Source organism: Sporosarcina obsidiansis (genome assembly GCF_009651005.1).
Classification (GTDB): domain Bacteria; phylum Bacillota; class Bacilli; order Bacillales_A; family Planococcaceae; genus Sporosarcina; species Sporosarcina obsidiansis.
On record NZ_WHVW01000002.1, the window covers coordinates 1 to 230686 of the forward strand.

The following is a 230686-nucleotide window of genomic DNA, read 5'->3' on the forward strand; positions in this document are numbered from 1 at the left end:
AGGAACCAGCGGTATGCCACATTCGTTTCGATTTCTTTGATGGTCTGTCGCATGGAGCGGATTCCGAAGGTATATTGTATGAACGTCATCTTAATCAAGACTACAGGATCAATACTGGGACGTCCGATGGTCGAATACAAATCCTCGACGAGTGGATAGATAAACGAAAAGTCGATGGTCGCGTCCAGTTTCCGCACTAGATGATCTTGCGGCACCAACTGTTCTATGGTGAGCATCTCCAACTGTTCGCGTTCATTCATCTGGTTTTTCGTCATCATGTCCATCACCTCAAATAAATGTTCAACAGGCACCCAGTTGATTGGAGCGGAGGATGGCGACTCCTGCGGGAACAGCACGAGCCGAAGACCCTGGACTGAGCGCAGCGAGGGAAGCGGCTGAGGCCGTGCCCGCGGAAAGCGTCCATCCGCAGCGGAAATCAACTTTTCCTGGCGTTTACTCTATTGTAAAAGAAAATAGACTGTAGGAAAACTCCAAATTTCCGGAGTTTGTCTACAGTCTGCAAGAATCCTCTACTAATAAAAGTAGAGGATTCTTTGTTGTGTAAGTTTACATCAGCTTCCTTGATAATGCTCCTGTAATTGGTCGCGCAGAGCGGCTTTCAGGAATTTCCCTACGGATGTTTTTGGAATTTCTTTAACGAATAAAATTTCGTCCGGAACCCACCAACTGGCGAATTGGCCTTTTAAATACTCTTTCAGTTCTTGTTTTTTGCTATCGTCTTCTGCGATGCCATCATGTAGCACAACGCAAGCAAGCGGTCGTTCCATCCATTTTTCGTGAGGTACTGCAATGACTGCTGCTTCATAAACAGAATCATGCGTCATCAGTGCGTTTTCCAGATCCACTGAAGAGATCCACTCACCACCACTCTTAATCAAGTCTTTTGTTCGATCTGTCAACTTCAAATAGCCATCCTCGGTCATGACTGCAATATCTCCCGTGTAGAGCCAGCCATCTTTAAATGCCTCTTCCGTCCGATCGTCTTTATAATATTCACTCGCAATCCACGGTCCTTTTACTGTGAGCTCGCCCATTGTCTTGCCATCCCACGGAACTTCGCCTTCTTCATTGACGACCCGTATCTCTAAACCAGGCATAACTAAACCTTGCATTGCACGCACTTCGATTTTCTCATCCATCGTTAAATCTTCCATCGAGGAAGTCAGTACGGACAGACTAACAAGTGGACTCGTTTCTGTCATTCCATAGCCCACTACGAATGGAATATTGTACTTCTCTTCAAAAGCACGAATTAGTCCTTTCGGGGAAGCGGAACCTCCGCAAACAATCACACGTAATGATGATAGATCACGTGGATTCTGTTGCAGTTCCTTTAATACAGCCAACCAGATGGTCGGCACACCAGCAGTGATTGTCACTTTTTCCGACTCGATCAAATCCAATAGTACAGCAGGATTAAAGCCTGGCCCTGGCAATACTTGCGTTGTACCGAAAAATACACTAGCAAATGGTATCCCCCACGCATTGACATGGAACATCGGAACAACCGACATGGCGATATCACGCTCACAAAGACCCATTGCATCTGCAAGCCCGAGTGCGAAACTATGCAAAACAAGTCCTCGATGCGTATAAACCACACCTTTTGGATTCCCTGTCGTAGCCGATGTATAACATAAACCGGCTGGCGTATTTTCATCTAAATCTTCGGGATAGTCATATTCATCTGAAGCACTATCTAACAGCGCTTCATAGGAATGAACATTTTCTAGGGATGTCTTAGGCACGACTTTGGAGTCACCCATCACAACAAAATGTTTCACCGTCTTCAACATCGGTGCCATTTTTTCAAGATGAGGGAAAAATTCCTCGTCCACCAACAAAATTTCATCTTCTGCATGATTAATGATATAGACGATATGTTCAGGTGACAATCGAATATTGATCATATGAAGGATCGCACCGGTACAAGGTACGGCAAAATAAGCTTCCAAATGCCGATGGTGGTTCCAGGCAAAGGTACCCACCTTTGTTCCTTTATCCATCCCCAAGTGTGTTAACGCATTCGATAATTTCCGTGTTCTCTTTGCCCATTCACGGTAAGTAAACCGTTGAATGCGATCCTCTCCTGTACGTGAAATGATCATTTTGTTAGGAAAAAATCGTTCAGCTCTTGTGATAAATGATGATAAAATTAACGGTGTCTGCATCATATCCATCCGCTCCCTTTTTAGTAGAAGTGAAAATCATCAATCCCTCTTCTTGCCAATTGTTCAGCAACTTGTCCCATTTGCTCCAATGAAAAATGCATGTGCGCAGCTGGATTGAATATGTTTCCCCGGATGTACTCTATGCGCAGATCAACCCTACTATGAATGTAAGCAAGATTCATTGGGTTTACTTTACAAATATAGTATATACATTATCTAACTATTCTGTCTACATAAGAATGTATTTGTCTTTTAACGATTTCAAGTCCTAAGAAAGACCATGACGAAACCATTGAAATGCATCAATACCTAAAGCTGCTAGCACCCCAAATACGATGGACCAAATGCCAAGGCTGAGTAAAAGCCAGGTAGCAGTTTGTTGTTTAGATGAGCCAAGCGTTAAAGCCAAAAATGCAGCAAGATGTGACCCAATTAATACAGGACCCAGTAAGGCCAAACCCAAAATTCCATAGCGTCTCCAGATATTCTCAGCCCGCACTGTTCGTTTAGATGATTTCGTCACGTTTTTCTTCTTTTTTCTTTCCCACCACGCCTTTACCTTATGAAAAACGATGATCTCTAGTAGAATTGTGGAAGCATTCCCAGCAAACCCAATTACAATAGCAACTGTTGGTGACAAACCACGAAGGATGCCTAACGGTACAGCAACCAGAACCTCAAATCCTGGTATGGCAGCAGTTAAAAATACGAGTAGATAGGTAAGCATCATGTTTCCTCCAAGGTCTCAATGAGATATTAAAGCAAATGAACATCACATCGACATTATAGCAAAAAAACTGCTCTCCTATTTACCAGGAAAGCAGCCAAATTTTCATTATAATAAAGAAGCTAAAATCGCCTTCTGTGCATGCAAACGATTACCTGCTTGCTGAAATACGTAAGAGTTCGGTCCATCAATTACGGATGCCGCCACTTCTTCTTCACGGTGAGCGGGCAGACAGTGTAAAAACACATAATCCTTTTTCGCATGACCAACGAGTTTATCGTTGATTTGGAAGTCCTTGAAATCTATTAAGCGTTTTGCAGATTCTTCCTCTTGCCCCATACTAGTCCACACGTCCGTATAGATTGCGTCCGCTTCAGAAGATGCTTCGATCGGATCGTACGTAGCCGTGACACTACCTCCATTTACATCCGCAATTTTCTTAGCTTTCTCTAACAAGCCTGCATTGTATTCATAACCTTCTGGCGTCGCAACGGACACATTCATTCCCATATGTGCTCCCGCGATTACCAATGAATGGGCGACATTATTGCCGTCTCCGATATACGAAAGCTTCAAGCCTTTCAAATCGCCCTTCACTTCTTTAATTGTCAATAAATCCGCCATAGCCTGACATGGGTGGAAAATGTCTGTCAATCCATTAATGACAGGAACAGACGTGTGCTCTGCTAACTCTTCCACCATCTTATGAGACTTTGCACGAATCATGACACCATCTAAAAATTCTGAAAGGACATGCCCCGTGTCGTAAACTGACTCTCCACGGCCAATCTGCAAATCACGAGCATTCATGAATAGACCATGTCCACCTAAATGAATCATCCCTACTTCGAATGAAATCCGAGTACGCGTCGAATGCTTTTCAAAGATCATTCCGAGTGTCTTACCAGCTAATACAGGTGGCATAATACCTGCTAATGTATCTTGTTTCATGTCATACGCAAGTTGTAGTAAATATGCAATTTCTTCACTCGAATAGTCGAGAAGCGTCAAAAAATCGCGTCCTTTTAGCGTATCTTTTTCTATAGTTGCCTTCGTTTGATTTCCGTTCACCATTTCTTCATCCCCTACCGTCTCTTTGAAGTATGTATGAACTAGTATACATATGTATAATTATGAAGTCAAATGAATTTTTATTAATTAATAGAATTGTTTTGAAAAAAGCGATACCAAATAGGTACCGCTGTAGTCTTATGGATTTATTCGAATGTAATCTGTTTTACCTTCTCTGTATCTAAACGTTTTACTAATTCAACTAATAACCTGACTGTATTTTCAAAGTCCTCACGGTGGAGCATGGCGGCATGCGAATGGATGTAGCGAGTTGGGATACAGATGGCTAATGTTGGGATTCCTGTACCACTCAAATGAATGGATCCAGCATCAGTACCGCCACCTGCCATGGTCGCAAATTGATAGGGAATGCCCAGGTCTTCTGCCGTCTCCACAACAAAATTGCGAAGTCCTCTATGTGAGACCATCGATGCGTCATATAATAGAATTTGTGGACCTTCTCCCATATTACCTACCGCTTCTTTAGATGATATCCCTGGTGTGTCACCTGCAATTCCCACATCAACTGCAAACCCGATATCAGGCTGAATTTTATTCGTGGCAGTTTTTGCTCCACGCAATCCCACTTCCTCCTGAATTGCCCCCACACTGTATACGCGATTTGGATGGTTCTCGTCTTTCAACTGTTTCATCACTTCAATTGCGATGGCGCAGCCAATTCGGTTATCCCAAGCTTTGGCCAATAAATAATTTTCATTTTTCATGACGGTGAATTCGAAATATGGAACGACCATATCTCCTGGAAGAATCCCCCATTCTAGAACTTCTTCTTTTGAGGCAGCTCCCACATCGATAAACATATCTTTGATGTCGACTGGTTTTTTGCGTGCTTCTGGTGGTAAAATATGTGGCGGTTTAGAACCGATCACACCCGTAATCGTCTCATTTGAACGTGTTACGATGGAAACTCGTTGCGCAAGCATGACTTGGGACCACCAGCCGCCTACTGTTTGGAAATAAATGAAGCCTTTGTCGTCTATTCTTGTAACCATAAAACCCACTTCATCTAAGTGACCAGCGATCATTATTTTCGGTCCGTTCGTGTCACCTTCTTTGAGAGCGATTAATGAACCAAGGCCGTCATGCTCTATTTGGTCAGCAAATGGTTCGATGTGTTTTTTCATGACATCTCGCGCTTCCCGTTCATTGCCAGGGATACCGCGTGCGTCCGTCAATTCTTTCAGCATCTCTAAAGTTTTATCCAGTTTCATAAAAGATCCTGCCTCCCTTTTTACATACCAATCAAAAATCCATTACAACAGTTCTTTCCGTAAATCAGCTGGTGATTTCGGGGATAACAAGCCTGGTGCGATATCATATACAGTTTTTGCACCTGTATCGCCTTTTTGTTGTAATTTATATGCTGCCCGTGCATACGCTACCAATACACTTGAAGTAAATTCTGGGTTACTATCTAATTTTAATGAAAATTCAATTACTTGATCTGTGTTTTCGCCTGTTTTTCCGCTTCTTATAACGAATCCGCCGTGTGGCATTTTCGCATGATCGCGGCGAAGCTCTTCTTCTGTGATGAAGTTGACAGTCGTATCGTAATCTGCGAAGTAATCAGGCATAGTAACGATAGTTTCACGAACTTTCTCTTCACTAGCCCCTTCTTCTAATACGACATAGCATTCACGTGTATGTTTTTCTTTCGTGGAAAGTTCAGGTTGTTCACCGCTACGCACACGATTGATGGCTTCTTCAGCTGGTAATGTGTACTGAACGCCTGCTTTGACTCCCTCGACTCTTCTCACTGCGTCCGAGTGTCCTTGACTTAATCCCTTACCCCAGAATGTGTATGTTGCGCCTTCTGGCAAAATCGCTTCACCTAGTAGACGGTTGATCGAGAATAAGCCTGGGTCCCAGCCAACTGAAATAATAGCTGTTGTCCCCGCAGCATGTGCCGCTTCATCGACAGCAGCAAAGTATTCAGGTATTTTCGCATGCGTGTCAAAACTATCAATAATTGTAAAGTTTTTTGCCAACGCAGGACCTTGTTCGGGTAAATCATTTTTAGAACCACCACATAAAATTAACACATCGATGTCTTCTTTAAATGATTCAATTTGATCCAATTTGTATACGGGCACTTGTTTTGAAAGCAATTGGACGTCCGCTGGCTCTCTTCGCGTGAACACTCCAACTAATGTCATATCTTCATTTTGACTAATAGCCGATTCAACCCCACGACCTAAATTTCCGTACCCTGCGATTCCTACTCGAATTTTGTTATTCACGCCAACCCATCTCCTTCTTCTTTCTTATTTACCTTTCTCATTTTACAGCGAAGGATAATAGATTGCGAATATTTTCACCAAAAGTGGAGACGGCTGTTTAGCTCCGACAGGCGTTGGAAGACTAGCTTTAAAGGCGCCCTTTGCCTTTACTACTAGTCTGAAACGTCACGCAATCATATCCAGGAAGAATCATGTAAAGCAGTTCCGTTTATTTCAGTTGGTTTCATGGTAAAATAGAGAGCAGTTGAATTATTTGTAAAGTAGGGGTCTATTATGCGCTTTTTTGTCTATTTAATTGTTTTCTTTTCTTTCTTTGACTTATTTTCACAGCTTCCTATTATAAGTCCTTTTGCCATGCAACTAGGCGCTTCCTCTTTCATTATCGGTTTGGCTGTCGGGATTTATTCGTTTGCCAATACGTTCGGTAATATAATTTCAGGTATTTTAACCGATCGGAGAGGGCCTTTTTACATTTTGCTGTTTGGCTTGTTTTCTTCGGCACTGTCTTTGTTCTCTTATGCAGTCATTGAAGGACCCATGACATTGATTGGCATTCGTTTTCTGCATGGGTTAACGGAAGGTCTTATTATCCCTGCGGCGTTTACTTTCCTGGCGAATCGTTCCGAACGTTCGAAACGAGGTCGCAATGCAGCAATATCTGGAGCTTTTGTTGGCTTGGCAGCTATTTTGGGCCCTGCCTTTAGCGGGATCGTTTCCGTTCGGACGAGTGTTGTAACCATTATGACGATTAATGGCATCTTCATGTTACTATTGACGATCGGAGCTTTTTTATTTTTACGTTCGTTTACATACGTCAGAAAAATAAAAACAGATGCACAAAAAGCAGTCAAACCTTTGGCGTTTTTCCGTCATCCAGGGATTATCCGAGCGTTTCTGGGCGCCTTTTTCCTAATGTTTTCACAAGGTGTCCTTGCTCTCGTCCTTCCATTGAAAGTGGAATTCTTGCATTTTGATGCAAAGACAACAGGCATGCTACTAAGTGTGTTCGGCTTAGTTGCGGTGTTGATATTCCTTCTTCCGGTCAATCGGATTTTTGACGTAGCACGGCCGATGTTGACGCTCGCGATCGGGATGTTTCTCATGAGCGTTAGTATGCTGTTTTTATCCCAAGTAAATGAATTACCATGGATGATGACGGCCATGATTGTGTATGGTATCGGATTTGCTTTGCTATTTCCGTCCATCAATTCCTTGTTAATCGATTCCACCGAACCTGAATCTAGAGGTAAGGCGTATGGCTTCTTCTATGCATTCTTCTCAATTGGTGTCGTGGCGGGATCTAGCACTATTGGTGTATTGGATGTAAGTTTTCAGGGTGCGTTTATGGTAGCGAGTGGGATTTTGTTCATTGTGGCACTCTTCACGCTGTATGGTCTCCGAAAAGATACACGGCCTGTTGACAAAACGACCACAATCCAGTAATGTCTTGTTTGAAACGAATAACCCGTCCGGGAGAGGTTCATAGCGACCCTCTATAAAAAACTATGGATGATGAATTTTCGCCATGTCCATTGACATGGCTTTCTTTATTTTCAGCAGCCTTTTTTGCAGAAAAGAGATCGTAATTCAACCCGTCTATGAACCTCCCTGGCTACACACTCAGGAGGTTTTTTAAATGGCAGGAAGAGATGAATCAACTTTACAAGACTTAACATTACTAGGGAACCAGAATACTGTTTATGATTATTCTTATAATCCCAGTCTACTTGAATCAATCGATAATTTACATCATGAACGTGACTTTTTCGTAAAATTTAATTGTCCGGAATTCACATCATTATGTCCTCAAACTGGACAACCTGATTTCGCAACGATTTATATTAGCTTCATTCCAGATCGAAAATTAGTCGAAAGCAAATCGCTCAAGCTCTATTTATTTAGCTTCCGTAATCATGGTGATTTTCATGAAGACTGTGTCAATTCCATTATGAATGATTTAATTGAACTACTTGAACCGCGCTATATTGAAGTGTGGGGCAAGTTCACACCGCGTGGTGGTTTATCCATCGATCCCTATTGTAATTACGGCAAACCCGGCACGAAATTTGAACAAATGGCTGAGCAGCGTTTGTTTCAGCACGATCTTTACCCTGAGAAAGTAGATAATCGGTGAGTAAGTGATGAGATACTATTTAAGTGGAATTTTTGTTGGTCTACTCATTCTATCTAATATTTTAGCTATAAAATTGGTCAGTTTCGGTAGCTGGATTGTATTGCCAGCTGCGGCAATAGTCTATGTATGTACGTATCCAATTTTGGATGTGCTGACAGAAACATATGGTAAGGAAGCAGCACGACAGACTGTATTGACTGGTTTGATTGCACAGCTTATATCCATCTTTTTTATTTGGCTCGCGATTCATTTACCGGCAGCTCCCTTTTATGAAGATCAAGAAGCCTTTCAAACGATCTTTTCAGCAGGCTTCCGTGTGACTCTTGCCAGTTTAATCGCCTATATCGTCAGCCAGAATTTGGACGTGACGATTTTCCATAAACTTAAGGAGAAACATGGCGAGAAAAAGTTATGGATTCGTAATAATGCCTCTACAATGGCAAGTCAATTAGTCGATACGGTAATCTTCATTGCAATTGCGTTTTATGGTACTATGCCATTGAGTGCTTTACTCGGTCTGATCCTAACACAATATGTTTTCAAATTTGTTGTCGCCATTCTCGATACACCACTAGTCTACTTATTAGTAGCTTTGTGTCGCCGAATCGAAGCGAGACATTATAAAAACTCCCGACTTCAAGCTAATTCGGATACGGTGGCTTCTAATCAGTGAATTGTCTAATATAAAAAGAGTCTATTCAATCAAAACTGATTGAGTAGACTCCTTTTATGCTTGCTGAGCTGCAAATTCCTGGATGACTTCCAAGAATACATCCCCATAACGTTCTAACTTTGTTTCCCCTACACCTTGCACCGTCAGCAGTTGTTCATCTGAAGCTGGCATTTTGGCTACCATATCACGCAACGTCTTGTCTGAAAAAATAACAAATGGTGGGACTCCTGCTTCTTGTGCCAATTTCAAGCGCAGAGAACGTAATTCATTAAATAACGGATCGTCTTTGGCGACGACCGTCGTCACCATCTCGCCCTTACGCCAGACTTTCACTTTTCCAAGTAATACATCCTTCCCTTCCTCTGTAACAAAAATGATCGGAAACGGTCCACTTTCCACTTGCAAATAATTCTCGGATATTAAGAACTCGATGAAATCCGCTACATCCTTCGCGCTACGTTCTTTCAGCAGACCATATGTCGTGAGCTGATCAAAATTAAATTCCATCAGTTTCTTGTTTTTCGAGCCTGTTAATACTTGGGCAACCATCGTTTTACCGAACCGCTGTCCCATCCGTATGACGCAAGATAGCACTTTTTGTGTGTCGACTGTAACATCAAATTGCTCCCGCGTGTCCGTACAGTTGCCGCATCGCTTACAGTCTGTAGCCTCTTCTTCACCAAAATATGTGATAATATGCTTCTGCAAACAGCCTTCAGTATGACAGTAATCTACCATCACTTGCATTTTCTTGATTTCATTCGATACACGAGATGGATCCGGGGACTGTTCAATGAGGAAGCGCTGGGTTTGCACGTCTTGTGAAGAAAACAGAAGATAACAATCGCTATCTAACCCGTCTCGTCCCGCTCTACCGGCCTCTTGATAATAACTCTCCATGTTTTTCGGCATTTGGTAATGAATGACGTATCGGATATTGGATTTATCGATGCCCATTCCGAAAGCGTTTGTCGCTACCATGACACGTGCTTCTTCCATAATAAATCGATCCTGTTGATGTTGTCTTTCCTGATCGGATAAGCCGGCATGATATTTCGCTGCAGAAATGCCACTTTTTTGCAGTGTCAAATATACCTGCTCAACAGCTTTTCGAGTCGCAGCGTAAATAATACCCGATTCGTTCTTGTTCTTTTGAGTGTAATCTTTGACGAATTGATCACGGTTTTGACCTTTCACTACAGAAAACACCAGGTTTGTCCGCTCGAATCCTGTTACCACACGACTTGCAGGCGGTATATGCAATTGCTGGCAAATATCTTCTTGAACTTCCGGTGTGGCTGTCGCTGTCAGTGCAAGAATGATCGGCCGGCTATTTAAATAGTCTAAAATACGATGGATATTCCGGTAACTCGGACGGAAATCATGTCCCCATTGAGATATACAATGTGCTTCATCAATGGCGATTAGAGGAATTGTCATTTTTTGTAGTTGATTCAAGAAAGATTCGGAATCTAACCGCTCAGGTGCTACGTATAATAACTTATACCTGCCATCCAAAGCGTTATCCATCGTACCGAAATATTCTTCGCTGGATAGTGTACTATTGATATAGGCAGCAGGGATGCCTAGTTGGTGCAATGCATCTACCTGATCTTTCATTAATGAAATGAGCGGAGAAATGACGAGAACAGTTCCCTCCATTGCTAAAGCAGGCACTTGGTAACAAATAGACTTCCCTCCGCCCGTCGGCATGACACAGAGCGTATCATCTCCTTGCAGTACTTGCTCGATAACTCGATGCTGTCCTTCACGAAACTGTGAATAGCCAAAATACTTATCTAGTATGTCCAATGGATTCTGAATGGTTCCTACCTCCTTTTCCTACTATAATAATCGGATATTTCACCGGAATAATAAACGCTCTTCTTCTCGGCTATGTAATTCATTGATGACCAATAAACCGTAAAACTTCTGCATGATTTCAGGAGTAATCTGTTGATCCGTTTGGCGCAAATCTTCAATATCCTGTACAACCAATCGCATCAAATCATGATCACGGGTAAGTTGGATGATCTCCCGTTCAAGTTCCGGGTTCTCTGCAAGGATCTCTTTATAGAAACCTTCTTCTTCCGCATCTGCATGACTGATAACTCTGGTCTTCCAGTAGTCTAGTAAGTCATCACAAGCTCGGTTCATCATTTCTTGCTCACCTTGCTCCAAAAAACCTACTAAATCTTCCATTTTCATTACGGCTCCTGAGAGACCGCCTTCATGAATCGCCTTATGTGAATGAAGCTGTCTCAATGCGGGTCCTGACATTTCAACCACCCCTTCTTCGTTTCCTTAAGCATACCAGAATTGCAGATGTTGTGAAAGTTTCCCACAATGAAAAACGTCCTGTAGGCGACTCCCCTACAAGACGTAATTTAGACTTTTGCAATACGTATGCGACTCACCATCAACCAAGCTAGAACTCCCATGAAAATAACGAAATATGGCGCTTGAATATACGGTACAGCAAAATAACTTAAGGTCAGTAAAACACCTGCAGCTGTAATCGGCAAACCGAAAAACGTTCCATCAAACTCTTCTACATTATAACGGGCTAAACGTACTGCACCTGCCAAAATGTAAAATATAACTGCTGTTACACCAATCCACAATGTTTGCGACAATGCAACTTCATAGATGAGAATAGCCGGTGCTACTCCAAATGAAACTAAATCACTAAGTGAATCAAGTTCCTTTCCAAATAATGATTCAGCATGGTAATGCCTAGCCACCATCCCATCAAATCGATCAAAAATTGCTGCAAAGAAAATGAACATTAAACTCATATGCCCATGACCTTTTAACACAAGTAAAATAGCGATAATCCCTAAACTCAAATTAAAAAGTGTTATGATGTTAGCCAATTGTAATTTTATTTTAGTATAATCAAAATACCTGAATGAAAACATCTCATTGCCTCCTCGTTGATTAACCTATTATAAACTTTCATGGAAAGGAAGAAAAGATGAAAAAGCATATTTTCCAATCATTTGTCGAATTAACGGCTCATCCGTTTAGTTCTTCACTATTAAAACAATTTACTACTTCACCCATCAGCAAGCCACTGATCAAGCCGTTTGCTTCTTTCTATCATATTCAGCAACAAGAAGCGGAATTCCCAATAAACGAATATGGTAGCTTAAATGATTATTTCACAAGGTCTTTAAAAGCTGATAGCCGCCCTATTGATAGCGACCCAAATGTTTTGGTTTCGCCAGTCGACGGAGTGCTAAGCTGTTCAGGCCCCATTGATGAGCAACAGCAATTTGTCGTAAAAGACAGAACATACAGCCTCACTGCCCTATTTGGTGATCAATACAAAGCGCAGCCTTATGAAAACGGCTATTATTATTTGCTTTACCTATCGCCACGTCATTATCACCATTTCCATTATCCGATCTCCGGGAAATTAATTAGTCGCTATGCATTAGGAACGACTTCTTATCCAGTAAACGATCTAGGGATTCGCTTAAAAAATGAATTATTCTCTACTAATTATCGGCTCATTTCGGAGATAGAAAGTACGTTTGGACGGATTGCTATTGTAAAAGTGGGCGCCTTGAACGTAAATAGCATTCGTATTGCAGATTCAACAACAGACTGTGTGAAGGGGCAAGATTTCGGTCACTTTGCATTCGGTTCGACGGTAATTTTATTCATTGAAAACAAAAGCACTTTTATTCCGATAAATACCCCTTTTACAGAAGTGCAGGTCGGTGATAGAATTGGAGCGTGGCAATCATAAGTAGATGAGGTTTTAAAATGGAGCATGTTCAGGAATATATTGTTCAGTATGGTTATCTCTCCGTTTTCTTCTTTTTGGCACTAGGTATCCTTGGGTTACCGATGCCAGATGAATTAATCGTGACATTTGCAGGCTATTTGGCATCTGCTGGTACTTTTCGTTTTGTCTTTACGATATTTTTTACGATTTCCGGCGTGATGGTCGGGACATTGTTCACATATACGCTCGGAAGAAAAATTGGCAAACCGCTCATTCATCGGTTCGGCCGCTATCTATTCCTCTCCCCCCATCGTATGCAAAAGATAGAGCGTTGGTTTATGGCCTACGGTTCCTGGACGGTGACAATCGGTTATTTCTTGCCAGGCATGCGGCATTTTGTTTGTTACGTTTCAGGGATGAGCGGAATGAGTATACAGCGATATATCTTATTTGCCATTCCGGGTGCGATCGTGTCCACGACTATTTGCGTCCTCCTTGGTTATTTTATTCGTTTACCGTTTTTCTAAGCCAACGTGTAATTTAAATGTGTTGTCCCCTTTCCTCATACAGAGAGAAAAGGGGGTTCTTCTATACATCATGTCGTGTATTGGAAGCTTAAATCTCAGACATACTTATCACGTATTCACTCTAAAATTGACAGCATCGTTACCAATCCATTTCCTTACCTAACATATGGACCGCCTCTTCTACTATGAGAGGCTTACTGATAAAATAACCTTGTATTCGCTGAGCACCGAATGTTTGTAATAGACGCATTTGCTCTAGTGTTTCCACGCCTTCTAGTACAGTAGTTTGATCCAAGGCTTTTGCGATATCAATTATTCCTTTTAAGATAGCTTCTGCACCTGGTTCCCGCCGTTCGACATCTTGAATGAATGCGCGATCTACCTTCAAATACTGAAATGGCAGTGTGGTCAAAGATGATAATGAAGAATAACCAGTACCGAAGTCATCGATAGCCGTCTGTATTCCTAACTCATTCAGCGTTCGTAAGATGTAAATGACTGAATCAACCTTTTCCACTATGACAGACTCCGTCACTTCAAAAATAAGTAACGATGGATCAACACCTGTCTCTTCCAGCATGCTGTATACATCATGCAAAAAGCAGTCATGATGCAATTGCATAACAGACACATTCACACTTATGGTGAAGTCCTCATAACCAGCTTGACTCCATTCATTCGCCTGACGCGCTACAGAATTCATAATCCAGCGTCCCGTATCCACGATGGCTTCATCTTCCTCCAAATGCGATATGAACTGACCTGGACCAACCTCGCCTAATTCAGGCAATTTCCAACGGATTAAAGCTTCAAACCCAACGATCCGGTTATCTTCTATACTATAAATTGGCTGATATACCATGTAGAACTCTTGTCTCTCAAGCGCTGTACTTAGACAGCGAACTAATTGACGATTTTCTTTATTCAAATTAGCTATTTCTTCATTATAGAGAGTGAATTGATTGCCGCCTGCTTTGCTAGACTCCTGGCTTGCTAATACTCCGTTCTCTAAGAACTCTTCATCTGCATCCTGATCAATTAGTACGCCACCAATACTTGCAGAGACATTCACTTTTAATTCGTCTTCAATCGTCATATCGTAATGAAGTAGTTGAACAAGTTCTTCCCCAAGTGCAGAGGCGCCTTCCACTGTATCGTATTCTTTAGCAAATAAAAATAATGCATAGTCAAGACGATATGACCGACCGCGGGGTTCGTAATCCACAAGTAAGGAGCTAGTTTTCAAGAGGAGCTGATCTGCTGTTTGATAGCCAAACCGTTCCATTAGTTCAGAAAAACGATCTAGCCGTATAATGTAGACCGCCAGATGGGAGGTACCCCATTCAAAATCTTTTCTCTCAATATCCTGTGTTACTTGCAGACGATTCGGAAGACCGGTCAGCAAATCTTTTTTTAGACGATCATCTGCTTGTCTCTCTAAATACGAAATATAATAGTAGATCAAGCCTCCGACGACAATTGTCAATAATACGAGTAAGAGCATTTTCAATAAAGAGTTTTCCATCTCCTCAAGTTCTGGGTTCTTCATTGAATCTACTACCACGGTCCAACCCGTAACTGTCTGGCCATACTTCAACATATGACCTGACTGATCTAAATAAATTGTTCCGTATCTTTCCTTTTGTACCAAATCAATGTTATTCACATGTGCAAATCCATTTTCTCTCTCTATTCGTTCTGATGGATAAGAATGAATAACCTCCCCATTTTTTAAAAAATAGACGGCTCCAGAGAGACGAAAACTATTTGTAATTTCTTTTATGATATCTTCAATATTAATAAGCCCAGATAACACGCCTATAATTCGTTCATTTTCATCTCTTACAGGCACTACGATGGAAGTGACTTTCACATCAGGGTCCTGTGCCAAAGGAAATACATCACTTATGAGAGTTTCACCTTGAAGTGCTTGCAAGAATGACTCCCTCTTTTTCACTTCCAGTCTAGAACCATCGTCTGCGATAATCTTCCCGTCAGGCTTTATAAAACCAAGTGCTGAAAAGTAATTCTTAATATCATGTTGCCTTTTGAGGTATTGGGCGACCTCTTTTTCATCATCTACTATATATGGGATGTAATCAGCCATCAGTTGTACATCACCTATTCGTCTCGAAGTAAATAGATCTACTTCTGAGATAAAGTTGTTTAGTAATTCTTGCGTTTGACGTTCCACTGTAGATTTCAGAAAATCTTTTGTCGATCGGTAATCCAATATAATCAACGTTGAAAAAACTAGTAATGTCAGTAGCAGCATAATTTTAATCCAGCTATTTTTAGTGAATTTCATCTTCTTATTCTCCAATCAACTTATCCATTGACCATACAGCCTCATATCACAGTAATCTATTAATCTACTTTTGTCACGTAGATTTTGTAACATTTTCCAAGTAATCGGAACTAATTATTGTTTTTCAACATGAAAAAGAATCGGCAAACTGTTTTAGCAGTCTGCCGATCCTATTAAATAGTGAATCTATCGATGGAAGTACGTAAATCTTTTGCCAATGAAAGCAGCCGGTCCGTATATTGATCCATTTCTTCTACCGTTTCTAACTGTCGATTGGTTGCGTTTTTCACTTCTCCGATATATTCTGACGCATCCCTAGCTGTAGCCGCCATTTCTTCCATAGAAGCACTTACCTCTTCTGAACTGGCAGACATTTCTTCGGATACCGCGCTCATTTCTTCGATATCGTTACTGATTTCTTCAATAGAACGTACAATTTCTTCAAATTGTGCTCCTAATTGATTGATAACGGCGAGTCCTTTAATGACATTTTCATCACCCTGTTTAGCAGCTTTAACAGCTTCATTCGTATGTGATTGAACACTGTCAATCAATCGGTTGATCTGTGCGGCTGATTCTGCGGTTTGCTCAGAAAGTTTTCGAACCTCACTAGCAACAACCGCAAACCCCTTCCCCGCATCTCCTGCACGCGCTGCTTCAATAGATGCATTCAAAGCAAGTAAATTGGTTTGTTCTGAAATATCTGTAATCATTTTAGAGATTTGACCGATTTCTAATGCTTCATCTGCCAATTTTTGAATGACTGTTGTCGATTGTATCGTACTCGCTTGAATATTATTCATTTGCTTGACCGACGTTTGAACCGCTACATGCCCTTCACTGACTCTTTCTGTTATATAATCCGAGTTGCCAGCGATGTTACCAGCAATTTCTGCGACGTTTTGAATACCTGTCGACATTTCTTCCATAGCCTTCGCACTATCTTCAGACATATTCATCTGCATCTGAGAGCCATAGTCCACTTGTTCAATAGCTGATGAAATTTCATTAGACATTTTCGTCACTTCCTCAGACTGGCGATCGAGAATTTGTGAAGAGTCCGCTAGATTTTCCGCCCCGCTGCGCACATTCTCAATCATATCTTTCATATTATCTGTCATCCGCACCAGTGTATGGGATAGTGAGCCAATTTCATCGTTTCGTCGTAAGTAACGTTCAGGAATTTCATAAGAAAAACTTCCTTCTGCAATTTGCTCACCAATGCTTTTTACCACTTGAATTGGTTTACTAATCGATCTGGCCATGAAATAGGCGACCAATACTCCCAACAGAATAATCACGACAACCACAATGAAAAAGTCTTTTTTCAATTGAGTCATACCGCTTAACATATCTTCCATTGGAGAGGCTACAACCACTTTCCATCCATTTTCCATTGTATCAAATCCAACGTAGCGATCTTTTCCTTTATAGTAGTAATTGATCAAGCCACTCTTAAGAGTAAGTATTTCTTTTAATTCGCTACCTTTGTCGGACTTTTGTTTTGATTCTTGAACTAAACTTAAGAAATCGATTTCTTCCTTTACTAATGTTCTATCCGGGTGACCGATGAATTTACCATTTTCATCCAGAATATATGCATAACCATTTTTTCCAAATGTAATTTCATCTACAAGAGAACTTAAATAATATCCATCAATACGAGCTAATAAAAGTGCTGGCTCACTAGTTTCTGTTTCAATAGGCGTGGCCATCATGAAAACCGGTTCTCCAGTAACTCGGCTGATGATCGAACTTGATAAAGTTGTTTGCCCATTAAATGCATCTATTATATACTGACGGTCACTTAAATCTGCTGTGGTTCCATCAAGATAATGGGAAGTCCCATCAGCTGTTATGATTGCAAAGGTTAGATAATCCGAATGACTTTCCAATTGCTCAGTCAAATAGTCTTTTTGCGTTTTTAAATTCATACTTCTCACTTCTAGGCTTTTTGCGAGCGCTTCCAATTCTACATATTTTTGTTTAAAACGTTCATCAATATAGTTTGAGGTGTCTTTAGACTTTTCCGTCAAGGTAATTTCCGATTGATACAGTAAAGCTTTGGAGCTGTTCAGAGCAGTGAAAAAGCCAAGCAACACACTTCCTCCCACTACTAGTAACACAATTGACAATATTAACTTTGAACCGATCGTTCTCATATAGCACCCCTAACTTCTAATTATTATCTATTTTTTTATGAATAAATACCCAATAACGAATAGAACAATATTACTAATATTCATTATAGTAAGAAGAAATGAGTACTGTCAATATAGTTCACAAATTTATACAATTTGTCTCGCACAAAAATAGAACTCTTTTAATAAAGAGTTCTCAGCTCAAGACAAACCTCATAAACTTAAAAGGTTGCTCATATTCTAATAGTTAGGAGTTCTATATTTAAATGAACAACCTACCCAATAAAACTAAGTAATTACACTAGTCGATCGTAGTGGAAGGCAACCTAAATTCATGCGGCTGTCTTTAAACGAAAATCAACGGTATCCTACCTACTTAGTTTCTTTTGTCTACAAACTGAAGCTAGGAGAAAACTCAGTAAATGAATAAAAGCATGAAGCCAAAGTTTAAAAAACCTTGGTTTCATGCGGCTTAATTGAATCTTTTTGTTAATCAAACTAGAATTCCTACTTATGTTCCAGCCTTTTGATATTTTTGCAAGCTAAGAGTAATTACATTTAAAAATCCATGTAATCTTGAATTATTTAAAACATAGCTATCCTTCCTATTTCATGGCTACATCTAGCTCATATAACTTTCGATAACGCTCGTTTTCGGCCAGTAATTGATCATGTGTCCCTTGCATGATAATACGACCTCGATCTAAGAAAATGATGTGATCCATTTTCTCCATACCCATCAAGTGATGCGTGATCCACAAGACCGTTTTATCTTGCAGTGATCGATGAATGGTTTGAACTAACGCATGTTCTGTTACAGGATCTAGTCCAACAGTCGGTTCATCCAGTATCACGACAGGCGTTTGTTTCAATAAAATTCTTGCCAACGCTATTCGCTGTCGTTCTCCGCCAGAAAAACGCTGTCCCGTTTCTTCCATTTGCGTTTTCAAACCTGCAGGAAGCGCTTGTAAGTAATCGTACAAACCAACCTGCTCAGCTACTCGATTGACATCTTCCACTGTAGCAGACGAATCGCCCAACTTCATATTGTTTTCTACAGTCGTGGCAAACAGATAGGGTTTTTGATTCAAAACACTCATACAATCAAAAATGGAATCTCCATATCGACTAACCGACTGTTTATTGACATGTACCGAGCCCACCGTAGGTTGAAGTGTACCAAGTAGCAATTGAATGAGCGTAGATTTTCCCGCCCCACTCTTACCTAACACCGCTACTTTATCACCTGGTCGAATAGAAAGATTAATGCAGTGCAATGCGTCATCTGTTTGACCTTCATATCGATAACTGACATTCTTTAATTCAATTTCGACCTTTTCAACTTCTTGCTTCAATTCAAGAGATTGTTCAATCGCAGGACTTTGTTGATGAATGCGATCGATCCGCTGCAAGGATGCCTCATATGCCGGCATTCGTTCAACAGCATGCGAAACGGGTATCAGTCCTTCCAAAATAGGCAACGTTACTAAGGTGAAGGCAGCAATATACGTAGGAAGCAATATTCCTGCCGCTGCTTGCTGACCCGCCCACACGCCGACTACCAAGACTAGTATGCCTGAGAAAATTTGGAGTTGCATCGTTCGGGACTGTTGCCAAAATGCCAATTTCTTATCTATTGCATGACTTGCCTGGCTGTCTTTTTGGAAAGTCTTTAAAAAATGATCTTTACGGCCGCTGATAATCCAATCACGCAATCCAAAGACTCCTTCGGTCATCGTGTTGTATAAGTCACTATGCAATTTTTTGGACAGTTGTTGATTTTTCTTCATTAAATAAAGTGACACCATTGGATACACGAACACTACAACCGCTAAACAAAGGGCCATGATGATAGCGAATTTCCAATCATACATCGCGAGAACGATCACTGAAAAGCTATAGAGGAATAAGCCGATAACTGTTGGAAACAGGGTGCGGATATAGACATCTTGTAAATGTTCGATATCATCTGCTAGCGTTCCCAATAAATCACCTGTTTGAAACCGAGAACGAATAAACAAAGCTTGTGGTTCTAGAGCATGATAGAGCTGAACTCGCATATCGGCAATAATTTTTAATACTGCATTATGTCCTAGCAAACGTTCAACATAGCGAAGAGCAGCCCGCGAGATACCGAATGTACGAACCGCGACAATTGGTATATAGACGAGTAAAATGGTTTCTGGTCTTTCTGACGTCCTAGAAATCAAATATCCTGAAGTAAAGGTTAGCATGGCAGCAGATAAGATCGTCAGTACGCCTAGAATGATCGTGGACAGCAACGTTTTCTTATAGTCTCTTGCATATGGAAATATGTGACGTTGATACAGGTTCATAGCGCATGCCCCTTTTCGCGTGCTTCTAATAGCCGACAGTACGCACCATTATGATGAATCAATTCCTCATGGGAGCCAGATTCTACTACTTTTCCATGTTCCAATACAATGATCGTATTCATCTCACGCATCCAATGAATTCGATGCGTGGCGAACACAACGAGTTTATCTTCAAACAGTGGAATTAACATTTGTTTCAACTCATGCTCAGTCTCAATATCCAAATGAGCGGTTGGTTCATCAAACAATAGGATTTGGCGTTTTTGTAGCAGAGAACGTGCTACCGCAATCCGTTGTTCTTCTCCTCCACTTAACACACGACCAGCCACCCCAATTTGTTCTTCGTAGCCATTTGGGAACGTGGCAATCAAGTCGGCCAAACCGACTCGTTTTGCTGCTTCTTGCACTTCAACTAACGTTGCATCTGGTTCATAAAAACGAATATTATTACAAACTGAATCTGGAAATATTGTTGGGTGCTGTGGAATATAAGCGATTTGATCTTGCCAGCCTGCTGCACCGAAATGAGGCATTTCTTGTCCGTCCAGTACACAAGTACCGCTAGTAGGCAATGTAAAACCTGATAGCACATCGATTAGTGTTGATTTACCTGCACCAGAATGTCCGATAATACCCACTTTTCCATACCCTCTTAATGCTAAATTCAGCCCTTCAAAAATGGTCTGTTCCTCCATCTTTACCGTAACATCTCGTAACTCAAGAGTAGACTCTGCACTCCATCGCTGTATGGGTGTTTCTAAATTTAGCTCTGGCGGTTCTGCCTCTTCCAAGATCTTATGAATTTGCAAACTCGCATCCTTGCCATCCGCTGTCGCATGGAAATCGTTCCCAAGTTCTCGTACGGGAGAAAAATACTCCGGCGCTAAAATCAAAATCGCTAAAGATGGTTCAAGCAGCATTTGCCCGTTAATTAAACGCAATCCAAGCTCTACAGCGACGACAGCAACAGACAAACTAGCGAAGAAATCTAAAGAAAATGAGGATAAAAACGCATAGCGTAGCGAACGATTAGTCGCAATTCGATATTTATCACTAACAGAAGCGATCGACTGTTCATGTGAACGACTGCGCCCCAAGTATTTAAGCGTAACGATTCCACGTAAAGAATCGACAAAATGACGTGATAATAATCGATACGTATCCATCTGTGCATCAATTTGCTTCTTCGAGACCATACCGATCAAAATGAGAAATGTGATGAGGATCGGCAAGACAATGAGCAATGTGATGGCGGACATTTTATCAAGGGTAAATACATAAATCAAAATAACAAACGGCACGATCGCTATTGACAAAGTACGCGGCAACAGAAGTTCCAAGTATTTCCGAAACTTAGGCACACCTTCCAAGCCAAGTGTCACCAGATGACCAGATCCATACTTCCCGACTGCTTGAGGACCCATATCGAATATTTTCCGAAGTAATTTTTGTTCAAATTCTTTCGCAGTTCGATCAGCGAATGTATAAGATATTCGTTCTTTTCCCCATTGAAGGATTTGACGTGCACTATAGGCTACTACAAAAATCACAAATGACTGAAGCGCAACACTTCCATCGGCACCTTGGAACAATTGTGTGATGGCTCTCGCTAAATAGATCGCTTGAAAAACAATGGCGATTGACTGAACTGCGGTCAGCAATCCAATCAACGCCATTACTTGTTTACTTCCTTTGTATTGAAGCAAGTATTTATCCATTAGTATTCTAGATGCTCCTTATCACCTGTCAATCGTTTACGGAACACATAATAACTCCAAATCGTATACACTAAAACGATTGGCACCATAGTAAACGCTACGATCGTCATGATTTTCAAAGAGTATTCTCCTGAAGCCGCTTCTGCGATCGACATATTAAATGCGGGATCTAACGTACTGATCATCACATTTGGGAAAAGTGCGATGAAAAAGCTAGCCATGACAATGATTAAGATCAAACCTGTCATCGTAAAACTTAAGCCTTCTCTCTTCTTTTTGAGGAAGAAGAACAGCAAGCCATATAACAAAATAGCAACCCCATACAAGGGAACTAAAATGGCGCCCCGTTCGGTAAATGCATGGGTATCTATATATGTGAAGACCATGAATAGCACAACAAACAATCCGGTCATCGCATATATTTTAAGAGCTGCCGTATTGGCTCGTTCTCGCAGACTTCCCACTGTTTTCAAACTGATGAAAAGTAAGCCATGTAAATACGATAACAAAACGAACGTGATACCACCAATGACTGTATAAATATTGACGAAATCAGTGAATGTGGCATACATATTCATTTCTCCATCAACAGGTAATCCTTTGATCAAACTTGTGAAAAATACACCAAACAAGAAAGGCGGCACTATGCTTCCAAAGAAAATAGCCCAATCCCATGTCTTAACCCATGTTTCCGAGTCGCTTTTGCCACGAAATTCAAAGGCAACCCCTCTGACGATCAAGGCCAGTAGCAAAATTACAAACGGTAGATAGAATCCGCTGAAAACTGTTGCATACCAATGCGGAAATGCTGCGAACATGGCACCCCCTGCTGTAATTAGCCATACTTCATTCGCATCCCAGACAGGACCGATTGTATTGATGATAACACGCTTCTCCATATCGTCTTTTGCCAAGAATTTTGTACTCATGCCAACACCGAAGTCGAAGCCTTCCAGAAAGATAAAGCCAATAAACAGAACAGCTATCAGGATGAACCAAATATCACTTAACGGCATGTCCTACACCTCCTGTTTCAAACGGATCTGTTGCGGACACGTCCGCTTTCGGTCTCTCTTCCGGTCCTCTCTGGATAACCTTTACGAACAAAACGACCATAATAATGCCGAGTATCGTGTAGATCGTTGAGAAAGAAATAAGCGAAAACAGAATCTGACCAGCTGAAACATTCGGCGAAATCCCGTCTGCTGTCTTCATTAAGCCATTGACTACCCATGGTTGCCGACCTATTTCGGACATAATCCAACCAAATGAATTCCCAATGAACGGAAGGAAGATGGCCGCGACAAGCAAGCGAAGAAACCATACGTTCTGCACAATCCGTTTACGGAACATTAGCAATAGACCAAGTGCTCCTAATCCAAGAAGCGCACCACCAGTCACCACCATAATACGGAAACTCCAAAATGTAGTTTTTACGGGCGGAATATAGCTACCTTCACCATATTTCTCTATCATTTTTTCTTCGAGTGTATTCATACCTTCTACTTTTCCGCTAAATTTACTATACGTTAAGTAGCTCAGCATGTACGGTATATCAATACGACCTGTTGTATCGCGATTTTCTACATCAATCTTAGCAATTAGCGTCCATGCAGCCGGATCCCCACTATCTTCCCAAAGCCCTTCTGCAGCAGCCATTTTCATTGGCTGTGCATGCATTAAATATTGCGCTTGAGAATGGCCAGAAAATGCGAGTCCAAGACCGGATATCATGCCGACAACCAGTGAGATTGTAAGTGACTTTTTGAAGAAATCGACTTGACGTTTTTTTATCAAATACCACGCACTCACACCGACTACAAAGAAGGCACCTGTTGCAAAACTCCCAAAAATAGTATGTGGAAATGCAACCCAAAGTTTTTCATTGGTTAATAAAGCAACAATGTCATTCATTTCCGCCCGACCGTTTTGTAATACATAGCCTACAGGATTTTGCATAAACGAATTGGCGGCTAATATCCAAAATGCGGACATGACCGTTCCAATAGATACGAGCCAAATACATGCTAAGTGCAGTTTTTGAGGCAATTTATTCCAACCAAAAATCCAAATCCCGATAAACGTCGATTCAAGGAAAAAAGCCAGTAAAGCTTCAACAGCTAACGGGGCTCCGAATATATCCCCTACAAATCTTGAATATGCAGACCAGTTCATTCCAAACTGGAATTCTTGTATAATTCCCGTGACAACTCCGATGGCGAAGTTGATAAGGAAGAATACACTCCAAAACTTGGTCATTTTTAAGTAGATCTCGTCTTTTTTCACCACATACATCGTCTGCATGATCGCAATGATCAGCGCCAAGCCAATAGACAATGGCACAAAGATGAAATGGAATAACGTTGTAGATGCAAATTGTATTCTCGCTAAAAGTACTTCTTCCATTTTCCATGAGCTCCTTTCGAACCGTGTTTCTACTTCATAGAATACCGTAGTTCGAAAAAGAGTTCGTGAACAATCTGCGGAGTTCTTGTTACAAACTAGCAAACTTATGTCAGAAATGTACGTAAGTTGTGGCGGCTTTGTCACAGGGGAGAAAAGAGGTCGTTTATTGTAGGTAATCTTCCGGAGATATGCACAACGGGAGGATGCGTTACGCATTGAAGGTAGTGAAATGACAAAATCACTCTCTCCAGTTCATACTATCTAGCGAAGGCACAACTGCAGGGTCGACGGTAGCCATGAGGCCATCGCCCCACAAGCACTACCAGGACCCTTCACCTTACACTAGAAATGGAAAGCTTCATCTAAAGTTCATCTATCGCTTCCATCACTTGTTCATAATCTGGATGTCCTTTGTGTAAATATATAATGAAGTTATTTATTCGCTTAACGGCCAAACGATCGCGTTGTGTTTCGTTTGATACATCTAAGTAGCCAGTTTTCTCAACTTGTTGCAAGCGTTCGTCAGAGGAGGCTAGCTTATATAGATGAAGAGGCATTAATGTTTCCCCGTTCAATTCAAGGGTCATTCCTGTTTCAGCCCCAAATAATTCGATATCAGCTTCATGAGGCTCACTCACCACATAGCCTTTACCTGTAAGTTTTTCATATACCGTTTCAAAAAAAGTCTCATCAGTTAGTGTCGGTATGACGATTACTTCCTCTTGCGGTTTCGTCACTTTCGGTTCCTCTTTTAAAGCTTCATCTTCATCATTACATGCACCAAGCAACAAACTAGTCATTACAGTAAGGCACACGAACAATTTACTTGTAGATTTCATCAGTCAACTTCCCTTCTACCAAACTATTTCTCTTGTCATTATACATCATCGTACCATTTTTCGTCTCATGATACTTTTTTGTAGACAAACAATTAAAAGCAATTTAATATAAAACACATATCAACTAATAACTTATATTTAATGATATTAATTACTTAATAATAATAATTATAAATAAGTCTTTTCATTTAGAAGAACCTCTGATATAATTGAAATATAAACAACATCTACACTATCGAGGAGGAATTTTTATGTCAATTAATGAGAACGATTCTCAAAAAAGAAAACTTACTACTGCTGCCGGGGCTCCTGTAGTTGATAATCAGAACTCTATGTCAGCAGGTCCAAGAGGTCCACTTTTACTTCAAGACGTGTGGTTATTAGAGAAATTAGCACATTTTGACCGCGAAGTTATTCCTGAGCGCCGAATGCACGCAAAAGGATCTGGCGCATATGGGACATTTACTGTTACGCATGATATTACAAAATATACGAAGGCCAAGCTATTTTCAGAGATCGGTAAAAAAACGGACATGTTCGCTCGCTTTTCTACAGTCGCTGGTGAAAGAGGCGCAGCAGACGCTGAACGTGATATCAGAGGGTTCGCATTGAAATTCTATACTGAAGAAGGAAACTGGGACTTAGTCGGCAATAATACGCCCGTGTTCTTCTTCCGTGATCCATTGCAATTTCCAGACTTGAATCACGCCGTCAAGCGAGACCCAAGGACAAACTTAAGAAGTCCAAAGAATAACTGGGATTTCTGGACTTCTCTTCCTGAAGCACTTCATCAGATCACTATATTGATGAGTGACCGTGGAATTCCTAGATCATACCGTGAAATGCACGGATTTGGCAGCCATACATTTAGTATGATAAACGCAGAAAATGAACGTCACTGGGTCAAGTTCCACTTCCGTTCCCAACAAGGAATAGAGAATTTAACTGATGAAGAATCCGCAGCTACAATTGCGACGGACCGGGAGAGTTCTCAGCGTGATTTGCTGTCCAATATTGACAATGGCAACTTCCCGAAATGGACGATGTTTATTCAAGTGATGACAGAAGAACAAGCGATGGAAATGCCATACAATCCATTTGATCTAACAAAAGTTTGGTATAAAAAAGACTTCCCTTTAATTGAGGTTGGAGAATTCGAACTGAATCGCAACCCACAAAACTATTTCGCGGAAGTGGAACAAGCAGCATTCACACCTGCTGCCATCGTTCCTGGTATCGGTTTTTCACCAGACAAAATGTTACAAGGTCGTTTATTCTCATACGGTGATGCACAGCGCTATCGCTTAGGCGTTAACCATCACCAAATTCCAGTCAACGCACCAAAATGTCCGTTCCATAGTTTCCATCGTGATGGGGCAATGCGCGTAGACGGTAATCATGGTGCGACTATGCATTACGAACCGAATAGCTATGGCGAGTGGCAAGAACAGCCTGATTTTAAAGAACCGCCACTCAAAATTCATGGGGACGCCGATCATTGGAATTTCCGTGAAGATGACGATGATTACTTCACACAACCAGGTAAATTGTTCAATCTATTAAGCAGTGAAGAACAACAACGATTATTTGAAAACACAGCCCGTAATATGGGAGATGCCCCTGTTGCAATCAAAATCAAACATATTCGCCACTGTTATTTAGCTGACCCACAATACGGTGAAGGTGTAGCAAAAGCACTTGACATACCAATGGCTGATGTTGATCTTGAAAATACGACTATGATCGTCTCAGAATAAGAAAAATACTACACAAAAAAACGCTCGGAGAAAATCTCCAAGCGTTTTTTGTTGTTTCTATTTTATTTATTTCTCTCCTACGCCATTCAGAATATTGGCGATGATTAAACCAGTAATAATGGCAACCACACTCATGACAAATGGCGTTCCACTCTCAGGAATTCCAGGGAATATCACAAATATCGAACCGATAATGAGACCAATAATTACCGCAAACATGCCGGTATGAAAATGCGTCAATAAAATGCGGATCAACTTACTGCTCACCACAAATCCAACGGCAATTCCAATGCCGGTTACAAAAATAATTGGTAAATTGAAGTCTGAAAGAGCTGTAATAACCGTTGTGTAAACACCAAGCAACAATAATACAAATGAACCACTTACCCCAGGTAACAGCATCGCCATACTACCTGCCCATCCAGAGAAGAATAACATGATAGCCGTCTTCCCTGTCAGATGTGTGATAACTACCGGATCTGCCGGCTTAATGAAAGCAGTCGAAGCGAGTGCTGTCGCAACGATCAACATCAATATAAAATGATGAAACTTAAAATTCTTTCTCAATCCTGCTTGCTTGGACACAAATGGAATGACACCAATAATTAAACCTAAAAAGAAATATTGTGTAGGTTCATGATAGTGTTTCAGTAAATAAGAGATCACTTTACTGAATAAAATGATGGTCGCTCCCATACCAATGCCAAGTGGCAACAAAAACCCAATATGTTTTTTCCACTCTTTACTGAAAAATCCGCTAATCGAGATGAGTAGTCTATCATATATACCTAATATAAAAGCAATTGTTCCGCCACTCACACCAGGGATCAGATCACTGATTCCCATTAAAAATCCACGATATAAATTTCTCCACTCCATGTTCACTGTTCCTCCAATGAATTTCATTCCATACAGTATATCACGCTGGCTACTGTTAATTACATAACGTCACTGATTCATTAATTACAGTTTTCATTGAGATACTTACTGTATGTCCTTCTCCTGTTGAATAGGACTATTGCAAAACAAAAGTTGTTTCATTGTTTGAGAAAAAACAATGAAACAACTTTAAATTAGTAATTTTCTAGTTCAGAAACCGTTACAAATGAGTAGCCTTGCGATTGTAAATATGCAAGTACGGCATCTAATCCATCTGCCGTCGATTTATGAATATCATGCATCAAAATGATACTACCATTTCGTGTATGAGCTTTCACTTTAGCTAAAAGCTTCTGCGGATTATGATGTTTCCAGTCTAACGTGTCTACATCCCACATGACCACTGGCAAATTTGTAATAGCTCGCACGCGGTCATTGACTGCACCATACGGCGGTCTGAAAACAGTGGCGGGCTGTCCAGTTACCTGTTTAACGATGTCCGTCGTACCCTGCACTTCATCATACAGCTTTTTGTCCGGCAACTTCGTCAACGAAGGGTGATTCCAAGAATGGTTTCCTAGTTCGTGACCAGCTTCCGCCACTTGCTGCGCTATTTCTGGGTAATATTCCACGCGGCTTCCAAGCATGAAAAACGTAGCTTTTGCGTCATATTTCTTTAAGGTTTTCAGGATTCTAACAGTTGACTTTGGATCAGGTCCATCATCGAACGTAAGGGCTACTTTTTTACCTGCAGGTTTTTGTGTAACTTTCACTTGAAATTCTTTCGCCAAAAACGGATTTAACTTTTCTAATGGTACTTCTACGACAGCAGGGCCTGCTTGTTTCTTCGTAAATACACCCGCATCATAATAAAAGATAATCGATTTATCGGTTAAAGCGAAGTTGCGATAATTTCTCCATAATGGTTCAGTAGGCTTCCAAACATTCTCCGCTAAAAGTATGTCTTTGAATTCAGGGTTCTGATAAATGTGATCACGTACTACTTTAGCCGTGCGTTTTAACTTTTCTACATCTCTACCAACTAGTTCAGCCATCGTAATACCTTTTCCTGTTTCTGGCTGGATATGAAACGTACGTATTTCCGATTGGCTATCATTTGCACTCATTGATAATGTCGTGAACATGACAAATGAATAAATTCCCGACTTATGTTGCAGTGTTTCAAATGAAATATTTAATTCCTTTGATGTTGTACTATTTTTACTGGAATTTGTTTTTAAATAGCGTGCTTTCCATTGACTTATGTACTCTACTATTCGATTATTGAAATCAGTATACTCACTTTGAGGATACTGTATGGCAAATGGTGTATTTAGATCATTTGATGTTTCAGTGACAATTTTAATCCCGGGAAACGTGGAGTCAGTTGAGTTAATCGAGACTTCCGGTTTGGGTGCTTTTGCCGATTTATTCGGAGATGCACTTGTTGAACTGTCAGACGTATTAAAAATTAGTAATAGTGCAATAGCTGTCATTGCCATGATAGCACTTGAAAACGCAATATCGATCCATAACGAGCGACGTTTTCTTTTTTTGAATTTCATAGAAAGACTCCTTTGTTCTGTATTTCTAATTTCCCAAAATTGATTACAGATCATTTTTCTTTTTTTAGACGTTCATTTTGCTGAATCAGTCACTTATAGTAGATTTATAGCGAAAACTATAAAGATATGTCTAGTTATTAGTATACAATAAAAACATAACTAAACAAGAAATTACTAGAATTTCTTAATACTTTTTCCTAGAGAATCATTACAGGTTATTACGTTAACACTTTTCCTGAAATCAGATATATGATATAATATTTGAGGCCCGAATCTTGCAAATTCTGGTTTAAGGGAGTTATTCCCTTTGATACACACCGATCTCGGCTGTTATCTATTGCAAAGAGAAAACAGAAGGCGGTAATTACAATGGAAACGAAAGAATATCGAGTTTTATTATTTTACAAATATGTCCACATCGAAGATCCTGAAGAATTCGCTGCTGCACATTTAGCATTTTGTAAAGAAACGGGATTAAAAGGACGTATCCTGGTAGGTGAGGAAGGCATCAACGGAACGTGTTCAGGTACAATCGCACAAACCGATGCATACATGGAGCATATGAAAGCCGACCCTCGATTTGCTGATATTTGGTTCAAAATTGATGAAACAGACGGTCATGCTTTTAAGAAAATGCACGTCCGCCATCGTCCGGAAATTGTCAATCTCAGCTTACCTGAAGATGTTAACCCGTTAGAATTAACAGGTGAATATTTGGAACCTGAACAGTTTTTACAGCAAATGCAAGAAGATAATACGGTCGTGCTAGATGCTCGTAACGATTATGAGTATGATTTGGGACATTTCCGCGGCGCACTTCGCCCTGATATCGAAAACTTCCGAGATCTGCCCCAGTGGGTAATGGAAAACAAAGAACAGCTTGAAGGTAAAAAGATTCTTGCTTATTGTACAGGTGGGATCCGATGCGAGAAGTTCACTGGCTGGTTGAAACGTGAAGGATTTGAGGATGTAGCGCATTTACATGGCGGCATCGTTTCTTACGGTAAGGACCCTGTCGCAAAAGGTCAGTTATGGGATGGTCAGTGCTATGTATTTGATGAGCGTATTGCAGTTCCGATTAATCAAGTGGAGCATGTAGTAGTTGGTCGCGATCATTTTGACGGCACGCCTTGCGAGCGCTATGTGAATTGTGCAAACCCTGAATGTAATGCCAAAATTTTATGTTCTGAAGAAAACGAGCATTTTTATATGCGTAGCTGTTCGGATGAATGCCGGACACATCCACGTAATCGATATTTTGTAGAACACGATCTTAGCGTTGACGAGTTTAATGAGCGCTTAGCAAAAATTGATGCGTTCCGTGCTAGTGAGACTGTTTCTTGACTAATAAAACGATCATTATGCAGCTAGCTTCCTGTATGGGAGTTGGCTGTTTTTTTGATTATACTAGCATATTCATTTTTCTTAGAAAGGTGTACTGTATAAGAATTCCATAATCTTTTAAAACTAAGAATTTTTTAGTAGTGAAATATTATCATAATAACGAATATACGAATCCCTTACCACTTCACCTTAAATATGTAATTGTAAAAAATAAAATACCTCTCCCCGACTAACTCGGGAAGAGGTTATTTCTACTTATGTTGCATTCTCAACCAAACACGCTCGTACTATGCAACGGCTGAACTTTTGCTTTAGGATCAATGAAAGCTTTGGCATGGCTTATTGCAATTGGAGCTTCCCCCATACCGACAGCGATCAGTTTTACTTTTCCGTCGTAAGTCGTAATGTCACCTGCTGCATAGATACCTTCAATATTGGTTTCCATTCGGGAGTTGACTTTGATAGAGTTACGTTCCATATCTAAGCCCCACTCTTTCAAAGGTCCGAGAGAAGAAATGTTACCGTAATTGACCACGATGTGATCCACTTCAAATACTTTCGTGCTTCCGTCTTTCTCCGTTAATGTCAGCTTTTCAATCGTATCTCCATCCCCATGAATTTCACTTACTGTATGAGATGTCAAAACATTGACTGTTGAGTTGCGCAACTGGTTGACGCTCGTTTCATGCGCAGTGAAACGCTCTCTACGATGCACGAGTGTCACTTGGTTCGCTATATTTTCTAACATTAATGCCCAATCTAATGCCGAGTCTCCTCCTCCGCAAACGAGGATATTCTGATCCTTAAACATAGAAAGATCCTTAATACCATAATGCAACGTCTTGCCTTCAAAAAGGGGCTCTTCTTTCAAACCGATTTTACGCGGTTGGAATGCTCCAATCCCAGCGGTCAACAAAATGGTACGTGTCAAATGTTGCCCTTTATCCGTAGTCAAGACGAAATGATCATCCTTCTTTTCTACAGACAAAGCCGCTTCGCCTAAACAAATTTCAGGATTTGCATAATGTGCTTGCGTGACTAGATTCGCTACTAAATCCTTCGCCAAAATTTTAGGAAAGCCACCTACATCATAAATGTACTTATCAGGATATAGCTCGATTAATTGGCCACCAAGTTGCGGCAAGCTATCGATGATTTTGACGGACATTTCTCGCATACCTGCATAGAAAGATGAAAATAATCCAGTCGGTCCGCCGCCGATAATCGTTATATCCACTATTTCTTGATTCATGTAAAACACTCCTATAATTCGTACTGTATTGCAAAGTTAATGGGCTACACCCTATATATACCTATAATATTATCTACTATTTCTCAATAAAATACATCTATTTAGTATTCACATTTCAGGAAAGTGTGATAGGCAAAATTGTTCGGCTGCCGCTTGCTCCTCTTCGTCCCATTCTACATCAAACGGGCTATCCGTAGCCATTTCATAAAATTGATACGTAAGCATTTTTTTCTGACCATCTTTCACAGAGTAAAGTATACGCAGTCCTGTTCCATTCTCATTATATAATTCATCTTCTTCGTCCAACTTGATCGTCAAAAGGAACTCATATCTCTGTCCTTCTATAATACCTGTCGGATCCACCAATTCTTCTACCTTGCCATCTACAATATTCATTCAATTTCTCCTTCTTCCCGCTCAGTAAAGTTTTCACTCCTTCTATCCTACATCATTTGATAGGTGCGGGGCAATTTATGGACGTGATTTCTGATAAAAAGTTTGCTATTCATGAATAGTTGCTGGAAAATGAAGCGATAGATAACATTTTTATGAACGAGGAGGAGTTACATGCTTACTTTTGATGATTATCAGTATACTCGCCCGAATATGGATGAACTAACAAGTAAATTTCATTCACTTCTCGAAACCTTTCAACAAGCCACTTCATTTGAAGATCAATCGGGAATCATTGAACAAATCAATACGCTTACTAGGAACTATAATACACAAGAGAATCTTATGTATATCCGTTCTTCCATCGATACGAATGACAATTTTTATCAGCAAGAGCGCGATTATTTTGATGAAATCGGACCTCAATTCCAAGCATTACAGAGCGATTATTATAAGGCCTTGATTGCGACCCCATTCCGTCACGAACTGGAAATCAAATGGGGAAGCCAGCTTTTCGCACTTGCTGATAATGCAATCCGTTCTTTTTCAGATGAAGTGTTACCTTTATTACAACAGGAGAACAAACTCATATCCGAGTATGCTAAGCTTGTCGCATCAGCTCAGATCGAATTTCAAGGGGAAATATACACAATCGCACAACTAGGCCCCTTCAGAGAATCGCTAGACCGCTCTGTAAGAAAAGAGGCTATGCATGCATCTTCCAACTTCTTCGCTGCAAACGAAAAACAATTCGATGATATTTTTAACCAGCTTGTTGGTGTGCGTCACAAAATAGCGATCACGTTAGGCTTTAAGAACTTCACAGAACTAGGTTATGTACGGATGAATCGTGTGGGCTATGATGAGCGAATGGTGGCAGATTTCAGACGACAGATTCGAGAATCCATCGTTCCATTGGCGACAGAAATTTTGAAAGCACAAGCACATCGAATCGGTGTACTTGAGATGAAATTTTATGATCAGTCCTTGCACTTTCCTAATGGCAACCCACAGCCTAAAGGATCGCCAGAATGGATTATTGAAAACGGCCAAAAAATGTATGAAGAATTATCGCGTGAAACTGGTCGCTTCTTTGATTTTATGAAGCGAAAGAACTTGTTGGACCTCGTGGCGAAAAAAGGTAAAGAGGCTGGTGGGTATTGTACCTTCATTGATGACTATGATTCCCCATTCATCTTTTCCAACTTTAATGGGACATCTGGAGATATTGATGTCTTGACTCATGAAGCAGGCCATGCCTTCCAAGTGTATTCTAGCCGTAACATCGGCATTCCTGAGTATATTTGGCCGACTAGTGAAGCGGTAGAAATTCATTCCATGAGTATGGAATTTTTCACTTGGTCCTGGATGGATCGTTTCTTTTTGAAAGATGCCGATCAGTATCGTTTCGCGCATTTACTTGAGGGCATACTCTTTTTACCTTATGGTGTGGCGGTAGATGAATTTCAGCATCGAATTTATGATAATCCAGATCTGACACCTACCGAACGAAAAGTCGTATGGAAAGAACTAGAAAATATTTACTTACCAACGCGAGATTATGATGGACATCCCTATTTAGAACAAGGGAGCTTTTGGCAAAGACAAGGACATATTTATGAGGTGCCATTCTATTATATCGACTACGCCTTAGCACAAATTTGTGCATTCCAATTTTGGCAACGATCTCTAGAAGACTTTGACGAGGCATGGACAGACTATGTCCATCTCTGCAAATTAGGTGGTTCGATATCATTTTTAGAGCTAGTGGAAGAGGCTCATTTGCAATCTCCATTTGAAGACGGAGTCGTTGAATCCGTGGTCAACACCATTAAACTATGGATCATGAAAAACGAACCCCATTAAAACCAAATTAAAACGGTCATCTCTACATCAAGCTATGTAGAAATGACCGCGTTTTTATAATTCAACCACATTATACAGTGAATACTGATCCTTCCCTTTTTTCTTGGATTGGTATAATGCAATATCCGCTTTATTATAAAGTGTGTGGATTGTGTCTTTGGATTCAGCCATGGCGATGCCAATACTGAGAGATAGGTGGATATTTTCTTTTTGCAAATAGGAAAAAGATTCGCGCATAGAAGTCAGCATGCAATCAGCCCGTTCGGTCACTTGCTCTTGTGTCAACTGCGAAAATAACACAACAAATTCATCGCCGCCAATTCTAGCAGCTAAATGACCCTCCCCACTTTCTCTTTCGATAATTTTTGCGGCTTTGACTAGGAGTTTATCTCCTTCCCCATGGCCTAGCGAATCATTAACCGACTTAAAGTTATCCAAATCAATAATCATAAACTGCAGTGGATCTTTCTTTTGTCGTAGCCATTCTACGGCGGTATCTTCAAATGCGGCTCGGTTCTTCAAACCTGTCAACACATCATGAAAAGCTAAATGCACTGGCTTTGATATCATCCTCGCCAGCACGAAAGAAAGAACAATCGTTACAATTGAAATAGCCATTATCTGAAATATAAATTGATTGCGATAAGACGTAAGCACACTGGCGAAAGGAATATCGTAATACGCGATTTCCACTACACGGTTTGTGGAAAGACCAGGAACTTCATCCGCCTTATAAGGTATGTATCGATAAGTCAGCGTCTGTCCTTCTTCTTGGACAGTCATCTCTTTTATTTGAAAATCTTTAAAAGCCTTTTTAAATATAGCCGCACGAGAAGGGTGAATTTTCTCTTCCTTACCAGAATTTCTTTCCCCTAATAGTAATCCTAAAGAAGTATATACATTGATAGATTTAATTTGATCATTTTCTTGTTCCATTTGATGTGTAGTGTCGATGAAATTAAATTCTTGGAATACTTTTTCATCTTCCAAGTAATAGGCTAACTCTATCAAATATTTCCCATCTGGAGTTGGCATATAGCTAAATTTTTTGAATTCACCTGTATTTTGTTGAATATCTAGCGCATCATTAGAAAAAACGCCCAGCTTTCGACGTTCTCTTAATAAAGCTCCAAAATTTTTACAGCATTCATCAAAATTTAAACCGATATCATCTTTATAACTACTCTCAATGACATTATTAGCAGAATCAATAATATAAATATCCATTCCACTATCTTTTTTCAATGCATCAAAATCCCATGTAGAAAAATCCGGATTTTGCTCATACTGCTTTAGCAAGCGGATTGAGTACTCTTCCATAGTAGCCGCACGCTCAAAATCGAGAACATTATAAACTTTATCGATAGTTGAAAGACTTGCAATAATTTTATCCTCCGCCATTTGAATTTGAGTTTCTAAGTTAGCCTGGACATTGTTTTTGAGTTTCCGATAATCTGCTACTACGATGATGAGCGAAAGGAGCAGTGTAAATGAAATGAGGATGCCAGTTAACTTATACCGAAAATTCTTATCCATTTCATTCGCCTCTTCCCCTAATTCATTAGTCATATGATTATACTAATAGTATAACATATTAATAGTCCATTGGAACCTAAAATATTTATTTGTTTAACTTTTGTCATAATTTCTATAACTAAAAAAAGCAAAGAGTCTTTTCGACTCTTTGCTTTTTTGCAGTATTTACATTAAACCTTTTGCATTTCCATTTTCATCGATATCCATGTTCAATGCAGCTGGCTGCTTAGGCAAACCGGGCATTGTCATGATATCACCAGTTAAACATACGAGAAAACCAGCACCAAGTTTTGGTAGAATTTTACGTACGGTAATCATGAAGTCAGTGGGGCGACCCAGTTTTTTGGGATCATCAGAAAATGAATACTGAGTCTTTGCCATACACACAGGCAGTAAGTCCCATCCGTTTTTTTGAATTTCAGCCAAGTCCTTTTGTGCTTGATCAGTGAAAATGACGCCTAATCCACCATATACTTTCTGAACAATTGCTGTCACTTTCTCCTCTACTGATTGTTCCACATCGTAAATCGGTGCATAGTCATTTGGCTCGTCCATGACTTTGAGAACTTCTTTCGCTAACGCTTCACCACCCGCGCCACCATGTTGCCAAACATCTGTCAGCGCGATTTTCACATGATTCGCTTCACACCATTGCTTCACTTTATGAAGTTCCCTTTCTGTATCAGCTACGAAATGATTCAAAGCGACAACTGGCTGAACACCAAATGCCCTAATCGTCTCCACGTGTTTCTCCAAGTTTACTAGGCCTCGCTCGACCGCATCACTATTTTCTGCTTTCAGTTCTTGTTTGGATACACCACCATGCATTTTCAGCGCACGAATTGTCGTAACTAAAACCACCGCGTCCGGTTGAAAATTTCCTTTACGTGCTTTAATATCCATGAACTTCTCTGCTCCCAGATCTGACCCAAAGCCTGCTTCCGTTACGACAAAGTCTGCTAGATTACGGGCAGTATTTGTAGCAATCAATGAATTACAGCCGTGTGCAATATTCGCAAATGGTCCACCATGAATCAACGCAGGTGTACCTTCAATTGTTTGGACAAGGTTTGGCTTAAATGCATCTTTCAACAGTAACGTCAATGCACCTTCCACTCCTAAATCTCGTACGGTGATTGCTTCTTTTTCATACGTATAGCCAATGACGATCTCTGCTAATCGCTCCTTTAGATCTTGCAAATTTGTTGCCAAACAGAACACCGCCATGATTTCCGATGCGACCGTAATATCGAAACCGTCTTCTCTAGGCACACCTTGTGATGGCCCGCCTAATCCAATGGTGACATGACGAAGCGCACGATCATTCATATCCATCACACGTTTCCATGTGATTCTTCTAGGATCAATGTTTAACAGATTTCCTTGATGTAGGTGATTATCGATCATCGCACTCAATGCATTATTCACAGTGGTGATGGCATGTAGGTCTCCTGTGAAATGAAGATTGATATCTTCCATTGGTAGCACTTGGGAGAATCCACCACCTGTAGCTCCTCCTTTGACACCCATTACAGGTCCTAGGGAAGGTTCTCGAAGGGTCACCATCGTTTTCTTTCCTAACCGCGAAAGTGCGTCTCCTAACCCAACTGTTACAGTGGACTTCCCTTCTCCAGCAGGCGTGGGACTAGTCGCTGTAACAAGTATCACCTTTGCTTGATTGGTCTGCTTAGGTATGAGGTCTACATTGAGTTTTGCTTTAAACTTACCGTATAACTCTAAGGCGTCTAAAGGTATTCCTGCTTTTTCTGCTATTTTTTCGATTGGCTGCATCGTCGCCTTTGAAGCGATCTCTAAATCCGTCAATGTTTTTACCTGTTCTGTCACTGCCCCCACTACCTTTCTATTCACCTGTAGTTTCATTACGTTATTTGTAATACAATTTTACCGAATTGAACACTTTCATCTAGCTTAGCAAATGCCTCACTTGTGTGTTCCAATGGAAGAACCGAATCGATAATCGGATGGATCTGATGTGTCTCAATAAATGAAAGCATGTCACGTAATTCTTCGCGGCTACCCATCGTCGTCCCGAGCAACGTATATTGACCATAAAAGAATTCACGTAGATTAAGATCTACGATATCTTCTGTCGTGGCACCGAATACGACAATCCGACCACCTTGTTTCAAAACATTGAGTGAACGATTGAACGTAGACCTTCCTACACTTTCTATAACTAAATCAACACATTCATTTTTCAGTTCAATTTGCCAATCACTATTCGTGTCAATTGCTAGATCAGCCCCTATTTCAGTTGCCTGTCGTCTCTTTTCCTCACTTCTAGACGTCACAATTACACGCGCACCCATCTGTTTCGCGAACTGAATTAAAAATGTCGCAACTCCACTTCCTGCACCTGGGATGAACACAGTCTGACCTTCTTGAATTTGACCTTTCGTCACTAGTGCTCGGTAGCCAGTCAAACCTGCGAGCGCAACAGTGGCAGATTCTTGCCAAGATAGATAAGCTGGTTTCTTTTCCAATTGTTCCGCGGAAATGCAAATCTTTTCAGCAAAAGTTCCATGATCTGGCATGCCGAGAATGTCAAATTTTGCTGACGGCGCATTGCTTTTTTCATACCAGCGTAGAGACGGATTAATGAGTACTTCATCTCCTACTTGCCAGGCCGTTACACCTTCACCTACTGATTCCACTATCCCTGCGCCGTCTGAACCGAGTATGAGAGGTTCTTTCGCATCTCCGCGTCGCAATGGGATTTTCGTATCACGCCGATTCAATCCAGCTGTTTTCAATGCGACAATAACTTCTCCCTTACCCACTTCAGGTTTTGCGATGTCTGTAAATTTTAATTCACTATTTTCATGAACGAATGCCTTCAATCTACTCATCCTCCCCATGTCTATATACGCTTCTATCATAACGTATAATCTAGCATTTTCATATACTTCACTCAATTCAATCGTTCGTTATAAACCAAAAAACACAATGAACAGTATCGTCATTGTGTTACAGGTTACGTCTTTTATATTTAGCTAATTCCAATAGTTCAAGTACGTCTTTCTTTGGAAGTCTGATTACTAATTCCATTAGTTCCTTTTCGGCTAAGCGTCGCCCTTTTCCGCTACGATATCGCTCTTTGTTGACAGTATCGATCTCAGCATAAAGTTCATCGCTTTCAGGCCATTTTTCAGAGGATTCGACATTCATCGTTTCACGAAGACGATCGTATAATGATTCCACTGTATTTCCTGTCGTTTTTATATATGGAGTAAAGGTTACCTCACCCATTATTAATTCATCTGTAGATACCGAAAAGCGTTCTGATATTTTTGCAATCCATGCAGCGGACGGAGCATTTTTCCCCCGCTCCCAATCTTTAATACGACTAGCAGATGTTCCAATGGCAGCACCGAAAGCCATCATGGAGAGTCCTCGGCGTTCTCTAAGAGCTTTTAATCGCAAACCAAAATCTTCCTTACTCCATTCGTTCAACAAAATCCCCCCATTCGACCTTCATCCTCTTATATTATTTTTTATCAAGGTCTATTTGTCAATTGGTTTTTATTTAATAGTATGTACCTAGTCGATTACACAAACAGTATCACCAAACTTGCGATATATCAATTACAGTGTTGTCATTGATTCAATCAATAGCCATTTCGTTGTCGTTCATAGTTCTCTTCATTTTTATTAATATAGGCTTGGATGATCTGTTCTTCTGTAAATCCTAAGTTTTTTGCGAGTGCGCCATACTGTATCCAAATATCCTTATAGTTTTCGTACGTCAGATCAGCTAAAAATGCATGGATGGACTGACTAGTTTTTAAAAACAGCTGGGTTAGATCTTTTCCACTATCAAGGTTAGATGGCCACTCTGCCAACTCATCAAAACCTTGTTCAATTCCTAAAGAGAGTAGGAAATGAATAGAATCCACATACTCTTCTAAAATGACTTCACGAGCTGAAGGACCTTTCGTGCTCCAAAATTTAAAACATCTCGTTTCATTTGCTAATTCAGATAGCTCAACTAGCAACGCCAAACCTCTTTCACTGAATGTTTCGGCTTGTTGATGGTTTTCTTGAATATAAGCATCTAATGCTCGCTGCATTTCAAATAACTGATGTAACTTCATTTCGTTATCCCTCCGAAAATTTGCTTTAAAATGAAACCTTATTGCCTGCTCGTCCGTATAATAGTGTATTATATCGTGTCTAGGAGTTGATTTCATGGTTTTATTGATTCGCGTATTCATTATAGCACTTGTCATTTACTTATTTTATGTAGGCATACGCTATTTAACAGATGCGAAGCGAAAGTTAGATGAAGCGTATGAAAAAGAACAATACTATTTTTATGATGATGTGAAAAACATTCGTAAAAACTTCTTCATTACGTACAAAGGCGCGATGTTTGAGGGTGAAAAGTATTTAGGCACGACATCGGATTCCTTTGATGTAGTATCTATTTTCATTTGGGTAAAAGACGAATCAAAATTGCAAGGCTTGTCAAAGGAAGACTTCCATTTCTTAGAATCTGAGGTTAAAACAAATTACCCACATGCGGAGATCAATTGGAAAAACCCCATTGAACAATTAATGAAATCATAAATACGTCCTACAGGAGATAGCTTTGCTATTTCCTTTTTTATTAGAATGTGACGGAAGTCGGTAATTCAACACCAGAAACCAAAAGAACAATCAATATGTCAACCATAGCTAGTAACAAAAATCCAATCCGAAAGGTAGTCTTCCTTGTCTTATGACGGAATACCTGCATCCCAAAATAGGCTCCAACTCCACCACCGAGCAGCGCGAGTAGCCACAGATTTCGTTCTGGGATTCTCTGCTTTTTCTTCTGTGCTTGTTTCTTATCAAACCCCATCGCTCCGAACGCCCATATAGACATGACCGCCATATACAATATCAGTGTTTGCGTCAATTCGCCACTCCTCCATATCAATCACGCCTCTGCGTCATTGCGTCTGAATTTTGAAATATGCTAGCACATTTAACCACAATCCTTGACCTCCACGAAAGGCCTCAGCTTGTGTGATGCGGGTCACTCAAACTTTGCTGCAAGATGCAGCGATTTTTTTTGAGCTCCTCTATATTCAGAAAAAAAGCCGCCTGCGTTTCCATATAAGAATGAAAACGAAAGCGGCATTTAGTTCATCTTATTTTGCAACCGATTTTTTCGCAGTTTCTGCTAGTTGTGCAAATGCTTGTGCATCTGTTACAGCAAGATCTGCAAGCATTTTACGGTTAACATCGATGCCAGCTAATTTCAAGCCGTGCATTAATGTGCTGTAAGAAAGGCCATTCATACGTGCAGCCGCATTGATACGTGTAATCCATAATTTACGGAAATCACGTTTCTTCTGACGGCGGTCACGGTATGCATAGTTAAATGATTTCATGACCTGTTGGTTAGCGACTTTATAAAGTCTATGTTTTGAACCGAAGTAGCCTTTTGCTAATTTCAATACTCGTTTATGACGCTTGCGCGTGACTGTTCCACCTTTTACGCGTGGCATAGTGCATTACCTCCTGCTTATCCTGTAAGTGTGTGTTGATAGAATTTGTTCAACGAAAATTCCTATCGGTATTACTTCATGTTTGTTAACATTTCACGAATACGTTTGTAATCGCCTGAAGAAACTAGTGAAGACTTACGTAGGTGACGTTTAGCCTTCGTAGATTTGTTTGCAAAAAGGTGACTTGTATATGCACGGCCACGTTTTAGTTTACCAGATCCAGTTTTTTTGAAACGTTTCGCAGAGCCGCGGTGAGTTTTCATTTTTGGCATGTTCTGTTCCTCCTAAATTGTTCGTGTTACTTTTTTTCGGCAAGCGGTGCAAGTATTAAGAACATGCTCCGGCCTTCCATTTTTGGTTTTACTTCAACAGTTGCGACTTCTTTGCATGCTTCTGCAAAGCGATCGAGCACACGTTGACCGATTTCTTTGTGCGTAATCGCACGGCCACGAAAACGAATCGAAGCTTTTACTTTATCCCCATGCTCGAGGAACTTGATTCCGTTACGAAGTTTCGTCTGGAAATCGTGGTCATCAATTGTCGGGCTCAGCCGAACTTCTTTCATATTGATGATCTTTTGATTTTTACGAACTTCACGCTCTTTCTTTTGCTGTTCGAACTTGAACTTTCCATAGTCCATAACACGAGCTACTGGGGGCTTCGCTTGTGGAGCGACAAGAACAAGGTCCAGGTTCACTCGAGCAGCAATATCCAAAGCTTCATTACGTGTTTTGATACCGAGTTGTTCGCCATTGTGATCAATTAGACGTAGCTCACGTGCTCGGATACCGTCATTTACGTACATGTCTTTGCTAATAGTAATCCACCTCCGAATGTTGTCTCGTGAATACACGATTTGGGTATATCGAATACTTCGATCCCATAGGTCCATTCTGCAAATAAAAAAAGTAGACAAATGATATTTGTCTACCCGCGTAAGTAATCTATGCAATGTATGCATAGCCATTCACTTATGTGCTAACCTGTCAACAACTTCATCGCGTCAATCAGGTGAGAAGCGGGTAGCCTCTTCTTATACCACAAACTGTATTCATTTAACCTTATTTACTTTATCATGTTTTTAATTGAGTGTCAACAGCTTGATATTATCGTACTGCTGAGCGCACATCTTAAGTTTCAAAAGAATTCAACTTTCATATTATAACGCATTATAAGTTATTTGGCAACTATAATTTTCTAACGTAATAAAAAGTTTTTTCATCAAATCATATACTAGTAAATACACTTAGCAAGCGGTGCTAGATTTCCGTATAGGACGGTCGATTTCCGCGGAAGTCGCCGCCCAAAACGAAAATCCTTTTAATAAAATAATACGGATAGATCTTCCGTATTACTTCTCAACCGCTTGTAAGTAATTATGTTTAGAAAATGAGGTGTAATCCCACTTCACAATTTCTTACTTCTTCACGTCTTCTCGGATCATTTCTAAGAAAGCTTCGAACGACATACTTTCTGACTTTTGTTCACCGTATTTCCGGACGTTCACTTCTCCAGATTCGACTTCTTTATCTCCAAGCACGAGCATATAAGGTACTTTCTGGACTTGTGCTTCACGAATTTTATAACCGATTTTTTCATCACGGCTATCTAAGTCAACACGGAAGCCAGCTGCTGTTAATTGTTCTTTCACTTGAGTTGCATAGTCGAAATGCACTTCCGGAGAAACCGGGATCACTTCTACTTGAACTGGTGCCAACCAAGTTGGGAATGCGCCTTTGTATTCCTCGATTAAGAATGCTACGAAACGTTCCATTGTAGAGACAACGCCTCTATGGATAACGACCGGACGATGCTGTTTGCCGTCTTCTCCGATATATGTTAAATCAAAACGCTCCGGCAACAAGAAGTCTAGCTGCGCAGTAGAAAGAGTTTCTTCCATACCGATTGCTGTTTTCACTTGGACATCAAGCTTTGGACCGTAGAAAGCTGCTTCGCCTTCTTCTTCTGTATATGGAAGTTCTAATTCATCCATCGCTTCTTTCAACATAGACTGCGCGCGCTCCCACATTTCATCATCATCAAAATATTTTTTTGTATCCGCTGGGTCACGATAAGAAAGACGGAATGAGTAGTCTGTAATATTAAAATCCTTGTATACTTCGATGATTAACAAGATGACACGCTTAAGTTCTTCTTTAATTTGATCAGGTCGCACGAAAATATGCGCATCATTTAGCGTCATGCCACGAACACGTTGTAAACCGGAAAGCGCTCCAGACATTTCATAACGGTGCATCGTGCCTAGCTCGGCTATACGTAACGGCAGATTACGATACGAATGAATGCCATTTTTATAAATCATCATATGATGTGGGCAGTTCATCGGACGTAAGACAAGGTCTTCGTTATCCATACTCATTTTCGGGAACATACCCTCTTGATAATGGTCCCAGTGACCGGAAGTCTTGTATAATTCCACGCTTCCTAGGACAGGTGTATAGACGTGCTGATATCCAAGTCTTTCTTCTTTATCAACAATGTAACGCTCCACCACGCGACGAATTGTAGCTCCTTTTGGTAACCAAAGCGGTAAGCCCTGTCCTACTTTTTGTGAATTTGTGAATAAATCAAGTTCTTTACCAATTTTCCGATGATCACGTTCTTTCGCTTCTTCTAATAAACGTAAATGTTCTTTTAACTCATCTTTTTTGAAGAAAGCTGTACCATAAATACGCTGTAACATCTTATTGTCGGAATTTCCTCTCCAGTAAGCACCAGCAATGCTGAGTAGTTTAAATTCTTTCAGTTTTCCAGTAGATGGTACATGCACTCCACGACAAAGATCGAAAAACTCCCCTTGCTCATAGATTGAAACTTGTTCTCCCGCTGGAATAGCTTCAAGAAGTTCTAATTTATATTCGTCGTCAATTTCTTTAAAGCGTTTTTCTGCTTCTTCACGAGAAACATCATGGCGCACAACTGGCAAGTTCTCTCCGATAATCCGCTTCATTTCCTTTTCTAGTTCTGGTAAATCTTCTGCCGTGATAGGTGTCGGTGAATCAATATCATAATAAAATCCGTTTTGGATGACTGGGCCAATTCCAAGTTTGGCATCAGGAAATTTACGTTTGACCGCTTGTGCTAAAAGGTGCGCTGTACTATGACGTAAAATTTCTAACGCTTCGTCAGAGGTTGGTGTAATGATGCTGATCTCTCCATCATCATGAATTGGAGTTTTTAAGTCTATTACGCGATCCCCGATTTTTCCAGCCAATGCACTTTTGCGAAGTCCTGAACTAATAGAGCCTGCCACTTCTTCTGTTGTAACGCCATCTGGAAACTCCTTAATTGCTCCATCTGGAAATGTTAATTTGATATTTTCCGCCATTTTTATGACTCCCTTTCTTAATTAAACTACAAAATTGAACGCAAAAAAGCCTCATCCCTAAAGGGACGAGGCTTGAGCTCGTGGTTCCACCCTTCTTCCTTCAATCCGTAACGGAATGACGAAGCTTTCGACCGGCTAACGGGCCGCTACCGTCATCAGCTACTTGTGTTCACTGATGCTGCTCTGAGGTGGTAAATTCATTTTTTTCGCCTACAAAGGTTTCAGCCATGCCCTTGCTCTCTGGAAGGTAAAAAAAGATTATTGTCCTCTTCGATGCATTTTGACAAATTATTTACGTTAAACTAAGTCATATTATAGAAAAACTTTTACAGAATTGCAAGCAAACTATTCAATTTTTATTTAATCCCGCCAGTTCTGGCCGCCTAATTTGAATGGTTTGCTGACCATACGAATTCTTTCCATAATCCTTGCTGCCTTGATCGGTTCTTTTTCACCACGTTGGGAAGTGGTTAAATGGTGTTCTAGCTCACTATAGTCGAAATTAGACGTAAAGAATACGGGTAGTTTTTCAGCCATGCGATACTGTAAGATTGTCCCGAGCACTTCATCACGTGTCCATGTAGACATCGTTTCAGCTCCGATGTCATCTAGCATAAGAATCGGGGCCTTTTTGACAAACTCTACCTTTTCATCAAGTGTTTGATTTTGGATTGATTGTTTCATTTCACGTAAAAACTCTGGAACATAGACAACGACTGTCTGTACCTGCCGTGTAGCCAGTTCGTTCGCCAAGGCACCTAAAATAAAGGATTTACCAATGCCAAAGTCTCCATATAGATAGAATCCTCGTTCAGGTATCTTTCCTGTAGAGTCTACTTGATTCAAGAAGTCTTTTGCCGCTCTCATGACGATTACTCGGCTGTCTTCCGAAAGAAAATCAACATTTGACAGGCGAGCTTCCATTACTTCTTTGGGCATATACATACTGTTGACCATTTTCGATACATTTCGACGTTCATCGTCAAGCTGCTTCGTCGGACAGATGACATAGTCCAAATCGATTAATCGCTGCGCAATCACTAATTTAGGTTCGAAACCCTTCATGACATTAATGCAGCCCGCTAAATTAGGACAGCGATCACATGCATGGGAAGCAGAGGTGTATTCATAAAGCTTACCAAGGCTACGATTCACAACCTCCGTATTCACTTCATTTGAATGTTCACTGATGAATTGTTGGATTGCTGGGTCTTCGAGTACTTCTTTCCGAAGCTCTTCATATTTCGTAGCAAGCGAAGGGGCATTAACTACTCGCTTCATGGCCTCCCCAATTCGTTCCATGTTATTTCACCTCGGTTTCTTGTATACCTAATTCTTTCATTAATTTTTGTCGCTCTTCCTCGATATTAAAATCAGAAGGTGCTTCTGTCTTTTTCGGTTTGTTATTTCGCTTAGCAAACCATTCAGGCACTTTTTCTTGTCGAGTAGTTTTCTGCTTTTTATTCGCAGTCTTTTTCCCTCCACTTTTCCACTCCAAGTACTGGTCATGCTCTTCTCGAGATAATTTCATAGCTGTTTTCGCATCCTTAACATCTTTGGAAGCCCAGTGAGAAGCGATTCGTTCAGCATATCCTTTTGTGATTTTACCGTCATTGCGAATCTTTAAATATTGGAAGAGGACATTTACCACACCAACTGGAAGCTCATGAGTAACAATTAATTGCTCTGCTAGCTTTAAATCCACTTCAAAAGGTTCTTTCCCACCGCTCATTTCACGTAACATTTCCTTTGGAGAAATATTCTCCAAATAATGAATATACTCTTCTTCCTTGCTCATAGGTGCTTTTAAAACCTCTTTCGGTTGGGGTGCAGTGAAAGCAGTTTGTAATTTTGGCGGTTGCGAGGATCTATTCATTTTATAAAATTCAGCTGCTGCTTTCCGCATTCTTTCCTCTGTCACTTGATGATTTTCATCCATTGCAATCATCACGACTTTCTGCATATCAATAGGATTTAATGAATATAGGAATGAAAGCTTTGCAATCATTTCCTGGGAAATGTTGCGTAGCGATGACTTCGGAATCATTTGTTCGGATAGTCCGCTATAGAATAATTCAAAGTTAAATTCCGAGAAATAAAATGGGATGCCCGGCGCTTCAGTCTTCCCTTTAAACTGTATTCCTGAAGCCAATTCCACTGCTTGTTCGCCTCTTGCTGGCTGAAACACGTCCAAAAATGTACGGGAAACATCTTGATAGTCTCTTTCAGCAATACCGTCATCCAAAAAACGGCTACGCAACTGACGGTACGGTTGCTCCCCAATTTTACTGAATAAAAAAGTAGACAATAAAGGATCGTTGAAGAAAGAGGGGGCATCTAATGGTGGCAGAAGTTCATAAAGAAATGACCGTTGCTCCCCTTCTCCTTGCTTTCGATATGTCCGGAGCAGTCCGATTGCCTCTAATGCAATCCTCGCTTGAAAAATAGGCTGAAGCGGGAAAGATAATACATTCATTAAATAATAGTGGGAATGTTCTTGAGGCTCTCGGTTCTCGGCATCCGTCCAGAGTGTTAAAAACAAGCTGACGGCTTCAGAACCAATGAGTGGCTGATAAAATAATGTAATCATCTGCCGATCGTAGGCAGAAAAAGGGTGGGTTAATTTTACCCGGAAGGAATCGACAGGCTGTAGTTCTGTATAAAGCATCATGACAATTGCCTCCTCCTTTGGTTAAACGAGTTACTCTTTTTGATCTTTTCTATTTTGTAGATGCTGTAATTCATCTATAAATACGGTAATGTCTTTGTATTGACGATAAACAGAAGCGAAACGTACGTATGCGACCTCATCCACATCGACCAACCGCTCCATTACCATTTCTCCCACTTGGTCGGAGTCTATTTCAACAATTCCCGCGCTTCTCAATTCCTTTTCTATCGATATCACGATATCTTTCAATTTTTCAATAGGCACTGGCCGCTTTTCGCAGGCGCGGATCAATCCTCTGAGTAATTTTTCACTGCTAAACTCTTCACGTGTCGCGTCTTTTTTAACAACGATTAGTGGAGAGTGTTCCACTTTTTCAAATGTCGTGAAACGAAAACTACATTTTTCGCATTCACGTCGTCTCCGTATCGAACGATTTTCTTCCGCAGGACGTGAATCGATAACACGCGTTCCATTATAATAACAAGCTGGACATAACATAGTCGGTTCCTCCGCATTTTTATTGGTACTTTTCATTATAACAGAAACTATCCACACAACAACCAGAGTACAATGAAAAAGCACCTCACCGGTTGAGGTGAAGTGCCAAAAATTATTATTACAAAGTGACTTTGTTGTTTAAAGCTGCTGCAACTTTTTTTGTTAATTGGACAACACGCGCTGAATAGCCCCATTCGTTGTCATACCAAGCTAACACTTTTACTTTGCGATCACCCATTACAATCGTAGAGAGACCATCAATCGTTGCAGATTCAGTGGTAGTATTGAAGTCAATAGATACTAGTGGTTCTTTCGTGAAACGAATAATACCTTTCATTGGTCCATTTGCAGCTTTTACAAATGCATTATTCACTTCTTCTACAGAAACATCTTGTTCCAAATCCACTACTAAATCAACAAGTGAAACGTTTGGCGTTGGTATACGTAATGCCAAACCATGAATTTTCCCTTCAAGCTCTGGTAGCACCAAAGAAAGTGCTTTTGCTGCACCTGTTGAAGTCGGAATAATTGACTCGCTGCAAGAACGAGCACGACGCAAGTCTTTATGCGGATTATCTAAGTTTTTCTGATCATTTGTGAAAGCATGTACTGTTGTCATCAAGCCATTCACAATACCGAATTCATCATTCAGTACTTTCGCAACTGGTGCCAAGCAATTTGTTGTACAGCTCGCATTGGAGATTACACTGTGTTTTTCAATATCTAATTTGTCGTCATTCACACCAATGACTACTGTGACATCTTCATTCTTTCCAGGAGCGGTCAAGATTACTTTTTTCGCTCCTGAATCCAGGTGAAGAGCTGCTTTTTCACGTGAATTAAATACTCCGGTTGATTCTATAACAATATCAACACCAAGCTCTTTCCAAGGCAATTTAGCCGGGTCACGCTGCGTAATTAGTTGCACACGCTTGCCATCTACAATGATCGCATTTTCTTCTGCTTGGATCTCACCGTCAAAAACACCGTGAGTTGAATCATATTTTAATAGGTGAGCAATAGTTTCAGCTGGATATGTCGCGTTTACGGCAACTAAATTAACATCATCTTCCTTGATAATTTGACGGAATACCATCCGTCCAATACGGCCGAGTCCGTTAATTGCAATCGTAGTAGTCATGTAAGGGATCCTCCTGCATGTATGTTATACTTATTATCTTATATTCGATCATTAGTATAACACATATTACGATTTAGCCAACACTATTACGTTATTTATTTAAAAAATAATTTTTCTGAACACACAAAACTCTTCATATGGTGATCAAAGAGGAATCGCTTTCCATTTACGAAGGATTTCTACTAACTGTTTCTCAGTTTCTTCTATTGTTCCATTGTTATGAATGACTGCGTCGGCACCTTGTTCTTTAATTGTCATATCAAGTTGAGAAGCAATTCGAGCATCTGCTTCTTGTTCTGACAGTTCGTTTCGAGCAATGAGGCGTTGTTTTTGCAATTCTTTTGTGACGGAGACAACTAGAACTTTTTCTACATAGGAGTGTAGTTTACTTTCAAATAGTAAGGGGATGTCCATGATAACGGTCTGATAGCCTTGTCGCAAATATTCTTCTTTTTGTCTGACCATGTGAGCCCTGATCGCTGGATGCATCATTTCGTTTAACTGGCTACGCTTGCCGGCATCACCGAAAACAATAGCGCCTAGTTTCTCACGGTTCAGAGATCCATCTTGCTGAATAACGTCGCTACCGAATGAATTTTGAATCTCTATAAGAAGAGGACTGTCTGGTTCTACAACTTGCCGCGCAATCACATCTGCATCTACAATGGGGTAACCTTTTTCACGCAGCATAGTGGCGACCGTACTTTTACCACTCGCAATGCTACCTGTCAATCCGATGATCATTCTGCTCACTCCTTATTTTTGACATGAAGGACAATAAACTGAAGTTCTTCCGGCAATCTGCTTGCTTTTCGTTGGTTTCCCACATGTGCCACAGACTTTTTTTCCGTACATATGCAATCTATTTTGCATCGTACCTGCGTTGCCATTGACAGAACGATAGTCTGAAATGGTACTTCCCCCTGCGTCGATACTTTCTTGTAACACACGAACTATTTCTTGGAATAGTTGTACTTTACGTTTCCTACTAATTCGATCACACGTACGTGCAGGATGAATATTCATGTGGAACAACGCTTCTGTCGCGTAAATATTCCCACACCCAGAAATGACTTTACCATCCATAATGACTTCTTTAATTGCTTTCCCTTTATACTTTGTAGACTCTGCTAATATGAGAAAGTGATCCAGCGCGTCTTCTGAAAAAGGTTCAGGCGCCATTTCAAGCAGTGGTGGAAAGTCTTCTTCCGTTTGCAAAAGACGCATTTCCCCAAAGCGACGTATATCCGAATATACGAGCAAACCGCCATCTTCCATTTCTAAAAAGATGTGCGCGTGTTTACGAAACTTCTCTTCTGTTATTTCATTAGGAGAATTGACGACGAACCACGCACCCGTCATCCCTAAATGACTGACGAGTAGATGGGGTTGTTCCTTTTTCTGCAAATGAAAATAAATATATTTACTACGACGCACAATCTTCACAATCTGCATTTGCTCTAATACTTGAAGAAAGTCTTCCACTGTTCTCCCTTTAATAATGGTTTCTTTCCCAGCTAATTTGGATGTCACCACTGTATCTGAGACAGAAAGCCTTTTGATCGTTCTTCCTTCAACGAGCGGTGCAAGATCACGCACCACTCCTTCTACTTCCGGTAGTTCTGGCATGTATACCCACTCACTTCGTTTCGTACCAAGACTTGCCATGATTCCAATCGACTTTTAATGGAACATCTAGCTGAAGCGTTTGTTCCATGACTTCTGGTACGATTTCTATTAATTTCTCTAATTCTGCAACAGGGGCTTCAAAAATCAATTCGTCATGCACTTGCAATAGCATGCGTGCTTGGAGCTGTTCTTGCTCAAGTCTTGCATCCATGTCGATCATCGCTTTTTTAATAATATCCGCTGCAGTTCCTTGAATCGGTGTGTTCATAGCGGTCCGTTCTGCAAAACTCCGCAGATTGAAATTAGAACTTGTAATATCAGGCAGGTAACGGCGTCTATTGAGCAAAGTCGTTACATACCCTTTTTGCTTCGCATCAATAATACTATCATCCATATATTGCTTGACCCCCGGGAAACTTGCCAAATACGTATCGATAAACTCCCCTGCTTCTTTACGTGTAATGTTCAAGCTTTGAGACAATCCATAGTCACTGATGCCATACACAATACCAAAGTTGACAGCTTTTGCAGCACGACGCATATTGCTGTCAACTTCATCTTCCGACACACCAAATACATCCATAGCGGTCTTCGTATGAATGTCCGCTCCTTGACGGAATGCTTCGATCAGTTTTTCGTCCTGCGAAATGTGAGCTAGCACACGTAATTCAATTTGAGAATAATCTGCTGCGAACATAATCCATTCTGGTTCAGATGGAATGAACGCAGCTCGAATTTTCCGCCCTTCTTCCAATCGAATAGGGATGTTCTGCAAGTTAGGATTAATAGAGCTTAAACGACCTGTTTGGGTCAATGCTTGCTGAAAGCGTGTATGAATTTTTCCATCTTCATGAATTTCTTTAGAAAGACCTTCTATATAAGTCGAGTTCAACTTTCCAAGCTGGCGATAAAGCAAAATATGCTGAATAACTTCATGCTCACTCTCAAGCTTTTCCAAAACATCAGCTGCAGTTGAGTAGCCTGTTTTTGTCTTCTTGATCGGTGTTAGACCGATTTTCTCAAACAGTATGACACCCAGCTGTTTCGGTGAATTGATATTAAATTTATCACCGGCGATTTCATAGATTTGCTGCTCAATCAACTCAAGACGTTCAGACAATTGATGCCCGATCGTTTGAAGCACATCCAAATCGGTCTTCACGCCGGTCACTTCCATCTTTCCTAAGATTTTCGCTAATGGAAGTTCAAGCTCGTGAAATAATTCTTGTTGCTCGTTATCTTCTAATTGTTTGGATACGACAGCGTGTAGCTGCCACACTGCATGAGCTTTTCTTGCGACATGCTCTGCAAGTTGATCTACAGAAGGTAGTGATCGTTTTGCCCCTTTGCCATATACGGACTCATCACTCTTCACGCCATGATAACCGAAAGAACGCACTATTTCCGCTACATCTCCAGTCGAGAAGGAAGGATTAACTATATACGCTGCTAGCATCAAATCAAAGTCCGCACCGTTAAGTTCCATGTCAAGTCTGGCAATTGCTGCATACGCTGCCTTCGAGTCAGATGCGTATTTCGTCATCGCTTCACTTCCAAGCCAGTCCTTCAATTCAGACGAGGTTTTCGCTACCTCTGTTGAAATAAAGTAGGTATTGAATTCATCTGCCAATCCAATCCCTAAAATATCCGCAGATAAGTAATTGTCTCCGTCCATTTCCACATGAAGAGACATCGTATCGTTAAGCATGTCCGAAGTTACTTTATCTACGATTTGAATGGTAATGTCATCCATCGGCTGCACGTCGACTGGCGCATCTAGCTTCTCTAAGAGTGAATTAAACTGAAGCTCTTTGTATAGATTGATGACTTGTTCCTCATCTCTGCCCGGGAACACGAGATCTTCTAATAAAACTTCTACAGGTGCATGCACTTCAATTGTTGCGAGTTTTTTACTCATGAAAGCCTGTTCTTTGTTGGACACTAAGTTTTCTTTCATTTTCTTTGCTGTAATTTGATCGATCGATTCATAGACCTTTTCTACTGAACCATATTCTTTCAATAATTTCAGTGCTGTTTTTTCTCCGATGCCCGGTACTCCTGGAATATTGTCAGATGCATCTCCCATTAAGCCTTTCATATCGATAATCTGTAATGGCGCGATCCCATACTTTTCTTCAATATGTTGCGGTGTGTATTTTTCGAGGTCCGTAATTCCTTTCCTCGTAATACAAACTGTCGTCTGTTCATTTGCAAGCTGTGTTAGATCTTTATCTCCAGAAATCACGACTACTTCAGCTTTTGCTTCACTGCATTCTCTGCTCAACGTGCCAATAATATCATCTGCTTCGTAAAGATCGAGTTCGTATTGCGATATTCCGAATGCTTCGATTAACTTGCGAATATAAGGGAATTGCTCGGATAATTCAGGTGGAGTCTTCTGACGTCCCCCTTTATATTCCGTGAAAGTATTATGACGGAACGTTGTTTTTCCCGCATCCCACGCTACTAAGACGTGTGTTGGTTTTTCATTATCCAGAATCGTTTCAAGCATCATCGTAAATCCATATACAGCATTTGTGTGTATTCCTTTATCATTCGTCAATAATGGTAAAGCAAAAAAAGCTCGATACGCTAAACTGTTACCATCGAGTAAAACTATTTTCTTCTTAGTCAAATTCCATCCCACTCCTTGTGTCGTCGATCTTATTCTTCTGTCCTTTTAAGCCCTCCAACGCCTGTCGTGGCTTGACGGCGCTTTCCGCTTTTGGTGACATCCAGCTCCCACGGCTAGCCCCTCGGGACACTTCAGTCTGACTTCTACAGGCAAAAAGCGCCTGTAGCTACCAGCCTTCCAGTGCCTGTCGGGGCTGAACAGCCGTCTCCGCTTTTGGTGACATCTAGCTTCAAGCGCCAGCCTCTCGGGTCGTTTCGATCTTAAAGATAAAGGCAAAGAGCGCCTTTATTTTAAGCCCTCCAACGCCTGTCGAGGCTTGACGGCGCTTTCCGCTTTTGGTGACATCCAGCTCCAAGCGCCAGCCTCTCGGGTCGTTTCGGTCTTAAAGATAAAGGCAAAGAGCGCCTTTATTTTAAGCCCTCCAACGCCTGTCGTGGCTTGACGGCGCTTTCCGCTTTTGAATAAAAACACGCCATTTCCATTTAGTTTACCATGTTTGGCAACTGTAAATGAAAATGACGCACTTGTTGTTATTTTAAATAGCCAGTCAGCAATTTAGCATATGGTGAATCTGATGGAAGAATGATCATCGTTTCGTCATCCACTACTTTAGAATAGGATTGTAACGTTCTGTATAAGTTATAAAACTCAGGATCTTTAGCAAAGGTGTCGTTATAGATTTTAGCAGCTTCCGCTTCCCCTTGCGCCGTTACAATCGCGGCTTCCTTTTTGGCTTTCGCCAGCATCTCCTGTACTTCTCTATCCGTTTCTGCTTCAATTTTTCGTTTTTCCGCGTCCCCTTCAGATAAATAAGATTGCGCGGTCGATTGACGTTCAGAGATCATTCGGGTATAGATGGATTGTTCGTTCTCTTCCGGAAGATCAATTCGTTTCATCCGGACGTCGACCACTTCAATCCCAAAATTCCCGTCAGCCAGGAAATCATTGACTTTTTCAGTCACACGGTCATTCAAGCTTCCGCGTCCAGAGTCTTCGTCATTGACGACATCGACATAATTCAGACGTCCCATTTCATTCCGTACAACAGAATAGATGAACTCTCCCAATCGCGCTTCTGCGTTAACGATATTACGAGCATTGGATATCATTTTACCCGGGTCCGTAATATGCCATACCGCATAGTTGTCAATGATGATCCGCTTTTTATCCTTCGTAGTGATTTCCGCTTCCTGTACGTTATACGTCATTTGGTTTTTAGGAAGTACCGAGACACTTTGAATGAATGGAATTTTCATATTGATTCCTGGTTCTTTGACAATTCGTGTAATTTCACCAAATTGACGGACTACTCGATATTCATTCTCTTTCACGATGAATAAATTGGAAAGGAGGATGACCACTACAGCGAAGGCAACCGTTAGCATGATGATCATTTTCGCGTAGCGTTTGACATCGACTACCTTTTTAGGTTTGATGACTTTCACTTTCGGATCTGCTTCTGGTACTTTCTGAGTGTTTTTATTCTTTTCAGATTCACTCATTTTCTTCATAGCTTCTTCTATTTTTTTGAAAGGATTTTGGTCGTTACTCATGATGCTTTCTCTCCTTTCTCAGCTGGCTTTTCAGTCTCGTCAGCAGAAGGCAATTGCGGCAATTGTTGAAGTGGTAAATATTTTACCGTTTCACCACTATCATTCATAATGTAAAGATTTGCTTTAGGCAATACTTGTTCGAGAGTTTCTAAGATCAAACGTTGACGAGTGATGGCTTTATTCTTCGCATACTCCGTATATAAGTCATTGAATAAGGCAACATCTCCACGTGCTTGCTCTATACGTGCTGTCTTCTTCCCTAGAGCTTGAGATTTGATGGCGTCACGTTCACCGATCGCTTCATTTTTCTTCTGATTTTCATATTTCTTTGCTTCATTGATTTTTGTATTTTTCGTTTCGCGTGCATCTGTAACTGCTGTAAATGCTGCACGTACTTCTGCATTTGGTAATTCCACGTCTTGAAGTTTAACGCCTTGCACAGCAATACCAATATCGTAATTTTCTACTAGACTTGTTAATAAGTCGCGAGTTTTTGCTTCAATTTCTGCTTTTCCATCCGTTAACGCTGCATCAATTGTGGAACTACCGATGACGGAACGGATTGAGGCTGAGGCTGCATCTCGCAAAATTTCAACCGGTTCCTCCGCATTGAATAAATACTTTTTCGGATCCACAATTCGCCACTGAACAGTTAGATCGGTAAGGACGATGTATTCGTCGCCTGTGATCATTTTCGTTTCTTTATCGATGATTTCTCCACTTTTATCTTGTTTGTAACCGAAGTGGATACTATACGTTTCCTTTGATAAAATCTCTGCTTTTTGAATCGGCCATGGCAGTTTGAAGTGTAAACCGGATTCTGTCACTGGTGCTCCTGCTTGACCGAATGAAATCACGACAGCTTGTTCGGATTCATCTACGGTATACCAGGTAGTAAAAACGATTAATAATAACAATAATCCTGTGACTGCTAGCCCTAGCGTCACTAAGACTCGTTTTGTCCCCATTCTAGTTCCTCCCTTTTCTATGTATAGTTACTCTACGGTGCAGGAGGCGATTTAGTTTCAATGAAAGCAATTTTGTTATTGATTAGTAATCAATAACTTCTTTACTCACTGGAAGCTGAACACGGAAAGTGGTACCGACTCCTACTTCACTATCAACCGTCACTATACCGTGATGCGCTTCCACAATATGTTTGACAATTGCTAGCCCGAGTCCTGTCCCCCCTGACTCTCTGCTCCTCGCACGATCAATACGATAGAATCGCTCAAACAAGCGTGGAAGCTCAGAAGGCATAATACCCATCCCCTGGTCACTCACCATGATATCTACACATTCATGCGCCTTCTGAATGGAAACTGTTATAACTGTCCCTTCCTGGGAATAGGCAATAGCATTGTTAAGTAAGTTCACCATCACTTGCACCAACCGATCATGATCAGCAGAAATAATGCATGAAGCAGGTGCATTGAACACGACTTCCATCTCTTTCGCTTGTAGTTTCGCTTGTACAATTTGCATTGACTGTTCAAAAACCTCGACAACATCAACTGGTTTTCTAGTTATTTCAAAACTCCCTTGTTCCATACTCGAGAGTCGTAGTAAATCTTCAATTAATAATTGCAGCCGATTACTTTCCTTGTACATAATTTCTAGAAATTCCTTCTTAAGCGCCGGATCCTCCACTGCTCCATCTAATAACATCTCTGAAAATCCTTTTATTGACGTTACTGGCGTTTTTAATTCGTGAGAGACATTCGCAACAAAATCCTTACGCACTTGTTCAAGATGGATCAACTCCGTGATATCATGCATAATGACAACGATACCTAGCCAGTTTCCATTTTCTCCAATGACCGGTGCACCGTATACTTCTAGATGACGAACACCATTCGCCAAATGAACTTGTGATTGAAACGAGCGGATTTCTTCTGTTAAGAAAATAGTCTCAATTTCTTTTTCAATATCTGTAGGCAATCCAATATCTTTATACGTCTTCCCCATTAAATCTTCACTTTTCCGATGAAAAGTTTCTTCAAACACTTTATTCACTAAATTCACAGCACCTTGCCTACCAAACACGAGGAGGCTACTACCGATACTGCTGATCAAGGTTTTTAGACGTTCCTGCTCCATCGCACGTAAGATGGAATTTTCTTGTAAATTCCTGGCGATTTGATTGATCGCTAGAGACATTTGCTGATTCATTTGCCCATCCTCTACTTGTGCTCTCGCTAAATAGTTACCTTGAGCCAATTGATAAGCGATGTCGGTACAATGGTCAATCGGTTGGACATATTGCTGAAGTAATTTAGCCATCACAAACATAACGACAATGTAGACTAATACGAGTGTAAATAAAAGAAAGACCCAATACTTTTGCTGAATAATTGGGTCGACATCTTCCGCAAACAGATGAAAAAATTGCCCTAAGATGATTCCTAGCACGATTAATAAAATCGATAGAATAACAGCAGATGCTGCTAGCAGCCTTGAGTAGAAATTCTTCATTCAGTTTTGCTCCCCGAATTTATAGCCCACGCCTCTCATCGTTTTGATATAGCGGGGTTTCCTCGTGTTTTCTTCAATTTTTTCTCGCAAATGACTAACATGGACGTCCACGATTCTCGTATCACCCGCGAAATCATAATTCCATACTGCTTGAAGCAATTGATCACGGGTCAGCACACGATTTTTATGTTGCATAAAGTAGACAAGAAGTTCAAATTCTTTCGGTGTGAACTCTAGTTGGTTTTTATTCAAATAAACTTCAAAACGTTCGGGATACACGACAAGTTGTCCAGACTCAAGGATTTCTTCTTTTGTTTGCTTGACCCTTTCACCAGTCCGCCTAAGAACCGCCTTTACCCTAGCAGCGACTTCACGAGGGCTAAAAGGTTTCGTCATATAATCATCAGCACCCATCTCTAGACCGATGATTTTATCTGCTTCCTCACCTTTTGCAGTCAACATAATAATGGGTGTTTCAATATCTTGCATTCGAAGCATTTTACAAACTTCCATTCCATCAATTTTCGGTAACATAAGATCCAATATGATCAAATCAGGTTTCTCATCCAAAACAAGTTCTACAGCCTGCTCCCCATCACTTGCAAGGACAGTGTCATAATTCGCCTGCTTTAATGTGAAATCTAGAAGTTTTTGAATCGACTGTTCATCTTCCACTATTAATATTTTTTGCTGACTAGTTTCCATGTGTCGATTCCCTTTCCGCTATTTGAGCAATGGATTTCTTTTCAGGTGCTTTGACGATAAGTTCTCCACTCATCACACGATCCCCCTCTTCGTCTTCCGCTGTCACTTGAATCGTTAGTTGATTTGTCGCATGTTCTAACTTGGTAATTTCCAATAAAATTTCAATGATCGCATAATGGTATACAGGCTTTGGAAAATGTAATTGTTGATGGATAATATGTGCTCCCGGTCCTGGCAAATGTTTTGAGATAGCGGCTGTTACAATACCTGTCAGCATGATGGGTGGCACAATTGGTTGACCATAGCTTGTAGTGGCAGCATAGTCATGCTGGATATATAGCGGATTTGCATCATTTGTTAACCCTAAATAAAGCATCAAATCTTTATCTTCTATTTTCTCCGTTAGACTTAGCCTCTCACCAATTTCAAGCTCAGCTATCTCTTTTCCCATCAAATTTCGTTTTCCTTTTAACAAATAAATTCCCCCTTATCTACATCTAAACCCCCAGAAAATCGCAGAAAATTAATTTAATTATTTAAAGTATAGCAATCTATATAAGAAAAATCGAGCTACAAAAAAATCGGGCAGCATGATTGCCACCCGATTTTCAATAGAAAAATTATGCAAGAACATTCATCACTGCGCGTACAGAATCCGCTGATTGCTCAAGAGCAGCTTTTTCACCGTCAGTTAACTCTAGTTCAATAATCTTTTCGATTCCTCCTGCCCCTAGTACAGTTGGAACACCTAAATAAATACCGTCCATACCATACTCGCCTTCAAGGAAAGCGATAGATGGCAAGACACGTTTTTGATCCTTGAGGATTGCTTCTGTCATTTCCACTAATGAAGCCGCAGGGGCATAGTAAGCAGAACCATTACCTAGTAGGTTGACAATTTCAGCTCCGCCCTTGCGTGTACGATCTACGATTTCTTCCAAACGACCCGCAGAAATTAAGTTTTCTAGTGGCACGCCACCAGCTGTTGAATACCGCACTAAAGGAACCATGTCATCCCCATGACCGCCAAGTACGAAACCAGTCACGTCTTTCACGGACAGATTCAACTCTTGCGCTACAAATGTACGGAAACGAGCAGTATCTAAAACACCCGATTGGCCGATTACGCGTTCTTTCGGAAAGCCTGATTCCTTATATACTGTATACGTCATAGCATCCACTGGATTGGTTAATACAATAATGGTCGTGTTTGGAGAATGCTTAACGATTTCAGCTGTTACTGATTTCATTACTTTTTGGTTAGTCTGAACTAAATCGTCACGGCTCATTCCTGGTTTACGCGCGATACCCGCTGTAATGACTACCACGTCGGAGTCTTTTGTATCTTCATAATTAGAAGTACCTATGATATTTGCGTCAAACCCTTGAACTGGACCAGCTTCCAACATGTCCAATGCTTTGCCTTTTGTCGGATTTTCCATAGCGGGAATATCGACGATGACGACATCGCAAAGTTCTTTTTGAGCCAAAAGAAATGCAGTTGTTGCTCCAGTAAAACCAGATCCGATAACCGATACTTTTTTACGCTTCAATGACATGTAAAACTCCCCTTTTCAGATCTCTTGTAATGTAAGAAAAAAGGGGGACAGCATCCCCCTTTTCATGATTAAAGATTCTTAATTAATTCATCTGCAAATCCAGATGTACTTACTTCAGTTGCGTTGTCCATTAGACGTGCAAAATCGTACGTCACGACTTTAGACGCAATAGTTTTTTCGATAGAAGCTGTAATAATGTCAGCTGCTTCATTCCAGCCAAGGTGCTGAAGCATCATAACGCCTGAAAGAAGGACAGATGAAGGGTTTACTTTATCCAATCCAGCGTACTTTGGTGCTGTACCGTGAGTTGCTTCAAAGATTGCATGTCCAGTAACATAGTTAATGTTCGCTCCTGGTGCGATTCCGATTCCACCAACTTGTGCAGCTAATGCATCAGAAATGTAATCGCCGTTTAAGTTCATTGTTGCGACTACGTCGAACTCTTTAGGACGAGTTAAGATTTGTTGCAAGAAGATATCTGCAATCGCATCTTTTACGATGATTTTGCCAGCAGCTTCAGCGTCAGATTGTGCTTTGTTAGCAGCCTCTGTACCGTCAGCTTCTTTAATGCGGTCATATTCTCTCCAAGTGAATACTTGGTCGCCGAATTCTTCTTCAGCCACTTCATATCCCCAGTTTGCGAATGCGCCTTCTGTGAACTTCATGATATTTCCTTTGTGAACAATCGTCAATGATTTACGGCCTTCACTGATTGTGTAGTTCATTGCAGCACGTACAAGACGCTTCGTTCCTTCTTCAGAAATTGGTTTGATACCGATACCTGAAGTTTCAGGGAAACGAATCTTATCCACACCTAGCTCAGTCTGAAGGAAATTGATTAATTTTTTCACTCCGTCAGAACCTTTTTGGTACTCAATCCCTGCATAAATATCTTCTGTGTTCTCACGGAAAATAACCATGTCACAATCCTCAGGATGTTTCACGGGTGAAGGTACGCCTTGGAAATAACGAACTGGACGCAAGCAAGTATAAAGATCAAGTTCTTGACGCAATGCAACGTTCAATGAACGGAATCCCCCACCGATTGGTGTTGTAAGCGGTCCTTTAATTGCAATTAAGTATTCGTCAATTGTATCAAGAGTTTCTTTTGGAAGCCAATCACCAGTTTCATTGAATGCCTTTTCTCCTGCAAGAACTTCAAGCCAATTAATCTTCTTTTTACCATCGTATGCTTTTTCAACAGCTGCCTCAATTACTCTAGAAGCTGCATTCCAGATATCTGGACCCGTACCATCGCCTATAATGAAAGGAATCGTTGCGTGATCTGGGACGTTTAAAACACCGTTAGTTACTGTAATCTTTCCATCATTAGCCATTATTGATATCCTCCTGAGTTCAAAATCAGTGGGCCGGTATACGAGATACCGCCCCACAAATTTACTAGTTTTTATCGTTCATTGATTGGCACATAATTTTGCATGCCTGGTCCAACGTACTCTGCACGAGGACGGATCAAGCGATTGTTTTCGTATTGCTCCAGAATATGTGCAATCCATCCTGAAAAACGAGAAACTGCAAAAATTGGCGTAAAAATATCATGATCGATGTCTAATGAATGATATACCGAAGCGGAATAGAAATCAACATTTGGCGGCAAATTCTTTTCGCCAGTTACAATTGATTCAATCTTTTCCGACATATTATACCATTTTTCTTCACCGCGCAAGGCAGTCAATTTCTGAGACATTTCACGTAAATGCTTCGCACGCGGATCACCTTTACGGTATACGCGGTGGCCAAAGCCCATGATTTTTTCTTTGTTTGCAAGTTTTTCACGAATATACGACTCAACTTTGTCTTCATCGCCAATTTCCATAAGCATGTTCATAACCGCTTCGTTTGCCCCACCATGTAATGGGCCTTTAAGCGCACCAATTGCAGCAGTTACGCCTGAATACATATCAGAAAGAGTCGCTACACAAACACGTGCTGTAAACGTAGATGCGTTCAATTCATGGTCTGCATGTAAGACAAGTGCTTTGTTGAATGCTTCTTCCGCGATATCAGCAGGCTCTTCCCCAGAAAGCATGTAAAGGAAGTTTGCCGCATAGCTAAGACCTTTTTTAGGTGCTACTGGCTCTTGTCCTTTACGGATACGCGCGAAAGCTGTTACAACTGTTGCAACTTTTGCCTGAAGCTTGATGGCTTTATTGTAGTTCTCTTCAGGTGACATATCTTCTGCCTTATCATCGTATAATCCAAGAAGTGAGATCGCTGTACGTAGCGCAGCCATTGGATGGACTTTGTCGATTGGATAAGTTTTGAAGTGATCAATTACCCCTTGTGGAATTTCTGCATGCTCTTCTAACTGCTGTTTCAATTCAGAAAGCTCTTCTTCTTTTGGTAGACGTTTATGCCAAAGAAGGTAAACCACTTCTTCAAAACTAGCATTGTCCGCTAGATCGTCAATGCCATAACCTACATACGTGAGTGTGTCATCGATGATAGAACTGATTTGAGTTTGTGCTGCAATGATACCTTCCAATCCTTTTGTTGCTGTCATGATATTCTCTCCTTCTTCCCAGTCTGGCCATCCCCAGAGAAGCTGAGTGCAGAATGACGGCCACCTGCTAATTATATTTTTATCTAAAACGCTTACAAAGTCCATTATAAGCAACTTTTACGGTTTTGTGAATGGTAAAGCTGTTTTTTGTTTATAAATATTCGAAAGGAATGGGCAAATGCACATGATTTCTATCGACTCTAAACGTCTACAAACCTTCTCGCAACAATGGTTACCAGCTTTATTCATAGCACTTTTTGTAATGTTGATTCCACCAATCGGATTTGCAATAATTTTAGCTTTCTTCACTGCACCTCTTGTTAATTCGTTCATCTCACTCACTAAATTACCCGCTTTTTTAGCGACCCTAATCGTGATGTCTATCCTCACACTTTTACTATATGCATTCCTCTTCTTTTCAATAAACGGATTAATTTCGGTAATTTGGACAGTAGAAGATCAGTTAGTATTATTAATTGAAATAATCGATAGCAAAGGATTTGATTTTTATTTGGCAGCTGAGAGTTTTATTCAATCTAGTCATGATGCAATGGAAGGAATCATAAGCTTTTTCCAAAAATTCTTCCAACAGCTTTTTAGTATTTTTATGTTTATCATAGCGTACTTTTTCTCTTTGCGAGAAAGTGCGAAAAATCGTTTTTGGTTTTTAGTTTATTTTCCAAAGAAATTCCGTCCATCTGCTAAACGTATTTTCTCGAAATCCAGTAGCTTGATGGGGCACTTTTTTTCTGTACAAATCCGCTTGTTTTTTATTACATTCATCATTATGAGTGTAGGATTTTGGCTGTTGGATTTCGAATCTCATTTCACTAAAGCGTTTTTAATTTCTCTAGTCGATAGTATTCCTTTTTTAGGAATTGGTCTGGTGTTTTTACCAATGATCGCGTTTGCATTCTATATAGATAACGTACAATTAGCGATCGGTTTACTCATTTTATATATCGTATTACTAATTACAAGACAGATGACTGAATCTTTTTTATGGGCAAGTACCTTCAAATTAAGAACTGTCCATTCATTCCTTATCACTGCATGTGCAGTTTATTTATTTGGTGTATATGGTATTTTATTTTTACCATTCTTTTTATTTCTAGCATTAAAGGTAAAGGAACACTCTTCATTTACATGACACGAATCTGTCCCTTTTTCATTCTATTATAGAGCCATTTCACAATAAATGGATACAGCACTTTGCGAGGACCAGTGAATAGTAATAACAGGCCAATGATATCTGTTAAAAAACCAGGCATCAGTAATAATATTCCTCCAAAGAATATACACACACTGTCAACGAGAGCCTTTCCAGGTGTTTCTCCACTCGCTAATCGATATTGAAGATCTCGCAAAGCGTGAAGTCCTTTCTTTTTTGCTAAATAAGCACCGCCGACTCCTGTTGCGAGAATGATGAAAATCGTTGGGAATATTCCAAGCGTTTTGCCGGAAATTATCAATAAAGCTAATTCTGCAGTTGGAACAATGATGAAGAAAGCCGCTAACCATTTCATATGACAACCTCCGAAAAGACCGCTCTCTCTTTACGAGAATAGCGGTCTGAATGATTTACAATACTTTTGCGTGACCGTTGTAAATGACACCGGTCGCTGCGTCCATTGTAATATCACTTCCATTTTTAATAATGGTAGTAATATTCTCAACACCTACAATTACTGGAATTCCTAAGCTTAACCCCACAACTGCAGCATGGCTTGTTAATCCGCTAGTTTCCGTTATGATCCCAGCACATTTTTCAAGGGCCGCGTACATGTCTCGGTCTGTCGATTTGGTAACGATGATATCACCATCAGCAACTTGAGCTAATGCTTCTCGTGCCGAATTAATAATTTTCACTTTTCCGAACGCCACATTTTTACCAATGCCTTGTCCACGAGCAATTAAATCACCAATTACATGCAGTTTCATAAGATTAGTCGTGCCCGCTTCACCAACTGGAACGCCTGCTGTAATAATGACGACGTCACCATGTGTTACATATTGATGTTTGACGCTTTCTTCAACAGATTCCTGAAGGATTCCATCAATATCCAGTGCTTTTTTGCCGACAATTGGGTATACTCCCCAAACTAGCGTCAGCTTATTGGAAACAGTTTCGGAACGTGTAACGGCAATAATTGGACAACCCGGGCGATACTTCGCGATCATTACTGCTGTTTGACCACTTTCAGTAGGAGCCAAAATCACTTTCACATTTAGATTCAATGCTGTATAAGCAGCAGCTTGTCCAATAGCCTCCGTCAGATTACCTTCTTTTTCTCTCGTTCTCGTGGAAACAACAGACTTAAAATCCATTGATTCTTCAGTTGACAACGCAATTTTATCCATTATTTTCACAGAGTCAACCGGGTACATTCCAGCCGCCGTTTCCCCTGAAAGCATAATCGCATCTGATCCATCTAAAATGGCATTGGCAACATCACTCGCTTCTGCTCGTGTCGGACGTGGATTTCTCTGCATGGAATCCAACATTTGAGTAGCCGTAATGACAGGTTTACCAAATTGATTACATTTTTTAATCATTCTTTTTTGCACTAGTGGCACTTCTTCAGGGGGAATTTCCACGCCCAAGTCTCCGCGAGCTACCATCAACCCATCCGAGAGTAAAAGAATTTCATCTAGATTGTCAACACCTTCTTGGTTTTCAATCTTTGGCACAATGTGGATATGTCCGCCATTATTTTTTTCTAGCAATTCACGAATTTCCATGACGTCTGAAGCACGACGGACAAAAGATGCAGCGATGAAATCGACACCTTGTTCAATGCCGAAAAGGATATCTTCTTTGTCTTTGTCTGTAATACCTGGAAGTTGCACAGAAACATTTGGAACATTGACACCTTTATTATTTTTTAAAGGGCCGGCGTTGATAACTTTTGTATGGATCAACCCTTTCCCCTCATCCTTTCCTGTAACTTCCAATTCAATTAAACCATCATCCAAGAGAATGAATGAGCCACGATCTACGTCTTTAATTAGCTCTTTATAAGTAACGGAAAAAACTTCTTCTGTTCCAGTCACTTCTTCCATAGCGATATCGATCGCCTGTCCTCTGACCAGTTCAATTTGATCGTCCTTCATTTTATGCGTTCGAATTTCAGGACCTTTCGTATCCAGTAAAATACCGACCACTTTACCTTTTTCTTTAGCTGCCTTACGAATGTTTTGAATACGTTCTTTGTGTTCGTCTTGGGTGCCATGGGAGAAGTTCAAACGCGCAACATTCATCCCTGCGTCAATCAGTTCTTTTAGTGTTTCGTACGACTCACTTGCTGGACCGATTGTACACACTATTTTTGTCTTCCTCACTAACTATCGCTCCTCTGCGTTATGTAGACTTTGTCAATACAGAATGGAATTCAAATGGATAAAGTTTCAGCCAAATCCAATAATGACAAGTCTAACTTTTCTCTTTTCGAAAAGACCTCTTCAAGATTATAGTCTACCACTTTATGATTTCTCATACCAATAGCAGCATTTATTTTTCCTTCTAACAGCACTTCCACCGCACGCGAACCGTACTGACTGGCGATCACGCGATCTCGTGCAGACGGAGAGCCACCTCGTTGAATATGTCCTAAAATAGAAACGCGGGTGTCAACACCAGCTTCTTTTTTTAGAATTTCCGCCAGTTCATTTGCTGGCATCATCCCTTCAGCCAAAACGATAATACTGTGCTTTTTCCCCCTGCCTGTACTTTGCTTTAAGCGATTGACAATGTGCGTCACGTCAAAGTCTTTTTCAGGCAGCAAAATGGATTCCGCCCCCCCGCCAAGACCTGCCCACAACGCTAAATCACCCGCATCTCGACCCATCACTTCAATGATAAATGAACGTTCATGCGACGTTGCCGTGTCACGAATTTTATCGATCGCTTCCACAACCGTGTTTAATGCCGTATCGAATCCGATCGTGAACTCTGTACCGTTAATGTCATTATCAATAGTTGCTGGCACACACGCACACGGTACATGTAATTTGACTAGCTCATTTGCGCCACGAAACGAGCCATCACCGCCAATTACGACAATGCCTTCAATACCGTGGAGCTTAATCTGGCGCAAAGCTTTAGCGCGACCTTCTTCTGTCATGAATTCCGGACATCTGGCTGAACGTAAAATAGTGCCCCCTCTTTGGATGATATCGCCTACCGACCCAAGCTGAAACTGTTCAATTTTCCCGTCAATTAATCCTTGATATCCATTGAAGACACCTGAAACTTCTAGCCCCTCAAAAAGCGCTTTTCTGACAACCGAACGGATCGCAGCATTCATTCCCGGTGCATCGCCGCCACTCGTTAATACCGCAATTTTCTTCATTGCCTACACTCCTTTGCTTCAGATTCTTATGTAAAAAGATGCGGTTTCCCGCACCTCTCATTCTGAAAACACACCGATATTACGGAACTTTTCATAACGTTCATCAATCAATGCTTCAGGTGATAATTTGCACAGGGTATTCAAAGATCTGCGCAACGTCTCTCGAATCTCCGTCGCTTGCTGGATAGGATCACGATGCGCACCACCAAGAACTTCCGGAATGATTTCATCAATAATTTTCATTTCTTTTAAGTCAGGAGCAGTAATTTTCATGGCTTCTGCCGCCTGTTTGGCAAGTGTCGGATCTTTCCATAAAATAGACGCCGCTCCTTCAGGTGAAATGACCGAATAAGTAGAGTTCTCTAGCATGTGGATGTGATTTGCCACACCTAATGCCAGCGCCCCACCACTTCCCCCTTCTCCGATCACAATAGAAATAACAGGCACTTTCAATCCTGCCATTTCTACAAGATTCCGTGCGATCGCTTCACTTTGCCCACGTTCTTCTGCAGCTTTCCCAGGATAAGCGCCTTTAGTGTCAATGAAACAAATAATTGGACGATTGAACTTTTCTGCTTGTTTCATTAAACGAAGGGCTTTACGGTATCCTTCAGGATGGGGCATACCGAAATTACGTCTGACATTTTCCTTCGTGTCTTTCCCTCGCTGATGTCCAATAATGGTAATAGGATTTTGTTCGAATGAGGCAATTCCGCCAATAATCGCTTCATCATCACCAAAATTACGATCACCATGAAGCTCTATAAAGTCTTCAAAAAGACTCTGAATATAATCTTTCGTCGTAGGTCTTTCAGGATGTCTAGCCACCTGTACACGATCCCACGGCTCCATACTTTCATAAATATCTTTTTCCAATTTCGCCAAACGATTTTTCAAGTTGACAATTTCTGTAGAAAGATCGACATCGTTCACTGCCGTATATTCTTCTAACTCTTTAATCTTTTCACGCAGTTTAACGATTGGTTCTTCGAAAGCTAACGTTTTACTACTCATGCACGATCTGTCCCCTTCCCTGCGTGAAGCTTAATGATTTTGTGCAATACGTCCACCATATCGCCTCGATGTACGACGGCATCCACCTGTCCATGACTCAATAAGAACTCAGCTGTCTGAAAGTCTTCCGGTAATTTCTCTCTGACTGTCTGTTCAATGACACGTCGTCCAGCAAAACCTATGAGCGCTTTTGGTTCTGCGAGATTGATATCACCCACGGATGCAAAACTGGCAGAAACACCCCCTGTAGTCGGGTAGGTCATAACAGAAATAAAGAGAAGACCTTTATTGGCATGACGTTTAAGTGCTACGCTCACCTTCGCCATCTGCATCAAGCTAAGCACACCCTCTTGCATACGTGCACCACCACTAGCAGAAAAAATGAGCATAGGAATGCCTAATTGTGTTGCTTTCTCTACAGCCCTAGTAATTTTCTCGCCCACGACTGAGCCCATCGAACCCATTCGGAAATGTGCATCCATGATCGCAATCGCGACTTGATTTCCTTGAATGCGACCTACCCCAGTCAACACGGCTTCGTTCAAACCAGTTTTTTCGGCATCCGAATTGACTTTTTCTGTATAAGAAGGAAAATCAAGGGGGTTTTCAGTTTTCAAATGATTGTCCATCGATTCAAAACTGGCAGGATCGAATAAATGCTCCACACGTTCTTGTGCAGTCATTTTGTAATGGTACTGACATGCTGGGCATACCTTTCCATTTTTCAGCAAATCTTTTGTAAGGATTACATGCTTACATTCAGGACATTTCGTCATAATGCCTTCAGGAACATCATTTTTCCCTTTGGTAGATGGCATCGTATGATTTTCTTCTTTTGATTTCTTTTTAAACAATTCTCGGATACTCATTCTATTTCCCTTCTTTCTTCTTCAACTCGTTCCATCCATTGTGAATAGCGTGCTAAGGCTTGTTGTGTATCACCTGCAATCAATTCGTCTAGCAGCGAACTGACCACGACTTTTTCATCTTCTACCAAAATAGGTACTTCAAAAGCAACACCGCTATATTGTTTCAACAAAAACCAAATTTTTAAGGAAAGCCGATTTTCTGTCGCAATAATCGTCTCACGAATCACATCTTCACGTAAGAATATCGCTTCTTCTTCATGTAATTTAACTTGCATACCTTTCCAAACAGGCAAAGCACGCAATTCCTCGTTTTCCGCCACATTCGTAATAGCTGCTCGCTCATGAATCTTTCTAGTTTCCACAACATCCTGAATGGAGCGAGCCTGTTGCATGATGAACGTAGAAAGGACTTCAACTAACTGATGCTTTTTGAAATCAGATAAAAACGTTCCTTCTCCGCGTCTTGTTTCAATCAAACCAAGCAATTCCATGCTGCGCAACGCTTCTCGGACTGCCGCCCTGCCAACCTGTAGCTGTTCGGCAAGATGACGTTCAGAAGGCAGTTTATCGCCATATTGGATACCTTGTTCTTTAATCAGCAATTGCAGTTCTCCGATAATATCCAAAAACCTCTTGGAAGACGATTGTGAATTATGCATAGAAGAACTCCCTTTTCATTCTGTCAGCAAAGTGGTCTGACCACCTTGCTTACTAGCATACAAAAAAGAATCGTCTCCGTAAAGCAAAATCACGAAAGTTCATGTTGTTTTTTTATCAGAAATCTCTATCCGACTGAACGCTCGCTTCGCATTAGATTAGTATGTAGCCAGCAATGACGCGCCATAGAGCATTGCTAGCTTTTGTGAATCTACTAATTTTACTCTCCATCTTGAAAGGACAATGGAGCTAGTTGGTCAATGATTAACTGAAATGATTGATTTCGATAATCGATCGTTCCTGTAACATAAACAAGTTGATTTTCCTTCAGATCGACACTGATTTGTGTATATAGTTTTGGAAAAACTGTACATGAAACCTCTTCTGTCTCATCTTGGAGTGTGAAAAAAGCCATTGATTCTCCTTTTTTCGTTCGAATACGCTTTATCGATAAAATGATGCCCATACACTTGGTTTTAGTACCTGGCCGAATGTAAGATAAAGATGAAATCGGTTGAATCAGTTCGGAAGACTTACGTTTCAGTTGTTCAACAGGATGTTCAGATAAATAAAATCCTAGCGTATTCTGCTCAAAACTAAGCATAGTCATCTGATCCATCGCGCCTCCAGGATTATATTTGGGTTGAGAATTAAATTGGAATTGTTCACTCAATACATCATCGCCTATATACAGCGCATGTGACTGAGCGGCATCGACAGAAGCTAAAAGAACGGCACGTGTTTCACCAAACTCATCAAGAGCGCCTGCTTTGATAAGTGGTATTAAAGATTTATCTGTAAAATGTTCAGCTCCCAATGCGATCGCCATATCGAACATGGAGGACCAGTTACTGTTCTCACGCACCGCAGCCAATTGCTGATAGAATGCAAAGGTTACTCCTTTGATCGCACCCAAGCCTAAACGAATGGCGTTTCCTTCCACAGTGTGCGAATAGCGGCTTTTTTTTACAGAAGGTGGGTATATCTCTATGCCTTTTGCTTTGATCTCTCGAATTAGCTCCATTATCTTTTCCTTACTGCCGGTGAGTGAGGATAGGTAGGCTGCATAAAAATACGTCGGTTCATTCGCTTTGAAAAATGCTAAACGATAAGAAATTAATGTGTAGGCTACTGCGTGACTCTTCGGAAAACCATAATCCGCAAATTTGACGATTAAGTTATAGACGTTATTCGCCTTAGCATAGTCAAATCCTTTTTTTGTTGCACCCATTATAAAATGCTTTCGTTCTTCTTCCAACACTTGCTGATTTTTCTTACTAATGGCTCGTCGTAACAAATCCGCCTCCGCCATTGTAAAGCCTGCGATTTCCACAGCAATTTTCATAATTTGTTCCTGATAAATAATAATCCCATACGTTTCTGATAAAATCGGCTGCAATTCAGGAATCTCATAAGTCGTTGGCTCTTGACCGCTTTTACGTCTGCTATAAAGCGGTATAAACTCCATCGGGCCTGGTCGATACAAAGCATTAGCAGAATATAGATCTGTAAAATTATCTGGTTGAATTGTTTGCAAAGCTCGTCGCATGCCAGGTGATTCGAATTGGAAAACCCCTGTGGTATCCCCATTCTTGAACAACTTATACGTATATTGATCATCAAGTGGTATGTCCTCAAAATTGATAAATTGATTTTTGTTGTACTGGATCATGGATCGAATCCTGTCGAGTAATGTTAAATTTCTCAGTCCCAAGAAATCCATTTTCAACAATCCCGCTTCTTCGACATCTTTCATGGCCCACTGTGTCAAATAGACTTCCTCCGTCCCTAACTGCAAAGGGACAAAGTTGACGAGTGGATCAGCAGCCAATACAACACCTGCTGCGTGTGTGGAAGCATTTCTCGGTAAGTCCTCTAACCGTTCTGCGGCTAGCTGCCAAAGCGCTCTGCGTGGATCCACTGAAATCCAATCACGTAGTTTTTTAGATTGTGTCACCGATTCTTTAAATGAATGGTCTCTACTTAATTCATTTGCCATGAAGCGTACTTCTTCAGCTGTAAAGTCTAGCACTCTCGCCACATTTCGAGCGACCGCTTTCGTTGATAAGGTTCCAAATGTGATAATTTGTGCAGCATATTGCTTACCGTATGTATCGGCAACATAATTTACAACTTCCGTCCGTCGGTTATCTGCAAAATCTATATCTATATCCGGCATTGTTACCCGTTCGGGATTTAAAAACCGTTCAAACAAAAGTCCATAGTGAATCGGATCTACCTCCGTGATGCCAAGCGCAAAAGCGACCAGTGATCCTGCAGAAGACCCTCGTCCCGGACCGACAAGAATTTGCTCTTTTTTCGCATAACTTACATAATCTTCAACAATTAAGAAATAATCGGTGAAGCCCATTTGGTCAATAATAGTTAATTCATAGCGCAACCGCTCCTCATATACAACAGGAAGTTGCTGAAATCGTTGCTGAAGACCACTTCGACATTTCTCAGCAAGTAAGGAAATTGGTGTCTGCCCTTCTGATACTGGGAACGAAGGAAGTTGAAAGGCTTCTTTAGTGAAACTCACTTGACAACTACCAAGCATCTCTTCTGTTGCTTGTAACCACTCAGGGTGATCTTGGAACCAATCGAAAAGTTCATTCTCTTCCGGCAAATAAGCTTGACGAAAACGATTGGGTGGTTTTTGTGGATCGTTCAATTTGTAGCCTTTTCTTATAGCAGTGGCTACTTCATATGCAGGGAAATCTTCGCGATGAAGAAAGCGGGTTTCATGACAAGCAGCAATTGGCAATTGGCATTCCTCACTCAGTCGAATGATCTGCTCTTCCTCCGTGTGTCGAGCGCCACCTGGACGACCAATTCCAATAAATGTTGATTGTTCTATTTGTCCTTCTGCTAACTGTTGCAACACCTCCGCATTCCGATGATTGGCCCAAGACGAATCAGTCAGTGCGCAAATAATCCAGCAATCTTCACGATACGCATTCAACCAAGACAGCGGTAGATTTTCCTCTTCACGTGTCGCCATTGCACTGCTCATTTTCATTAGATTAGCAAATCCAGTTTGGTTCTGCGCATACACATAGAGAAGAAGCTCTTTCTCCTGAATAGACACCGTGACCGAAAGACCGATCACGGGACGTATACCGTATTTCTCCAACATTTTACTAAAAGAACGCACACCGTATAATTTACTATTCACGATCGCAGCTGAACAAGCCCCCCTTTTTTGTAAAAGAGGAGCTAGTTCATCTAGTTTTACGATTCCTCGCAATAAATCTGCGCCTGTTACGATTTGCGGATACGTAAGTACCATTTTAATCCCTCAGCTCTGCTTAATAGTTTCTGCAAAGTTCTTGTAGCTTCGTGATTACTTCATCTGCTTCATCCCAAGAATAGACGGAAGCTCCTGATGCAAGCGGGTGGCCACCTCCATTATATTGCATGGCCAATGTGTTAATGACAGGACCTTTCGAGCGCAAACGCACACGGATTTGATCCTCTTCTTCGATGAAGATAATCCATGCACAAATTCCTTTCACATTCCCAAGTGAACCCACTAACTGTGATGTTTCAGAAACCGTAACGTCAAATTGTTCCAGAATCTCACGAGTTAATTTAATATACGCTGCCCCGTGCTCATCAATCATAAAGTTTTGATAAATATATCCTTGGAGATGAAGGATTTTACGATCTACTTCATACATTCCAGCGAATAACAGCGTTCGGTCAAAGGGTTGTTTGATTAATGAACTTGCGATTTCAAATGTCTTTTCGGTCGTGCTTTGGAACATAAAACGGCCAGTATCACCTACAATTCCAGCAAACAACATGCGTGCCGCCTCAGGGGACATTTCCCAACCACAAGAGGCTTGCCCCTCTTCAAAGATTGTATAGATCATTTCCGAGCAAGAACTTGCTTCTGTATTCACCCATCGTTTATCGCCGTAAGGATCTTCGTTCGGGTGATGATCAATCTTTAATAAAAATGCACCCTTATCATAGAAGGAACCATCGATTCGATCTGTATTGGCCGTATCGGTTACAATAACGAGTGCGCCTTCGTAATCTTCTTCTGTCACGATATCTGGCTCTGCCAAATAGGTAAGCAGGTTGTCATGTGTTCCAGCTGCTAACACTAGCTTATCTGGATAATTTTTCAGGATTAATTCCTTCAAACCCATTTGTGATCCGTATGCATCTGGATCGGGACGAACGTGTCGATGAATAATAATTTTTTTATATTCTTCAATTGTGTCAATGATTTGTCGTTTCATGTGGATTCCCCCAAGTTCTGGTTCTAGTAGTCGCAATTCCTGTTAAAAGCCGCTACAATATATAGTGACCTAAGGGGTAGAAACCTTGGTCCATAGATTATTTTCATGTAATGGAGGCTTTATGATGGAAACGGTCAATTTTCTTTTCGTATTTGGTATCGTCGCTTCCGGCGTTTTTTATTTCGTTTTTAAGACACGTCAATTCCGTACTAGTCATATGTTTCCGATCCGTAAAAAGATGTATGCAAGTATGGCAGGAACCGCCCTTGGCGCACTACTGATCTTTTTCGGCATCAATCAATTGTTGTTGTTTGAAGGCGTTTTAACATATGTTGTAGCTGGTATTTTCATATTATTTGGCGGATATGTTACCTTGTTCAACTTTAAAGCAATGAAACACTATAAACAGTTCGTGGAAGAAGAACGTACCTTGAATGAAAACTGATGTCTACTGGCATCAGTTTTTTGTAGTATCTCTTCTAAAATCCGTCAATCTTATTTCTCGAAAAGCTGGAACATGCCCATTGCTTTTGCCACAATACCGCCATTTGAAAATAGTTCGATTTCTAATTTGATGAAGCGGCGGCTCAAGTGCAAAATTTTCGGCTCGACAGTCACAGTGGCCCCTAGTTGGACTTGTTTAATGAAGTATATTGTTACATTTTCAGGAACACTCTCTCCGCGTTTTTGAACTTTTATGGCCCGGCTGCCGGCTTCCGTTAAGATCGTGAGCATGGCTCCATAAGAAAGTGAGCCGAATTGGTTGGTCATTTGCGGCACAACGGAAAACTCTATTTTTTCAGGCGCATTTGGGATAGCTTTCATTTGATTTTTCACGATATCATCAATCGTTTCTCCTTGTTGAGGCTGACGCTGGGTCATCTGCAATGCTTTCAAGACGTCTTGTCGGCTAATGATACCTTCCAAAATGCCTGCTTCTGAAACTACAGGCATTAAATCAATGCCTTCCCAAATCATACTATGACCAGCTGAAGCTACACTCATTTTCCCATTGACCGTAATTGGACTAGGTGTCATCACTCTTTCTATGATATCCAAATCCGGCTTGCTGACCACATCGCGGGATGTGATGATACCAACTAATTTTCCATTTGACTCCACTACGGGATATGCCGAGTGAGCCGTTCGGTGATTAACTTCAAAAAACTGATCCACCGAATCTTCAGGGGATAGTGTCACCGTCTGGGCAAGCGGGGTGAGGATATCTTCCACCAACAAGATTTCTTTTTCGATTAACTGATCATAGATAGCCCGATTGAGCATGGTGGCTACTGTAAATGTATCGTAACTAGTGGAGATTACAGGCAAATTCATTTCATCCGCTAGGTGCTTCACCTCGTCGGACGCATCAAAGCCTCCTGTAACTAGAACTGCAGCACCAGCTTTAATTGCAATTTCATGAGCTTTTAATCGATTCCCGACAATCAATAAACTACCTGCATCAATGTATCGGATCATATCCTCAAGTTGCATGGCTCCAATGACAAACTTTGTTAACGTTTTATGTAATCCATCGCGTCCGCCTAGGACAACGCCATCCACAATATTGATGACTTCCGCAAATGTAAGGCGTTCAATATTTTCTTTTTTCTTTTTCTCAATTCGAATTGTGCCGACACGTTCAATCGTGTTGACCAACTTCTGATTCTCAGCCTCTTTTATCGCTCGATATGCAGTACCATCACTGACTTCGAGTGCTTTAGCTACTTGGCGGACAGAGATCTTCTCCCCAACAGCCAAACTTTCAATATAACGCAAAATTTGCTCGTGTTTAGTTGACATGGCTTCACCTTTTTCTTCGACCTGTTCTAAATGAATATGCTTTTGCTAATCATACCATAATTCACCCAAAAAAACGGTCTAAGACCACAACAATGCGTCTTGACCGCAACTTCTTTATAATTATCTTTTCAAATCTCGATCGAATCGCCTGCTACCATGATCTTCACCTCATGGGATGTCACAAGTGATTTAAACTCCTCTGGATCTTGTTCGATTGGTGGGAACGTATTGTAGTGAATAGGAACTGTCAGTTTCGGTTTCAAGATTTCCACTGCCTTCGACGCGTCATGGGGTCCCATCGTAAAGTTATCTCCAATCGGTAGGAACGCGACGTCAATCGGATCTTCCGCATATAATTTCATATCACTAAACAACGCAGTATCTCCTGCATGATAGATTCTCTTCCCTTCAATTGTTAGCAATAGACCTGCTGGCATGCCTGTATAAACGATTTCATTATCTTCCGTTGTATACGATGAACTGTGAAACGCCTGCGTATATTTTACTGTTCCAAAGTCAAATTCTTTTGAACCACCAATATTCATGCCATGCGTCTGCAATCCTTGCCAGCCTAGATACACTGCTAATTCATTGGGAGCTACAACTAGAGTTCCCTCTCTTCTTGCAATTTCCATCGTATCCCCTACATGATCATTGTGACCATGTGTTAGTAAAATGACATCAGGTTTTTCATCAGATGCCTTTAGATCTGTTAACTTGTTATCCGTAATAAATGGATCAATTAAAATAGTCTTGCCGTTCGTTTCAATCTTTACGATTGAATGTCCGTGGTAAGAAATTTCCACAAATATCACTCTCCTTATGATTATGACTCTATACTCTATTCCTTCTGTAAAACAGCGTAAAACCCTCTTTTTTGATATACTAACAAAAACAAAGGAGGCTACATAATGTCTAATATTAAAAAAGTACAAGATTTCCTGGTCACCCACGCAATCGATGCGGCCCTTATTACAAACCCAGACAACATATACTATCTAACAAACTTCCGAAGCGATCCGCATGAGCGTTTATTGGGAGTGGTAGTTTTTAAAGAGGAAGAACCATTTATTATTTGTCCTGCTATGGAAGTTGCAGACGTTAAAGCGGTTGGTTGGTCGCATGAAGCAATTGGTTATAAGGATACCGATAACGCTTTCGAATTCTTAGAGCGTGCGATCATGAAGCGCCTTCCTGAGTTGACGTTGCTCGCTATTGAAAAAGAGCATCTAACAGTTGATCGCTTTGAGATCTTGCAAGAACGTTTTCCAGCCTTACAATTTGCAAAACTGGATAGAGAACTTGCTAATAATCGTCTCATCAAGGATGAGACCGAGTTGGACTGTTTACGGAAAGCCGCTGAACTGGCTGACTATGCAATTGAAGTCGGGTGTAATGAAATAGTAGAAGGAAAAACAGAGCTGGAAATCGTACAAGCTATCGAACAAGCGGTCAAGCGCAAAGGTGCAGAGAAAATGTCATTTGATACAATTCTTGTTTCCGGCAAAAAAACAGCTTCACCACATGGCATACCAGGGCATCGAGCGATAGAAAAAGGGGATTTCATCCTATTTGATCTGGGTGTCGTTTATAAAGGGTATTGCTCAGATATTACACGTACAGTTGCACTAGGTGAGCCAACAGATGAGATGCGCAAAATTTATGAAACGGTCAAAAAAGCACAGCAAGCAGCAATTGACGTTGTTCGCCCTGGCACGCTCGCAAAAGAAGTTGATCTAGCTGCTCGAACGGTGATCGAAGAAGCAGGCTACGGCGAACTCTTTCCACATCGAATTGGACATGGACTCGGTATTTCTGTGCACGAATATCCTTCCCTGACTGATCAGAACGAAATGCCTCTTGAAGAAGGAATGGTATTTACAATTGAGCCAGGCATTTACTATCCAAACATAACAGGCGTACGAATTGAAGATGATATCGTTGTAACAAAGGATGGCGCTGAAGTGTTGACGAAATTCCCGAAAGATTTGAGAATAATTCAATGAATTAAAGCTACCAAAAAAGCAGTCCGCTGAAATCGCGGACTGCTTTTCCCATTATATGCTCTGCAATACATCTTCCACTCGAGAATGCTCAAGTCCTTGAGCTTCTGCCACCGCTTGATAGGTTACGTTACCAGCTAATGTATTCACACCTTTTTGAAGTGCAGCATTATCTAAGCAAGCCTGTTTAACACCTTTATTTGCGATTTGGAGTGCATACGGTACAGTCACATTCGTCAACGCAACTGTAGACGTTTGTGGAACAGCTCCCGGCATATTCGCTACTGCATAATGAACGATGTCGTGTTTAACATAGATTGGATCATCATGAGTGGTTACTCGATCCGACGTTTCGAAAATTCCTCCTTGGTCAATCGCGATATCAATTAAAACAGAACCTGGTTTCATAGATTTAACCATTTCTTCCGATACCAAAGTCGGAGCTTTTGCGCCCGGAATGAGCACACAACCAATAACCAAATCTGCATCTTTCACTGCATTTGCAATATTGAATGGATTTGAGACGAGTGTTTGAATATCTTTCCCAAACAAGTCATCTAACTGGCGTAGTCTTTCGACTGACAAGTCTAGTACTGTCACGTGCGCGCCAATCCCAATTGCTACCCGAGCCGCATTAGTTCCTGCTTGTCCACCTCCGATAATTGCTATTTTACCGCGTGATACGCCTGGAACTCCAGATAACAGAATACCTTTCCCACCCTTTGTTTTTTCCAAGTATTGAGCACCGATTTGAGTAGCCATGCGGCCTGCCACTTCACTCATTGGCGCCAACAAAGGCAGCGTTCCGTTTGGTAACTGAACCGTTTCGTACGCAACAGCTGTTACTTTATTTTCAAGCAGTGCTTGGGTAAGCTCCACTTCAGGGGCCAAATGTAAATAAGTGAATAAAATTAATCCTTCACGAAAATATTGAAATTCTGAAGGAGCTGGTTCTTTTACCTTTAATACCATATCAACGTCCCATGCTTCGGCAGCAGAAGCTACAATTACAGCGCCTGCTTCTTTATATTCTTCGTCCTGAAAACTAGAACCAATTCCAGCACCCGTCTCAATCAATACTTCATGTCCAGCAGTTTTTAAAGTCAATACGCCGGCAGGGGCTATTGCCACTCGGTTTTCATTGTTTTTTACTTCTCTTGGAACACCTATACGCATGCAAAATCCTCCTAAATTGAAAGTTACGTTAATCGTCGGGTTCTTCTTGCCGATTAATGTCAATTTCATCTTATCAGAAAATAAAAGTTTTTGCTCTATTTTTTCTAAAACTACACGACACTTTTCAGTTTACCCTGTATAGCGAAAAAATTTCGACAAAAAAAGAAGGATACTAGTATGATATGCAGAATAAGTATAGATGTGGAAACAATTTAACTTTAAGGATGGAGTGGTAATATGGCACTTAAGTACAAAGACATCATCGTAGCCGTAGACGGTTCAGATGAGGCAAAATGGGCATTTAAAAAGGCAATCGCTATCGCAGACCGTAACGAGGCAACTCTTCACTTGATCAATATCATCGATACGCGTTCCTATGCGGCAGTCGAAGCATATGATCGTTCAATTGCAGAAAGAGCTCAAAAATATGCAGAAGATCTATTAACTGAGTATCAAACAGAAGCTGCACAAGTAGGATTGACTAACGTACAAATTCATGTAGAATACGGATCTCCTAAAACTTTAATTCCTCGTGACATTGCTAAAAAGTTAAACGCAGATCTTATCATTTGTGGAGCAACTGGTTTAAACCGTGTAGAACGCTTCCTCATCGGTAGCGTCTCGGAGAATATCGTTCGCTCTGCGAAATGTGATGTACTAGTAGTACGCACACCAGAAAGCGTAGAATAATAAAAAACTCGTTCTCCTAGGAGAACGAGTTTTTTATTATTCTACTGGCTGTAAGGATTCTACTGAAATATTAGCGATCCGTACTGTATCTCGTGCCAACATGATTTCTTCATTCGTTGGAATAATCAAGACTTTGACAGGTGAATGCGGAAAGCTGATGTAGGCTTCTTGACCTCTGACATTATTCAAGCTCGGATCAAAATAGACCCCCATGAATTCGAGTCCTCTCATCACCTTTTCACGCACGATCGCACTATTTTCTCCTATTCCCGCTGTAAAGATAATCGCATCGACTCCACCCATACCAGCAGCATATTGTCCAATATGCTGGTGAATTCGGTCAGTGAACACGTCCAATGCTAATTGAGCACGTTCATTTCCTTGTTCAGCAGCTTCCGTGATATCGCGCAAATCGCTAGAGAACCCACTGAGTCCAAGCAATCCCGACTTTTTATTCAGCACATTTACCACTTCTTCAGCAGACTGATCTGTACGTTCCATCATATATGGAATAAGTGCTGGATCAATATTTCCAGAACGCGTACCCATAATAACCCCTGCTAAAGGAGTAAAGCCCATAGACGTATCCACTGACTTACCACCTTTGACAGCGGCAATACTTGCACCATTTCCTAAGTGACAGGAGATTAAGCGTGTGTCTTCTAATGGACGATTCAATATCTTCGCAGCACGCTCGGTCACATATTTATGGCTAGTACCATGGAAACCATATTTCCGGATGCCGTAGTTTTCATAATATTCATAAGGAAGCGCATATAAAAATGCCTTTTCTGGCATCGTCTGATGAAAAGCTGTATCAAAAATTGCTACTGCAGGTGTATTAGGTAACGCTTTCTTAAAAGCTTTGATTCCTACAATATTTGCAGGATTATGCAATGGCGCAAACCCTGAAATTTCTTCCAGTTTTTCAATGACTTCATCATTGATCATCACCGAATCACTAAATAGTTCTCCCCCATGAACTACTCGATGACCGAGTCCGTCGATCTCATCATAGGATGAAACGACTCCTTCACTTAACAAATGTTCTAGTAACATACTTACGGCCGTGGAATGATCCGCAATATCTACTACTTTTTCAATTTTCTTTTCGTTTGTAGACATTGAGAAAATCGAATTTTGCAACCCAATCCTTTCGAATAACCCTTTGGTAATTTCTTCTTCCGTCGTCATCTCAATTAATTGAAATTTCAACGAAGAACTTCCTGCATTGACTGATAATATCTTCGGCAATTACATCCACCCCTAGCAATCTATTACGTTATTGAACGTTGCAGTTATTATAATACCTAACTATTTGAAACGCAATTGAAAAAATGAAATTCGTGCTATTTTTCTGTAAATAATTTCTTTAAATGAAAAGCAAAGGGAAAGCGACTGCTCAGTCACTCTCCCCGTTTCTCCATCCAGACATTAATTTTCCCAAAAAAGTTTTGCATCGCCAACTGATCTCCTAACTCCGGGATCTTTGCCAGTAATACTTCCGGCATGACGAATGGGTCTGTAGTCGGTTGCTGTAAAAGTAATATACTTTTAGCAAATCGCTGATCCGCGAATAAAGAACTTGGAAGTTCAAACAATCCTCTTAACAGCTGATGGTTTTTCACATAATTCAAGATAGGTTCTGCACCGTCTGCAGTGAGTAATTTCGAAGGTACTACAAACAAGCCATAACCACCTGGCTTTACATATCTCATCGACTGTTCAATATATAGGTAATGTGAAAATGCATGTCCTTCTGATGGCATGAGCTCATAATCTAATGCCACCTCATCATCAGGATAGTAGCCCACTGGTAAATCACTCACAACAACGTCCACTAAATCAATAGGCAACGGCCGAAGTGCATCCTGCAAATAAAATGAAACTGGAAGCTGCAATAAATTAGCTGTAGCTGCCGCAATTTGAATGAGGACGTCATCAATTTCTACCGCACTTGCAGACGCAGAGCCTTTAAATTGATTAAGCACAGTAAATAGTAAATTTCCGGTCCCGGCTGCTGGGTCCAAAAATGTAGAGGGTTGTTTATGATCTATCAATTTATTGACCAAATATGCGATCAAATAACCGATTGAATCCGGAGTCATCTGATGATGAGCCTGTGCAGATTGTTTCATTCCTTTTAATAAAGCCAACTGAACACCTTTACGGATTTCTTCTGGTTGTACAGGACTCTCCAATTCAACAACAGAAGGTTTGTCGAGCCACTGCTCACTTGCTTCCAACACCGCATCCAAATATAGGCCATCTGTTGATTGGGCATAATTATCGTAGTATGCAAATACTTTTTCCATATTGTTCATTCGTAAGTCCTCCAAGAAGAAACCCACCTCTAACCGGGTGGGTTTAATGTTTAATTCAATTCTTTTACCGCTTTAATAGCTGCATCATAGTCTGGATGATCCGTAGCTTCACTGACATATTCCACATAGGACACCTTATCATCACGGTCGATCACGAAAATAGAACGAGTCAACAATCGAAGTTCCTTAATCGCAGTTCCATAGGCTTTTCCAAATGAAAGATCTCGGTGATCGGAGTACAGATTTAAATTCTCCACTCCTTCAGCTTCTTTCCACCTAGCTTGCGCAAATGGTAGGTCTACTGAAATCGTCAATACTTCCACGTCATCACCAAGAGAAGTAGCTTCATCATTGAAACGTTTGGTCTGTATTGAACATACACCTGTATCCACTGAAGGAACAACACTTATTAAGCGAATCTTCCCTTTTGTATCTTCTAAAGTAACAGGTTTTAGATCATTTGAGAGAACCGTGAAATCTGGAGCAGGAGCCCCTACCTTCACTTCTGTGCCTTCTAGATGTATTGGATTGTTTTTAAATGTGACATTTACCATACAGATCACTCCTTTTAGCCAAGTGTACTAGACTGTAGGGTCTTCTTGCAACTGATGTTGTTCGGTAGAATTCTGTTTCTGTACTATCTTTTTCTCATATACACGTTCATGAATCACAGTAGTGTCAGCGAACAGATCATGTAACGCGGACTTTTGTGGTGTGAACAAGACGAGCAAATAAGGAATCCACAACATCTGCGATATAAAACGGCCAATTCCTTCTCTGAACAAAACGGTACTCCAATCCAGTTTCTGTCCATTCAGTTTCACGACGCGAATGCCCAAAATCATCTTTCCTACAGTTTGGCCCGCCCATTTTGTCATCAAGATAAAGTAGAGCAGCAACAATAACAATGCCGCCACTTTATACGGACTGAATAAAAAGGCAAATGGCTTACTGATCGCGACATCCAGCAGTCTGAAAATCGGTTTGACAAAGATGCCACTTATGGAAGTAACGAGTAGTAGGTCAATTAAAAACGCCCACAGTCTGACCCAGAAGCCCGCATACTTCGGTTGAAAAACTGATTTTTCCATAGGTATATGCGGCTGAGAGTTCAGCAATTCATTCGTCATCATCGATCTCCTCCTTTTTATTCACCATATAAATACATCATTCGAGGTGCTTGATTTTCTGTTAGGAGTTTTTTCATGATTTGTGACTCTACATCCCCACCAAACATATCATGCGCTTTCATAGAAAAGAGTGCAGATAAATTGTCTGCTGCACCATATTCAAAGACAGACGCTTTTTCTAAGTGGTAGTCTTCTTTCATTGCGGCAACAACTGCTGGCAATTTGCCATAATCATCTGCTAGCCCTGCTTCAATTGCTTGTCGACCATTCATCACTCGGCCATCTGCGACTTTACGGACGTCACTCTCCGACATCCCTCGTCCTGCTGCGATAATCTCAACAAAACGTTTATATGAATCATCAATCATTTCCTGAAGCATTTGTCGTTCCTCCGGCTTCATCTCTCTTGTGCTACTCATCATGTCTTTGTATGGACCTGATTTGATCGTTGGGAATTCAACACCGTACTTTTCAGCTAGTTTACCATAGTTAATTGACTGCATAATAACACCAATGGATCCAGTCAATGTTTCCGGATGAACAAAAATCTTTTCTGCAGGTGCAGATATATAATAGCCACCTGAAGCAGCCATACCACCCATGGCCACATAGATTGGAATCTCTTTTGTCTCTTGAATCTCAACTAGCGCATCATAAATATCAGACGATTCCAATACACCGCCTCCAGGAGAGTTAACAGAGAGGACAATCCCTTTCAGCGTTGAGTCATTTTGCAGTTCATTTAGCTGCGCCATGAATTGCTGATGGTTATATTCGGCTCCACTGAATAAGGAAGCTGCACCCGTATCCTGGATCACGCCATCTACCGTCAATATGGCAATTCGTTCATTTAGACTCCCGTCTTCAACCACTGTTTCTTGCAGTTCTTGATCCATAGCGGTGATTTCATTGAGAAGATTATTCCAATCTCTTGTGAAAAACCACGACATGGTGTTGATCCCAATCGACACAAATACCAATGTCGCTGCTACAGCGACTGCAATCCATCTTTTTGCTGTCATTCGTAAAACTCCTCCTTTGTCTACGTCTTACTGTACGTTACGAATCGTCCAAATGTTTCATTCATGCTACACTTAATCTATTAACTAGTAAAGGGGACGATTTCCATTGGATCGTAAGCATAAGATATTTCTTTTTAGCCGGCTTGACGAAGATACCATCCATAAGAAAGCGTATGTTGAAAACCAACTAAAAAAGAAAGGGTTCTCACTGACTGATGATTATAGCCAGGCTGGCATTATTATTAGTATTGGCAGCGATGGTACGTTTCTCCAGGCTGTACGGAAAACTGATTTCCGCCAAGACTGTTTATACCTTGGTCTTTCACTAAAGGGAGCACATGGTGTATACTGCGATTTCAAATACGATGAGCTAGATGTATTAGTACAGACATTAAAACATCCCAATCTAGAGGAGCGTCGTTACCCATTACTGGAAGTGACGATTAATAATCATAAACCATTCTATTGTTTAAATGAGTTCAGCATTCGTTCAACCATTATTCGGACTTTTGTGATAGACATTTCGATTGATAAATTATTGTTCGAAACTTTTTTAGGCGACGGATTGATTATTTCTACACCGACAGGCAGTACGGCTTACAATAAATCCGTGCGAGGCGCCGTTATTGATCCATTACTTCCATGCTTCCAAGTATCCGAGCTCGCATCAGTCAATAATAATCGCTACCGTACACTCGGAACTTCATTTATTTTAAGCGGTGATAGAAAATTAACGTTGGATATCCAGCAAGAGGGCAATGAGTTCCCTTCTACAGCTGCTGACAATGAAGCTCTTGGCATCAAACAGGTAGAAAAAGTAGAAGCCGTACTTAGCGAAAAAGTCATTCGAACCGCAAAGCTTTCGGATAATTCATTTTTCGAAAAAGTGCAACGTACATTTTTCTGAATTAAAATTCGCGGAAACTTTTAATGAAGGTCAATTGAAAAGGCTGTTAAAATGTCGAATCAAAACGACTTTTTAACAGCCCTTTCTCTTATTTACCTTGTTCTTTTTTGCGTAATTCAACTCGCATAATTTTTCCAGATGAAGTCTTCGGTAATTCCTCTAAGAATTCAATTTTACGTGGATACTTATATGGCGCGGTCAACTGTTTAACGTGATTTTGCAATTCTTTAATTAGTTCATCAGATTGCAACACCGATTCTTCACGCAATACAACGAACGCTTTCACCACATTCCCACGTTCAGGATCTGGACTCGCTACAACCGCACACTCCCTTACGGCTGGATGCTTGATGAGAGCGTCTTCTACTTCAAAAGGCCCGATCGTGTAACCAGAGCTGACAATGATATCATCCCCGCGTCCCTCAAACCAAAAATACCCATCTTCATCCTTTTTTGCACGATCGCCGGTTACATAGTAGTCCCCTCTAAACTGCATCTTTGTTCGTTCAGGGTCATTTAAATATTCTTGAAATAAAGCAGGCGTCGACTTGTGAACCGCAATATCTCCTACTTCATTAACAGCAGCGATTTTCCCTTCATCCGTAATAACCTCGACTAGATTACCAGGTGTCGGTTTACCCATAGAGCCAGGTTTAGCTTCCATACCAATCATCGTGCCAACGAGTAGCGTGTTTTCGGTCTGCCCATACCCATCACGTACAGAAAGCGAGAAGTACTTATTGAATATATCAATGACTTCTCTGTTTAACGGTTCTCCCGCTGACACAGCACTTTTGATAGATGTCAGTGAATAGTCCTTGAGATTTTCAGCTTTTGCCATAAAACGATATTCTGTCGGTGTACAGCACAGTACATTAATCTGATATTGATCCAAAAACTGCAAGTATTTGTCTACATTAAATTTTCCATTATAAACAAATCCCGTAGCACCACTTCCGAGTACCGATAAAAAAGGAGTCCAAATCCATTTTTGCCACCCAGGAGCTGCAGTCGCCCACACGGTATCTCCTTCTTGGATGCCAAGCCAGTTTGGGGCAGTCGTTCGCAAATGCGCAAATCCCCATGCATGTGTATGGACCACGCCTTTTGGTTTACCCGTTGTTCCAGACGTATACGATAAAAAGGCCGTATCCGTACCAAGTGTGTCACAAGCCGAAAATTCCTCGGAGACATTTTTCTCTTGTTCAGTTAGGGACACTTCACCTTCTTTAGCTTGCCCGATAATATAAACCGTTACTTCATCTATATTATCAACATGTTCCAACTGATCAGTGAATGCATCAAATGCAATAATAGCTTTTGCTGCGCTATGTTCAATTCGGTATTCAATATCGGAGGAACGCAACATTTCTGAACTAGGGATCACGACAAGACCTGCCTTAAGAGCAGCAATATATGTAACATAGGCTTCGATCATACGTGGTACCATGACTAATACCACGTCCCCTTTTTTCAGACCATTCGCGGTCAATACATTTGCTGTCCGATTTGCGGCTTTTATGAGTTCGTCGTAGCTTACTTCTTGTTGCTGATTTTGTGAATCTACATAGATTAACGCTTTTCTTCCATCACCTTTTGCATATTTCTCAAATTCTGAGACGATGTTATATCGGGCTGGCGCTACTAGTTCTTCACGGTTCATTTTCATTCCCCCTTTTACGTAATAGTACAATTATACAAATACACTGGACACATTTCAAAATTATTCATACAGTCTTAAAAATCGAACCGTTTTCCGCCAATGTAATTTAGGAAAGTTGCATGGTTTTAGAATGAATATATTTTCACTTTTCATGCACACTAAAAAGACCGCTCTGCATATTGCAGAACGGCCTTCTTTGTACATCTTATTACTTTGTGTAACCATTCATTTGTTGTTGAGCCTGACGCACTAATCGCTTAGTAATTTCTCCGCCGACGGAACCGTTGGCACGCGATGAAGCATCTGGTCCAAGCTGTACTCCAAATTCAGAAGCGATTTCTTCTTTCATTTGGTTTAGTGCTTGTTGTACTCCTGGTACTAAAAGCTGGTTTGAGTTGTTGCTGTTGCTGTTTGTCATGTCGTTGTCACCTCCTTGTGACTATAGAATGGTCACTTTTCGAGAAATCATGCAGGAGATAACAAAGGAAATATTTTCTTTATAGTAAATCGTTGAATTCATCGTCTTTCTGCTTACTTGGAATGGTCGTAATACGCTTACTGACCGCCTCTTCAATCATCTCTTCGAAGTTCTGGAAGCTTTCATAATAACGCACTTTCTCGACTTGCGGCTTCGTTTTTGAACTAGATGGCGTAAAAACAGTACAACAATCTTCATAAGGGCGAATCGAAATCGAATACGTCTCAATTGCTTCTGCTATTTGAATAATCTCCAGTTTATCCATCGCAATCAATGGCCGAAGCACCGGTGTAGAAGTTACTTCATTAATAGCTGTTAAACTTTCAAGAGTTTGACTCGCAACTTGTCCAAGGCTTTCCCCTGTGATGAGTCCGAGTGCATTCGTCTCTTCTCTAACACGATCCGCAATTTGCATCATCATTCGTCTAGTCGTTGTCATCGTTAAATTACTTGGCACTTGCTGAACAATCGCTTGTTGCAATTCCGTAAAAGGAATGATATGCAAACGAATCGTGGCACCAAATTTCGTTAACTGTTTGACAATATCTTCAACTTTTTGCTTGGCCAGATCACTAGTAAACGGCGGACTTGCAAAATGAATTGCATCAAAGGATACTCCTCTTTTCATCATCAAATATCCTGCAACAGGACTGTCGATTCCTCCAGATAATAATAGAAGAGAATGACCATTTGAACCGACTGGCATGCCTCCAGCTCCTTTAATGCTTCGAGAAGAGATGTATGCTGCATTACTTTGAATTTCCACATGTAATAAAATTTCTGGTTTTTTCATTTTAACGATCAGTTCAGGGAATGCTCGAAGAACATGACCACCAAGCTCTTGTTGCAACTCTCCTGTAACGAGAGGAAATGACTTATCCGTTCTTTTCACATCTACTTTAAATGTCTTTCCTTTTGTTTCACCATTAGCGATAACTTCTAACGCAGTAGTTTTTATTGCTTCCAACGTGGGTTCGCAAGTAGCGATAGGACTGAATGATTGAATTCCGAACACAGTCGGCAAAATAGCTATTGCTCGTTCCAACTCTTCTGGACGGTCTGTATAAAGAAACATGCGATCACGTTCCGCGCGCATGGTAAGTGTCGTAAGTTCTTGTAAAGCGGCTTTTATATTTTCTTTTAGTTTACGCACAAATTTACTTTTGTTTTTTCCTTTTAGAGACATTTCTCCATACCTGATTAAAATGGTATTCCAGTTCATTTTCTAACTCCCCTTTTTAGTAGCTGCATTAACTGACGAATGGCTTCCATCAGCTGATTCATTTCGTCCGTTGTCTGGTTCTTACCGAAGCTAATTCGAATAACACCTTTCTCGAAATCTTTAGGTAACCGAATGGCTTGGATAACATGACTAGTTTCTGTTTTTTTTGAGGAACAGGCACTGGATGTTGAAACGATGAACCCTTGTTCTTGCAAAAAGTTAACGACCACTTCGCCTGTTACATTTCTAAAAGCGACCGATAGAATATAGGGTGCACTTGCATGCGGTGCCAATACGAAGCAGTCGTCAAATTCAGCAAAAAAATTCAATAATTGATTTTTCCAACTTGCAAATTGTTGTAGATCTACTTCTTCTACTTGCAGACGAGCAGCTTTTGCTAATGCAGCTGCGTGAGGTACAGAAACTGTTCCATTTCTCAAGCTACTTTCCTGTCCGCCACCGAATGAAATGGGCTGAATGCGTAAATTTTTTCGATATGCTAAAAATCCACTACCTTTAATACCATGAATTTTATGTGCTGACAATGTAATGAGATCTGGACCATCCTGGAAATCGGCAGGCAAAAGTTTTCCGAAGCTTTGGACACAATCCGAGTGAAAGACCGCCCGCGACTTGCTATGAATCACGCGAGCACACTCCTCAATCGGTTGAATGGTGCCTATTTCATTGTTTACATGCATCACACTAACTAAAATCGTATCTTTTCGAAGACAAGACTCGAGCTCCGCCAATGAAATTCTTCCTTCTTCATCAACCTTCAAATAATCCACGATAAAATCCTGTTCTTCAAGGTAATGAAATGTATGTAGTACAGATGGATGCTCCACCGCAGTCGTAATCAAATGTCGCCCTTTGTGCTGATTGGCAAAAGCAAAACCTATAATGGCAAGGTTATTTGCTTCCGTTCCACCAGAAGTGAAAATCCCTTCTGTCAGTCCCAATCCAATCGTGTCCAATAGTTGTGTGCGAGCACGCTCAAGCAATTTTTCAGCCTGGTTTCCAGCTTCATGCAAAGACGCAGGATTCGCATAGTATGTAGATGAAGCTTCTATAAAAGTGTGAAGAACTCTTTCGTCCGTTTTCGTTGTTGCGCTATGATCGAAGTACATCAATTTGTCAAACCTCCAATAGTATCAGAATGAGCGAAACAAAGCCACCGGGCAAACCGGTGGCTTTGTCGGATATAGTTACACTTTATGATGAAGCATTTCTTGAATTTTCTTCATAGCACCTGGTTCTACTTCTTCCACAGCAGTTGCGGCTTCTTCCAAAGCTTTCATATAGCGGAATTGCATAAATGAATCTTCTGCCTGCATCAATTTCTGATGAACATGTGGATGTGAAGCTCGGTACCGATTGCCATACTGTATGATACGTTCTACCAACATTGCATTTTCGATCAAATCTTCTGTCTTTGTGCAGACATCATCGACGACAGCTGCCGCTTTTTGAATATACGATTCGACAAGACCCATATTAAGTGGAACTTCTTCTAAGCTTTGTTTTACAAGAAAGATCTGCTCGTCCGCTTCTTCCAATTGAATTTCCATTTCATCAGGAATCCCCGGTATATTCGCACGATGCAAGTTACGATCTGCAGCCTGAAGTTGCTGTGAAAGTGAAAACAGACGCGAGCGAACGTGATTTTCATCAATTCTAAGATTTTTAATCCGATTACTAAAGTTCTCTTGTTCTTCCGCCAACGTGTCTAATTCTTCAGCTATTGCCTGTAATTCTGTTTGCAATCCAGAGTAGGCAGATTCGTGATTATTTTGGCGTTCAATAAATAATTCTATACGTTTTGCCAATGTGTTCAGTTTTTTCATCGCATTTTGCGGAACTTGAGACTCTTTTTCATCCAGACGATAACTTTGTTGAACAAAATTCACTTCATTCATCGTAGCTTGGATCGTTCCTTGTAAAGCTTCAAATGAATCAAGCAAAGTATCCCAGCGATCTTCTACATAATAACGGGAACTTACTTCTTCTTCTAATACGTCATAGAAGGATTCGAGGCGATCATGAAGGCCAGCAACTTCCCGACCAACTTCTTCCACCTGCAAATGAACTAGCTGTTGTCGAAGTTCCCCCAGTTGTTGTTCAATTTCATCAAACTGAGAATGTATGTTGAGATGACCCAAATAATAAGACTGCTCTTCCATTTCCGCAATCCCATTTCGCAATTCACGCAAAGCAGCAGGTATCTTTGATTGTAAATCCGCCAGTAAAGAAGGAATCTCATGAATAATACGTGACAAATGATCCCCTTTGGACGCCAATGAAATAACGATTTCACGTGCCTGCAAATAGTTCCCATTTTCGATTAATGTATCATATTCTTCAAATCTTGGGTTAAAAGACTCCCACTCTTTTTCTAACGGCTCCACAGCAGCTCCAAACGAGTGCTGGTGGGCTAAAATAGCCTTACGTGCTGCACGATGCTGTTCTTTAATAGTTTCCATTTCGATACGATTTTTTTCTTCGCTTCCGATTAATTCATTCAACTCTTCTAAAATCATATGCATTTCTTTTTCACAGTGAGACAAGATTTCTTGGATTTGCTTTTCAGTCTCGGTCGCTTTTTTGAAATGGAAACGATCGACATGATCTTCTGCATCGAATAAGAGTGAATCCACTTTCGGAATACGATCGTCAACCACTTCCGTCCAAGTACTTCTCCAACGCTCAAACATTTCTTCCGTTTGACCCGTCATATTCAATTGTTTTACTTTCGTCATTTCTTCAAATATAGGTTTATGTTGAATTTGTAATTTTTCTTGTTCCAATTTTCCAATTTCTTGTATATGCTTTCGCCTAAACAGAAATGCGATTACTGTCAGAATAATGACAATAATTAATGGAATGATGAAATATTTCATCACATTATGATCCCCCTATCCCACACTTCGCGCTTAAAGTCATTATCTTAGATATTATAGTATATCGTAACATGTTTAAAGTATTTTCGTCTTGCATTAACATGTTTTTTGAGAAATAACAGATATTTTATCATTTAGGGGCATATTTTAGGGATAAAAGCTAAAATTTAAACGCAATTTTCTTGAGGGTTTTATTAGGCAATGATTAGAAGTCCTTCCGAATTCAGTTGCGCGGTTACCTGGTGCTTGATAGTAAAAAATTCATACCTTTGATTGCCAATATGAATCACCGTGCCTGGATACGCAGTCCCAATCCGAATGACTCCGCTTTCATTTGTTTGAATCTTCGTTTTCACACCTGCACTAGAGCCTGTTTCATCTAGTTCGATATCTCTTCCACCAATTACTTCCCCACCACGGCAAACACCTTTTATGACGATATCATGCAGAGCAGTGATCGAACAATTATAGACCCCTTTCGACATAATATGAATTTTGCCATTACTGTACAATATACTATTGAGCGCAAATGCGGCCTGCAAAACTGATTCTGGCTGCTCCTCTTCCCCATACACTCGTAGCAATAAATCCGCTTCTTCGATCAGCTGACGCAAATAGAGTATGGTTGTTTGTTCATCTCGTAACGGATCGACGAACAAGATATATAAACGATCAGACAGCTCCGACCACTCTTTTTCCAATCTTCTTGAATGGTTCTTCACTACTTGAATGAACTGCTTATTCACTTGTGTGAAATCACCATATTTTTGCTCCAATAATAGTCGAATTGCCTGTTTTAAAATAAATGGAGGAACATCTTCTGCCTTCTCTCCTCGCAAGGTGAAAATTTGCACGAGCGCCATGTCGATATTACGCAAATAGGTAAGAACTTCACTAAGATCTTTTACCAACATCGAAATAATTTTTTCTTGTATCCCGACCGTAACCGTAGAAGAAAAAATACTTCCCTTAATACATACTGATTTCGTCCCTCGAATGGAAGCCTTCGTACTATTTTTCATAATTGTGATCGTTCCAGAGGCAGCAACGAACATGGAGGGATGGATACTTCCACCAATCCAAACATCTCCGTCAAAGTAAATATTTCCACTTTCCAGATTGACATCTGCGGAATGCTGATACTCCCTGTTCACATCAACTTTTACCAAGTTTCCACGCCATTCGATTACAGGTCGTCCATCAATCTTAGCGTACAAATGATTTTCAGAGCTTTCCACTTGTTTACCTATCCGCAGAACAATGTCTTTCGGTGGTTTCACAGGACGTATTTCACCTAGCAAACTTTCCCCCGCAACTCCTTCCACTGGCGGAATATAAGTGGCGATTAACTGACCTTCTTGCACAGTAGGAACTTGCGTATGCTCCCGAAAATCTACTCGTTCATGTTCTTCTACTCGTTGCTTGTCAAAATTCAAATGAATATCGAGTGTCGCATCCCTACTCTCAATCGGAAACGTTCCTCTAGCAATGACAAATTCTTTCGCTTCCAACGTGTTCGTTGCCTCTTTTATTTCATCCATACATAAACCGTTCTCAATCCCCATTACTCTAAGTTCTTCAATAAACATCTTCGTTTCCAATTCATTAACGTTTTGTATTTCTTCTATAGTTTCGATATTCAGAACTGTTTCCCACGAAGTATCTTCTAATGTACGCGTTATGATTTTTCCTGGCGTCACTCTCGCTATTGCAATCATATGATCTTCAGCTAATTGTATAACGAATTGAGCAGCTAAAGTTTCCTTTACTGCGCACAGGGAAATTTTGTCTGTGGGTAAAAGTATAGTGCGTTGTGCTATAAGTTCATTGTTAATCTGTAATTGGACACCTGTAGAAGGAATAACCATTGGATACATTCCTTCTGCAAAACACACTTCCAACTGTCCATTAAAAATACGCACACCCGAACGTTCTTCAAAGACAGTTTGAGTGTCTTCCAGGACCGTTCTCTTTTTACCTACCTCTGTCACTGTTACTTCAGCCCATACTTTTTTTAATCCAAACATAGACCTACTTGGAGGTTGCTGTACTTGTACATGTACGTCATCCAAGGTAAGCCCCAGCATTTCAAGTGCTTGTTCCAGTGCTTTTTCTACGGTTTCCGCCCGAATGGTAATCGATCTCGCCATGATCTCACCTCCAAAGTCATAGTGCTTTATATTTAGCCCTATTATAACATAAAACAGGTTCCTTATTACTATATTAACTCAAATTTCTGATTTTACTAATTAGTAAGATTTCCATAAAAGATAATCCAATATATACTATTCGAACGATACATGACATTGATAGTCATTCATCCTAGGAAATGTATACAATATCACCTTTTATTTCTTTTCTGGTAAACTATCTAGTAGAAAGAGGTGTGAAAATTGCATAATAAAGACCTTCAACAAGAAGACTTGGATGATGAAGAGCTTCAGGAACTTGTGTTGGAAGCACAACGTGAGGCGTTAGAGCAAGCAGTCTCCGAAAAGAATGAGCGCCGTATATACCGTCCCTTTCCAAAATGGACATTTTGGCTAATGGCGATCACACTGGCAGTAAGTACGTTTGCTATTGTATTTCAAATTTATTCGATTCCTGCAATCGATTTCTTAAAGACATCCTCCGCACTATCAAAAAATCCACAGGTAGCTCTATATAAAGAAGCCGTTGTCGTTGTTGTGGCAGGAGACAGTAAAGGCACTGGATTTTCCATTAGTGATAAAGGAACAATCCTTACCAATTATCACGTCATTGAAGGCAATGAATCCGTTATGGTTTCTTTTCCTGAAGGCGAGCGATTCAACGCTACGGTCACGCGGACATTTCCAGACATCGATCTTGCTATTTTGGAAGTACGTGGAGAGCATCTTCCCCATTTACGCTTGGCCGAGCAAACTCATTTCAATGCTTACGAACCTATTACAATAGTAGGTAACCCGTTAAGTTTTTCAGGAATCGCAAATAAAGGAAATGTCCTTGACTACCTTCAATTACCCGACTGGGATCGACTAGTTGTTATGATAAAGGCGCCTGTCTATCGAGGGAACAGCGGGAGTCCCGTCATTAACGAAGAGGGAGAAGTGATCGGAATCATTTTCGCCACTTTGAACCATGAAAGTCATGGAAAAGTAGGGCTGTTTATCCCAATTGATGCGTACTATGAAGCTTTGGAAAGTTTATGAATAGTTCGGGAATCAAAAAAACGGCAAAGGAACTTGTCCTTTGCCGACTCACTTCAATTTTATCGTTTTGCTACGAGCAACAGTCTACCTTTATCGAGTTCACTCTCACCTTCTTGCGCTTCCGCTTCGGTTAATCCAATTGATTGCATTTCACTTCTTAATGTATCGCCGCGAGATGTAAACATATTTTTCATTTTATTAAGGAAGCCCATCTCACTCATCGTTACTTGTTCAGAATCTAGTGCATCCGCGATTTTGTCTTCGCGGTCTTGACTGTGTGCAAAAATATAAATATCATCATGTGTATAGCCTTGTACCACCAATTCTTCAATCTTCTTTTTCGCTTGCACCGCATTTTCTAAGAAAAACTTTTCCATTTGTAAATCCCTCCAAATAATTGTTTTCCGCTCTATCCAACTATACCTATTCAAACAACATCTCAAACTCCTTCTATATATTTTAGAACTTATGAACCATTTATTTTTGATATGCTGATAAAAAAGATGCCTAACATCCTCAATAAACAACTCTGATGTTATTCGGTGGATGTTCGGAATATGTTATACTCTTCCTAAAGTATTTTAGAAATTAAGGAGGAGTTTTCCATGTCAACTAAACAATTGGATGCAGGTCTACGTAAAATTAAGGAATATGTTAGCGAAGAGGAAGCAGAACGAATGATGACTGCTGACGCTTTAAAAGAGCTGGCTCCTGATTTACGAAAGTATATTGTAGAATTCGGTTATGGAGAAATCTATTCTAGACCAGGACTGGATAGTAAACAGCGCCAATTAGTGACAATTGCTTCATTAGTCACGCAAGGTACCATTCCACAGATCGAAACCCATGTGAAGCGTGGACTGACAGTTGGTTTAACCAAAACGGAAATCGTTGAGAGTATGATGCAATTGATTCCTTACATCGGTTTTCCTCGTGTACAAAACGCATTGATGGCCGCCAAAGAGATTTTGGAAAATTAGTAACAAAAACAGCTAGCAAGAGGTGGGTTTCTCTTGCTAGCTGTTTTTTACCATTTATAGACTGCTGCTACACTTGTATCGACAGGCATACGCTCTTCAGGAAGAATTACTACTTCTCCTCCGCTTTAAAGGACAAAATCCGCCAAATCTTCCATTACATCATCCACTACTGCTTTTTCCATATCTACTGTCTGAATTCCTCCAGTCTTCAACTTGATTTTACTAAAATAAAGTCGGCCATCCTCTAACATCAGACGGCTTATTCGATTTTCGCTAGCAGCTTTTACTATTTTTTGTATCTCATCAGAACCCTGACCATTCGATCTTGAGTTTTCGAAACACTCTACTATTTTACTTGTTTACTCCAGATAATTAGGTACGATATATACCCACGCGAGTTCTCTAAGTTGTCCTAAACTTAACGCTTCGAAATCCAATTTAATACCCATTTCTGCCAGTTGGGAGTGTGGCTTATTTCCTTGAATGGTGTATGATATTCCTTAAAGGTCATTAAAGACAAACAATGATTTCAACTTCGATTTATTTGTATGTTGACTTACGAACAAAAGTAGTATATAATAGCTATTTGGGATTGATAACTGATCTGACACAATAAATGGCGTTCTGCAAATGTTTTTCGGAACACTTATTCATACTGGCGCGACTATAGGGTCGCAAGGACGCAAAAGTAGGTAGGGTTTGCGTTGCTTAAGTAAAACAACCAGTAGAACAACGACCGCGGCAAATACGGTACTTTCAGATTCTACATGAATATAAAACCAACACGATATAGAAGTTATCAACATGTAGGGCTGCCTCTCAATTTAGGCAGCCCTTCCTCAACAGTATGACGGCTTTATTGCCTTCGTCGTATAAAACGGGCTAACCCTCTCAGGGTCAGCCCGTTTTACTATTTTAGTATTAGATTAATTGGAACGCTTGCTCTAGATCACCAATGATATCATCCATATGTTCTAACCCTACTGATAAACGCAACAAGCCATCCGAAACACCCATTTTTTCACGTTCCGCCTTCGGTACAGCGGAATGTGTCATGGTGGCCGGGTGTTGCATCAGTGTTTCCGCATCACCCAGACTGACCGCCAACTTGACGAGCGATAAATGATTGAGCAATTTCTGCGCTTCTTCTTTTCCGCCTTTAATTGTAAATGAAATCAATCCACCACCTGTTTTCATTTGCTTCTTTGCAATCTCATACTGTGGATGATGTTCGTCAAATGGATAATATACTTCATCTACTTTCGAATGTTTTCGCAAATAATCAAAGAGAATTTTCGCATTGGCAGCATGTCGATCCATTCGTACAGGTAAAGTTTTAATACCACGTAGCAGTAACCAAGCATCAAATGGCGATATAACACCACCATAGTCTTTTTGAACAGTACTGCGAATGACCGCCATTTCTTCTTTATCATTTCCTACCAATAAACCAGCAATGACATCGCCATGGCCATTTAAATACTTTGTCGCACTATGCAACACGAAATCGACTCCGAACGTCAATGGAGTTTGGATATATGGCGAACAAAACGTATTATCCACGATCACTCGTAAGCCGTGACGTTTCGCTACCTTAACGACTGCTTGTAAATCCACCAATTCCATCGTGGGATTGATTGGTGTTTCTACATATATACATACCGTTTCAGGTGTCACTGCTTTTTCGATTTCTTCCTCTGTCCTCATGGAGATCAAATCATGTGTAATATTATACTTTTCTTCCATAATTTTTAATAGACCGAACGTACAACCATAAATGCCTCGAGAACAAAGAACATGATCGTTGGCTTTCGTAACATGAACAAGCACCGCGCTCACAGCCGCCATTCCCGAAGCAAAAGCTAAACCTGCTGCACCTTCTTCCATTCTAGCAATCCGTTCTTCCAATACACCGACAGTCGGATTGCCTAAACGCGAATAAATATTACCGTTCTCTTCACCCGCAAATCGTCGTTCGCCTTGCTCAGCTGAATCAAATACATAGGTTGCCGTTTGATATAAAGGGACAGAAAGACTTCCTTGATGTTCTTTGCTGTTGTACCCTTCATGAATCATCGCTGTTTCTTTATGCCAGTTGTTATTCTTTTGCATGTTGATTCCTCCTTGTACTATCCTATTCAGAAATGGTTTGAAAGCGCTTAATCCCCACTCACTTTTAGTGTACCGCGATTTCTAAAAAAACAAAAGACTTGCCGCTCTACTCTTGCATTGTTTTACTTATTACTTGACCTCAAACCAATAAATTGGTATGCTATTCTTTGTGTAAAATAGTTGCAGCAGTTATGTGTTCCGTTTTGTCCAGTCTATTCCTTTTTTGAAGGTGCATCGTGTAACCTCGGGGCTGCAGAGGCGAAGTTGCAAGATAATAGAATGGCAAATGGTTTGAACATATCTGGTCTTATTTTACAACAAAATAAAACCAACAGAGGAGGAGTCTCTCATGGCTCGATATACAGGTCCATCTTGGAAACTATCACGTCGTCTTGGTATTTCACTAAGCGGCACAGGTAAAGAAATTGAAAAACGTCCGTACGCACCAGGACAACACGGTCCTAACCAACGTAAAAAACTTTCCGAATACGGAATGCAATTACAAGAAAAACAAAAACTACGTTTCATGTATGGCGTAAACGAACGTCAATTCCGTACGCTTTTCAACAAAGCAGGTAAAATGCAAGGGATCCACGGTGAAAACTTCATGATCCTTCTTGAAGCTCGTTTGGATAACGTTGTATACCGTATGGGTCTTGCTCGCACTCGTCGTGCAGCTCGCCAGTTAGTCAACCACGGTCACGTACTAGTTGACGGCAAACGTGTAGATATTCCATCTTACGCTGTGAAGCCAGGTCAAGAAATCTCTCTTCGTGAGAAATCTCAAAACCTAACTGCAGTTGAAGAAGCACTAGAAGTGAACAGCTATGTTCCTGACTACGTAACATTCGACAAAGATTCTAAAAAAGGTACATTCGTCCGCCTTCCAGAGCGTAGCGAATTATCTGCTGAAATCAACGAAGCATTGATCGTTGAATTCTACTCTCGTTAATAAGTTTGCATTGCAAACCATGGTATTAAAAGCCTTAGAAACCTTGTTATTTCAAGGTTTCTGGGCTTTTTTTGTTTATTTCAATTATGTATGTCGCTCCGTTAAAAAGCATGTATTTGGGGCTGAATTGGGGCTAGTTTGAGGCTAACACGAAATAACCTTGGCGGGCTATGGACAGAAGGGGGTAAGTAAAGCCGGATCTCACTCCCGAATTTTGAGTATGCTCAAAATTCCGCATACTATAAAAGAACTATCTCATTACCGAATATGTTACGGTCCAGATTTGGACAGTGCAAATATGCGTTTGCCTATTTCATGTCCTGGATATTGAAGAGAAACCAAATTTGGATTCACCTATTTCACTCCTGAATTATCAGGCGTGACGACTCCTCATAATTGAGGACATCTTTTTCTCACTCTCCAAATCTAGGGAGTCAACCATACCCAAATTGACGACTGTCCAAAAATGGGCAGTAAATATGACGGCTCAAATTTGAGCGCTCCTCTCTCGCGGCTGAATATCCAGCTGCCAACATCTCCTCAAAATTGAGGAAGCCCCTAAATGAATGGTTATCCAGAAATGACTGTTCATTATTGGACACTCAAAAATGAGTAACAGTTCTTACGCTACTGATTCACCTTGTAACTAAAAGTACACGCCCACAATGCCCCTGATGGCTTCCTATAACATTCATGAACATATTTCCCCTACCTAATCACCTATCGCCCTCTGTGTGCTATCCTCTGTAGTCGTTTCATTAATCCGTGAAAAGAAAAAGGACAGGCTCTAGGCCCATCCTTTTATTTATTGTTTAACATAAAGTTTCTAGCTTCCGTGTCTAATTCGTCAAAAATAGCCGCTGTTTCTTCTGGTCGAAGAGAGAACTTTTCACCAGCAAGTACTTCTACCTGTTCGTGATATTTTCTTCCTTCTTCGCCCAAATCGGCGTCTCCTTGATTGGTTAATTCATGATATTTTTCTTTCATAAAGAAATAGACTTGATTATTAGGGAATTGTTCAATATGAAATCTTATATCTGGCCTGTTGTGGTATAATTCTGCCACATTCTCACCTCCTTTACTAAACTTAGTTCGACACAACACCTGGTGCCCCTTTTTTAATCGTTCGATAATTATCGACTAGCAAGCTAAAAAAGGACCTTCGCGTCATCCATGAACATTCACTACTTTTACGATTGTCGCCCACTGAATGCAGTCACAGCATTTTTACAAGTAGTTTCCTTTCGGCAATGCGCTGTTCTAGCCTTAATGAATATTATTTCCTATGTAATTTTCATAACACACCACTCATTCTTTTATTTTTAGGCATAGAAAAAGCAGCCCGAAGGATGCTAAGGATTTTATTTGTATAATTTGGTGTTATCTATAGGCAATACTTGTATATAACCATCGAAGGTTTCTACAATACGATAATTATCCCTCATATCAATCGCTTTAGCCTTTATTAAACGTTCATGTAACGTGTCAATAGGAAATGGAGTCTTGTGATTAGTTAGTGCTATTTTTTTAGCCTTAAACTTTTTCACGATATTACCCCCTTTTCACAATAAATCTTTATTTATACTTTAACATTTTCTTTATTTCCATAAAAGCTTCTTCTTTATTATTATATCCAGATGTACACCATTTGGTAACACGGGTAGTTTTATTATCACTACTCCTTATTCTTACTCCAATTGTTTCCCATTTATCATCGACTTGAATTAGACTCAATTCAAGTTTATGATTCTCATTTTCTTCTGTGAATTTAAAATGGTCATTCTCCCCTTCAGTATACTCCCAATTATAAACATCTTCAATACTGCTGATTTCATTAATCATATCCAATATTGTCTCATACCTCTTAGTCACGTCATTCATCAGCGATTTTTTAATGATTTGTTGAAACTTATCTGGTATGTGAGGTAAAAAATTACTTTTTTGCGGAAATTTATTCTTCCTTATTGCTTCAGCTAGTTGTTCTTGATTTTGTATATTCAAATCTCGAAGCTGTTGTTTAAAATTTGTATTACCATTACACATCCTATATATAGTTAAACCTGCCTGATATATATCTGTATAAAATGAAAATTTTCCTGTTTCAAAAGTTTCAGGTGGCACATGAAGTGGATAAAACTTATCTGGTTGAGCAAATCCACTTTCATTCAAATATTTAGCCAGACCAAAGTCAGTAACAACAGCCTTATTAGAGTTACTTATTAAAATATTGGTTGGTTTAATATCAAAATGAACCAAATTTTTCGTGTGCATAAAATGTATACCTGAAAGAAATTCTAATGAGTATTTAATTATCTCCTTTACTGTCAGGAATCTTTTCTCTAATAAAGAATTTATGGATCCATTTTTATAATAATCCATTGTCAGATAAATATAATCTGTATCTTGGGTGGCATATTTAATCCCCATTATATTCGGATGCTCTGATGCGTAAAGCATTTGTGCTTCTTTAAAATAATCTTCTGTTTTGGTAAACTCCGATTTATTAATTCGCTTAACTACTAATTCAGCGTTTAATTGAGGATCAAAAGCCTTGTTGACTGTTGAATTTCTCCCCTCTAGTCCTATCTCTTCCCTATATTCTAAACTCAATGATGTATCTACAATTAGCATATTTCTCAAACACTCCTCATAGAACTGTAGCTGCACAAGCTACAACTAAACATTCACGCTCTTCTAGTTTATATTCTTCCCATTTTTCGATCCCAGCAAAACTTTCAGCAGCTTCAAGATATTTTTTTATATCCCCAGTCTCTAAAAGTCTAGACATCTGAACAATTTTCATTACCGAATATTTTTCAATAGTACTATTAGCAAATAATTCCTGTACAACTCCCTCAATATTCATTCTATAAACAGAGGGTGTTCGTGCCACTGTTTCTGTGATTCTAAGTCCAGCATGAGTAATATTATACTGTAAAATAATAGCAAGTAAGTTTGTTCTAATAAAAGCGAGTTGCTCTGGAATTTCTAATGATAAGGGGATGTTCAAAAACGAACATCTAATAATTTCAAATTCGTCTTCTTGGTCATTAATCACGGCATAATATACTTTAGGTGACCTTGTGCTTGGGGATATCCTTATCCCAATCGAATACATATTTCAACCCCCCTACTTTACGAATGCTTCAATTGTACTATATAGGAGTCATAAACGTCTAATAAACTAATAGCAAACTCAAAACCATTGCTAATCTATAATTTGATTGAAGGGACCAACTAAGAACTAAATACTTAAAATACCTTTTGACAAATCTCTCCCCTTTATATTGACACCAATCGCTAAATAAGGAGAAAATCCTTTAATTCAAGAACTTAATCTCAAAGGACAAATAACTCACGCTCAAAAACGGGAAATCAGACCAATGCATCGCCTGTGCTGATCCGACTCCCCGACCTGCTTTCCAGTATATCATTCTTTTTATTCTTTTGTTTTCATCGTCCTTACCACACAATTCAACCACATCGTCCGTTTCTAACATTCCTAACTATTTGACTAGCGATGGATGAACAAATGGGTTTCGTATGGGTCTGCGATAATCCCATATGTCTTGATATCCAGGCGTAGCTTTCCCCCTCAAGTAACCAGTGAAGAATCTCCACTTCCCTCTCTTCTGTAATCACATAGATATTTTGCTGAATGAACTGGATCTTCTTTTCGTAGTCAGCAATGCGGTCCCAATGCTTCCCATGCCTGATAACCTCACTTAACACAACATCTCCTGTTAACCCCTTAGCTTTCGGCATGCCTGCTTCATCTCCATATTGAGCGACTAAACCCTCTCCAGCATTTTTCACGTCGTCGAATAACATCTTTACCGTGTTCATCATCCAATGATAATCACGAATCCACTTTTTCGCCTGTTTCTCGTTCAAATCAATCTACTTTCTTCTAAATGCGCCACCTAGTCCGCGTCGGTATGTATCACGGTCAACGCCCATAAAATCAAGCAAATCCCGCTCACTCAACCGCTCGTTTCGTTTCTTGTTTTTCCTAGTATCCTTCTTCGCTTCCGCTTGTTTAACAGGCTGTACTAGCCCCACACGATGAAGTTCACTTTTCATCGATCGCATATCAATCCTTTTTGTGAAATAAAAAAGAGGACAACAAATGACGCAGCGCAATGCTGCAATCAAATGTTATCCTCTGGTTGGCCATATGATCTATAAATCTATTAGTTCAAATGGATCTCCGCTTACTTTTACACCACATATTTTGCTACTCTCATCAATTAAATTTCTAACTTCATTACGTAGATCATCTGCCAAATGAATATATGTTCCATTTTTAGCTACAATCCACATACTCTTTTTTTCGTCTTTGTAATAATGATATTCGACTAGAATCTTCATTTTTTTAAAATTTAATTGTTTAAGTCGAATCTTTTCTTCCTCAGTAATAAATCCTTTATCTTTCTTTGAAATTAGATCTGCTATTTTCAATTTAAGTAAATCTATATCATCTTCATATGCCGCTGTTTCTATTGCCAAAATTTCAGTGAATTCATTGTATTGATCCTTCAGTAACTGAAGATGAAATTTTAAGTTTAAATCCATAATAAAATCAAGGTCATCCCAGTAGTAGTTATTTGTCTTTTTTATTTTCGTAACTGTTTGTAAAAACGAATTTCCCGAATTAAACACCACAGTTTGAGCTTGCCTTTGAACCTGAGAAGTTTGCTGAATAATTTTAATAAGTTCAATTTCAATTTTTTGTAACACTAATAATTGTTTTTTATGTAACTTAACCAAGTTTTGTTTTTCTTTGTTTTTCTCTTTTTCATCTCTATATTCTATCTCCTTTAAGAAGATATCCTGCTGTTTATTAACTTGTACCTTTGCTGCGTATATTGCAATTCCTCCTGATAAACCAGCACCTAATAATGCCCCTAAAAATGTAGAAATCGGGTTTACAAGATCTTTATTTGGCTTAAAGCCATTTTCATTCATTAAGATTCCAAAACATAGAGTTAGCATTGAAATTAATAAGACTGTTACCAAAATATAAAGTATACGACTCTCCAGCTTTCTCTCACTCAAAACTTCTCCCCCTCTCCCCTCCGCATCCGCAAAACTTTCCTCTTATGCGTCACAATTTTGTATTCACCATGCTCTAGTAATTCCCTCGCCTTTGCTACTTCACACAAAAATTACATAAAACAGTTGAACGGCGTTCCCACTATAACAAGATTTAGCATCCCTTCGTATTCAATATATTTCCATCTAAAGAAAATAAAAAGAGTGGCTATGTAGACGCTCTTTTTTATTCTATTGATTTTAACTTTTGTAACAATATAGGTCCATTCTTTAATACGAATTTTTTGTCGTTATCTCGTATTTCTTCACCATGAATTGCTTTAGACGTAATTGAATTAATCTCAAATAATGCATTTGCGATATACGGTTCAAAAATGCCATAGTTATCTAACATTTTCACTAAATGAATAACCGGCTTTTTATTAGGTTCTTTTGAATAAGTGACGGACATTCTCCTAATCTCCCTTTCTATTAGATATCGGATAGTAAAAAACTTAAGAATTTCATCATTGTTTGACATAAATTTTTCTATCAAATCGGTTTCATTCTTTTTATTTTTTGATAGGTCCTTCTCAATTTGCTTTTGTTGTTCTTCATTTAAATTACCACTCTGTGAGAAATACACGTGATTGCTATTAGAGTTGCTAATTACCATTGTTTTTAACTCTTTAATTTCTCCTCCAACTGATTCAATCTCTCTTTTTAAAGAAAAACCAAACATACTCATTTCTGTATACAGAGGTAAAAAAACTAAAAAGAAAAACATTATTAGTAGTAAGTAATCCAAACCGACTATATTTCCCGAAAGATAATATTTGTATCGACTAATGATTATCCCACCAAATACCAGTATCAACCCTACCCACCATACTATTATAAACTTGTTATTTAGTTTCATAATCTCCCTCACTTCCTTGTTGTCTACCAATATACTACAAAAATACTATAATTAATTAGTTGTATTTATAATTATCCTAAAACTTTCAGCCCTTACATTCTCTCATTGGCCAGTTTTTGCGATTGTAAGAAGAATTTTTCTTTCTTGAGACTAAGTTTTTATAATAAAAAAATAGCCCTCGTCAAGCAGGCTGCCTTCCAGTTAATTATAAGCACACTCTTCACAATGAACGAACAGGCCCGATACGATCCAAGCCCTCTTGCATCCACATACATTGCAGCGATAATTCAAAGGATCACCGCCCATCCTTTCAAAAAAATGCTTTCGTAATCCTCAAATGATTTCAAGTGATATGCTCCCCTCAAAGTAGACAATGGAAAAAACAAATGTCTACTTTGGGGGGAGTTTTTTATGCCAGTTCCAAGTGTTCCTACTAAGAAAAAGCTGGAGATTCTACATTTTTATGAGGAACAAGGGTATTCCATTGCTTATACTTGTCGTCATTTTAATGTTAGCCCAAGTGCCTTCAAACTGTGGAGAAAGCAGTATGAGCGATATGGTGTCAAAGGTCTCCAGACTCATGGTGTCCAAAGAAAATATACGCAAGAACAGAAGAAAGTAGCCGTTCAGGACTATCTCTCCGGCAAATATTCTCAACTGGAGACCATTCTTCAGTATGATATCTCAAGCACAGCTGTTTTGCGTAGATGGGTGAACAAGTATACTAGTCATGGAAAGGTCACACGAGACCAGAAAGGGCAAGGTGTTTCCATGACGCAGGGAAGAAAGACGACGTTAAGCGAACGGTTGGAGATTACACTTCAGTGCATCGCTTTGAATAAGAACTATCAAAAAATAGCTAATGAGTTTAATGTCTCATACAATCAAGTTTATCAATGGGTGAAAAAGTATGAAGTCGGGGGTGAAGCGGCCTTAAAGGACAGAAGAGGTCTAGGAAAGCTGGAGGAGGATTTATCTCCTGAAGAGCGGATGAAGATCGAACTGAAGGCGAAAGAGAAAGAAAATCAGCGACTGAAAGCCGAGCTAGCACTTTTAAAAAAGCTAGAGGAATTCGAAAGGAGGCGATTCTAAGCAGGCTACGGCTTGAAGATCAATATCTAGCTATCAGGGAAGTCCATGGGGATGATGGATTCCCCATCCAGCTTCTATGCGAAGAAGCTGGTGTTGTACGCTCATCTTATTACAAATGGCTGGATCGTGAAGTGACGAAGGAAGAGAAGCTTAATCAGGAACTCCTGTCAGAGATTCGGAAGCTCCACAAGAAGCATAAAGGGATTTATGGATATCGTCGAATGAAAATGGTACTGGAACGGAAATTCAACAGAACATTTAACCATAAGCGTATTTATCGTCTGATGAAGCTAGCCGGAATCCAGTCTGTCATCCGTAGAAAACGTAAACGATATCAGAAAACCACCCCTACACATGTGGCAGAGAATATATTGAATCGTCAATTTGTAGCCGAGGAGCCGAATGAGAAGTGGGTTACGGATGTAACAGAATTCAAATACGGTTCATCTTCCAAGGCCTATCTCAGTGCCATCCGAGATCTTTTTGACGGCTCTATTATCGCTTATGTACTTGGACGTTCAAACAATAATGCATTGGTTTTTGAAACGCTGGAGAAAGCCTTGCAAGAAGAGCCTAATGTTACTCCGATCCTTCATAGTGATCGCGGTTTCCAATACACTAGTCCCCGTTTTAAGGAAATGACAGAAAAGGCGGGAATAACGCCGAGTATGTCCCGTGTCGGTCGTTGCATCGATAACTCACCGATCGAGTCTTTTTGGGGTGCGCTGAAATGCGAGAAATATTATCTGAATACATACGAGACGTTTACGGAATTAGAACAAGCGATTGATGAATACATTAATTTCTATAACAATGAACGCCTGCAAGAACGGCTAAACGGCCTTAGCCCAATTGAATTCAGAGCTAAAGCCGTCTAATTACATTTTATTTATTATTACTGTCTACTTGACGGGGAGCAGTTCACTTTCTGGACAACCCCTGAACTGTATTTATTGAATTGTATTATTATTTGCCTACATCATTCTCCCCGCTGTCCTCCATCAACGGATCCTTCACATCAAAATTATCCGCTTCATTGTCGTCCCCACAAGCGCTTAATAGCAATACTACCGCCAATGGCAATGCTAAAAATTTTCCTTTCATTATGGCACCTCCAATGATTTATATGACTAACCGTTATTAGCATCTCTCGGGAATAGTAATTTATTCATTGTTTTTATTGCCATAAAATTGAGTTATACTTTATACATAAAAAAATCGCTAGCTTATGCTATGTCTAGTTATACATTATGTACAATAAAAAAGAGCCAATTAGGCGATGATATTTAGCATCGCTTGTTAAAAATAGGTCGTTCAAGCTTCTCGATGAGGTAGTGTTCCAATGCAGAAATAAAATACCATTGTTCTACGTTATTGAATATAATTACTGCAATTTCAGTTCCATCATCAGTAATAACTTTATCCCAATTTTCATCACCAAAAGCATTCATTTGATTTAGAATTCTTGATCTTAATCCTACTGCCGGTAGCGCTCTTCCTACATATTTAACAATATCTCATTGGATAAAGTAGTAAATCCCACACTCGGTTTTTAAGGCATCCGTAAATTCCCTATCTTCCTTAATATGTTTTAACGACTCTTTTCTATAGGTGACATCCAGGCCATTTCTTACTTCTAAAGAAAACATGTCAATAAAATTTCTAACATCGATATCAGAGTATGTTCTTTTGAGAATCATGAATTTCCACTCCCTTTTTTCCTACATTCGATAAAGAAAGAGGTATTTCCTTAAAATTCCATTCATAATAGCAACTCCTATAACGAATGGACGTTTCGTAAAAGCGATTCGAAAGATGTTACGATGATATTTAGTAATCAGATCCTTTGATTAAAAGATGCTAGTTCATTAAAACAAATAAGCCCCTGAATAAATAACTCAATTCAGGGGCTTTCAATCACATTCTATACCTTCCAAGTTTTCCTACAATCTCAAACAAACTTCACCATACTATATTTCTTTTTCCCACGTCGTACAATTGTAAAGGCATCTTCCAGTCGCTGGTCTGCCCCTACAGTAAAGTCTGTGTCCGTAATGCGTTCCCCATTAAATGAAATGGCACCATTTGTAACATCTTCTCTAGCTTGTCTCTTCGATGGAGATACGCCTGCCTGGACGATAAAGTCAATGATGTTTTGGTCTGCTTTCTCCATTTCGACAGTTGGTACATCTTTAAATGCATCTTTCATTTCGGAAGCTGTCAAAGCTTTTAAATCTCCACTGAACAACGCGGCTGAAATACGGATCGCTTGCTCAAGTGCTGCTTCGCCATGGATCAGACGTGTCATTTCTTCTGCTAATGTTTTTTGAGCTTTACGTAAATGCGGTTCTTCTTGCACTGATATTTCGAGCGCTTCGATTTCTTCACGGCTCAGGAAAGTGAAAATTTTCAAATATTTTACAACATCTGCATCCGCTGCGTTGATCCAGAATTGGTAGAACTCATAAGGAGAGGTCTTTTTCGCATCCAACCAAACCGCACCGCCAGCAGATTTTCCGAATTTCGTTCCGTCCGCTTTTGTCACGAGTGGAATCGTGAAGCCGTATGCTTTTACTTCTTCTTCATGCAATTTACGGATCACTTCAAGTCCCGTTGTAATATTCCCCCACTGATCCGATCCACCAATTTGCACGCGGCAATTATGATGGTCGTATAAATGATTGAAGTCTGCTCCTTGCATGAGCATGTAAGAGAATTCTGTGTAAGAAATCCCTTGATCCAAACGAGATGCGACATTATCTTTCGCCAACATATAATTGACGCTCAATAATTTACCGTAGTCACGCAGAAATTCGATCAATGACATCGACCCAATCCAGTCGTTGTTGTTAACTAACTTCGCGCCATTGTCTGATTGGAAATCAAAAATCATCTCTAGTTGTTTTTTGATGCCGCGTACATTATCCGCCACTTGCTCCGTTGTTTGCAATTGACGTTCCTCAGAGCGTCCAGATGGATCCCCTATCATACCGGTTGCTCCACCGATCAATAAAATCGGCTGATGTCCATGTAATTGAAAACGTCTCAAAGTCAATAATGGTACAATATGACCAATATGCATACTATCCGCTGTCGGATCTACGCCACAGTATAAAGAAATCTTTTCATCTGTTAATAATTTCTCCAGACCTTCTTCATTCGTCTGCTGGTATAGCAGGCCTCTCCATCTTAAATCATCCATTAATTCATTCGACATTTTCCTATTCCTCCTACTTCAACAAAAAAATCCCCACACGATCAAAAATGATCATGCAGGGACGTTAGTTGAGTTATTAAACATAACGCGGTACCACCCGGCTTGAGAGAAACTCTCCGGCTTTTAGGCGCTGATAACGTTGCGCACAACGTACACTCCAAAACTGTAATTCATGCATAGCGCACCGAGCAACTTTCACCAACCGTTGCCTCTCTACTACGGAATCTCGCTATCATTACTTCGGTTTTTTCAACATGTAAATTCGTATGTCTTTCATTTTAACCAAGTTCCAACGAAAGTCAACATTAATTGCTTAATTAATCGTAGAACTATGATATAATAAGTAAGATTTTTAGGGGGAGAATGATGTGAGTAAAGAGAAAAATAATCGAATCCAACAACTAGAAAGTAAATTCGAACAGATGAAAAAAGAGCCTTGGGCCAAAAAAGTTCGAATTGGCTCCGGTGTTGCCTGGAATTTATTCATACTACTACTAGTATTCGGAGTAATCGGAGCAGTCTTTGCCACTTCTGTCGGCGCTGGATACTTCGCTTCTCTTGTTGCGAAAGAGCCTTTGCGTACGAAAGAAGAATTGCGAAATGCTGTTTTTACTTACGAAGAGACGTCGGAAATGTTCTTTGCTAACAACGTCTATCTAGGCAAAATCAACTCAGATATTGAGCGTAGACAAATCACTTTGGACAAGGTATCTCAATATGCAATAGATGCCGTACTCGCTACAGAGGATGAATATTTCAAAGAACACACTGGAATCGTGCCAAAAGCGATCTTCCGCGGAGTGTTTCAAGATATCACCAACTCAGATAGTCAAACAGGTGGATCAACCTTAACACAACAGCTTGTAAAAAATCAGATCTTAACGAATGAAGTTTCCTATGAACGTAAAGCGAAAGAAATCTTACTGGCAATGCGCTTAGAACATTTCATGACAAAAGACGAAATTTTAGAAGCTTACTTGAATATCATTCCTTACGGCCGGGATGTCGTAGGACAAAACATTGCAGGTATCGAGACGGCAGCCAGAGGTATTTTTGGTATTAAAGCGAGTGAGTTGAGCTTACCTCAAGCCGCGTATATCGCAGGGATTCCACAAGCGCCTTTCTCCTATACCCCTTTCTATAGTAAGAATCAGGGACTGAAAGAGCCTGAAAAACTGCAGCCAGGTATTAATCGGATGAAGACGGTTTTATTCCGAATGAGAGATACTGGGTATATTACAGAGGCGGAATATCAGGAGGCTATCGCATATGACATTGTGAAAGACTTTAGACAGCCAACGAAGCGGGCGACGGAACGCTATCCATATGTTACCCAGGAAATTCAAAATCGAACAATTGAGATATTGGCAAAAGTTTTGGCCGAAAAAGATGGCATTGAGACCAGTCGATTTGATGATGATTCCAAGATAAAAGAAAAGTATGAAATGCTTGCTGATCGCTCTATGCGGACGGACGGCTATCGCATCTATTCTACAATTGATAAAGATCTCTATGATAAGATGAATGAAGTTGCAAAGAATTTCCAATATTACGGATTCACTTACACATCCGAAAAAACAAATGCAGAATCGGGTAAAAGTGAAATTGTAGAAAATCCCGTGCAAGTCGGAGCTTCTATGATCGAAAATCACACGGGAAAAATTCTTTCGTTCATTGGTGGACGAGATCATGAAATTGAAGCATTGAATCACTCCACACAAGCTTTCAGACAAAATGGTTCTTCTATGAAGCCTTTACTTGTCTATGCTCCTGCAATCGAGTATGGTGTAATCGGCGCCGGAAGTCCCGTTGTTGATGTGAAATTCAACATAGGCACATGGAAACCAGCCAACTATTATGATCGTGAATTAGGTATTATCTCAGCTCGTGAATCATTGGCTCGTTCTCAAAACCTATCAACCGTCCGCCTATATGATCAAATTATCGATAGACAACCAATTGATTTTCTTCGTAAAATGAATTTTTCTAAATTAATTGATGAGGACGGTCAAAACCATTCCGCTGCTCTAGGTGGTTTGAAACACGGTGTATCTGTAGAAGAGAATACAAATGCTTTTGCTACTTTTGCTAATAACGGCCAATTTATTGAGTCATACATGATCGATCGGATTGAAGACATGCAAGGCAATATCGTTTATGAACATAAAGTTGAACCGGTGGATGTATTTAGTCCCGAAACTGCTTATATTATTACCGATATGATGCGAGACGTATTGAAAAATCCAGGAACTGGTGCGCGTGTACCGGGATTCATGAATTTCCGTCCTGACTTGGCTGCGAAAACGGGTACTACACAGCATTACGCAGATGCTTGGCTCGTTGGTTACAATCCCAACGTATCACTTGGCGTTTGGCTCGGTTATAAAGATCAGCGGAAGACCTTATATAATGGGAGTCGAGGTCAAATGCACCCCTCCGAACGAACCGCAAGATTATTTGGCCAGCTGATGAATACAGCAAATTCCATTCGACCAGAGATAGTGAAGGCTTCTGAAACATTTAAACGTCCAAATGGCGTTGTGTCGCGTTCATTTTGTTCAATCTCAGGAATGGCTCCTTCGGCCGCCTGCTCGGCTGCCGGCTTAGTTCGTTCAGATTTATTTAACTCAAAAGTTATGGTTCCTTCAAAAACAGACGACAGCATTGTGTCTTCTGCTTCCGTCCGTGTAAAAGGAAGGCTCTACCAAGCATTGCCATCCACACCTCGTGAGTTTGTGGGAGATGGCGGTGTAGGCGTAAATTCTGAATTTGTTAAACGAATGCTCGGAAGACTTGGAGGAGACGGATCAAAATTATTTGCTACACAAAGCGGATACTCAAGCAACGTCGTCTCTGGTGCTGTATTCCCAGCGGATAATGTTCCACCGGCACCAGTACAGGCAAGCCAAAATGGTTCTGTCCTAACTTGGTCAGCTTCCCCATCTAATGATGTCATTGGCTATTACATTTATCAAAATGGTGTCCGGGTAGGCACAGTCAGAGATGGAGCATCGCTATCTTATCAAGTTGGGAGTGGCTCATATTACGTAAGAGCCGTTGATATTACAGGATTATTATCAGGAGCTTCGAATACGGTAACCAACACACCTGAGCCTGAACCTGAAACTCAAAAGCAGCCAGAGATTACACCGCCTACAACCCAACCTGACTCTGGTGAAGGGGATCCGAGTGGTCCACCAACTGATGATGGGAATAATAACTCAGGAAATAGTAATGGCAACGGCAATCCAAACAATAACGATAATAAAAACGACCATACAAAGCCAAAACCTGAGAAACCTGAACCACAAAAAAAAGATTAAATTTGAAGCCGAATTACAATACAACCATTGTAATTCGGTTTTTCTTGTGAACAACGTCACTGACAATTCCATGATTTTCAGAAAACTACACACATTTTCACTGTAGAAATTGTATACTTAATTGAGAGAAGAGCGATCAGGACCTACAGCGATTAATTATCCGTAATAAGGGTAAAAATATAGGAAGGAGTGAACTGCGTGGAACACAGAAAAACCTATTTTTCAAGAACGTACCCACATGAAGAAGGCGATCTGATCATCGAGGGACCTGTTTCATCCGAACAATTGGCTAAGCTCGCATTCCATGAAGGACTGAAAGCATTTCGTCCGCCCAAACAACAACAAGAAGCGTTAGTGAAAATCGCTTCTTTTCCCGAAGGACGAATCAATATAGCTAGAATTGGAGACACCATTATCGGATACGTTACATTCCTTTATCCTGATCCACTTGAACGGTGGTATGAAGCAGAACTACCCAATTTGATTGAACTGGGTGCTGTAGAAGTGGCTGCTGCCTATCGAGGGGCTCAAGTTGGCAAATCATTACTAGAATTATCTATGCTTGATGACGCAATGGAAGACTATATCGTTATTACAACTGAATATTATTGGCATTGGGATTTAAAAGGTACCGGATTGACTGTTTGGGACTACCGAAAAGTGATGGAAAAAATGATGCGTGCTGGTGGAATGGAGTTTTTTTCAACTGATGATCCAGAGGTTTGTTCTCACCCTGCCAATTGTTTAATGGCCAGAATCGGCAAACGAGTCGATCAGGAATCTATCCAGCAGTTTGATCGTGTCCGTTTTAAGAACCGGGTAAACCACTGAAAGTGAGGAATGATCATGCTCGTACAAGATCTTATGAAAACAGAAGTGATTACATTGAATTCTACGCATACGATTGCAGACGCTGTTCAAATTATGCAAAAGAAAAGAATTAGACATATACCGATAGTTAAGGATGGGCGTTTAATTGGGTTAGTAACGGATCGGGATGTGAAAGAAGCATCCCCATCAAGCATTTCTGAACGATTGGAACCTTCACTCTATGAAACACCCCTTGATAAAATCATGAAAACAGATTTACTAATCGGTCATCCACGAGACTTTGTAGAAGAAGCAGCGCTATTATTTTACACGTATGAAATTGGCTGTTTGCCGATCGTCTCAAATTATCAACTTGTCGGCATTCTGACGAAAACTGACTTGCTCCATAATTACATTGAGCTAACTGGAGCGAATCAGCCCAGTTCCCATTTACAGATCAGAGTTCCTAATCGACCTGGTATTCTATTTGAAGTTTCCCAAGTGTTTCATCAACATAATACCAATGTGCTGAGCGTTCTTGTATACCCCTATCAAGATGACGAAGATTGTAAAATCCTGGCTGTCCGAATTAAACGAATGAATCCACTTTCCATCATTGCAGATTTAAAAGCGGAAGGGTTTCAGGTTCTTTGGCCAAGCGAACCGGAGATGGGCTTATGAAAAAACAAGCGAGTTTCATATTTTCACCAGACCAACTAAACTATGAATTTTCTGAGACGCATCCATTCAATCAAAAACGTATTATTTTGACGATGGATTTATTGAAAGAAATCGGTGCCATACAACCTGATGAAATCGTCGTACCAAGAACGGCAACTGATGAAGAGTTATTACTAGCACACGATGCGAAATATATTGAAATTGTAAAAAAAGCTAGCAAAGGAGAAGTAAATGAAAATATCGGAAGTATTTACGGAATAGGGACAGAAGATACACCTTTCTTCCCCGACATGCACGAAGCAAGCGCTTTCTTGGTAGGCGGAACTCTCTCCGCTATTGAGGAAGTTATGGAGGGACGTTCGAGATACGCGTTGAATCTCGGGGGCGGGTTACATCACGGCTTTCAAGGTAAAGCATCTGGCTTTTGTATCTATAATGATAGCTCTGTCGCTATAAAATATCTTCAGAAAAAGTATGGCGCACGTGTCTTATACGTGGATACAGATGCACATCATGGAGACGGAGTGCAATGGACGTTTTACGATGATCCTAGCGTTTGTACATTTTCCATTCATGAAACAGGACGTTATCTATTCCCAGGTACAGGAAATGTAACGGAGCGTGGAAATGGCAAAGGTTATGGTACTTCTTTCAACTTCCCAATCGATGCCTTCACGGAAGATGAATCTTTTTTGCACATCTATCACACCGCATTGCGAGAAGTAGCGGCGTACTTTAAACCGGATGTGATCTTGACTCAAAATGGAGCTGATGCTCATTATTTCGATCCGTTAACGCATTTATATAGCACGTTAAAGATTTATGAGGAGATCCCCAAAGTTGCAAAAGAAATTGCGGAAGAATACTGTGATGGACGTTGGATTGCAATAGGTGGCGGAGGATACGATATTTGGCGCGTTGTCCCGCGTGCGTGGTCTCATTTATGGCTGACTATGAAATCAATCCCCACTCCGACTGGTCCTCTTCCTGATGGCTGGCTAAAAAAGTGGCAGCCTGAAGCTCCTGTTTCTCTCATTGAGACATGGGAAGACCCGCCCAACTTATACGAGCCAGTCCCCCGCAAAAGTGATATTAATGAAAAAAATGAACAAATGCTAACGAGAGCGCTTTACACAATTCGTAAAAACTAAAATTCCATTACCAATACTTGCTAGAAACGAAAACAAGCAACTTATCATTACGATAAGTTGCTTGTTTTCACTTTACAGATTGTCGTTCTTCTAAATGGTATGGCAAAATGACCTCTGTTTCATCAACTTCTTCTTCATTAATCAATTTTGTCAATAACCGCATGGAGACAGCTCCCAAGTCATAGAGGGGTACAACCACTGCGGAAAGTTGCGGACGTACAATCCTAGCCAAAATGGAATGCTGAAAACAAATGATCTCCACATCTTCCGGAATTTGAAGACCTTCATCGCGTACACCATTCATAATTCCAACAGCTACTTCATCACTGCTTGCCATAATAGCCGTTGGACGATCAGCCAACTTCCCTAATATATTCCAACTTTCGTAGGCTTCATCATACGTATTGTCGGTCTCTACGATTAACGACTCATCGATCGACATCCCTGCTTCTTCCAAAGCACGAACATACCCAACTCGTTTACACTCCCGATTGATGTCACGCGTAAAAGGTCCCGACACAAAAGCGATCCGCTGATGACCATTATCGATCAATCTTTTAACGACCTCGTAAGCCGCTTGTTCATGATCAATATTGACAGACGGTAAATTCGTTTCAAAATCTAGCGTACCCGCCAATACAATCGGCACATTCGCCGTCTTCATTTCTGACCGAACTTCTGGTGAAATAGAATCACTCATAAAAATCAAGCCATCTACTTGTTTCCCTAAATGATCTTCAAATAGCTCGACTTCCCGAGATGCACTTTTGTCCGAATTGGAAATGATAATATTGTATTCATACATTGTTGCCACGTCTGCAATCCCTCTAGATAGCTCTGCATAATAACTTTTGGACATATCAGGGACAATGACACCGATTGTGGTTGTCCGTTTGCTAGCCAATCCCCGTGCGACTGCGTTCGGTCTGTACCCTAATCTTTCTATACAATCTAATACTTTCTTGCGAGTGGCAGGCTTTACATTCTGATTCCCATTCACTACTCGTGAAACCGTTGCCATAGAAACGTTCGCTTCTCTTGCTACATCGTAAATGGTGATAGCCATTTCTGATCCTCCTAACTATCCTTGTTCCTTAGTATTATACAGTGTTCCCAGTGTATATAGTGTTTTTTCTTTATTTCAAAATTTCTTTTAATGTCTTACTATGTATAAGGCACCGACCCTCATAACTAGGATCGGTGCCCGATTGTTAGATCGTTTGATGCGTATTCATGAAGCGAGTCATCTCTTCGTAAAACTTGTCAAACTGCTCTATGTCCATTTGTTGTGCAGAATCCGATAATGCAACTGCTGGATCTGGATGAACTTCCGCCATGACACCGTCTGCTCCTACTGCAATCGCTGCCTTCGCTGTCGGAAGCAACAAATCTTTACGGCCCGTAGAATGAGTCACATCCACAAATACCGGCAAGTGTGTTTCTTGCTTCAAGATCGGAACAGCAGAAATATCAAGCGTATTTCGCGTAGCAGTTTCGTATGTACGAATACCTCGCTCACATAGCATAATTTCCGTATTTCCTTTAGAAATAATATATTCAGCTGCGTTAACAAACTCAGAAATCGTAGCAGACATTCCACGTTTTAGAAGTACTGGCTTATTGACCATTCCCGCTTCTTTCAACAATTCGAAGTTCTGCATATTCCGTGCACCAATTTGGATGACATCGATGTATTCGAGTGCTTCCTCCAAATGTGTCGGTGTAATAATTTCTGTGACAATAGAAAGTCCCGTTTCATCCGCAACTCGCTTTAGAATTTTCAATCCTTCCAGCCCTAGCCCTTGGAAGTCATATGGAGATGTACGCGGCTTGTAAGCTCCTCCACGAATCATCGTTAAGCCTTTTGCTTTAATCGATTGTGCAACTGCTAATACTTGCTCGTAAGATTCTACTGCGCAAGGTCCGAAAACAAAAGTTGGTTCCCCGCCTCCAATTTTCTGGCCGTTCACGTTTACGATTGTATCTTCTGCTTTTTTCGTACGGGATACAAGCAACGCATTCTTCTGCTTGTCTTGTTGTACTTCAAGCGCTGACATAAAAATAGATTTAAATACTTGTTCTAAGATACCGTCTGGCAAAGGACCGTTATTTGCGTTCTTTAAGACGTTCAGCATCTCCCGTTCGCGGATCGGATCATATCTATTTACACCTTGCTTTTCTTTTACGTTTCCAATTTCTTGAACAATACTTGTCCGTTCATTGATCAATTCTAGAATATCCATATTCAATTGATCGATACGACCTCTTAGCTCACCTAAATCTTGCTGTCTCATCATTCTATCTCCTCCCCGCACATATCATCCTTTTCTAACTACGGAATCTATGTTACATTTTTATATAATAGACCAAGTATAAGGAATCCTCTTAGAAAAGTCACGCAATTTCATCGAATTAATACATTTTCACTATTTTCACATAGAAATGAGGTTGAAAATCCTGGTTAACACTTTGTTTGCACTCGATATCGGAACACGCTCCGTTGTTGGTATTGTGCTTGAAGAACGAGACGATTCTTTTCATATTGTCGATTTGATTTCAAAAGAACACAAAGAACGCTCCATGATCGACGGTCAAATACATAATATTTTAAGTGTGGCATCCATTATACAAGAAATTAAGCAAGAACTTGAAAAACAACATGGTAAATTACATCGTGTCAGTGTCGCCGCGGCAGGTCGTTCACTAAAAACAGCTGAAGGTTCTGTGACGATTGATATTTCGGAGCGTTCATTGATTTCTACAGAAGATATTAACCGCTTAGAATTGTCTGCTGTTCAGAATGCTCAACAAACTTTACTTACATCTGATGAATTAAAAGAAGACGACCATTATTATTGCGTTGGATATTCTGTGCTGCATTATAGATTGAATGGTGAAGAGATCGGGAGTTTGATTGATCAAACAGGCAAAGAAGCGACCGTTGAAGTGATTGCTACTTTCTTGCCTCGTGTGGTGGTTGAATCATTACTTGCTGCGTTAAAACGAGCAGACTTAGAAATGGAGGCATTGACACTCGAACCGATTGCGGCGATCAATGTGCTCATCCCGCCTTCCATGAGGAGATTAAATATCGCTTTAGTAGATATCGGTGCAGGTACGTCAGATATAGCGATCTCCAATGAAAATACTGTCACTGCGTATGGCATGGTCCCCGTTGCAGGTGATGAAGTAACAGAAGCTCTAAGTAGTCATTATTTGCTTGATTTTCCACTTGCTGAACAAATGAAACGCCAAATATCAACAGAGGAACTACTAACTGTTCAAGATATTTTAGGATTTGAACAGGAAATTCCTGCAACAGAAGTTGTGGAAGTCATCAGTCCAGCAGTCAAGCGCTTAGCCGGATCAATTGCTACCGAAATTAAAAGATTGAACAATGACTCTTCTCCACAAGCCGTTATGATTGTAGGCGGAGGTAGCATGACACCAACGCTTCCTAGAGAGCTGAGCATCCAACTTGAGTTACCTGAAAATCGAGTAGCAATCCGCAGTTTGGACGCCTTGTCGGGTGTCACACTTGCTGACAGCATCGAGGCCTCCCCTGCATTAGTCACACCAATAGGGATTGCTATCGCCGCAAAGAGAGCGCCGATTCATTATATGTCAATCACAGTCAACGATCATCTGATTCGACTCTTTGAATTGAAAGAAATGACGGTAGGAGATGCATTGCTTGCCGCCCATGTTTCCGCCCGTCAATTGTATGGAAAACCAGGACTCGCATTGACAGTAAAAGTAAACGGACAATGGATCACTATTCCAGGAGAGCATGGTTCTTCTACAACGATCATATTAAATGGACAAGAAGCCAGTACAAAAGACCGCATTCGTAATCGAGACGTTATTCAGTTGCGCTTTGGAAAAGATGGGAAAGATGCTAAAGCAACCGTTATGGATTTAGTGGATGGTCCTTCGTCGATTCATTTTTATTTGGATGGGCTGCCAATAACGATCGAAAGTGAAGTATTGCTGAACGGACAAGTTGCCACCATGGATACTGCTATTTCCGACCGGGATGAATTGACTGTACGGCAAGCAAATACGTTAGCTGCTGCTATTGAGTATGCACAAGGCATTCAAAATACACTCTCAAGTACAGAAGCACTTTCTGTCAAATGGAACGGGATCAAGCATTTCCTAAAACCACGTCCATCTGTGTATTTGATAGATGGTAGAGAGATTACAGGGCAGTATATTCTTCAAGACGGCGATATTATTGAAACAAGACAACCTACCCCACTTACAGTGAAAGAAATTGCGGATGAATTAGATATCCTTTTGGAAGCACGTGCAGAAGTCACGTTCAATAACGAGCCTGTAATCATCAAGAAACAGCGGGCCACTGTTTTTGTCAACGGCCAGCTGGTTGATTTGGCATATGAGGTCCGATCAGAGGATCAAGTGGAATTCAAGTCCGTATCAGATGCACCCATTATCTTTAGTGATATCTTTTCATTTACGGATTTCTCCCTTCCTGCCCACTCTGCTTCTGCTTATCGATTATTGCGGAATGGGGAGTCAATTCGTTTTAACGAATCCATTTTCGGAGGCGACCGTCTTGAAATTCGTTTTGAATAAATGAATAAACATAAAAACCTTCCAACTTTGAGGTTGGAAGGTTTTTCATATTATTTACTGGATACTTTTTCGTTCTTTTTGCTTGTTGCATCGTTTGCTTTAGATAAATTCCCTGACTCTTCCTTACTTTGTTTCATGCTTTTATAGTCAGTAGCTTCTTCACCTTCTGAAGAAACCGTACCATCATCCATTGGTACTGTAGTCTTGGATGTAGCTGATTTCACTTTTTCCACTAACTGGCCAGATTGCTCTTGGATTGTTTGGGAAAGCTCAGAAGTTTTATCTTTCGCAGCTGATGTGATAGCTGCTGTTTTCTCTTTAGCTGCACCTGTTAAATCTACAGTTTTGTCTTTTGCAGCAGTTGATAATTCCACTGCTTTTTCTTTTGCAGTTGAGCTAAGTTCAATACTTTTATCTTTTAACTGTGATGCTTGAGTTGTAAAGTCTTCTCTCATTTCACGTCCTGTTTTGGGAGCAAGGAATAACGCTGTTGCCGCACCAATCACACCACCTACAATCGCACCTGCAAGGAAGCTGCCAGTGCCACTACTTTCATCTTCATATAGATCATTTGTAGAACGGTACGTGTAATTAGCTGGATATTCAGGCTGGCCATACGTATTTGCATAGGTCCCTTGTTCAAATGTGCTTTCATTTTCGTTAAAGTTATATTTCGGTTTGTTTTCTGTCATTTTTCTTCCTCCTGTAAATTCAATGTTTGATAAGCTGATAAGGAACATGCTTGTACTAGGAACGCGCTTTATAAACAGTCCAGCCAGTGGATTTTTCCGGCTTCCGCTCTTTCACTTGATCATAAAGACCAACCGCTACGGTACCCCACTGTAAAACTTGCGCGATTTTGTCGCTGTTTTGCTCAGCTTGCGTAGTCACAGAGTTAGAAATTCGGTGAACTGACTGATTCAAATTATTTACCGAATCACCGACTCCTTTTACTGCATCGACTACAGTGTTTAGCTTTTCCGCTTTACCTTGTAAGTCTATGGCAAGCTCATTCGTTTTATGAAGAAGTTGTGTACTTTCTGTTGTAATTCCTTCTAATTGTTTTGTCAAGTCGTCCATTGTATGCGAGACACTTTGTAAAGTAGTCTTTAAAGACCCAAGCGTCATCGCAAGACTCACACAAAGAATTAGAAAGGCAATCGCAGCCACAACTGCTGCGATGTAAAGTAAATTAACCACCGACATGTTCCCCCTAGAGCATATTCTTACGAAAACTTTACCCTACTTAAAGAGTTTTTAAACTTTCCGTCCTATATACTCCTGTTCGACATAACTAAGCGAATTCCTTTTACAAATTTTAATTGTTTCATTTTAATGCGATTTTTTTATACATAATAGTCCTTTCGAACAATCTATTCATCGCAGAATATTTATGTAAATTTATTGTTCTTCTTCCAACTGAAAAACAGCCTTCCCTCGAGGGGTTAGGCTGTTTCTTCTTTTGAAATGTCGGATTTGAATCGCTGTAAATATAACTGTATATCGCCTGCACCCATAAATAAGATGACTGCATTCTGATGACGTGCTATGTCAGACATATCATCCAATTTGAGGTAGTGGGAATTCGGAATTTTATTGACTAAATCAAGAATTGTCAAATTACCGGCTTGTTCCCTAGCTGAACCGAAAATATCACAAAGATACACTTGATCGGCATCAGATAAACTGTCTGCAAATTGATCTAGAAGAGCTGCAGTACGTGTAAAAGTATGTGGTTGGAATACAGCTACTACTTCTCGATCAGGGTATTTTTGCCGTGCTGAATCCAATGTTGCACGAATTTCAGTCGGGTGATGCGCGTAATCGTCTACAATCACTCTACCCTCGAATTCTAGAACAGAAAACCGTCTTTTTACACCTGGAAATGTAGCAAATCGTTCATTAATCACTTCAGCTGGGATATTTTCATAATGGCACAGCGTAATAACGCCTAGTGCATTTTTAATCGCATGATCACCAGTCAAAGGAATCGTGAATCTGTAATAAAATTCATTTCGAATAAACACGTCGAATGAACAACCCACTCGGTCTTTTTCAATATTAATCGCATAAAAGTCATTGGAAGAATCCAAACCGTAATAAACGATAGGTACTTGAGTCTGTAAACGCTGAAGATTTTCATCATCACCGCAAGCAATTAATGCTTTCTTCACTTGATTGGCCATTTGTCCAAAAGCATCCAAAATATCGTCCAGACTTTTAAAATAATCTGGATGATCAAAATCAATATTGGTCATAATCGCATAGTCTGGATGATATGCAAGAAAATGACGTTTATATTCGCAAGCTTCAAAGACAAAATACTCGGTATTCTCCACACCTTTTCCAGTTCCATCTCCAATTAAGTAAGAAGTCGGTGCAAAGCCGCCCAATACATGGGATAACAAGCCCGTAGTAGATGTCTTTCCATGGGTCCCTGTCACACCAATAGAAGTGAATTGCTCCATATAAGAACCTAGAAAATCGTGGTAACGAATGACTTCCACCCCTAGTTCTTGCGCTTTTTTCAATTCAGGATGGTCGTCTTTAAAAGCATTTCCTGCTATAACTTTCATATCGAGTTGTATATTGTCCTCATCAAATGGCAGAACTTTTATATTTCGTTCATGTAAGGGATCTTCCGTAAAAAAATATTTCTCCACGTCTGAACCTTGAATGTGATAAGAAGAATCGTGTAGCAACTGGGCAAGTGAACTCATTCCCGATCCTTTGATGCCTGTAAAGTGAAACAATGTCATATTGAAACCTCCCGGGAATTCTTTCATCCCACTTTTTATCTTCAACCCATGCGTAACGCATTCGCTTGAAGATTATATCATGTCCTAGTATATCATGTGTATTTTAAAAAATAACGACTAACTATTGATCCTTTATTTCATAAAGCTTTCGAAAGCTTGCTCCGTCAAAAACACATCTCTTGGCTTACTTCCTCTTTGCTCTGAAATAAACTGATTGGCTTCCATACGGTCAATCAGTTTGGCCGCACGATTGTAGCCTATACTGAAATGTCGCTGAAGCAACGATGTAGACACACTTCCCTGCTCAATGATGAAAGCACATGCTTGTTGGAATAACGGATCCGTTTCCTCTTCTTGAATCGCGGTTGCCAGCAAATCCTCTTGACCGAACAGATAAGTAGGTTCTGCTTCATTACGAACGTGTTCTATTATACGCTCGATTTCGTCATCCGTGACAAATGTCCCTTGCAACCGTACAGGCGCGGATTGTCCATTGCCTAAATACAACATATCACCTTTGCCCAACAATCGTTCTGCACCGACCGAATCTAAGATGGTTCTCGAATCGACTTGAGAAGAGACAGCGAACGCAATTCGTGTAGGAATATTCGCTTTGATCGTACCTGTAATGACATCAACTGAAGGCCTCTGAGTAGCGATAATCAAATGAATGCCACAAGCCCTTGCTTTTTGAGTAATACGGCTAATAGAAATTTCTACATCTGCCGGTGCCATCATCATCAAGTCCGCTAATTCATCAATGACAATCAACATATAAGGCATTTTCAAAGAAAAACGGCGTGACTCCATAACCATCTCATTGTAGCGCTCAATATTTCGGACGCCTGAATGGGCAAACAGCTCATAGCGTCTTTCCATTTCCTCCACTGCCCATTTCAAAGCAGCGGTGGCTGCCTTCACATCAGTAATCACAGGACTCAATAAATGTGGAATCCCATTATAAGGAGCCAACTCGACCATTTTAGGATCGATTAATAACAGTTTTAGGTCGTGATAGGATGCTTTATACAATAAACTGATTAACAGTGAATTAATACAGACTGATTTACCCGAACCCGTTGCACCCGCAATCATTCCATGCGGCATTTTACGTAAGTCAATTGTTTGCGGTTCACCTGTCAAGCTAAGACCTAGCACTGCTTCAAGAGGTGAATCTGAGTTTTTAAATGACGTACTTTCAATAACTTCTGAAATACGGACAGCTCGCGTTTGACGATTCGGAATTTCTACACCAATCAAACTTGTGCCAGGAATAGGTGCTTGAATACGAATGTCACGTGCAGCTAACGCAAGTTTCAAGTCATCTGTCAAATTCCGTATTTTGCTAACTTTAATCCCTTGTTCTACCGTCAATTCAAACATGGTAACAGCTGGGCCTTGCACAGCTTGCATTACAGTCGCTTGAATGGAAAAATAGGATAAGGTTTCTTCTAATTTGGCTGACTGATACTCAAGCCATTCTTCATCCTTTATTTCTTCTTCAGGTGGCTCCAAATAGCGTAGCGAAGGGAACCCATAAGAAGGAAGTGGTTCTTCTTCCACTTCTGATGTTTCAATGACAGTTTCTTCTAATACCGAAGAGTTCGTACTTATAACTTCTGTATGGAGTGTTTCGTTAACTGAAGATTGTTCTTTCTTCGCAGCTAATTTTTCTTTGTCCGATTGTAGCATCAAGACATTAAACGGGACGATCTTTTCTTTTCTTTGTGGTTCAGCGTGCTCTTCAATTTCTTCTTCGTCTTCATTGACGCTCATTACTTCTTCTGAGACAGCTTCTATTTCTTCCACTTCTGTTTGAACCGATTCAGCAATTTCTACTGGCTCATCAATGACTAGTAGCTTCACAGATGACCCTTCCACTTGTGATTGCTGATCCCGAACATCTTTTGTCTGATCAGTTTTTTCCACAAGAGTTTCCTCCACGACATGCGCTTCCGTTGTCATAGATTGCGATTCTGCATCACTATCTGCTGGAATGGAAAGTGAATCTATTATCGGCTCTATATCTTGCATAGAAAGCTGCTCATCTGCATTTGTTTCTACTTCTTCTTGTAAGGAATGTGGTGCATCGACGATCTCACTTACAGGTTCTACTACTTCGTCAGTGAACTGTTCAGGCTCTTCTAATAGACTATCAACTGGTACATCTGTTTCAGTCGACCATTCAAAAGGCGTCTCTTGAATCTCTGTCAATTCTTCAGCACCTTGATTCTCTGAAATTCCCAGCTCTTGCACAATCGCATCGTCTACTTCATGAGAATGCTCTCCATCATCTGCATGGTGTGAACTTCTTTTTAATTTTGCTGCCTCCATAGCCGATAGAATTGGTGAGCTTTTAACATAGCCATAAATTGGAGAAGGTACTTGAGTAGGTGAAAATGGTCTTTTGGGTGTTTTCAGTTTTTCTTCCTTCACTGAGAAACTAAGAGATTTTTCTTCTACTTGCGGTTTTGCAGGTTGGCTATTCACTACACGTGCAGATTGTATGAATTCAGGCTTGGATTCAGCTCTATAAATCTTACCTTCTTGTTCAAATTTACCTGGCCACCGAGTATTTTGATAGAGTGGAACCCTTTCATAATCATCTTCCGGTTCTTGCTGTAAATAATCTTTTGTATATTCATCATGATTCAGTTCTTTTTCCCATCCATAAATTTCATGATCAGAAACGATCGGAAATCTAAAATTGGGTTTGCTAGCACCTTCTGTATTGTTTGTTATTAAATTTTCATACACATCGTTTGTTTTTTCATTGTCGTCTTCTAGTTGCTGAAGACGTCTTTTCATATTCCGTAACCAACTCAAATGTATCACTCTTTTCTCGTCAATCAATCTATTTTAACAGGTTCTCCATACGGAAATCAAACAGATCTATGTCATCCGGAAATAAAAGGAAAAATCACATTAACATATGAGAAGCTAAATGTAAAAAAGCTTTTGCAGCGAGCTAGACGAAGCCTCGTACAAAAGCTGATTGAGATGATTGTTGCTGATTACCCTACAAAAGGTTCTCCAGCTTTGTGTTGATCTTCTAACACAAGGATTCCTTTTACATTAGGTGCATCCTTCAGCGCGAGTTCTTTAGCAGAGCAGATCATTCCAGATGACGGAACGCCACGCAACTCCGCATCACGAATTATCATTCCTGAAGGCATCACTGCACCCACTTTAGCAACCACTACTTTTTGCCCTGCTTCTACATTCGGAGCGCCACAGACAATCTGCAACGTTTCTTCACCCACATCTACTTGGCAGATGTTCAATTTATCTGCATTTGGATGTTTTTCTTTTTGTGCTACATAGCCTACAACAAATTTAGGACTAAAATCTACGTCCAGCTTTAGCTCTACTTCATTTTGTTGGAGAGCCTGTTGTAGCTGTTCAGCTAGTTCTTCCGTTAATTCTACTTGCCCCTCAGCCTGAACAGGGAAATAGCGAGACACATCAAATAAATTGAAACCGACTACCTCTCCAGTTTGCTCATCCGTTAGAATCGCTACATCATTTTTACGTTCGCAATGAACATGTGCAGCCCTTTCGGTAGTTAATTGAACGAATAAAACATCGCCTACACCTGCTGCGTTATAAAATACATTCATTTTTTCTTGTCCCTTCTAGCTACTCGATTTTTTGCCATAATAAAAATAGGTTCCAGCTTACCGTTTTCATAGATAAATGAAAGTGAAGTCACCGGTACGGCACCTGTCGTAAAAAATTGCATCGCCATTTGCGCAATGACATCATACCCCGTATCATTGCGAATGTCGCCTATGATCAATACATCTTGATGTGGTACAGAAACCACCATATGGCCTTCTATCATTTTTTCCATTTCTTTCAAAAAAGGTTGGTTTAATATACGACTTGCATCATAGCCATCGTTATTATTAATAAAATAAAAAATATTATCGGATACTTTGTCTTTTTTCCAAGCAGTCGGTAGCGTTTTCACAGAGAACATTGCCACTTCCTGCACTTCTTGAGCAGTCATTCCCATCTCAGACAGCATACTTTCATCTATCAGACGATAGGTAGTGCCTAAATCTAGCGCATAAAAAATACGTGTTTCTGCTGTATGATCTTTCGTCAGAAAAGGCTGTCCTGCTGCACTTTCAGTAGGAAATGATGTAGAACGAATAACTGGATAAATGTTTCTTTCACCAACAAACCCTATTGCCTGTTCTTGTTCCATCGCACGAAATGTTTCCTGAATCGTATAAACCACTTCATCTATTGCTCGCTCTTTTTTCTGTTCATACTTCGCCAAAATCTCGGGCAATGAAATATCCATTCCTTTATGAAGGGTATGATGTACAATCCGAAGTTTATCTGCTCTACGATCGAATTGCCATTCGAAATTCTCTTGTGGCAAACGAGCTTTGAGTTCTTCCACTAAATCATTTGCTTCCATTCGTGTCTAGCTCCTTCCGTACGCTTTTCATTTTACCCTTATCATTTTATATCTTGCTGTACAGAACGAGCAATTTCCATCATTTTTTCTAAATGTGGTCCTACATTCTCTTCATTCGTCACAGTTTCCACTTTCGCACCGCCTACATCAGCAATCAGTTCCACCAACTTCTCGCTTTTCTGTATGACCGCTACAAAACCAAACGCATCATCTTTCGTGAAAGTTTGTGCTCCCACCAGGTTTTCTGGCTCTTCTGTCAGTAATAAATCATAAGTAACACGGCTATTTTTCTTTTCATTTGGATTGACAGTCAAATAAAATGAATCATTTCGTTTTGTCATGATAATTGTCTGTGAAGTGGATTGCTTGTCCACTTTCATCGTTGCCGGCTTATAGAAATGTATATCACCGACAGATTCATTTGCCTTTTTAGCATTCGCCTCAAATGCTTCTTTCGCTGCAAGAAAACCATCGTCTGTTCGAACTTCGACTTTCTGGTTGCATCCTACAAGGAGTACAGCTAGCAGCAATAGCACAACACCCTTTCCTTTTCGGAACATCTAGGTTCCTCCCTTCTTTACTCCGTACAAATTTCTATCAGTCCTATTCTAATCGCACGCTGCCTTTATTGCAATATTCCTCTACAAGATGGATTACTGTAGAGATATTGTCCGATCAATAACTGCATGATATGTTCAAACAATACATCTCTTGGAACCACTTGTGCAGTTAGCATTCCCATCGCACCTTCTGAAAGGCGAATTTGCTGTTTCTTGAAATAATGATCGACTGCATCTCCCAATTCCGTACCGTTTTTTATTTCGGCAGCTAAGTCTTCTGGAAGTGGAATTTGCGCCCCAGCAGCTGTGTAAATGTGACCATTCGGCGCAACGAGTGCCCCCCAATTACAAAGATACATCGTCTGGTCAATCATTCGGACGCCACCTTCCAATCCAATTCCATATGTATCATCTTGCAGTTCACTGGCAGCGACAGCACGATTGATAGCGCCTTGTCGCGTTTCTTCATCGCTCATCGGCTGGGCACTAACGCCTGATGCAACGGGTGCAGACGAAACGTTGCTATTGTCAATATAGCGTTCTATCGTCCTCACTGCAGCGCGCATTTTTGCTTGATTTTTCGAGCCAAGTACAAATTTCATCTAGCACCCTCCTTTCTTTCATCTGAACGGATCAGCTGTTTTGTCTAATTGTATCAACTGTCGTTTTATCGCAAGCTTTTACTAAATGAACAAGTAGTTCTTTTGCTGCTGCATAATCGTCTGTATGAATAATGGAAGCCGCTGTGTGGATGTATCGTGAACAAATTCCGATCACCGCGCTCGGCACGCCTTCATTCGAAATATGCACTTGACCTGCGTCTGTGCCTCCTTGTGAGACAAAGTATTGGTACGGCACATTATGAGTTTCTGCCATGTCTAACACAAACTCACGCATACCGCGATGTGTCACCATGGAACGATCGAAAATACGTAGCAACGTACCTTTACCCAATTGACCAAACTCTTGTTTATTGCCGCTTGCATCATTTGCCGGACTCGCATCCAGTGCAAAGAACAAGTCTGGATTGATCATCCGAGCAGCTGTCTGCGCACCGCGTAAGCCGACCTCTTCCATGACTGTTGCCCCAGAGTAAAGCGTATTCGGTAGTGTATCATTCTTCACTTCTTGCAATAATTCTATCGCAAGTCCACATCCGTATCGATTGTCCCATGCTTTTGCCATGATCTTTTTCGGATTCGCCATTGGTGTGAACGGACAAATCGGCAATATCTGCTGACCTGGACGAATACCAAAGCTCTCCGCATCTGCCCTATCATCAGCACCGACATCAATCAACATATTTTTGACATCCATTGGTCTATTCCGTGCTTCCTCACTCAATAAGTGAGGCGGGATTGATCCAATCACTCCTTGTACAACGTCTTTGTCCGTTATGATGTCAACTCGCTGCGCTAACAACACCTGACTCCACCAACCACCTAATGGCTGAAAACGTAGCATGCCGTTGTCCGTAATGCCTGTCACCATGAATCCAACTTCATCCATATGGCCTGCCACCATAATCTTCGGTTGATCTTCTTTACCATGCCGAACACCAAAGATCCCACCAAGTCCGTCTTGTATCATTTCATCCGCGTTCTTTGATAGCTGCTCACGCATAAAAGACCGAACGCGATATTCATTTCCTGGTGCGCCTGGAAGTTCAGTTAATGTGCGAAATAGTTCCAAGGTTTCATTTTCCATATAAATACCTCCCTTTTTTAATGTCTACTTGCATTATATCTAGATGGTAAACAGATGAAAACTAATTAGGTTCTTCCCCTTGTTTCTGCGACTGTGGATCGTAACTCTTTAGAAAATACTGCTTTATCATTACGAATAGCGTTCTGCCAATTGAAGAGTAAAGGGAAGACGTTAGAATCGCCATGCTCTTTTAATCTATGGTACACTATAAGAAAAGATTTGCGAAGGAGGCTGTAATTGGCCATGAGAGTAAAAGAATTTTTAGCTGGCATTTTAACCGGAGTTGCTGCAGGTGTGGTGGTAAATGAAGCATTCAATAAACTAAATGAACAAGTACCTGCCGATAACGTATTGAAAAAAGTAAAAGAAGCATTTAAAGAAGAAGGTCCAATTGATGGTTCTTGGATCGTCATGAAACCGGAACCTTATACGAATCACGTAATCTCTATGGAAGTTTATCGTGGCGGGGTTTCTCGTATGAAAGACGGCAGACTTGAACAATACGAATTTGCAGCAGATGCAAAAACAGGCACTGTTGTAGAACTAGTTCGCCAATAAAAACTACTACTAATAGGACACGGTCGATGAGTTACATCGTCAGCCGTGTCCTTTTCATTTTCCACAAAAAAACACTGCCAAGACCAATCATCTGGCAGTGTATCACATTATCTAGTACGCAGAACGCTTTCGACAATTCGTTTTCCATCTTCACTAAATTTCGCCATGCGATATATGGCATCATGATAGAAAATAAACCCAAAGTTATTTGGAAGCGCTTCCTTCATCAAGCGCTCTTTTGCAAAGATTGAATCCATAGGGTAATCATCATAAGCCAGCACCCAAAGTGGGTTCGTATGTGCATGTGTCGGCATAATGTCCGCCATATGGATTAGCGTGTCTCCACCTTGCTCCAACTTGATCACACTATGACCATCACTATGACCTCCTGTATGAATCATAAGAATTCCAGGTAACACTTCTAATTCATTTTCAAATGTCTGCACTTGATCCTGAATCGGCTCCCAATTTTCTGGCCAATAGGTGTTGCGTGAACGAATATTCGGTTCTCTCATCTCATCCCATTCCACTTTAGACGTATAGATCGTTGCGTTTGGGAATACGGAAACAAGTCGGTCTCCTTCCCACTGTGTCAAACCAGCCGCGTGATCATTGTGCAAGTGTGACATCATCACGATATCGATATCTTCTGGTGTCAGCCCTAGCTCTTCCAGGCTTTCTTCCACGCGTGTTTCTGCACGGACACCTAAGTTTCTTTTTTTCTTCTCATTTAATTTCCCTTTGCCAATTCCTGAATCTATCAATAAATTCTTGCCTTGGTATTGAATTAAAATGGGGTCTGTCCGCAGTTCAATCAAATTATTTTCATCTGGTTCATATCGTCTTGCCCACAAAGCTTTAGGTACAACGCCGAACATAGTACCTCCATCTAAGTAATTCACGCCACCATCTAGCCATGTTAGTTTCATATCATGAAAAGTGTATTGATCCAAAATAATTCCTCCCTACATTTCTAATTTGACCACATTCTAGCAATCGTTAATTCACACTTCAGGCGGACGATTTCTTTCGGAGTCGCCCTGCCTTCCGCGAAAATTAACTAGCATATCGTGCTAACTCTTATGAAGAAAATTACTTAAACTTGATACTGAGCTTCCAAACGATAGATTGGTTGTCCTTTGCTTGAAAACTTTTCTTCGTATTCTGTCAAAATATTGTCTTCCGGCATGTTTGCGTGCAGATCCAATGAAACGGACAGTAGTTTCATGCCGTAGTCCGTCATGGACACGAGAGAGTATTCAAAGAGGGAGCGATTATCCGTCTTAAAATGAATTTCTCCACCCGGTGTAAGAATACCTTCATATTTCTGTAAAAAGTTTGCATGGGTCAGACGACGCTTTTCGTGGCGTGTTTTTGGCCACGGATCAGAAAAATTCAAATACACTCGATTTATCTCAGCTTTTTCGAAAATAGATTCCAAGTTCTCACCATTCGCACGTAATAAGCGAAGGTTTGAAGGCTTACCGGCTTCAATTGCCTTTTCCAGTGCCGAAACGACAACATTGTCGAAATGTTCAATCCCAATGTAATTGATGGAGGGATTGGCAAGCGCCATACCAATCACAAATTGACCTTTTCCTGTTCCCACTTCAATATGGATTGGAGAACTATTGCCAAATTCTTCTGCCCAATCCCCTTTTATATCTTCAGGATTTATAATCAGCATATCCGGGTGTTCCGACATAAAATCCTTCGCCCATGGTTTGTTTCGTAAACGCATAATTACTACACTCTCTCTTTGTCATTTATTCTTCTATTGGTTCTTCCGCTGATTCTTCCGCATCAAATAAGCGGCTCATAGCAGTTGTTTCTGCATAGTCTAAAATCGATTGAGCTGCTTTGAACTGGGTGTGCTTCATTGGACTTGGATTTTTACTGAGCTGTGTCAGCCATTGATCATAAGTCTTACGATCAATACAAGTAATTTCATAAGGTGTGCCAGGATAATCGATATAACCATTCCTCGAAATAATCAATTTCTTAATAGGCAGTTCCACTTTTGCTCCATTGAAAAATGACGAAATTACTTTTTCCATCCGATTTAGCGCAATACTTGGATTCAATACTTTCAATTCTTGCTCACCAAATTTTTTCAGCCAAAATCGATCACTGCTTCCTATATAAGCGGCCATTCGCTCATCTTCAAGAACCGTAATACAATAACAAGCCGTCGGTGACAACAAGACAATATCCAATTCAATAGGCGCCTTATTCACTTTTACGATTGGATAATAAAACAATAAGAAACTATCCGGTAAGCGTTGCGTTAATTGTTTTAATAATGAATCTGAGAAAAATTTAGGATCTACACGCGAGCGATCATACAAAGTAGAACTCGCCCATTTTAATTGGAACTGAAATAATTGTTCACTGTAAGACTTTTTCAGTTGCTCCATACTTGAAGGTCGCTCTGAAATCGCCGCCTGGAACGTAAGATCTGTTTCTACTTCTTCATCAGGCCCTTCATCAGCTTCTTCATCAACAAAATCGTCATCTCGCCGTTTCCGCCATTTTTTAAAGAGAAGAGAATACCATTTGGCATCCTCTTGTGTGTCTTCTAGCATTGTCGCCGCCTGCTCTTCGAATTGATCGAAGCCATGCTCCCATTGGTTTTTGATTCGTTTCCATTGATAGCGCTTGAGACGAATAAATTGTGTCGGATAGCGCGTCAAATCGTTCTCGTAACGGGAGACATAGTCGACTAGCTTAACTAGCTGAGCCATTTGCATTCCTTTCATCAGCATGGCCAGCCGCTAGCAACATCGGTAGCTGTGCATCGAAAGCTTTTTGCAGTTTTCTAGTGAGTGGTCCTGGAACACCCTCACCGATTAGCTGGCGATCAATGGTCACAACAGGCGTAATTTCTGCATTTGTAGAGGTGAAGAAAAACTCATCCATTTCTAGAGCTTCCGTCAATGTAAATTCTTTCTCTTTGACAGGAATAGAAAGTTCGGACGCTAACTGCAGGACGACTCGACGGGTAATTCCATTTAGTATGAAGTGGTTGGCTGGATGTGTATGAAGCACGCCATCTTTAATACCAAATACATTGGAAGCCGATCCTTCTCGTACAAGACCATCGCGCACAAACAACGCTTCCTGACAGTTTGACTCCACTGCCTCTTGCTTAGCAAGTACATTCCCCAACAAGTTCAAACTTTTAATATCGCAACGGAGCCAGCGCATATCTTCCACAGATTTCATGGCAGCACCCATTTCTAGCTGTGCAAACGGCCTTGGATTCTCTACTGTATACCCAATGACGACGGGAGACACAAATTCATTCGGGAATTGATGCGCACGAGGAGCTACTCCCCTAGTCACTTGCAAATAAATATGGCCAACTGTCAAATTGTTTTGTTGTACCAACTGCTCTGCAATCTCTATCAGTTGTTCGACAGTATATGGCAATACCATGCGTATCTTTGCTGCACTTTCTATTAAACGCTCTAGATGTTCTTGCGCTGTAAACAGCACGCCATCGTATACTTTTATCACTTCATAGACACCGTCACCGAACACATATCCACGATCGTCCACAGATAGTTTCACTTCTTCTATCGCTAGGAATTCCCCATCTTTAAAACACTTCATACGTCCATCACCTCTTCTGAAATGAAAGCTGTTCCAGCCAAATTATGCTGTCAGTTTCCTATGTTCCTATTTTCACATGTTTATCTAATAAAATAAAGGAAAACTATCTTTTTCTCTCCTGTCCACAAGCAAAGTAAATATATGTGCGATTTATCCGAAAATACGTTATAATTATATTGTCAGAACATTTCACTCACTATTCTGACATAGCTTATCATAAAGGAGCGGATCAGGAAAGGTAATCTCAGAGAATAACCCAACAGTCTTCTATTGCAATGTTGGTGTGAAACTATGAAGATGAAGGAGTGGTTTCTTCGATGAACCCAGCTACCGATCGCATGTTAATTCGTATCAAAGATGTCTATCTGTTCATTCGGGATAACGGAACAGTTACGACTGAGAATGTGGCAGAGGAATTCAATATTTCTCCTCGTACCGCTCAGCGTGACTTAAACGTTTTAGAGTACAACGAATTGATCAAGAGCTCAGTCCGTGGCGAATGGACAACGACTTCCAAGAAAGTGAAATTGCCTTCCTGATTTAATATCCTATACAGTTATGATAGTGTACACAATGAAAAGGCTGACGCTTTCGCATCAGCCTTTTTGCTTGGTGCTATCCAATTTTTGCAATTCCGATAGTTCTTCATCTGTCAACTCTCGATACTCCCCCAACTTCAATTGCTTATCCAGAATAAGGGGGCCCATCGTCAGTCTTTTCAAATAGACTACTTTTTTCCCTACAGACTCAAACATTCGTTTTACTTGATGGAACTTTCCTTCGGTAATCGTCAGTTCAATTTCTGAAACATCCCCAGATTGGAGGATTTTCAAGTCACCTGGTTTCGTTTCATATCCATCGTCAAGGATGACACCCTTTGCGAATTCATTCACATCTTCTTCCGTAACTTGCCCGGATACCTTGGCAAAATAGATTTTAGGTACTTCTTTTTTTGGTGACAATAAATGATGTGCCAGTTGTCCATCGTTGGTCAACAATAACAAGCCTTCCGTATCTTTATCTAATCGACCAACAGGAAATGGTTGAAAATGTCGTTCTTCACTTCCAAGTAAATCAATTACGGTCCGATCGTACTTATCTTCCGTTGCCGATATGACACCCGGCGGCTTATGCATCATCAAGTAAACAAATTCTTTATACACCACATCTTCGCCCAATAAAGTGATGGTATCTTTTGCGGGATCCACATGGAGAGCAGGATCCTTGATCACCGCTCCATTGACACGAATCATTCCTTTTTTCAATAACTGACGTACCTCTTTACGAGTACCATATCCCGTATTAGACAATAATTTATCCAGCCTCATTCGTCACCCTCCCAAACCGAAACGCTGTGCAATTCGAGCCAGACGATCTCCGAATAACCGTTGTGCAAGTCCTGACTTGAATGCCAAAAATCCATAAATCGCCATGCCGACTCCCGTACCGATAAGTACATACAATAATGCCTGCCAACGACCAACCGGCACATGTAAAGCGTTCAATCCTTTACTAGTTAGCCAAACACCTAAGAACATGATTGCATTGAAGATCAGGATTAGGATCAAACGTCTGATCACCATTTGGGATTTATAGTTCAATACCCTTTTAATGACCAATAAATTGATACAGACAGCTGTTGCATAGCCAATCGCTGTAGCTGCTATCGCTCCATTTGTCTCGAACAACTTAATCAGCGGAATATTAATGACCATCTTAACCAATAATCCTAGTAACGAAGTGAAGACGATCCATTTATGATGATCAATACCTTGCAAAATTGCTGCTGTCACCGTGAACATGGCAAACAGGATGGCGACGGGTGCATAGGAAGCAAGCACTCCTGCTCCCGCAACGTCGTATTCATATAGAAACTGATACACTTCATCGTTCAACACGATGAGTCCGATGACCATCGGGATCGTCAAGAACAACATGATCTGGTAGGTTTGATCTAACGACCGAGTAATTCCCTTCTGATCGTTTTTCGTGTAATAGCTCGTAATGATGGAAATGAGTGCCATTGAAAATCCTGTGGCAACCATGACGGGAATCATCACCACTTTATGCGTTAGAAAGTTCAACTTTGTTAAATACAAATCCGATACACTTGCCAAACCAATTGATTTCATCGCACCATTAAAAGTGACCATATCGACAAATTGATAGAGTGGATTGATGGTACCTACTAGAACGAACGGCAAAACGTAAGCGAGCACTTCCGTATAAATTTGACGAAGCGAAACGGAACTCGCCGGTGGACTATTTGACAATAAATAATTAAATTCATCGCGATACTTTTTCCAGTAATAATACAGACTCCATAGTCCTGCTAGCGCACCGATAAATGCAGCGAACACTGCAAATTGGACCGCTATTTTTGGAGATAACCCTAGCACATTGACAACAATAAACGCACCTACAAGTACTACGGCAATCCGCACAATCTGTTCTAATAATTGAGAAACAGAAGTGGGTTCAAATTTTTGATAACCTTGCAGAAATCCACGACCGATACTAAGTAAAGGAACAGCAAGCAAGGCAAAACTCACCCAACGAATGACGGTTGAAATATCTTGCACAGTGAAAATTTGTTCCTCATCTTTTATAACCAGCCCTGCGATTGGAGTTGCCAAGAGATAGAGAGCAAGAAACGACAGCACGCCCGTTAAAGACATGACAACCATTCCCGATTTCATCAACTTTCGTCCTGTCGCATAATCCCCTAAAGCATTATATTTCGAAACGAACTTCGAGATGGCCAAAGGAGCTCCAGAAACTGCCACTGCAAGAGCCAAGTTATAAGGTATGTAAGCATATTGATAGAGACCGACACTTTTTTCTCCAACAATCGCATAAAACGGAATTACATAAAGCAAACCGAGTGCCTTTGACAAAAATAAACCAATAGTTAGAATTGCCGTACCTTTAATTAAATTCGATGCCATAATTTAAATCCTTCCATTTCTAAATAGCTATCTTACAGTTTACCCCTCGGCTCGCGATTGTACAATCTTTAACTTAATTCAGCAGGAAACCAACTTGGTGGTATAATAAAAATCAAAACGAATGAAAGCGTGGTTCTAGTATGTATGATGTAATTGTGATCGGCGGCGGCCCTTCCGGATTAATGGCTTCTATTGCGGCAGCCGAACAAAACAAGCGGGTGTTATTGCTTGAAAAGGGACGCAAACTCGGCAATAAACTAGCCATTTCAGGCGGTGGCCGATGCAACGTCACAAATCGCCTGTCTCAAGAAGAAATCATTAAGCATATTCCCGGAAATGGGAGATTCCTTTATGGACCATTTTCCGTCTTCAACAATCAAGACATTATTCAATTTTTCGAAGGCTTAGGCGTTCCGTTAAAAGAAGAAGATCATGGACGAATGTTCCCTGTCTCCAATAAAGCAAAAGATGTCGTCAACGCCTTATTGAATCAAATGGACGCACTTGGCGTAGAAGTTCGTTTGGATAGCCGAGTACAAAAATTGCTTATGAATGATGAAAAGATCCTCGGCGTTCGTTTAGATGATGGCGAAGAGTTGAGAGCCAACGCTGTCATCGTAGCGGTTGGAGGCAAAGCAGTTCCTCAAACAGGTAGTACAGGAGACGGCTATCCTTGGGCTGAGCGTGCGGGTCATACCATAACGGAACTCTACCCAACGGAAGTTCCCTTGTTATCACGCGAACCTTTTATCCTCTCAAAAGAACTACAGGGTCTCGCGTTGCGCGATGTCAAAGTGTCCGTTTTGAATAAAAAAGGGAAGACACTCGTCACCCATCAAATGGACATGCTATTTACCCATTTCGGACTGAGCGGCCCAGCGATCTTACGCTGTAGTCAATATGTAGTCAAGGAACAAATGAAAAATGGAAAACAACCTGTACTTTTGCAAATCGACTCTGTTCCGGATCAGCACGAAGAGCAACTTACACAATCTATAGCAAAGCTTTTAAAAGAAGAGTCGAAGAAACAAGTGAAGACTTCGTTAAAAGGAATAGTACCAGAGCGATGGCTTTTATTTTTATTACATCAAGCAGAGGTTTCCGAAACTGAAGTTGGTGCAGAAATCAAAATGGAATCCATACGCAAACTGGCTAAACTACTCAAGACTTTCCCTGTACACATTACGGGAACACAACCAATCGAAAAAGCGTTCGTTACAGGAGGCGGCGTGTCTGTAAAAGAAATCGAACCGAAGACCATGGCATCGCGAAAAAAATCAGGTCTCTACTTCTGCGGGGAAATTCTTGATATTCACGGTTACACGGGTGGATATAATATTACAGCTGCGCTAGTCACGGGTAGATTAGCCGGGATGAACGCTGGGTTACTTTAATTTAAAGTTTTAAGAGCATATTACTAACATACAAAACTAAAATAAGCCGGTCAGAGAGCTGCTCTCTGACCGACTTTTATTCGATTTACCCGATAGCTACAATATTCACCAAACGACCAGGTATCGCTATGATTTTCTTTAATTCCTTACCATCCATCCACTGCTTTACATCATCATTCTCTAAAGCTGCCTGTTCCAACTCTTCTTTTGTACTATCCTTTGAAACAGTGATTTTCGCACGGATCTTCCCATTGATCTGTACCGCAACTTCTACCGTGTCATCGGATAATTTCGTCTCATCATACGTTGGCCACTGTGCATAGGCAACCGTGTCTGTGTGACCGAGTTTCGACCAAAGCTCTTCTGCCAAGTGAGGCGTAATCGGGGAAATCAATAAAATGAATCCTTCAATATACGCTTTCGGCAATTTATCCGCTTTATAGCAATCATTGATGAACACCATCATTTGTGAGATCGCTGTATTGTTACGCATCGCTTCAAAATCCTCAGTGACTTTCTTAACAGTCTGGTTATACACCTTCTCCAACGGTCCGCCAGTTTCATCTGTCAATTTATCCGTCAATGAATCATCTTCATTGACTAATAAACGCCATATCCGATCTAAGAAACGACGTGACCCATCCAAGCCGTTTGTCGACCATTCTTTTGAAGCATCTAACGGTCCCATAAACATTTCATACAGGCGTAATGTATCGGCTCCGTGTGAATGAACGATATCGTCAGGATTAATGACGTTCCCTAGAGATTTAGACATTTTCACATGCCCTTCTCCTAAAATCATGCCTTGGTTAAAGAGCTTTTGGAATGGCTCTTTCGTCTGCACGACACCGATATCGTATAATACTTTGTGCCAGAAACGAGCGTACAATAAGTGTAGAACTGCATGCTCTGCTCCCCCTACGTAAATATCGACCGGCAGCCAGCGTTCAGCCAATTCAGGATCAATAATCATTTCGTCGTTATTTGGATCAATATAACGCAAGTAATACCAACAGCTTCCTGCCCATTGCGGCATGGTATTCGTTTCACGACGACCTTTCATTCCTGTTTCCGGATCGACGACATTCACCCATTCTTCAATATTCGCAAGTGGTGATTCACCTGTTCCGCTTGGTTTAATATTGTCCGTCACCGGCAACATCAAAGGTAACTCAGATTCATCAACTGTCGTCATCGTGCCATCTTCCCAATGAATAACAGGAATCGGCTCGCCCCAATAACGTTGACGTGAGAACAACCAGTCACGTAAACGATACGTGATCTTCCGTTCGCCCGTCCCTTGCTTCTCAAACCATTCAATCGACTTCGTAATCGCTTCATCTTTCCCTAATCCATTCAAGAAATCAGAATTGACATGATCACCGTCACCTGTATAGGCTTCTTCCGATACATCTCCACCTGCCACGACTTCCACAATCGGCAAATCAAACGTCTTAGCAAATTCATAATCCCGTTCGTCATGTGCCGGAACCGCCATAATCGCACCCGTTCCATAGGAGGCCAAGACATAGTCCGCAATCCAGATCGGCATTTTCTCGCCACTTGCAGGATTGATCGCATAAGCACCTGTAAATACGCCCGTTTTATCTTTAGCTAAGTCCGTGCGTTCCAGATCACTCTTTGATTTCACGGTATCAATATACTGTTCCACTGCTTGTCGTTGCGCATCTGTCGTAATCTTATCTACCAATTTATGCTCAGGAGCAAGAACCGCATACGTCGCACCGAAGATTGTATCAGGTCGTGTCGTGAACGCTTCAAAAGAAAGATCAGTGTCTGCGATTTCGAATGTCAACTGTGCACCTTCTGACCGACCAATCCAGTTACGTTGCATATCTTTTAAACTTTCTGGCCAATCAAGATCATCCAAATCTTCCAATAAACGATCTGCATATTCCGTAATGCGTAGAACCCATTGGCGCATCGGTCGGCGCTCTACCGGGTGATTGCCTCGTTCAGATAATCCGTCAATTACTTCTTCATTCGCCAAAACTGTCCCGAGTGCCGGGCACCAGTTGACCGGTACTTCATCAATATAGGCAAGTCCTCGTTTATAAAGCTGAATAAAAATCCATTGTGTCCATTTATAATAGCTTGGATCTGTTGTGTTAATTTCACGATCCCAGTCATAAGAGAAACCAAGTTCTTGCATTTGACGCTTGAACGTCGCAATGTTCTTCGCAGTGAATTCTGCTGGGTCATTTCCTGTATCGATCGCATACTGTTCAGCAGGCAATCCGAACGCATCCCATCCCATTGGGTGCAGGACATTATAACCTTGCTTACGTTTAAACGCACTCAAAATATCTGTCGCAATATAGCCAAGAGGATGTCCGACATGGAGACCTGCGCCGGACGGGTACGGAAACATATCTAAAGCGTAAAACTTTGGCTTGGCCGGGTCATTAATCATTTTATATGTCTTGTTGTCGTCCCAATACTTCTGCCATTTTTCTTCAATTTGCACGTGTTTGTAACTCATCTGAAAATTCCTCCAATTCAAATAAAAAGACTCTCGTCCCTTTATAAAGGGACGAGAGCCAATATAGCTTCCCGCGGTACCACCCAAATTGACGGATTTACCCGTCCAACTTGATTCCTTAACGCGGATCACGGTATTAGTTACGTTAGTTCACCAATACAGGCTCACAGGCGAGTTCCTTCTTCGTTTATACAGACTTGCACCAATCGTCTGCTCTCTAGAAATAAGCGGTAGAAGTACTAATCCTATTCAAAGCCTTCATTATTTTCTTCAGTTTACCCGAATCCCGTATTGAATACAAGTCTTCCCTGTAGCTTTTTGTCGTATACATGCAAGTTAGATTGGTTTTTGTATGATTTATAATCGTTACACGTGGTACAATGTCTGTTGTAAAGGAGCTGGCTACGATGATTCAATCAAACTTTCCGTTCCCTAGCGAAGGGAAACGGTATCATACATGGTCTCGACATTTAAAGGATACATTCGGATGCAAAATTGCGAAAGTAGCACTAGATGCAGGATTTGATTGTCCCAATCGTGACGGTACAGTCGCGCATGGTGGCTGTACATTTTGCAGTGTTGCGGGTTCCGGAGATTTCGCCGGAGACCGGGTTGACGCAATAGATGTGCAATTCACGGAAATTAAGGAACGATCACAAAGGAAATGGAAAGACGCGAAATATATGGCCTATTTCCAAGCCTACACAAATACCCACGCTCCCCTCCCTGTACTTAAAGAAAAATTTGAAGCTGCTTTAGCACAAGAAGGGGTTGTCGCCCTCTCGATCGCTACCCGTCCAGATTGTCTCCCGGATGACGTTGTAGAATATTTGGCAGAATTAAATGAGCGAACGTACCTGTGGGTTGAGCTTGGTTTACAAACCGTTCATGAATCCACTGCTAAATTGGTGAACCGTGCGCATGATTTTGAGTGTTACAAAGAAGGCGTGGATAAACTGCGGAAACATGGGATTCGTATTTGCAGTCATATTATTAATGGCTTGCCTGGCGAAACAGAAGAAATGATGATGGAAACAGCACAAGCTGTGGCGAAGCTTGATGTACAAGGAATTAAAATTCATTTGCTTCATTTGTTAAAAGGAACACCAATGGTCAAGCAGTATGAAAAAGGAAAGCTGGAATTTCTGACGAAAGAAGCCTATATCAATCTGGTGGTGGATCAGCTAGAGATTATGCCACCTGAGATGATTGTTCACCGCATTACTGGAGACGGACCCATCGATCTATTGATAGGACCTATGTGGAGTGTTACGAAATGGGAAGTGCTGAATGGCATTGATGCGGAACTCGAAAGAAGAGACAGTTGGCAAGGGAAAAAGTATTTGCATGAGGTGAATATCGATTGACAGAGATTTTATTGCACCGCGTACTGCCAATCGCAAAACGACTCATTTCAGAACGAGTACAACTAGGAGAGACAGTGGTCGACGCAACGGCAGGCAATGGGAATGATACGTTGTTCTTAGCTGAATTAGTTGGCGATAATGGAACAGTCTTTGCATTTGACATCCAACAACAAGCACTCGATACGACCAAGCAACATGTGGGATCTTTAGCTGATCGCGTTTCCTTAATTCTCGATAGCCATGCAAATGTGCAACAGTATGTAAGTGATGAGATTGGTGGCGCCATGTTTAACTTAGGATACTTGCCATACAGTGACGATCAAAGTATTATCACTAGGCCTTCATCCACGATTGCCGCACTCGATGCACTTCTCGGCTTACTGAAGAAGTCTGGAATTATTACCATTACAGTTTATGATGGGCATGAAGGCGGAAGTGAAGAACGCGATGCTTTACTTGACTATGTGAAAACTTTACATCAAGGCGATGTGCATGCTGTTCGTTATGAATTATTGAACCAGAGAAGAAATCCTCCATTTTTAATTGCACTGGAGAAAATGAAAGATTTTACTCAAGTTCGGAAAGTGGATACATAATAAAAGTAGACATTCTATAATCCACTGTGACTTGATAACTCAAGTTACAGTGGATTTTCTACAATTACCAGCCAGTCTGACGAATATCCATAATAGGATCTTCCACGGCAATAAAATCCGTTTCTTTTATAACACGTAGTAGTTTACTAGCAGTATCTGCGGCTGAGCTCAGCTGTCCTTGTTCTTTGAAGGCAATAAATTTCTCTAGATGAGGAAACTGTTCATTCGAAGAAGAACGAATCGTCTCTTGCATGCCTGTATCGATAATTCCTGGTGCAATAGATACGATTCCTACCGGATATTTCGCTTGTTGCTGTTCTACTGCAATCACTCTTGAAAAATGATCCAATCCAGCCTTTGTTGTGCAATACATAGCCCATCCTTCATATGCACTACGTCCCGCTCCAGACGAGATATTCAATATCTTTTTCGCCCCTCGAAATTCTACTAATTCTGCGATAAACGTATTCGATAATTGAATAGGAGCTGTCAAATTCACATGTATTGCATTCTCAATTTCTCGCGCATTTAGCGAACCTACTAAACCTATTGGATCAATAACACCGGCGTTGTTGATTAAGGTGAACGATTCAGCTTCATTTTGATGACGGTTCACAATATCCGTTACCACATTTGAAGCTTTTTCGAAGTTTGTAATATCTACTTCCTGTATTCCTTGCAATCGATCTGGATTTGTTCTGGCCATACCGTAAACAGTCGCTCCAGATTCGATAAATTGCTTGTAAAGTTCTTGTCCAATACCTTTAGACGCCCCAGTTATAATGACAATCTTCATTTACGCACACCTCTTCCTACAGTAATTGACTGCTGACCATTTCTATATTTTCTTGCGTCATACCAATTGACATTTTGTCCGGTAGTTCGAAAAATAGAATCCAGCAGTATAGTAAAATAGCAACAATGATTATGGTCAACAGAATCGTCTGACGCCTATTCATTTGGTCACGCTCCTTAAAAATGTTCAGCAATACGTTGTATATTTACTATAGCATATGCATGAATACATGAACTGAAGAAATCATTTTATAAACACAAACAGTCCGTCATTCGAATCTTCATGAATGATGGACTGTTCAGTATGAATCACGATTGGGAAACAAATGTATGCGTGCCGCCATTTTTAATACGCAATAAATCAGCAAGTGTCTTGATACCTTGACGATCTAGCTTTTTCAACAATTCCGTGAATACATATGCGGTGGTGAGAGCGTCACCTAACGCACGATGTCGATCAAAAACTTCTGTTCCAAATATCCGTGCATAGTCTTCTAAATCTTGCTGTTCACTTGCTGGATCCAAATAGCGAATTAAATGCATCGTATCAAAAGAGGTCGGAGTTTCAAATGTATAGTTCTGTCGTCCCAGTTCTTTTTTTATCACCATTTCATCAAAGTTCACATGGTGCCCTACCCAGCCACCGCTTTTATTTTCTTCTATAAATGCAAAGTATTGTTCAATAGCAGGCAAAGATAAAGGTGCTTGATCGACTTGTGATTGCTGTATGTTTGTCAGCTTGCTGATTACGGGGGGAATCGCACGTAAAGGATTCACAAATGATTGAAATACCCGATCTGTTACATGGAATCCTTCCACTTGCACCGCACCAATTTCGATTAGTCTATCATCTGCCCCGATCGCAAAGCCTGTTGTTTCTGTATCGAATACAGTGAAGCTCATTTCTTGTAGTGGCGTATTAAGCTGCAGAGATTGCTGTAGCTCATAGGTTAACTTTTTCTTCTTCCAAAACATGATATCTTGCCCCCTCTCTATATACAGTACATTGTGCATAATAAATACATAGAGACCTTCGTCTATAATAATTTATAATTTCGATAATAAATGTGCTTGAAGCGCTCTGACCGTATCTAAAGTGGTTCGTAATTCATTTAGTTCCCAACGACGGAGTTTTCTCAAATCTATTTCTGTAGAAATCGCTTCATTTCGCAAATGTTTTTCCCATGACATGGAAATTCGAATACTTAATGATATTTCATACGCATGACGTACTTCATCCGCAAAATCCTTAGTCAATTTTTTCTTTTTCTGTAACGTAGCAATGATCTCCAATGGAGTCGCATTGATAATCCCATTATTGACGCCTAATATTTGCAGGCAATGATGCAACGGAAACAATGCATGTTTCTTAATATCAATGATATCTGCTTTGCTACGTCCTCTAAATAATGTTAGGAAATTCTGTTGCAATTGAGGTATCGGTTTCTCCCTCTCCTGTTGCGCCATGTAATAAATGAACGTAGAAGATTTCCGTAGTTGTCCATTCACCAAAGTAATGAAGCGATCATTCACGGAGGAGTTGCCATAAAGGAATCTAAAAGATAAAAAGTTATAGCCTAGTAAGATCTGCTCAGGCGTCGACTGAAGCGCCCATTGACGAAGACGCTCTCTCCAGTCGTTCAACGTTCCTCGCCATTGCGTCTCACTTGCCATCATAAATCCTTTACATCTAGTATACCCCGCCTGTTCTAAATGAACGACAATTTCATTCCCTAGATGTTGAAAATATGTTGCAACTTGTTGTGCTTCGTTTGACGAAACGTCTTCGTACACAAGGAAATGATCCTGATCGGTGAGCATGAATTGTTCTCCTCGCGCACCGCTTCCCATCTGATACCAGGCGAAAGGCACGGGCGGCGAGCCTTTCCCTTTATCTTCAAGAGATTGAACAGCGAGCATGACACAATGCTTGGCTAGACGATCATAGAATTTCGTGATGATTTCCAACGTATGGATTGTGGAGATTTCATCATGAATCAAATTAGATAGCACATCGTAAATTGCAGCTTTCACAATCGGTAAATTCTCAAATGAAGATTCTTCAATCGTCCGCAAAATATTCATGGAGTTTCGATCACGTTTTGTAATCAGCGTAGCAAACGTCACAATACCTACTGGTTTGCCGGCTTTCACGACTGGCAAATGTTTTATACCATGTTTATAGAATTTCGTTAGCGCTTCATAATAATAGTCCGTCAATCTTACAGTATGAGGTTTCTTGGTCATAATATCCTTAGCCAATAATTCTGATGAGGAACCTCCACCAGCTATCACTCGTTCCACTAAATCTTTTTCAGTGACGATTCCGAGCAATTTACCCATTTGATCCGTTACAATGACGGAGCTGACAGATTTACCGATCATCAACTCTGCAATTTCCTTCGTTTCTGCCTCCGCATGAATCGTAACGACCGGACTATTCATGAAATCCTGCACTCGACGCACATATGGTTCACTTTCCCCATACTCATCCGCTAAACGGACTTGCTCGCCTAGCGAAGTATAAACGTTTGCAAGACGCAATGACATCTTACGTAAGACATAATCTCTTACCTGCTGATCATCCATTCGCTGTTTGATCACTTCATATGGAACCTGAAGACAGATGGAGTTCTCTGCAATTTCCATATCGATATGGTGTTTATCAAGCGGACGAGCCATTTCACCTAAGTAGTAAGCAAAATTGGAAAAACCGATGATTTCATCTTCCTGAAGAACTTCCAACATGACGGAACTTCCATCCTGACCTTCTATGTGGACTTCAGCAGACCCTTGCAAAATGATCAACAATCCTTCTTGCGGAGTTTTAAAGTAGTTTGATTTCTCGGCTTTCTCGTAAATCTTTAATTTGCAGTCCATCAATAAGTTGTCAAACTCCTCTTCTGTCGTATCGACAAACAAAGGATTTTTATGGATTCTTTCATACAATGCACGATCTTTTATCGTCTGCAGCACTCCAAAACCTCCTCTTATGTTTGACTCGAATGGATTAAACAACTTAGTAACTGTTTGACATCCATAGACTCTTTCTACTCTATTAACATGTGAAACAGTTCAGTACATAAAAATAGCTTCCTCTTCTGACAAACTAGTAGAAGAGGAAGCGCAACTCTAAAATTTCTTACAATTAATTAGTTATCAAGCTCTTTGTAACCAGTTTCCGCCTTGAAACGGACTTCTGCATACGAAACTTCAAGCTCTTCATGACGCTTCGCACTTAAAACCGTACCAAGCCATGCACCGATGAAACCAGCTGGAACAGAGAAGATCGTAGGAAGCGCATACGGGAAGATTGGTTCTCCTGTAAATAATGCAGCTCCTTCAACTGGGTTCCATACACTTGGACTCATTGCCACAAGTACCAGCGCGACGATTAACCCCGATAACATAGATGTAACAGCGCCTGTCGTATTAAAACGCTTCCAATAAATTGTCATAAGAATTGTCGGAACGTTAGCAGAGGCTGCTATACAGAAAGCTAACGATACTAGGAATGCAACGTTTAATTTTTCAGCGCCTAGTGCTAGAATGATAGAGAATACACCGATTCCAATGGAAGCCCAACGCGCAGCATTCACTTGCTGTTTCTCTGTCACATTTCCATTTTTAATAACTTGACCATAAAGATCGTGAGCGATTGCAGATGCACCAGAAAGTACTAGACCTGCAACAACTGCTAGAATTGTTGCAAATGCAACTGCTGCTACGAAAGATTCAAGCGCATTACCACCGAGAACACCGGCTAACATTGGTGCAGCCATGTTTCCGGCAGCATTTTCCGCAATAATTGCATCTGCCCCAACAAATTTAGCAGCTCCAAAACCAAGGAAAATTGTTAGTACATAGAAAAGACCAATAATCCAAACAGAATAAATTACAGAAGAACGTGCAGTCTTCGCATCTTTAACGGTGAAGAAGCGCATCAAGATATGCGGAAGACCAGCTGTACCTAAAACAAGTGCTAGCAATACTGAAATGAGACCAATCGTATCTTTATAGACGACCCCCGAATGAAGATATGCTTCTCCATGTGGAGTAGCTGTTCTCATCGCATCGAACATACCAATAAAATTAAAGTTGAACTTCATGAGTACTAGGAACGAGATAATGATCGTACCTGCCATCAAAAGCAATGCTTTAATAATTTGTACCCAGCTCGTCGCAGTCATACCTCCGAATAAAACATAAATTAACATCATTGTTCCTACGATTAAAACGGAAGCATTATACGGAATACCGAAAAGTAGTTTAATTAACGCACCCGCACCAACTAATTGTGCAAGCATGTAAAACATAACAATTGTAATTGTGTTTAATGCAGCAGCTCCACGAACTTTTTTAGCACCGAAGCGAGCACCGATCATATCGGCCATTGTAAATTTACCTAGATTTCGAAGTGGCTCAGCGATTAGGAATAATACGACTAGATAAGCTGTCAGCCAACCTATACTATAGTAGAAACCATCGAAACCGTTAAGTGAAATCGCACCTGCGATACCAAGGAAAGAAGCAGCTGATAAGTAGTCACCAGCGATTGCCAAACCATTTTGCCAACCAGTCAATGATCCACCAGCCGTATAAAAGTCACTTGCTGTAGTTGTTTGCTTTGCAGCCCACCATGTAATATAAAGCGTCAATGCAATAACCGCAAAGAATATTAGATACGAAATAAAATCCATCTGCAGAACCCCCTTGTTTTAAGACGTTTATTTTAAAACGTTTTTTTCTATAATATTATCTACATCTGTATCAAAATGTTTAGCTTTATTCATATAAATGGAAGTGAACACCCATACCATGATAAACATTGAAAACGCATAAACCCATGTCCATGTCATATAACCAATTGCTCTTGTTTCTAAAATTTTTGTATAACCCGTTAAAAGCGGAAGTATGAAATACGCTGCAAAGAAGAATATGACATATGGTCTAGAAAAATTCTTTTTCCGTTTAATTAAAGCTTTAAAATCTTCTGTTTCGACAATTTTCTCATAGTCTATCGTGGATTTCCCACGTGTTGCTTGTTTGCTCATTTGTTAATCCCCCTTCTATTTTATCTAACTAAGTAAAACGAATTAACTGATCTCCCCCATCCCATCTGAAACCGCTTTCAATGAAATGATAAATAAAAATTATGCCACAGCGGAAAAAGAACTTTTTTTGTTATAGTACACATGTAAACAATACCAAAGACTTACTTAATTTGCAATACCTTTTTTAGAAGATTTGTAAAATTATATTTACTAAGATACAGCGACTTGGTATAAACATTAATCTATCAAAAGCGTATTAAAGTTACAAGAACAATTTTCAATAACTTTAAAATTTTATTATGTTCTTCCAAATATTCCTATTGATTTTTCACTTTTTTAGCCGATCCTATTTCCTACTGTTAAACAACACCAAAAAGATGTAGTATATTGTATATCAGTTAAAAGTAAAATAGTTCTTGTTATAATAGACATATAAAAGAGAAAGCTGGTGTAAAATCTTGCCTATACCAACGAATCACGCACAACCTGTCCGAAAAACGGCAAAGGAAAACGCGTTTAGTCAATTACAAAAGTGGATTATCGATGGTACGTTACAACCTGGTGAAAAGTTGAATGACGTAGAACTTGCGGAGGCGCTAGGCGTCAGTCGTACTCCAATACGTGAATCTCTTCAGCTTTTAGAGGTTCAAGGATTTGTTCAGATGTTCCCTGGAAAAGCAACGCAAGTAACCGCCGTTGATCGGGAAACCATCTCTGATCTATTGCCACCATTGGCCGCGTTACAAGCTCTATCAGCTGAGCTTTCTATTCCAAACTTGACAGAGAATATACTAAAGAAATTACGAGAAACGAATAGACGCTTTGCACAAGCAGTTGAAAAAGAGGACTATTTCCAAGCATTAAAGATCGATGAGAAATTTCATCAAATTATCGTAGATACTGCGGACAATCCTTATATTTCTTCTATGCTCGTATCATTGCAGGCGCATGTACGCAGATTGTTCTTCCACAATTCCATTATATTAACAACAAAATCGATTGTAGAACACGAACAAATAATTGATTTAATGAGTAAACGTGATGGTGAGCAAGTAACGAACGTCATGCGTGAAAATTGGTTACGAGCAATTGAGGAGTTTTATTCTTCAGAGGATGAGGATTCATAATTAATAATAGCTCATCTAGCACGACTAGATTAAAAAAAATAGAAACAGGACCCGAAAGAAAACGATTCGGATCCTGTTTTTGCTTTAGGTACTTTTATTAGACAAAACTGAAATACTGCCTGTAATAACTATTACAATCAAAACAGGGACTAACCAGCCGATGCCTTGTTCATAATATGGGATATATGTTTTATACGCCTCATTTACTGCAGTAAGCCAACTAGGCACTTGTTTTTCCACTAGTGAATAAAACTTTACTAAGGCTTCTATAAAACTGACGAGAAAGGCCGTAACCGTTGCTGTACTATAAACAATTCTTGATTGCCGAAATAGAGGGCCGAGAAATGTCAATAAAATTAAAACCATGGCTAATGGATAGAGCAACACAAGAACCGGTAAAGAATAGTTAATAATATTCGCCAACCCAAAATTAGCCACTATCAAACAAAACGTTGAAAAGATGATGACGAACAGCTTATAGCTGATAGCTGGAATAATGGAATGAAAATATTCCCCACAAGCTGTTAGTAAGCCGATCGCCGTTGTTAAACACGCCAACATGATGACTACGCCAAGCAATATCAAGCCAATCGATCCGAAATAATGAGATGCCGTCTGGCTCAAGACTGCTCCCCCAGATTTCAAATTGCCGAATAATTCAACCGATGTAGCACCAAGATACGCGATTCCCAGATAGATGATAGCTAGAAAACCAGCAGCCACAAACCCCGTTTTCGCAGTGGACGTCAAAATTTGCTTCTTATTCGTTATGCCCATTGCATGCAACGCTTTAATCACGATGATTCCAAAAACAAGCGAAGCGAGTGCATCCATTGTATTATATCCTTCTAGGAAACCTGTGAAGAACGGTGCTTCGATGTATGGTTTTTGCGGTGCTTGTATCGTACCCATCGGATTGATGAGAGTTAATGCAATTAAACCGATTAACAATATAATAATCAAAGGTGATAAATATTTTCCGATTCGGTCTACGATTTTCGCTGGATTCAATGACAGCCACATACTAATGCCGAAAAACAAAGCAGTGAAAAGAAAACGTGCCAAATCAACAGAAAATCCATTTAAAAAAGGAGCAACTCCAATATCAAATGCCACAGCTCCTGTCCGAGGTGCTGCAAAAAACGGACCAATTGTTAAGTACAATATCGATGTGAATAGTACCGCATAGATTGGATGAATACGGCTCGCTAAATCCTGTAAATCTTTACTTCCTGAAAAACCAATAGCTAAAATCCCTAAAAAAGGTAAGCCGACACCTGTAAATAAAAAGCCTAGCATTGCTTTCCAAATATGATCTCCTGCGAGCTGACCGAGCTCTGCTGGAAAGATTAAATTCCCCGCGCCAAAAAACAAGGCGAACAACATAACGCCTATGACGAGACTTGATGAAAACGATAATTTTTTCTCCATATGACTAAAAATCCTCCTACAATCGATCATACTTTTGTGTATGCAATATATTACGAATTCTAATATTACGCCTGATCATTTGGAAAATCAACAGGCTGCGTAATCATTTAATTTTTGGCTCTATTGCTAACATACTGACTACTTATTTTCTTTAAAAATGTAATCGCTATCATTATTTTTTTAGAAATACTACACTTATAAAACATGAAAAAACTGACCGAACTAGTGGCCAGTCAAATCATTTTTTATGATTGTCTCTTACTTGATTAGTTTAGTACAAATTTGGTCTTACTATACCCTTCTTTTAATTTAGTTACTTGCAATGTGGCAGGAATCGCTTCTTTCATCTCATCTATATGTGAAATGATTCCGATCATTCTTCCTGATTGCTGAAGAGCAATCAGTGTATCAATCGCTTTTTGAATGGCTTCTTCATCCAAAGCACCAAAACCTTCATCGATGAACATTGTCTCCATTCGGACAGCACCTTGGAAACTTTGGATCACATCAGCCATTCCAAGCGCCAAGCAAAGCGAAGCATTAAATTTCTCTCCGCCAGATAATGTTTTGACATCTCGTGTCTGACCAGTATAAGCATCATAGACATCGATCCCTAGGCCACTTTGCTTCCCTCTAGTTTCCTGGCGATCACTGCGAATTAATTCATACTGTCCATTTGACAATTCGCGTAATCGAATGTTGGCCGCTTGGATAATACGTTCCAAATATTCAATTTGAATAAATCGCTCAAAGGAAATTTTCAACTTGTTTTGCCCTCGGACAATATCGTATAGATTTGTGATTTTCCCGTGAGTTTTTTCTAGTACTAATTCACGTGCTTTGCTTGTTTTCAATTGACTATACAATTCTTCCGCTGACTGTTCCCTTGCCTGCGATTGGTTGTAAAGTCCAAAAGCCTGTTCATATTGTACTTTAAGAGTTACCACTTGCTGCTCCATTGCCTGGATATCGATTGGCTGTTTGCCTTCAATGGACTGCTTTATTTCTTCCACAGACGATTGTAAGGTATGAAGGGTTTGGACATACGTTTGCAAACTTTGTTGAATCTCTTGTCGGTTACTTAGAGATAGTTTCACTCGCAAATAACTTTCCTCGGTTGCAAATCCTTCTTCCTCCATTCGCTTTGTAAATATAGCCCGACTTTGATTTAATTTTTCTTTTATTTCTGCTACCGCTTGCTTTTCCATCTGCTCACGTGAATCCATCTGAGTTCGCAGCGTATTCGCTTCCTGTAATTGTTGCTGAACTTGTTTCCACGCCTCTTCCAACTGCCAGCTTACAGTTTCTTTCGCTCGTATTTGCTCCTGCAATATTGAAAGCACTCTTAGTCCTTCAGGTACAGATGAAATCGTATGATCATAAATCGCTTGCTTTGTTTCCAATTCACGTTTAGCAGTATTTAGTTGCTGTTCCAAGTCCTTTATTGCGATTAATCGTTCGGACATAGCAATTTCTGCTTGGGTATACATATCTCTTTTTTTCTTTAGTACATCACGATTCTTTCGTAACATGGCGACTTTTTTTTCAAGCTCGACCTGTTCCGTTCTATAATCACGTTCCAATTCGACTTGTTGTTCTTGTAGATCAAGTTTGATAGTTTCTAAATTTTGTTTAACTTGCTGTCTTTCGGCTTGCTTCGCATGGAAATCTTGCTCAATAGTTATCCATTCTTGCTTCGCTTTGTCCAACTGTTGCTTTGTAATCTGTTGTTCTTCCTTAGCAACTGCTTTCGCTGGATGGTGGGTACTGCCGCAAACTGGACAAGCGTCTTCATCTTGTAATGAAGCTGCAAGCATCACAGCTTGGCTTCCGATCCAACGATTTTCGAGTTCGTGATAAGCTACTGCCAACTGGTCTACTTTTTCTTTAGAGCCCTCGTATTCAATATTGACTCGTTGGAATTTGCGAACCATTTCATGATAGGTCTTCATTTGTCTTGATATCGCTGTAATGGTCGATAACTCATCCAGATGAAGCTCATAATCCTCCAGCGCGCTTTCCAGTTCTGTTATTTCTTTTTTCTGTGTACTAATGATAGCTTGCTGTTGTTCAAGTTCTTGGTTATTTTGTCTCAATTGCAAATCAAATTGTGCAACTTTTTTCTGCAGAATAGCTAATTTGCTTTGCTGTTCGTTGAGCCCCGAAACGATTGGGAGAAGTGTATTCAAATGAAGCAACTCTTCCTTTACTGCAGTTCTCTCCTGTTCACGAGCTTGATCCTGTTCGTAAGATACTGTCACGGCGGCAAGTTGTTTATTGGCATCTGAAAGCAAGCCGGCTGCCTCATGATACCTCTGTTCTTTCCTTTTCCATTCAACTTCATTCGATTTCACTTGTTGCTCCAAATCTTCCAAACGAGCTGCGCGTTCAGCTGCTCGAAGACGCTGTTCTAACAAGGTCATTTCGTTACGTTGAGCATGTACCTGTTGCAGCTCATTTTGCCGTAGCCGTAATTTTTCAAATTGCTCATTGATCATACGGGCTGAATGCAGTTCTTTTTGTTTGTCATTATGGATACTGTAAAGCCGCGTATACTCTTCATGTTTTTCAACCGATTGCGCTTGATAATATCTATGTTCTTCTTGCAATCCTGCAATCAACCGGTGGAAATTCGGGTACTCTGATGCTAGTTCAGTAAACAGCAAAGCGTCACGGGTTGGTAACTTCGCCGGAATCTGATGGAGGATCGCATCACTCACTTGTTTCTCACGTAGATAATCCGCGTTTGCTTCATCCTTTTTCATTTTTAATCGATCAACGATTTTCTGATAAGGTTCCGTTTTAAAGATTTTACGCATGATCGCTTCTTTATTGCCGGTATCAGATGTTAGGAATTTACGGAATTCCCCTTGTGGCAACATCATAATCTGGCTGAATTGTGCATGGCTAAATCCAAGTAGTTGCTCGATTTTTTCATTTACTTCCGTTACGATTTGCCGATCGACCACAGGGATCAATTGCTCGTCTTTTACTTCATGCAACTCACAGCGCCCTAAGGTATCCGATTTATTGCCTTGTTTTCTATAAGGTATCTGTCGTAGCACTCGGAATCTTCGATGATGAATATCAAATGTTAGTTCTACAGTCGTCTGAACAGAGTCATCCGCAAATTGGCTACGTAATGCTTTCGTATCGGTACGATCTTCTCCGCTCGCTTGTCCGTACAAAGCAAAGCATATCCCATCAAATATCGTTGTTTTCCCCGCTCCTGTCTTGCCAGAAATGACGAATAAGCGGTGATCTTTTAAATCTCGAAAATCCACGGTTTCTGTATCTTTATACGGTCCAAACGCTGTCATAGTCAATGTAATAGGCTTCATTCTCTGTCCTCCTCATTCAAGACGTCCCATAAAACTTCCGCAAACAATTTTTCTGTTTCAGCATCTGCTTCTTCACCTTGCAGCTCCTTGTAGAACGATGCAAACAACTCGCGGTCATCTTCTCGCTTTTGGACATTAACTACAGCCCCAATTCCCTCTGCAGACGATGTAAGGAGTTTCCGTTCAATATGCATGGCATTTGGGAAGACCGAGCGAATTTTTTCCATCGGCTGGATGGTCGGTACGCTATCCAATAATTTCACAAATACATAATCTTCGTTTGGCTCCTGAACAAGCAAATCTTCCATCGTGCCTTCAATTGTGCGCACGTCGTGTCTTGGAATTAGGCATCTTTTCTCTACCTCCACTTGACCATCCCCATGCAAATTGACGATGAGGTAGCCTTTCTCATGATGTTCTTCAGCAATGGAGTATTTCAAAGGAGAACCTGAATACCTAATCGTCTCTGTGCCAACAAAATGTGCACGATGCAAGTGGCCGAGCGCAGTATAATGGAATGGGTCGAATAAGTCAGAGGACACGTATTCTGCACCACCGATCGAAAGTGGTCTCTCTGCATCGCTCGTGTTCTCCTCCTTTTCACCATGTGGGGTAATAAAAGCGTGTCCAACGAATATATGTCTTGCCCGCGGATCCATCGTTTTTTTTATCCGATTTATAATTTCACGCATTGCTTGCTGATGGTTGGTTATCGAATTATCTTCCAATTTGTTGCATACTATAGATGGATCTGCATAGGGAATTAGATGAAAATGCACCTCTCCAAACGCATCTCGCAACACAACTGGCTGTAAGTCTGCAGACAATTCCCCTGTTATGTATAAACCTTGCTCTCTCATGAATGGACTGCCAAAATGAAGCCGGCTTGGACTGTCATGGTTACCAGCGATTGCTATAACAGGTGTATGTAGCTCCATCACGATCTCCTGCAATACTTCATTCAGTAATCCAACTGCTTCGGTGGGCGGTATGGCCCGATCATATAGATCCCCTGCAATGACGACAGCATCAGGCTTCTCCCGTTTGATATCTTCAATGAATGCTTGTAAAACAAAACGTTGATCTTCTGTCATATAGACACCTTGCACCAGCTTACCTAAATGCCAATCAGCTGTATGGAAGATTTTCAAATTCATCAACCTCTCTGAAATATGTGAGTTTTTTGACTTTTATTAGATAACCATCTATATTTAGTTAACTCGTAAAAAGTTTGTAAGACAAAGGAGCGAACAATATGGAAACTGGTTTACTCGTTTTTCAATCCGACTTCGGTCGTTTTGATGGGGCTGTCAGTGCCATGCATGGCGTGGCAGCAACGGTGGATCCTTCACTTAGACTCTATGAAATCACCCATCAAATCCCTCAATATCATATTTGGGAAGCCTCTTATCGTTTACTGCAAACTATCCAATATTGGCCGCCACGAACGGTATTTGTATCTGTCGTCGATCCAGGTGTAGGTTCCGAACGGCGCAGCGTGGTTGTCGAAACAGTTCAAGGACATTTGATCGTTACGCCTGACAACGGAACACTCACACACTTGAAGAAAAAAGGATTATTGAAAACTGCAAGACTATTGAACGCCGAAGAAAACAGACTGCCAAATTCATCTGAATCCCATACATTTCACGGCCGAGATATCTATGCCTATACAGGAGCTAGATTAGCTGCAAATGCTATAACATTTGAACAAGTGGGAACTCCTGTCGAATTAAATTCCATTATGGAATTGCCTACAAAGGATCCAACTATAGCAAATGGACAATTAATTGGAATGATTGATAGTATCGATCGACCTTTCGGTAACTTGTGGACCAATATTGATTCATCACTATTCAAACAGCTCGTCGAACAATATGGAGAAACTGTACATGTCACAATTTCCTCCAATGGACGCACTATTTATGAAAACCCACTCGTCTTCGGTAGATCATTTGCAGACCTCCGCATTGGCGAGGCACTTGTGTATATTAACTCCCTACACAATGTCGGCATAGCAATCAATCAAGGCTCTTTTGCTAGCGCCTACCAGATCGGCATCGGCACAGACTGGACAGTTACAATGAGTGGTATTCAATCGCCAGTCTGAATGCGAATCTTAAAGTTCTTTAGAATTTTCTTGATAGCATATCATTTGCCTCACGAAGCACTTCGCCTATCTTCCTGCTGTTGACGACCAAATCAGCCATATCATCTAGCATAGTTTCTTCCATATTAATAATTACTAACTTCGCACCGTGTTCCTTAGCCAGCATAGGAAATTGATTGGCTGGGGAAACGGTTAAAGATGATCCAAGAACAATGAACAAGTCTCCTTTTTCACTTTCGAATATCGCTTGTAGAAACGCCTCTTCGGGCAACATTTCTCCGAACAAAACAACAGATGGACGAAGCTTGCCACCACACTCACAATAAAATTCATCACGCTCATAACGATCGTTACTGTAGACCTTCCCGCAACTTTCACAGTGTACGTTCCGCAATGTTCCATGCAGTTCCATGACATTCTCCGATCCTGCTATCGTATGAAAGCCATCGACATTTTGCGTAATGATACCGCTAATCAATCCTTGCTCTTCCCAGTTCGCCAAAATGCGGTGACCCTCATGGGGACCAGCTTCCTTGGCGGCCAACACTCGCTTCTTATAAAACTGAAAAAACCGCTCCACATGTTGATTGAGTGCCGTTACACTCGCTACTTTCGATGGATCTTCCATTTCCCACATACCCGTACGAGCCGAACGAAAATCCGGCAATCCACTTTCCGTTGACATTCCCGCACCTGTATAGACAATCGCCCGCTTGGATTCCTTCAATAAATCAGCCAGCACATGATCTCATCCTTTCATTAAGCGAAATTATGTTCTACCTGTATAGTAACATGAATTGTTTTCACAAAGTTTGACAAAACTCTATCGAAATGAAAAAAGTGAGCATCCCTTATGGACACTCACTTTCTTGTTATTTCGTTGTAATCTGTTTAATCGTCTCTAAATTAATCAACCCATCAATTTCATTCGTTTTAATATAATCTGCTTCCTTACTGATATCAGCCATTTCCTGCAAGACATCTTCATTAACTTCTGTTGTTACTTCAATTCGACTGAATGCTGCCTCTACTTCTTCTTTACCTAATTCTTTACCGGTTAGTTCCTTAATATGTTTAACGACAAGTGCCTGCGCTTCTTCTGGTTGATCTCGTACGAATTGTACCGCTTTCGCATGCGCCGTTAAATATGCGGTAACCAAATCTTCGTGCTGTAAGAAACTATCACTTGTCGCAACGACCGTATTGGTGGACTCTCTCCCCCAAGCAAAATCTTCCCAATCTAACAATAGCTTACCACCTGCTTGGTTTTGTAAAATATAGCCCCATGGTTCCTGAGTAGCCGCACCGTCTACTGATTTCTGAATAAACAAAGTCGCTGTATCAGCTGGCGCTGCCGCGAAGAAATCTACTGTTCCACCATTTGCTTTTGCTTTCAAATTCACGTCTTTTAACGCTTTGCGCAACATCACATCTTGCGTACTTCCGATAACAGGAATAGCAATTTTCTTGCCGTCCAAGTCCGCTAATTCTTTAATACCACTATGGCCACTTGCCACCAACACCGCACCGCCATTCACTGCGCCTGACACGATATGATATTTTGGATCCTTAACAAAATAGTTGATAACTGGTCCAGGTCCAACAGTTCCAATGTCAATAGAATTAGTAGCCATTGCCTCCATAAAGAGTCCACCATTACTTACCGTCTTCGTAGAGATTTTGATATCCTCTCCAAATTCCTCTGCAAAATAATTGTTCTCCAAGCCAATAATTGTTGCAATATGAGTTAAGTTCGGGAAGTAACCGATCTTCACTTCATTTTTATCAGCTTCTGCTTCATCCTTTTTCCCACAACCTGACAAAATCCCAACTAGCGCCAAAACAGTAAGCAATATACCCAATAATTTTCTATTCATCTCTCTATCCCCTTTTTAAATGAACTAATTAAGCTCGAATACCCCATTTTCGTTCCACATTCCGTTCTAATCGCAAGAATAATACATTATCCATAATCGTTCCGATCACACCAATGATAATCATGACAGAAATAACAAGATCCATTTGACCGAGTGCTCGACCTGCTTCCAGTAGTTGACCAAGCCCTACCCCAGCACCAAGCAATTCCCCTGCCATCAGTGCGCGCCAGGAGAAAGCCCAAGCAATGCGTAAACCCGAAATGAGCTGGGGAACAGAAGCAGGTAAAATGACAGTCCGTAAAAAGTGAAACCCACCCGATCCAAGTGATTTCGCAACTCGTTGATACAATACCGGCACATTTTTAAATCCACTCGTCGCATTCACGATCATCGTCCAAGTGGCTCCTAACGTGACGATAAATAAAATAGCAAAATCATTCAGTCCAAACCAGATGATGGCTAGCGGAAACCAGACAATACTTGGAATCGACTGCAATGCCGTTACGAGAAAGCCTAGTGTATCTTCCACTAGTTTGTAACGCCAAATCAAATAGCCAAGTACTAGACCGAGAATGGATGCAATCGTAAAACCGATGAGTAAGCGACTGAGACTTGCGCCAATCGCTACAAGAATCTGACCAGAGATGAGTCCTGAAAATAATGTGATCATCACTTGTGTGAAGCTCGGAAACATGAAATCCGGCAAATCCGATAGTCTAGATGTGACTTCCCATATCGCCACTAGTATCCCGAGAAACACTATTCGTCTTAAAGCTGTAGTCATCGCCCATCTCCTCCTTCAACACTTTCTCTATCTCGTCTTGTAGTTCAGCTAAGATTTGTTTTTCTAGCTGCAGTGTCACATCACTCGGCACAACGCCATCTTTTGAATCTTTTGATGTGAATATCGCTTTAATTTTTCCAGGTCGTGTGGCAAATACTACGATCTTTTGCGACAGTAACACAGCTTCTCGAATATTATGTGTAATGAAGAAAATCGTAACTTTCGTTTTTCTCCAGATGTCTAGCAACTCTTTATGCAAGACCATGCGTGTCTGTTCATCTAATGCCGCGAAAGGTTCATCCATTAGCAAAATGTCTGGTTCCATCACAAGCGCTCTAGCAATGGATACCCGCTGTTTCATGCCTCCTGATAACTGGTGTGGATATGCATGAATATAGTTTCCTAAATGGACCATTTTGAGCATCTCAATTGCCTTTTGTTCTGCTTCCTTCTTCGGCATCTTCTTGAGTAGCAACCCATACGTCACATTATCGAGCACTGTTAGCCAAGGAAAGAGTCCTGCTTCCTGAAAGACCACGACACGGTCTAAACCTGAACCGGTCACTTGATTTCCATTGATGCGAATTTCCCCTTCATCTGCTTTTTCAAGACCAGCAATCAAATAGAGCATCGTGGATTTCCCACAACCTGATGGTCCAACAATGGAGACGAACTGCCCTTTCTCTACTTCCAGGTCAATGCCATCTAGCACTTTTACAGTTCCTTTTTCTTTATGGGGAAAGCTTTTTTCGATCCCTTTGATTGATAAGTACATATCGATTCCCCCTAGTAGTCAATTTCTCTTTTATAGTCCTCATCTTCTAATCCCTAGTATATTTATATGCTTTGCTATGTATATAATCTACCATTCCGATATGATTTGTCAACACAATTTTAATTTTCTTTTTTAAAATTGTGAATTAGTTTATTAATCACGTACAACCAAGGAATTGCTAGACGAGTAAAAACCCCTTCTACTTAGCAGAGAAGGGGTTCGAGAACAGAAGATAATTATTGAAATAAATCACTTGATAAATAACGTTCTCCTGAATCGGGTGCAATACACACAACGGTGTCTTCAGGTGTTAGACGTTTAGCCACTTGTAATGCCGCATACAATGATGCGCCACCAGAAGGACCTAGCAAGACCCCTTCGTGTTTCGCAAATTGCCGAACGGTTGTGTATGCCTCATCATCTTGAATACGGAAAATCTCATCATATACTTCCGTATTCAAGACCGGTGGAATAAATCCTGGACTTGTTCCGACCAACTTGTGTTTTCCAGGCTGGCCACCTGATAATACCGGTGATCCGGCAGGCTCCACAACATGAACGGTAATAGATGGATCATGCTGCTTTAACGATTCTCCCGTGCCTGTTACTGTTCCACCCGTGCCGGAAGTACAGACGAAAGCAGTCAACTTGCGGTCAATCGAAGAGATCGATTGGATAATTTCAACGGCTGTCGTATGCCGATGACTATCTGGGTTCGCTTCATTTTCAAATTGCATCGGGATAAAACTGTTGTCGATCGATTCTGCGATTTCATTGGCCTTAGCAATCGCACCTGGCATCCGGTCGGCACTTGGTGTTAGCACGACTTCCGCACCATATGCTTTCATCAAATTAATGCGCTCCATCGTCGAGTTGTCAGGCATGACAAAAATTGCACGGTAGCCTTTCGCTGCTGCATTCATTGCAAGACCAATCCCCGTATTGCCAGACGTCGGTTCAATAATTGTGGCACCAGGAGTTAGCACACCACTTTTTTCAGCCTCTACCAGCATTTGATAAGCCGCTCTATCTTTGACACTTCTGCTCGGGTTAAAATATTCGAGTTTGACATAAACCGCTGCACCATTTGGATCGCCTAGCGTACGCACTTTCACTAATGGCGTATCACCAATTAGCTCTGCCATATTATTTACCACTTTCATTGCGCTCACCTTCTTTTTCATTTGTGAAACTAGTATAACAAATAGAAGGTTAGTATTCCTAGTAACAAAATCGGTATTATACTATTAATTTCATTAAAACTTGATGGCTGTCCTTTTTCTCCAGAACATCGTGCCTATCCAAGTCAATGCAAGCACTGCCAATCCCAACAAAAATGGAAAATCATGATTCACATCGTAAAGAACTCCAGCAAGCAACGGTCCTGCCACATTTCCGATACTCATATAAGAATTATTCATTCCCATCGCAAAGCCTTGTTCATCTCCCGCTAACTTGGAAATTAACGTGGTTAAGACAGGACGCAAAATGGAGGAGGCAAGAAAAATAATCATCGTCACGACAAAGAACATTTCATAACTTTTCGCTAATACAGACAGTAAAAAACCACCAGCCGCGACTGCTAAAAATCCAGTTAATACATTTAATTCTCCGATTTTGCGCACAATCCAATCAACCGCGAACAACTGGATTATGACACTAACAATCCCCGTAGCCGTTACCATAATCGCGATATCTTTAGGCGTAGCACCGAATGAATTATCAATATATAAACCAAGAACAGACTCATATGCCATTAAACCGAAACTCATCACCAATGTAATGACAAGTGGAATAATATATGGTTTCCCAAATGAATTGCGTACTTCCATGATCATTGACTCTTTTTTCATCATCACTTCCGGTTTCGTGTCCATGCTTTCCTTCAAATAGACAGCAGAGAAAACAACAGCCAGTACACCGACAAGTGCAGAGACGAGTAAAGGTACTTTCAAGCCATAATCTGCAAGAAATCCTCCAATTCCTGGGCCGATCACAATGCCGAGTGACATCGCTGCGGAAATCATACTATTCCCTTTGGCCCGTTGATCCATCGTCGTAATATCGGAAACATAGGCGAAAATAGCTGGGATTAGCAATGCCGCCCCGACTCCCCCAATTACACGAGATAAATACAGCACCGCGATGGAATCGGAAAAATAAAATACAAACATCGAAATTGCCAACCCACTCAACCCGCTAATGATCATTACTCGTCTTCCATAACGGTCAGCCCATCTTCCTGCAATTGGCGACATGACGAACTGTGCCGCCGCAAATAATGCAATGATCAGCCCTGCCGCTGTACCTGCCTGACCGATCGATACTAAATAAGCAGGTAAAATCGGAATAATAATCCCAAAACTCCCCACTGCAATAAACATATTCACCATCAAAATATATAGTTTCTTTCGTTGTGCTATTTGCACGTTGTTCCCCCATTTACATGTTCAGATTTATTGATTCTACTTGCTTGGTGTGCGCTTGTCAATCTGACCACTATCAAAAAAGCCTGTGGATGAACCACAGACCTTCAAGTAAGACTAATTGGATGCTTGGATTTTCTGATCACGAGGCAATCCTAAACCGACTAATCCGATGAATGGCAAGAATGAAGTAATAATCATGGTTTGGTAAATCCCAATTGAGTCCATTAAGAACCCAATGGCGACTGCACCAACTGCTCCCATACCGAAGGCCAATCCTACTGTCAGTCCAGCCATCGTGCCAATTTTAGAAGGCACCAACTCCTGAGCGTAGATCACCGTCACCGAAAAGCTGAGCATAATGAAAAATCCAATGACTAGTAGAAGAAGTATGACAGCCCAAAGTGGAGCATATGGCAGCATAAGGCAAAGAGGTAACGGCACAACAAGCGATAGTATAATTACCTTTTTCCGGCCCATCCGATCCGCCATCGGGCCACCAAAAAACGTCCCTACTGCTCCTAACGCAAGGAATAAGAAGATATAAAGCTGACCATGTTTGATTGTCAACCCATAGCTTTCCATCAAATGAAATATATAAAAACTCGTAATGTTCGTCACGTAAAATGAACGTGCAAAAATAATAATCATTAATAAAAGGAGTGCAATTGTAACTTGTTTTTTAGTTAAATTCTCCATCGTGGACAGTAATACTTTCTTTCGTTTACCTAAACGTTCCTCATCCAATTGCTTCTTATACCAAACTGAAATTCGGTAAAGCAAAGCAATTCCTCCTGCTGCAACCAAGACGAAAACAGCTGCTCCAATTTGACCTAGAGGAACAAGAACAAAGGCACTAATTAAAGGAGCGAGCGCTTGCCCAGAATTTCCGCCGACTTGATAAATAGACTGTGATAACCCTCGTTTATCACCGGCTGCCAAAAATGAAACACGGGAGCCTTCAGGATGGAATACGGCAGAACCGAACCCCAGAAAGAGAACCGATATGATGATCAGCCAATAACTTGGTGCTAACGCGAGGCCTGCCATCCCCACCAACGAGAACGTCATACCAAACGGCAAAGCAAAAGGTTTCGGTTTGCGATCACTAAAATATCCAACAACTGGTTGTAACAATGAGGCCACGATGTTCAGAGAAAACGCAATAAAACCTAATTGCTTGAAAGACAATTCATGTTCTATTTTAAGTATTGGCAACATTGCAGGAATAACTGCCTGTAGCGTGTCATTGAATAAATGGCAAATCCCGATCGCAATCATAATTGGATATACAGGATTTGTAGCGGCTACAGCTTTTGAAGAATTCTTCATACCATCTGTTCACACCTTATCTAGTTGTCAATTTTATTTCGCAAATGTAGGAGGCATGACGACACCGACTACCTCTCCTGCCGCACAACATTCGTCACCTGCAAAAATTTCTACGTTCACTTTCCACTTTTTCGGGTGGATCTCCGTGACCTGCCCCACCGCTTTCAATACCTGTCCTTGTGGCGTCGGCTTGCTGTATGTAATTTGCAATGAAGCCGTAACGAATCGTGGAGGAATATTTCCATCTCCAGGTTCATAACCATTTTTACGATGCAACGCGAGTGAACAGGAACCTGTTCCATGACAATCCATGAACGACGCCAAAAAGCCACCGTAGACAAATCCCGGGATCGCTGCATAAGCTTCCGAAGGCAACGTATAAGTCACCGTTTTATCCCCTTCCCATCCTGTCCGGAAATGATGCCCTTTTTCATTTAATCGACCACAGCCAAAACACCACGAAAAGTCATCCGGATACTCATCCTGAATTGCGTGCATTATATATTCTTTCATGAAAGACCCTCCCTTTGCATTCGGTCTCTCCATTATACATTCCGAAAATTGAAATATCGAGTACAACCGTAGATTCACACAGTTTAATCAACCTTTCTTTGCGTATAGTACTAGAAGGATTCATATACTATCAAGAAACGTATGTTATGTAGAAGGAGGGAATTTCAATGAAATTACGTGCCGTTTTACTTGCATTGTTAATGTCTTGTGGTTTCTATGTCATGATTCAAACGATGAAGGAATCTACTTTCCAACCCATAGAATGGTTGTACACAGAACCGGATGGAACTCCATATTCCTCTATTACCTTTCAACAACCTGGCCTCCATGACCGGCCGCCCGTCACTTGGAAAGTAGATCAAGCTGAAGAAGTCGATCGTCTACTTCAATTTCTACAAGCTTATGACTATGAACGGATTGATCCGGACACACTGCAATTATTTGATGATCAGCCCATCTTCACCATCCATCTTCATGACGAGTCCGGAAACAGTATGACCATTCTAATAGAAGAAGGCATTCTGATTCAAAATGATAGATTGTATTACGAAGTTGTCAATGGACCTCTCCAAGTAGACTGGTTAATGGAATTCATCCTTTCCAATAAACCGTAATTTTGTACTAACGCCATTATCTATACTATACTAATCCTAATTCGGTAGCCGAATAATTGAACTTAAGGAGAGATTCACATTGGTGAAAAGCTTACCACTACGTTCAGAAGTGAATGAACAAGAAACTTGGAACTTACAGACTTTATTTGAAAATGAAACAGCCTATCAGCAAGCAGTTCAAGACGTAGAAAAGCAAGCAACTGCATTTGCAGAACGCTACCGAGGGACCATACAAGATGCGAATTCTGCTATAAAAGCATTGGATGCATACCGGAGCTTGCAAGAAAAAATGGTTCCGATCGGTAATTATGCTTCATTGGCAGCTAGCGTGGACCTGACAAATGATGAAGCCCAAATGAGGGAAAGTCAATTCGGATCATTAGCTGCCAAGATCGGAAGCCAGACTTCATTCGTTATGAGTGAGCTCTCTGAACTATCGGAAGAGACACTACAGCAGGCAAGTGAGCAATCAGAAGACTATGAGGCGTTATTCGAAAAAATCTACAGGCAAAAACCACATCAGTTACACCCAGAAGTAGAGAAAACACTCGCTGCCTTCTCCTCCACTTTTGAAGCACCATACGCTTTATACAATACGACGAAACTGGCAGATATCCACTTTCCACATTTCACAGTGAATGGAACAGACTATCCACTTAGCTATGTTTCATTTGAAGGGGCTTGGGAATCAGAGCCTGATACCGCCAAAAGACGTGCTGCTTTCCAAGCATTCTCATGTAAATTGAGAGAATATCAACATACGACAGCGAAAACGTATGATATGCATATACAAGCGGAAAAAACGACAGCTGATTTGCGCGGCTACGATTCTGTGATTGACTATCTGTTAGTTGATCAGGATGTGGATCGATCAATGTACAATCGTCAAATTGATGTCATCATGGAAGAGTTAGCACCTCATATGCGAAAATACGCGAAGCTACTTCAGAAAATCTATGGCTTAGATGAAATGACTTTCGCAGATCTCAAAACGCCAGTTGACCCTTTATACGAGCCGAGTATCACGGTAAAAGAGTCCAAAACTTATATAGACGATGCACTCGCTATTATGGGAGAAGAATATTTGAGTATGGTTAACCGTGCCTATTCGGAGCGTTGGATTGATTTTGCGCAAAACAAAGGAAAATCTACAGGTGCATTTTGCGCAAGCCCATATGGCAGTAATTCTTTTATCTTGATTTCTTGGACAGGTAGCATGGAAGACGTCTTTGTGTTGGCACATGAACTGGGTCATGCAGGACACTACTACCATGCAAATCGCGAACAGAATCTATTTAATTCCAACGCATCTCTTTACTTTATCGAAGCACCCTCTACGATGAATGAAATGCTGATGGCTAACCATTTGCTTGCAAACTCGGACGACCCGAAATTCAAACGTTGGGTACTCGCTTCCATCATTTCGCGCACATACTACCACAACTTCGTCACGCATTTACTAGAAGCAGCTTTCCAGCGCAAAGTATATGAACGAGTAGATGAGGGCGGCAACGTCAATGCCACGATATTAAATGATTTAAAACGCAGTGTACTGGAAGAATTCTGGGGCGATACCGTCACACTTAATGAAGGTGCTGAACTAACGTGGATGCGCCAGCCACACTATTATATGGGCTTATATCCGTACACCTATAGTGCTGGACTGACGATTTCTACGGAGATGGCGAAACGCGTGCTAGATGAAGGCAAGCCAGCTGTTGAAGATTGGCTTGAGGTGTTACGCGCGGGTGGTTCCAAAAAACCAGCCGAACTCGCTAACATGGCAGGTATTGATATTACGACCGATAAACCATTACGTGACACCATCGCATATATTGGTGATCTGATCGATCAAATCGAGCAGTTAACTGAAGAAATTGAAGCTCAATAAAATGTAACAGGCTGTTGCAGAAAGTCACATGGACTTTCTACAACAGCCTATCTTTCTTTTTTATGCATTCATGGGAAATAACACACATGATTTTTTACAAGTGATCGTATTTTCAATCCATTATTTCACTCAATATCTCATACGAACGAAGTCGATCTTCATGATGGAAAAGGCCTGAACTAATAATGAGTTCATTCGCCTTCGTCATCTCTACGAATTCCTCCAGCTTACGGCGTACCGTTTCAGGGCCTCCGATGATGACGGATGGAGCTTCTGATTGTTGAGCGACCGCTGTTTGCTCATACTCCGACCAGACCGAATCAATATCATCAATTGGCGGTTTATACTGCGTAGTCACGCCTTGACGAATATTCAAGAACTGTTGCTGCATAGATGTTGCTAAATAGTTCGCTTTGTCATCTGTATCTGCTGCGATCAAATTGACCCCCATCATGACATACGGTTCTTGAAGATCTTTTGAGGGACGGAAGTTTTGGTGATACAGTTGCAACGCTTGCATCATATAAGCTGGCGCAAAATGGCTGGCAAAAGAAAATGGTAAACCGAGTTGTGCAGCTAACTGTGCACTGAAGCCGCTTGATCCAAGTAACCAAATGGGAATATCCTGTCCTGCTCCTGGAAACGCACGAACGCGGGCAGTAGGATCAGCAGAAAAATACGATCGTAATTCCTCTACTTGCTGTGGAAAATCTTCCCCACTGCTATGCAACGTACGTCGTAATGCATAGGCCGTTGCTTGGTCACTGCCCGGCGCACGACCTAACCCAAGATCTATTCTGCCAGGATACATCGCATCGAGCGTACCAAACTGCTCCGCAATGACGAGCGGTGCATGGTTCGGCAACATGATCCCGCCAGAACCGACACGAATCGTTTTCGTTTCCCCTGCTACATGACCAATAATGACGGATGTGGCAGAACTTGCTACTCCCGGCATATTATGATGCTCCGCCAACCAATAGCGATTAAAACCCCATTCTTCCACATGTTGCGCAAGATCAACACTATTCTTAAAAGATTGCCCCGCATTACTTCCTTCATTTATCATCGCTAAATCCAATACAGACAATGGAATCCCTTTAAATCTTTTCGCTTTTTGATTAATCAAATAACTCACTCCTCATCACAACAGCCATTTTTCTTCACCCATTCAAAAATGGCATGAATAATTTTTTCCAACTCTTTTCCTTTAGCAGTTAGCTCATACTCCACTTTTCTAACTGCTGGATCAGATTTTTTCTTCATCACGAGTCCATGAACTTCCAATTCACGAAGTCTCTCCGTCAGAAGTCGATCCGAAATCCCTATTATTTCAGAAGATAACTCATGATACCGTTTCGGTCCGTCCAATAAATGATAAATGATAATTCCCATCCATCGCTTCCCAATGAACTCGATCGTTCCATGAAAACTATCGCAACCCTTTTGTCCTTTAGGATGTACCGACTGAACGAACTCTTCATTATTCTTCATTAGCAAAACCCCAATCGTTTACTATATTCACCTTATCACACTCCAGTTTGACAAACAAGCTTACTAATAGTAACCTTAAAAAGAACTTACTTTTAGTAAGTAAAATCACTCAACAAACAAAGGAGTTTTCATCATGTCCCAAAATTATGCTGCACTTTCACAAGTCATTCATGAAAGAAAATCGGTAAGAAAGTTTGATCCAAATTATATAATGTCTGCTGAAGATATTACGTCTATATTAGAAGAAGCAACTCTTGCCCCTTCTTCAAGTAACCTACAGCCTTGGCGTTTCATCGTCATTCAAGATCAAGATACGAAAAAGAAAATTAAAGAGTTTTCCTACAATCAAGAACAAATGGAAACAGCCTCCGTCATTATTGCTGTCATTGGCGATACGGAAATGTACCATAATATTGACGAAATCTACCTTTCCAATTTAGCAGCAGGAAATATTGACCAAGAACATGTCGAGATCCAAATTCAAAATGCGAAAGCTGCTTATCCTAACGCACCATTCGAAGCCAGACGTAATATTGCTACATTCGATGCAGGACTAGTTTCCATGCAACTCATGTTGATCGCCAAAGCGAAAGGCTATGACACGGTGACGATGGGTGGGTTCGACAAACAGCAATTCGTGGATACCTTTGAGTTGGAATCTCGTTACGAGCCACTAGTATTAATTGCAATAGGTAAAGCGGCAGCACCTGCATATGGTTCTACCCGACTACCTATTGATACGATTACAAAATTCATTTAAATGAAAAAGAGACAGAGAGGTGATCTATTCTCTGTCTCTTTCTATTATTCCTTTAATCCTTCCATAATGTGCGGGAGTAAAGCAAACCAGCAACGCCTACTACTGTAAATAAGATCGATCGAATTAAAATGGAAATACTGTTTAGATCGATGATGAATAATTTCAATAGACAAACTCCAATTAACAGCACACCAATGATTCTGACTGCTTTCCACTTCATTTTTCTTCCAATAGTAAGCGATACGAATGCAAATCCAAACAGCCAAAATGTATGGACGAGCAAGATCCATTCCGTTGACCAATTACCGATCATGACAAGAGCGAAATACCATTTATTCAGAAAGATAAAATAGATGGCTTGCATTATAACAGCCAAAGCTCCTGTTTTCCATTTCAATGAAATATAAAATGTATTTGACAGTATCGCTAGAAAAATGACCGTGAGAATGACTACGTATACTAGTTGGACGACTAGATTAAATGAAAATACATTTCCGAATGAATCTCCACCCACACCTAACCCCAATACTACAAAGCTAGCAAGTAAAAATTCTACAACAACAGCGTGTGTGATGAAGCGACCGTGCTGCCATTTATTTAAAAGATAGAGTGCGCCTAACAGAGCTACCAAGATGGCCAACTGTATATGCATGCTCGTTTGGAATGACCAATTCGTATCTTGCAGGAAAAGTTGTACTAACTTAAATACATAGACTACTAAAATCAGTTGGCCAGCGATGAGTGATTGATCCAAGTGCAACGTCGTTTTCCCTATAAAAGCAGGGCGCCATCTATAGAAGGAATAATAGATCGCACAAAGTGTCGTAATCAGTACAAGCCAGACCATATGCTGTATCGTCCAGAATTCAGTGAAATCGACAGCCACTAACGTAGTGTACACAGCAAGTACATAAACCATCCCACCCGTGATGATGGTACGGATCGTTTGGTAATAGAGACCGACCCACAAACCGATGGCACCATTTATCAGTAACAACATGAGTTTGCCATACAATTCCTCGGTCTGAAAAGCTAAAATGAAAGCACTACTTGCAAAAATTGCAACAGCTGATAAGACACCACACAACATTTCTTTTTTCTTCGAGAAGGCCCATGCAGCGAGTGTGATATAGAGTGCTGCTACCAATCCGAATAAAATGATTTCTTGTTGGTAATCTAGGAATTTAATCCACCCTAGCACAAACACAAAATTTGTGTAGATTAAAGTTTCCGTAAATACTTGTCTTGCAATATACCCCTTTATATATGCCACGAGAAGAAGAAGATGTTGAATAAAAGCAGTCGCCACTATGATCTTCTCGTTTATTTCAAACCATCCAAGCACGACATACGCCAGTAACGTTAAATGAAATAGGAGAAATGAGACATAGAAAGAGTATTTATGTTGGTGTCGTAGCGAAACAAAAAATAACGAAAGAAATAATAACAAAATGTACAAACAAAATTGGATGTCAGAACCCACTTGCCCTGCCAATAAAAATGGAAGCAAAAACCCAGCAATTCCAGAGAAGATCGTCAACGTCTCGGATTTCGTTTTTAATGACAAATAAAGTCCTGCTGCAATATAGGCAATTCCAACAACTAAGGCAACGAAAAAGTTAAAATAGCCATACAGATGATGCGCTGCAAATGTAGTTAAAATTCCTAATGCAATAAATCCACCTAACAACGTTAAACCGAAACCATTTTTCCCATTTCGCAAATAGCGCATACCAAGAAAGTAAAGAACACCTGATGCGATAAAACCTAACGCAATTCGGACAAGCCCCGTAATGAGTCCGTACTCCATCCCTACCTTCAAGTCCCACAGCACTCCAAGTAACAAAATAAACATGAAAACTCGCGGTAACCAAACACTTATTTGTTTTTCAAAATCAAACTCTTTTTTCGGTGCCTTTTGAGGGACGTCTTGCTCGAATGCACTTTGTCTTTCACTCACAATAGGCTGCGGTGTTTCTTCCTTTTTATTTTTTCTTATAATATGCTGTTTTTCATGAGGCACTTCCCCACTACGTTCAGATTTCAATAAGGCTAACTCCCGTTTCAGGAGACTTACTTCACTTTCCAAGTCAGAAACGCGTTGTAGGATTTCCTTCTTTTCATCCATCAAAATCCTCCTTTCATATTCATATTGTAAATACTACTATACCATTCATTTTTCACGGGCTCGTAAACTTTAAACCTCTTAAGGATTACGTAGATGTGTTAAAATATCTGATGCCTTCGGTTCTTCGGCCAACGTCACATGATCTTGTGAGACAATCTGCTTCAATTCTTCCATTCCTACCTCATGATATTTCTTATTGAGCATGTATTTTTCATATGATTTCAATTTCATAGATAGTGCAATCGCGCTTGGATTGATGAGTGAGCGTTTACTTTTGATGTATTGTATGAAGCGCATACGCTCTTGTTCAGTTAGTAGCTGCTGATTATTTTGGCGATAGACAGCTCGCGCCATTTCCTTACGATGCATTCTAGCTTGAATCTGATCCGACTCTGTTACTAGTTCAGATTCTTTCGCGACATCCCAAATCTCAATAATTTTATTCAGGTGCTCTTTTACATGATTCTGCTCGGCTAAAATTTCATCCACTGATTGTTGAAAAACCTTAAAATCACTTTGAATAGAAGTAGGATACGAAGTCAATTGTTGTTCTGCTTGATGTAATATACGTTTAAGTTTCTTATAATTCTCTTCTAATGGTCCTTTCACCCACTTTACAGCAGCAAGATGTGCAGTCTCAATTGAATGGTTGAAATCGGTGGTAATTAAATCAATCCTCTTAGCTTCATCAAAAGGTGGTACACGTCCCGTTCGTTCAATGATCAATTGTTCTTCTGTAGGAGCAAACGTAAAAAAATAATAATCTTTTTCCCCAATTCTAAAAATAGACGGGAATACATCAGGCGTTTCTCCGTCCTTCCAATAAGGTTGCAATGCTTGTTTAATATGCGCTGGAAGATGGTGCATACGAATCATCTAGCTACCCTCCTGTATCCTTCACTTCAACCTATGTATAGCACTATCTACGCTATGTTCTCTCGAAAGGTTTCACGAATAAAAAAGTAAATCAAAAATCACCATCTCACAACGTATTGCGTCAGATGGTGATGTATCTATTTTATGAGTTGTTCCTGATCTACTATTACGTGATTGCTCTTTTCTTCATATATCCATAAGCTAAATCCTAACCGATTTCTTGATTAGCCGATAACTTTACTAGCCATAAAGTAACGCAAAGTAATATAAATGAGAAAATGCCAATAACTAAGGTGATACTTTGTTTGATGGGAGACAATTCAGCTAAGCCACAAATTTGAGGATTTAAAGCAATAACTCCTACCAAAGTGCCGATTATACCTGCCATGGCTTCATAAAAAAAACCGGAGAACAGTCCACCAACTTTTCGGCCCATACAGAACTGAGTTGTAATGACAACACCTATACCGCAATTCAAGGTGCAGATAAGCTTCTTTATCCAATTTGACTCGTTATCAAATCCTTACGGCGATATACACTCAATACAATCCCAATTAAAAATGAATTGAACAACGTCGGCATCAAACCATAGCTAATGAACGGCAAGGACATGGAAGTAAGAGGTAGTAAACCTAACATCATTCCGACATTATAAATAAAAGGGCAACCATATAAGGTGATCCCACCTATCAAGAGCAATTTACTGTATGAATCATTCAACTTAGTAGAAATCGTAATCATTCTAACCAAAAAAAACGAAAGAAGTAAAACTAGTAAAGCTGCAAGTAAATAGCCATAATAATAAGTCAAACTGGCAAATACATAATCCGTATGTGCAGCTTGAATAAATTCTTTATTTCCCGCTGTACCAAACCAACCTCCAGCTAAAATTAATTCCTTCAATCGCACATACATATAGCCCGATCCATTTGCATATTGCTCTGGGTATAAAAAACCAGAAATTCTATCCAATTGGTACGCTTTTACCGAGGACAATAAAAACAAACCCGCTATCATTGAAAAAACCAGCGGAACAATTGTAATAAAAAGGACTTTTTTCTTACTTAATTGACTCCACCAAAGCATAATAAACCCCATCATGAGATAAAGGAACGTCGTCGATAGACTTGGTATATTCAGTAACAAATACAAAGGCAATAAAAACAGCACGCTAAGTTGCCAAACTTTTAACTTTCGGTTATTGAAAAATGAAGCCCATGCCAGAAAAAAGAAAGGGATGGCTTGTAAACTTTCAATGGTTATGGGGCCGAGTTTCAATAGTAAATGTCCACCACTATGCGCAGTAGGAAAATAGCTAATCATTAGCAGAATGAGTACGCCAACTAAATAAAATAGCCAACCATACTTTTCTAATTTTCTATAATCCATTATCATCATCCCATACACCATCACTGCACCTAGCAAAACAAAAATTATTTTATTCATCATGATTTGTCCAGTATATCCAAGTGCTACGATTGGTAAAAAGCTTACTGCCATCACGATCACTACTAGTGCAATTAGTATCCAATCTACTTTTGGCTTATGAAGGTTATTAAGCTGTCGACCCAAATGAATAGGATTTCCCATTTGTTCAACTGCTTTATTCTCAGCATCTGCTTCTGTTAATCCTTTTGACATCCATTTATTCTTCGCTAACTTCAAATGAAATTCTAATTCAGCCCGTACGAATTGTTTTGCCTCTTTAGATTTAATATGATGGATGACTTCCTGCAAAAAGGAATCGCCTCTTCTATTCAATATTCTCTCACCCCTGTATCCATTCTTTTAGGATCAAATGTTTCACTGCAGAGCCATTCTCTGCTTTTCGCAACAGTCTTTCACCTTTTCGATCTAAGGAATAATATTTAGCTCCCGCTGAATCCCACTGTGACGTGATGAATTTTCCCTGTTCAAGCCGATGTAACAGAGTGTAAAGAGAGCCTTCATTTTCTTCAAATTGTAAAATACCTCTGCACCGCACTAACTGAACCAACTCATAACCAGTTTTATCATGAACAAGTAGTTGGAGAACAGCTAGAATAATATCTTCTTCATTTTCTTGGGAATCATGAATTCGTTTGTATACTTGTAACCGATGTTGTTCTGAAAACTTCAACTGATTAAAAGTCGTATTCTTCATGGCTTTACGTAAACCTTTTAATTGTTCTTCCATTTCCCTATTCCTCCAATCCTATCTTCAACAGTTCTTTAGCTCTTCTAAGTCTTGTTTTAACTGTGTTTTCTTTCACTTCAATGACGATAGCAATCTCTTTGATTGGCATTTCTTGAAAATAAAAAAGATAGATAACTTCTCGATAGTTGATCGGTAAATTCAGTACGGCTGATGATAACCGATCATCTTCTTCATTTTGAATAACGGTTTGTTCCACACTTATATGTTGAACACCCATAAATGCAGATTCCGTTTCTGAAACTATTACTTTTTTGTTATACCAACTTTTCAAATAGTCTTTGCAATGATTAATACTAATTCTCCATAGCCACGTCCGTAACGTGGATTTTCCTTTATATGTGTGCAATGATGTATAACATTTAACAAATATGTCTTGCGTTAAGTCTTCGGCGATTGCAATATTATGTACGTAAGAATAAACAAGCTGTAAGATCTCCTGTCCATATTGATCCATCAGTTCACTTAATAGTGCTTCTTTATTATCGATTTCTAACATCTCTGAAGTTAATTCATTCACATTCGTTCCCCCTTTCAAATGATTAGACGATGTGCTTCATGAGAAAGTTTGGTAAAGTTGCAAAACAAAAACGGCAGGCTAAGCCATACCGTTTCTTCTTCATACTATTGAAGTTATTTGTACCTCTTTCTGTGATTCTAACATTTCCTTTAACGGGAGTTGAGTAGCAGAAGTAATTATCTGATATCCAAGTAGTTTCTCAACATATTATTAGGAGTATACATGATCTGTCTGTTATTTCAACATATATCCAATATCCGAAGCAGCAGTCGGATAGGCAAACGGCATTTCCTTCAATTCTTGAATGGGTATCTGGAAACGGATGGCTAAAGCAAAATAGTTAATAAGTTCATCCGCTTCTCCACTAAGTATATGAGCACCTAGAATAATCCCATTATCTCGATCTATGATTATTTTACAAGCAGCCACTTTTTCATTCGTCCGTCTATACGTAAACCAGTCGGACATGTCTTGATACTTCACCTCTACATTCAGTTTAGATTCCCTCGCTTGCTTCTCGCTCATTCCAACTGATGCAAGCTTAGGAATTGTGAAAACAACAGAAGGAACAACTGGATATCTTGCCTTTAAATGATTCCCTTTTAGCAGATTTGCAGCCACCACATGTGATTCTTTAGTAGCGATCGGAGTTAAGGGAGGCCCATCCGTTGACGCTACATCTCCTGCAGCGTAGACATGGGGATTACTGACACTTTGCATGTATTCATTCACAATTACTCCCCCCTTGTCTCGTTCCACATTCCCAGTTTCCAACTCCATATCCAATGCTGGTTGCCGTCCTGCGCCATGCACGACCAAAACAGTTTCCCATTCTACTTCGTTATCGTCTTGCTTACCTTTCACAATAAATGAACTTCCTAGCTTCTCAATACCTTCAACAGCTACTTCCAAATGAATCTGAATTCCAACTTCCTTCGATCGCTTCATTAATAAATCAACCAAGTCAGGATCGAAATGTTTGAGCGCATGTTCACTTCTATGCAAAATATGAACTTCCGAACCTGCCCTTGCTGCGATGTGGGCAAATTCGAATGATATAAACCCGCCACCTATAAATACAATATGGTTCGGAAGTTCATCCAACTCAAGAAAATCATCACTCGTAACGAGGTTTTCTTCACCTTTTATCCCCATCTTCACCGGCTCAGCTCCTGTTGCGATAAGAATACACTTTCCTTCCAACATCTCTGAACCTACTTTTAATACTGTTTCACTGTGAAAAACCGCTTTCCCATGATACCGATCCACACCCAACTTTTTGAACTTCTCTTCTGTATCTTCCGGAATGGATGCAGTAAATGTCCGTTTGAATGCCATTACATCTTGCCAATCAATACGAGCGTCATCTTGTATCCCTTTACCATTCATTCGTTTGTTCCAATCAAACAATTCAGCGACTCCCGTTAACACTTTTTTCGGATCACAGCCCCGCTGTGCACAAGTCCCGCCAAATGGGCGATCATCAATAATTGCAACATTCCATCCTGCCTTCTTACATTTACTAGCTGTAATGGAGCCAGCTGTCCCTGTTCCGATCACTACCAAGTCATATTTTTTCACCATTCATTCTCCTCCTTCAATGCACACAAAGAAAACTGTACAATGTCCTTCACTATTTTGTTTATGAAATACCCTGAATTTACTCTGCTCACACTTCGACTTCCTTGTGCATTGTGTAAGCAAAGAATAGTTATGTTAGTTTAGGAAATACTAATTCGTAAAACAATTTACGTATTTAGAGGGAGATGAAATTAACTGAAGAAGATCATATTGATGTCTTTTTTCATATGTATAGGTTTATTGTTTCTCGTTATTTCCGCAAAGGATTCTGAAAAAGATCCTGATGTAACAAGTACTGTTTCTGCTTCAAAGAACGACAAAGACCGCCTAGCTGTGGAATTAGAATCTTTCAGTTCAGAACACTATATACCTGCAGTGGACGCAAAGGTCGATCGAGTGTGGAAGGCCATTCCCGGATATAACGGTTTGGAAGTGAATATAGACGCTAGCTATAAGAAAATGAAAGCTAGCGGCAAATTGGACGAGTCAAAAGTGATATATCAAGAGGTCTCACCAGCTATTCATTTAGAAGATTTAGGGCCGCATCCAATTTTCAGAGGGAATCCAGACAAACCAATGGTGGCTTTTTTAATTAATGTTGCATGGGGCAATGAATTTATCCCTGGAATTTTAGAAGTGCTGAAAAAATATCAGACGAAAGCATCTTTTTTCTTTGACGGCAGCTGGGTAAGCAAAAATCCTGAATTAGCTAAAAAGATTTTTGAAGAAGGCCATGAGATTGGAAATCACGCGTACAGCCATCCAGATCTCAATCTCAAATCGGAAGCGGAGACAATGGAAGAATTAAAAAAGACGAATGACGTGATTACCAAAACATTAGGAATTGATTCACCTAAGTGGTTCGGTCCGCCTAGTGGCAGTTTCAATCAAAAAACGGTGGAAATTGCCAGCCAACTTGGCATGAATACGGTATTGTGGACAGTAGACACCGTGGATTGGAAAAAACCATCTACCGCTGTCATGGTGAACAGAGTAGTATCCCAAGTCGAGAACGGCTCTATGGTGTTAATGCATCCCACACTTCCAGTTTCAGAGGGATTAGAGGACATGATCATACAAATTAAAGAGAAAGGCTATAAATTAGGAACCGTTAGTGAACTAATGAGCGAAAAACGCGTAAATGTATCTGTTTGGGAAAATAAAAATTAGGACAGTTTGATTACCTGCTCATCTCTTGACCTTACAATACTTATAATGTACAAAGTAACTTCCCACACTTATTGGCATACATTAAAAAAGATGTATTCAATAAGATAGAGGAAGGTTGAGTGAACTGATTTCAAATCATGACCAACAAGCGAAGATGCAGTTTGCAGCAGATGTAAATAAAAGTCCTTTTTTCAAGAAAGATGACCAGAACTTCATAAATATTTTAAGCAAACAGCAATTGAACACGTTGCAAGGTCTTTCGATGCTAGATATTTTCTTGAGCAAAGACAGCATCATAGAACCTCATTATCATCCGAACGCATCTGAACTAACGTATTGCGTATCGGGTTCCGCCACTGTTTCCTTAATGAATCCCTATAAGAAAAAGTTTCATCATTATCGGATTACAACCGGCCAGGTCGTTAATGTGCCTCAAGGATGGTGGCATTACGAAATTGCACACTCTGATGATACCCACTTACAAGGAATTTTCAATGCGGATACACCTGAAGTAATTTTAGGTTCAGATTTACTGACCGCTACACCGCCTGAAGTCTTTGCCTACACATATGGTCTAGATGAAGATCAATGGAAAGCTGTCATCGCCAATATCCAGCCTTCCACATTGATTGGACCACCAATTGAATAAGTGAAATTACAAAGCGACGATATGTTTAACAACCGTCGCTTTAGTACCGTTATATGTAGGATAAGAACTTTTCTTCATCCTAGAAAGCTTCTAACTTTAGTTTCTATGAGCAGCATGTTCTCTATTTAGTAATGATCAATCACATAATTAATCCTCAAAAAAGGAATCGAAAAAATCCACATCCTATGTGTTGCTTGTAAAAACCCGTTCCCCTCGTCCTCAATGAAAAAGTCTTCTTGAAGAGGCAGTTTGAACAATTCTTTACTGCCAATTGACAAATACACTCCCGCATCAGAAGCTGGTTCTGTCCGTTTACTCGTCAACTGCAAATTCTTCCCTGTCGCCCGTAACTCTAAAATACCTGTCATGGTCGTAAATGGTAAAGGCAATGCGATATTCATGTACAATCGTTCATTAGTATGGTGCTGTGAATAAAGAGCCGTAAAAATCGTCTCCTCTTTGACTTTCCGTTCCCACGCCCGAACATTCTCTCTTCCATCTAGCCCGTCATGTATTGTGTAAATACTTCCCGTCATTTCGACTTCTTCGTTGCGCATCGGCAAATTAATTTGCTGCATTCTTCTACTAATTACCGAATAAAGAAAGGCAAATGGTTTAAACCAATGATGCCAATGCACAGACGCTCTCAGTCGGTACTCTATCGTATTTTCATAGAAGTCGAGTATTTGGGGAGAAAGTGTAGACAGCTCCAGACCATACGCCATCATGTCATCAGATAGACCACGATGTTTGCCGACTTCTCCAATTTCATTTGCAACCTTTCTTCCGCGTATCCTACTAACCGGAAAATCAAGCGGACGAAAACGTGGGGTTGGCACAGCTAATGACCAACCGATAATGCCAAGTAACGCGAACACCACGCAATTCAATACACCATGAAAACGAAGCATAAAGTCGATCGTTACAGAAAACAATCCAAACCCATTACTCAATACGTATAACATTGAAAATGAAATGGTTACAGCGAGTGCAGTAAAGGAAATTCGCACAAGCCATTTTTGAACCCAACTCGTAAACCTTAGATGCCACGCAATCCAAATGATACCGCCCAACCCATAGACATATAATAGAACCGCCCCAACCTCAATCCAGCGTGAAAATGTGATACCAACCGCAACAACCATTGGTGCCGCAAGTAATGTCACTGTGGAACTTCTATACAAACGCGAAGTATGAAGACGACCTAAAAATCCAACAAAAAATGGCAGAATGAACGCTGAGTAATGAAAATGAATGGCAGTCAACCAAGTAAGTAATGGACTGAATCCAAGATCAATGCCAGAGATGAAAGCAAAATACCAACCTCCACCCATCGCCAAATATATGAGTCCCATCTCAATCGCAAACTCTTCTAGATGGGTAAATCCTCGATGCAAAAATCGTGTCACTCCGTAAATGGCTACGAAGAGGGTGAAAAAAAGGTAGATCGTTGCCAACAAACCTTCCCAGCTAGTTGAGATCAGCTGTTCCAACATTACTGCTACATATGCTGGAATCGCAAAGTACGGATAATACTTCCAAAACCAATCGCGATCTGTATAAGCAAGTCGTAATAGAATCGGTATAAAAACAAGTTGCGCAACAGACAGCAATCCATACGGCCAAGCAGTCATGCTAAAAACAGCAACAACGAGGAACAGCAGCACATGAATCAAAATAAAATTACGCATCTGTCCTAAACACTCCTTCGTATGAAAAGACATTCCCAATCAACGGGTTTTTCACGTTGACACGAATTCGGTACACCTCATTTAGATCATCATACATTTCCACAATTGTTGCTAAGCCTTGAAAAATTCGGGGAAGAGGAATTTCGATTCTGCCAAGCACGAAACGTTGGTCCAATGAATTGATTTTCAGTGCACCTTCATCTAAGACAGTGAATTGCAAATCTGAATAAAGCAGTGGAGGTTCTCCCAAATAATCTTTAACGACCATTCGTTTTTCATCCAGACTCATCAACGCATTGAAATAGCGTGTCTTCCTCGGGAAATGAAAACCGCGTTCCCAGTGTATTTGTTGTTCGCCTTTTGAATTTACATAGGTTGAATTAATGATAGTAAATGGAATATTTTGTCCACGTTCAGGAAATAGCAATTTCCACCTCACACCTAGTCTGAATAGCGGATAGAGCCATTTCGGCCCGCCTTTTATCGATTCCATTTCACCCGTTGCTTTAAAAACTGTACCTTCTTCAAAGTCGTATCGTTTTTGAAGCATAGGATGAAGGCGTAAAAATTCCTCCTGTAATACCTTTTGATAAATAGACATCACTGTTACCTCTTTCTTTTACATGATGAAGCAGTCGGTACATCTCGACTCACCAACAGTCCGATTGCAGTTAATACGATCAACGATAGATTGAAAGTGACTGGATTAAATGGATGGATTGCTGTTACGGGTGAAGCGATGAGTGCTGCAAGTGTCAAAAGAGGAAATGCGATAATTTGCACGACTAATAGATGCCATTTGTTCCGATAAATAAGCCAGATAAGACCGAATAGTACTTCAGCTACTCCTATAGCCAACACGACATTCGTCTCCTGAATATCAGATAAAGATAATCCACTTGCGATCATAGACTTTTCTTGCGGATGCATTGCAATCAGCTTCGGCACAAGGCCTTGATAGAACCATAAAAACACAAAAAAAAACGGTTAGAAGCTGTGTCATGAAATATCGCTGATACTGTGAGGCTGGCGCTTCTCCTTTCTCTAGCCATCTTTTCAATACATCAAAACTTAACGCCGTCGCAAAACCCATCATTGGTCTAAAAAACACGTCAATGAATTGACCCACTCTTCCAAAATTCGATGTATAGTCATATTGCGTTAAAAATCTAGTTCCGTCTTCGATCGGCTCGTATTTCCAATACCCTCGTCCTTCTTTGATCGGTGATATTTTCTGATCTGTCCCAAAATGAAGAGAAGAACTTCGCGTACCATTAGCTAAATGAGCAGAACCACTGCTTTTCCCCCATCCCTCCACGGTCAGAAGCGGACCTACACTTCTGGTATAAGTAAAAAGCTGTGGTTGATCTTCTTCTTTTGGAAGATAGCATATGGATGAAAAACGTACATCCCATTGTGCGTGGAGTTCAGGATCTTGGGATGCATCCCAGACTCGCTGAATGGGGACGTTAATTGGTATTTCTACGTAGATTGGTTTTGACTTCATGTAAACACCTCTACTAATTTAGAATAACTCACGTTCACACTCTCAATATACAAAAGTATTTTCTTAACAACAACTTTAATAATTATACACTGTCAATAGGGTTTACATCCAAGCGCTTTAATCCTTCGTACATATAGTATAAGTGTAAGGTCTTACAAAATTGTTTTAGGAGGAAATTAAATGACAAAAGAGAATGAAAGTAAGGGAATGGATTTACAGTCTTTATATGAACAGACAGGTGCGTTTCCACCAAAACTTCAAAATTCACTTGGTTCAATAATTGGCTTTGACCCATTCACCTTAATTTGTGCCCATCAAGATCGCTTTATTTGTGTAGACACATTTGAAAAGAGGTATCCGATTACTGATTTTGCCGGTTCCCAAAACTGTCGCGGAGTTGTTTCTCCAATCGATCCAGACAACTGTGAGGTAATTCTAACATGTGCCAATGAAGCACCAAATGAAGATTGTTCTGCAGTTGATGTTACGATTGGTTATCAAGTAATCGTTCCTAATCCCAGCGATACAACTTGTGCAATAGTAATCAATGACACACACGATTTTTCTTGCTCTCGCTTCTTTAGCGTATCAACAGATCCTGGTATTGGACGCCGTGTATATGCTAGAGACGCTCTTAAAATCGTAGATGGATCTTGTGTACAAGTTTATCTAAATTGTACTGTTTCAACTGATGGAACAGAGCTTATTGTGAGAGGTTTTATTATTGACAAGCTCTGGAAAAAGGAAAATTTATTAATTGCCGCACCTGCATTTAGATTAAACAATACGGTTACGGTTGAAGATGAGTTTGCTCAAGCACCTGGTCCATGTCCTACAAATGGAGCTGGAAGTGGTATTGAAGATCTTGATTTAAACGCTTAATATAGTGCGATGAACAAAGGCAGCCACTTCAATGAAGTGGCTGCCTTTTATTTACATATTATAATTTCCCACTCTCCAATTGTATTTTGTATCCTGGAATAAGTCACTAAAAGATGGCCAACAAATAATGAGAGGGGGTATTAATGTCTTTGTTAAATAAAGTTACAAGAAAACGTCAAGGTCTCAAAATCTAGCATCCTTTTGCGTCCAAATATCGAATAATTCTATCCATTTTCTCATCTAAAGTCGTCAGCTTATCTCTTATCAGATGTAGTGTCTCCATATTCTTTTTCGACTCATTGGATTCGACTTTTTCAAACCTCCCATCTATACTTAGCGCTGACTTTTTAATGGCTTCTAGTTCTTGTTGGTTCACTTCCTTTACTTCATAAGTCGTATTGTTAGCAACCACGTTTAGTTCTATTTGATCCAGTATTCCATCTATTTGTTCTACTTCAGGAAATAGTTTCTTCAATTCATTTTTTAATTGATCGTTGTCACCTTTCGTCACACTTACCACCCTTTCTTGCCACCTGATAATTATTTTGTTAAAAATCATCTATTCTTGGGTATTTACTAAATTTTTTGTTTACGTAATATTTTTTATTATGCTTTGTATCCCCAAATATCTTCTTCCTTCTCAGAGAAGTTTTTTGAATTCCTTCATTTCTGCGGAAATCATTTTTCTGAAAACTCGATTTTTCTGGTTCCTTTCCCTTCCTTTCCGATCTTTCAGTTTGATTAATAAGAGTACACTCTATTTGTTGATTATTATCTTCCTTCAGCGATCGTTCTTCCAATTCAATCAGTACGACTTTCTTCTTTTTTATATGTTGAAATAAATCTGGATTTTCCTTTTTCAATTTATGAATTGTAGTTTTAGATTTCTGCACTTGCACATCATCCGCGTCTATTTTATTTCCCGCTGGCAACTTTTTAATTTTTTCTGCTGTTTGCTCTTCTACAAGTGCTCTAATTTGCCTTAAAACTCTCTCTGAAATTACTTCTTTATTATCTATTCGATTTATATCATCTGTTTGCTTCTTTACTAGTTCTAAAACCTGTTCATTCTTTTGCTTTTGAGCTAGAATTTGTTCATCTACCTTCTTCTCTATTTCTTCACTTCTACGTGCAGATTGTTCTAGTTGCTCCCTCAATACATCGTTTGATTTCTGAATGGAAATCATTTGATTAATCCACTCTTGAGAGGATAACTGATTATTAATAAACTGTTGTTCTAATTTCTGGTTTTCCGTATCTAAATCCATCAGCTTTTGTTCTGTTATTTCATGCTTTCCATGTAATTCTTTAAGTTCATTTAAGTGACACTTTAATTCAATCGAGAGAAAATGATCCACTTGTTTTTGAGTTTCCCCAAAAGTTTCCTCTTGAATTTCTAGTCGTTTAATAACATCTAGTTGACTTTCTGTTTGATCCAAGAATTGTTCGTTCAATTTCTTTTGCGCTGTAATTTGTTCATATACTTTCTTTTCTATTTGTTCACTTGTTAAGGCGTATTGTGTAAGCTGAACTATGATTTCATCGTTTGACTTCTGAATGGAATTTATTTGTTCGATCCATTTTTCTTCTGATAACTGTTTATTATTAAATTGTTGTCGTAATTTTCGATTTCCAGCTTCTAAATCTAAAAGCTTTTGTACGACATACTTATTTTTTCTATCAAAAAATTCTTTAAATTCTTTAAACTGTTGGTCCATTTCATCCTGATACTCATTTTGCCTATTTTTTTGTTGTTTACCTCTCATTTTCAGATCACCAATGGATTGGTAAAATGATTTATTTATCTTTTGTTGCTCCTTCAATAGCTCGGATAAAGGATCGCTCCTAAAAAACTTCTGATTACTGTCTTTTATTTCTTCTTGATTTTTATACATATTTTTATGCTGATCGTTATTAATAAATAAACTCATCCTTCATGAGCACCTCCTTTTATTCTTCTTTACTTTAATAGCTTATGCACTAGGTAAAAGTATAGCGACAATTTTTAAGCCTGCTAAAACAGAACACAACGAAAAAGCCGTTGAAAATCTATTCCCAACGACTTTTAATGTTCTTCCTCTTAAAATCAATGTTTAGTAGATAATTAGATATGCTACCATATTAATTGTATTCTTTATTACACTAGAACCCCCCTTCTTGTTTGTAGATTGGTCACTGCTTCACAGGCTTCGATTGATCGGGATATCATGTAAAGAGCTTTTCAATAGCACGCAGAACTAATGAAAAGCCTTATGATTTCTCTATCATGTATTCCAAATCACTTTCCCTTACAAAGCGCCAACAACCCTAAAACACCACCAACCATCACAGTCAATTCGGTTAGTTTTTTCACATCCAAAGTAGACTCAAACTTCACTTGGTCAGGTGTGATAACATATACGCCAACGGGTCTAATAGTAAAAGCACCACCGCCACCTTCTCCTCCGCTCCCGTCACCACCGCCACCAACTGCGTATTTAACTTTTGCCACAGGAACTACCTTTTGCAAACCAAGTTCAATCGGTTCCCCATATATGAGGGACACGTCTTTTTGGTTGGCGAACTTATTGAAAATCGTTTTAACAGGTGTTTCGATATATTCGTTTTGCACTGCTTTCTTGTTCGGTTGATCTTGTCCATTATTCATGTTCATTCCTCCCTTAACTTTACTCAATCGCTCTTGATCTAAAATCCCCTTCTATATATATGCAGCATTGGATCTAGATACTCATGTAAACAACCATCGCGTTTGTAAAGATTCATTTTTTGAAATGAAAAAGGCACCATGCATATACGCATGATGCCTCAGCTTGTAGACAAACCCCAATAAAAGGTTCGTTCATTAACTTTAACTTTTTCATTGGTATTAGTCTCTAACAATTCTCAAAAAGGTAACAATACTCTCTTTTACGAACTAGAAATGGCCGATCCGCTTAAAAAACTAAAGAATTACGCTAGTTGATCGTAGTGGAAGGCGGCGACTCCGAGAGGATCAGCGTGAGACTTGAGACCCCGCAGGGAGCGAAGCGGACGAGGAGGCTCAAGCCACGCCCTCCGGAAAGCGTCCGTCTGGAACGTAGATCAACGGTACCTTTCCCTCTTTCTTTTCCTTTGTCTACAGTCTGAGGCACCATGCATATGCGCATGATGCCTCTCTTGTATTCAAATCATTTGATAACCCCACATCATCGCAAACAACGTACCAAAAATAGTAACCAGCCCTACAAATAATGCGTAACCAATATTGGTTAGAAGAACGGACTTGTTTTCATTTTCTCCTACATGCATAAAGAGAAATAACTGTAATGCTGCTTGGATTAAGGCAGTGATTCCTAGTATCGTCATGCCCATACCAAATGATAGGTGAAACTTAACAACTACAAGCGCAATAAGTGAAAGGAGTAAGGAAGAAACAAAACCGATCACATGTGGAACCGGGAAAAGTTGTTTCATGTTACATCATTCCTTTCAGATAGACGAAGCTGAAAATGAAGATCCAGACAACATCTAAGAAATGCCAATACAAAGAAAAGATAAATGATTTATTTGCCGTTTCGGGTGTTAAACCACGTTTTTTTACTTGCATCAAGATCGCACCGCCCCACAGTAAACCAAATGTCACGTGGGCACCATGTGTTCCGAGCAACGTAAATAACGCGGATAGGAATGCGCTTGTCTGCATGGTCGCGCCTTCATGTACATAAGTAACAAATTCTGTAATTTCCACACCTAAGAACACAAGCCCAAAAAGGAGGGTAATTCCAAAGAAAGTCATCATCGCTTTTTTATTGCCAAGTCTCATGGCGTGAATGCCAAGTCCAATGGTAAAACTACTGGAAAGCAATACAATTGTCTCGATCATTACAGGAGTGAGTTCAAAAATATGACTACCAGCCGGACCATTCCCCACGTTATTTTGCAACGTAAAGTAGACAGCGAATAGTGTAGAGAACAATACAATTTCCGCACCTAGAAAGATCCAGAACCCCAAGATTTTCATCTTATTTTCCTCTGTACTATATTCAAGTGGCAAAGAGTGATCTATCTTCATTTTTTCTCACCTCTCAATGCATTTTCTGTCTGTTCAATTTCTTCAACAGAGATGTAATGTCCGTGATCTTGTTCGAATGTTCGATATGTCATCGTTCCTAAGATGAACAAGCCTGCAATGATCGCAGGAATCCACCAACTGAAGACCATAAAGAAACCAAAGAAGAAGAATGCCACACCCATGATAAACGGTTGTCCATTATTGTTTGGCATATGAATCGGTTCATAGGAGCCTTCCTCAGTCAACGGTTTCCCCTCTTTTTTAGCGAACCAGAAGGCATCCAATTTATCGACAACTGGCGTCTTCGCAAAGTTGTACTCTGGAACAGGACTAGGCGTACTCCATTCCAATGACCGCGCATCCCAAGGATCACCTGTCACTTCGCGCGGCTGATATCTTGTACTCCAATAGATATTGTAGACAAGCAAGATGAAACCGATTGTTAAGCCGACAGCACCGACCATGGAAAGCATATTTAACGGACCGTAGCCTGTACTTTCAGAATAGGTATACATTCTGCGCGTCATCCCGTTTAATCCAAGAATGAATAACGGGAAGAAAGTTACGTTGAATGAAATGGCGATAAACCAGAACGACCATTTACCCAGTTTTTCATTCAATTTAAAGCCGAATAGTTTAGGGAACCAATAATGGAAGCCTGCAATAACGGCAAATACGGTACCCGGAATCAATACATAGTGGAAGTGAGCGACCAAGAACATCGTATTGTGATATTGATAGTCGGCACTTGCCATCGCTAGCATGACCCCCGTCACCCCACCAATCGTAAAAATCGGAATGAACGCGAGCGAATAAAGCATTGGCGTGGTAAAGCTGATTTTTCCTCGCCGCAATGTGAAGAGCCAGTTAAATATTTTGACACCCGTAGGTATCGCGATCGCCATCGTCGTAATCGAGAAGACACTATTAACCATGACGCCATGTCCCATTGTATAGAAGTGGTGAACCCATACTAAGAATGACAGTAATGAAATGGCGACCATACTATAGACCATTGATTTATAGCCATACAAGTTTTTTCGCGCAAACGTAGCGATAATCTCGCTGTAAATACCAAATGCTGGCAAAATGACAATATAGACTTCCGGATGGCCCCATACCCAGAACAAGTTTGCCCATAGCATGTCCATCCCGCCATTTTGCATCGCAAAGAACTGTGTGCCAAATTGGCGGTCGAGCATCATCAGTGCAAGAGCAACTGTTAATACAGGGAAAGCGAAAATGATGATGACACTCGTAATCAAGATGGACCACGTAAACATCGGCATTTTCATTAATTTCATACCAGGAGCACGCATTTTTAAAATTGTCACAAGGAAGTTAATCCCTGTCATGAGCGTTCCGATCCCTGCAATTTGCAAAGCCAGTGAGTAGTAGTTATTCCCGACAGTTGGACTGAATTCCAAACTAGCTAGCGGGAAATATGCAGACCAACCAGCGTCAGGTGATCCTCCAATAACGAAAGAAATATTCAACAGCATCGCTCCGAAAAAGAAGAGCCAGAAGCTGACCGCGTTTAAACGAGGAAACGCAACGTCTCGTGCTCCAATTTGAAGCGGAATGACAACGTTCATTAAACCAATAATGAATGGCATTGCCATAAAGAGAATCATGATGATCCCATGAGTAGTAAAAATTTCATTGTAATGCTGTCCGTCAAGTAACCCGTTATTCGGTACCGCTGTTTGTGCTCTCATTAAGAGGGCATCAACGCCACCACGGAACAACATGAGTAAAGCTGCAATAATGTACATGACACCGATCTTTTTATGGTCAACCGTTGTCAGCCATTCACGCCACAGATATCCCCACTTTTTAAAGTACGTAAGGCCTACTGGTATTGCGATAGATACGAGTACAATGCTGACCATCGCTGCGTATATCATCGGCTCTCCGGTGACAAAAAATTCATCCCATTTCATAGATGTTGACTCCTTTCGAGGTTAGGGTTGAAACTAGTTGTGTTGATGTTCACCGTGCATATCTGATTCAGTTTCATGCGTCATATCCATATCATCTCCGTGATGATGACCAGCATTCTCGCCTTCAGGAGCTGGACTAAACTCTAAGTGTGTGGATGTATAAGTTTTACGGCCCAATACACCTGGTTCAAGTAATTGATTGAACTCTTCTTCTGTTAACTTAGGTGCCGTGTCTTTCACATCTTGCACCCACTCATCATATTGTTTTGCAGTTAACACTTGTGCTTCAAACTCCATATGTGCGAAGTCTTTCCCGCTGAAGTTAGAGTTTTTCCCCATATAAGATCCTGGAGTATCCGCTGCAAGATGAATAGTTGTCACCATATCACTCATCGCATATTTTTGACCAGCTAGCTGAGGGATCCAGAAACTTGAGATAGGACCATACGAATAAAGCTTGAATTCTATAGGTCGATCTTCTGGGAAATTGACGTAATTCACTGTCTCTATGCCTTCTTCAGGATAACTAAAATGCCATTTCCAGTTGGAAGATGAAGCATAGATAATAAGTGGCTCTTCATTTGCATAGGCTTTCGGTGTACTTTCTACTTCTAATGTGGATCGTACCGTCACGACTGACAAGATCACTACAATAATTACCGGAATTGTAATCCACGTTATTTCAAGCCATTTGCTACCTTCTTCATGTGGCGGCTCGTAATCATCCGCTAATTTGGATGCTCGGTACTTCACTAACATAAAAGCAAAAAGGACATAAACGACGAATAGAATCGCTGCCATCATTAAGATAGAAAAGAGAATCGTATCTGAAATCGTTTTAGCCTGCGGTCCTTTAGGGTCAAAAATGAGCAACGGATTATCGCAACCGGATAAAATCATAAGTAGAAAACTCGAAATCAATAACCATTTCTTCTTCAATGGGTACTCCCCTCTTTCTCATATATTTAAAGAGTTCATACTTTATTAACTATTTTTAAATAGTAAACAAAGTTAATGTTTATTACATTTAAAGTAAATGAACACTTTCGTGAAACCTATATTATTCTCTTTTTAGATAAACGGCAACAGTTAACAACCGTTGTCACAAAAGGTTCTTATATAGATTTTATATATTAGCAGGTTATAAAAATATTAGAATCCAAACCAGATAAAAGAAAAAATGGATTGTGAATTTATTGTGAAAAACTATATTAAACAAATCTTGTCGCTTGACTTTTTTACAGAAAAAGTATTTAAATTCATAAAAAAAATCAGAAAGAACATGAAGTATGCTCTTTCTGATTTTCCTCATTATTTCGCCATTTGAATAGTATACCGACATTCTCGCAACCCACAAATGAAAAAAGAGCTAATCCATAAACTCTATTTTCGCTAGACAGTTTTACACCCAATTAAGCTAAAGATAATGGTGAGGCATATATCTATGAATACCATATTAGCGATGTGTAATTGATATTCCTAAATAACAATATTTTCTGTTTACTTTCTACTCACCTATGCTATGCTTACTTTTAGTACCTATTTATCATTTTACTAATTATACTTTGGATAGTTGTCGAAAATAGACATCAAGAATTTAAGCCTATTTCGATTAATAACAACTCGAAAAGCATGAATACAAAGTATATTCATTTGTATAATATATTGATTCCTGTTCTCTGGTGGAACCCACTTTTTATAGAAGGAGGAGTTTGAAAATGTATAGGTTAACAATTGGGTTAGACTGGTTTTTGAATCCTGCTCATATGCCACTAATAATCGGAATAAAAAAAGGTTGGTTTACAGAGGAACAATTGGAGATTGAGATGATCGAACCAATGGATCAATTCGATTCTCTTGATAAAATAAAAGCTGGAGAAATAGATCTAGCCATTACCGAGCCGGTGCAATTAGTTGAAAATCGCGCAGATGGAGTCAATATCCTAGGCTTTGCACGATTCTTACATACAAACGGTGGTGTCATGTATCTGAATGGAATAGGCATCAAACGCCCACGAGACTTGATCGGCAAACGAATTCAATATCCAGGTGCGCCCGGCCTTAATGGTTTAGCAATCGTAAAGACCATGGTAGAACAAGACGGAGCCACGTGTAGCTATGAAGATTTCTATCCCGTCAACAACAGTTTTTATCATTTAGATGCGCTTGAGAGTGGCCAAGCAGAGGCTGCAGCTTTAATTTTTCATAACATTGAGATTACGGAAGCATCATACAAAGAATTCGATGTCGATTACTTTGCTCTAAAGGACTGGGGTATTCCGGACTTCTGCCAGCTAATACTGATTACTACTCCTCAAATGCTAGATGTACATAAAGAGAGGCTGCAGAAATTCGTCAAAGTCTTAAGAAGATCCATCGATTTTATTTTTGAGCATCCAGAAGAGGCAAAAGCAATTTACCTACACTACGTAGGGGTTGATCCTGAAGATGCTTTATCCCATAAGACCATAGACGCGACTATTTCTTGCTTCACCTATGACTTCTCTATGTCCAACGAATATTACAGTCAACTCCAAACATGGGTAGCAGACGTAGGAAAAATTAAAAACACCGTAAATCCCGATGTTTTTTGGACGAATCAATTGAGCCTTTTGTAAATGCAGTACGTAACGTCCTACTTTGTAAAAAGGAAGTTTCATTAGAAAGCTTTTGATGTATCAAATATCAAAAGAGGTAACATTTACTACCAGGGGAAGAAATAATGTCACTAACTATAGTTCAAATCAACTTGATTGTTTGGTTCTTCGATCCTGACATAAAGAAAATACACAAAGAAAATCCCCTGGGTGAACCGCTAAAGTTCATCCAAGGGATTTCATGTTCCATCCGTTAATTATTCAACAATAAAAATTTTACGAATATCTTTTTTTAATTTTTTGCCACTAGCCGACATAATTTCCGAAATCGTTATATAGTATAGCTCTCCTTTTTCATAATAAGCATTCGGCTGAATACTTACTGTTTTTCCATCATCAGAAAGCTTTACTTTCATATCCACTTTTTCTCCAGCCGCGTTTTGAACTGTAATTCTTTCTAGATTTTCACGGTTGTTTAACAACGCACCTGAGAAACTAACATTCCATTCTTTATTCGGAACCGTATCACTTACGATATCAAAATATTCATATGGTTTGTCGTTATCAAGTACAACCACTTTCATAGTACCTTCTGGAAGGTTGATACCCCCCTTTATTTCTTCTCCATTGTTACCAATTTGAACAATCAGGAACCCACCGACTACTTGATTATTCTCGATTTGTGCGGGTTTGCTCGTCCCGGTCTTGTCATCCTTAACTTGGATTTCAACTTTATTATCCTTAATTACAGTTTCCACATGTTTGGGTGCTTCTGCAACTGGTGGTTTCTCTGGCTTCGGCTCTGGTTTTGGTTCTGGTTTTGGTTCTGGACTTGGACTGCCTAAATCCGCACCTAGATTTGTCGTATATCGCCAGCGAAGGACATCTCCTTCTTTAAGTTGATACAATCCAGCGCTATATTCAGGGAAGATACCATTTACGGAATACATCCAGCCACTTCCGGTACCATGATCAAATTCACCTAAATTATCGATGGCTTGTACATATAACGTACTTCCGTTACCGATGGATTGAACTGAAATGCCTTTTTCATTCGCAATTCGTTGCAATGCTGTGAATGCCGTATCTCCAGTTTGAATGGGAACGGTAGTGGACGAAATAATGTTCCCTTGTCCAATTGTTTGTTTTTCTACCGAAATCGTTACCGTCTTTTTCTTTTCTGGAACCGTAGGAGGAGTTACTTTCGTTACCATAAGAGTTGCGGTAGCTGTAAAGTTTCCTTCCGCTGTAGTAGCGGTGATGGTGGCCGTTCCGTCAGAAATCCCTGTCACTAGACCAGCAGCATTTACCTTCGCAATATCCGCATTGCTACTAGACCATATGACTGTCTTATTACTAGCCTTTACAGGAAGGACCGAGGCTGTCAATTGGACACTCTCACCTACCTGCACCTCACTGTACTTTGGAGATATTTCGATTCCAGTAACAGCTGTGTTGTCTGTATCACCTTTTAGTTCGATATCATTCATATCATAAAGACTAGTTTTGTCATTAAAGAAACGATCTAGTGCTACCAACGTATGTAGCGCTTGGTCTGTTGCGATAGGATTGCCATTACCACTAAACATATGGGAGAAAGAGCCGTCCGGATTACTGTACGTCATCTGACCATCAAACAGACTGAATCCACCTTTAATGAAGCGCTTATCAGTATGTGGGTTGATTCCCATTTCTAGAAGAGCCAACATTACCTGGCTGGTGGATTCAGAGTTTCCGTAAGAGCCGTCTATGCCTTGCATCGTCGAGAGTTTTGTAATAGCCTTTTCTACCGCACCCTTTGCTGCAGGATGATCCTGGTGCTTGGCTAATGCCTGAATGGCCATAGCGGTCATATCTACGCTAGATGATTTATTATCATACAGTCCGAAACTGCCATCTTCCAGCTGATAGTTTGCAAGCAGCTTGTTGATCATGCCATCAATTGTAATAGAAGCATCGTTAGGCTGAGTGAAGCTATTGTGAGCTTCCACTGACAGCAATGCAAAAATCAACTCGTTAGATCCTTGGTAATCACCAAGCTCACCATTGTTCATACCAGGAAAGTTAGCTTTTTTGTTCCAACTGTAGGCCAATAAATCTACACCATTTACATCTCGCGGATCTTTTCCGATTGCTGTTAGTGCCAATGCGACACGTTGAACATCCGTTACTTTGTTATCCCAGCGTTTTGTATCTTTTGCTATCTCTATGGCTACTTGTTCATAAACAGAAGCGTAATACGATTCATAGAAATTTTCGGGTCCTTCATAACCAGCCCGAGCCAAGCCGAAAACAGACCATTCATTTCCAAATTTTAGACTTCCGACTTTCTCTGTCTGGTATTCTATTGTTCGTTTCAATGCATCGCTTACCTGTTCTTGAACAGGTTTTTCTATTACCGTATCGCCTGTTGTAACTGTAATCGTCAAAGTGATCGGTTTAGCTCCGTTTTTATCATCTACCGGTGTTCCTGTGAGTGTGACGGTTCCTTCTTTAACACCACGGATTAGCCACTGATCGTTGGAAACCGTCCCTTCTTTTATAGAACCATTCTCATCGTTAACCATAATGACAGGATAATTACGGTAAGCAGAAACTTCACCTGTGCCCGTTTGTTCCCACTTCATGTTGCTTTCTGTCACATGGTAGTTATCGTTGGACTTTGGTCCCTTGAAAACTAATCCGGCGTCTATAGATTGTCCTTTTTTCACAGTTAATGTACTATTTTTTGTAGACAAGCTAGTTAGCGGATTGAAATATTTTATCTCTACTTCTGAAGTACCACTTGGTTTTGACACCAGATTAGGATCATTACTCGTTACAGTAAGGTTAACTTTACCTTCTTTAAGTGGTACCAAACTGTTTTGCATGGACCCCTTATAAGTCAGAACATCGTTATTATCACTTGTTGTTGTATAATCTTTTGCGTAAGTAGCATTGTTCGGCAGTACCTTCGCAATATGGTACTCACTACCAACGATTACATTACCGCTCTCATCCAAGTTTCGCAAAGGGTTAAAGCTGGCTACACCAGGTGTATCATTCTGGCCGATGGAGTTTGGATTGCGGCCGTGAATATAGTAAGTGCCTTCAAATGTAGGCTCAATACTTTTTACCGCTGTATAACCTGAATTGACAGTAATGGTCTTGCTGACGTTTCCTAAAGAAACTGTAATCGTAGCAGAACCAACTTTTTTCACTGTAATGTAGCCTCTCGTGTCAACATTTATGACCGACGGATTACTGCTTGTCCAATCGAATAAGCTTGCAAATGCTGGGGAGAATCTATCACCGTTCACTCGAACACTAGGTATAATACTGAAATCTTCACTGCCAGCAGTGGTATAGATATCTCCCGTTAAATCAGTACCGTTTACAATAAGTGCAAGATCAAATAATTGTGGAGCTTCAGCTATAAGAGTGAAAGACTGAATTTCCTTCCCGTTTACATCTAGCGCCTTTACCGTGACTGTACCTGCTCCACGAATAAATACCTTACCGCTAGTTGACGCAACGATGATCGGTGAATTCGTTTCATTGGACTTGACTTCCCAACGAACATGTCCTTCGTAGCCTTGTAACTTGAGCTGCGCAACATAGCCATCCTCTTGACCGAAAATACTTGTAGTCAATATGTCATTTTTACTCGTAATCTTTTTAGTAGATTGATCTACCAAATCAGTCATTACTACAGGATAGAAAGTTCCCTCAATAGTAGCTTCAGGACCAAAGTATGGAAGACCTTCCTTATTACGATTCCATTTCACTCCTGTTTTTCCGCGTTGCGCGTTTAAAGAAGCAGAGAAAGCTTCTTCCATTATTTCATCTAATGTCTTTTGTCTAACAGTAGTACTAATGTCTTCTTCAGCAACGTCTTCTTCACCAACGCCTTTTTCGCCAAATACCCAGTAACTATTCCAGATGAAGAGAGATTTACCACTTTCACCAATTAGTCCACCAGCAGGGGTACCGATTACTGTACCAGTAACATATGTGTTCACCACTTCTGCCGAATGTTTTGCAGGTACCTGCCCCGCGATGCCACCTGAAGGTTTGTCCCCTCCATCAACATTCACCCAAGAATACGAGTTAAATATGTTTCCACTCAAAATTTCAGCGAACGCACCACCACCTACTACTTGACCAGTAAGTCCAAGGTTCCGGACCTCAGCACCTTCGGCAATCGTATGAAATAGAGGTTTTGCTCTTTCTGAAAAAGCGATAGTGTGACCATTACCGTCCAGCTTACCTCTAAATGTATTTGTATTCCCTGCATACTCTAGAATATCAGCAGTTAGACGGTATCGTTGACCGTCAGCTATGCTAGAAAGCTCTTCAGCTGTCGCAATTTCGATCCAAGGTAGCTCAACTAGATTTTTAATTGCTTCCGATAGATTCGTATACGCATTCAATACATCTGCATCTGTTAGACCTTTACTTGTTGCAGACCCAGCATCCTTATACACATTATATGCAATGAGATCAGCGTTAATCATTTCCTTCCAGCTTACACTCGTGTAGTCATCAAAGTATAATGCCTTTACTTTTTCCAATTCATTCTGAAGCAATGTGTAATGCTTCATCGTGATTAGTTCATCAATAGCAGTATTTAGTGAATTGACAGCATTGTTTACGGTTGTCTGCGTTGCTTTATCATTTTCTATTAGAGATTTTCCTAGAGCAATAGCCTGTTGTAATTTATCCCAGCTAACAGGAGTGTATACTTCCTTTTGATATCCCTTTGTCTTCTCCATTACTCCATTTAATACTGATTTATCAACATATTGTGAACCACTTCCATCAGATACGGAGCCCACTGGTTTAGGGATGTCGTCAACAATTTCCCATGATCGTAGCCCGGCGGAAACGGAGACTAAGTCATTTAGTACAATTAACACTCCGTCATAGTCTGTCGCAGTTATTTTTTCAACAGGATTAGTCACATTCCCTGCAGCTTGGGCTACATATTTGGCGTTAGTGGCTGTCCAATAGGAGTTAGCAAAAGAAGCCCCACTGCCATTTGTAGCAATACCATATGAATCACCAAATGACCCCGGCGTTAGTTTACTTGTTACTAAAACCCCTTGCGCCGCCCCACCGCTCATTACCCCAATGAGACCAGCTACCTTTCCGAAACGTTCAGTAACTGTAACGGAAGCACCAGACCAACTATTTTGTATGAGACCACCTGTCATGGTGTAAGCCAGTGCACCTGTGTTTTTCGTTTCAGTTACCTGCCCATCCAATAACAAGTTCTGCACAGTACCATTCAAATTATTAAACAGCGGTTTCCCGTTTAACGTAATCGTCTTCCCATTACCATCAAGTGTTCCGGTAAAATTAATAGGCGTCCAATCAGTTAGATTAATATTATCTGCTAACTTATAGCTGGCACCTTCACTCATGTTGGCTAAACCATCTTGGTCCGTGATTTCCGTCACGTTGGCGGTTTCTGTAATGTCACCTTCCGCAAAAGCCATCTGAGGAAATGCTGAAGCAGGTAGCATACCCATCAGCAAAACTAGTATCAAAAATACATTCGTGATCTTATTAAGTCTCATCATATTCTCTCCTTATGTCATCTGTTAATAAATCTTCTGGTTGTCAACAAGTTTAGCTAACAACATCCACCTTCCTTTTCTTTTTTTTTCAATAAAAAAGCCCACACTTCCGAAAAAGGAGGTGAAGGCCATGTATTTTTCAATAAAAAATCGATTGAACGATACACAATTCAACCTTTTTCCGGAAGGTTTCATGCGAGAATAGTGTGGCAAGTCTCCTGACTTATGGGTATACTACGTGTCTTCTGCCTTCCCAGTTTTTCAACCAGTGGCTATGTAGAAGTCACTTCCCAATTACAGTGGCCGGACCGTTCAGGATTTTCACCTGATTCCTTATTAATCTTTGACCCGAAGGCAAAGAACCAAACTATTAACTATTTAACTAATAAGTACATTACACTATTCTAATAGACTCAACGACTAAAAACAACATAATTCGACATCTGTGTCTGTTCTTAATTTTATATTCTTTCAAAAAAGAGAGTAAAAAGAAATTCTTAACTGTAATACGGTTTACATTTATTACTTGAATTCGTAAAATAACTTTCTTTTCGTTTATTTCTAGCTTTTCTATGCTATTATTAATGCTAGTTATATATTTTTTTGCTAGGGGCGCTTCGTAGAGAAGCTGAGAGAAGACTCGGTCTTTAACCCTTTGTACCTGATCTGGTTAGTGCCAGCGTAGGAAAGCGAGCTTGCTTATTTCACTTCACAAATGAAATATGCGGATTCCTTTCATCGGAAGGAATCCGCTTTTTTTATTGAGTTTAACTTAAGTATAAGGATGAGGAGATGTTCGTTAATGGAGAAATTAATAATTGGATTAGAATGGTTTTTGAATCCCGACCATATGCCGCTCATTATTGGAATGAAAAAAGGCTGGTTTGCAGAAGAAGATTTAGAAATTGAAATGGTTGAACCTGAGGAACATTTCGACGCAATAGATGAAATGAAGGCTGGAAAGATGGATATCGCTATTACTGAACCATTGCACTTAGTCGAAGATCGTGCAGAAGGTGAAGATGTCGTTGGTTTTGCCCGCTTCTTGCATACGAACGGTGGAGTTATGTATATGAAAGGAAAAGGAATCGAACGTCCACGCGATTTGATTGGAAAACGCATCCAATATCCTGGTGCTCCTGGTCTTGGTGGACTTGCCATCGTCAAGACAATGGCAGAACATGACGGTGCAACGTGCAGCTATGAGGATTTTAAGTCAGTCAACAATGGTTTTTACCATACGGACGCACTAGAGACTGACAAAGCAGACGCCGCCACTCTCATTTTCAAAAACTTCGAAATTACCGAAGCACAGCACAAAGGATTAAAAGTTGATTACTTCGCGTTAAAAGATTGGGGAATTCCTGATTTTTGTCAATTAATTCTTATCACAACTTCCCAAGTACTATCCGAACGTGAAGAGAGTCTACGAAAATTTACAAAAGTCTTTCGTAAAGCGATCGATTTCATATTCGAACAACAGGTTGAGGCAAAAGCAATTTACTTGGACTATATAAAAGCTGGAGCAGAGGATACGCTTGCCATTAAAACAATGGAAGCAACCATTCCTTGTTTTACCTATGATTTCTCTATGACTGATGATTACTACAGCCAATTGCAATCATGGCTAGTAGAGACAGGGAAAATCAAAAACCCAATTCAACCCGAAGATTTTTGGACAAATCATCTAAGTCTATTAGAGAAGTGGCCAGTGACGAACTGAGTTGGTATGAATATAATCACATAACAATCCAACGCAAAATGATTATTTTGCGTTGGCTTTATTCAACTTAATAAGCAGGAAAGTTTAACTATTTAAAGTACAGTTCAGGGCACATGTTTAAATATATCCATTAATTCGAGATTTATCTTCTTCCTGTATCTCGCTTTTTAAATCTTCAATGCTGTCTGCTCTCCGCTCATTCTTCTCTTTGATCTTAGCAAGCTCCTTACCTTCTGCAAATTTCATCGCTTCCTCGGCGGCTTCCATATTGCTAATCGTTTTGTTTAGCCTTTCTTTATTATCAGCTGTATCATTCGGTTTCGGGTAATTTTTCGCCATCATATGCCCTCCTTATTTTTCGTTCTTCATAGAATAGCGTTCCCGAATTTCTGCAAATTATTTAAGCTGATTTCTTCATTTCCTCATTTTTATATCTGAAATATTTTACAGATTTTTACCATGACCTATTTTTTATAATATGCGTCACTCATACGTTGTTTAATATCCATGGAAAGCAGATTCATGTTAAACTGACGGAAGAAAGCAAATACTTGCGAGGAGTGAATAAAATGAATGAAAAACAATTCGACAAAGTGAAAAATGGCAAAGGTTTTATTGCTGCACTTGACCAAAGTGGCGGAAGTACACCAAAAGCCTTGGCAGCCTACGGTATACTAGAAGATACATACGCAAATGAGGATGAAATGTTTACGTTAGTTCACGACATGCGAACACGTATCATTACCTCCCCCGCTTTTGATGCAAAGCATATCCTGGGAGCAATTCTTTTTGAACAAACAATGGATCGAGAAATTGAAGGCTTGTACACGGCAGATTACTTAGCAGAAAAGAAAGGGATCGTCCCTTTCCTAAAGATTGATAAAGGGCTGGCTGAAGAAGCAAATGGAGTTCAATTAATGAAACCTATTACCGATTTGGATAAGCTCTTACAACGTGCTAATGAACGAAACATTTTTGGAACCAAAATGCGTTCTGTCATAAAAGAGGCGAATGAAAAAGGCATCCGAGACGTAGTTGATCAACAATTTGAAGTTGGCAAACAAATTATAGCAGCAGGCCTTATTCCGATTATTGAGCCTGAAGTCGATATTAACAGCGCTGATAAAAAAGCTTGTGAAGAGTTGTTAAAACATGAAATCCAAAAGCACCTGGATCAGTTACAAGACAATGAAAACGTCATGCTGAAGTTAACGATTCCAACAGAAGCCAACTTATACAAGGAACTTATCGATCACCCACGCGTGGTACGAGTTGTGGCATTGTCAGGAGGATATTCAAAGGATGACGCAAATGAAAAGCTCAAAGAAAACGAAGGACTGATCGCAAGTTTCTCACGTGCTCTGAGCCAGGAATTGAATGCAAACCAGACGGATGATGAATTTAACAATGCGCTTGAAAAAGCCGTGAAATCAATTTATGAGGCTTCCATATAAATAAAATAGGCCTGTACTAGAAACAAATTTGTTTCTAGCACAGGCTTTTTACATGTTCACTATTCCGTTTCTCTTCTTTAATTTACACAGTGAATTTCCCAATTTCATTTTTCAAGTCTTCCGCTATATCAGATAAGTGCTTAGCCGCTGAAGATACTTCTTCAACTGTGGCAGTCTGCTCTTCCGTAGTTGCTGCAATTTCGCCTGAGTGGTTTGTCAAGTTTTCATACAATGCAGAGATTTGCTGAATGGAGAGTAGCAAATTGTCCATGACTTTTTCCACTTCATTTGATATCGTTGTCGCTTCGGTCGTCTGTTCAGACACGGACTGAACTGCAAGTAAAATGCTCCTAAACGCTTCGCCTGCTTCATTGACTAAACCAGAACCATTTGTCACAGCTTCATACCCATCTGTCATGCTGTCTACCGTTTTTGAGATATCATGTTTGATTTCACTAATAAGTTGGCGTATATGGTTTGCCGCATTGCTCGATTCCTCGGCTAGTTTTCGAACTTCATTAGCAACTACTGCAAATCCTTTGCCTGCTTCTCCAGCACGTGCGGATTCAATCGCTGCATTCAATGCCAGCAGATTTGTCTGTTCCGCAATGGATGTGATGAAAGTCGAGAAGTTTTCAATCTTCGATGATTTTTCATGTAGCTCCATGACGGTTTCTTTTGATTGTCTCGTATAGCTGTCGATCTGTTCCATATTCTTTTCAGTATCCTTCACCCTGGCATTTCCTATTGTCGAAATGGTTACTGTATGTTGTACGTGTTCATTTACCTTACTAATGTTCTTGGATAATCCATTTACTGCTTCCATTATGGTTTGAATATCTATAACGGCTTTCTGTACAGTCTGTGTTTGGTTTTCAGTTTCATAAGCCATTTCTTGAACGGAATTGGAAATTTGGACAGAAGCGATATTCGTCTCGTCTGCACTCGCAGTGAATTCACTCGACATGGCAAGTAATTGATCAGAAGAGTCGATGACTTTTTCAAAAGCGCCTCGTACTGAAATAAGCATCCCTTCATACTGTTCAGCTAAAACACCAAAGTCATCTTTTCGGTGCAATAAGTTGGCTATTTGCTCATTTTCCATGAAGTTCAATTGTGCTGTTTGTTCTATGACTTCACTGAACTGATGAATGGGTCGAGATACTCGACGTCCAATCACAATGGATAATAAGACAGCAACGATGACAGAAACGAACACTATTATAATGGCCGTCATGTTATTTGTATTCAATCTTTCATTAAAATAATTTTCATCATAAGTTAAAACAAGCAAGCGAGATTCTCGATATTTATTTTCTTCACTGGCATCTACATCGATTTGAGGAATAAATTTATAAACTATCCCAGATTCGCTAGCTGTGTTCTTGTTAATGATTACTTTATTGTCAGCAATCGCCTTTATCCCCGCTTCCATTAATGACTCAGGTAGAAGGGAAGCATCTCCATTTTCATCATTTTTGTTCATAGCATAAGCAGGTTTTCCATCCACATTAATTGTATAAATACCGATATCTTGTATATATGTATGTTTCTCTTTCAAATCAGAAGTTACCTCTTCTAAGTTCAACGATTGAATTAAATCAGCAAACTGATCAGCTGTTGCCGCAATCTGAATCATATATTTTTTATCTCGAGTCGCTGTATAACTGAACTTATTCGTCTCTTTAGTCGCTTCGCTGATTTCAATACGGTCAGTAAAAAACGCACCTGAATCCATTCGTTGTTGCAAAATCTCTTTCAAGCCAAATTCTTTCAAATCGAGGCCTAAATCAGCTTCCCTTGTAGCATATTCGATAACGAATTGGTCGTTAATTATAAAAATATCAAAACCGTCAAAACGCTTTTTGAATTGTTGTAAATCCCACGATGCTATATCTGGATTCTTTTGATATTCTTCTTGGAGATTTTTCGTAAATGCTTCCATTTTTCCCGCAAGTGATTGCTCGATAATTGAATAAGCTACATCTGAACCTTCAATAACACTTAATAGATTATCCTCTATTAACTCTTCCGTTTGCTCTTTTTCATTTTCAAGATTCTCTTGATTTCTAAAATAGTTAATTAAAATAATCGAGAGGACCAAGATAGATATTGAAATAACTAAGGTCAAAATTAAATTTCTTTGAAATATACCCATCTTCTTCATAGTTCTTTACTCCTCTTCTTTTTTCTTTCACATTTTCACACAAAGGTATTATCGGTTTCATTATCTAAATGTTTACTCACTACTTTAGATCCGTTTCGTGGAAGATTCTTATGGTTGACGTACACTTAGATATACAACACGGAAATTAAACCTTACTTAGAAGATTATGAATGCGCTTTACACACTTGTCGCTGTGTTTCTCCTTCTCTCTAGCAACGAACTTCACGTATTTATCTTTCTTATTGCAGGTCAGACGTTCGGTCTCACCTTTGCAATAAAGTCATCTAGCACATTGGATCTGAATCAAATGATCTCACACGGAACTTCCATTAACAGATATAGCGAATGAAAAATGAAAGAAAAGGACGGGCTCATTGCTAGATTCTCTCATGCAGCAGCCAAGATTTGAGTGCAAACCAGACCGATGATCAATTTAACAATGCGCTTGGAAAAGCTATGAAATCTATTTATGAGGCGACTATTTAATTGAAGATACATCTAATCTCTTCCTAATTATTGAAGATATTCTATATCCCTTCTACCCGTTTATTATTCTTAAAAACTATCACTATCTAGTTAACAAAGCTACTAACTAGATACTTGTGCGAGTAGCTCTAGACATAACTTTTTTATATTGACCTTAGAGTAAACTCCAATGTTATAGTTTGGATATGGGAGGGATGTGTAATGAAAATTAAAGAATTTGCACAAAAATTCGGGATGACGCCAGATGGTATTCGGTATTATGAAAAAAAAGGTTTACTTTCACCCACCAAGAGTGAAAACGGTTATCGACAATACAACGAACAACATGAGCAAGTACTACAATTTATAGTTGTTCTTAAACAATTAGGGTTCAAATTGGATGAAATTTCTCTATTACTCCACATGCAAGAGCAACCCATTTCAACAGAATGCAATCAAATGACCACCTCTTTTATTGAGCAAAAGATTGATGAGGTTACGTTACAAATGGAGTTTTATAGTAAAGCACAGCAAATACTTCTTCACGTTTTACAACTCATGAACGAGAACAGATACTCTGAAAATAAAGAAGTAATTGAGCGATTGATTAGTACTATGTATAGCACATCCTGTACCGGCAGCGATTCATTATGACAATTCGACGTATGATACGTATTGAAAACGCTCTGTTCTTTGGCTTCACCTTTTTTGTCTATCACCAATTTGGCTTTTCACTTTTACAATTCTTTCTTTTATTATTAGCACCGGACCTATCTATTATCGGCTATTTAAGGAGCAAGCAATTTGGTGCGCTTATCTACAATATCGGTCACACGTTCATACTGCCTGTCTTACTTCTCTTGTTAAGCTTATATATGAAGTGGGACGTACTCTTTTCACTTTCATTAATTTGGTGTGCGCATATTTTTATGGATCGGTCAGTTGGCTATGGGTTGAAATATCCAACTAGTTTTAAATCTACGCATAGCCAAAGATATTAAACTGCACTGAATTGGAATAGAGGATTTATAGTGCTGCTACAGGTACGCTTTTACTTCAAATTAACATATTCAAATAACAAACCAAAAACCCTTTCACTCCACATTGGAATGAAAGGGCTTTAATACGAGTCATTCAATTTCCCTATCGTGTAACGAGAAAGTATCAACACTGATTATCAATTATCAGTCTTTTACTTCTTTGTGAATAAAGCTTATTGTTGCACATACCGACATCATTCCATACCTTCATATAGGTTAGAAACCTAATCCCTCATTAAGCTCTTGCACACGTTCGATCGGCAATCCCGTTATTTCAACAACTGTTTCAACATCCATATTACGCATCAACATTTTGCACGCAGTTTGTTCTATTCCTTTCTCTATTCCTTTCTCTATTCCTTTCTCTATTCCTTTCTCTATTCCTTTCTCTATTCCTTTTTCTAAACCACGCTCTTCTGCAACTTCTTCCCTCCACTTTGCTTCATTAATTGCTGCTTCCTGATCTAGAACTTGCTTCAACCGAACTTCATACGCGAGCCGTCCATTCGAATCTAAGCTGAGTTCATTCCAGCTCGTAAATGCGTCTTGCAAATGTTTGTCATTCACCGCAATCGCCTCCAGTTCTTTATAAATGTCCTCATAGATATGCTGCTTTCGCTGATCGACGATCCCAAGCAAGAGTAACCAGCGAGCCAATACATCACTCCAAGGATTTAACTTTTCTTTTTTCCAATGTTCCAGTAACTTAGGTATCTCTATGAAATGTAATTCCAATACATCATCTATACGAAACTTTTCCTTATCTTCATATAAATGAAATGTCGTGTGGTAAGCATCGGTCTCTGCTATCAAATCAAAGTTTAAAATATTTACCACAATAGTAGGGTTTAACCTATGATACGCCATTCCTTTTTGGTTTTGATCACCAAATAATCTTGCCCAATAATAAATACTGCGTTTGATCATATCAAATTGATTCGTGAATTGGATTTCAATATTGATTTGATGTTGATCTTGCGTGGTAACCAGAATATCCAGACGTGATTGCTTATCGTTCTCATGTTCCCCGCCGATTTCTACATTATTAAACATCACTTCTTTAATCGTATCTCGTCCGTTTCTTTTAAGAATCGCGTTCAGAAAAACAATAGTAATTTCTTTGTTTTTCTCGCCTCCAAATAACTGTTTAAACGCAAAATCAATTTTCAGGTCCATCAATTCCGATAAATTTATCCGTTTCATCGCTCGCTTATTCATACATTTCCCTCGCGCTTCTTATAGTATAGTATATCATTTTCCCAATGATTTTTCTAACTACTCTGTTATTGAGTGTCTTGATATTAAGCATAAATGCGGAGGAAAGAACAGTCAAAATGAGAAAATTGATTTGTGAGCGTATGGCAAATGCGTAGGTACGGATTTGTTGATTTTGTAAATCTATTTTTGATGTAGAATTGGGGGATGAAAATGAATTTTCCATGTTTTTTTGAGATGTGACATAAAATTAAGATCATTCTCTTACCTTTGGAACAGGTTAAGGATTCGTGTCTGATTGATTTATCTAATTAGTGTATAGGCTGTGTGATGAACTTGTTTGCTATCATTTTTTTAAAGTTGCTCCTGATAATTAATAATTCTTTTGACTTATTTCATCATAATTGGAGATAAACTTGATTCATTTTCTACCATCTATTCAAGGCAAGCAATGACAACAGCTGTTACTGCGATGATTGCTTTATACACTAATAGAAAAAAGTAACCTCTCTCTGCTACTCTGGCATAAGTAGATAAGGTGTTCACACTTTTGAGTTAAACATTCTTTACTTCTGACCAACCGCAATTTATGCGAATGTCACCAAATTAATCTGAAAAAAATTCATCAATTGAAATCGATCAATGTTATGGAGTGATGCTCATAGCAAAAGGTCCTCCTATAACATGAATTTATACTGTGAGTCTATTACAATGTAAATAATTTAGCAGATTGAACTTAACATGTTATTCTTAATATAAAAAATTTCAGGAGATGTAACAAATGATGAATTGGAATGCAGAGCTTTATGATAAAAAGCACAAGTTTGTTTCAAATTTTGGTGAAGATCTTGTTTCTTTGTTACATCCGCAACGGGGAGAACATATTTTAGATGTTGGTTGCGGTACAGGCGATTTAGCTTACGAAATTTCAAAAAGTGGTGCGACAGTTACAGGCATTGATGCTGCACAGTCAATGATTGAAGCCGCACAAGAAAAATATCCACATATGCACTTCAGCGTACAAGATGGCGAGAGTTTTTCTTTTGAGCCTCAGTTTCATGCCGTGTTTTCAAACGCTGCAATTCACTGGATGAAAAATCAGCAGAAGGTGGTTCAAAATTGCTTCGATGCTCTACTTCCAACTGGCCGTTTCGTCGCGGAATTAGGCGGAGCAAATAATATTCAATCTATAGTAGAAGCCATGAAGACAACATCAGATCGGCTATCCATTCTATATGATGAAACGTTATTTCCATGGGTATTTCCTACAAAAGATGAAATGTCGAAGCATCTTGAGAATGCTGGTTTTACTATGATTACAATCAAGCATTATGAACGGCCCACTCCTCTGGTTGGAGAAGAGGGTCTTCGTAATTGGCTTGAAATGTTTAGCAACCATATGTTCAACCATCTTACAAATGATGAAAAAGAAGCACTCTATAGTGAATGTGAACGCATTTTACGCCCTCAACTTTATAAAGAAAATGGTTGGGTTGCTGATTATTGGCGCATTCGTTTCATTGCACAAAAACCTTAATACAAATCCTCTAAAAAAAGTCGCCTGTGTGTATACATAGGTGACTTAGTTAGTAATTCAACCGGCGTCTCATTAATAGCATGCTGCCCCCAATACTAATTTTTATCATTCCATCAATCGCTGCGAACAATAGAAAGGGTACGCTAGTTAAAAGTATGCCAATTAGAGAGTTTCCTATTGTTAATATTCCTAACAATAGCATTAGTTTCCCTTGAGAAAAATAAAATCCAAAAAAATGTAGTCCAATTACGATAAATATACCTAACCACAGTAATCGTAAGTCATCGAAGCCGATAACCAAACCAACTAAAGTACATAAAATGATAGTAAATAGAATCGAGTAATTATCCATCCGATCTTGGAACTTAGAATTTTTCCCATACGCTAGTTTTTTATTTACATAAGGCAAACCAAATATCAGGAAGTAACCAATAAAATAACCAGCCCCCATAAGAAAGGGCTGTATGAATAAGTCGCCACTAGTAACTGCTGAGAGAATAATAATAACTCCAATATAAATCAGCCATACCCCTACCGTTCGTTGCGTATTATATTCTTTTCTACTTTTTTCTACCTCCATTCACCTTCATCTCCTCTTGTTCGATTTTTCTTATATTACGATCCCTAACAGGTAGTTGTAGGTACCAATCAAAATGGTATCTAACTAGCTAATCCGATAACGACTATACTATTGGTATTTCAAAGAAAAGGATATTAGTTCACGGAATTTAGTTCTTTCTCTCATATCCGCTGAAAGCTTATCCATTAATTTTTATCCTTAAAAAGGATATCTAAAGGAACTAATGGAAAAATCACTGTATCACCTATGTTATAATCCATAAATAATGTCTTCGCCCTTCCTAACTAGTTAAATATCTCAAAAATAGATGCGCTAAACGAAACGTATTTCTATTCTATCTATAACAAACGTGCTTTAGGAGGCTATGTGATATGGAATTTCATGAATTACTATATAAAAAATACAATGGATTAGACCTTCCAGAAGACTATGTTCACTGGGCAGAAGAAATGCTTTACTTCAATACGGATGAAATGAAAAAATTAGCGAGCATGCGACCACCTTATTATGTTTTTGAAATCGAGGAGATGTTTGAAAAGGCAGTCCGTTCATTAGGGTGGAAATTTCCTACAATAAAAGAATGTGCAATTTCCCATATAAACAGGTTGCATCAGCGACTTCTTTTTGCTGGCGATGATGTGTTTGCAATGGTAAAAGAAATTTATAATTGTACGATTCAATACCAGTTAGAAGAAAAGCAGCTGCAATGGTATGAGCCAAGTGAATGGATCGATCAGTTACACTATGATCAAGCGTTTAATTTATCAAAAGAAGCAGTACGAGAAAAAATCGTTCGTCATGCACGGAAACTTTGGCATGCAGAAAAAAGCGAGTATACTTTCTCTACATTAATTGGTCGGCGTGTACTGAATGTTGCTGTGAAAACCGATGATCGATTTATTGTACAGTTCGAAAACGGCAGTTTAATGATAGAATGTGCTTGGAGAATTCGCAATACAGAAACGATTTTGTTTGGCGATTCTGATTTACAATCGAATGCAGTGAAATGGCACGAAATTCAAGATTTATTGATCAAGAGAACGATTCAGGATGTACAACTTTGGCACAACTGCCCTTTTCTCATGGTGCAATTAGATGATGTATTTTTAGACGTATTTCATAGTAGTTCGCTTTTTGAAGGTTGGTCCATAACCGATGATGAGGATCATTATTTGTTCTCCGATCACGGTGGACATGTATTTTGAAACGAGAAAATAACACCTAAAAAGAGCACACTCGCTACTAGCGAATGTGCTCTTTTTTAAAGTGAAAGAATAAGACTGGAATAATTGCGCGGTTACACTCTTAGGGTTCATGATATTTTCCATCTATCTGTTCATCGATATTATTCTTCAACTTGGCTATTATTTCTTCTATAAAGATGAAAAATACAGTTCTAGTTTTTTCAAATGCTAATAACTCATCACTTTGAGTAAACTGAGTTAAGAAAAAAACATAGTCCGCTACAGAATCTTTTGTATTAGTATGTTCTTCTAAAATCAACATAGCTTCTGCATCCCTTTTTTTCATCTCATTAAACAAGTTTTCAAATGATGAAAATGTTCCAGTTACAGATAACACAATAAGTAATGTTTCTTTATCTGCCAGCCGTATAGCATAGTCTTCATGTTGTGTAACAAAAACGTTCTTATCCGTTACAGTAGAGAGTTTGTAAGAAAAATATTCACCACAAATATAGGATGGTCCCAAGCCGAAGATGATAATCTTATTAAACCGATCAAAAACTGACACAAATTCATCTACAATCTTAGTATCATAATTTTTTAAAAAATTTATCAAACGATCAATTTCACTAGACTTTTCTTTAATTTTAACCTCTTCTTGTTGACCACTAAAATATAACTTATATTGCTTAAAACTTTCAAATCCTAATTTACGAACAAGTTTAGAAATTTTGGAAGGTGAAGCATCACACATTTCAGCTGACTCAATTATTTTAAGTTTGTCATTTTCAGAAACTGCCTCTGATAATATACGATGTATTTTCTTTTCTAAATCAGTCAAATGATTTGTATGTAATTTTAACATTTAATATCTCCCATTCCTTTATACATATTATACCTATTTGTGAAATATTTAATCAGTTTAAATTATCCCCTTTAGTTAAGAATACCTTATTTTCGATAATCATTAAATTAAATTTCTTTTTAAAAAGTAGGATGAGAAACTTAAATCTATTCTTGATTTCATTATACTTTTTGAAAAAATACCGTATCGTTTTTCAACTCATTAATAAGAAAGACAATCAGTATTGGTTTTCGAAACCCATTCTGATTGTCTCCTATGAACTATTCTTTAAACTTCTTGAGAACTGGATTCATCAACTTTAGAAAACGCGCGATTTTTCTTGACAGTTTTACTGAACATCACTGTGAATAAAATCGCTAGAATACCTGCAATTGCACTGAATATAAAGTATGCATTATATCCACCGGAATCGCCATACGTCGTCATCAAACCACTCACTATTAAAGGCAGCATAATGTCGGGTAAATAACCAATAAATGATACTAACCCAATAGATAATCCTAGAACTTCATCTTCAATATCACAATCTCCTAAAAGTGACCAATATAGTCCACGTATGGAGTATATCGATAATCCTATTAAGATTACTAAAATATTAAAATAAATATGCGGTAATCCGGCTGGCAATAATGCTATGACAAATAATACAATAACTGCAATTAGTAACGACAGGATTAAAATTAGGCTTTTATTAAACTTGTCACCTAAATATCCCCCTAATACTCCACCGATAGGTCGCATCCACAGCATCATTACAGTGATCGTTCCCACTGTCGAAGCCGTCACTCCTATATTTGTTTGTAAAAAACCACCTACATAATAAACTGTCCATGCAACAATATAGGACATGAAAATAATCCCACCAAGTAACAATACAGATTTATTAGTAAGTACCTTTTTGAAAGAATATAAATTAACTGCCGATGCCTTTTTCAATTTATCAGCAGTGTGAACATCTTTTGTTTCTTTTAATGTTGGGTCATCAACCTGTACAAAAATCATGATTAATATGGAAACTACGATTAAGACACCTGAATACATATAAATGACAGAAACTAATGCATCAGTCTTATCCGCTAATGCACTGCTCTTACCTAGCACTAAAGAAAATATATATACGGCAACACTGGCTAAAATGGCTTCAATAACACCCTTGCCTCCATCAAGTATACCAAAAAATCGTCCTTCTTCTTCCTTCTTCGAAATTAACTTTACTAACTTTAAATGGGCAGACCAAAATGTTAGTACAGAAAAAATCCCCCATATAACAAATATCACAATGACGTAAGGATAACTTGGAACTTGGGCAAACCAAATCCCTGCTAATCCTACAGCAAGAAGTGATATGGATAGTAATTTCTTTGCAGAAAACCTATCAGCCATCCATCCGCTGGGAAAATATCCAACAACATAGGCAATTCCCAACACAGATAAGATAATATTTAAATCAGCTAAGCTAATTCCATACACTTCCAATATGGTCTCTTGGTAATTCGTTCTCAAATAGATGAGTGGAAATATAGCTCCGCCTGCTAATACGATAAGCGCAAATTGAAAATACCTCTTAAGATTATTAGAATCCACAACCATCACTCTTTTCTTATTGGAATATAGGATACGTAAGTTTTAGTATTTCGTCCGTATGCATTCTGACTTGCTTCACTACAGTATTATTAACTTTGGTATAAAATTCACAATTATTCACATCTGGTTTAAAGATGGTGTCAGTTTGAACCATGTGATTTATAGCATCTGGAAAGTCACGGTAAATTTGTAGATTAACACAAACGCTTATAGCAGCTCCTAAACTTGCGCTACTACTAGCCCTCCGTCTAATCACGCGTAAACCAAATACATCTGATATGATACTCATCAGTACATCACTTTTTGATCCCCCACCAGTTACAATAACTTCTGATATTTCGGAGTTAGTTTCATCAAGCATATTATCTGTATTGTTTTTTATATTAAATGCGATTGCCTCTAATATAGATCGGTATATATGATACTTTGTATGCCTCTGGTCAAAGCCCATCATGATACCTTTACGGTAAGGTATAGAAGGACTTGCTAACCAATCCAAAATTGTAATCAGTCCTTCGCTACCTATAGGAACTTCTTCAGCCTTCCTATTTAAAAATTCTTCCTCTGAGATTCCTAAACTTGAAGCGTTCGAAACTAATTCTTCCCCAATTAGTTTCTTATACCAACTAACTGTCCACATACCACGTCTAATGCCATTCGATTCGTACGCGTATTTAAATGGTATTGATGAAAGAGTAGGAAAAAAATTGGTGGCGTTTTCAAAATCATCTTCCTTTAATAGCATAGAAGATATAAACGTACCAAGAGATATTAAGAGGGTTTTATCATCTTTAATTCCAGCACCAAGCAATTCAACAGCTTTGTCATTTGAGGTGGCCACTACCGGTATAAATTCATTCATACCAAATTTCCGCGCAAGATCACTTCTTAGAAAACCTAATGTTTTGCCTGGTTTTACAAGATTAAAAAGCATTTCTCTTTTCAAGCCATCTGCCGCTATTACACTATCATCTGCCGACCAATCTAACGTTTCACGATCTAACGGCCAATACACTTCATAATTCCCAGCTGTATCATTAAACTCTCCCGTCAATTTAAAACCTAAATAACCAGATGTTGTTGTTACATAACTCACTCGGTCATCCTCATGCTGATATGGTTTAGATAACCTCATATCCATCCAACTTAACACTGGGTATGCTAGCGAACCATCGTCTTTCAGTAATACTCGACAACTCCGGATTGTGCATAGTCCAATTCCTTCTATTGCTCCTCGATTCCCTGTAAAATTATTCAAACAATTTTCTATAGCAGTATCGACACTTACCCATAAATCATCATCTGGATGAACAACGACGCCAGGTTCAGGAGTCAATGGTTCTCTCAATGCACATGAACCAATCGCTACCTCATTACCTTCGATATCAAATAGCACCACTTTTGTACTTTGTGAACCATTATCAATTCCCATAATATATCTTTCATTCTTCATCAAAATCATGCCTTTCTTTTCATTATAGAATTAAAAACCCCCTTGACTGAATGCGAATTTTCCACAATACTTTCCAGCCAAGGAGACTTTTTTTGTAGCAACAATATTAGAAGTAGATACTGATTATCTTCTTTAAAGAGAAGACCTGCCGCTACCTTTTAAAGACATAGCCATCCTATCTACTCTTGCTCAAGGTCTAATATATTTTTTAATTTCATTTTCTTGTGGAAAGATGGTTCCATGATTCATAATTCCGTTTGGATCAAAAGCTTCCTTTAATTTTTCTAACATGTAATACGCAGAGCCATGTTCATCTCTAGTCCATTCAGAACGATATTTTCCAATCCCATGATGATGACACATCGACCCACCCTGTTTTAAAGTTTCTTCAATGATAATTTCATGTATAGGATGATGATACGTCAACATTTCATCTTTAGGATCACAATTAATAGTATAATTATATACAAAGTACATATTCGTTCCATTCAGGTAACTATGTGATGAATGACCACCTAACATCGTTAAGTCATCTACTCTGTCAAACTCATTCTTAATTCTTTGCATGACATTATTGTAGATTTTGATGACATTTTCCCAATCTGCTGATATCTCTGTTGTAAATCCATCATGGCTGTTGTTGTCGATCATATCTTGGATTTCTTCATCGATTCTACTTTGATCCCAATTTAAACCATTGAACCATGTTTCAATATGTGAAGGATCTACTTTTTCTACAATACTCATCTTATATTTTTCAACCGCTTGTTCAATAGCTTCGTTAGTTGCATTTACGATCCCTGCAGGTCCTTCAGCCATAAAGATCAAGACACATTTATCTTTATAAAAGTGACTAAAATGTTGTCTTGCATCTTCTTCCGAGTACAACCTAGCAACAGATGGTCTAAATCCGTTTACCATAACTTCTCTCAATATTTCTATTCCCGATTCCATATTCTCCACTAAATAACCATGAAATGTATTATTCTCCGGATAGAACTTAAATATTTTGACCGTTACTTCGGTGATATAGCATAATGATCCTTCGTTTCCGATAGCAATGTGACGAATATCGGGACCACCAGAACGTCTTGGCACATTTTTAATTTTAGAAACATGACCTTCTGGGAAGACACATTCTAATCCAACAACCATATCTTCAATAGCTCCATATAAAGTAGAGAACTGTCCGATGCTTCGCGTCGCAACCAATCCACCCATTTGGGCAACAGGCTTAGATTGAGGTGAATGGCCAGTTGTATAACCCAATTTACGCAATTCATCCTCTAGCGTTTGTAACTTCACACCAGATTGTGTAGTCACTTGCATATTATAAGTGTCTATTTTAATAATTTTGTTCATTCTAGATCCATCTATTACAATAGTTTTTTCTTTCCAGTTTTCCAATCCACCTTCTGTTGCAGTTTTACCACTTCTCGGAATCACGTTAATCTGGTTTTCATTACAATACATTAGTAGCTTCCTAACTTCATCTGTCGTATAAGGATAGATAATCGCAATTGGCAATGGCACGTCTAGCACTTTTTTCACTTTTGCGTACTTTTTATATCTATCTGCAGCTGCATCGTATAATTCGTCTCCATCCGTAATAACTTGCTCTGCTGAAACGATCTTATTTAATTCATCAATATATTTTTGATTGATCATAATATGATTCTCCTCTTAACTTTTATTTATCGAACAAGATAACCGCCATCTACAGTCACTAAAGTACCATTCACATAATTTGATGCATCCGATGCCAGATAAACAATTGTTCCCATTAGATCGACGATATTCCCCCATCTATTCGCTGGAATATGATCTAAAACACGTTGATTAGTTTCAGGATTAGATCTTGTAGCTTTTGTTACATCAGTTGCAAAGTATCCAGGTGCTACACCATTTACTTGAATATTGAATTGAGCTAATTCATCGCAGTAAGCTTTCGTAAATCCAGCTAAACCATGCTTTGTCGCTGCATATGCTGGAGACCATTGACCTCCTAGGAATGAGAATAGTGAACAAGTATTAATAATTTTCCCGCTTTTTCTCAGAATCATATGTTTGGCAACTTCACTTGCCAACTCAAAAGGCGCTGTCAAATTAACGGAAACCATTTTATCCCACTGAATACGCGTGAATTTTGTAACATCTGGTTCGTTAATTCCTATTCCTGCATTATTCATCAGAATATCTATTCTACCGAATGTCTCTAAGCATTCGTCTACAAGTTGTTTGCAGACACCATCTTTTGTAATATCCGCGATAGATAAATGATACCTAACACCCTCTGCTTCAATTAACTTTTTCGTTTGATCGTCATCTTCAGCCATACTTACAACAAACACGTCTGCCCCAGCCTTAGCAAGCGCTAACGCAAACCCTTGTCCTAAACCTGAATTGCCACCTGTAACCATTGCTACTTTCCCTTTCAAATTAAAAAAATTCATATTAAAGTCTGTTATTTTATCTTTCTGTAAATCCATTCAACTTCCACCTTTCTGATGTCTCAGTATTTACAATTATCTTAATCGTATATAAACTTAATTGCAAGCGTTTTCAAAGAAATTTTCCTTAATATTAATTATAATTAATTATAAAGGAAAATTTTCCTTTGTTCACACTTAGTAAATACTATAGATTTAATCGTTTTTTTGACCACTGTTCTTTAAATTCTTCCATACAAAAAGAGCACACTCGCAACTAGCGAATGTGCTCTTTTTCATTTGGATAAATCTATTTTTTTATTCAACGCATATATAATCATTCCGCCAACTGTCATGGACAACAATTCACCGATTCCAACTGTTACCCAAGTCGCCCAAAATGGAAGACCTAGCATAATCGTCAATTGGCCAGCTATCGAGAACATCGACAATGCGAAAACAATAGCTGTAATCACCATTTTTACGATGTCATTCTTTATCTTCTTCGTCAGTGCACGACAGAGTAGTAACGCAAGCAATGTAGCCATAGAGCCAATGGGAACATCTAAGAGCCAAGTTGGTGACATAAAGTTAGCGAACATAACGCCTAATGTGACCGCGACCACATAACGCTTGTTGTACAAAGCTAGATAGTTAAACATCTCTGACAAACGCAGCTGTACTGCGCCAAAACTGATGACTGAAAACATGAAAGTTACCGTCACATACAAAGCCGCAACGAGCGCTGTTTTCGTCAGCTCACTCACTGCACTCTTAGGTGAATCTTTTACATAAGACATACTCATTTTATTTTCTCCTTTGTGAAATAGCCCAATCGCTATTCCAGTAATAACTACGGCCAAAGGAAGAAAGAGCCTATCGCTCAATCAAAAGTGCCGCAGTGCAAACAAAATTTGCTTGCTTGCGTAGTATAACAGAAAACCACTCCAGACAAAAGGTTTATTTCGCTATCCATCCTCCGTCAATCGGAATCACCGCACCATGAATATAATCCGCGGCCGGACTCGCCAAATATAACGTTAAGCTCGCGACTTCACTCGGCTGCGCCCAGCGTCCTGCCGGTGTCTCATCCGCCACCCACTTCGCCATTTCTCCGTCCCCTTCAAAATCCGCTTGATTCATCGGCGTTTGAATAGCTCCCGGAGCAATCGCATTGACACGGATCCCTTCACGACAATAATCCACATCCACCTGTTTCGTATAGCCAACAATCGCATGCTTGGAAGCCGTATACGCTGCACCGCCACCGCCTGCCACAAGCCCTGCTACGGACGCCATATTGACAATAACTCCCGACTTGCGAGCTACCATTTGAGGCAAAACTGCATTCGTCATGAAATACGTACCTTTAACATTCGTATCCATAATCCGATCCCAAAGCGCTTCATCTGTTTCAAGCGTTTTAGCAAAGCCATCCAAAACACCTGCCGTATTCAATAAAATATCAATTTGACCAAATGTTGCAAGCGCCTCTTGAACAGCTCGTGTCACATCCCCTTTCGAACTTACACTGCCAAGAGAATAGGCAAATTGCGCGGGATATATCCGTTTCGTATTCAACAGCTCTCCCTCAATCATATCCAACGCAAACACATTCGCTCCATTTTCCAAAAATGCGAGTGCTTGCGCCTGACCAATACCGGAAGCTGCACCTGTCACAATAACTGTCTTCCCTGCATACACCTCAAATTTCATAGTATCTATCCCCTCCTACAATAAAAAAGCCCATGATCACTCATGAGCTTAGAATCATTCTTTTTATTCTACTATAACCCAATCTTCAGCCAGCAAATCACAAACTGTTGGCGTAAACATAGTGTAGCCTTCCCCTGTTACATCAATCACGAAATAAGGATTCAGCTTCTTCCCCTCTTGCTCGCTTTCCCCAACTAATTTCACATATAATTCCGCTCCGCCCCAACCACTACGGATCACTTTCTCGCCAGCTTTCAAACGTGGCAAGACTTCTTCAAATGTCATGTATATCCATCCTTTTATCGCTGTTTTTATTCGCGTTGTTTATCGGGAAAAGTATACTTGATTAAGAAGGGTATTACAACTGAATAGGCAGTACTTAGCATAGAAATAAATAGTCGGCACACAGATCTTCTTGCTAACGGCCTGCCGTTTCCAAAATCTCTACAATTTCATCGAACCCTTTATCTTTTGCATGTTGCAATGGCGTAATCCCATCATGATCAGCAATTGATGAATCCGCTCCATGGCTGAGTAACAAACGGATAACATCCTGTTGTTGTTTACCGCCATCGTTTAGAATGACCGCTTCCATGAGTGCTGTCCATCCGAGATTATTTACATGATTGACATCGACAGCCGTCTGGGTCAGTAATTCCTCTACGATCTCAATATATCCATGCTCTGCTGCAGGAATTAATGCTGTACCGCCATAACGATTCGTGATCGTCGGATCGGCACCCGCTTCAATCGTTAGACGCAAAATATCCAAATATCCTTCTGCTCCTGCATAAAGGAAGGGGGTATTCTGCATATCATCCTGAACATGCTGATCGGCACCTGCATCTAAAAGAGCTTTAACTGTTGGGGTGTCATGATTATAGGTAGCAATCATGATCGCTGTACGCCCTTGAGCATCTTGTACATTTAGATCTATTCCACTTTCTATAAGCTGCTCCACTTTTTTTGTATCTTTTTTCGAAGCTGCCTCAAATAATTCATTATTCACTTGATCTCCTCCTGTTTGCATGCGATTCATATGTTCTTGTTCAACTACCCCACACGCCTGCAGTATAAGTACAAGTATGAAACATAGATATATTTTTTTCAAACTCAGCCATTCCTTTCTTACATTATACTTCAGCATAATTGGCCTAGATTAGAAAAGACTATGATTTCAACTCATCGTCTAGAGAAACGAGTAGCTTCTGATGAATTCAGTTAAAAAGGCATCGGAGTATCAAGCCTATCATGTTTGTAATTCTGACAGAATATACATAATTCTAATAGTCTTCCACCGCTCTTTCAAGGTTTCAAAACTTCTTAATGTATTTTCATTTTTAAACATACTAGAGAATCTAAAATTCCCTTTGGTTGTATTCATATATTGGTCGTCTCTTTGTGAATATTTCGCATCATTATACCACTTATTGTTAACGCTCAATCACTTATTCAAAATGAGTGGTCACTATACAAAAAACTATGACAATTGTATTCGTATTCTTCGTTCCTTGCCAACCACCCCAATCCATGATAAATTGAACAATAGAAAATTTCATTACGAAATCCACATGTATAACCTCGATAATATGGTTCGAGGGTCTCTACCAGGAACCGTCAATATCCTGATTACAAAAGTTTTTTTGTAATCGGGATTTTTCTATTCATCAAAGAGTATTTGCAGCTCGGATAGGAGGAATTGTTTTGGATGTACGTGTATTTTTATTAGCGGTATCTGCCATTACAGTTGGACTAGTAGAACTAGTAGTAGGCGGGATTTTACCCGTCATCGCAGATGATTTGAATGTTTCCATTGCAACGGCCGGACAGCTGATCACGATTTTTGCACTTGTTTATGCAATTGCGGGTCCTGTATTGCTGTCGGTGACAGCGAAGGTAGAACGCAAGAAGCTGTATTTGATAACGTTAGGTGTGTTCTTTCTCGGGAATGTCTTGACATATTTGAGTCCAACATTTGGTCTGATGATGGCGGCCCGTATATTAACGGCTGCTAGCGCGGCTTTGGTCATTGTGCTGTCACTGACGATTACCGCGCGCATCGTGGAGCCAAAGGTCAGAGCGAAGGCGCTCGGGTATATTTATATGGGGATTAGTTCTTCACTTGTACTCGGTGTACCAATCGGAATTGTGGTCACGAATTCATTGGGCTGGCGTTCGGTGTTTTTAGGGATTGCGATTTTGACGATTGGTTCAATTGTATTGATTGCGAAATTCTTGGAGAAGATTCCAACGGGTGATGTGCAGCCTCTTTCTGCGCAAATCAAAGCACTTGGCAATAAAAAGATCTTGTTTGCACATTTAGCGACGATGTTTATGCTCGCGGGTCATTATACGGTGTATGCGTATTTCACACCATTTCTTGAGACGACGATGCAGTTGAGCCCGTATTGGATTAGTGTATTCTACTTTCTATTCGGACTAGCGGCAGTTGGCGGTGGCGCATTCGGTGGCGGATTAGCTTCTCGGCTTGGTTCAAAGAAAAGTATTTTGATCATTTTGGGTGCATTTGCGCTGAGTCTGTTCGCGTTACCCTACTCGACGTTTTCTATTCCGCTATTCATAGTCTTCATGATGATTTGGGGCGGACTGAGCTGGGCGCTGGCACCTGCGCAGCAAGATTATATTATTACAAGTGATCCTGTATCATCGGATATTCATCAAAGTTTTAACAACTCAGCGTTACAAGTTGGGATCGCGCTCGGTTCTGGTGTCGGTGGAATGGTGTATAGTCAGACCGGGAGCGTTACAAGCATGCCGGCAGTTGGTGGTAGCATTGTGGTCATTGCGTTCATTTGTGCGGCTATTTCACTTTCCTTCTCTGTAGAAAAAACAAGAAGGCGGCACAGACGGGAACAAGAACAAACGATTTAATAATATAGAGTCAACAATTCAAGGGCAATCCCCCCTGTCTTAGTTGGCTCTATTTTTTTGTATAGATTCACATAGACTGATTTATGATCAATTAGTGAATCTTAACATTGTGGAAGAACGTATCACTGATAAGTGGTATTCAGTTTCTTAAATACAGTGAAAATCCATAGGTAGGGAGAGGTGCTATTGTCCAGAAATAAAAGTATTTGTTTGATAGGGATTCTTGTGATGGCCCTTGTTTCCTTTTGAAATTTTTCGGATTACACATTGCTGGAACGACAGTAATTGTTGGTATTGTGTTTTTCTTCATCCATCGTGCATCAGATAAAAGTGCACCCCCCGAGGATGGTCTGAGTTTGAAAGCAATCCGTATAAATCTGAAAGACAAGTCAATTTGGTTATGGATTACCTTGCCACTGCTGATGAATTTGTTATGCATCCTATTGGCGACAACTTTCTTGCCGGAATTCATGGAACATCTGGCTGGACGAACAGAGAGGTTGATTTCATTCAATCAGCTAGCACTACTCATCCTCCAGCTTGCCATTTTGGCGCTAGGAGAAGAAATCGCGTGGCGTGGATTTTTCCAGAAACAAGTAAGCAAATGGTTACCGATCCTTCCCACGCTGATGGTAACTTCCCTCCTCTTCTCCATTGCTCATTTCACAGTTGGCGATATGGTAGTGGTCAGTTATGATCTATTTTTTATATTCATTAATAGTATGTTGTATGGTATCGTGTTCCATAAAACGAACAATGCTTGGATCAGCGCATTTTCACATTTTATCGCGAATTTGTCTGTTGCCTTTCTCTTGTTCTTTATGTAGGTTAATAGAAATGAGGTGCTACCATGGCTGGAGCAATTGTAAATATTGTAGTTTTGATTCCTTTCTTAGTTTTCGCTTACTACCTCTCCCAAGGAAAAGGTGCTTTTCTTTTGTCAGGATATAATACGATGACTGAAGAGAAAAAGGCGGAGTTTGATGAAAGGGCATTGTGCAAATTTATGTCAAAAATCATGTATGGATTGAGTTTTTGTATTGGATTATTTGCGTTAAGTGAAGTACTAAATAAGCAAATTTTATTCATCATTGGATTGATTCTATTCGTGTTGATTTTATTTTTTGGAATTGCCTATTCAAATACAGGGAATCGATTTAAAAAAATAAGGTAGGTGTTGCGCTTTGGTTAGAAGACGTGGAGTTTACAAAATAGAGATAATAGGCAAACAGTTACGATGTACGCTTTGTGAGAACACAACGTTTACTCATCGAGAAGTTTATTTAGATCTAGAAAGACCAATGAAGAGTGAGCGACCGCAACTCACCTTACAGTCACTCATTTGTGAAAGATGTAGCACAACACAACTTGTTCAAGAGCAAGTGAATGGTTCGGAAACCAATATCGTATATAACGAGGTGAATTCCTAATGGTTGAAGATCTGAGTTGTGAAGAAAGCCGGATTTGGATTCTCGGCAAGCCAGTAATTTGTAATTTTTGCGAGCATGATGTGTTTACTCCCTTTGAGACATATAAAAACGTGGAGGAGCCAGGGATCGAGGTTTACTTTGTAAATTACACGGCTGTTTGCATGCGGTGCGGCTGTGCAACACAGTTTAACGACCCAAGCCATCCTAGTGCAGACGGTACAGATTATATATGGGCTTTTGATCAAACGTTACTTCATCCGCCAGAGCCAGAACCACCTGTAGTCAGAATAGTGGATCCAGAAACTTTACAGGCGCAAAAGACATGCTTACATCTTGCTCTTCAGATACTTGTTAAAGAAGGAAAAGTTGGTGATACTGTATTATCGTTAGCAAAAGAGATGCAATATGAACAAGTGGTTTCCCTGATACGGCCTAATACGCAGCAACCAGAGGAGGAAATTACGCCTGTAATATGTTTAGCCATCGTGTTGACTGAGTTGTCTTCTTCCTATTTCATCGATGGAAACAGATTATATTCTATTATCGAGCATGAAAGCTATCCTGGCGTAGAGACTTTTTTACGCGAGCAACTTTTTGAGGCATAAAAAACGCTCGGATATCTGAGCGTTCTCAAATTCACGCAATCGATGAGTATACTTAGATAGAATTACATGCCACGATTTCGCTCCCTATCCTGAGCCCAGCGTCTTTGAACAAAATGTATGGAACCTACAAAAATTAACGTACCGCATAACGTGTAAATGAACCTAATCAGAAACGTTGCCTCCGTATTTTCAATACCCAATAAAATTGCCGCTAAGAAGATCCCTAGCAACCCTTTTTGAACATCATTTCAATGAGTACCCTTTCTTTACTTCTATAAATCCCCAATACGAGTCAACATCTCTACCACATGTTCCAAAAACTCTCCAATCTCCCCCATATGATCTTCCGTTAATTTCGGCTTAAAAACGATCGTAATAGTGTTCAAAAAGCCTGGTTCCGTTTGGTTATATTGAAAACTAAGCGTCTGACGATAATCGATATCATTTTCCCAAATTGCTTGAAGAACTTGCTCGATCTGTTCGCATTCAGTATCTAGATCTTGAACGTTTTTAAGAACTCTTAGTGAAAGCAAGCAGCCTGGTTCTGCCCCATCCACTTCCAGTATTTCATCGGCTAACTCTTGAAGTGATGAATGTAACACAATTTCACCTATCACAGCTGGTTGGCCGACGAGAGAGAAACGGATCGTGAACTTTCTAGACATCACAGCTACATCTAGCTGGTCGGTACGGTTTACGATATTGATCGTACGTTCTAAATTATCTAAATCATACACCCGATTTTCAAATGCTACTTTCAAATTTTCAAAAACAGTCGGATCATACATAGAATTGCCTCCTTTTTCACCAACATAACACGTTTTCTTTCGTTTGTATAATCTCCGCTAATACAGCCACCTTAGGTATAAACGTAGAAAGGATGTATGCATACATGACACAGAAAGAAACACCTATAGCTACATTGAGCACTGAGGAACTTCATGCATTAAACAAATTGGAGAATGAATTAGGCGTGACACTGGTAGCATATGAAAGTGCTTCTTCGAGTAATAAGTGACTTGGTTTTACTAAAGGAGCTGTCCTGAAAGTGAAATATCTTTCAGTGGCAGTTATTTTATTTACGTAAAAAGTTAGGCAACGCGCCAAAGTTGCATCGCACCGATCGGTTTCTATGAGCGGTTGACCGGGGGTTATGATCGCGTATGCGGTTTCTATGAGCGGTTGACCGGATCTTGTGATCGCGTATGTGGTTTCTATGAGCGGTTGGGGAGATTTCCGATCTTACCACACAACCAGCCAAACGAGTCGTTCACCGCATAGTTCACCTTCTTAAAAATAGCCTAGGATGAACAGAAATTTTCCTATCCATACAAAAATAAGAGCCGTCCGAAAAGTCAAGTGAAAACAACTTTTCGGACAGCCCCTTTTCCCTTTTGTTTACTATTGGCCATTACCTATTCATTTCTCCGCTAATTTCCTAGTCACATAGTATTCTACCCATGCAATTCCTGCAGAAGTGCCAAATGCAACAGAGAAAGCTGTTAATACATTTAAAGTAGGCTTAAACCAAGCATTTACGAGTAGATTCAGACTAAAAAAGAGTAGAAAATACATAAAGAATTTTAGAATCGTTCGTTTCACATGTAGGACCTCCGCTCGAATAAGTGTGGTACTAGTAGTAATTTAAGGTGTATTCAGAAAAAACTCTTGCAGGTTCCGTAACGTCACCTTATACACTGATATTAACACCGTATGAGGAGGAAATATTATGTCTACGTTCTTCAAAACGTCTCCGTGGAGCAAAAAGGAACTCATCGTACTTTTATTCCTTGTGTTAGTGCTCGTTCCCTTTTTTATAGAATACCTCTTGATGGACTACCTGACTAATCTATTTCAAAATGATTTATACTCTGGTACATTGATCGGTTTTATCATGTCTATTGTTTTCATGACAGGGCTTTATGTGGTTGCCTTAAAGCCGAAACAACTAAACTGGAAGGAAGTTGGTTTGGTTTATTTTCCTCGCTCCTATTGGGTTCGGATTGTTGGCTGGACCATCATGTTAATCTTAGTCAGTGTTATTCTAGTGATCTTAATGTCATTCGTTGGAATAGGTGTGGAAAATAGTAAAACAGAGAGTATCCAAACACATCTCTCGCCACTCTCTTTTTTCATTGCGTTTGTTTCTGCTTGTATTATTTCACCTGTGTATGAAGAAATTTTTTACAGGGGCTTTCTGTATCGGTGGCTGCGAAGTCACTATGGCTTTGGGATAGGAATGGTGGGTAGTTCTCTCATCTTTATGTTGGTTCATATTCCAAATTTCAATGTATTACCCGCCACATTCATCTCGGGTCTGCTCTTTTCGTGGACGTATGAAAAGACAGGTTCCGTCATTCCAGGCATGATAATTCACGGCACATTTAACGCAATAGCACTATTTCTTACTGCTTTTGCTTACTGAATGAAATCAGACAGATAGCGCTTCTTCAATGAACGCAATAATTTCTTCACGAATCGGATACAATCCAAGATCAGCAGACGCTTTTTCAGATTTTCTCACATCCCAAAACTTGTCCATGAGTTGCTGGTCACCTTGAAATGTCTCTTCAGAAAGAATATTCATATCATCAATAATAAGTTGTACTTCTTCTGATTTTGGAGAAGTACCTTTTTTTATACATAGTTCTATTCGCTTGATTAAATTGATCCATTTTTTCGTGGAGACTTCTTGACTTTCTAATGAAGGGAGTTGTTTCACTAAAATTTGTTGCTCTTCATTTGTAAAATAAGAAGTCCACTCCCGTTCTTGCTGATGAGTTGCCACTAGCGTAACTAAATCTTCCCATTTTATTTCGCCTTCCAAATCCAATGCATGGATCAATGATGTAGTATGACGAATGGATTCACTCATTGTTTCCACTTGTTCAGTTAAAGCAGCTCTATGTGCATGAAGGATCGATGTCATGGATTGCTCTTGTATAATTTTTTTGCTGTCTTCAAGAGATAGCGAGAGAGATTTTAAAAGTAAAATCTTTTCTAACGTAAAAATATCCGATTCAGAATAAAACCGCTTGCCGCCATTTCCTCTTTCAGAAGGTTGGACCAAGCCAATCTGATCATAGTAACGTAATGTTCGAACCGATACTTGCAGCTGCTTTGCTAGTTCGCCAGTAGATAGATAGGTCACTTTTGTCATTTATTGTAAACACCTTTCTAGCAATTCCGGCACTCTCCCCCTACCACACTTGTCGTTGTGTTCGCCCGTAAATTTGGTATAACCTCGGTCGAGATAACTCCTTTTTTCATAATCCTCATCTTTTCACTCATTCCTATAAATAATCGTCAATGTAAAACTAGCGTATCATTTCAAAGACTATTTGTATATTCAGAGTTTTTTGTTTGGCGCGGTACAACTCTATATTAGCGCGGTAGGTAAGATCTTTGGCTCGGATGGCTCATGGAATAGCGCGTTGATGGCAACCTTTCGCTCGTTTAATCGATTGTTTGGCGCGGTAGCACAAGACTTACGCTCGGTTCTTTATCTAGTCGATAATAGCATACAAACTTTTCATTCATACAAAACGAAATAGGCCATTCATTAATAATAGACGACTGGCCATACCCGATTTAGACAATAAGTAACAGACAAACTACACACAAACCATAGCTAATATTTTTGAATATCGTAAACACTTTTGTCTTTCCTAAATTGCTTTTCAATAAGTGGAGTTGGCGATCTAGAAATCCATATTTTTAACTCCGCATCCATGTCAAATGTACCCGCAGTTTCAATACTGTAATGAGAAATGCTTTTTAAAAGGAATCGAATGATATTCCACCTTCTTACCTGTGACCCCTTGCTTACCCACAAGAATTAATCGCGTTTTGGCAAATACAATTACATCTCGTACCAATCTAAATGCAACTTCAACCTCTTCTTCTTCAGCTAAAATAAGTTGTAGTTCTTTCTTCACCTCTTCATTGTTCACAACGGAAGCATTCCCTAAGAGCGCATCGAACAAACCCATATAAGCCATCTCCTTTTCATTTGCCCATCATGTATTTTATCTACTAATCATTCGCTATTAACACATTTTAACATCTTCTCCTCTTTAGTTGAATCTTCTACTTTACGAAAAGATCATGCTCGATAAAATTCTTTCATTATTCAAAACAATAATTACCATTCAAATCCGATGTCATCTCGTCTCTCGTTTGGTACACTAGACTATGTGTTAATTTTTTAAAGGAAGTGTATCTATGGTTGGAAGAAATGAGCCATGCCCATGCGGCAGTGGTAAAAAGTATAAGAAGTGTTGCGAATCAAAACAGTCTGTGTCGGTTGAAGACGTACAAACTGAAGAAATGGAGCGTTTGTTACAGACGTTCTATGACACCTATCCTGAGCGTAAGGATATTCAAGAGTTTATTTCCTTCGCCGATACATGGAAGTCCCCTTTGCGCGCATTTTTGCCTGAAGAAATGATTGAAGCGATAGCGTTGGATGAGTTCTTTTTCCATCAACGTTCTGATATATGGGAAAGTTATATTGAAAAGCAAAAAAAGAAACAAGTACGGCCTTCTATTCTAGGCTTGCTTGATCAATGGGCAGAGCCGCGAGTTTTCATTGGTGAAGTGACTGCGGTCGATGAGACGTATATGACTGCTAAGAGCATAATAGGTGATGAAGTAATCCAGTTGTGGAAAGAAAGTGAAAAACCAGTTCCTGCTGGCGTTCATTTTTATTGCTTCATCCTACCTGATGGTACAGAAGGCTCCCATTACTTAGCTGTGTCGAGCTTGATCTTCTTCCCTACGGATCATTCTGAAGCGGTCAAACGGTTTGCCAAGAAGTTCGATAATATGGCAGAAAAAAAACCGAGCGAATTATTGAAAGAACAGACGATGACCTTTTGGCAACAACTTGGTGAAGATGGCTATGCAGGCGGTGAGTTTACTGAATTCGAAGCGGGTGTCTTGCTGGAGGCTGTGGACTTTTTAGAGAAGAACGGACGTGATTCTGCGGCACTAGTAGAATTAATTGAAGATTTTTTGGTCGAACAACAGCCAAATGCAAGAAAAGAAGTGGCCATTGCAGCCGGCGCAATCCGATATGGACAGGAAAATGAATTGTTCGAACCGTTACAGATGACAATGAAAGATATTGCAGAATGGTTTGGTGTCTCCCCATCTTCCATGAACAAGTATGCAAAAGACATTGCGCAGTACGTTCTAGAGCAAAACTAAAAAGGTTAGGAGTTTGAAAGATGGTTTTATCACACCCCCGTTTGTCGGATGCTTGGGAAGCGTATAACGACGTGGATACACACGGCAAACAAGTTCTATCTAGTATTGAATTCACGACGACTTATCTATGTAATATGCGTTGTGAACACTGTGCAGTCGGTTATATGTTACAGCCAAAAGATCCTGAGGCACTGCCAATTGAACTATTACTTCAAAAGCTTGATGAAATTCCCCACTTGCGTACCATTAGCTTAACCGGTGGAGAGCCGATGTTTTCTAAAAAATCGGTGGAGCAATATGTCGTACCTTTATTGCGATATGCTAATTCTCGCCAAATAAAAACGCAAGTGAATTCAAATTTAACGATGCCATTTGATCGTTATGAAGTAATTGCGCCGTATTTAGATGTACTGCATATTTCGCATAATTGGGGTACGGTAGATGATTTCATTGATGGTGGGTTTGCCAGAATGGAACGCCAACCGCCACGCGAACGACGTGCCGCTCAGTTTACACGAATGATTGAAAATAGCAAAGCGTTGTCAGAAATGGGCGTTATGGTGTCTGCAGAGACGATGCTAAATCGACGGACACTCCCACATTTGCAGACGATCCATGAGCAAGTAGTGAATGAAATGAAGTGTGGTCGTCACGAAATACACCCTATGTACCCAAGTGATTTCGCCTCTTCGTTGGACGTGCTTACACTGGATGAAACGCGACAAGCCATTTCAGATTTGCTCTCGTATCGCGATGAAGAAACGTGGATGTTATTTGGTACGCTGCCATTTTATCAATGCAGCCAAGATCCACGCGATCAAGAGTTATTTGCCAAACTCGCAGTCAGTCAAAACGTGACCGTACGCAATGATCCAGACGGACGTTCGAGGTTAAATGTTAATATTTTCACAGGAGATGTCATCGTCACGGATTTTGGTGATGTCCCACCACTTGGAAATATTCAAACGGACAATTTGCCTGAGCTGTACGAAAAATGGCAACAACATCCTCTTGCAAAGAGCGTAAGTTGTCATTGCACTGCTGTTCGGTGTCTTGGTCCGAACTTGCTCGTCAAAGATGCTTATTATCAAGATGTTGACTTTACAAAACGTCAATTGGTTCGATAACGCAAAAAACGTACGACTTCACATGATGAAGTCGTACGTTTTACATTTCACAAATCAAAAAAATAAATATAAAAGACCACCGATCACAGACACCGACAACATCAGCTTTGCTGCTATAGATGATCTTTTCGCTATCATCCCTACAATAAAACCTACAACCCCAATCGCTAAAAGTACTAACGCGATCGCTTTCTTGATAGTATAGTTATCTGGAAAGGAAGTGAAAGATAAAAAGCCTATCAGTAAACTAAGAAGTATATTCTGAATCCATATGCCCGTTCGATCGCCAAAGCGTTTTTGATATAGTAATACTTGTCCAATAATTACTAGCATGCCTAACACTACAAACAATATAAAAAGTTCTCCCAAAGTCTTCACCTCTATTGTGATACTTCCCGCATTTCCTGAAGTTCACTCACCAAATCCTTGAAATTCGTCCTCCATCACTTTTTTGAACGTCTTTGACTGAACTGCTTTCTCTAAAGCTTCAGCAAAGTCCTTGTCCAGATCTTCCTCTCTTACGGTCAACACATATTTCAAATTTTCATTCAGCTGTTCCTCAGAAAGCGCATCATCTAACTCCATCTCATTGACAATGACATAGTTGTCTGGAATAATCGCGAGATCCCCACTTGCCAATGAAGCGACTAGTTGCGAGGTCAGGATTGGCTGGATTTTAAGTTTTTTCGGATTACTTTCGATTTGTTGTTCATTCACCGCGTAAGTAGGTGCTGTTGAATCTAATGTAAGCAGTCCTTGCTGTTCCAAAAAACGAAGTGCTCTCGCTGTACCTAACTCATCATTTGGAATGGTTATTAATCCGCCATTTGGGATGTCATCCAGCGAGGTAATGGAGTTCGAGTATAAGCCAAGACCCACACTTGGAACTTCAATAAGTGGTTCAATTGAGACTCCATATTCTTCTTTGAATTGATCTAAATAAATCTTTTGCTGAAATAAATTCGCATCAATTTCGCCATCTGCTAAATCGGTATTCGGTTCGATCAAGTCTCCGAATTTCACAACTTCAGCTTTATAGCCTTGTTCCTTTAAAGCAGGTACTAATGCTTTCTCAACGACTTGCGCATAAATTCCTTCTGTCGTACCAATTTTCAATGTCTGACCGCTTTGGTTCTGGCTACAACCTGCAAGCATGACGCCAAGCAAAGTTAGAAGTCCCAGTATTTTCATTTTCATCGGATTCCACTCGTTCCTTTCAAAAAAAGCTACTATATCCCATCTTATTCTCTCCAAATTTCACTGTCAAACAGGATGGTCTTACATGAAAAAAGATGTGCAACATATATACACATCTTTTCACCTCATTATGTAATTTTACCAGATAGACGGTTTTTGTACCATCAACCAGAGCATAATCATGAGCAATCCAATATAAATCCAGGCAGTACGATACAATTTATTGATGATCAATTGTCTGTTATTGCCTGGTTCGTGGAATTTCTTCAGGACGGATGAAAAACCACTAGCCAAGAAGACAGCGGATAGAAGCATTATGCCTAACGTGAGGATCACCCATGAACTATGCCACGGCCATGGACCGAACAAGATTAGTAAAGCACCGGTCACAACGAGCACATGGCCAGCATGCATGACAAGTCGGATCACTACGCGTATAAATGCTAAGTAAACGTCTTCCACTTCCGCTTTGGCAGTGCGTAGCCGACGGATCAGCGGTAGCAATAGAAATAAGGGTCCTACTGCGATGACAGCCGATACTACGTGCGCAAAGACAATCGCTCCGTAATAGAGACTCATAGTTTACATCATTTCTGAACAGGGCTGTATTCGTGCACCCATACTTTCATTTGAGGAAGCCAAGGCATTTTGTCGTGAATGGAGAGCATCGTCTGTTTGTATTCTTCCACCGTATCGTGACCTTCTGATTTGGCGTCTTCATCTGTCAGTTCACCGAGTGTTTGTACATAAAGTTTGTCTATGTTAAAGTCTTTTCCTTCAAGTGTCATAATTTCACCAGGGTATGCATACACACCATTTCGTCTAGTTGCCCACTTTTTTCCTTCGAGTACTTTTTGTACATCTTCTGGAATGGTTACTAGTCTTTCAATTGAACACGTTTTTTCTGGATAGTTTGTCATGCCAACACTCCTCGATTAAATAATTTACCACTAGTAGTAGTGTAACGCTTTTGTTGATTTATTTCGAGCTTTAGATTTTGTACATGAGATTTCTTTACAAGCAACTGTCTTCTTTGCTATAAAGAAAAAGGGCTATCATAAAAATCAGATATACTGACTTTCTAAGATAGTCCTTGCAATTTATTTCACTTCAATTGTGTGTTCTTCATGCTCATGAAGCGAGTCGTCTTTAATGTGAATTTTCACTTCATACGCACCAGCCTTCGGAAAATTATAGTTCGCTGTGTATTCGCCTGGTTTAGATTCTTTTGCTTCCACCCATTGAATTTCTTTAGCTTCGTCTGAGATTTCGTAACGCACGTTTGTTTTTTCTAGAGCTTTTCCTTCTAGTTGCACATGCGTCATTAATACTGTTTCAGTTGCTGCTTTTACATCTTCAGGCTGCATAAAGTGAATGGCTAGACCTTCCGTATGGCCATGATCATGTGCTTCGCTATCTTGACCTTCCGCATGCTCTTCCTTCTTCACTTCGCCAATTTGAATTTGTTTTTCAGGCATGACATGCATTGTACGTGCAGTTACGTGAACTTGTACATGAAAAACTCCATCATGCTCAAAAGTAGTTTCTGCTGAATAAATACCTTCTTTATCATTCGTAGACGCTAAAAGGATGCTTTCGTCTTTTTTTCCTTCTTCCCATATTTCATATTCTACCTCATTCGCATCTTCTACTTTTTCATCTCCTTGCGTAACGAGTGCAGATAATGTAACAGGTTCGTTCACATTCGCATGATCAGGCACAGTCAATTCCACTTCGATCGGTTCAGGCAATTCAGCTTCCGTTGATACCTCTTCCTCTTTTCCACAAGCCGCCAACACAGCCAACATCGCCAAACCCATCGTCAAAATTACGAAACGTTTCATTTTTTCATTCTCCTATTCTTTAGTTTACCTGTTATGATTATAAAATATGATTGCGAAATTTTAATGAAGTTTTATCAACTTCCTGAAACTTCATTCAGAATTCACAACTTTTATGGAAAATTGTTTGATGAGTTATATTGAAATGAGGGAATCCTTATGAGTTATCAAATTTTAGTAATCGATGATGAACCACAAATGCGCGATTTGATTCGTATGTTTCTTGAAGATGCAGGTTACGCTGTGATTGAAGCGGGCGATGGCATCCAGGCCCTATCAATAATTCGAAAACATGATATCCATTTATGTATTGTCGACGTAATGATGCCTTATATGGATGGTTTTGCTTTTGCGGAGGAAGTAAAGCATATTTCTTCTGTTCCTCTAATCTTCCTGTCCGCCAAGGGGGATGAATGGGACAAAGTTCAGGGACTAAAGCTCGGAGGGGATGATTATATTGTCAAACCTTTCTTGCCAGGCGAGCTTGTGGCCAGAATTGAAGCCGTGTTGCGGAGGACCTATAAGCAAAATCCTAATCCGGTGGTATTACAGGTAGGACCCTTAACGATCAATGAAGATTCTTATACTGCACAGTTAGATGGGAAACTGCTGAACTTAACATTAAAAGAGTTCGGACTTCTCCTGTTGCTAACCAAACACAAAGGACGAGCCTATTCGCGCGAACAGTTGCTGGAGCTAATATGGGGCGATGATCATCAAAGTAGTGAGCGCACGATCGATACGCATATCAAGACGCTACGGCTCAAACTCGGTGATGCAGGAAAAATGATCGAAACGGTGTGGGGTATTGGTTATAAGCTTGAGGATCCTCAATGAATAACCTCAATCTCAGCAAAAAGATGTTACTGGTATTTGTAGGGAGCATCGCCTGTACGATTTTATTTTCGTTCTTTTTTATTCATTACCTATATACTGATCTCTACAAAGAGCGAATTAAAGAATCAATTATTTACCAAGGAAATCGAACTGCAGCACATTATCATTATGGCGAACTTAGCGATTCAATCATTGAAAAAATACAATGGTATAATATTGTTTCGGAATACGAAATTATTGTAGTCGATCGCCTAGACGACCTGACTTCTTACTTTCCGTATCAATTGGATTATCAGTCTCTCGTCAATGAAAGCGATCAAGAAACATTAGAAACTGGACAGCCTGTCATGAAAGAAGGCTATGTCGAGGAGTTAAATCGTGAAATCTTCGGAGGTATTTTTCCCATCAAAGGGGAAAATGGGTTGATTGGATTTATCTATATATATGTACCCCTCGCCGCCATTCAGGATGTCTTCCGTGATAGTGTGCCGATCATGCTAATTGTAGGGTCTGCTTTTTTTGCTATTCTATTCTTCATCTTGCAGCGAGTATGGCGGTCGTTATTCGAACCTTTGCAAACATTGCAGACCTATTCGGAAAAAGTATCCAAAGGTGATTATTCCAATCGTTTAGATAGCGAACGTAATGATGAAATTGGCAAGCTCTCAACCGCTTTTAATTCGATGAGTCGTTCATTGGAAGAACAAGATCAGCGTAAAAAGGAATTCACTTCGAATATAGTCCATGAATTACGGACACCACTGACCTATATTAGTGGCTATGCGCAACTGTCAAGAGACAAGATTGACCATTCCTCTGAAGAAGTGAAGCAATACTTGTCCACGATCGAGAAGGAAACGGAGCGGTTGAAAAAGCTAATCCATGACTTAGTAGAACTGAATCATTTAGAGCAAGACTTGTATACATTGGAGACTGAACCGATTGCCATTGCACAGTTGCTGCTAGATACGCTTGAGCTCTTTGATATTCGCAGGACTGAGAAAGGCCTCTATTTACAGTCGTCCCTCGATGAAGATCTTATTATACAAGGCGATCCAAAGCGTCTGCAGCAAGTCTTCTACAATACAATTGACAACGCGGTGAAATATGCGCAACAGGAAATTGCGGTACAGTTGAAAGCAAATGATTACGGGATTCAGTATCAAATTTCCAATGATGGCGTGACAATTGGAGATGAAGATTTGGCTAGAATTGGCGAACGTTTTTTCCGGACAGATAAAGCGAGGACCCGGACTACAGGCGGTTCAGGACTTGGCTTATCTATTGTCAAAGAAATTGTCAGGTTGCACCAAGGGACGTTTGAAGTATCTAACCAAGCAACGGATACAATTGTGACGATTGAACTGCCTATCTCACCAGAAATTGAGCAAAGGAGTGAATGATGGAATGAAACGGCTATTCCCCTTCGTCTTGTTGATGATTTTCTTTCTTTTCGGTTGTAGCGAGCCACTTGAGCGTGGTAAGCAAGTCCGCGAATTCTCATTCACCGACCAAAATGGCAAGCCCTTCGGCACAGAGCAATTAGCCGGAACTCCGTGGATCGCTGACTTTGTATTCACT

Annotated in this window: 210 protein-coding genes, 2 pseudogenes, 4 riboswitches and 2 other annotated features (1 of these 218 cut by a window edge); of the genes and pseudogenes, 54 read left to right on the forward strand and 158 right to left on the reverse strand. The window is 40.1% G+C overall.

Annotated features, from left to right (window positions below):
* The 6 genes from GD002_RS01645 to GD002_RS01670 all read right to left on the reverse strand — a co-directional run.
* Positions 1–278: transposase (locus GD002_RS01645; RefSeq protein WP_194841432.1), on the reverse strand; the 278-nt coding region annotated here is incomplete at its 3' end.
* A 294-nt stretch (positions 279–572) separates the two neighbouring features.
* Positions 573–2195, reverse strand: a complete 1623-nt coding sequence (locus tag GD002_RS01650) for a long-chain fatty acid--CoA ligase (RefSeq protein WP_153730596.1) — start codon at positions 2193–2195, stop codon at positions 573–575.
* A 265-nt stretch (positions 2196–2460) separates the two neighbouring features.
* Complete coding sequence (locus GD002_RS01655) at positions 2461–2919, reverse strand: small multi-drug export protein (RefSeq protein WP_153730597.1); 459 nt, start codon at positions 2917–2919, stop codon at positions 2461–2463.
* Between the two features lie 108 nt (positions 2920–3027).
* Complete coding sequence (gene argF, locus GD002_RS01660) at positions 3028–3993, reverse strand: ornithine carbamoyltransferase (protein ID WP_153730598.1); 966 nt, start codon at positions 3991–3993, stop codon at positions 3028–3030.
* A 143-nt stretch (positions 3994–4136) separates the two neighbouring features.
* Positions 4137–5222 carry a M42 family metallopeptidase gene (locus tag GD002_RS01665; protein ID WP_153730599.1) on the reverse strand — a complete coding sequence of 362 codons (1086 nt, stop codon included), beginning with the start codon at positions 5220–5222 and terminating at the stop codon, positions 4137–4139.
* A gap of 42 nt (positions 5223–5264) precedes the next feature.
* Complete coding sequence (locus GD002_RS01670) at positions 5265–6251, reverse strand: diaminopimelate dehydrogenase (RefSeq protein WP_153730600.1); 987 nt, start codon at positions 6249–6251, stop codon at positions 5265–5267.
* Between the two features lie 273 nt (positions 6252–6524).
* Between GD002_RS01670 and GD002_RS01675 the strand changes: the two genes are divergently transcribed.
* The 3 genes from GD002_RS01675 (at position 6525) to GD002_RS01685 (ending at position 9058) form a co-directional block, all read left to right on the forward strand.
* The gene (locus GD002_RS01675; protein WP_153730601.1) at positions 6525–7694 is read left to right on the forward strand and encodes an MFS transporter; all 1170 of its coding nucleotides are present in this window, start codon (positions 6525–6527) and stop codon (positions 7692–7694) included.
* 26 nt (positions 7695–7720) lie between these two features.
* Positions 7721–7764: riboswitch (PreQ1 riboswitch) on the forward strand.
* A gap of 123 nt (positions 7765–7887) precedes the next feature.
* On the forward strand, positions 7888–8385 hold the full coding sequence (gene queF / locus GD002_RS01680) for a preQ(1) synthase (RefSeq protein WP_153730602.1): 498 nt from the start codon (positions 7888–7890) through the stop codon (positions 8383–8385).
* Between the two features lie 7 nt (positions 8386–8392).
* Positions 8393–9058 (forward strand): queuosine precursor transporter, encoded by a 666-nt coding sequence (locus tag GD002_RS01685; RefSeq protein ID WP_153730603.1) that lies wholly within the window; start codon positions 8393–8395, stop codon positions 9056–9058.
* A 54-nt stretch (positions 9059–9112) separates the two neighbouring features.
* On the opposite strand, the gene recQ is transcribed toward GD002_RS01685, so the two are convergent.
* The 3 genes from recQ to pssA form a co-directional block, all read right to left on the reverse strand.
* Positions 9113–10882 (reverse strand): DNA helicase RecQ, encoded by a 1770-nt coding sequence (gene recQ, locus GD002_RS01690; RefSeq protein WP_153730604.1) that lies wholly within the window; start codon positions 10880–10882, stop codon positions 9113–9115.
* Positions 10883–10921: 39 nt separating this feature from the next.
* Positions 10922–11338, reverse strand: coding sequence for a hemerythrin domain-containing protein (locus GD002_RS01695; protein WP_153730605.1), 417 nt, complete (start codon positions 11336–11338; stop codon positions 10922–10924).
* A 107-nt stretch (positions 11339–11445) separates the two neighbouring features.
* On the reverse strand, positions 11446–11979 hold the full coding sequence (pssA, locus tag GD002_RS01700; RefSeq protein WP_153730606.1) for a CDP-diacylglycerol--serine O-phosphatidyltransferase: 534 nt from the start codon (positions 11977–11979) through the stop codon (positions 11446–11448).
* Positions 11980–12035: 56 nt separating this feature from the next.
* Here pssA and asd point away from each other — a divergent pair, with 56 nt between their 5' ends.
* The gene (gene asd / locus GD002_RS01705) at positions 12036–12815 is read left to right on the forward strand and encodes an archaetidylserine decarboxylase (RefSeq protein WP_153730607.1); all 780 of its coding nucleotides are present in this window, start codon (positions 12036–12038) and stop codon (positions 12813–12815) included.
* A gap of 17 nt (positions 12816–12832) precedes the next feature.
* Positions 12833–13321, forward strand: a complete 489-nt coding sequence (locus GD002_RS01710) for a DedA family protein (RefSeq protein WP_153730608.1) — start codon at positions 12833–12835, stop codon at positions 13319–13321.
* A gap of 139 nt (positions 13322–13460) precedes the next feature.
* On the opposite strand, the gene GD002_RS01715 is transcribed toward GD002_RS01710, so the two are convergent.
* The 7 genes from GD002_RS01715 to GD002_RS01745 form a co-directional block, all read right to left on the reverse strand.
* Positions 13461–15629 (reverse strand): bifunctional diguanylate cyclase/phosphodiesterase, encoded by a 2169-nt coding sequence (locus GD002_RS01715; protein ID WP_153730609.1) that lies wholly within the window; start codon positions 15627–15629, stop codon positions 13461–13463.
* A gap of 173 nt (positions 15630–15802) precedes the next feature.
* Positions 15803–17791 (reverse strand): methyl-accepting chemotaxis protein, encoded by a 1989-nt coding sequence (locus GD002_RS01720; protein WP_153730610.1) that lies wholly within the window; start codon positions 17789–17791, stop codon positions 15803–15805.
* Between the two features lie 584 nt (positions 17792–18375).
* Positions 18376–20106, reverse strand: a complete 1731-nt coding sequence (gene cydC, locus GD002_RS01725) for a thiol reductant ABC exporter subunit CydC (protein WP_153730611.1) — start codon at positions 20104–20106, stop codon at positions 18376–18378.
* Complete coding sequence (gene cydD, locus GD002_RS01730; protein ID WP_153730612.1) at positions 20103–21824, reverse strand: thiol reductant ABC exporter subunit CydD; 1722 nt, start codon at positions 21822–21824, stop codon at positions 20103–20105. The genes cydC and cydD overlap by 4 nt, the downstream gene beginning before the upstream one ends.
* Positions 21824–22840, reverse strand: a complete 1017-nt coding sequence (gene cydB, locus GD002_RS01735; RefSeq protein WP_153730613.1) for a cytochrome d ubiquinol oxidase subunit II — start codon at positions 22838–22840, stop codon at positions 21824–21826. Before cydB ends, cydD begins: the two co-directional genes overlap by 1 nt.
* On the reverse strand, positions 22827–24230 hold the full coding sequence (locus GD002_RS01740) for a cytochrome ubiquinol oxidase subunit I (protein WP_153730614.1): 1404 nt from the start codon (positions 24228–24230) through the stop codon (positions 22827–22829). The genes cydB and GD002_RS01740 overlap by 14 nt, the downstream gene beginning before the upstream one ends.
* A gap of 362 nt (positions 24231–24592) precedes the next feature.
* Positions 24593–25069, reverse strand: coding sequence for a hypothetical protein (locus GD002_RS01745; protein WP_153730615.1), 477 nt, complete (start codon positions 25067–25069; stop codon positions 24593–24595).
* 251 nt (positions 25070–25320) lie between these two features.
* On the opposite strand from GD002_RS01745, the gene GD002_RS01750 reads away from it, so the two are divergent.
* Positions 25321–26826: a catalase gene (locus GD002_RS01750; RefSeq protein ID WP_194841433.1), complete on the forward strand. Its 1506-nt coding sequence runs from the start codon at positions 25321–25323 to the stop codon at positions 26824–26826.
* A gap of 66 nt (positions 26827–26892) precedes the next feature.
* Here GD002_RS01750 and GD002_RS01755 read toward each other — a convergent pair whose 3' ends face one another.
* Positions 26893–27705, reverse strand: coding sequence for a DUF368 domain-containing protein (locus GD002_RS01755; protein ID WP_228548253.1), 813 nt, complete (start codon positions 27703–27705; stop codon positions 26893–26895).
* Positions 27706–27899: 194 nt separating this feature from the next.
* Entirely contained in the window at positions 27900–29270 is a 1371-nt protein-coding gene (locus GD002_RS17865; RefSeq protein WP_228548254.1) for a polysaccharide deacetylase family protein, read from the reverse strand.
* Between the two features lie 369 nt (positions 29271–29639).
* On the opposite strand from GD002_RS17865, the gene trhO reads away from it, so the two are divergent.
* Positions 29640–30614, forward strand: a complete 975-nt coding sequence (trhO, locus tag GD002_RS01765; RefSeq protein WP_153730617.1) for an oxygen-dependent tRNA uridine(34) hydroxylase TrhO — start codon at positions 29640–29642, stop codon at positions 30612–30614.
* A gap of 268 nt (positions 30615–30882) precedes the next feature.
* Here the strand turns inward: trhO and GD002_RS01770 are convergent, their stop codons facing one another.
* Together GD002_RS01770 and GD002_RS01775 are read right to left on the reverse strand one after the other, a co-directional pair.
* Positions 30883–31866 (reverse strand): NAD(P)/FAD-dependent oxidoreductase, encoded by a 984-nt coding sequence (locus tag GD002_RS01770; protein ID WP_153730618.1) that lies wholly within the window; start codon positions 31864–31866, stop codon positions 30883–30885.
* 108 nt (positions 31867–31974) lie between these two features.
* A complete protein-coding gene (locus GD002_RS01775) occupies positions 31975–32262 on the reverse strand; it encodes a DUF6509 family protein (protein ID WP_153730619.1) in 288 nt (95 codons plus the stop codon).
* A gap of 171 nt (positions 32263–32433) precedes the next feature.
* Here GD002_RS01775 and GD002_RS01780 point away from each other — a divergent pair, with 171 nt between their 5' ends.
* Positions 32434–34125: a M3 family oligoendopeptidase gene (locus GD002_RS01780; RefSeq protein ID WP_153730620.1), complete on the forward strand. Its 1692-nt coding sequence runs from the start codon at positions 32434–32436 to the stop codon at positions 34123–34125.
* Between the two features lie 54 nt (positions 34126–34179).
* On the opposite strand, the gene GD002_RS01785 is transcribed toward GD002_RS01780, so the two are convergent.
* The 5 genes from GD002_RS01785 to GD002_RS01805 form a co-directional block, all read right to left on the reverse strand.
* Positions 34180–35661: a GGDEF domain-containing protein gene (locus GD002_RS01785; protein WP_194841434.1), complete on the reverse strand. Its 1482-nt coding sequence runs from the start codon at positions 35659–35661 to the stop codon at positions 34180–34182.
* A 165-nt stretch (positions 35662–35826) separates the two neighbouring features.
* A complete protein-coding gene (locus GD002_RS01790; RefSeq protein WP_153730622.1) occupies positions 35827–37542 on the reverse strand; it encodes a formate--tetrahydrofolate ligase in 1716 nt (571 codons plus the stop codon).
* Complete coding sequence (locus GD002_RS01795; protein ID WP_153730623.1) at positions 37542–38522, reverse strand: zinc-binding dehydrogenase; 981 nt, start codon at positions 38520–38522, stop codon at positions 37542–37544. The genes GD002_RS01790 and GD002_RS01795 overlap by 1 nt, the downstream gene beginning before the upstream one ends.
* 127 nt (positions 38523–38649) lie before the next feature.
* Positions 38650–39135, reverse strand: a complete 486-nt coding sequence (locus GD002_RS01800; RefSeq protein ID WP_194841435.1) for a helix-turn-helix domain-containing protein — start codon at positions 39133–39135, stop codon at positions 38650–38652.
* Between the two features lie 155 nt (positions 39136–39290).
* Positions 39291–39776, reverse strand: a complete 486-nt coding sequence (locus tag GD002_RS01805) for a dUTP diphosphatase (RefSeq protein WP_153730625.1) — start codon at positions 39774–39776, stop codon at positions 39291–39293.
* 94 nt (positions 39777–39870) lie between these two features.
* Here GD002_RS01805 and GD002_RS01810 point away from each other — a divergent pair, with 94 nt between their 5' ends.
* Complete coding sequence (locus GD002_RS01810) at positions 39871–40251, forward strand: sigma-w pathway protein ysdB (RefSeq protein WP_153730626.1); 381 nt, start codon at positions 39871–39873, stop codon at positions 40249–40251.
* Positions 40252–40291: 40 nt separating this feature from the next.
* Here the strand turns inward: GD002_RS01810 and GD002_RS01815 are convergent, their stop codons facing one another.
* From GD002_RS01815 to citZ, 20 genes are all read right to left on the reverse strand, one after another.
* Positions 40292–40582, reverse strand: a complete 291-nt coding sequence (locus GD002_RS01815; RefSeq protein ID WP_228548255.1) for a DUF1294 domain-containing protein — start codon at positions 40580–40582, stop codon at positions 40292–40294.
* A 235-nt stretch (positions 40583–40817) separates the two neighbouring features.
* Complete coding sequence (gene rplT / locus GD002_RS01820; RefSeq protein ID WP_153730627.1) at positions 40818–41177, reverse strand: 50S ribosomal protein L20; 360 nt, start codon at positions 41175–41177, stop codon at positions 40818–40820.
* 71 nt (positions 41178–41248) lie between these two features.
* Positions 41249–41449 (reverse strand): 50S ribosomal protein L35, encoded by a 201-nt coding sequence (gene rpmI, locus GD002_RS01825; RefSeq protein ID WP_153730628.1) that lies wholly within the window; start codon positions 41447–41449, stop codon positions 41249–41251.
* 26 nt (positions 41450–41475) lie between these two features.
* Entirely contained in the window at positions 41476–41982 is a 507-nt protein-coding gene (gene infC / locus GD002_RS01830) for a translation initiation factor IF-3 (protein ID WP_153730629.1), read from the reverse strand.
* 612 nt (positions 41983–42594) lie between these two features.
* The gene (gene thrS, locus GD002_RS01835; protein ID WP_153730630.1) at positions 42595–44526 is read right to left on the reverse strand and encodes a threonine--tRNA ligase; all 1932 of its coding nucleotides are present in this window, start codon (positions 44524–44526) and stop codon (positions 42595–42597) included.
* Positions 44527–44584: 58 nt separating this feature from the next.
* Positions 44585–44809: a binding site (T-box leader), on the reverse strand.
* 77 nt (positions 44810–44886) lie between these two features.
* Entirely contained in the window at positions 44887–45828 is a 942-nt protein-coding gene (gene dnaI, locus GD002_RS01840) for a primosomal protein DnaI (protein WP_153730631.1), read from the reverse strand.
* A 1-nt stretch (position 45829) separates the two neighbouring features.
* Complete coding sequence (locus GD002_RS01845) at positions 45830–47197, reverse strand: replication initiation and membrane attachment family protein (protein WP_153730632.1); 1368 nt, start codon at positions 47195–47197, stop codon at positions 45830–45832.
* 30 nt (positions 47198–47227) lie between these two features.
* Positions 47228–47695: a transcriptional regulator NrdR gene (gene nrdR, locus GD002_RS01850; RefSeq protein ID WP_153730633.1), complete on the reverse strand. Its 468-nt coding sequence runs from the start codon at positions 47693–47695 to the stop codon at positions 47228–47230.
* A 118-nt stretch (positions 47696–47813) separates the two neighbouring features.
* Entirely contained in the window at positions 47814–48836 is a 1023-nt protein-coding gene (locus tag GD002_RS01855; protein WP_153730634.1) for a glyceraldehyde-3-phosphate dehydrogenase, read from the reverse strand.
* Positions 48837–48980: 144 nt separating this feature from the next.
* On the reverse strand, positions 48981–49580 hold the full coding sequence (gene coaE, locus GD002_RS01860; protein WP_153730635.1) for a dephospho-CoA kinase: 600 nt from the start codon (positions 49578–49580) through the stop codon (positions 48981–48983).
* 12 nt (positions 49581–49592) lie between these two features.
* On the reverse strand, positions 49593–50465 hold the full coding sequence (gene mutM / locus GD002_RS01865; protein WP_153730636.1) for a bifunctional DNA-formamidopyrimidine glycosylase/DNA-(apurinic or apyrimidinic site) lyase: 873 nt from the start codon (positions 50463–50465) through the stop codon (positions 49593–49595).
* Between the two features lie 10 nt (positions 50466–50475).
* On the reverse strand, positions 50476–53100 hold the full coding sequence (gene polA / locus GD002_RS01870; protein ID WP_153730637.1) for a DNA polymerase I: 2625 nt from the start codon (positions 53098–53100) through the stop codon (positions 50476–50478).
* Between the two features lie 530 nt (positions 53101–53630).
* On the reverse strand, positions 53631–54653 hold the full coding sequence (gene hflC, locus GD002_RS01875) for a protease modulator HflC (RefSeq protein ID WP_153730638.1): 1023 nt from the start codon (positions 54651–54653) through the stop codon (positions 53631–53633).
* A complete protein-coding gene (hflK, locus tag GD002_RS01880; RefSeq protein WP_153730639.1) occupies positions 54650–55621 on the reverse strand; it encodes an FtsH protease activity modulator HflK in 972 nt (323 codons plus the stop codon). Before hflK ends, hflC begins: the two co-directional genes overlap by 4 nt.
* An 82-nt stretch (positions 55622–55703) precedes the next feature.
* Positions 55704–57128 carry a two-component system histidine kinase PnpS gene (gene pnpS / locus GD002_RS01885; protein WP_153730640.1) on the reverse strand — a complete coding sequence of 475 codons (1425 nt, stop codon included), beginning with the start codon at positions 57126–57128 and terminating at the stop codon, positions 55704–55706.
* A complete protein-coding gene (locus GD002_RS01890; RefSeq protein ID WP_153730641.1) occupies positions 57129–57833 on the reverse strand; it encodes a response regulator transcription factor in 705 nt (234 codons plus the stop codon).
* A complete protein-coding gene (locus GD002_RS01895) occupies positions 57823–58308 on the reverse strand; it encodes a MaoC/PaaZ C-terminal domain-containing protein (protein ID WP_153730642.1) in 486 nt (161 codons plus the stop codon). Before GD002_RS01895 ends, GD002_RS01890 begins: the two co-directional genes overlap by 11 nt.
* A gap of 145 nt (positions 58309–58453) precedes the next feature.
* Positions 58454–59392, reverse strand: coding sequence for a malate dehydrogenase (gene mdh, locus GD002_RS01900; protein ID WP_153730643.1), 939 nt, complete (start codon positions 59390–59392; stop codon positions 58454–58456).
* Positions 59393–59460: 68 nt separating this feature from the next.
* Positions 59461–60729: an NADP-dependent isocitrate dehydrogenase gene (gene icd, locus GD002_RS01905; RefSeq protein WP_153730644.1), complete on the reverse strand. Its 1269-nt coding sequence runs from the start codon at positions 60727–60729 to the stop codon at positions 59461–59463.
* A 71-nt stretch (positions 60730–60800) separates the two neighbouring features.
* The gene (gene citZ / locus GD002_RS01910; protein ID WP_153730645.1) at positions 60801–61916 is read right to left on the reverse strand and encodes a citrate synthase; all 1116 of its coding nucleotides are present in this window, start codon (positions 61914–61916) and stop codon (positions 60801–60803) included.
* 178 nt (positions 61917–62094) lie between these two features.
* Between citZ and GD002_RS01915 the strand changes: the two genes are divergently transcribed.
* Positions 62095–63066 (forward strand): AI-2E family transporter, encoded by a 972-nt coding sequence (locus GD002_RS01915; protein WP_153730646.1) that lies wholly within the window; start codon positions 62095–62097, stop codon positions 63064–63066.
* Here GD002_RS01915 and GD002_RS01920 read toward each other — a convergent pair.
* The 8 genes from GD002_RS01920 to GD002_RS01955 all read right to left on the reverse strand — a co-directional run bounded on the left by GD002_RS01920 (position 63059) and on the right by GD002_RS01955 (position 73061).
* The gene (locus tag GD002_RS01920) at positions 63059–63442 is read right to left on the reverse strand and encodes an FxsA family protein (protein WP_153730647.1); all 384 of its coding nucleotides are present in this window, start codon (positions 63440–63442) and stop codon (positions 63059–63061) included. The two genes, GD002_RS01915 and GD002_RS01920, sit on opposite strands and share 8 nt — an antisense overlap.
* Positions 63443–63497: 55 nt before the next feature.
* Entirely contained in the window at positions 63498–65258 is a 1761-nt protein-coding gene (gene pyk, locus GD002_RS01925; RefSeq protein WP_153730648.1) for a pyruvate kinase, read from the reverse strand.
* Positions 65259–65308: 50 nt separating this feature from the next.
* Positions 65309–66268 carry a 6-phosphofructokinase gene (gene pfkA / locus GD002_RS01930; protein ID WP_153730649.1) on the reverse strand — a complete coding sequence of 320 codons (960 nt, stop codon included), beginning with the start codon at positions 66266–66268 and terminating at the stop codon, positions 65309–65311.
* A 57-nt stretch (positions 66269–66325) separates the two neighbouring features.
* Positions 66326–67282: an acetyl-CoA carboxylase carboxyltransferase subunit alpha gene (locus GD002_RS01935; RefSeq protein WP_153730650.1), complete on the reverse strand. Its 957-nt coding sequence runs from the start codon at positions 67280–67282 to the stop codon at positions 66326–66328.
* Positions 67279–68151: an acetyl-CoA carboxylase, carboxyltransferase subunit beta gene (gene accD, locus GD002_RS01940; protein ID WP_153730651.1), complete on the reverse strand. Its 873-nt coding sequence runs from the start codon at positions 68149–68151 to the stop codon at positions 67279–67281. Before accD ends, GD002_RS01935 begins: the two co-directional genes overlap by 4 nt.
* On the reverse strand, positions 68148–68810 hold the full coding sequence (locus GD002_RS01945) for a FadR/GntR family transcriptional regulator (RefSeq protein ID WP_153730652.1): 663 nt from the start codon (positions 68808–68810) through the stop codon (positions 68148–68150). Before GD002_RS01945 ends, accD begins: the two co-directional genes overlap by 4 nt.
* 218 nt (positions 68811–69028) lie before the next feature.
* On the reverse strand, positions 69029–72100 hold the full coding sequence (locus tag GD002_RS01950; protein WP_153730653.1) for a DNA polymerase III subunit alpha: 3072 nt from the start codon (positions 72098–72100) through the stop codon (positions 69029–69031).
* Positions 72101–72119: 19 nt separating this feature from the next.
* Positions 72120–73061 carry a DHH family phosphoesterase gene (locus GD002_RS01955; protein ID WP_153730654.1) on the reverse strand — a complete coding sequence of 314 codons (942 nt, stop codon included), beginning with the start codon at positions 73059–73061 and terminating at the stop codon, positions 72120–72122.
* A gap of 124 nt (positions 73062–73185) precedes the next feature.
* Between GD002_RS01955 and GD002_RS01960 the strand changes: the two genes are divergently transcribed.
* Positions 73186–73506, forward strand: coding sequence for a YtpI family protein (locus tag GD002_RS01960; RefSeq protein ID WP_153730655.1), 321 nt, complete (start codon positions 73186–73188; stop codon positions 73504–73506).
* Between the two features lie 50 nt (positions 73507–73556).
* Here GD002_RS01960 and GD002_RS01965 read toward each other — a convergent pair whose 3' ends face one another.
* Positions 73557–74864: a DRTGG domain-containing protein gene (locus GD002_RS01965; protein ID WP_153730656.1), complete on the reverse strand. Its 1308-nt coding sequence runs from the start codon at positions 74862–74864 to the stop codon at positions 73557–73559.
* A gap of 128 nt (positions 74865–74992) precedes the next feature.
* Positions 74993–75670: a metal-dependent hydrolase gene (locus tag GD002_RS01970; protein ID WP_153730657.1), complete on the reverse strand. Its 678-nt coding sequence runs from the start codon at positions 75668–75670 to the stop codon at positions 74993–74995.
* 105 nt (positions 75671–75775) lie between these two features.
* Between GD002_RS01970 and GD002_RS01975 the strand changes: the two genes are divergently transcribed.
* Entirely contained in the window at positions 75776–76870 is a 1095-nt protein-coding gene (locus GD002_RS01975; RefSeq protein ID WP_153730658.1) for a M24 family metallopeptidase, read from the forward strand.
* Positions 76871–76921: 51 nt separating this feature from the next.
* Here the strand turns inward: GD002_RS01975 and ald are convergent, their stop codons facing one another.
* Positions 76922–78043 (reverse strand): alanine dehydrogenase, encoded by a 1122-nt coding sequence (gene ald / locus GD002_RS01980; RefSeq protein WP_153730659.1) that lies wholly within the window; start codon positions 78041–78043, stop codon positions 76922–76924.
* Between the two features lie 237 nt (positions 78044–78280).
* On the opposite strand from ald, the gene GD002_RS01985 reads away from it, so the two are divergent.
* Positions 78281–78733 (forward strand): universal stress protein, encoded by a 453-nt coding sequence (locus GD002_RS01985; RefSeq protein ID WP_153730660.1) that lies wholly within the window; start codon positions 78281–78283, stop codon positions 78731–78733.
* A gap of 36 nt (positions 78734–78769) precedes the next feature.
* Here the strand turns inward: GD002_RS01985 and GD002_RS01990 are convergent, their stop codons facing one another.
* From GD002_RS01990 to sppA, 5 genes are all read right to left on the reverse strand, one after another.
* Complete coding sequence (locus tag GD002_RS01990; RefSeq protein WP_153730661.1) at positions 78770–79987, reverse strand: acetate kinase; 1218 nt, start codon at positions 79985–79987, stop codon at positions 78770–78772.
* 152 nt (positions 79988–80139) lie between these two features.
* Positions 80140–81057, reverse strand: a complete 918-nt coding sequence (locus tag GD002_RS01995) for a class I SAM-dependent methyltransferase (protein WP_153730662.1) — start codon at positions 81055–81057, stop codon at positions 80140–80142.
* A gap of 50 nt (positions 81058–81107) precedes the next feature.
* Positions 81108–81611 carry a thiol peroxidase gene (tpx, locus tag GD002_RS02000; protein WP_153730663.1) on the reverse strand — a complete coding sequence of 168 codons (504 nt, stop codon included), beginning with the start codon at positions 81609–81611 and terminating at the stop codon, positions 81108–81110.
* Between the two features lie 27 nt (positions 81612–81638).
* Entirely contained in the window at positions 81639–82187 is a 549-nt protein-coding gene (locus GD002_RS02005) for an RDD family protein (protein ID WP_228548256.1), read from the reverse strand.
* 17 nt (positions 82188–82204) lie between these two features.
* Complete coding sequence (gene sppA, locus GD002_RS02010) at positions 82205–83209, reverse strand: signal peptide peptidase SppA (RefSeq protein WP_153730665.1); 1005 nt, start codon at positions 83207–83209, stop codon at positions 82205–82207.
* A gap of 106 nt (positions 83210–83315) precedes the next feature.
* Between sppA and GD002_RS02015 the strand changes: the two genes are divergently transcribed.
* Positions 83316–84116: an NAD kinase gene (locus tag GD002_RS02015; RefSeq protein ID WP_153730666.1), complete on the forward strand. Its 801-nt coding sequence runs from the start codon at positions 83316–83318 to the stop codon at positions 84114–84116.
* Positions 84117–84204: 88 nt separating this feature from the next.
* Here GD002_RS02015 and mbcS read toward each other — a convergent pair whose 3' ends face one another.
* The 6 genes from mbcS to GD002_RS02045 form a co-directional block, all read right to left on the reverse strand.
* Positions 84205–85779 (reverse strand): acyl-CoA synthetase MbcS, encoded by a 1575-nt coding sequence (mbcS, locus tag GD002_RS02020; protein WP_153730667.1) that lies wholly within the window; start codon positions 85777–85779, stop codon positions 84205–84207.
* A gap of 208 nt (positions 85780–85987) precedes the next feature.
* The gene (locus GD002_RS02025; protein ID WP_153730668.1) at positions 85988–86197 is read right to left on the reverse strand and encodes an alpha/beta-type small acid-soluble spore protein; all 210 of its coding nucleotides are present in this window, start codon (positions 86195–86197) and stop codon (positions 85988–85990) included.
* 79 nt (positions 86198–86276) lie between these two features.
* On the reverse strand, positions 86277–87479 hold the full coding sequence (gene thiI, locus GD002_RS02030; protein WP_153730669.1) for a tRNA uracil 4-sulfurtransferase ThiI: 1203 nt from the start codon (positions 87477–87479) through the stop codon (positions 86277–86279).
* A complete protein-coding gene (locus GD002_RS02035; RefSeq protein ID WP_153730932.1) occupies positions 87476–88609 on the reverse strand; it encodes a cysteine desulfurase family protein in 1134 nt (377 codons plus the stop codon). The genes thiI and GD002_RS02035 overlap by 4 nt, the downstream gene beginning before the upstream one ends.
* Positions 88610–88687: 78 nt before the next feature.
* On the reverse strand, positions 88688–90379 hold the full coding sequence (ezrA, locus tag GD002_RS02040; RefSeq protein WP_194841458.1) for a septation ring formation regulator EzrA: 1692 nt from the start codon (positions 90377–90379) through the stop codon (positions 88688–88690).
* 194 nt (positions 90380–90573) lie between these two features.
* Positions 90574–92529 carry a FapA family protein gene (locus GD002_RS02045; RefSeq protein WP_153730671.1) on the reverse strand — a complete coding sequence of 652 codons (1956 nt, stop codon included), beginning with the start codon at positions 92527–92529 and terminating at the stop codon, positions 90574–90576.
* Between the two features lie 243 nt (positions 92530–92772).
* Here GD002_RS02045 and GD002_RS02050 point away from each other — a divergent pair, with 243 nt between their 5' ends.
* A complete protein-coding gene (locus GD002_RS02050; protein ID WP_153730672.1) occupies positions 92773–93570 on the forward strand; it encodes a S1C family serine protease in 798 nt (265 codons plus the stop codon).
* A 59-nt stretch (positions 93571–93629) separates the two neighbouring features.
* Here GD002_RS02050 and GD002_RS02055 read toward each other — a convergent pair whose 3' ends face one another.
* Complete coding sequence (locus GD002_RS02055) at positions 93630–93947, reverse strand: general stress protein (protein ID WP_153730673.1); 318 nt, start codon at positions 93945–93947, stop codon at positions 93630–93632.
* 228 nt (positions 93948–94175) lie between these two features.
* Between GD002_RS02055 and GD002_RS02060 the strand changes: the two genes are divergently transcribed.
* Positions 94176–94550 carry a carboxymuconolactone decarboxylase family protein gene (locus GD002_RS02060; RefSeq protein WP_153730674.1) on the forward strand — a complete coding sequence of 125 codons (375 nt, stop codon included), beginning with the start codon at positions 94176–94178 and terminating at the stop codon, positions 94548–94550.
* A gap of 125 nt (positions 94551–94675) precedes the next feature.
* Here the strand turns inward: GD002_RS02060 and GD002_RS18010 are convergent, their stop codons facing one another.
* Positions 94676–94801, reverse strand: a complete 126-nt coding sequence (locus tag GD002_RS18010; RefSeq protein WP_255425120.1) for a hypothetical protein — start codon at positions 94799–94801, stop codon at positions 94676–94678.
* Between the two features lie 670 nt (positions 94802–95471).
* Positions 95472–96662 carry a methionine gamma-lyase gene (gene megL, locus GD002_RS02065; protein ID WP_153730675.1) on the reverse strand — a complete coding sequence of 397 codons (1191 nt, stop codon included), beginning with the start codon at positions 96660–96662 and terminating at the stop codon, positions 95472–95474.
* Positions 96663–97011: 349 nt separating this feature from the next.
* Between megL and rpsD the strand changes: the two genes are divergently transcribed.
* Positions 97012–97614 carry a 30S ribosomal protein S4 gene (gene rpsD / locus GD002_RS02070; protein ID WP_153730676.1) on the forward strand — a complete coding sequence of 201 codons (603 nt, stop codon included), beginning with the start codon at positions 97012–97014 and terminating at the stop codon, positions 97612–97614.
* A gap of 801 nt (positions 97615–98415) precedes the next feature.
* On the opposite strand, the gene GD002_RS02075 is transcribed toward rpsD, so the two are convergent.
* From GD002_RS02075 to GD002_RS02110, 8 genes are all read right to left on the reverse strand, one after another.
* Positions 98416–98679, reverse strand: a complete 264-nt coding sequence (locus tag GD002_RS02075; protein WP_153730677.1) for a hypothetical protein — start codon at positions 98677–98679, stop codon at positions 98416–98418.
* A 296-nt stretch (positions 98680–98975) separates the two neighbouring features.
* Complete coding sequence (locus GD002_RS02080; protein ID WP_153730678.1) at positions 98976–99161, reverse strand: hypothetical protein; 186 nt, start codon at positions 99159–99161, stop codon at positions 98976–98978.
* A 28-nt stretch (positions 99162–99189) separates the two neighbouring features.
* Entirely contained in the window at positions 99190–100245 is a 1056-nt protein-coding gene (locus GD002_RS02085) for a serine/threonine-protein kinase (RefSeq protein ID WP_153730679.1), read from the reverse strand.
* A 16-nt stretch (positions 100246–100261) separates the two neighbouring features.
* The gene (locus GD002_RS02090) at positions 100262–100732 is read right to left on the reverse strand and encodes a hypothetical protein (protein WP_153730680.1); all 471 of its coding nucleotides are present in this window, start codon (positions 100730–100732) and stop codon (positions 100262–100264) included.
* Between the two features lie 356 nt (positions 100733–101088).
* A complete protein-coding gene (locus GD002_RS02095; protein WP_153730681.1) occupies positions 101089–101508 on the reverse strand; it encodes a helix-turn-helix transcriptional regulator in 420 nt (139 codons plus the stop codon).
* A gap of 6 nt (positions 101509–101514) precedes the next feature.
* Positions 101515–101706, reverse strand: coding sequence for a hypothetical protein (locus GD002_RS02100; protein ID WP_153730682.1), 192 nt, complete (start codon positions 101704–101706; stop codon positions 101515–101517).
* Positions 101707–101796: 90 nt separating this feature from the next.
* Complete coding sequence (locus GD002_RS02105; RefSeq protein ID WP_153730683.1) at positions 101797–102672, reverse strand: hypothetical protein; 876 nt, start codon at positions 102670–102672, stop codon at positions 101797–101799.
* Between the two features lie 223 nt (positions 102673–102895).
* Positions 102896–103567, reverse strand: coding sequence for a hypothetical protein (locus GD002_RS02110; RefSeq protein ID WP_153730684.1), 672 nt, complete (start codon positions 103565–103567; stop codon positions 102896–102898).
* Between the two features lie 411 nt (positions 103568–103978).
* On the opposite strand from GD002_RS02110, the gene GD002_RS02115 reads away from it, so the two are divergent.
* A protein-coding gene (locus tag GD002_RS02115; protein WP_153730685.1) for an IS3 family transposase occupies positions 103979–105537 on the forward strand; the annotation gives its coding sequence in 2 pieces (ribosomal slippage) (positions 103979–104630 and positions 104630–105537; 1560 coding nt in all).
* Between the two features lie 88 nt (positions 105538–105625).
* Here the strand turns inward: GD002_RS02115 and GD002_RS17735 are convergent.
* From GD002_RS17735 to tyrS, 3 genes are all read right to left on the reverse strand, one after another.
* Entirely contained in the window at positions 105626–105763 is a 138-nt protein-coding gene (locus GD002_RS17735; RefSeq protein ID WP_194841436.1) for a hypothetical protein, read from the reverse strand.
* 182 nt (positions 105764–105945) lie between these two features.
* Positions 105946–106110: a hypothetical protein gene (locus GD002_RS02120; protein ID WP_153730686.1), complete on the reverse strand. Its 165-nt coding sequence runs from the start codon at positions 106108–106110 to the stop codon at positions 105946–105948.
* A 500-nt stretch (positions 106111–106610) separates the two neighbouring features.
* Positions 106611–107876: a tyrosine--tRNA ligase gene (tyrS, locus tag GD002_RS02125; protein ID WP_153730687.1), complete on the reverse strand. Its 1266-nt coding sequence runs from the start codon at positions 107874–107876 to the stop codon at positions 106611–106613.
* Between the two features lie 368 nt (positions 107877–108244).
* Here tyrS and GD002_RS02130 point away from each other — a divergent pair, with 368 nt between their 5' ends.
* From GD002_RS02130 to GD002_RS02145, 4 genes are all read left to right on the forward strand, one after another.
* Positions 108245–111199: a transglycosylase domain-containing protein gene (locus tag GD002_RS02130; RefSeq protein WP_330583371.1), complete on the forward strand. Its 2955-nt coding sequence runs from the start codon at positions 108245–108247 to the stop codon at positions 111197–111199.
* Between the two features lie 198 nt (positions 111200–111397).
* Positions 111398–112030, forward strand: coding sequence for a GNAT family N-acetyltransferase (locus GD002_RS02135; RefSeq protein ID WP_153730688.1), 633 nt, complete (start codon positions 111398–111400; stop codon positions 112028–112030).
* Positions 112031–112045: 15 nt separating this feature from the next.
* On the forward strand, positions 112046–112690 hold the full coding sequence (locus GD002_RS02140; protein ID WP_153730689.1) for an acetoin utilization AcuB family protein: 645 nt from the start codon (positions 112046–112048) through the stop codon (positions 112688–112690).
* Positions 112687–113841 carry an acetoin utilization protein AcuC gene (locus GD002_RS02145; protein ID WP_153730690.1) on the forward strand — a complete coding sequence of 385 codons (1155 nt, stop codon included), beginning with the start codon at positions 112687–112689 and terminating at the stop codon, positions 113839–113841. The genes GD002_RS02140 and GD002_RS02145 overlap by 4 nt, the downstream gene beginning before the upstream one ends.
* Positions 113842–113908: 67 nt before the next feature.
* On the opposite strand, the gene ccpA is transcribed toward GD002_RS02145, so the two are convergent.
* Positions 113909–114907 carry a catabolite control protein A gene (ccpA, locus tag GD002_RS02150; protein ID WP_153730691.1) on the reverse strand — a complete coding sequence of 333 codons (999 nt, stop codon included), beginning with the start codon at positions 114905–114907 and terminating at the stop codon, positions 113909–113911.
* A gap of 145 nt (positions 114908–115052) precedes the next feature.
* A complete protein-coding gene (locus GD002_RS02155) occupies positions 115053–116135 on the reverse strand; it encodes a bifunctional 3-deoxy-7-phosphoheptulonate synthase/chorismate mutase (RefSeq protein ID WP_153730934.1) in 1083 nt (360 codons plus the stop codon).
* Between the two features lie 148 nt (positions 116136–116283).
* Between GD002_RS02155 and GD002_RS02160 the strand changes: the two genes are divergently transcribed.
* Positions 116284–118440: a cell division protein FtsA gene (locus tag GD002_RS02160; RefSeq protein ID WP_228548257.1), complete on the forward strand. Its 2157-nt coding sequence runs from the start codon at positions 116284–116286 to the stop codon at positions 118438–118440.
* Positions 118441–118490: 50 nt separating this feature from the next.
* On the opposite strand, the gene GD002_RS02165 is transcribed toward GD002_RS02160, so the two are convergent.
* From GD002_RS02165 to GD002_RS02205, 9 genes are all read right to left on the reverse strand, one after another.
* Positions 118491–119132 carry a YtxH domain-containing protein gene (locus tag GD002_RS02165; protein ID WP_153730692.1) on the reverse strand — a complete coding sequence of 214 codons (642 nt, stop codon included), beginning with the start codon at positions 119130–119132 and terminating at the stop codon, positions 118491–118493.
* A gap of 55 nt (positions 119133–119187) precedes the next feature.
* Positions 119188–119640, reverse strand: a complete 453-nt coding sequence (locus GD002_RS02170; RefSeq protein WP_153730693.1) for a DUF948 domain-containing protein — start codon at positions 119638–119640, stop codon at positions 119188–119190.
* A gap of 245 nt (positions 119641–119885) precedes the next feature.
* Positions 119886–121199, reverse strand: a complete 1314-nt coding sequence (murC, locus tag GD002_RS02175) for a UDP-N-acetylmuramate--L-alanine ligase (RefSeq protein WP_153730694.1) — start codon at positions 121197–121199, stop codon at positions 119886–119888.
* A 132-nt stretch (positions 121200–121331) separates the two neighbouring features.
* Positions 121332–124025 (reverse strand): DNA translocase FtsK, encoded by a 2694-nt coding sequence (locus GD002_RS02180; protein ID WP_228548258.1) that lies wholly within the window; start codon positions 124023–124025, stop codon positions 121332–121334.
* A 188-nt stretch (positions 124026–124213) separates the two neighbouring features.
* The gene (gene ytpR / locus GD002_RS02185; protein ID WP_153730695.1) at positions 124214–124819 is read right to left on the reverse strand and encodes a YtpR family tRNA-binding protein; all 606 of its coding nucleotides are present in this window, start codon (positions 124817–124819) and stop codon (positions 124214–124216) included.
* On the reverse strand, positions 124816–125631 hold the full coding sequence (locus tag GD002_RS02190) for a DUF1444 domain-containing protein (RefSeq protein ID WP_153730696.1): 816 nt from the start codon (positions 125629–125631) through the stop codon (positions 124816–124818). The genes ytpR and GD002_RS02190 overlap by 4 nt, the downstream gene beginning before the upstream one ends.
* 41 nt (positions 125632–125672) lie before the next feature.
* A complete protein-coding gene (locus tag GD002_RS02195; protein ID WP_153730697.1) occupies positions 125673–126191 on the reverse strand; it encodes a hypothetical protein in 519 nt (172 codons plus the stop codon).
* A 65-nt stretch (positions 126192–126256) separates the two neighbouring features.
* Positions 126257–126793 carry a DUF84 family protein gene (locus GD002_RS02200; RefSeq protein ID WP_153730698.1) on the reverse strand — a complete coding sequence of 179 codons (537 nt, stop codon included), beginning with the start codon at positions 126791–126793 and terminating at the stop codon, positions 126257–126259.
* A gap of 31 nt (positions 126794–126824) precedes the next feature.
* Positions 126825–127898, reverse strand: coding sequence for a M42 family metallopeptidase (locus GD002_RS02205; RefSeq protein WP_153730699.1), 1074 nt, complete (start codon positions 127896–127898; stop codon positions 126825–126827).
* Positions 127899–128141: 243 nt separating this feature from the next.
* On the opposite strand from GD002_RS02205, the gene GD002_RS02210 reads away from it, so the two are divergent.
* Entirely contained in the window at positions 128142–128456 is a 315-nt protein-coding gene (locus GD002_RS02210; protein ID WP_153730937.1) for a PepSY domain-containing protein, read from the forward strand.
* Between the two features lie 107 nt (positions 128457–128563).
* On the opposite strand, the gene GD002_RS02215 is transcribed toward GD002_RS02210, so the two are convergent.
* The 4 genes from GD002_RS02215 to dat form a co-directional block, all read right to left on the reverse strand.
* On the reverse strand, positions 128564–129409 hold the full coding sequence (locus GD002_RS02215; protein WP_153730700.1) for a YtnP family quorum-quenching lactonase: 846 nt from the start codon (positions 129407–129409) through the stop codon (positions 128564–128566).
* A gap of 143 nt (positions 129410–129552) precedes the next feature.
* On the reverse strand, positions 129553–130197 hold the full coding sequence (gene trmB / locus GD002_RS02220; protein ID WP_153730701.1) for a tRNA (guanosine(46)-N7)-methyltransferase TrmB: 645 nt from the start codon (positions 130195–130197) through the stop codon (positions 129553–129555).
* A 25-nt stretch (positions 130198–130222) separates the two neighbouring features.
* Positions 130223–131215 (reverse strand): nuclease-related domain-containing protein, encoded by a 993-nt coding sequence (locus GD002_RS02225; protein WP_228548259.1) that lies wholly within the window; start codon positions 131213–131215, stop codon positions 130223–130225.
* Positions 131184–132071, reverse strand: coding sequence for a D-amino-acid transaminase (dat, locus tag GD002_RS02230; RefSeq protein ID WP_153730702.1), 888 nt, complete (start codon positions 132069–132071; stop codon positions 131184–131186). The genes GD002_RS02225 and dat overlap by 32 nt, the downstream gene beginning before the upstream one ends.
* A 317-nt stretch (positions 132072–132388) precedes the next feature.
* On the opposite strand from dat, the gene GD002_RS02235 reads away from it, so the two are divergent.
* Positions 132389–132610 carry a DeoR family transcriptional regulator gene (locus tag GD002_RS02235; protein WP_153730703.1) on the forward strand — a complete coding sequence of 74 codons (222 nt, stop codon included), beginning with the start codon at positions 132389–132391 and terminating at the stop codon, positions 132608–132610.
* Between the two features lie 57 nt (positions 132611–132667).
* Here GD002_RS02235 and GD002_RS02240 read toward each other — a convergent pair whose 3' ends face one another.
* Together GD002_RS02240 and GD002_RS02245 are read right to left on the reverse strand one after the other, a co-directional pair.
* Entirely contained in the window at positions 132668–133399 is a 732-nt protein-coding gene (locus GD002_RS02240) for a pseudouridine synthase (RefSeq protein WP_153730704.1), read from the reverse strand.
* A 3-nt stretch (positions 133400–133402) separates the two neighbouring features.
* Positions 133403–135019, reverse strand: a complete 1617-nt coding sequence (locus GD002_RS02245) for a putative polysaccharide biosynthesis protein (RefSeq protein WP_153730705.1) — start codon at positions 135017–135019, stop codon at positions 133403–133405.
* A 140-nt stretch (positions 135020–135159) separates the two neighbouring features.
* Between GD002_RS02245 and GD002_RS02250 the strand changes: the two genes are divergently transcribed.
* On the forward strand, positions 135160–136413 hold the full coding sequence (locus tag GD002_RS02250) for a BaiN/RdsA family NAD(P)/FAD-dependent oxidoreductase (protein ID WP_153730706.1): 1254 nt from the start codon (positions 135160–135162) through the stop codon (positions 136411–136413).
* Between the two features lie 85 nt (positions 136414–136498).
* Here GD002_RS02250 and leuS read toward each other — a convergent pair whose 3' ends face one another.
* A complete protein-coding gene (gene leuS / locus GD002_RS02255) occupies positions 136499–138916 on the reverse strand; it encodes a leucine--tRNA ligase (RefSeq protein WP_153730707.1) in 2418 nt (805 codons plus the stop codon).
* 44 nt (positions 138917–138960) lie between these two features.
* Positions 138961–139178 (reverse strand) — a binding site (T-box leader).
* A gap of 145 nt (positions 139179–139323) precedes the next feature.
* Here leuS and GD002_RS02260 point away from each other — a divergent pair.
* On the forward strand, positions 139324–140283 hold the full coding sequence (locus GD002_RS02260) for a TIGR01212 family radical SAM protein (protein WP_153730708.1): 960 nt from the start codon (positions 139324–139326) through the stop codon (positions 140281–140283).
* The gene (locus GD002_RS02265; protein WP_153730709.1) at positions 140280–140879 is read left to right on the forward strand and encodes a class I SAM-dependent methyltransferase; all 600 of its coding nucleotides are present in this window, start codon (positions 140280–140282) and stop codon (positions 140877–140879) included. Before GD002_RS02260 ends, GD002_RS02265 begins: the two co-directional genes overlap by 4 nt.
* A 64-nt stretch (positions 140880–140943) precedes the next feature.
* Here the strand turns inward: GD002_RS02265 and GD002_RS02270 are convergent, their stop codons facing one another.
* The 6 genes from GD002_RS02270 to GD002_RS02295 form a co-directional block, all read right to left on the reverse strand.
* Positions 140944–141675, reverse strand: coding sequence for an SDR family NAD(P)-dependent oxidoreductase (locus GD002_RS02270; protein WP_153730710.1), 732 nt, complete (start codon positions 141673–141675; stop codon positions 140944–140946).
* A 16-nt stretch (positions 141676–141691) separates the two neighbouring features.
* Positions 141692–141838: a hypothetical protein gene (locus GD002_RS02275; protein ID WP_153730711.1), complete on the reverse strand. Its 147-nt coding sequence runs from the start codon at positions 141836–141838 to the stop codon at positions 141692–141694.
* Positions 141839–141983: 145 nt separating this feature from the next.
* Positions 141984–142649, reverse strand: coding sequence for a 3'-5' exonuclease (locus tag GD002_RS02280; protein ID WP_153730712.1), 666 nt, complete (start codon positions 142647–142649; stop codon positions 141984–141986).
* Positions 142650–142721: 72 nt separating this feature from the next.
* On the reverse strand, positions 142722–144650 hold the full coding sequence (locus GD002_RS02285) for a DUF294 nucleotidyltransferase-like domain-containing protein (RefSeq protein WP_153730713.1): 1929 nt from the start codon (positions 144648–144650) through the stop codon (positions 142722–142724).
* 176 nt (positions 144651–144826) lie between these two features.
* Positions 144827–146374, reverse strand: coding sequence for a solute symporter family protein (locus tag GD002_RS02290; protein WP_153730714.1), 1548 nt, complete (start codon positions 146372–146374; stop codon positions 144827–144829).
* A gap of 27 nt (positions 146375–146401) precedes the next feature.
* Positions 146402–146728, reverse strand: a complete 327-nt coding sequence (locus GD002_RS02295; RefSeq protein ID WP_153730715.1) for a DUF485 domain-containing protein — start codon at positions 146726–146728, stop codon at positions 146402–146404.
* Positions 146729–147186: 458 nt separating this feature from the next.
* Here GD002_RS02295 and GD002_RS02300 point away from each other — a divergent pair, with 458 nt between their 5' ends.
* Positions 147187–147855, forward strand: a complete 669-nt coding sequence (locus GD002_RS02300; RefSeq protein ID WP_153730716.1) for a GntR family transcriptional regulator — start codon at positions 147187–147189, stop codon at positions 147853–147855.
* A gap of 84 nt (positions 147856–147939) precedes the next feature.
* On the opposite strand, the gene brnQ is transcribed toward GD002_RS02300, so the two are convergent.
* The 3 genes from brnQ to GD002_RS02315 form a co-directional block, all read right to left on the reverse strand.
* Positions 147940–149286 carry a branched-chain amino acid transport system II carrier protein gene (gene brnQ / locus GD002_RS02305; protein ID WP_153730717.1) on the reverse strand — a complete coding sequence of 449 codons (1347 nt, stop codon included), beginning with the start codon at positions 149284–149286 and terminating at the stop codon, positions 147940–147942.
* Positions 149287–149552: 266 nt separating this feature from the next.
* Positions 149553–152627, reverse strand: a complete 3075-nt coding sequence (locus tag GD002_RS02310; protein WP_153730718.1) for an AAA family ATPase — start codon at positions 152625–152627, stop codon at positions 149553–149555.
* On the reverse strand, positions 152624–153778 hold the full coding sequence (locus GD002_RS02315; protein ID WP_153730939.1) for an exonuclease SbcCD subunit D: 1155 nt from the start codon (positions 153776–153778) through the stop codon (positions 152624–152626). Before GD002_RS02315 ends, GD002_RS02310 begins: the two co-directional genes overlap by 4 nt.
* A 104-nt stretch (positions 153779–153882) precedes the next feature.
* On the opposite strand from GD002_RS02315, the gene GD002_RS02320 reads away from it, so the two are divergent.
* Positions 153883–154737: an SAM hydrolase/SAM-dependent halogenase family protein gene (locus GD002_RS02320; RefSeq protein ID WP_153730719.1), complete on the forward strand. Its 855-nt coding sequence runs from the start codon at positions 153883–153885 to the stop codon at positions 154735–154737.
* A 19-nt stretch (positions 154738–154756) separates the two neighbouring features.
* Here the strand turns inward: GD002_RS02320 and GD002_RS02325 are convergent, their stop codons facing one another.
* The 8 genes from GD002_RS02325 to GD002_RS02360 all read right to left on the reverse strand — a co-directional run bounded on the left by GD002_RS02325 (position 154757) and on the right by GD002_RS02360 (position 162444).
* Entirely contained in the window at positions 154757–155479 is a 723-nt protein-coding gene (locus tag GD002_RS02325) for an NAD-dependent deacylase (RefSeq protein ID WP_153730720.1), read from the reverse strand.
* Positions 155480–155609: 130 nt separating this feature from the next.
* Entirely contained in the window at positions 155610–156614 is a 1005-nt protein-coding gene (locus tag GD002_RS02330; RefSeq protein WP_153730721.1) for an aliphatic sulfonate ABC transporter substrate-binding protein, read from the reverse strand.
* A 28-nt stretch (positions 156615–156642) separates the two neighbouring features.
* Positions 156643–157398, reverse strand: coding sequence for an ABC transporter permease (locus GD002_RS02335; RefSeq protein WP_153730722.1), 756 nt, complete (start codon positions 157396–157398; stop codon positions 156643–156645).
* Positions 157331–158173: an ABC transporter ATP-binding protein gene (locus tag GD002_RS02340; protein WP_153730723.1), complete on the reverse strand. Its 843-nt coding sequence runs from the start codon at positions 158171–158173 to the stop codon at positions 157331–157333. The genes GD002_RS02335 and GD002_RS02340 overlap by 68 nt, the downstream gene beginning before the upstream one ends.
* 236 nt (positions 158174–158409) lie before the next feature.
* A complete protein-coding gene (cysK, locus tag GD002_RS02345) occupies positions 158410–159336 on the reverse strand; it encodes a cysteine synthase A (RefSeq protein ID WP_153730724.1) in 927 nt (308 codons plus the stop codon).
* A 93-nt stretch (positions 159337–159429) separates the two neighbouring features.
* On the reverse strand, positions 159430–160602 hold the full coding sequence (locus GD002_RS02350; RefSeq protein WP_153730725.1) for an MFS transporter: 1173 nt from the start codon (positions 160600–160602) through the stop codon (positions 159430–159432).
* Positions 160603–160716: 114 nt separating this feature from the next.
* A complete protein-coding gene (locus GD002_RS02355) occupies positions 160717–161931 on the reverse strand; it encodes an MFS transporter (RefSeq protein WP_153730726.1) in 1215 nt (404 codons plus the stop codon).
* Between the two features lie 33 nt (positions 161932–161964).
* Positions 161965–162444, reverse strand: coding sequence for a PaaI family thioesterase (locus GD002_RS02360; protein ID WP_153730727.1), 480 nt, complete (start codon positions 162442–162444; stop codon positions 161965–161967).
* A gap of 167 nt (positions 162445–162611) precedes the next feature.
* Between GD002_RS02360 and GD002_RS02365 the strand changes: the two genes are divergently transcribed.
* Positions 162612–163058, forward strand: a complete 447-nt coding sequence (locus GD002_RS02365) for a hypothetical protein (RefSeq protein ID WP_153730728.1) — start codon at positions 162612–162614, stop codon at positions 163056–163058.
* Positions 163059–163140: 82 nt separating this feature from the next.
* Positions 163141–164949 (forward strand): oligoendopeptidase F, encoded by a 1809-nt coding sequence (gene pepF, locus GD002_RS02370; protein ID WP_153730940.1) that lies wholly within the window; start codon positions 163141–163143, stop codon positions 164947–164949.
* A gap of 112 nt (positions 164950–165061) precedes the next feature.
* Here the strand turns inward: pepF and GD002_RS02375 are convergent, their stop codons facing one another.
* Both GD002_RS02375 and GD002_RS02380 read right to left on the reverse strand, forming a co-directional pair.
* A complete protein-coding gene (locus tag GD002_RS02375) occupies positions 165062–166078 on the reverse strand; it encodes an LLM class flavin-dependent oxidoreductase (protein WP_194841438.1) in 1017 nt (338 codons plus the stop codon).
* Positions 166079–166083: 5 nt separating this feature from the next.
* Positions 166084–166443, reverse strand: coding sequence for a winged helix-turn-helix transcriptional regulator (locus GD002_RS02380; protein WP_153730730.1), 360 nt, complete (start codon positions 166441–166443; stop codon positions 166084–166086).
* A gap of 133 nt (positions 166444–166576) precedes the next feature.
* On the opposite strand from GD002_RS02380, the gene GD002_RS02385 reads away from it, so the two are divergent.
* Positions 166577–167203, forward strand: coding sequence for a nitroreductase family protein (locus GD002_RS02385; protein ID WP_153730731.1), 627 nt, complete (start codon positions 166577–166579; stop codon positions 167201–167203).
* Positions 167204–167255: 52 nt separating this feature from the next.
* Here GD002_RS02385 and GD002_RS02390 read toward each other — a convergent pair whose 3' ends face one another.
* The 6 genes from GD002_RS02390 to GD002_RS02415 all read right to left on the reverse strand — a co-directional run bounded on the left by GD002_RS02390 (position 167256) and on the right by GD002_RS02415 (position 174505).
* On the reverse strand, positions 167256–169331 hold the full coding sequence (locus GD002_RS02390) for a DUF2339 domain-containing protein (RefSeq protein ID WP_153730732.1): 2076 nt from the start codon (positions 169329–169331) through the stop codon (positions 167256–167258).
* A gap of 78 nt (positions 169332–169409) precedes the next feature.
* Positions 169410–170207, reverse strand: coding sequence for a hypothetical protein (locus tag GD002_RS02395; RefSeq protein ID WP_153730733.1), 798 nt, complete (start codon positions 170205–170207; stop codon positions 169410–169412).
* Positions 170208–170702: 495 nt separating this feature from the next.
* The gene (locus GD002_RS02400) at positions 170703–171968 is read right to left on the reverse strand and encodes an FtsW/RodA/SpoVE family cell cycle protein (RefSeq protein ID WP_153730734.1); all 1266 of its coding nucleotides are present in this window, start codon (positions 171966–171968) and stop codon (positions 170703–170705) included.
* A 7-nt stretch (positions 171969–171975) separates the two neighbouring features.
* Positions 171976–172383, reverse strand: coding sequence for a PadR family transcriptional regulator (locus tag GD002_RS02405; RefSeq protein ID WP_153730735.1), 408 nt, complete (start codon positions 172381–172383; stop codon positions 171976–171978).
* 4 nt (positions 172384–172387) lie between these two features.
* Positions 172388–172921, reverse strand: a complete 534-nt coding sequence (locus tag GD002_RS02410) for a sigma-70 family RNA polymerase sigma factor (protein ID WP_153730736.1) — start codon at positions 172919–172921, stop codon at positions 172388–172390.
* Between the two features lie 234 nt (positions 172922–173155).
* On the reverse strand, positions 173156–174505 hold the full coding sequence (locus tag GD002_RS02415) for a dihydrolipoyl dehydrogenase family protein (RefSeq protein ID WP_153730737.1): 1350 nt from the start codon (positions 174503–174505) through the stop codon (positions 173156–173158).
* Between the two features lie 210 nt (positions 174506–174715).
* On the opposite strand from GD002_RS02415, the gene GD002_RS02420 reads away from it, so the two are divergent.
* Positions 174716–175672, forward strand: coding sequence for a polysaccharide deacetylase family protein (locus GD002_RS02420; RefSeq protein WP_228548260.1), 957 nt, complete (start codon positions 174716–174718; stop codon positions 175670–175672).
* A 154-nt stretch (positions 175673–175826) separates the two neighbouring features.
* Positions 175827–176309, forward strand: a pseudogene (locus tag GD002_RS02425) (cupin domain-containing protein); the annotation flags it as partial.
* A gap of 137 nt (positions 176310–176446) precedes the next feature.
* On the opposite strand, the gene GD002_RS02430 reads toward GD002_RS02425, so the two are convergent.
* Genes GD002_RS02430 through GD002_RS02440 form a run of 4 tightly spaced genes read right to left on the reverse strand, consistent with a single transcriptional unit; the run spans position 176447 to position 179519 of the window.
* Entirely contained in the window at positions 176447–178012 is a 1566-nt protein-coding gene (locus GD002_RS02430) for a YndJ family protein (protein WP_194841439.1), read from the reverse strand.
* Positions 178005–178613, reverse strand: a complete 609-nt coding sequence (locus GD002_RS02435; RefSeq protein ID WP_153730740.1) for a DUF4166 domain-containing protein — start codon at positions 178611–178613, stop codon at positions 178005–178007. The genes GD002_RS02430 and GD002_RS02435 overlap by 8 nt, the downstream gene beginning before the upstream one ends.
* Positions 178614–178618: 5 nt before the next feature.
* Positions 178619–178942, reverse strand: coding sequence for a DoxX-like family protein (locus tag GD002_RS18115; protein ID WP_330583373.1), 324 nt, complete (start codon positions 178940–178942; stop codon positions 178619–178621).
* Positions 178893–179519: an SRPBCC family protein gene (locus GD002_RS02440; protein WP_330583374.1), complete on the reverse strand. Its 627-nt coding sequence runs from the start codon at positions 179517–179519 to the stop codon at positions 178893–178895. The genes GD002_RS18115 and GD002_RS02440 overlap by 50 nt, the downstream gene beginning before the upstream one ends.
* A 180-nt stretch (positions 179520–179699) precedes the next feature.
* On the opposite strand from GD002_RS02440, the gene GD002_RS02445 reads away from it, so the two are divergent.
* On the forward strand, positions 179700–180401 hold the full coding sequence (locus GD002_RS02445; protein ID WP_153730741.1) for a hypothetical protein: 702 nt from the start codon (positions 179700–179702) through the stop codon (positions 180399–180401).
* Between the two features lie 190 nt (positions 180402–180591).
* Here GD002_RS02445 and GD002_RS02450 read toward each other — a convergent pair whose 3' ends face one another.
* The 7 genes from GD002_RS02450 to qoxA form a co-directional block, all read right to left on the reverse strand.
* Entirely contained in the window at positions 180592–180912 is a 321-nt protein-coding gene (locus GD002_RS02450; RefSeq protein ID WP_194841440.1) for a hypothetical protein, read from the reverse strand.
* Between the two features lie 37 nt (positions 180913–180949).
* Positions 180950–182332 carry a coiled-coil domain-containing protein gene (locus tag GD002_RS02455; protein ID WP_153730743.1) on the reverse strand — a complete coding sequence of 461 codons (1383 nt, stop codon included), beginning with the start codon at positions 182330–182332 and terminating at the stop codon, positions 180950–180952.
* A gap of 347 nt (positions 182333–182679) precedes the next feature.
* Positions 182680–183048, reverse strand: a complete 369-nt coding sequence (locus GD002_RS02460) for a spore germination protein GerW family protein (protein ID WP_194841441.1) — start codon at positions 183046–183048, stop codon at positions 182680–182682.
* A 515-nt stretch (positions 183049–183563) separates the two neighbouring features.
* Positions 183564–183854, reverse strand: coding sequence for a cytochrome aa3 quinol oxidase subunit IV (gene qoxD / locus GD002_RS02465; RefSeq protein WP_153730745.1), 291 nt, complete (start codon positions 183852–183854; stop codon positions 183564–183566).
* A 1-nt stretch (position 183855) separates the two neighbouring features.
* Positions 183856–184452 carry a cytochrome aa3 quinol oxidase subunit III gene (qoxC, locus tag GD002_RS02470; protein WP_153730746.1) on the reverse strand — a complete coding sequence of 199 codons (597 nt, stop codon included), beginning with the start codon at positions 184450–184452 and terminating at the stop codon, positions 183856–183858.
* On the reverse strand, positions 184449–186395 hold the full coding sequence (gene qoxB, locus GD002_RS02475; protein WP_153730747.1) for a cytochrome aa3 quinol oxidase subunit I: 1947 nt from the start codon (positions 186393–186395) through the stop codon (positions 184449–184451). The genes qoxC and qoxB overlap by 4 nt, the downstream gene beginning before the upstream one ends.
* 33 nt (positions 186396–186428) lie before the next feature.
* Entirely contained in the window at positions 186429–187334 is a 906-nt protein-coding gene (qoxA, locus tag GD002_RS02480) for a cytochrome aa3 quinol oxidase subunit II (protein ID WP_194841442.1), read from the reverse strand.
* Between the two features lie 779 nt (positions 187335–188113).
* Between qoxA and GD002_RS02485 the strand changes: the two genes are divergently transcribed.
* Positions 188114–189013 (forward strand): ABC transporter substrate-binding protein, encoded by a 900-nt coding sequence (locus GD002_RS02485; RefSeq protein WP_153730748.1) that lies wholly within the window; start codon positions 188114–188116, stop codon positions 189011–189013.
* Positions 189014–189249: 236 nt separating this feature from the next.
* Here the strand turns inward: GD002_RS02485 and GD002_RS02490 are convergent, their stop codons facing one another.
* On the reverse strand, positions 189250–194553 hold the full coding sequence (locus GD002_RS02490; RefSeq protein ID WP_194841443.1) for an Ig-like domain-containing protein: 5304 nt from the start codon (positions 194551–194553) through the stop codon (positions 189250–189252).
* 191 nt (positions 194554–194744) lie between these two features.
* Positions 194745–194935, reverse strand: a riboswitch (cobalamin riboswitch).
* 216 nt (positions 194936–195151) lie between these two features.
* Positions 195152–195258, forward strand: a riboswitch (TPP riboswitch).
* Between the two features lie 97 nt (positions 195259–195355).
* On the opposite strand from GD002_RS02490, the gene GD002_RS02495 reads away from it, so the two are divergent.
* Positions 195356–196276, forward strand: coding sequence for an ABC transporter substrate-binding protein (locus tag GD002_RS02495; RefSeq protein WP_153730750.1), 921 nt, complete (start codon positions 195356–195358; stop codon positions 196274–196276).
* 117 nt (positions 196277–196393) lie between these two features.
* Here the strand turns inward: GD002_RS02495 and GD002_RS02500 are convergent, their stop codons facing one another.
* Entirely contained in the window at positions 196394–196615 is a 222-nt protein-coding gene (locus tag GD002_RS02500) for a small, acid-soluble spore protein tlp (RefSeq protein ID WP_153730751.1), read from the reverse strand.
* Positions 196616–196845: 230 nt separating this feature from the next.
* Between GD002_RS02500 and GD002_RS02505 the strand changes: the two genes are divergently transcribed.
* Positions 196846–197730: a fructose bisphosphate aldolase gene (locus tag GD002_RS02505; RefSeq protein ID WP_153730752.1), complete on the forward strand. Its 885-nt coding sequence runs from the start codon at positions 196846–196848 to the stop codon at positions 197728–197730.
* Positions 197731–197812: 82 nt separating this feature from the next.
* On the opposite strand, the gene GD002_RS02510 is transcribed toward GD002_RS02505, so the two are convergent.
* On the reverse strand, positions 197813–199897 hold the full coding sequence (locus tag GD002_RS02510) for a methyl-accepting chemotaxis protein (protein WP_153730753.1): 2085 nt from the start codon (positions 199895–199897) through the stop codon (positions 197813–197815).
* A 687-nt stretch (positions 199898–200584) separates the two neighbouring features.
* Here GD002_RS02510 and GD002_RS02515 point away from each other — a divergent pair.
* Together GD002_RS02515 and GD002_RS02520 are read left to right on the forward strand one after the other, a co-directional pair.
* On the forward strand, positions 200585–201016 hold the full coding sequence (locus GD002_RS02515; RefSeq protein WP_153730754.1) for a MerR family transcriptional regulator: 432 nt from the start codon (positions 200585–200587) through the stop codon (positions 201014–201016).
* A complete protein-coding gene (locus GD002_RS02520; protein ID WP_153730755.1) occupies positions 201013–201363 on the forward strand; it encodes a DUF4260 family protein in 351 nt (116 codons plus the stop codon). The genes GD002_RS02515 and GD002_RS02520 overlap by 4 nt, the downstream gene beginning before the upstream one ends.
* A gap of 255 nt (positions 201364–201618) precedes the next feature.
* Here GD002_RS02520 and GD002_RS02525 read toward each other — a convergent pair whose 3' ends face one another.
* Positions 201619–202620 carry an Rpn family recombination-promoting nuclease/putative transposase gene (locus tag GD002_RS02525; protein WP_153730756.1) on the reverse strand — a complete coding sequence of 334 codons (1002 nt, stop codon included), beginning with the start codon at positions 202618–202620 and terminating at the stop codon, positions 201619–201621.
* Between the two features lie 778 nt (positions 202621–203398).
* Here GD002_RS02525 and GD002_RS02530 point away from each other — a divergent pair.
* Positions 203399–204154: a class I SAM-dependent methyltransferase gene (locus GD002_RS02530; RefSeq protein WP_153730757.1), complete on the forward strand. Its 756-nt coding sequence runs from the start codon at positions 203399–203401 to the stop codon at positions 204152–204154.
* A gap of 49 nt (positions 204155–204203) precedes the next feature.
* Here the strand turns inward: GD002_RS02530 and GD002_RS02535 are convergent, their stop codons facing one another.
* On the reverse strand, positions 204204–204734 hold the full coding sequence (locus tag GD002_RS02535; RefSeq protein ID WP_153730758.1) for a DUF6609 family protein: 531 nt from the start codon (positions 204732–204734) through the stop codon (positions 204204–204206).
* A 371-nt stretch (positions 204735–205105) separates the two neighbouring features.
* Between GD002_RS02535 and GD002_RS02540 the strand changes: the two genes are divergently transcribed.
* Positions 205106–205939 (forward strand): hypothetical protein, encoded by an 834-nt coding sequence (locus GD002_RS02540; protein ID WP_153730759.1) that lies wholly within the window; start codon positions 205106–205108, stop codon positions 205937–205939.
* A 100-nt stretch (positions 205940–206039) separates the two neighbouring features.
* Here the strand turns inward: GD002_RS02540 and GD002_RS02545 are convergent, their stop codons facing one another.
* The 9 genes from GD002_RS02545 to GD002_RS02585 form a co-directional block, all read right to left on the reverse strand.
* Complete coding sequence (locus GD002_RS02545) at positions 206040–206783, reverse strand: MurR/RpiR family transcriptional regulator (protein ID WP_153730760.1); 744 nt, start codon at positions 206781–206783, stop codon at positions 206040–206042.
* A 267-nt stretch (positions 206784–207050) separates the two neighbouring features.
* Complete coding sequence (locus GD002_RS02550; protein WP_153730761.1) at positions 207051–208367, reverse strand: MFS transporter; 1317 nt, start codon at positions 208365–208367, stop codon at positions 207051–207053.
* A gap of 16 nt (positions 208368–208383) precedes the next feature.
* Positions 208384–209820, reverse strand: a complete 1437-nt coding sequence (locus tag GD002_RS02555; protein WP_153730943.1) for an FGGY-family carbohydrate kinase — start codon at positions 209818–209820, stop codon at positions 208384–208386.
* A gap of 189 nt (positions 209821–210009) precedes the next feature.
* Positions 210010–211488, reverse strand: coding sequence for an FAD-binding oxidoreductase (locus tag GD002_RS02560; protein WP_153730762.1), 1479 nt, complete (start codon positions 211486–211488; stop codon positions 210010–210012).
* A 26-nt stretch (positions 211489–211514) separates the two neighbouring features.
* A complete protein-coding gene (locus GD002_RS02565; RefSeq protein WP_153730763.1) occupies positions 211515–212309 on the reverse strand; it encodes an SDR family oxidoreductase in 795 nt (264 codons plus the stop codon).
* 236 nt (positions 212310–212545) lie between these two features.
* The gene (locus GD002_RS02570) at positions 212546–213055 is read right to left on the reverse strand and encodes a QueT transporter family protein (RefSeq protein WP_153730764.1); all 510 of its coding nucleotides are present in this window, start codon (positions 213053–213055) and stop codon (positions 212546–212548) included.
* A gap of 154 nt (positions 213056–213209) precedes the next feature.
* Entirely contained in the window at positions 213210–213965 is a 756-nt protein-coding gene (locus tag GD002_RS02575) for a 3-oxoacyl-ACP reductase (RefSeq protein ID WP_153730765.1), read from the reverse strand.
* A 63-nt stretch (positions 213966–214028) separates the two neighbouring features.
* Positions 214029–214250: a DUF2829 domain-containing protein gene (locus tag GD002_RS02580; protein WP_153730766.1), complete on the reverse strand. Its 222-nt coding sequence runs from the start codon at positions 214248–214250 to the stop codon at positions 214029–214031.
* A gap of 133 nt (positions 214251–214383) precedes the next feature.
* Entirely contained in the window at positions 214384–215112 is a 729-nt protein-coding gene (locus GD002_RS02585) for an ankyrin repeat domain-containing protein (protein WP_408020068.1), read from the reverse strand.
* A gap of 404 nt (positions 215113–215516) precedes the next feature.
* A riboswitch (purine riboswitch) is annotated at positions 215517–215617 on the forward strand.
* A gap of 52 nt (positions 215618–215669) precedes the next feature.
* On the opposite strand from GD002_RS02585, the gene GD002_RS02590 reads away from it, so the two are divergent.
* From GD002_RS02590 to GD002_RS02605, 4 genes are all read left to right on the forward strand, one after another.
* Positions 215670–216857: an MFS transporter gene (locus GD002_RS02590; RefSeq protein ID WP_153730767.1), complete on the forward strand. Its 1188-nt coding sequence runs from the start codon at positions 215670–215672 to the stop codon at positions 216855–216857.
* A 356-nt stretch (positions 216858–217213) separates the two neighbouring features.
* Positions 217214–217684 (forward strand): CPBP family intramembrane glutamic endopeptidase, encoded by a 471-nt coding sequence (locus GD002_RS02595; protein WP_153730768.1) that lies wholly within the window; start codon positions 217214–217216, stop codon positions 217682–217684.
* 23 nt (positions 217685–217707) lie between these two features.
* On the forward strand, positions 217708–218031 hold the full coding sequence (locus GD002_RS02600) for a DUF3784 domain-containing protein (RefSeq protein WP_153730769.1): 324 nt from the start codon (positions 217708–217710) through the stop codon (positions 218029–218031).
* A 255-nt stretch (positions 218032–218286) separates the two neighbouring features.
* A complete protein-coding gene (locus GD002_RS02605; protein WP_153730770.1) occupies positions 218287–218892 on the forward strand; it encodes a hypothetical protein in 606 nt (201 codons plus the stop codon).
* Positions 218893–219164: 272 nt separating this feature from the next.
* Here GD002_RS02605 and GD002_RS02610 read toward each other — a convergent pair whose 3' ends face one another.
* Positions 219165–219680: a hypothetical protein gene (locus GD002_RS02610; protein ID WP_153730771.1), complete on the reverse strand. Its 516-nt coding sequence runs from the start codon at positions 219678–219680 to the stop codon at positions 219165–219167.
* 104 nt (positions 219681–219784) lie between these two features.
* Here GD002_RS02610 and GD002_RS18015 point away from each other — a divergent pair, with 104 nt between their 5' ends.
* The gene (locus tag GD002_RS18015; protein WP_255425121.1) at positions 219785–219910 is read left to right on the forward strand and encodes a hypothetical protein; all 126 of its coding nucleotides are present in this window, start codon (positions 219785–219787) and stop codon (positions 219908–219910) included.
* A 401-nt stretch (positions 219911–220311) separates the two neighbouring features.
* Here GD002_RS18015 and GD002_RS02615 read toward each other — a convergent pair whose 3' ends face one another.
* Positions 220312–220494 (reverse strand): hypothetical protein, encoded by a 183-nt coding sequence (locus tag GD002_RS02615; RefSeq protein ID WP_153730772.1) that lies wholly within the window; start codon positions 220492–220494, stop codon positions 220312–220314.
* A gap of 127 nt (positions 220495–220621) precedes the next feature.
* Here GD002_RS02615 and GD002_RS02620 point away from each other — a divergent pair, with 127 nt between their 5' ends.
* A complete protein-coding gene (locus tag GD002_RS02620; protein WP_153730773.1) occupies positions 220622–221317 on the forward strand; it encodes a CPBP family intramembrane glutamic endopeptidase in 696 nt (231 codons plus the stop codon).
* A gap of 6 nt (positions 221318–221323) precedes the next feature.
* Here the strand turns inward: GD002_RS02620 and GD002_RS02625 are convergent, their stop codons facing one another.
* Both GD002_RS02625 and GD002_RS02630 read right to left on the reverse strand, forming a co-directional pair.
* The gene (locus GD002_RS02625; protein WP_228548261.1) at positions 221324–222052 is read right to left on the reverse strand and encodes a MerR family transcriptional regulator; all 729 of its coding nucleotides are present in this window, start codon (positions 222050–222052) and stop codon (positions 221324–221326) included.
* A gap of 454 nt (positions 222053–222506) precedes the next feature.
* A pseudogene (locus tag GD002_RS02630) lies at positions 222507–222884 on the reverse strand (PH domain-containing protein).
* A 232-nt stretch (positions 222885–223116) separates the two neighbouring features.
* Here GD002_RS02630 and GD002_RS02635 point away from each other — a divergent pair.
* Both GD002_RS02635 and yfkAB read left to right on the forward strand, forming a co-directional pair.
* Positions 223117–224103 (forward strand): SEC-C metal-binding domain-containing protein, encoded by a 987-nt coding sequence (locus GD002_RS02635; protein WP_153730774.1) that lies wholly within the window; start codon positions 223117–223119, stop codon positions 224101–224103.
* A gap of 20 nt (positions 224104–224123) precedes the next feature.
* Positions 224124–225230 (forward strand): radical SAM/CxCxxxxC motif protein YfkAB, encoded by a 1107-nt coding sequence (yfkAB, locus tag GD002_RS02640; RefSeq protein ID WP_153730775.1) that lies wholly within the window; start codon positions 224124–224126, stop codon positions 225228–225230.
* A 54-nt stretch (positions 225231–225284) separates the two neighbouring features.
* On the opposite strand, the gene GD002_RS02645 is transcribed toward yfkAB, so the two are convergent.
* From GD002_RS02645 to GD002_RS02665, 5 genes are all read right to left on the reverse strand, one after another.
* Positions 225285–225581, reverse strand: coding sequence for a hypothetical protein (locus GD002_RS02645; protein ID WP_153730776.1), 297 nt, complete (start codon positions 225579–225581; stop codon positions 225285–225287).
* Positions 225582–225641: 60 nt separating this feature from the next.
* Positions 225642–226427, reverse strand: coding sequence for a MetQ/NlpA family ABC transporter substrate-binding protein (locus GD002_RS02650; RefSeq protein ID WP_153730777.1), 786 nt, complete (start codon positions 226425–226427; stop codon positions 225642–225644).
* A 138-nt stretch (positions 226428–226565) separates the two neighbouring features.
* Entirely contained in the window at positions 226566–227006 is a 441-nt protein-coding gene (locus tag GD002_RS02655) for a hypothetical protein (RefSeq protein WP_153730778.1), read from the reverse strand.
* Positions 227007–227014: 8 nt separating this feature from the next.
* The gene (locus GD002_RS02660; protein WP_153730779.1) at positions 227015–227347 is read right to left on the reverse strand and encodes an ASCH domain-containing protein; all 333 of its coding nucleotides are present in this window, start codon (positions 227345–227347) and stop codon (positions 227015–227017) included.
* 180 nt (positions 227348–227527) lie between these two features.
* Positions 227528–228271, reverse strand: a complete 744-nt coding sequence (locus GD002_RS02665) for a FixH family protein (protein ID WP_153730780.1) — start codon at positions 228269–228271, stop codon at positions 227528–227530.
* Positions 228272–228427: 156 nt separating this feature from the next.
* Between GD002_RS02665 and GD002_RS02670 the strand changes: the two genes are divergently transcribed.
* The 3 genes in view from GD002_RS02670 to GD002_RS02680 are tightly spaced (at most 4 nt apart) and all read left to right on the forward strand, a layout consistent with a single transcriptional unit that may run on beyond the window.
* Positions 228428–229105, forward strand: a complete 678-nt coding sequence (locus tag GD002_RS02670) for a response regulator transcription factor (RefSeq protein ID WP_153730781.1) — start codon at positions 228428–228430, stop codon at positions 229103–229105.
* Positions 229102–230508 carry a sensor histidine kinase gene (locus GD002_RS02675; protein ID WP_153730782.1) on the forward strand — a complete coding sequence of 469 codons (1407 nt, stop codon included), beginning with the start codon at positions 229102–229104 and terminating at the stop codon, positions 230506–230508. The genes GD002_RS02670 and GD002_RS02675 overlap by 4 nt, the downstream gene beginning before the upstream one ends.
* 4 nt (positions 230509–230512) lie before the next feature.
* Positions 230513–230686: the beginning of an SCO family protein gene (locus tag GD002_RS02680; protein ID WP_153730783.1), read on the forward strand. Its footprint extends 387 nt past the window's final position; the window shows 174 of its 561 coding nt (coding positions 1–174); its start codon is at positions 230513–230515; its stop codon lies beyond the right edge, outside the window.

Excerpts from the sequence above, each read along its gene's own strand:
- GD002_RS02165 (WP_153730692.1), bottom strand. The coding sequence starts at position 119,132 with ATGACAGAAAACAAACCGAAATATAACTTTAACGAAAATGAAAGCACA.
- murC (WP_153730694.1), bottom strand. The coding sequence starts at position 121,199 with ATGACATTGTTTCACTTTACAGGCATCAAAGGATCGGGAATGAGTTCA.
- GD002_RS01995 (WP_153730662.1), bottom strand. The coding sequence starts at position 81,057 with ATGAACAATATGGAAAAAGTATTTGCATACTACGATAATTATGCCCAA.
- mdh (WP_153730643.1), bottom strand. The coding sequence starts at position 59,392 with ATGTCATTGAAGCGTAAAAAAGTATCGGTTATCGGATCTGGTTTTACT.
- GD002_RS02420 (WP_228548260.1), top strand. The coding sequence starts at position 174,716 with ATGTCTTTTTTCATATGTATAGGTTTATTGTTTCTCGTTATTTCCGCA.
- GD002_RS02365 (WP_153730728.1), top strand. The coding sequence starts at position 162,612 with ATGAAATTACGTGCCGTTTTACTTGCATTGTTAATGTCTTGTGGTTTC.
- GD002_RS02340 (WP_153730723.1), bottom strand. The coding sequence starts at position 158,173 with ATGTACTTATCAATCAAAGGGATCGAAAAAAGCTTTCCCCATAAAGAA.
- brnQ (WP_153730717.1), bottom strand. The coding sequence starts at position 149,286 with ATGGAGAAAAAATTATCGTTTTCATCAAGTCTCGTCATAGGCGTTATG.
- asd (WP_153730607.1), top strand. The coding sequence starts at position 12,036 with ATGAAAAAGCATATTTTCCAATCATTTGTCGAATTAACGGCTCATCCG.
- hflK (WP_153730639.1), bottom strand. The coding sequence starts at position 55,621 with ATGGGGACAAAACGAGTCTTAGTGACGCTAGGGCTAGCAGTCACAGGA.
- GD002_RS02085 (WP_153730679.1), bottom strand. The coding sequence starts at position 100,245 with ATGCTAATTGTAGATACATCATTGAGTTTAGAATATAGGGAAGAGATA.
- queF (WP_153730602.1), top strand. The coding sequence starts at position 7,888 with ATGGCAGGAAGAGATGAATCAACTTTACAAGACTTAACATTACTAGGG.
- argF (WP_153730598.1), bottom strand. The coding sequence starts at position 3,993 with ATGGTGAACGGAAATCAAACGAAGGCAACTATAGAAAAAGATACGCTA.
- GD002_RS18115 (WP_330583373.1), bottom strand. The coding sequence starts at position 178,942 with ATGCATCCGCAAGAAAAGTCTATGATCGCAAGTGGATTATCTTTATCT.
- coaE (WP_153730635.1), bottom strand. The coding sequence starts at position 49,580 with ATGATCATCGGATTGACAGGTAGCATTGCGAGTGGTAAAAGTACGGTC.
- GD002_RS01790 (WP_153730622.1), bottom strand. The coding sequence starts at position 37,542 with ATGAAACTACAGGTGAATAGAAAGGTAGTGGGGGCAGTGACAGAACAG.
- GD002_RS02655 (WP_153730778.1), bottom strand. The coding sequence starts at position 227,006 with ATGAGTCTCTATTACGGAGCGATTGTCTTTGCGCACGTAGTATCGGCT.
- GD002_RS01915 (WP_153730646.1), top strand. The coding sequence starts at position 62,095 with ATGCACATGATTTCTATCGACTCTAAACGTCTACAAACCTTCTCGCAA.
- GD002_RS01655 (WP_153730597.1), bottom strand. The coding sequence starts at position 2,919 with ATGCTTACCTATCTACTCGTATTTTTAACTGCTGCCATACCAGGATTT.
- GD002_RS01770 (WP_153730618.1), bottom strand. The coding sequence starts at position 31,866 with ATGAATCAAGAAATAGTGGATATAACGATTATCGGCGGCGGACCGACT.
- GD002_RS02455 (WP_153730743.1), bottom strand. The coding sequence starts at position 182,332 with ATGAGTTTATTTATTAATAACGATCAGCATAAAAATATGTATAAAAAT.
- thiI (WP_153730669.1), bottom strand. The coding sequence starts at position 87,479 with ATGAACTGGAATACCATTTTAATCAGGTATGGAGAAATGTCTCTAAAA.
- GD002_RS02195 (WP_153730697.1), bottom strand. The coding sequence starts at position 126,191 with ATGTTCCGAAAAGGAAAGGGTGTTGTGCTATTGCTGCTAGCTGTACTC.
- GD002_RS02445 (WP_153730741.1), top strand. The coding sequence starts at position 179,700 with ATGACAAAAGAGAATGAAAGTAAGGGAATGGATTTACAGTCTTTATAT.
- GD002_RS01750 (WP_194841433.1), top strand. The coding sequence starts at position 25,321 with ATGTCAATTAATGAGAACGATTCTCAAAAAAGAAAACTTACTACTGCT.
- leuS (WP_153730707.1), bottom strand. The coding sequence starts at position 138,916 with ATGAGTTACAAACACGTGCAAATTGAAGAAAAATGGCAGAAGTATTGG.
- megL (WP_153730675.1), bottom strand. The coding sequence starts at position 96,662 with ATGCAAAAGAATAACAACTGGCATAAAGAAACAGCGATGATTCATGAA.
- GD002_RS02430 (WP_194841439.1), bottom strand. The coding sequence starts at position 178,012 with ATGCGTAATTTTATTTTGATTCATGTGCTGCTGTTCCTCGTTGTTGCT.
- pnpS (WP_153730640.1), bottom strand. The coding sequence starts at position 57,128 with ATGAAGAATTTCTACTCAAGGCTGCTAGCAGCATCTGCTGTTATTCTA.
- GD002_RS02585 (WP_408020068.1), bottom strand. The coding sequence starts at position 215,112 with ATGCTGAAGTATAATGTAAGAAAGGAATGGCTGAGTTTGAAAAAAATA.
- GD002_RS02515 (WP_153730754.1), top strand. The coding sequence starts at position 200,585 with ATGAAAATTAAAGAATTTGCACAAAAATTCGGGATGACGCCAGATGGT.
- GD002_RS17735 (WP_194841436.1), bottom strand. The coding sequence starts at position 105,763 with ATGAAAGGAAAATTTTTAGCATTGCCATTGGCGGTAGTATTGCTATTA.
- GD002_RS02245 (WP_153730705.1), bottom strand. The coding sequence starts at position 135,019 with ATGGCATCGAATTTAATTAAAGGTACGGCAATTCTAACTATTGGTTTA.
- rplT (WP_153730627.1), bottom strand. The coding sequence starts at position 41,177 with ATGCCACGCGTAAAAGGTGGAACAGTCACGCGCAAGCGTCATAAACGA.
- GD002_RS01650 (WP_153730596.1), bottom strand. The coding sequence starts at position 2,195 with ATGATGCAGACACCGTTAATTTTATCATCATTTATCACAAGAGCTGAA.
- GD002_RS01975 (WP_153730658.1), top strand. The coding sequence starts at position 75,776 with ATGTCTAATATTAAAAAAGTACAAGATTTCCTGGTCACCCACGCAATC.
- GD002_RS02380 (WP_153730730.1), bottom strand. The coding sequence starts at position 166,443 with ATGAAGAATAATGAAGAGTTCGTTCAGTCGGTACATCCTAAAGGACAA.
- GD002_RS01785 (WP_194841434.1), bottom strand. The coding sequence starts at position 35,661 with ATGGATAAGAATTTTCGGTATAAGTTAACTGGCATCCTCATTTCATTT.
- GD002_RS02235 (WP_153730703.1), top strand. The coding sequence starts at position 132,389 with ATGAACCCAGCTACCGATCGCATGTTAATTCGTATCAAAGATGTCTAT.
- ald (WP_153730659.1), bottom strand. The coding sequence starts at position 78,043 with ATGCGTATAGGTGTTCCAAGAGAAGTAAAAAACAATGAAAACCGAGTG.
- GD002_RS01720 (WP_153730610.1), bottom strand. The coding sequence starts at position 17,791 with ATGAGAACGATCGGTTCAAAGTTAATATTGTCAATTGTGTTACTAGTA.
- GD002_RS02055 (WP_153730673.1), bottom strand. The coding sequence starts at position 93,947 with ATGGAAAAGTTTTTCTTAGAAAATGCGGTGCAAGCGAAAAAGAAGATT.
- GD002_RS02210 (WP_153730937.1), top strand. The coding sequence starts at position 128,142 with ATGAGAGTAAAAGAATTTTTAGCTGGCATTTTAACCGGAGTTGCTGCA.
- pfkA (WP_153730649.1), bottom strand. The coding sequence starts at position 66,268 with ATGAAGAAAATTGCGGTATTAACGAGTGGCGGCGATGCACCGGGAATG.
- GD002_RS18015 (WP_255425121.1), top strand. The coding sequence starts at position 219,785 with ATGACACAGAAAGAAACACCTATAGCTACATTGAGCACTGAGGAACTT.
- GD002_RS02200 (WP_153730698.1), bottom strand. The coding sequence starts at position 126,793 with ATGAAATTTGTACTTGGCTCGAAAAATCAAGCAAAAATGCGCGCTGCA.
- GD002_RS02570 (WP_153730764.1), bottom strand. The coding sequence starts at position 213,055 with ATGAGTATGTCTTATGTAAAAGATTCACCTAAGAGTGCAGTGAGTGAG.
- thrS (WP_153730630.1), bottom strand. The coding sequence starts at position 44,526 with ATGGCGGAAAATATCAAATTAACATTTCCAGATGGAGCAATTAAGGAG.
- GD002_RS02140 (WP_153730689.1), top strand. The coding sequence starts at position 112,046 with ATGCTCGTACAAGATCTTATGAAAACAGAAGTGATTACATTGAATTCT.
- GD002_RS02510 (WP_153730753.1), bottom strand. The coding sequence starts at position 199,897 with ATGAAGAAGATGGGTATATTTCAAAGAAATTTAATTTTGACCTTAGTT.
- sppA (WP_153730665.1), bottom strand. The coding sequence starts at position 83,209 with ATGACAGCAAAAAGATGGATTGCAGTCGCTGTAGCAGCGACATTGGTA.
- GD002_RS01950 (WP_153730653.1), bottom strand. The coding sequence starts at position 72,100 with ATGGTACTTACGTATCCGCAAATCGTAACAGGCGCAGATTTATTGCGA.
- GD002_RS01890 (WP_153730641.1), bottom strand. The coding sequence starts at position 57,833 with ATGGAAACTAGTCAGCAAAAAATATTAATAGTGGAAGATGAACAGTCG.
- GD002_RS02260 (WP_153730708.1), top strand. The coding sequence starts at position 139,324 with ATGATTCAATCAAACTTTCCGTTCCCTAGCGAAGGGAAACGGTATCAT.
- GD002_RS02495 (WP_153730750.1), top strand. The coding sequence starts at position 195,356 with ATGGAGAAATTAATAATTGGATTAGAATGGTTTTTGAATCCCGACCAT.
- pssA (WP_153730606.1), bottom strand. The coding sequence starts at position 11,979 with ATGTTTTCATTCAGGTATTTTGATTATACTAAAATAAAATTACAATTG.
- GD002_RS02650 (WP_153730777.1), bottom strand. The coding sequence starts at position 226,427 with ATGAAAATGAAAATACTGGGACTTCTAACTTTGCTTGGCGTCATGCTT.
- mutM (WP_153730636.1), bottom strand. The coding sequence starts at position 50,465 with ATGCCAGAACTACCGGAAGTAGAAGGAGTGGTGCGTGATCTTGCACCG.
- GD002_RS02005 (WP_228548256.1), bottom strand. The coding sequence starts at position 82,187 with ATGACGAATGAATTGCTGAACTCTCAGCCGCATATACCTATGGAAAAA.
- GD002_RS01775 (WP_153730619.1), bottom strand. The coding sequence starts at position 32,262 with ATGAATATTGTAGATGGCAAGGTAGAAGAATTGGTGGATCCGACAGGT.
- GD002_RS02160 (WP_228548257.1), top strand. The coding sequence starts at position 116,284 with ATGAGGTTGAAAATCCTGGTTAACACTTTGTTTGCACTCGATATCGGA.
- GD002_RS02435 (WP_153730740.1), bottom strand. The coding sequence starts at position 178,613 with ATGTCTATTTATCAAAAGGTATTACAGGAGGAATTTTTACGCCTTCAT.
- GD002_RS01935 (WP_153730650.1), bottom strand. The coding sequence starts at position 67,282 with ATGAGTAGTAAAACGTTAGCTTTCGAAGAACCAATCGTTAAACTGCGT.
- GD002_RS02670 (WP_153730781.1), top strand. The coding sequence starts at position 228,428 with ATGAGTTATCAAATTTTAGTAATCGATGATGAACCACAAATGCGCGAT.
- GD002_RS01665 (WP_153730599.1), bottom strand. The coding sequence starts at position 5,222 with ATGAAACTGGATAAAACTTTAGAGATGCTGAAAGAATTGACGGACGCA.
- GD002_RS02545 (WP_153730760.1), bottom strand. The coding sequence starts at position 206,783 with ATGTTAAAATTACATACAAATCATTTGACTGATTTAGAAAAGAAAATA.
- GD002_RS01960 (WP_153730655.1), top strand. The coding sequence starts at position 73,186 with ATGGAAACGGTCAATTTTCTTTTCGTATTTGGTATCGTCGCTTCCGGC.
- cydB (WP_153730613.1), bottom strand. The coding sequence starts at position 22,840 with ATGCCGTTAAGTGATATTTGGTTCATCCTGATAGCTGTTCTGTTTATT.
- nrdR (WP_153730633.1), bottom strand. The coding sequence starts at position 47,695 with ATGTTATGTCCAGCTTGTTATTATAATGGAACGCGTGTTATCGATTCA.
- tyrS (WP_153730687.1), bottom strand. The coding sequence starts at position 107,876 with ATGTCGAATGAATTAATGGATGATTTAAGATGGAGAGGCCTGCTATAC.
- tpx (WP_153730663.1), bottom strand. The coding sequence starts at position 81,611 with ATGGTAAATGTCACATTTAAAAACAATCCAATACATCTAGAAGGCACA.
- GD002_RS18010 (WP_255425120.1), bottom strand. The coding sequence starts at position 94,801 with ATGTTAGAGGATGGCCGACTTTATTTTAGTAAAATCAAGTTGAAGACT.
- GD002_RS01955 (WP_153730654.1), bottom strand. The coding sequence starts at position 73,061 with ATGAAACGACAAATCATTGACACAATTGAAGAATATAAAAAAATTATT.
- GD002_RS02675 (WP_153730782.1), top strand. The coding sequence starts at position 229,102 with ATGAATAACCTCAATCTCAGCAAAAAGATGTTACTGGTATTTGTAGGG.
- GD002_RS02540 (WP_153730759.1), top strand. The coding sequence starts at position 205,106 with ATGGAATTTCATGAATTACTATATAAAAAATACAATGGATTAGACCTT.
- GD002_RS02045 (WP_153730671.1), bottom strand. The coding sequence starts at position 92,529 with ATGGCGAGATCGATTACCATTCGGGCGGAAACCGTAGAAAAAGCACTG.
- ccpA (WP_153730691.1), bottom strand. The coding sequence starts at position 114,907 with ATGGCTATCACCATTTACGATGTAGCAAGAGAAGCGAACGTTTCTATG.
- GD002_RS02385 (WP_153730731.1), top strand. The coding sequence starts at position 166,577 with ATGTCCCAAAATTATGCTGCACTTTCACAAGTCATTCATGAAAGAAAA.
- GD002_RS02290 (WP_153730714.1), bottom strand. The coding sequence starts at position 146,374 with ATGGATTTTATTTCGTATCTAATATTCTTTGCGGTTATTGCATTGACG.
- GD002_RS02270 (WP_153730710.1), bottom strand. The coding sequence starts at position 141,675 with ATGAAGATTGTCATTATAACTGGGGCGTCTAAAGGTATTGGACAAGAA.
- trmB (WP_153730701.1), bottom strand. The coding sequence starts at position 130,197 with ATGCGTTTACGAAACAAACCATGGGCGAAGGATTTTATGTCGGAACAC.
- GD002_RS02145 (WP_153730690.1), top strand. The coding sequence starts at position 112,687 with ATGAAAAAACAAGCGAGTTTCATATTTTCACCAGACCAACTAAACTAT.
- GD002_RS02330 (WP_153730721.1), bottom strand. The coding sequence starts at position 156,614 with ATGAATAGAAAATTATTGGGTATATTGCTTACTGTTTTGGCGCTAGTT.
- GD002_RS02280 (WP_153730712.1), bottom strand. The coding sequence starts at position 142,649 with ATGTTTTGGAAGAAGAAAAAGTTAACCTATGAGCTACAGCAATCTCTG.
- GD002_RS02660 (WP_153730779.1), bottom strand. The coding sequence starts at position 227,347 with ATGACAAACTATCCAGAAAAAACGTGTTCAATTGAAAGACTAGTAACC.
- GD002_RS02565 (WP_153730763.1), bottom strand. The coding sequence starts at position 212,309 with ATGGATTTACAGAAAGATAAAATAACAGACTTTAATATGAATTTTTTT.
- GD002_RS02605 (WP_153730770.1), top strand. The coding sequence starts at position 218,287 with ATGGTTGAAGATCTGAGTTGTGAAGAAAGCCGGATTTGGATTCTCGGC.
- GD002_RS02635 (WP_153730774.1), top strand. The coding sequence starts at position 223,117 with ATGGTTGGAAGAAATGAGCCATGCCCATGCGGCAGTGGTAAAAAGTAT.
- GD002_RS02335 (WP_153730722.1), bottom strand. The coding sequence starts at position 157,398 with ATGACTACAGCTTTAAGACGAATAGTGTTTCTCGGGATACTAGTGGCG.
- GD002_RS02110 (WP_153730684.1), bottom strand. The coding sequence starts at position 103,567 with ATGAAACTAAATAACAAGTTTATAATAGTATGGTGGGTAGGGTTGATA.
- GD002_RS01740 (WP_153730614.1), bottom strand. The coding sequence starts at position 24,230 with ATGGAAGAAGTACTTTTAGCGAGAATACAATTTGCATCTACAACGTTA.
- GD002_RS01715 (WP_153730609.1), bottom strand. The coding sequence starts at position 15,629 with ATGAAATTCACTAAAAATAGCTGGATTAAAATTATGCTGCTACTGACA.
- GD002_RS02295 (WP_153730715.1), bottom strand. The coding sequence starts at position 146,728 with ATGAGCAAACAAGCAACACGTGGGAAATCCACGATAGACTATGAGAAA.
- GD002_RS02415 (WP_153730737.1), bottom strand. The coding sequence starts at position 174,505 with ATGGTGAAAAAATATGACTTGGTAGTGATCGGAACAGGGACAGCTGGC.
- yfkAB (WP_153730775.1), top strand. The coding sequence starts at position 224,124 with ATGGTTTTATCACACCCCCGTTTGTCGGATGCTTGGGAAGCGTATAAC.
- GD002_RS01675 (WP_153730601.1), top strand. The coding sequence starts at position 6,525 with ATGCGCTTTTTTGTCTATTTAATTGTTTTCTTTTCTTTCTTTGACTTA.
- GD002_RS02575 (WP_153730765.1), bottom strand. The coding sequence starts at position 213,965 with ATGAAATTTGAGGTGTATGCAGGGAAGACAGTTATTGTGACAGGTGCA.
- mbcS (WP_153730667.1), bottom strand. The coding sequence starts at position 85,779 with ATGAACCGTGAAGAACTAGTAGCGCCAGCCCGATATAACATCGTCTCA.
- cydD (WP_153730612.1), bottom strand. The coding sequence starts at position 21,824 with ATGGATAAATACTTGCTTCAATACAAAGGAAGTAAACAAGTAATGGCG.
- GD002_RS02395 (WP_153730733.1), bottom strand. The coding sequence starts at position 170,207 with ATGATTCGTATGCACCATCTTCCAGCGCATATTAAACAAGCATTGCAA.
- qoxB (WP_153730747.1), bottom strand. The coding sequence starts at position 186,395 with ATGAAATGGGATGAATTTTTTGTCACCGGAGAGCCGATGATATACGCA.
- GD002_RS01745 (WP_153730615.1), bottom strand. The coding sequence starts at position 25,069 with ATGAAATCTACAAGTAAATTGTTCGTGTGCCTTACTGTAATGACTAGT.
- ytpR (WP_153730695.1), bottom strand. The coding sequence starts at position 124,819 with ATGAATGTATTTTATAACGCAGCAGGTGTAGGCGATGTTTTATTCGTT.
- GD002_RS02520 (WP_153730755.1), top strand. The coding sequence starts at position 201,013 with ATGACAATTCGACGTATGATACGTATTGAAAACGCTCTGTTCTTTGGC.
- GD002_RS01855 (WP_153730634.1), bottom strand. The coding sequence starts at position 48,836 with ATGACTACTACGATTGCAATTAACGGACTCGGCCGTATTGGACGGATG.
- dat (WP_153730702.1), bottom strand. The coding sequence starts at position 132,071 with ATGAAGTGTTTTAAAGATGGGGAATTCCTAGCGATAGAAGAAGTGAAA.
- qoxC (WP_153730746.1), bottom strand. The coding sequence starts at position 184,452 with ATGAAGATAGATCACTCTTTGCCACTTGAATATAGTACAGAGGAAAAT.
- GD002_RS01685 (WP_153730603.1), top strand. The coding sequence starts at position 8,393 with ATGAGATACTATTTAAGTGGAATTTTTGTTGGTCTACTCATTCTATCT.
- GD002_RS02530 (WP_153730757.1), top strand. The coding sequence starts at position 203,399 with ATGATGAATTGGAATGCAGAGCTTTATGATAAAAAGCACAAGTTTGTT.
- GD002_RS01965 (WP_153730656.1), bottom strand. The coding sequence starts at position 74,864 with ATGTCAACTAAACACGAGCAAATTTTGCGTTATATTGAAAGTTTGGCT.
- GD002_RS01845 (WP_153730632.1), bottom strand. The coding sequence starts at position 47,197 with ATGATGCTTTATACAGAACTACAGCCTGTCGATTCCTTCCGGGTAAAA.
- GD002_RS02120 (WP_153730686.1), bottom strand. The coding sequence starts at position 106,110 with ATGAATGCTTTTGGTGATGAAAATTGGGATAAAGTTATTACTGATGAT.
- GD002_RS02250 (WP_153730706.1), top strand. The coding sequence starts at position 135,160 with ATGTATGATGTAATTGTGATCGGCGGCGGCCCTTCCGGATTAATGGCT.
- cydC (WP_153730611.1), bottom strand. The coding sequence starts at position 20,106 with ATGAACCTGTATCAACGTCACATATTTCCATATGCAAGAGACTATAAG.
- GD002_RS02485 (WP_153730748.1), top strand. The coding sequence starts at position 188,114 with ATGTATAGGTTAACAATTGGGTTAGACTGGTTTTTGAATCCTGCTCAT.
- icd (WP_153730644.1), bottom strand. The coding sequence starts at position 60,729 with ATGGCTAATGATGGAAAGATTACAGTAACTAACGGTGTTTTAAACGTC.
- qoxD (WP_153730745.1), bottom strand. The coding sequence starts at position 183,854 with ATGAAACAACTTTTCCCGGTTCCACATGTGATCGGTTTTGTTTCTTCC.
- GD002_RS02525 (WP_153730756.1), bottom strand. The coding sequence starts at position 202,620 with ATGAATAAGCGAGCGATGAAACGGATAAATTTATCGGAATTGATGGAC.
- GD002_RS01695 (WP_153730605.1), bottom strand. The coding sequence starts at position 11,338 with ATGTCAGGACCCGCATTGAGACAGCTTCATTCACATAAGGCGATTCAT.
- GD002_RS02155 (WP_153730934.1), bottom strand. The coding sequence starts at position 116,135 with ATGAGACAGCAAGATTTAGGTGAGCTAAGAGGTCGTATCGATCAATTG.
- GD002_RS02100 (WP_153730682.1), bottom strand. The coding sequence starts at position 101,706 with ATGCGATCGATGAAAAGTGAACTTCATCGTGTGGGGCTAGTACAGCCT.
- GD002_RS02355 (WP_153730726.1), bottom strand. The coding sequence starts at position 161,931 with ATGAAGAATTCTTCAAAAGCTGTAGCCGCTACAAATCCTGTATATCCA.
- GD002_RS02610 (WP_153730771.1), bottom strand. The coding sequence starts at position 219,680 with ATGTATGATCCGACTGTTTTTGAAAATTTGAAAGTAGCATTTGAAAAT.
- GD002_RS02555 (WP_153730943.1), bottom strand. The coding sequence starts at position 209,820 with ATGAAGAATGAAAGATATATTATGGGAATTGATAATGGTTCACAAAGT.
- GD002_RS01805 (WP_153730625.1), bottom strand. The coding sequence starts at position 39,776 with ATGAAGTTACATCAGTTATTTGAAATGCAGCGAGCATTAGATGCTTAT.
- rpmI (WP_153730628.1), bottom strand. The coding sequence starts at position 41,449 with ATGCCAAAAATGAAAACTCACCGCGGCTCTGCGAAACGTTTCAAAAAA.
- GD002_RS02190 (WP_153730696.1), bottom strand. The coding sequence starts at position 125,631 with ATGGAAGCAAATGATTTAGTGGAAGAACTCAAAGCTCGTTTGCCACAA.
- GD002_RS01755 (WP_228548253.1), bottom strand. The coding sequence starts at position 27,705 with ATGGAGTGGAGAAATTTATATCGTGGATTTTTAATGGGAATCAGTGAT.
- accD (WP_153730651.1), bottom strand. The coding sequence starts at position 68,151 with ATGAGTATCCGAGAATTGTTTAAAAAGAAATCAAAAGAAGAAAATCAT.
- GD002_RS17865 (WP_228548254.1), bottom strand. The coding sequence starts at position 29,270 with ATGAAATTCAAAAAAAGAAAACGTCGCTCGTTATGGATCGATATTGCG.
- GD002_RS02440 (WP_330583374.1), bottom strand. The coding sequence starts at position 179,519 with ATGAAGTCAAAACCAATCTACGTAGAAATACCAATTAACGTCCCCATT.
- GD002_RS01985 (WP_153730660.1), top strand. The coding sequence starts at position 78,281 with ATGGCACTTAAGTACAAAGACATCATCGTAGCCGTAGACGGTTCAGAT.
- ezrA (WP_194841458.1), bottom strand. The coding sequence starts at position 90,379 with ATGAAATATTTCATCATTCCATTAATTATTGTCATTATTCTGACAGTA.
- GD002_RS01710 (WP_153730608.1), top strand. The coding sequence starts at position 12,833 with ATGGAGCATGTTCAGGAATATATTGTTCAGTATGGTTATCTCTCCGTT.
- GD002_RS02360 (WP_153730727.1), bottom strand. The coding sequence starts at position 162,444 with ATGAAAGAATATATAATGCACGCAATTCAGGATGAGTATCCGGATGAC.
- GD002_RS02535 (WP_153730758.1), bottom strand. The coding sequence starts at position 204,734 with ATGGAGGTAGAAAAAAGTAGAAAAGAATATAATACGCAACGAACGGTA.
- GD002_RS02240 (WP_153730704.1), bottom strand. The coding sequence starts at position 133,399 with ATGAGGCTGGATAAATTATTGTCTAATACGGGATATGGTACTCGTAAA.
- GD002_RS01780 (WP_153730620.1), top strand. The coding sequence starts at position 32,434 with ATGCTTACTTTTGATGATTATCAGTATACTCGCCCGAATATGGATGAA.
- GD002_RS02205 (WP_153730699.1), bottom strand. The coding sequence starts at position 127,898 with ATGGAAAATGAAACCTTGGAACTATTTCGCACATTAACTGAACTTCCA.
- GD002_RS01945 (WP_153730652.1), bottom strand. The coding sequence starts at position 68,810 with ATGCATAATTCACAATCGTCTTCCAAGAGGTTTTTGGATATTATCGGA.
- GD002_RS02665 (WP_153730780.1), bottom strand. The coding sequence starts at position 228,271 with ATGAAACGTTTCGTAATTTTGACGATGGGTTTGGCGATGTTGGCTGTG.
- GD002_RS02560 (WP_153730762.1), bottom strand. The coding sequence starts at position 211,488 with ATGATCAATCAAAAATATATTGATGAATTAAATAAGATCGTTTCAGCA.
- GD002_RS02625 (WP_228548261.1), bottom strand. The coding sequence starts at position 222,052 with ATGACAAAAGTGACCTATCTATCTACTGGCGAACTAGCAAAGCAGCTG.
- GD002_RS02320 (WP_153730719.1), top strand. The coding sequence starts at position 153,883 with ATGGAAACTGGTTTACTCGTTTTTCAATCCGACTTCGGTCGTTTTGAT.
- GD002_RS02225 (WP_228548259.1), bottom strand. The coding sequence starts at position 131,215 with ATGAAAGGAATGCAAATGGCTCAGCTAGTTAAGCTAGTCGACTATGTC.
- GD002_RS02405 (WP_153730735.1), bottom strand. The coding sequence starts at position 172,383 with ATGGAAGAACAATTAAAAGGTTTACGTAAAGCCATGAAGAATACGACT.
- GD002_RS02600 (WP_153730769.1), top strand. The coding sequence starts at position 217,708 with ATGGCTGGAGCAATTGTAAATATTGTAGTTTTGATTCCTTTCTTAGTT.
- GD002_RS02390 (WP_153730732.1), bottom strand. The coding sequence starts at position 169,331 with ATGGATGAAAAGAAGGAAATCCTACAACGCGTTTCTGACTTGGAAAGT.
- GD002_RS02090 (WP_153730680.1), bottom strand. The coding sequence starts at position 100,732 with ATGTATTCGATTGGGATAAGGATATCCCCAAGCACAAGGTCACCTAAA.
- GD002_RS02460 (WP_194841441.1), bottom strand. The coding sequence starts at position 183,048 with ATGAATAATGGACAAGATCAACCGAACAAGAAAGCAGTGCAAAACGAA.
- GD002_RS02275 (WP_153730711.1), bottom strand. The coding sequence starts at position 141,838 with ATGAATAGGCGTCAGACGATTCTGTTGACCATAATCATTGTTGCTATT.
- GD002_RS01810 (WP_153730626.1), top strand. The coding sequence starts at position 39,871 with ATGGTTTTATTGATTCGCGTATTCATTATAGCACTTGTCATTTACTTA.
- GD002_RS02310 (WP_153730718.1), bottom strand. The coding sequence starts at position 152,627 with ATGAAGCCTATTACATTGACTATGACAGCGTTTGGACCGTATAAAGAT.
- dnaI (WP_153730631.1), bottom strand. The coding sequence starts at position 45,828 with ATGGAACGAATTGGGGAGGCCATGAAGCGAGTAGTTAATGCCCCTTCG.
- GD002_RS02490 (WP_194841443.1), bottom strand. The coding sequence starts at position 194,553 with ATGAGACTTAATAAGATCACGAATGTATTTTTGATACTAGTTTTGCTG.
- rpsD (WP_153730676.1), top strand. The coding sequence starts at position 97,012 with ATGGCTCGATATACAGGTCCATCTTGGAAACTATCACGTCGTCTTGGT.
- citZ (WP_153730645.1), bottom strand. The coding sequence starts at position 61,916 with ATGACAGCAACAAAAGGATTGGAAGGTATCATTGCAGCACAAACTCAA.
- GD002_RS02620 (WP_153730773.1), top strand. The coding sequence starts at position 220,622 with ATGTCTACGTTCTTCAAAACGTCTCCGTGGAGCAAAAAGGAACTCATC.
- GD002_RS02025 (WP_153730668.1), bottom strand. The coding sequence starts at position 86,197 with ATGACAAACAGCAACAGCAACAACTCAAACCAGCTTTTAGTACCAGGA.
- GD002_RS01920 (WP_153730647.1), bottom strand. The coding sequence starts at position 63,442 with ATGAAATGGTTAGCGGCTTTCTTCATCATTGTTCCAACTGCAGAATTA.
- GD002_RS02035 (WP_153730932.1), bottom strand. The coding sequence starts at position 88,609 with ATGTACTTCGATCATAGCGCAACAACGAAAACGGACGAAAGAGTTCTT.
- trhO (WP_153730617.1), top strand. The coding sequence starts at position 29,640 with ATGGAAACGAAAGAATATCGAGTTTTATTATTTTACAAATATGTCCAC.
- hflC (WP_153730638.1), bottom strand. The coding sequence starts at position 54,653 with ATGAGTAACGACCAAAATCCTTTCAAAAAAATAGAAGAAGCTATGAAG.
- GD002_RS02500 (WP_153730751.1), bottom strand. The coding sequence starts at position 196,615 with ATGGCGAAAAATTACCCGAAACCGAATGATACAGCTGATAATAAAGAA.
- GD002_RS02505 (WP_153730752.1), top strand. The coding sequence starts at position 196,846 with ATGAATGAAAAACAATTCGACAAAGTGAAAAATGGCAAAGGTTTTATT.
- GD002_RS02580 (WP_153730766.1), bottom strand. The coding sequence starts at position 214,250 with ATGACATTTGAAGAAGTCTTGCCACGTTTGAAAGCTGGCGAGAAAGTG.
- GD002_RS02060 (WP_153730674.1), top strand. The coding sequence starts at position 94,176 with ATGTCAACTAAACAATTGGATGCAGGTCTACGTAAAATTAAGGAATAT.
- infC (WP_153730629.1), bottom strand. The coding sequence starts at position 41,982 with ATGTACGTAAATGACGGTATCCGAGCACGTGAGCTACGTCTAATTGAT.
- cysK (WP_153730724.1), bottom strand. The coding sequence starts at position 159,336 with ATGAAAGTGGTAAATAATATGGCAGAGCTAATTGGTGATACGCCATTA.